The sequence below is a fragment of the Nocardioides sp. YJ-D4 genome (assembly GCF_054031495.1).
Genome location: NZ_CM132932.1, coordinates 2,031,590 through 2,262,275, shown reverse-complemented (window position 1 = coordinate 2,262,275; position 230,686 = coordinate 2,031,590). Strand labels below are relative to the sequence as shown.

Here is a 230,686-nt window from a genome sequence, read left to right as displayed (position 1 = left end):
GCCGCGGGCTCGCTCGGGTGTGTAGATCTGAACCTGGACGCCGTCGCGTGTAAACGTTCGCCTGATCTTCGGATCGGGTCGACGCCAGCCTTCGGTCACCATGAACTCCGCTAGTTCCTCAGGACCTCGGGGAACGATGATGGCGGTCGTTCCTGTGGCGTACCTTCGGGCCAGATCGGAGGCGACATCGAGAGCGCGGCTAGCCACGCGCTTGGTGTTTGCGGCGCGCACGGCCACTACTTCGGGGCCGTCCACCTGAATCGAACTCGCCTGGCGCATGCCGTCGGGAAGAACGGCGTCCGCGAAGCGAAGGATCTGGTTCGTGGATCGATAGCCGCGCTCCATGACCGCAGGCCGGCGCTCTCGGACGCCGAGGCCGAGGGCAGCGCCGATCGACTCCCATGCGGTGTAGCTGGTGGCAGACCGACGTTGGTTCTGGTCGCCGATCAAGGTCCAGCGGCCGGATTCGGCAAGGTGCATTTGGAGCAGTTCCCAGTCCGGCGGGAAGAGGTCCTGAGCCTCGTCGACGATGATGTGGTCGTAGCGTTTGGTAGGCGCGGAGATGTTGACATGGAGGAGGGCGAGCAGCGGAAGAAGCGCTCGCTGCGTCACTGCCTTTTCGAGTGTGGGAAGCGTGCGAAGCCGACCTGCAAGATCGGCCTCGTCGGTGAGCGGGACATCGCGTGTCCCGTTCCTGCGCAGCAGTTCGTATGCGGCCCGGACGTGCTCGACCAACGAGGGGCGAATCGGGCGGGCGGCGGAGTGGAGTACGTCGGTGGCGGCCACGTCGACGGCCACAGCGGCCAGTGCCATCACGCGGATGCCGTGATCGTCGTAGGCCGCCTTCATCTCACCCTCGCGAGTGCCGTTCCGTTCGCCGTCGACGATTCGCCTCATCAGCCCTGCCAGATCGAGGACCTCGATCGTGGCACCGGAATGTCGGAAAGGGCCGAGAACGTCCTGGACGTGTTGGACGTAGCCGGCTGTAGGCCCCAGCAGCAGGACGTTCTTCAGGCCACCGCCGTGTTCGCCGCGTTCGGGTGCGTCAGGTGTCGTCAGGAAGCCGGCCCGGTAGGCCGCGACGACTGTCTTGCCGGTGCCTGGATGACCTTGCACGATCAGGCCGCCATCGGCGGGACGCGTGACCAGGTCATGTTGATCTGGCTGGAGGGTGGCCAGGACCGAGACCATCTTCTTCGAACGCGGGGCCGCAAGCTGTGCCTTGACGAGGTCGGGGGCTCGCATGGTGGCAACCTGCACGGCCGGGTCACCGGTGCCCGCGCCCTTCTGTAGGGGCGACCTCGGTGCCGCAGTCCGCGGTGGGGCCGGTGGGATGGTCGACTGCGGGGCAGTGACAGCACGACGCCGGGAACGCCGTGTCGGGGGAGCCTGGACCTTCAGCGTCGCCTCTATAAACGGCGACGACGAGGTGGGACGGCGCTGTTCCTCCTCCACGGCGGATATTTCGAGTTGTGCGTCATGGGCGAAGGTGCGGATCACGGCGATCCTTGAGCTGATCTCGTGGCTGGTGTCGTCGGGCTGGAAGAACGCGCGCGCCACGGGCGCGTTCCAGCTGTACGTCGGGACGTCGCCGCGGATGTAGCGGGGTCCAATGTAGAAGTTGGTGCCGATGTCCTCGTCAGGTTCGGTGAGCCCGACGCGCCCGATCAGCGGTGCGATGTGTCCGTAACTCTTGCCGTGGCCGTTGTTTGCGGGGTTGACAAACTGCTCGTTGCGAGTGGTTCCCCAGTTGATCGGCTTCTCCAGCCACTTGCGAAATCTGTCGAGATATTCCCGATTGCGCGCCTGCTCGAGCGGAAGTTGGGGATGCTGGCCCGAAGCGGTCATGCGATCACCTCCACGACACACACGGCCAGGTCCTCGGTCGTCAGGGTGGCTGAACGGGTCTTGTCGAGCTCGGCGGTCTGGGCAGCGAGGCGCTCCTCGGCCTTGCGAGCCTTGGCCTGGTTGAGGCGGATGCCGCGTTGGTTCCCGCGCTCGATGTTGGTCTCAAGGGTGCGAGTGATGTGCTTCATTCGACGGTGATGGACGTCCTGGATCGACGCTCTGCGGGTCTGGATGAAGGCGTCGTTCTCGGCGACGAGAGCAGTCTCACGGTCCTGGCTGCGGAGCTGAAGGACCACTTGGGCCTCATCGGCCGCATCGGGCAGGTCGTCGTAGTCCCGATAGGGACCGGCTCGGAGCGTTCCCTCGGCGAGCGAGCGCATCACGGCCGCACCGATCGTCTCGCCCACGTCGATGAGCAGGTCCACATCGACGCTGGCGGTCCAGATTTCGTTGAAGGGACGCAGCCCGTTCCACCTCGCGACACTGAGCAGAGTCAGATACGTGCCCGGTCCCGTCCCGGCCTGCTCCGGACTCATCCGCAGGGTCGTGAACCGGGCCTGGCGGTAGCCGGGCGTACGGACCGCCGCGCGGGTCAACACATGGGTCGCGGTGAGCAGATTCAGACCGCTGGTGCGGGAGGCTTCCTGGTCGAGGGACACGATGATCGGCTGCTCGCCACGCATCATCGAGGCGAGCTCGCTGACTTCCGTGGCGAGCCGTTCCTTGGTGCGCGCCAGCGCCTGGAGATGATCGGCCATCTCCGGATTGCCACGCACCGTGAGAACGGTGTCCTCCTGCTTGATCTCACCGCCGAATGTCTCGGCCCAATCGCTCATCAGGTGCGCCAGCTCTGGCTGACCGACGTAGCGTCCGTTGGCCAGGAGATCCCGTTCCAGGCCGTCGATCTCCGCGCCGTCGGTGCTGATCAGTCCGGGAGCAGCCGCCTCGACCTCCTGCAGCGAGCGGGCCTGTTCCTCGATGGCGATGAGAGCCTCGCGGACTCGCTGGTCACGTTGTTCGGGCCTCAGGTTGAAGTCGAAGATAAGTCTCTCCGTCTCCCGCCAGTGCGACTCCAGGATCGGCTCCAGTTCGCCGATCGAGTGCTCGAAGACGCCGATGCGGTCATGGACCCGTTCACGGATGGCCTCCTCGATCGTGCCGGGAGTGGCGAAATTCCAGACGGCGATCTTCGCCTCGTCCTGACCGATGCGGTCGATCCGACCGATGCGCTGCTCGATCTCCATCGGGTTCCACGGCAGGTCGTAGTTGACCACCGCCGAGCAGAACTCGAAGTCGAGTCCCTCGCTTGCCACCTTCGTGGCCAGCACGAAGTCGTACTCGCCAGCGCGGAAGCCGGCCATGATCCGGTCGCGGTCGCGGCGGTGCACTCCACCATGCAGCGCTGCGATCCGATGACGCCCGCTGAGGTGCTTGACCAGGTAGGCGAGCGTCCTGCGCGAGAACGTGAACACCAATGCCTGCCTGCCCTGGCCCGCCAGATCGTCCAGCGCGGTGTTCAGTTGGCGCAGCTTGGTATCCGTGTGCAGCCTCTTCGCGAGCTGGACAAGGGTCGCAGACGGAGGTACGTCCGGGGCGGATCGAGCGGGTACGTCGGACTCCTCGGCCCCCACGTCGGATCTACCGTCGATGACCGACCGGGCGGCCTCTGGCAGGCATGATCCGGCCAGACGCAGCGGCATCTGCATCGAGAAGTTGAGCGGGGTGCCCGACAGAGCTGCACGCTCCTCGCACCACTCCAGATACGCGGCGTAGAAGGCCGCTTCGTCATCGTCGAAGTGCACCTCGACGACCTGCGGAACCCGCAGCGGCTTGGTCTCCTGGATCTCGACCTTCCGTGTGCGGCTGATCTGGGCCGAGAGGGCGTTGAGCTCAGTGCAGAGGCGGCGTACCTGGGCTCGGTCCGCGGCGGAGAGATCAGGCTGGGACAGTAGTCCGGAGAGAATCTTGAAGTCCGGCCTGTACTGCAGGATGCGGCCGAAGAGGTGCTGCTCGAGTTCGTTCAGCCAGCCCCGTCGATCACGGTTCACGACGGTCGGATCAGTCAACGAGCGGCTCACCCGGTTCAGGACAGCATTGGGCTGAAGACGCACCTCCAGCGACTCTTGGTCCTCGAACTCGCCGGGAACCAGGATCGAGAGCAGGTTGTACAGGTCCCGCGTGCGCAGGTTGATCGGCGTTGCCGACAGCATCACCAGTGCCTCGGCCCAACCCTGCAACTCCTCGCCAAGCGCGAAGCTCTTGGTGTCGCTGTTACGGAACGTGTGAGCTTCATCGACGATGACCAGGTCGAACTCAAGGCCAAGCTCACCGGCCCGCTCCAGTGCATCCCAGGACCGCAGCCGGTTGATCGAGCAGACGTACGCCGCCCGCTTCTTGACTCGCTGCGTCTCCAACGAGGTGACGATGTTGTCGAGACCGGCGCTGTCAAGTTCGACTAGGTCGAAGCCGAACCGCTCCTCCATCTCCCGCTGCCACTTGGTCACCAGCGGCGGCGGGCACACCACCAGAACCCGATCGGCCTGGCGACGGGCCTCGAGCTCCGTCCAGACCAGTCCGGCCTCGATCGTCTTGCCCAGGCCGACCTCGTCGGCGATCAACAGCCGCAAGGCCCCCGTGGCCAGCAGCTTGAGGACCGGCTTGAACTGATACGGCCGGAAGATCGTCCGAGTCGCCCGGAAGGAGTAGACCGTGTCCGTGAAATGGTCGGAGAGCTTGGCCCTCGTCAGCGTCGCCGCGAAGCGGCTGGGCGAAGCCGGGGGCTCCGAAACCCAGGCCGCTGCGTCGTCGGCCGTTGGACGAGCCTGGAGGGAGGACTCGGGCATCCGTGGTGAGCCGTCGGAGGTGAAGACGGCATAGCTCCAGGTGCTGCCGACGTACTGGCGGCTCTTGATGATCCCGTCGATGCCGCCGCTGGTGATCACTTGCTCGTTGAGTGCGTACTTCGGCGGTGCGACGACGGTCGCCAATTCCCAGGACTCCTCGAGCCATGCGAGTGCATTGTCCAGGGCGCTGTCCTCGGGAATCTGGTCATAGGGCGCTGTGAGTCCTGGTGCCGCATCCGCTCCGTCATAGACAGCTAGAACGGCCGGCTCTTCAATGCCGGAGAACCAATAGATCCCGGCGGGCAGACGGGTGGGAGGGGCAGCCACGATTCGAGTCCACGCGAATCGGTGCACGATGTCGGGAACTCGCCGTCCCCAGACGAGTAACTCGGAGAAACGACTGGTCTCTGTGAGTGCCGCCAGATCGCGCACGCTTGGGTGATAGCCCCAGGTGGAAGCGATGGTTTGTGGGTCCGGTGCTGCCACAGGGGGTTGCCTCTTGTTCTCGGCGGTCGTGTCTCGGCAACGGTCCGTCAGAACGCAGACACGGCACTCAGCGATGGGACCGGAATTACCCCAGATTGAGTACGACCCGAGTCGCGGTTCAAGCGCCGACGAACAGCGTCCAGCGGACCGACGAGGCGATGTAGCCATCCCAGGGCCAGGCCATGGGTGCGGTCGAACATGGACAGGATCCCGGCCGCTGGGCGAAGGGGACGATGAGACGGATGAGCACGAACGCGAGCAGGATCGCCAACCCAGCGATCTGCAGGTATCCGCAGGTCACGATCACCGCGACCAGGTTGACCAGACCTGCGGTGGCGCGCTGACCCCAGTGCTCGCCCTTGAAGTATTCGTACGCGACCGAGTCTTCCCGGTCGACCTGCTCGGCGATCGTCTTGAACGCGTCCTGCTTCTCCTCGACGATCGCCTTGCCCTCGCCATCGGGGTCGGACCGATAGGTCTCGTATTCGTCGAAGGTGAAGTGGGTCGCCCGGAACAGGTCTGGTCCGTGTTCACGGGCAGTGGCGGAGTCGGCATCGCCCAGCGCGCCGGTGAGCCAGGTGCGGTATTGGGTTGAGCGTACGACCTCGTCCATCTGGCCGTTGATCGCAGCCACGGCTGGATCCTCGCCGGGCGCCGGGTGGTCCTCGAGCCCGGTCGCTATCAGCGTGACCGTGTTGCGTACGCCGTCATCGACGAGGCGGACCGACTCGGCGGGGTAGGAGATCAGCAGGGTGCTCCCGAGCAGTCCGCCTCGTCGAAGTAATCATCAGCATCCGCCGCGCCGGCGACACGCTCACCGACACCAAACGCCACGCCATCGCAGCCTCCGCGCTGCGCATCTGCGACGTCCCCGAAGAACAGATCTGGACCGCCGCCGTCGCCGCGGAGCGTTTCGTCGGCCAGTTCACCTAGTCTCCCGGCCTGGCCGCTCCGATGGTGGCGGTCAAGCCGGGCCAACCGCTTCTTCCGGAACGGGACCGGCCGCGCGCACGTGTATGTCGGGCGGCTCTCTCCTGTTTGCGAAGAGTTGAGGACACGAGAGTGGGCGGAGGTTCGTAGCGGACCACTTCATCGAGCGACTGATGTCCAAAACCTCGTGATCCATGAAGCCTTGATGGCCACCGCAGTCCAGCAACCCAGGCCGACGCATGTGTAGGCAGGTTCGTCCGCGTCGTTCGATCGGTGCAAGATGTTTGATTCGGCCGAATGTGCCGGACGTAAGCATTAACCTCGGTTAGGCAAGAGAGGACTGCCGTTGACGGAGGGAAGGTTTGTCCGACTGGGACATCGCGGAACCGCGAGCCGACGCGCTGATCGAGTCGTTGCGCGCGTTCGGATACACGCCTGAAGCGGCGATTGCTGATCTCGTAGACAACAGCATTTCTGCTGGTGCCAAGACAATCAGGGTCGACCTCCAATGGAATGGCCGTGACTCGGTCGTCACGGTTGCAGACGACGGAAGCGGGATGTCGGAGGCAGCGCTTTACAGCGCGATGCGCCCAGGTAGCAGGAGCCCGCTTGAGGACCGTTCGAGGCATGATCTTGGTCGGTTTGGTCTTGGCCTGAAGACCGCCTCCTTCTCACAAGCTCGTGAGCTAACGGTTCTCACGCGCACGGTAGGGTTCGGTGACGCGATCCGGCGTTGGGACCTAGACACTGTCGCGGCGAGCGGCGAGTGGCGCCTCCTGCGTTCCGGTCCTCCAGCGATTGATCTGAATTTCGACGGCGCCGCCGGTACTGTCGTCGCATGGTCGAAGTGTGACCGCCTTGTCGGCGATGTGGACTCGTCTGACACCAAGGCGCATGAGCGATTCCTTCAGTTGACCGCCAGGATTCGGCATCACTTGGAGGCGACGTTCCACCGCTTCCTCGGCGGACGTGGCCGAGTCTTGATGCTTGTGAACGGCCAAGCGCTGCGTCCGTGGGACCCGTTCATGACGTCGCATGGTGCAACACAGCATCTCTTCACCGAAGACCTGCCGTTCCAAGGTGAGATCGTCAGGGTTAAGGCGTATGTCTTACCCCACCGGAGCAAGCTCACGCCGGAGCAGGCCGACGAGGGCCACGGCGCGTCGGGTTGGAACCAGCAACAGGGATTTTACCTTTATCGATCGAACCGCCTGCTGGTGCAGGGGGACTGGCTCAACCTCGGGTTCACCAAAGACGAGCACACCAAGCTGGCGCGAGTCTCAGTCGACTTTCCTGCGACTCTCGACCATGCCTGGCAGGTCGACGTGAAGAAGTCGTCCGCGCGGACCCCCGGTGCTCTCGTGCCAGAGTTGAAGCGGATCGCGAAAGTTGCCCGATCCCGAGCCGAAGAGGTGTACCGCTTCCGGGGAAAGATCACAGCATCCAAGACGAGCCAACCGTTTGTTGTGGCATGGCTGCAGTACATCGATCGTGCGGGCGATATCAGGTACAAGGTCAACCGTTCCCACCCCGTGATCGTGGCCTTGTTGGACGCCGCAGCACATCGGAAAGGCGAGGTCGAGAAGGCGCTTCGGTTCATCGAAGAGACAGTGCCGACCACGCTTATCGGTGTCAGTATCGCGGACTCGCTCGATAAACAGCCGACGCCGTTCGGAGACGCGACCAGAGACCTCAAGCCGCTAATCGACTTCGTCTTCACCGATCTCGTGGTTGACGGCTACACCCCGGACGAGGCTTTGGACCGCATCGCGGTCATTGAGCCCTTCTCGCAGTTTCCGCAAGTTGTCCAAGCCTTCCGAGAGAGTATGCAATGAGCAACGCCACGTCGGTCCGCGGATTCGTCATCACCAAGATCGACCAGTTCGCGAGCCAAGGCAAGCCGGTCACCCCTGAACAGCTCCGCGCGTGGGTCGATGCGATGGCGGACATGGTCGAGGGATTGGATCCAGCCGACTCGGTCGACCGGCAGCAGCTCGCCAAGGAGATCGAGGCGGATGTCAATGTACATGTCGGCAGTTGGAACTCGATGTCCGATGACTCGGATCACATCCCGTGGCTGCATGACAGACCTGAGCAGAAGGACGAATGGAAGTTCTGGAGCCGGTACGAACGGCTGATGAGGAACGAGCTCAAACTCCCGCCCTCCTCGGTCGATCGGTTGGACGAGGTTACCGACGACATCCTTGGGCGCTTGGAGGATCCGAAGCGGGATGGGACCTGGGACCGCCGTGGGCTGGTGGCAGGACAAGTGCAGTCCGGCAAGACCGGCAACTACACCGGCTTGATCGCGAAGGCCATCGACAACGGGTACAAGCTCGTCGTCGTGCTGGCTGGGGTGCACAACAGCTTGCGCAGCCAGACACAGGCACGTATCGATGAGGGCATCTTGGGCTTCGACACGCGTGCCATCCGCAAGGCACAGCAGGCAGAGGGATCCAACAGGATCGGGGTCGGAAAGCTCGCCGGCGAGTGGTTGCACGTCAGCTCATTCACGTCATCGTCCGAGTCCGGCGACTTCAAGCTGTCGGTTGCGCAGGGCATGGGAATCGTCCCAGGCGGCTCTGACCCAATCATCCTGGTTGTCAAGAAGAACAAGTCGATCCTCGAGAACCTGTACAAGTGGTCTACCCACCTCAAGGGTGCGACAGATCCCGACACGGGCAAATTCCGGGTGCGCGACGTGCCGGTTCTCGTGATTGATGACGAGGCGGACCACGCGTCCGTGAACACGAAGTTCGCCAAAGACCATTCCGAGGTCGACCCATCCGCGATCAACGGCCTGATCCGACAGTTCCTCGATACGTTCGAGCAATCGGCGTACGTCGCCTACACCGCAACTCCATTCGCCAACATCTTCATCGATCCAGAGGCCGATCATTCCGCCGTCGGTGAGGACTTGTTCCCGCGCAGCTTCATCGTGAACCTTCCTGCTCCCAGCACGTACATCGGCCCGGAGCGCGTGTTCGGCCTCGAAGCAGACTCTACGAATGCGATCGATGAGGTCGAGTCGCTCGACATCGTGCGTAGGACTTCTGACTACGGTGATTGGCTGCCTGACAAGCACAAGGCTGTTGACCCATTGGGTGACGAGCTACCGGAAAGTCTCGAGGACGCGATCGTTTTCTTCTTGATGGCAGGAGCCGTCCGTCGCCTACGCGGCCAAGGAGGAAAGCACCATTCGATGCTGGTACACGTGACCCGGCTCACTGACATGCAGAGGAGGGTCGCCGATCAGGTCGAGGACTTCTTGGCTAACGTCACGGCCCGTCTTGAGTTCGGGGAGGGATCGGAGCCGATCCTGGAAGAGCGGATCGAGCGGCTCTGGGCAAAGGACCTGCTTCCCACATGCAGTGACATTGCGCGACGTCACGACCTTGCCTCCCAAGTTGGGCCAGTCCCAACGCTCGCAGAGGTAAAGGTTGAGCTGGTCGAAACTGCGAGGCGCACGAGACTTCACGTGATTAATGGCACGTCCGCAGATGCATTGGAGTATATCGACCATCCAGAGGGAATCAGCGTGATTGCAATCGGTGGCGACAAGCTCTCCAGGGGCCTGACCTTGGAAGGGCTTTGCGTTTCCTACTACCTTCGGGCGAGCCGGATGTACGACACTCTCATGCAGATGGGACGTTGGTTCGGTTACCGGCCCGGGTACCTCGACCTCTGCCGCCTATACACGACCGGTCCGCTCGTCGACTGGTACGAGAAGATCACCGCAGCGAGCGCCGAACTACAAGCAGAGTTTGAGGCGATGGCAGCAGTGGGATCGACCCCTGAAGAGTTCGGCCTGCGTGTTCGCCAATTGCCGGACGGCTTGTTGGTTACGTCGCCGCAGAAGTTGAAGCACGCCGCCCGGTACTCGATCTCATTCAGTGGTGGGATCTCAGAGACGGTCACATTCCTTCCTGACTATCGCCACGCCAATTTCGCGGCCTTGGAGTCTTTCATCGAGTCGTTGGGTGAGCCGGTGGCGAACGTGGGTGATGGTCGGGTTTGGCGAGGTGTAGATCCTGAGTCCGTCATCCGGTTCTTGTCTGGTTATCGGGCGGACAAGGCGGCTCTGAAGAGCCTTCCAGAGCCGCTGATCAAATACATCCAAGCCAGACGAGCCGACGGCGAGCTCGGCTCCTGGACCGTTGTCTTGGGTGGGGGACAGAAGGACGCTCCCCCGCGCACCATCGGTGGCGTCAAGACGAGCCTCGTGAAGCGGGCGAATCAGGCTGCCATGGATTCGGGCCGGTACACGATCCGACGCGTGGTGAGTCCATCTCACGAGCTGGTTGACTTCAATGAAGAGACTCCTGGGTGGAAGCAAGCCTTGGAAGAGACAGTCAGGGCTTGGAAACAACGGCCCAACAAGAAGCCGACTGCGAAGGCGCCTACCCAACCGAGCGGCCGGGTCGAGCGTCAACGTAGATCCGTCGATCGTGGGTTGCTTCTCCTCTATCCCCTGAACGCTGCAGAGTGGCGTAAGGAGGCGGAGGAGGGCGACCCGTTCGTCGGGTTCGCGGTTTCGTTCCCTCACTCGGATAGCGCGGAGCCTCTCGAGTACCAAGTCAACCCGGTCTTCCTGAAGAACGTCTTCGGATGGGACGGCGACGATGACGAGTGACGTGCTCGACCCGTCACTGTGGGCACAGCTCCGAGAGGATCCCCTTGCTAAAGGCGTCGTCATGCGTCGGGTGCTGCCGAACCTGACGCACGACGTCTTCATTGGGGAGATTAGACCCAGCCGACACAGGGTCCTCGAGCTCTCCGTCATCGGTGTCGCTGCCAACATGCCGAAGAAGTGGCGACAGTCGAAGGGGCTCGAGATCGGGGTAGATACCTCTGACCCAACACGAACCAAGGTCCGACTGCGCTCGCTAACCAACTTGGGAGACCCCCTCTTCGTCGAACTCGCTGCAGAGGTTGTCGGCACGTTGGCCGCATTCCCGGGCTCCGATGCCGCCACCCGGGTCGTGGAACGCGTCATCGCTTGGCAGGAGTTCTTCGCCCGCCGCGGCGAACCATTCTCGGAGGAACAGGCGGCAGGATTGTTCGGAGAACTTACGGTGCTCGGGGACTACCTGCTCCCTGAACTGGGCTCCTCGACGGCTGTCTATGGCTGGACGGGCCCAGATCCTTCGCTTCAGGACTACCAGTTCAGCGATGTCGCCCTCGAGATCAAGACCTACCGGGGATCTGGTGCCGGGCAGATGAAAATCAGCTCGGAACGGCAGCTCGAGCACATCGGCGTCACCGATCTCTACCTCGGCTATGTGTCTCTTGACGAGCGGCAGGACGGCACCGGTCAGTCGCTGATTGAGCTGATCGATCAGCTAAGGAGCCTCCTTAGTGACTCGCCCGCCGCCGCGCATCTCTTCGAGGGAAAGCTTCTGAGCTGCGGCTGGCAGGACTCTCACTCGGAGTTTAGAACCGAACGCTATGTTCCCCGCGCCGTTGAGTTCTTCCTGGTTACTGGCGGTTTCCCACGATTAGTTGCTAGCGAGCTACCGACTGGGTTGAGCTATGTGACCTACGTGATCGAGCGCAGCGCCCTTGACCCGCACCTGACCGCCAGTGATGCGGTGATTGACCACCTGAGGACCAAGACATGCACGCCGAAGATCTTTCCGCATTCGTAGCTGACCTCCACCAGGAGCTGGTGCTCTCGGCGTCCGAAGAAGGAGCGGAGCGCAGCGTTCCTGAGGCCTTCACTGAGTACATGTTCGGCGTCTTGACCGAGGCGGGTGAGATCGATGGCGCCGACCTGGCAATGTATGAGGCGCGAGCAGCACGGGCGTCAGGCTTCACGGTGAGCGAGGATCAGTCGACGCTGTGGCTATTCCTGACTGACTATCGCGGTGGCTTGGCGCTGGAGTCGTACACCAAGGCGAGTCTCGATACTGCGGTCCGGCGGATGACGGGCTTCCTCGAGCAGGCGGTAGATGGTCTCTGGCGGCAGTTGGAGGAGACTTCACCGGCTTGGGATATGGCCCAACGAATCGCTGAGATCTGGACGAAGGTCGGCGAGGTGCGTTTGGTCGTACTTACCAATGGAGACCTTCGTACGAACGTGGTCCGACCTGAGGCGATCGAATCGAGGCCGGTGCACCTTTCCGTCTGGGATGCGACGCGCCTGCATCAACTTGTGACCAGCGGGCGTACACAGGAGCCGATCCGCATCGACGTGGTGGCGATGTGGGGCGCCCCCATCGCCTGTCTCGGTCCTCAAGGCGACCCCGGTCGATACGAGGCCTATCTCACGATGCTTCCCGGCGATTTCATCGCCAAGCTCTACGAAGAGCACGGCCCGCGCCTCCTCGAACTGAATGTACGGTCCTTCCTTCAATCGCGCGGCAAGGTCAATCGCGGAATTCAGGAGACGATCAAGGATGAGCCGCGGAGCTTCCTCGCGTACAACAACGGTGTGTCTATGACCGCTGCCGAGGTCAAGGTTGTCCCCATCGCCTCAGGCGGAGTCGGGATCTCCGAAATCCACGATCTCCAGATTGTCAACGGCGGTCAGACCAGCGCCTCGCTCCACTATGCGAAGGTGAAAGCGAAACAAGACCTGTCGGACATCTTCGTCCAAGCGAAGCTCTCGGTCGTCGAGCCAGCCAACCTGATGGACCTCGTTCCGAGGATCAGCCAGTTTGCCAACAGTCAGAACAAGGTCAACATGGCCGACTTCAGCGCGAACGATCCCTTCCACGTCGAGGTCGAGAAGCTGTCGCGCGCGATCTGGGCGCCGGGGAAGGACGGCACGGCGCGTATGACTCGATGGTTCTACGAGCGGGCACGCGGACAATATGCAGACGCTCACGCAAGGCAGAGGACACCTGCCAAACAGCGTGAGTTTAAGGCCGTCCAGCCGCTGAGCCAGAAGTTCACGAAGACCGATCTCGCGAAGTTTGAGAACACGTGGGACCAACTGCCTTGGATCGTCTCCTACGGCGCGGAGAAGAATTTCCGTGAGTTCATGCTCCGAATCGAACGCCGAGGTGCGGGTTTCAAGCCGGACCAAGACTACTTCGAACTGCTCATCGCGAAGGCGCTGCTCTTCCGCGCTGCCGAGAAGCTCGTCGGCAGTCTGAAGCTTGGTGGATACCGTGCCCAGACGGTGACCTACACACTTGCGAAACTGTCACATGCGACCGAGCAGCGCTTGGACCTGCGCGCGATCTGGAGGTCCCAAGAGCTGCCGCCCGCGGTCGGCGACGCGATCCTCGACCTAGCTCCCCGAGTTCATCAGAAGGTCTTTGCGACGGCTGGCACTAGAAACATCAGCGAGTGGGCCAAGAAGGATGATTGTTGGAAGGCTATCCTCGAATTGGCATGGGACGTGCCCGGACCACTTTCCAAACTGCTCACGAGTGGAGGTCGCAGGGCCAAGACCATTTCGGATATGAGTGTCGCGGAGATGCTGAATGACGAGGAGCGAGCCGCGCTCGCAGCGGTAACTTCGATCAGTGGCGACGATTGGTTTGCGTTGAGCCAGTGGGCGAAGCAGACGTCGAATCTGCAGTCCTGGCAGAGAAGTCTGGCATTTACTTTGGGACGTCTCTTGAAGGCTGGTTCGACGCCGTCTCGTAAACAAGCCAACCAGGGTGCACTGATCCTTGCGGAGGCGCGTCGTTTGGGTTTCGCTGGTGCGCGTTGAGGGCGAATCAAGTCGTCCTATGTATTACATCGTGCCGGCCACGCGGGCGCCGTGGCTCGGTCAATCGCTTGCGCCTAAAGAAACCGGTCAGAGCATGTCACTCAACGCCCGGTACGTGCGCGTCACGCGCGCCGCGGCCTCGACGGCGTTCTCATGTTCCCAGATTCGCACTACCGCAGATCCGAGAGCTTGGAGGCGCAGCGTGGTGTCCTTGTCGCGCTCTCGGTTGCCGGCGATTTTTGCCGTCCAGAAGTCGCGACGGGTCTTCGGAACCACGAAATGCATTGGGCAGCCGTGCCAGAAGCAACCGTCGACGAAGACGTATAGGCCTACCCTCGTAAATGCGATGTCCGCGCGTCGCCGGCGGTCGAAGGGGAGAGGCATGTCGACGCGGAACCGTAGCCCCGCGGCATGCAGGAGTCGCCTCACCTCGAGCTCCGGATTCGTGTCGCGAGACCTGTTCGCCCGCATCGTTGCGGCGGCGGCGAACGATACGGGCGGATCGCTCTGAGAGGATGCCGCAGATGTCGGCGCAGCCCGGTAACGTTCTTCAGACACGTGTTCGGGTGACCGGGTTTCAGGTCTTGCGCGTGCCATCATGACAGTGTAGGAGGAGATGCCCGGTGGGAATGAGTCGATCGTACGATGTGGCACCTTCGGCGGCGCGGCTGACTCAGTCGTTGCGGGACATCGGCTACAACTTCCACACTGCGATCGCGGACATCGTTGACAACTCTGTCGCCGCCGGTGCTACCCACATCAACGTGGAGACTGTCTTCGAACCGAATGGGTCGTATGTGCTCATCTCGGACGATGGCTCTGGGATGGACCAAGCCGAGGCGGTCGAGTCCTTGCGTTTCGGGACTAGGCGAGGTTACGAGCTCAACGAGTTGGGCCGATTCGGGCTCGGTCTCAAGACCGGATCCTTCTCCCAGTGCCGACGGTTGACGGTCGTCTCCCGCAGTCACGGGGCTAATCGCGACGTTCACATCGTCACTCTCGACCTCAATCGTGTCACGCGTGACGACTCGTGGGCGGTTCTGGCGGATGAGAGGTCTCCGGCGATCGATCGCGCAGTCGACAAACTTCAAGAGGCACCTGGAACTGTCGTCGTATGGGAAGACCTCGACCGAGTGCTTCCGGATCGCTACGCAGAGAACGGTTGGGGGCGCCGCAGGCTCACCAGCCTTGCATCAAAGACCAGTGAGCATCTGGCTATGGTGTTCCACCGCTTCATCGAGGGATCTGTCGCGCACCGCAGCGAAGTTGTGATGGCGGTCAATGGTGAGAAGCTCAAGCCGTGGAACCCCTTCGCGCCGGCAGAGCCCGACACGAAAGCACTGCCGCAGCAGCGTTTCGAGATCGAGGCTGATGGTGGATCTTCATCCGTGAAGTTCCGGGGCTACATCTTGCCCGCCCGGGACCGGTTCTCCTCTTCCGACGAGTTCGATCGTATGTCGGGACCGTTGAAGTGGAACCGGCAACAGGGCCTCTATATCTATCGGGCAGACCGTTTGGTGCAGCACGGCGGCTGGTCGGGGATTCGCGGAATCGACGAGCACACGAAGCTCGCTCGCGCGTCTATTGACTTCGACACGAATCTCGATGAGGTCTTCCAGATCAACGTCGCGAAGATGAAGGTCGAACTTCCGCCCTCGCTAAAGCAGATGCTCGAGCGACCTGTGCATGAGCTCTCAGTCCTTGCCAATGACGCCTACCGACGCTCGGCGAATGCCGGCGACCGTAAGGAAGCCTCTAAGTCCGCCGCTTCCCAGGTTGCGTTGCACGAGGTCGGTGTTGCGCTCAAGGCGGCGCTGCTTGAAGAGAACGACTTGCCCTCCTTCAAGACCGCCGTTGGCACGCTACGGCGACGAAACCCCGACTTGGCGGATGCGCTGGGTCTCTAGCCGGCTTCGGGCGGAGTCGTCGAAGTTGCGGCGACAGGACATCGCGAGCGGACACCCGGCACAGTCGGGCGCCTTCGGCGTGCAAACCCGCTGACCGAGCTCGATCAGAGCGAGTTGGGCAGCCCGGCTGGCTTCGGAGTTACCGATCAGACGTGCGATCGCGATACGTCCATCGCTGTTGCGGTTGCGCAGCCATCCCTCGTTGCCTTGGAAGAAGCGCCCAGCAACCCTCAGTGCGCCGGCCGTGGCGATGACAGGTTCTTCCTCGTCGGACTGCACCACCATCGACAGCTCTGCTGTCCCGTTGGAGACGAGTTTGTCCGCGACGAGGACCTGGAGCTCGGCATCAGGAATTGTCGAGTCGACGTCATGCTCCACCAATGTGTTAGCCATAGCCAGAAGGGCGTCAGCGGCATCGGCGCGATTGATCCACTCGCAGATCTCACGGATCGTCTCGTTGGCATCCAAGACCTGTTGGGGCCGGTCCAGGTCAGCGACAATCGGCCAGAGGGCCCGCTTCACTACATCACTCTCGCCGCCGAACAGGGTTTCCCCTACCAGGACCTTCCACCGCGATCCTGAAGTGATCCAGGGGTCGAACTCATCGAGATTGGATTCGATCCAAGCGGAGAGAGCGGAACGTGTCCAGGCACTTGGGACGGCCTTCGCTCCTGAATCATCGTTCAATGCCTGAATGACGGTCCGGCCGACTGCACGTCCGAGGAATGGCGGGACGGCGTTGCCGATCTGTCGGAACGCTGACGTCGGTGATCCCGCGAACCTGAAGTCGTCTGGAAATGTCTGAATCCTCGCGGCCTCTCGGATGGTGAGTGTCCGATTCTCCCTTGGGTGGATGTACCAGTAGCCATCCTTCGCGATATGCGCGGTGATGGTCCTAGACAGGTCGTCGCCATCCAAGCGCTTGTACTTGTCGTCGAAGATGTCGTCGCGGTAGCGCTTGAGGTTCTCAGGAAGCTCGGAGTACTTGGTCTTCGTGTCCAGATGCTCGAAGGCTTCGAGATCGTCGTCACGAACTTTGCGGGTGACGTGGTCGTACACGCGGAAGCGGTGGAGGTTGGAGACCCCGCTTCGCATCTCACGCTGGAAGCTCGTGGTCGGACCGCTGTACGGCTTGTATTCGGTTCTGGTCGTCTCAACCTGCCAGCCAGCTTTGGGATCAACGCTCGGCAAGTCGGAGATGGCGTTGCTCAGCGTCACGCGTTCCTCAGTGGGTTCGGGCCACGTGAAGTCGGAGCCGTTCTTCAGAGCGATGAGGATCAGCCGCTGCCGAAACTGGGGTACGCCATATGAGGATGTCTCGACCACGCGTTCCTGCACGGCGTACCCGGAGTCCTCCAGCTCCTGCACGATGCTTCGGAGGATGAACATCTCGCGGTCGAGCGCCATGTCAGGCACGTTCTCCATGATCACCGCACGCGGCTGCGCCGTGTGGATGATCTCCAAGTAGGAACGCCACAGGTCGCGTCGCTGGTCGTGCGGTTCTCGCATACCTTCGCGGACCAAGTGGCGCATCTTGGAGCGACCGGCCTTGGAGAAGGGCTGGCACGGCGGGCCACCGGCAATAACGTCGATCTCGACAGACCGGAGGATCTCCCCGACGCGGTCGACGTTGGTCGGGTCGCCGAGATCCCAGTCGACTGCCATGCCGCCGAAGTGATGGGCGTGGGTCTCTAACGCGTCTGCGTCGAAGTCAGCGCCAAAAACGACACGCATGCCAGCGTCCTCGAGCCCCAAACTCATTCCGCCAGCCCCTGAGAACAGATCTGCTGCGAGCAGTGTCCCGGGGTGTTCTGAGCGAAGCGCTCGACAGTGGTCGACAAGTCGGTCGGCGTCGTCGACGTGGTGCTCGTGGGGCGCGAGTCGAAGGGGCATGCCCCGGTCGAAGACTGCGGGCTGGCTGGGAGTCGCTTCGTTCATATGTTCACCTCAGGGGCAGTCTACGGAGACGTGGCTCAGACGACAGGAACCGGCGTCGCCGTAGCCGAGCGTGTTGCGCCACTCGGGCGCACCGCACGGGCTCTCAACTGGCCCGATGCTCAGCCCAATGCCGTGCGAGCCACTCGACCTGCTGGTCGTGGGGCTGGACGCGCAGCTGCTGGTCGTGGAGGGCGGCGTACTGGGGATATGCCTCCAACTGGTCCGAGACGTCGATATTGAGACTGCTCGGGTTGACCGCGAGTGAGCCGTCATCGAAGAGGCGATGGACGTCTCGCCGGAGCATGAGGCCGCCGTGTTCGTGGTGAACGCCAAGTTTGGCGTAGCTGTACAGGTGTCCCGCCTCAAGCACCTTGGCTGGTGCGTCCCCGGTGAAGGCGCAGACTTCGCCCATCGAGTCGAGGAGATGCTCGCGAAACTTCCGTTGCCCCCTACGAACCCGGACGATTTCCAACAGATGACCCTGTGGGAAGAACAGGTCAGGGGTCCGATGCGCGACTCGGTCGACGGCGCGCTCGGCCCCGCGGGCACTGAGCGCGTCCTGAAATGCATCCCAGCGAAGCTCTCGCATGCTGAGCTGACTATCGGGGGATGCGCAGAGTTTCCGGAGTTGATCGCGCGGTAAGAGGTTATCGAGCGAGGTCCACGCTGCGTCGTGGCGGGATCGATACTCCGTGACCGTGATCGTTTCCGACGTGGGAAGGTCGAACTCGTGACGGCACTGGGAACACTTGTACCGTGGGCTCTTCGTCTTTCGTGCCTTGATACCGGACTTTCCACAGCTCGGGCACTTGTAACGCAACTTCTCCTTGACCTCGGTATCGATGGCTTCAATCACCGATAGGCCGAGCAGGCGATGCTTGTCCCAGAGTGCGACCGGGTCGCCGACCTTGATTCTGGCGTGGTTCGGAACGGTGCTGTCCCACGTGTAATAGACGTCTGCTTGGTCGTCGTAACCCGAGTTGCCGCCGTGCTGTCGGTCGTCGCCCACTGCCATGAGGAGCCACGCCGAGGCATTCGGCACGTCGACCATGTTCTCCGTCCATCGATGCAAGCTAGAGGTGGGGAGTCAAGCTTGGCACGAGACGCCGTTTGGCGCCGGGAGACCGATCAATCCGTCAGGTTCGGGATAGTCACGACTTGGCGTGGAGGCGCCGACATCAGGTAGGCGCCGCCTTCTGGGGGCCAACGCATCGGCACACCGTTGAACTACGCTGCCCCCATGAGCAGGGGGCCGCGGCGGGCAACGGTGAAGGATGTCGCGGCGCTGGCGGGGGTGTCGCCGAAGACGGTCTCGAACGTGATGAACGGGACGGTGTTCGTACGTCCAAACACCCAGGAGAAGGTGCGGGCGGCGGTCGAGGAGCTGGGGTTCGTACCGAACCTGAGTGCCCGGAGCCTGCGCAACGGCCGGACAGGGGTGATCGCGCTCGCGCTGCCGGATCTGGCGACGGCGTTCTCGGCGGACTTGGTGCACCGGGTGGTGCAGGTGGCGCACGAGCGTGGGATGGCGGTCCAGATCGAGGAGACCGGGGCCGAGCCGAAGCGGGAGTACGACCTGGTCTCGCGGGCCCGTGAGCACCAGATCGACGGGCTGATCCTCAATCCGATCCGGCTCCAGGACAGCATCGTCGTCCACGACGATCAGCTGCCGCCGGTGGTACTGATCGGTGAAGTCGAGCAGCACAAGGTCGATCGGGTGCTGATCGACAGCCGGCAGGCCGGGTATGAGGTGACGAAGCACCTGCTCGAGCGCGGAGCGCGGCGGGTGGCGGCGCTGGGCGGGAAGACGGGCGCGACCGGTGCGTCGGCGACCAGCATCCAGCGGCTGGAGGGCTATCACCGGGCGCTGCGGGAGCACGGGATCGAGGCTGACCCGCAGCTGGAGGTGTACGTCGAGGAGTGGTCGATGGCGGGTGGCGCCGAGGCGGCCGCCGAGCTGCTGGCCCGCGACGCCGGCTTCGACGCGATCGTCGCGTTCACCGACTCGATCGCGCTCGGCGCGATGCACGTGCTCCAGGAGCACGGGATCTCGGTGCCCGGCGACGTACTGATGACCGGGTTCGACGACGTCGAGCACGCCCGCTTCATGAATCCGTCGCTGACCACCATCGCCCTGGACCGGCACGCCTTCGCCGAGGCGGCTGTCGACCTGCTGCTGACCCGGATCGGGGACCGGACGAGCCCTCCTCGCGCCGTTGCGATCCCGCACGAGCTGGTCGTCCGTGCGAGCACGACGCGGTAGCTCGGCCGAGGCGGTCTAGTGCACGGTCCAGCGGCCGTGCGCGATCCAGACGCCGACCAGGATGCCCAGCAGGTAGCCGATACCTGCGGCGATGAGCATCGTCGTACTCATCGGGAGCGTGGCCTTCGGGACTTCATGCTTCCCATTGGCCCTCGCGATCTGGGCGTGGTCGGTCGGGGTCGGAGGGGATCCCCCGAATAGGGGAGGCGGAGTCTCTTGCCTGTGTCATTACAACGATGTAATAGATTCGTGCCATGACCCGTGCACGCATCACCATCGACCGTGACTTCACGATCGCCGACGTACCCCGACGTCTCTTCGGGTCGTTCGTCGAGCACATGGGGAGGTGCGTCTACACCGGCATCTACGAACCCGGCCATCCGACCGCCGACGACCGTGGCTATCGCAAGGACGTGCTCGAGCTCGTCCGGGAGCTGGGTCCGACGGTGGTGCGCTACCCCGGGGGCAACTTCGTCTCCGGCTATCGCTGGGAGGACGGCATCGGACCGGTCGCGGACCGGCCTCGCCGCCTCGACGGCGCCTGGCACACGATCGAGACCAACGAGTTCGGGCTGCACGAGTTCATGGGCTGGGCCCGCGAGGCCGGCGTCGAGGTGATGGAGGCGATCAACCTTGGTACGCGTGGGGTCGAGGAGGCGCGGGCGCTGGTCGAGTACGCGAACCATCCCGGTGGGACGTACTGGTCCGATCTTCGCCGGAAGAACGGCGCCGAGGATCCCTTCGACATCAAGCTGTGGTGTCTCGGCAACGAGCTCGACGGGCCGTGGCAGATCGGCCACAAGACGGCGCACGAGTACGGCCGGTTGGCGCAGGAGACGGCCAAGGCGATGAAGCTCGTCGACGACTCGATCGAGCTCGTCGCGGTGGGTTCGTCCAACCGCTACATGGAGACGTTCGGCTCGTGGGAGCACACCGTGCTGACCCACGCCTATGACGAGATCGACTACATCTCGATGCACGAGTACTACCAGGAGCGCTCCGGAGACGCCGCCTCGTTCTTGGCCGAGGCGGTCGGGATGGACGCGTTCATCGACGGCGTCGTCGCCACGATCGACGCCGTCAAGGCGGCCGGCAAGCACACCAAGCAGGTCGACATCTCCTTCGACGAGTGGAACGTCTGGTACATGGAGGGTCTCGACTCCGAGGACCAGCCCGACCAGGTGAAGAAGGAGTGGCGCGAGCACCCGCGGCTGATCGAGGACACCTACTCCGTCACCGATGCCGTCGTCGTCGGCACCCTGCTCAACAGCCTGCTGCGCCACGGTGACCGCGTACGCATCGCCAACCAGGCGCAGCTGGTCAACGTGATCGCACCGATCCGCTCGGAGGAGGGCGGTCCAGCCTGGCGGCAGACGATCTTCTGGCCGTTCGCCCGGATGGCTTCCCTCGCCCGCGGCCAGATCCTGCGGCTGGCGGTCTCGGCCGACCAGATCCCGACCGAGAAGTTCGGCGACGTCGACGTCATCGACGCTGCCGCGACCTGGTCGGAGCCGGACGGTCGAGTCGCGCTCTTCGTCGCCAACCGTGGGCTCGAGGAGGCTTCCGAGGTGACCGTCGATCTGCGCGGCCTCGGGGTCTCGCGGGTGGCGAGTGCCGAGGTCCTCACCATTCCCGAGGGCGGCGACCGGCACACGTCCAACGTGGAGGCCGCGCCCGATCGGGTGGGGCTCGTGCCGCTTCGCGACGTCGGCGTCCAGGACGGGAGCGTGCGACTGAACCTTCCGCCGTTGTCGTGGGCGGTCGTCGAGCTCGAGGTGTCGGTGTCGTGAGCCCGAGGTTGACCTTGACCGTCAGTGAGAGCGAGCTCCTCCGGCTGGCGGAGAAGATCAGGGAGAAGGCAGGCGCCAGGTTCGTGCTCGGCATCGTCGGTCCGCCGGGGGCGGGGAAGTCGACGCTGGCGGAGCGGCTGCGGGACGTGCTCAACGAGGACGGGCGGGTTGCGGTGGTCGCGCCGATGGACGGGTTCCACCGGAGCAACGCCGAGCTCGACGCGATGGGGGCGCGGGCGCGGAAGGGCGAGCCGGACACCTTCGATGCCGAGGCATATGTGGCGGCGTTGCGACAGCTGCGGGGTCGCGGACGAGTCGAGTGGCCGACGTTCAGCCGTGTCACGGACGAGCCGGTGCCCGGCGGGGTGGTGATCGACGGCGAGCCGATCGTGATCACCGAGGGCAACTACCTGTTGCTGGAGGATGGGCCGTGGAAGGACGTACGCGGGCTCCTGGACGAGGCATGGTTCGTCGACGTCCCGGACGAGGTCCTCGTGCCCCGGTTGCTCGAGCGGTTCCTCGCCGGCGGGAGGTCGCGGGCGGAGGCCGAGGCCAAGATCGCCGAGAGCGATCTGCGCAACGCCGCGCTGGTGCGGGCGACGCGGGATCGAGCAGTTCGGGTGCTCTGATCCTCAGTCCGCCGACGCGGCGCAGTCGATCAGGAACGACATCAGCTCGGTGGCGTCGTCGGTGGTGACGACGGTGTCGAGGGCGTGGTCGAGCTCGAGGCGTCGGGCGCCGGGGATGCTGATGGCGTCGAAGCCGTTCGAGATCAGGATGCCGGTCATCATCAGCAGGGCGGTGCGTTCGTTGCCGCCGGCGTAGAACCGGGTCCGTGCGGCGGAGCAGAAGTAGATCAGTGCCCGGAGCCGGGGGTCGTCGGTCTCGGCGAGGCGCTCCCGCAGGGTGGCGAAGCGGGCTCGAAGCAGCTCGCTGCCGTTTCGGCGCAGCGTGCCCTCGCCGCGGAACCTTCCGGCGTCAGGCGTCTCGTGGAGGGCGACGATGCGGTTGAGGCGGTCGGACGTCGATTTGTCGATATGGAACCTGCCGTAGCCGATCAGGTCGCGGAGCGCGCCGTACGCCTCGTTCAGCGCCAGCACCTGCAGCTCGTCCGCGGCCCGGTGGCCACCGACGGTGATGCCGTCGAGGAGGGAGCGGACCTCGGGAAGGGTGAAGCTGTTGCCCTCGAGCGTCGCGGCGTTCCAGACCAGCTCGGGCAGGCTCGCGCGGAACCGGCGCCAGGCGCGGTCGGTGTCGCTCGGGAGGATGCGGGCGGTGTCGACCTCGGTCCACCAGATGCCGGTGTCGCGCAGTTGGGCGTCACGGTCCGCGACCTCCCGGTAGGTGTCGTCCGTGGTCGCCTTGCGGGCGGCGTACGTCTCGGGGTCTGGTGCCCAGCGGGGCTGCTTGGTCACCATGTCCGGATCTCCTCGCGGGCGCGGTCCGCGGCATCGCCGCCGACCGAGATGGCGTCGATCGCGATCTGGATCGGGGCCGCGTAGACGACCCGATCGCGCTCGAATGTGCCGAGGAACAGCTCGGGTTCGGCGGCGGCGATGACCACGGTGGAACGGTGCGGGGCGGATGCCGGCCGGAGGGTTCCGCCGGTGAGAAGAGTCCGGATCGCGCTCGGGTCCTCGCACCACAGGACCGAGATCCGGGGGACGGCCCCATCGAAGGACGGGAGGTCCAGGCCGGCCGCGCCGGAGAGCGCCCAGCGCTGGCCGGAGGCCTCGCCGGCGGAGGCGAGCCGGCCGATGGTGGCCTCCCCGCCCAGCCGGACGGCGTCCGGTCGGTGGAGAACACCCGAGGCGCGTGCCGCCTCCTCGATGATCTGAATCGGGTCGCCGTCGGCCCAGGTGTCGAGCCGGGTAGCCCAATGTTCGACGTCGGCGTCCACGTCCGCCGGGTAGTTCTCGTCGAGGATGGCTCGCGCCGCCGCGGCGGCTGCTGCGGATGCCAGCGGTGTGGTGCTCATCGTCAGGTCGAGCCCGCAGGCAGCGGTGATGTTGTGGAGCGTCGCGACCGACGGACTGACCTGGTCGTTGAGGATCCGATGGACCGTCGACGCGGCCACGCCCGCGCGCGCCGCCACCTGGCGGGCGTTGAGGCCCGAGTGCTCGATGCACTCGGCGACCAGGCGGCCGACGTCCGATTCCATATATGCAACTCTAGGTCGAGGTGTTGCATATATGGAACAGGCGCGGCGACGTACCTTCTTCTAATGTGTGCGCCATGACGCGACCGATCACGCTGCTCGTCGAAGGAGAGTCGGACAAGGCTCTGGTGGAGGCGCTGGCTCCGCGCTACGGAGTGGACCTGACCGAGCTCGGGATCGAGGTCGTCTCGATGAACGGCGCCGGGAACGCGGGCCGCTACATCCGGGAGACGACGGCGGCGGGACATCGGGTCGGCGGACTCTACGACGAGGCCGAGGAGCACTTCGTCACCAACGCGCTCGGCCGGCAGGTCGGCGAGGACCTCTCCGGCCAGGGGTTCTTCGCGTGCCGGCGCGACCTCGAGGACGAGATGATCCGGGCGATCGGCGCCGCGCGGATCGTCGAGATCCTCGAGGCCAACGGCGAGGGCGGCAAGTTCCGTACGCTGCAGAATCAGCCCGAGCACCGCGGCGAGGAGGTCGCCGACCAGCTGCACCGCTTCTTCGGCACCGCGTCGGGACGCAAGATCCGCTACGGCACGATCCTCGGCGAGGCCGTCGAGCTCGAGTCGATCCCGGACCCGCTCATCGGTCTGCTGACCTGGTGCTGGGGCTGACGCTAGGCGTCGCCGAGTCGGCGCGTTAGAACGAGCCGACTCGGCATTCTCCTAGGGCTCCATGTCGTCGTGGACGACGACGCGGGAGAGCTCGATGGTGCCGTCGGGGCACTTCCAGAAGTGCAGCCGGCGGGCGCTGGGCGTGTGGATCTGCATCGAGACGCGGTAGCAGACCGCGCCGTCGGGGCGGGACTGTGGCGCGGCGTTGCCCCCGGCAGAGGTACGCAGCTGGTGCAGCTCGCGGCCGGTCGACTGCTCCGCGAGGCCGGTGAGCACCTCCATGACCACGTCGGCGATCTTGTCGACGGCGATGCCCTCGAGCGCGTCGACGCTGTCGAGGAACCGCTCGCCGATCGCGTAGTCCGGCAGTGGCCGGGTCGGCTGTTCGCCGACGGGGATCCGGCGGGCCCAGGCGGCCTCGACCAGGTGACGGAAGCCGCGCTCGCGGTCGGCGAAGACGGGCAGGGCTACGTCGGGCGGGGCGGTGCGCTGCTTGGCGCGGCGCAGCTGGGAGCGCATCCGGGCCAGCTCGGCGTCGCGGGTCTCGACCTGGCGGGCCGCACGGGCGAGGTCCTTGGCGAACTGCACGCGCTCGTTGCGTAGCCCGGAGACCTGGTCGCGGAGCTCGGCCAGCTCCGCCTCGAGGTGTGCCTTTTCGGCCTTGATCGCGGTGACCTGCAGCGACATCGACTGCACGGCCGCCTTCTTCGCCGGCGCGGGCTCCTTCTCGGGCATGGGCGAGGGTTCGGGCGACGGCGCGGGCGCAGGCCGGACCGCGCGGACCGGCTCGCCCTTGCGCCGCGGCATCATCGCGGGACTGGGGATCGCCGGTTTGGCCGGAGCCGCGGGAACGGGCTCAGCAGCCGGCTCGACCACCGGAGCGGCCGCGGCAGGCGCGGTCTCGGCAGGCGCGGGCACCGCACGTGCAGGCTCGGGATCGACATGCTCGACGGGAGCAGGCGGCGGAGCATCCGGGTCGAGCCAGGGTGGGCCACCGGCGTACAGGGCCAGGGCTTCGCGGGCGGTGTCGTGCTCGCGGACCTCGCGCAGCGACAGCCGCCACTTGGGTCCGGTCGCGACGACCCGCGCGAGCACGACCTCACCGGGGGTGAGGAGCGCCGAGAGGTCGTCGTCGGGGTCGCCGGTCACATCCGAGCGGAAGAGCTCGACGGTGACGTCGGGATGCAGGCGCAGGTCGGCCGAGCCGGCCAGCACGGAGCGGACCTCGGCGGGGACGACGTCCCCGGCGGAGTACGTCTTCAAGGCCTCTTCGGCGGTGGGGCGGCTCTCCCGGATGTCGAGCCAGCGTGACTTCTTCTCCAGGACGCCGTCGACGTGCATCCCCGGGGCGAGTACGCGCTCGATCGGCACCCCGGCCTGGGCGAGCTGGGGCGGGACCGAGGCCATGTCGCCCCCATCGAGGGCGACCAGAGCGCGCTCGCTCATGATCGAGCGCACCGTGCCGGCGCGGCGCTCGCGGGTGGAGGCGGTGCGGGCGCTGTCGAACAGTCCGGCCGCCGCGGCCATGTCGAGGGCGTCGTCGATGAGCTGCCCGGTGAGCTTGGGGCCCTCGGACTTGCTCCACGCGAACCGCAGCGGGGCCTGCTTCAGATCGATGTTCCACGCCAGGCCGACCGGGTAGACCCGTCCGGCGCCGCCGTAGACCTGCGTGCCCGGCGTCATCTTGTTGGAGAAGGCCCAGGTGTGTCCGCCGGTCGTGACCAGGAAGAGGTCGGCGAGGTCGCCGATCTCGGCCGCGATCCGCTCCACGTCGGCGTAGGGCTCGGTGTGTCCTGACGCGACCGTCACCACCACGGTCGGCTTCGTGCGGGAGTCGCCGTTGAGCAGCGCCGCCAGCGCCTCGGCCTCGGACGTGTTCGTCACGCGTTTGATCGCAGACATGCCCCTCCTTTTACAAAAACGTACAGCGAACGGAAAGCGGACCGACGTCAACGACCCGGCCTTGAGGGAGCATTCGTCGGAGCCGATACCGGGGGTGGGTGTCAATGACGCGCCCGTGTCATATTTGCCTCGCCAACTTGTCTAGAGCTGTGACGCTTTTACGACATTGTCAGGTATCTGCCGCGCTCCAGCGCTCCGAATGACTGCGCCTGTAACAAATCAGGAGAACGGTTTCCCGTGGCAATAATCGATCCGTCCGCATTACCCGGGAAAACGCGCACGATCTGTCACGGGCTTTGCCGACGGTTTCCGCAAGGAGACCCACCTTGAGATATTCACGCCTCGGCCGATCGGCCGTAGCAGCCACAGGCATACTCGCCGCCACGGCCGCGATGCTTGCCGCCACCCCCGCATTCGCCGGCACCCCTACAGCCGACGACAAGGCCCCCGCGGCCAAGCTCACGTCCACCCTCGAGTCGAAGTTCGAGAAGTCGGAATCGACCGACTTCTGGCTCCGGTTCTCCGACAAGGCCAACCTCGGGCCCGCCACGTCCATCAAGGACTGGACCGAGCGTGGTCAGTACGTCGTCGACGCGCTGGAGAAGACGGCGAAGGCCTCCCAGGCCGGCGCCGTCGCCCAGCTCGACGCCGCCAAGGCCAGCTACAAGACGTACGCGATCTCGAACGCGATCCTGGTCAAGGACGGCTCCGAGGACCTGGCGCTGAAGCTGGCCGCCGATCCCGAGATCAAGACCGTCCACGAGCGGGCCAAGCTCTCGCTCGTGGAGCCGGTCAAGGAGGAGTCCGCCACCAAGGCGCCGCAGGGCATCGAGTGGGGCATCGACTTCATCAACGCTCCCGAGGCCTGGGAGCAGGGTGCCACCGGCGCCGGCATCGTCGTCTCCAGCGTCGACTCCGGCACCGACTACACCCACCCGGCCCTGGTGAACCACTACCGCGGCAACAACGGCGACGGCACCTTCACCCACGACTACAACTGGTACGACGCCTACGGCGACTGCTCCAGCGGACCCTGCGACCTCGACGGCCACGGCACCCACACCATGGGCACCATGGTCGGTGACGACGGCGCCGGCAACCAGATCGGTGTCGCGCCCGACGCTGAGTGGATCGAGACCAACGGCTGCTGCGGCACCGACGCCGGACTCCTCGAGTCGGGCTGGTGGCTGCTGGAGCCGACCGACTCCGAGGGCGAGAACCCGGACGTCTCCAAGCGTCCGCACGTCATCAACAACTCCTGGGGCTGGAACGGCGTCGGCTACATCGACTCCTTCTTCGACGACGTGAACGCCGCCTGGAACGCAGCCGGCCAGTTCTCCTCGTGGGCCTCCGGCAACCCGGGCTCGATGTGCCAGGGGACCTCCTCGCCGGGCGCGAACACGCTCACCTACTCGGTGGGCGCGGTCGACTCCTCCGGCACGGTCGCCTCGTTCTCGGGCCGCGGCCCGGGTCAGGACGGTCTGACCAAGCCCAACATCGCGGCGCCGGGTGTGAACGTACGCTCGTCCGTTCCTGGTGGTGGGTACGCCAGCTACAACGGCACCTCGATGGCCGCCCCGCACCTCGCGGGCGCCGTCGCGGCGCTGTGGAGCTACAACCCGACCCTGATCGGCAACGTCGAGGAGACCCGCCGCCTGCTCAACGAGGCGGCGACCGACGTCGACGACACCACCTGCGGTGGCACCGCCGAGAACAACAACGTGTACGGCGAGGGGTACCTCGACCTGGCGCGCCTGATCGCCCTGGCTCCGGCCGAGGGCGGCACGGTCGCCGGCACCGTCACCAGCGGCGGTGAGCCGATCGAGGGCGCGACCGTCGAGCTCGACGGCGAGGCTCTCGACCGCACCCTCACCACCGACGCCGAGGGCCACTTCTCGGCCGGCGTCTTCGTCGGTGACTACGACCTGACCACCTCCGCCTTCGGGTTCGTCACCGAGACGGGATCCGCGACGGTCACCCAGGACGCCACCACGACCGTCGACTTCGATCTCGCCGAGGCTCCGAAGCACACGGTCAGCGGCACGGTCACCAACGCCAGCACCAACGCCCCGATCGCCGGGGCCGAGATCCAGCTCTCGCCGGGCAACCTGTCCGCGACCTCGGGTGCCGACGGGACCTACTCGATCGCGGGCGTCCCGGAGGGGACGTACACGATCTTCACCGAGGGGTCCGGCTGTGCCGAGGCCACGAGCTCCGAGATCGAGGTCACGGGCGCCAAGACCCACAACGTCAAGGTGGTCTTCTCCTACGACGCCTACGGCTACTTCTGCTCGGAGGGCTCGAGCGGCGTACGCACCGGCACCACCGCGCTCGGGCTCGAGGGTGACGACGCGGCCGCCTCGGTGGACCTGCCGTTCAGCTTCCCGCTCTACGGCGGCAGCTACGCCAAGGCGTACGTGGCCTCGAACGGTCACGTGAACTTCCTCGCCTCCAGCACGGCGTTCAGCAACGGTGCGATCCCGTCCACGGGCGTGCCGAACGCGGCGATCTACCCGTTCTGGGACGACCTCGACGCCCGAGGTGCGGCCGACGTGTTCACCGGCGCGACGACGGTCGGCGGCGAGGACGCGTTCGTCATCGAGTGGCGCGACCTCTACCCGCTGAACGGCTCGGACCAGCTGCTCGACTTCTCGGTCACCCTCTTCGAGGACGGCCGGGTCGAGCTCGGGTACGGGGACCTGCCCAGCACCGATCGCGGTCGGGGCAGCTCGGCCACCGTCGGTATCGAGAACGCCGCCGGCACGATCGCCACGCAGTTCTCCCTCAACACCGCATCGCTGAGCGACGACAAGTCGATCACCTTCGACCTGGCCCCGATGGGCACGGTCTCCGGTGTCGTCAAGGACTACAACACCAAGGAGGGCATCGAAGGCGCCGAGGTCACCCTGACCCCGACCGCCGGCGGGTCCGTCAAGACGGTCGAGACCGGCGCCGACGGCTCCTACAGCGTCGACCTGGTGACCGGTGCGTACGGCGTGAGCTTCACCGCGCCCGACTACGACCCGATCAGCCGCAACGTCACCGTCGCCGAGGACGCCACGCTCACCTCCAACGCCCAGCTCAAGGCCGGCCGGCTCGCCGTCACCCAGACGGCGCTGAACGCCAGCCTCGCGATGGGTGGCTCGGTCTCCCGCAACCTGAAGATCGCCAACACCGGGTCCGCGCCCGTCGAGGTCGATCTGGGTGCCAGCGGCGAGGAGATCGTCATCCAGGGCGACAAGACCGCCTCGGCCGGCGTCACCAAGAGCGTCACCACGAAGGCCACGACGGTCGAGACCAAGCCGGGTGCCGGCTCGAAGGCGTCGGGCCTGACCTCGTCGAAGTCGGGGAGCAAGCTGGGTTCGTCGGGCCAGCCGTCGGTGACCGCTCTGGCGCCGACCCCCGCGGGTGAGACGACCCTGTCCCACTCGAGCTCGCACGAGGTCGTGATGTCCAGCTCGGTCGCGTGTCCCTCGGGGACCACGACCATCCTGCGCACCTACTCTCCGGGTGACTTCGGGGTCTCCGGCGGCTTCACGCCCACCAGCGTGAGCTTCGCGGTCCAGGAGTCGGCGAACGGGAGCACGCCGGTGACAGCGACGCTCTACACGCTGCCGGAGGGCGCGGCGTTCACCTTCGCCAACCTGACCCCCATCGGGTCGGGTACGACGACGGTGACCGGTGACTTCGGGGCGACCTACACGGTGCCGATCGCGGCGTCGGCGGAGATCGCGCCGGACGACATCCTGGTCGTCTCCGTCGCCGGTGGTGCGGTCTACTTCGGTGGCAACGCCGCCGCCGAGACCTCGCCGACCTACCTGGCCTCCGATGCCTGCGGTACGCCGGAGCCGACCGACGCCGCGGAGCTCGGGTTCCCCGACTCCAACATCATCCTCGATGTGACCGGTGAGACCGGTGGCGGTGGTGGCGTCGCGTGGCTGGACGTCCAGCCGCCGTCGTTCACCCTGGCACCCGGCAAGTCGGTCACCGCGATCGCCACGTTCGCGGCCACGGTCGACCAGCCGGGCACATACACGGCCGACGTGGTCATCGGGAACAACACGCCCTACACCGTGGCGCCGGTCCCGGCGACCATGATCGTGAAGGCGCCCTCGGGCTGGGGCAAGATCACGGGCACGGTGACGGGCTCGGGTGAGGCGCTCGAGGGTGCGGTGGTGGCCCTCGACGGCGTGTCGTACGACGTGACGCTTCGGACTGATGCGGACGGCACCTACGGGTACTGGATGCAGAAGTCCAACGCGCCGCTCCAGGTGGTCGTCGCGGCCGACGGGTTCGTCCCGGCGACCAAGAAGGCGCAGATCGTGGCTGGTCAGACGACTGTCTACGACTTCGACCTGAAGCCGCTCGACTAGCACTCGACCGGCTCGACAGCGAGGCCCCGGGCACCATCTGGTGTCCGGGGCCTTCGCGTGTTTGTTCGGAACGGCTCTGGCGCGACTCGAATGTCGGTGCTGCGGTGTACGATCGCGGCGCCTGCGAGAACAACCCCCTAACCAGCCCCTATGCCTCATTCCTCCATGCCGGCCGTCGCCGAGATCCTGCGCCTGCGGGCTCCGTTGAGCCTGCAGGTCCTGCGCGCCGCTTTGAAGGGCAAGCGAGTGCTGCTGACCGAGGAGGAGCTGCTCGCCGTGCTGAGCTCGGGCGGCTTCGTCGAGGGGCCGCCGGGGCAGTGGAGCCTGGCTCCGGCCTCGACCGCGGCGCCCGCGCCGGCTCGGTTCAACCAGGCCTCGCTGGCTTCGCGTGCGGGGGTCGAGGGTGACGTACTCCTGAAGGTGCTGGACGCGCTGGTGACCGACCACCCCGAGGTCAACTGGGGTGCGCTGCGGGACCGGCTCGAGTCGGGCGCCGATGTGGCGGTCTCCGACCGCACGCTCGGGCTGCTCGAGGAGGGCGTACGCCGCTTCGAGGTCGCCCGGCTGAAGGCCGAGAAGCAGCAGGCCGAGGAGCGTGCCCGGGAGGCGGAGCGGCGCCGCGAGCTTCAGCAGCTGGCCGAGAGCGAGGTCGCGATGCTGCGCGCCGAGCTCGACGACGAGCGCCGGCGCGCCCACGACGCGGCCCTCGAGCGGGACCGGCTGCGCCAGGAGGCCGAGAAGCTGGTGGCGCTGAAGGAGCAGGAGACCGCCTCGTGGGTCGCCACCGCCGCGGGCGGGTGGATGCTCGACCTCGGCGCGCCGGAGACCTTCGGCGAGGAGAAGCTCCGTCAGGCGCTCGGCCAGCTCGAGTCGGCCCTGGTCGTGCTCAACGTGAGCATCGGGTCGCGCGAGCTCGAGGCGGTCGTGGTGCATCCAGGTGGGGTCGCGGTCGTCGAGCAGCACGACATCCCCTCGACCGCCGGCATGGTCGAGGTGCCGGCCGCGGGTGCGGCGTCCGTCGACGGCCGCCCGCTGGAGGTCGCCGATCCGCGGGCCGATGTGCTCGCCGCCGTACGTCTTCTACAGAAGACCGCTTCCCTCGACCTCGCCTACCTGCCCGTGCTCGCCTTCCAAGGGCCTGCCGAGGCCGAGGGTGAGGACGTGCTCGTGTGTCTCACCGCCGAGGTCGACCTCGCCGTCGACGACATGCTCCACTCCCAGTCGTCGCGGGTCTCGGCCGACGACGCGGTGGCGCTGCTGGCGAAACTCGGGGTCCCTGACCTGCCGGAAGCCCCGTCGGGGTTCTGATGGCTTAGATCAGGCCGGCGGCGCGGGCTGCTTCGGCGTAGGCCGCGGCGAGGGTGGGGACGGTTTCGTGGGCGTTGAGGCCTGACGGGTTCGGTACGACCCAGAGCTCGGCTCCGGCCAGCGGCTCCGGCTGGAGGCCCTGCTTGGCCTTGGGGCGGTTGAACGCGGTCCGGTAGGCGGTGATCCCGGCGATCGCGACGACAGCAGGTTTCCTCCGTGCGACCAGGGAGAACAGCTCGGCGCCGCCCTCCTTGAGCTCGGCGTTGCTGAGCTCGGACGCCTTCGCCGTGGCGCGACGGACGATGTTGGTGAAGCCGATGCCCCGGGCTCGGAAGTAGTCGCGGTCCTCCGGCGTCATCCCGGCCGAGGCGTCGATCGGACGGGTGGTGATCCCGGCCCGGAAGATCGCGGGATAGAACCGGTTGAGCGGGTGCGCGAAGTGGGTCTGGGTCGCTGCCGTCCACAGGCCGGGGTTGATGCCGACGAAGAGGAGGCGCAGCGGCTGGTCGTCTGCCGGAAGGAGGTCGGGTACCGAGGCGCCGTAGTAGGTCTGGAGCTCGGCCTGGGTGAAGCGGGCCACGGCGTGATCCTTCCATCTCCGTAACGACGTGCCGGTCGGGGGTGCAACAGCCGGGTGCCGTGGGGAGTATGTGAAATATGCACCCCACGCGTCTTCTCCCACTCGCACTCGCTGCGACGGCGCTCCTGGTCTCCGCCTGCGGCACCGCCGAGGAAGCGACCGACCCGGGCTCGAGCCCGTCGGCCTCGCCTTCCGGAACCCCGAAGCCGAAGCCGCAGCCCGAGCCGTCCCGCCCGCCGAGCTCGGAGAAGCCCGTACGCGGTCTGGTCTCCGCCGGCGGCGCGGCCGAGGGCGACCTGGAGAAGACCGCGACGGCCCTCCCGGACGAGGCTGCGATCAAGGCGTACGCAGCCACGCTGGGCACCTCGCTGCAGGCGTCCTTCACCACCGAGGCGACCAGGCTGCTCGCGCACGTCCCGTCGGGCCAGCGGCTCTATGCCCAGACGGTCTACGACGGCTGCGAGGCCCCGGACCCGGCGACGATCACGGCCGGGACGACCGGTGATGACGTGGTCCTGAGCGTCACCCCGCCGAAGAGCACCAAGATCCAGTGCCTGGTGGCCGAGCGATCGGTCGCGTTGCTCTCGACCGATCTCCCGGTCGGCTAACGTTCCCCGCGTGGGGGAGCCGTGGAACACCTTCGTCGAGGGCGACAACCTCGATGTTCTTCGGGCGCTCTCGGTCGCGGGGGAGAAGTTCGACCTGATCTACATCGACCCGCCCTACAACACCGGCAGCCTCTTCGCCTACCACGACGACCGGCGCGGTGAGGACGGCCGTCGGGCCGGTCGCCACGAGGCCTGGGTCGCGATGATGAGGCCGCGGCTGCAGGCGGCGCGCACCGTCATGTCGGAGCGCGCGGCGATCTACGTCTCCATCGACGACAACGAGGCCGCCCACCTCAAGGTGCTGATGGACGAGGTCTTCGAGGAGCGCAACCAGCTCGCGCAGATCGTGGTCAACCTCAACCCCAAGGGCCGCCAGCTCGGCAACGGGTTCGCGACGTCCCACGAGTATCTGCTGGTCTACGCCAAGGACGCCCGGACCTGTGCGCTGGAGTCGAGCATCCCCGAGGCCGTCAACGAGCAGGACTTCCCGCTCGTCACCGACGACGGGCGCCATTACCGGCGGCTGCCGCTGCGCAACACCAACAAGAAGTTCAACCCGGCGACCGCCAGGACCCTCCACTTCCCGGTGTGGGGCGACCCGGAGACCGGTCGGGTCGGGATCGAGCCGTTCGAGGGCGGGCAGGAGATCTGGCCGGTCTTCGGTGACGGCCGTCCGGCGGTCTGGCGGTGGAGCGCCCCGCTGATCGCGGCCCGCCCCGACGACCTGATGTGCCGTCGCGTACGCGGGAAGCTGGGGGAGCGGGTCGACGTCTACCAGCGCGACTGGCTCTCCCGCGATGCCTCCGGCGAGGCGAGGCGGAAGAAGCTCACCACGATCTGGATGGCCGAAGAGATCGGCTCGACCGACACCGCCGTCGCGGAGCTGAAGTCGCTGGTGGGGCCGCTGTTCGAGTCGCCGAAGCCGACCGGCCTGATCCGGCGGATCCTGGCCACGATGCCGGCCGACGCCCGGGTCCTCGACTTCTTCGCCGGCTCTGGCACCACCGGCCACGCGGTCGCGCTGGCCAACGTGGAGGACGGGGCGCGGCGTACGTGCTGGTCCGTCCAGATCGCCGAGACCACCCGGCCCGGCTCGAACGCGGCCAAGGCCGAGATGGCGTACGTCTCCGACATCACCCGCGCGCGCCTGCGGGCTGTGGTCGCGGCCCACGGGAACGGCGGCGCGAAGGGGTTGGTCGAACGCGACATGGGTGAGCTTCTCGAAACATCTGGCGTGACGCGGGGCGCGTAGGAGGGCAGGATCGCGGCCATGGCTCTCAGCGTCCCCCGCCTCCGGATCGGCTCCACCGAGATCATCGCCCTCGCCGACGGCGAGGGCGCGTTCTTCTCCCCGCGCGCCGATGCCTTCCCTGAGGCCACGGCCGATCAATGGGCCGAGGTCGACCGCTACGATCCGCGCGCGGTCGACGCCGAGGGCCGCTGGTGGCTCCAGTTCCGTGCCTATGCGATCCGCAGCGACAAGGGCCTCACCGTCGTGGACGCCGGGATCGGTCCGGCGGACAGCCCGGCTGCCTCGTGGGCGCCCGTGCCCGGTGTGCTTCCTCGGTCGCTCGACGCCGCGGGCATCGACCCGGCCGAGGTCGACACGGTCGTGCTCACCCATCTGCACACCGACCACGTCGGCTGGGCGGTCGTGACCGAGGCCGGCGGCCGCCGCCCCTATTTCCCGAACGCTGAATACCTGCTCCAGCGGGCCGAGTACGACGCCCTCGACGCGCTCAACCCCGGGCTTCGGGAGACTCTCACCGACCCGCTCGCGGCGGCCGGCCGGCTCCGGCTCCTCGACGGCGACACGCCCCTGCGCGCCGGGCGTACGGTCGCCACGCCCGGTCATACGCCCGGGCATCAGAGCGTGCTGGTTGCCGAGGGGCGCGAGCTGGTGCTCGTCACCGGAGACCTCCTGGTGCACGCGCTGCAGCTGCTCCACCCCGAGCTCGCCTACTCGAACGAGGTCGACCCTGAGGCGGCCAGGCACTCGAGGGAGCGCATGCTCAACCGCGAAACCGCCGGCACGCTTCACCTGGCGACGCTTCACCTGGCGACGCCGCATCTGACGGAGCCGTTCATCTCCGCGTGATCGCGCCACTGGGTGAACTTCTCGAAACATCTGGTAACCGAGTTACACGGGGCGCGTAAAACGCGGCATCGTCTGGGGGCGACCGAACACCTCACCTCGGGAGACCCCCATGAAACTCCGTGGCCTGTTCATCCTCGCCTGCGGCGCCCTCGTGCCGCTCACCATTCCGGCGGCAGCACACGCCGAGACCTACTCCCAGCCGCTCTCGACCGCCATCGGCGACCTCCCGGTCGCGGCCGAGAACCGCACCGGCTACAGCCGTGACCTCTTCCAGCACTGGATCGACGCCGACGGCGACGGCTGCAACACCCGCAACGAGGTGCTGATCGCGGAGGCCGAGGAGGCCCCCACGGTCGGCTCCAGCTGCTCGCTGTCGGGCGGCCGCTGGTACTCCTACTACGACGGACTGTCCTGGACCCTCACCAGCGACATCGACATCGACCACATGGTCCCGCTCGCCGAGGCCTGGGACTCCGGCGCCCGCACCTGGACCTCGACCGAGCGCAAGAACTACGCCAACGACCTCGGCTACTACGGCTCCCTCGTCGGCGTCACCGACAACGAGAACCAGGAGAAGTCCGACGCCGACCCGGCCGAGTGGATGCCCGACCTGCAGAAGTGCCGCTACCTGAAGGAGTACGTCTCGGTGAAGATCCGCTGGCGCCTCGCCGTCGACAGCACCGAGAAGTCCGCCCTCACCAACCTCACCTCCGCCAACGGCTGCGGCAGCCAGAGTGTCTCGGTGACCCTCGCCCGCTGACCCCGCGCCGAGTCCGCAGAAGTGGCGGCCGAATCCGTAGAAATGGCAGCCGAGATCCCGATCTCATTCGCCAGTACGACCGATTCGGCCGCCACAACTGAGGACTCGGCTGCCTTAGGATCTGCGGCATGGCGTTCTCTGCTCCGCGAGTCACCCGTGAGCAGGTGAATTCCGACGTACGCCGCCGGCTGGCACGGCTGAAGTCGAAGCGGTGGCACGTGCTGCAGGCCGCCGCGGCAGCCGGGGTGGCCTGGTTCATCGCCGCCACGCTGCTCGGCCACGCCCAACCCGTCTTCGCGCCGATCGCGGCGGTGGTCAGCCTCGGCACCTCCTACGGCCAGCGGCTGAGGCGGGTGACCGAGGTGACCATCGGGGTCGCGCTCGGGGTGTTCCTGGGTGACGTCGTGGTGCAGGTCATCGGCGAGGGTGCCTGGCAGATGACCCTGGTGGTCGGGATGGCCATGGCGGTGGGGATCTTCATCTCCTCGGGTCAGGTCTTCCGCAACCAGGCCGCGGTGCAGTCCATCTTCGTGATGGGGCTGCTGCCGACGCCCGGCGCGGCGTTCACGCGCTGGACCGACGCGCTCATCGGCGGTGCGGTCGCGCTGGTGGCCGCCTCGATCGTGCCCGCCGCGCCGCTGCGGCGGCCCGGCGAGCAGGCGGCCGTGGTCGCCAAGAAGATCGCCTCGCTGCTGCGCGCCGCCGGCCAGGTGATGCTCGACGCGGACGCGGTCCACGGGCTCAAGGTCCTCGCCGACGCGCGCGCCACCGACCCGCTGATCCGCGAGCTGCAGGACGCCTCCGACGAGGGCATGTCGGTGCTGGCCGTCTCGCCCTTCCGGTTCCGACATCGCAGCCACGTACATCGCATGGCCGAGCTCGTCGAGCCGCTCGACCGCGCGCTGCGCAGCACCCGGGTGCTGGTGCGGAGGGCGGCGGTGTCGGCCTACCGCGGGGACGTGGTGCCGGAGAGCTACTACCAGCTGGCCTTCGGGCTCGCCGACGCCGTCGACGTCGTCGAGGCCGAGCTCGCCGCGGGCCTCGGCCCGGACGGACTGAGCGGGGAGGCCAGGTCGGTGCTGCTCGCCGTCGGCGAGCATTCGGCCGAGGTGGAGCGTACTGAATCGCTCAACGCCGAGGTCATCCTCGTCCAGATCAGGTCGATCATCGTCGACCTGCTCGGGGTCACCGGGATGGGGCAGTTCGAGGCGACCGACGCGCTGCCGCCGTTACCGCCTCGCTGAATGCTCACCGAGGTAACTCGGCGAACGCGTACTGACTTCGGGGAACTCCACGAGGGAAGTGACGGCTGACCGAGGTACCTCGGTCAGCATCCCGCTAGAGCGACCCGCGCAGGTCGCGTACGACCGAGTCGACGACCGCGACCAGGTCGCCCTCGGTGGAGGCCGCGATGGCTCGTTGTCGCTGGTAGGAAGCACCCTTGTGGATGATGTCGTGCACCCCGGCCAGCTCCTTCTCGCAACCCAGGCGCGCGGCCACCGGCTCCAGGCGCACCAGCAGGTCCGCGAGGTCGTCGGTGACCAGCCGCTCCTCGGAGGCGTCGTTGAGGATCACGATCGCGTCCAGGCCGTAGCGGGCGGCGCGCCACTTGTTCTCCTGGACGTGCCACGGCGGCATCGTGGCCACCGGCTCCCCGGCCGCCACCCGGGCGTCCAGGTCGACACAGAGACAGTGCGCCAGCGCGGCGATCGCGGCCAGCTCCTGGATCGTGGAGACCCCGTCGCAGATCCGGTTCTCGATGGTGCCGATCCGGGGCGAGGGCCGGATGTCCCAGCGGATCTCGCTGATGTCCTCGATCACGCCGGTGACCGTCTGGTCCGAGACGTACGCCTCGAACTCCTGCCACGTCGAGAACTGGAACGGCAGCCCGGCGGTCGGCAGCTGCTGGAACATCAGCGCCCGGTTGGAGGCGTAGCCGGTGTCCATGCCCGCCCAGATCGGGGACGAGGCCGACAGCGCCTGGAAGTGCGGGTAGTAGGTCAGCAGCCCGTTGAGAACCGGGAGCAGCCGGTCCCGCTCCGGCATCCCGACGTGCACGTGGACGCCCCAGATCAGCATCTGCCGGCCCCACCACTGGGTGCGGTTGATGAGCTCCTGGTAGCGATGCCCCGCGGACAGCTCCTGCCTGGTCCAGGACGCGAACGGGTGGGTGCCGGCGCCGAAGAGATCCACGCCGAGATCGTCACCGGCACGGACCACACCGGTGGTCGTCTCGCGGATCTGGTCCATGGCCTCCTCGACCGTTTCGCAGACCCCGGTGACGACCTCGACGGTGTTGCGCAGCAGCTCCTTGTGGATCCGCCCGGGGTAGGGAACCCGTGCCTTGGCGCGGGCGAAGATGTGGTCGGCGACGTTGACCAGATCCCGGGTCTCGCGGTCGACGAGCGCGAGCTCCCACTCGACGCCGAGCGTCGGCCGGGGGGAGGGATGGAAGTCGATCCGCATGTAACGAGCGTTCCTTGCACGGGCCCGTTTGTCGAGCATCGTGAATGCCTGTCGTTCACCGGGCCGGTGGCACCCTGTGACGGTGGACGCGCGTGAGGTGAACCTGACTCTGGACTTCTGCCTCCGCGTCGGTGAGCTGCTGATCTCGACCGGCGCCGGGGCCGCTGACGTGACCGCGACGATGAGGTCGCTCGCCCAACATCTGGGGCTTCGCGAGGCCGAGGTCGACGTCACCTACACCAGTCTCTCGATGAGCTATCAGGCCGATCCCGAGGCGATCCCGATCCACACCACCCGCCAGGTCAAGAACCGCACCATCGACTACGACCACCTGACCGCCGTCGACCACCTGGTCCGTCAGGTCGTACGCGACGAGGTCGACCTCCAGGGCGCCCGGATCGCGCTCGGCCGGATCATCTCCGGCGGCCACCGCCGGCCACGCTGGGCGGTGACGCTCGGCATGGCGATCATGGCGGCCGCGTTCACCGTCTACGTCGGCGGTGAGCTCCGCGTCGTCATCCTCGCCTTCATCTCCGGTGCCGCGATCGACCAGCTGCAGCACTTCCTCCACCGCCGCTGGCGGCTGCCGCTCTTCTACCTGCAGGTCGCCGGCGCGGGCCTGGCCACGCTGCTCGCGGTCATCGCCGCGGCGCTGCCGCTGGATCTCGACGTCTCGACCTCGATCGCCGCCAACATCACCGTGATGCTGGCCGGGATCAGCTTCATGGGCGCCCTCCAGGACGCCCTGACCGGATTCCACGTCACCGCCAGCGCCCGGATCATGGAGGCCCTTGTCTCCACGGCCGGCATCATCGCCGGGGTCACCGGCGGTCTGGTCTTCGCGGGCGCGGTCGGAGTGCCGATCGACGGCGCGGTCTCGGGCGGCACCACGTCGCTGCAGTCGATCACGCTCGCCACCGCGGGTGGTGCTGTCGGCGCAGCGGCCTTCGCCTACGCGGCGTACGCGCCCAAGCGGACGCTGCTCCCGATCGCTGTCATCGCCGGCGTCGCCGTGATCCTGTCGATCGTCGTACCCGGCGACGTCGGGCGTACCTGGCGGGTGGCGGTGGCGGCCCTCTTCATCGGTCTGGTCGCCTACTCGGTCGCCACCCGGCTGAAGGTGCCGCCGCTGGTCGTCGTGGTCTCGTCGGTGGTGCCGTTCCTGCCCGGCTACTCGATCTACCGCGGTCTCACGATGCTCGCCCAGGAGACGCCAGCGACCACCTCGGTCGGCCTGGTCGCCCTCTTCACCGCAGCCTCGGTCGCGCTCGCGCTCGCCTCCGGCGTCTACCTGGGCGAATACATCGCCCAGCCGCTCAGCCGCCGGTCGTGGCGGATCGAGACGCGCCTGTCCGGGCCGCGCCTGGTCGGTCCGCTGCGGAAGGACCGGGCCCCGGTGCCTGTCGCGGACATCGACTCATAGGCCGCTCAGCACCTCGAACCAGCGCTCGGGCGTCGTGTCGTACGGCGCCTGGCTCTCCTTGACGGCGAGGAAGACGCGCTCGGCGGAGTCCTCGGTCATCGAGATGATCTCGGGCGGATAGCCGTACTCGAGCTGGTGGTGCTCGAACTCGTCCTCGTCGTCGATGTAGACCGAGCCGTCGAACTTCTTGACCACGTCGAGGTCCAGGTCGATGCAGGTGACCGTCGAGTCCTGCCACACCGGCGGGGTGCACATGTCGACATATATCTGCGAGCTCACCCGGTTGTTGGGCCGGTTGAAGGCGGGGAAGTGGGCCGCGTCGTGGTGGGGGACCAGGCTGACCGACTCCCAGTCGGCGACCCAGCCATGGCCGGGGCGGGCGAACTCGGTGCCGACCGGGTGGCCGATCCACTCGCCGTGCTCGTCCTCGCCGAGGTAGAGGCCCGTGAAGGACCAATGAGGCCGGCCACCCCACTTCGTGAACTCGACACGAACAGGGTGACCGGCCTCGAAGCGCATGGCGCTCAGTCTAGGGATCAGCCGTTCTTCTTCGGCATCACATACTTGGCACCCATCGCGATGAGGTCCTGGTAGCGCGAGCCGGTGAACTTGCCGAAGTTGTGGATCACGTGGGCGTCGAGGCCGACCAGCACGCGGGCCTGCTTCTTCTCGATGCCCTTGACGATGATCTCCGCGGCGCGCGACGGCTCCATCTTGGCGAGCTTCTCGTCGAAGAACTTCGCGGTCGCGGCCTGGTCGTCCTTGGCCGAGACGCGGGCGCTGCGGGCGACCGCGGTCTTGATGCCACCGGGGTGGACCGAGGTGACGCCGACGTTGTGCCCGTCGATCAGCATCTCCTCGCGCAGCGCCTCGGTGAAGCCGCGCACGGCGTACTTCGCCGCGTTGTAGAAGGCCTGGTCGGGCATCGAGACTAGCCCGAACAGCGAGGAGATGTTCACGATGTGCGCGTCGCCGGACTCGATCAGGGCCGGCAGGAAGAACTTCGTGCCGTGCACGACGCCCCACCAGTCGATGCCCATGATCCAGTCGATGTCCTCCCAGTCGAGGTCGTTGACCCGACCCGACAGCGCGACGCCGGCGTTGTTGATCACCACGTTGACCTGGCCGAAGTGGGCGATGACGCCCTCGGCGTACGTCTTGAAGGCCTCGCGGTCGGCGACGTCGAGCCTGTCCTCCTTGATCTCGCGGGCCCCGGCCTGCTTGGCGAGCTCGACGGTCTCGGCCAGACCGGCCTCGTTGACGTCGGAGAGCGCCAGCCGGGCGCCGCGGCCGGCGAGGTTGACCGCGAGGGCGCGGCCGATCCCGGAGCCGGCTCCGGTGAGTACGACTACCTTGTCGTCGAAGGACTTCATGCGGGGACACTCTCCTTGGTCGTGGTGGCGGCGGTGACGGCGTACTTGTCGACGTCGAACTTGCTGGTCAGGTGGCGGAACAGGAAGGTGAAGCTCGGCCACAGGGTGGTGTTGCGGCCGTGCTCGTCGAGATACCACGACGCGCATCCGCCCTCGGACCAGACGGTGTTGTCCATCTTGCGCTGTAGGTCGTCGTTCCAGGCGGAGGTGGCGTCCTCGGTGGGTTCGACGGTCGCGTAGGAGTTGGTGCGCATGGTGCGGATCGCGTCGCGGATGTACGCCACCTGCGACTCGATCATGTAGACCATCGAGGAGTGGCCCAGGCCGGTGTTGGGGCCGACCACGAAGAAGAGGTTGGGGAACTCCGGAACCGTGGTGCCCTTGTAGGCGCTCATCCCGGTCTCCACGAACCGCTCGGCCATGGTGCGGCCCTTGTTGCCGGTGATCGCGTGGGCGATCGGGAGGTCGGTGGTGTAGAAGCCGGTGGCCACGACGAGGACGTCGATCTCGCGGCTGGTGCCGTCCTGGGCGACGATCGCGTTCTCGCTCACCCGGGCGATGCCGTCGGTGATCAGGTCGACGTTGTCGGCGGCCAGCGCCGGGTAGTAGGCGTTGGAGATCAGCGTGCGCTTGCAGCCGAGCGTGTAGTCGGGAGTGACCTTGCGGCGCAGCTCGGGGTCCTTGATGCCGCGGCGGATGTTGTTCTTCGCCATCAGCTCGTGGGCCAGGGTCAGCTTGGGCTGCACGGCGAGGCCGAGGACACGGACCTCGAGGCCCCAGTAGACCGCCGCTCGGGCGAGCCGCTGGACGCCCGGGACGTGGCGGAAGGCGGCCTTCTCGAGCTTGGAGTAGCGGTGCTCGTTGCGGGGGAGGACCCACGGCGCCGTGCGCTGGTAGACGTCGAGGCGAGCGGCCTTCTTCTGGATCTCCGGGACGATCTGGATCGCGCTGGCGCCGGTGCCGATCACCGCGACACGCTTGCCGGTGAGGTCGACGTCGTGGTTCCACTGGGCGGAGTGGAAGATCTCGCCCTGGAAGCCTTCGATGCCCGCGATGTCCGGGAGCTTGGGCTCGGAGAGCGCGCCGGGGCCGGCGATGACGGTGGTCGCTGCGTACGTCTTCTTCCCGGCCTTGCCCTCGGTCTCGACGAGCCAGCGCTGCCGGGTCTCGTCCCAGGTCGCGGTGGTCATCGTGGTGTCGAAGACGAAGCGGTCCAGCGTGCCGGACTGCTCGGCGACCTTCTTGATGTACGCCTCGATCTCCGGCTGGGGCGAGAAGCTCATCGACCAGTCGGGGTTGAGCGCGAAGGAGTAGCTGTAGAGCTGGCTGGGGACGTCGCAGGCGGCGCCGGGATAGGTGTTGTCGCGCCAGGTGCCGCCGACGCCGGAGCCCTTCTCGATGACGACGAAGTCGCGCTCGCCGTCCTCTTCGAGCTTGATCGCCGCGCACAGGCCTCCGAAGCCGGCACCGACGATCAGGTGGTCGACATGGGTGAGGTCAGCAGTGGTCATACTTCGAGTATGGCTTGCCTATTGAACAGATGTCAATAGAATGGTGAGCATGAGCCAACGGACGAGACTGACGCCCGAGCAACGCCGCGAGCAGCTGCTCGATCTGGGCATTCGCCTCTTCGCGAACCACTCCCTCGACGAGATCTCCATCGACGTGGTCGCGCGTGAGGCAGGCATCTCGCGCGGGCTGCTCTACCACTACTTCGGCGACAAGATGGCCTTCCGTGAGGCGGTCGTGCGCCGCGCCGCCGACGCGCTCGTCGCCCAGACCGCCCCGCCCGAGACGGGGGAGCCGGTCGAGCGCCTGCTCGCGTCGATGACGGCCTATGTGGACTTCGTCGACGCCAACTACGAGGGGTACGTCTCGATGGTCCGCGGCGCCGCCAGCGACCCCGTCCTGCGCCAGATCTACGACGACGCCTTCGGCGCCCTCGGGGCGCGGATCTTCAAGGCTGACGTCGACTTCGTCGTCGACACCCCCGCCGCCCGCTTGGTCGTCAGGGGCTGGCAGGCGATGTCGGAGGAGCTGGTGCTCTCCTGGAAGGCCGATCCTGCCGGGCTGTCGCGCGAGGATCTGCTGGGGATGCTGGCGGGGTCGTTGCCGGTGCTGCTGGAGATGCTGCCCGGGGCGGGTCCGGGCGAGCTGTAACACGTCGTTCGTAGCACTATCCGGTCGTTCAGAACGACCGGATAGTGCGTGTAACAGCGTGTTACACCCCCCGCTGCCCTCGCCGACCATCGCCAGGAGCGGTCACCCCGGGACCGGCACGTAGATGACGGGCCTGACAATGGGAGGCCCGGAGTTGGAACCACTCCGGGCCTACCGGACATAGAGGGTGCGTGAGAGGTAGTGAGTCGCAGAGCTTCGGGCTCGTGGTGACGGAGAACGACAGCGGTCTGGCGGAGCGTCTGCGCCGGGGCGACCACGAGGCGATGGCGGAGCTGTTCGGGCGCTATGCGGATCCGGTCTACAACTTCTGCTTCCGCCGCGTGGCTTCCTGGAACCTCGCCGAGGACGTGATGTCCCAGGCGTTCCTGGAGGTCTGGCGGGTGCGGGAACGAGCGGTGGCCTACGACGGCTCGCTGATGCCGTGGCTCTTCACCGTCGCCGAGAACGTCTGCCGCAACGCCACCCGTGGTGCCCGCCGGCAGAACGCGCTGGCGGGCAGGCTGCAGCTGGTGCGGGTCGACGACACCGAGGACCACGCGGACGGAGTCGTACGCCGCCTCGACGAGGAGCGCCGGATGTCCGAGCTCCTCGCGGCTGTCGACAGGCTCAGCCGCAAGGACCGTCAGATCCTGATGCTCATCGCCTGGGACGGCCTCTCGTATCTGCAAGTTGCCCAGGCTCTCGACATCCCTGTCGGGACCGTACGCAGCCGGCTCTCCCGCGCACGCACGCGGGTCGCCGCGCTGATGGGTGAGGGGGAGAAGTGATGACTGGAATTCCTGAGCGCAGCCTGCGCCCTCATGTGAAGGCGCGGCGAGAGGCGGAGCTGATGCAGGCGATCTCCCAGGAGAGTCGTACGAAGAGGTGGGCGGTGCCTGTCGCGGCTGCCGCCGCGGTGGCGATCACGGCGGCCGGTGGTGTCGTGGTCACCCAGAGGACGTCGTTGCTGAAGGGCGACGAGCAGATCGCAGGTCCACTGAAGACGTCTGCGAAACCGTCGCCGGTGCCCGACCAGGTGGTAGCGCCGGTGAAGGTCCCCGGGGACGACGTCACGGGGCTGTGGCCCGCGGCATTCAACGGCCACGGAGTCTCGTGGTCTCGCGACATCCCGGTGCTTCAGAAGTACCGAGACGTCCTCGCCGAGCATCTGGATCCCGCCGGGGAGCACCTCGAGAAGACCGTCTCGAACATGCAGGCCGGTGAGGCGGGCAGTGGGCGCCGCATCGGTACGAAGCTGGGGTGGACCGTCGAAGGCGAGGACGGTCTCGGGATGATTCAGCTTGCCGTCGGGTCCGGTTGGGATGGAGTCGGCTTCCTGTGCGATGACCCCGGGTGGACCTGTGAGGACGTCGACCACCCGGGAGCGAAGGAGGCGAGAGTCGCGACGAATGGCGGCGCACGGACCTATGCCGTCGAGCGCTCCGACGGGACGGTCGTCGCGATCACCCTCGACTCGCTGTTCGGTAACAACTCGACGATCCCCGTCTCCGGTGTCGACCTCGGGGAGAAGGAGGTCATGGCGGCTGCTGCCGACCCCCGGCTGGTCGTCCCGGAACTCGATCTGCCGCCTCAGGTCGATGCCAAGGAGCTGGGCAGGACCGCGCTGAAGACGCTGGTCCCGCCCGGAACCCCGGCAACGTGGCGCGACGGCATGCCCATGCGCTTCGACCACGAGGCGTACGTCGTTCTGACCGACGTCAAGCAGGACATGGCGGACAGCTTCTCCAGTGGCGAGCCGGGCTTTGTCGAGGTGCGGCTGGAGGAGACGCTCAACCCGATCCAGATGGACAAGGCGTGCCACCGCGCCGTCTACAAGCGCTGCATCATTCGCACCGTCGATGGCAACGAGGTCTTCATCGGTCTCGGCAAGAACCGCCGCTGGATGGGCAAGCCCGCTGATCCGGTGAACCTCGTCGTCTTCCAAGGCCCCGTCTACACCGTCAGCGTGTACGGCGACAGCGCGATCCCGGTGGACCGCGCCGTCGACTTCGTACTCGATCGGAGGTGGCAGCCGCAGAGCTGAGGGGCCGGCTCCGCGGCTTTGGGGCCGGGGAAGCGGTAGAGAGCTCCTCGACGCTCTTCCCTGATTCGCTCAGGCTGTGAAGCCCGCGGTGGCCTTCGCGGCGGCGCGGAGAAGTCGGTCGGCCGTAGGTCGGCCGGCGGCCGACGTCGCCATCCCGACGGCGAGCGCGGCGCCGAAGGCCGCGCCGACCATCGCGTGCGCCGTCTCCTCATCCAGGCTGTCGGCGTACGCGGTCGAGAGGGCGTCGGCCAGAGCATGCTGGGTGGTGAGCGCCCTCCCGACGAAGGTCGCCCGTAGGGAAGGAACTGCCGTCACCAGTGCGAGACGGGTCGCCTCCAGGGAGGTGCCCGGCTCGCGGGTCGTGCCCGCGGCTGCGTCGATCATCGCTCGCAGTGCCCGGGAGAGGCATTCCGTGGGCGGCTCGCCCGGTGACCGATCGCGTACGGCCCGCACGCCGACCTCGGCGATCGCCGGCCCGTCGGTGAAGACGAGCGAGTCCTTCGTCGGGAAGTAGTTGAAGAAGGTGGCCGGGGAGACTTCGGCCGCCGCCGCGATCTGGCTGGTGGTGGTCTCGTCGTAGCCCTGTTCGGTGAAGAGCTCGTAGGCGATCTCGACGAGTCGGCGTCGAGTCCGTTCCTTCTTGGTGTCGCGGAGTCCCATGGCGGCTCATTCTAGACTGACAATAATTTTAGAGTTACTCTAAAAATATGATCGACGCCTTCCTCGACCGACTCGGAGAAACGCGGCCCGTCCGGCCGGACTTGGCCTGTCTGCGGAACTTGCATCGTGCGTGGCGCGAGCGCGTGCCGTACGAGAACCTCGACGTCCAGCTCGGCCGGCCGGTCCGTCTCGATCCGGAGGCGCTTGTCGACAAGATCGTCGTGCGTGGCCGGGGTGGCTACTGCTTCGAGCAGAATGGCGCCCTCGCCCTGTTGCTCGAAGCAGTCGGGTTCGAGGTGACGATGGTCGAGGCCGGTGTCATGCGTGAACAGCGCGGCGACGGGCAGTGGGGCAATCACAACGCGCTGTTGGTGACGATCGGTGGTGAGACGTGGCTGGCCGACGCGGGGATCGGGGATGGGTTCCTCGAGCCGTTGCCGCTGCGCGAGCTGGCCTGCGACCAGGACGGTCTCGTCTACAGCATCGAGCGACTGGACCGTACGACCTGGCGAGTTCATCACCATCCAGGCGGCACCATCAGCAGCTACGACCTGCGAACCGAGGCGCGTGAGCTGAGCGACTTCGCCGCGCGGTCCCGGGAGCTCACGACCTCTCCGTCCTCGCCGTACGTGACCACGCTGATGGCCGCACGGCCCGCCGGTGGCGCGACCGCGCTGCTGCTGTCACGGACCGTACGCCACCTCGGGGTCACCCGCGGCGAGCCGCGAACCCTGGCTGCTCGCGATGAGTTCGCGGACGTCCTGGCGCGAGACTTCCTCGTACCTCTCGACGATCTCGGCGTGAGCGGGGTGGACGAGTTGTGGGAGGCAGCCGGTCGCCAAGACGATCTGTGGCGCACGAGAATCCGGGGCTGACGGGCCCGGTGCTGCTGTTCGCGCTCGAGGCCATCACGTCGTCCAGGCCCCAACCGATCCAGCGCCGGCTACGTCAATAGGGCGTCGGGGGTTGGAACCGGAGGAGGAGAGACGTTGAGCAGGGACGAGGAGTTCACCGCCTACGTCAGGGACAGACGCGCGCATCTCTACCGCGCGGCGTACCTGTTGTGCGGTGACGAGCATCGCGCCGAGGACATCGTGCAGCTGACGCTGTCGAAGGTGTACGCGGCGTGGCGAAAGGTGCGGAAGGCCGACAGTGTCGATGCCTACGTACGCAGGGTGCTGGTCAACAGCCACCTGGACGAGGGCCGTCGTCCGTGGCGGCGTGAGCGGGCCGGCGAGATCGTCGACCGGCCGGCGCCGAGCGGCCCGGACACCGAGGACCTCGATGAGCTCTGGACCGCACTGCGTGCGCTTCCCGCAGGTCAGCGGCGAGTCGTCGTGCTCCGTCACTACTGGGGTCTGTCGGTCGAGGAGACCGCTGCGGACCTCGGCATCAGCACCGGGACGGTCAAGAGCCAGACCTCGGCTGCCCTGGCCAGCCTGCGCCGCGCCCTCGGTCCCGACCATGCTGCCCCTGATGCTGCCCCCGATGCTGCCCGAGGAGGCCGGCGATGAACATCTTCGACGACGACACCCTGCTGCGCGAGCGCCTCTACCGCATCGGCGCCACCGCTCCGGTCCCGCTCGTGGACCCCTCCGAGGACGTACGCCGCGGCCGCCGCCGCGTGCGCTCGGCGCGACTGTTCATGGCCGCCGGGACCATCATGGCGGCCGGGATCATCGCCATCGCCGGGGTCGCGCTGCGGCCTCTCGTTGCGGATCGGGCCACCGACCCGGCCGTTTCCCCCACGTCGACATCTTCCTCGTCGGTGCGCCACGCCGAGTCGGTCGCGCAGGCCCTGCCCAGCACGTTCGGCCTGGCGATCAACCTGATCTTCGAGCGCGACGCTGCCCTCGCGGACGTCCCAAACGTGGTGATGAAGCCGATCCAGGAGCAGACCGACGAGGCCGTCGTGACCTGGACCGCGAAGGCGGAGAAGATCGACGGCAGGGACCAGGAGCTCGCTGACCTCGTCTCCGAGATCCAGCAGTCGTTGGCCGCCCTGCCGGAGACGCGATCCATGATGCGTACGGAGGAGACTCGGCTGCAGGGGGCGCTGGCCTTGTCGACGCTCTCCAACGGCCTCCTCGCGATCTCGACGCTCGTGCCGTATGTCGGTGACGCCGAGATCGACGACGAGATCGAGGCGCTCGGCCACCTGGGCCCGGCCTTCCAGTCCTTCGGTACGCAGAAGAGCCTCATGGCGAAGGCACTCGCCAAGCGCGAGGTCATGCGGGGTACGGGCGCTGCGGGCGCGGATGTTCTCAGCAAGCAGGAGTTCGCCGAGCTTGCTCGGGCCGAGGCTGAGTGGCGCCTGTCGCTCTCGGCGCTCTACACGTCGAGCTCGGAACCTCAGCGCGACTTCCTCGACGAGATCACCAAGAACACTGCCACCAACGGGGCCGTCGGGGTTCCCGCGCAACGGGCGGTCAACCAGGTCCTGACCACCGGCAACCTGGACCGGGTCACGATGACGCCGGACCAGCATGTGGCGTCCTGCACCGAGCTGTTCCGCGGGCTGCAGAACCTGGCCGTCGCGGCGGCGAACGAGCTCATCGACGACCTCGCCGAGGTCGACTGAGCCCGGCACGGCGAAACGGCCGAGATGGTAGTTGTGGGCGACGAAAGTAGAGTTTCGTCGCCCACAACTACAGATTCGGCCTGCCAGAACTGCAGGCTCGCTGGGGTCAGGCCGAGACTGCCGCCTCGAGCTGGTCGAGGGCCCAGTGGAGGTCCTCCTCGGCGATCACCAGAGGCGGCGCGAGTCGGATGGTGGAGCCGTGGGTGTCCTTGGCGAGTACGCCGCGGGCGAGCAGGCGCTCGCAGATCTCGCGACCGCTGGCGATCGCCGGGTCGATGTCGACCCCGGCCCACAGGCCGCGGGAGCGGAAGCCGACGATGCCCTTGCCGACCATCGCCAGGAGGCGGTCGCGCAGGACCTGGCCGAGCGCCTCGGCGCGCGCCTGGAACTCGCCGGTCTCCAGCAGGTCGATGACGGCGGTGCCGACCGCGCAGGCGAGCGGGTTGCCACCGAAAGTGGAGCCGTGCTGGCCGGGGCCGATGACGCCGAGCACGTCGCGGTCGGCGACGACGGCCGAGACGGGGACGATGCCGCCGCCGAGGGCCTTGCCGAGGATGTACATGTCCGGCTTCACGCCGGCGTGGTCGCAGGCGAAGGTGTAGCCGGTCCGGCCGAGGCCGGCCTGGATCTCGTCGGCGGCGAAGAGCACGTTCTCGCGGGTGCAGACCTCGCGCAGCCCGATCAGGAAGTCGTCGCCGGGGATGACGACGCCGGACTCACCCTGGATCGGCTCGACCAGAACGGCCACCGTGTTGGGGGTGATGGCGGCCTCGATCGCGGCGAGGTCGGCGTAGGGGACCATCACGAAGCCGGGGGCGAACGGGCCGAAGCCGTCGCGCGCGTCGGCGTCGTCGGAGAAGCCGACGATCGTGGTGGTGCGGCCGTGGAAGTTGCCGGCCATCACGATGATCTCGGCCTGGTCGGCCGGGACGCCCTTGACGTCGTAGCCCCACTTGCGGGCGACCTTGATCGCGGTCTCGACGGCCTCGGCGCCGGTGTTCATCGGCAGCACCATGTCCTTGCCGCACATCGCGGCCAGGCGGGCGGTGAACTCGGCGAACTGGTCGTGCACGAACGCACGGGAGGTCAGCGTGACCTTGTCGAGCTGCTCGCGGGCCGCGGACAGCAGAGCGGGGTGGCCGTGACCGAAGTTCAGCGCGCTGTAGCCGGCCAGCATGTCGAAGCAGCGGCGGCCGTCGACGTCGGTCACCCAGGCGCCCTCGGCGTGGCTGATCACGACCTCGAGGGGGTGGTAGTTGTGCGCGGAGTGCGCCTCGGCGGCCGCGAAAGCGGCGGGGGTCAAGCTGGTCGCAGCGGTGGCCTGAGCCTCGTTGAGCAGGGTCATCGCACTCCTCCATCTGTGGGGCGTTCTCGGTGATCTGAGACAGGATCATCTGATTGTCAGACAATCCTACGATCAGGCTACGCCAGATGCCTCATCGCTGTCGCCCGGTCTTCTGCTGCGGCCGGAAATACGGATGCCGGCGTTGCGTCCGGGGGTATAAGTTCCGTCAGCCATCTCGGCCCGCCTCGCGTTCTCTGGCAGCGAAGCGACCCAAGACACCATCTCGGGCAAGAGACTCGGAGGAACCACAGATGCGCATCCGCGCCCTGGTGGCGGCTGCTGCCGCCGCCCTGATCGTGCCGGCGGTGCCGGCCTTCGCGACGGAGACCCCGTCGCCCACGACGGACCCGTCGGAGACGGCCACCGCCGAGCCGACGCCGGCCCCGGTCGGGACCGAGGAGACGGACGAGCAGCCGCCCGCCGAGACCCAGCCCGAGGCTCAGTCCGAGACCCAGCCGGACACCGAGCAGCAGCTCGAGCCTCGCGCGGAGACCCTGGTCGAGGAGCCGACCGAGCCCGTACGGACCGGTCTGGTCATCACCGTCCCGACCCCGACCCCGGCCCCCGGCGCGACGTTCACGGTGACGTACGACGTCGAGGACCCGAGCGTCCTCGGGAGCACCATCAACGCCACCTGGTGGATCCTCGCCTCGGACGGCACCGCGCCGGACGGCCCGCAGACCACGCCGATCACCCTCGACGCCGACGGCGTCGGGACGATCCAGGCCACGATGCCGGCCAAGATCGGGGCGTACCGCTTCTGGGGCTACGTCGAGGGCGACGCCGGGGCGACCGAGTCCTACTCGGCCGACCTGGGCTCCAACGACGTCACCAAGCCGGGTGTCACCCTGAGCCGCAGCCTCTCGACGTTCTACCCCTACCCCGACGGCTACCGCGACACGATGTCGGTGAAGATGACGTTCAACGAGGTCGTCAGCTACACCGCCAAGGTGGTCACCGAGGGCGGCACGCTGGTGCGCACCCTCGGTTCCTCCTCGAGCTTCCAGGGCGCCAAGTCCTACACCTGGAACGGCTACAACAACGCCGGCACCCGGGTCTCCGGCATCTACTACGTCCGCGTCGACGCCAAGGACCCCGCCGGCAACGCCACGACCGCCCGGATCTCCGTCGCCGCGTCGGCCAAGAAGCTGACCTGGAAGACCTACACCAAGACCGTCACCGCCAGGGACGCCCTCAACTACAAGTACGTCGGCTCCTGCTCCACCCTCAAGGCCCCCGCCCGCAGCGACTGGGCCGGCTCGCGCGGCCTGCGCTCGAACGTACGCTGCAAGGCAGCCGCCACCAGCGCCAGAGCGACCGTCCACACCGAGAACGTCAAGTGCCTGCCGAAGTCGGTCGACGGCAACTACCGCAACCTGTCCCTCAAGCACTACGGCGGCCGTCCGAAGGGCTACACGAAGGACGTCTACATGGTCTCCTACGTCCTGCGTCCGTCCGACTGGACGTCGCGCCAGCGTCACCAGTTCGGCAACTCGATCAAGTGGAAGACGATGGCATCGGTCGCCTCGCCCAACAGCCTGATCCAGAGCCGTCTCTCGACGCAGTACTGCCCCGCCGTGTGGTGGACCGCCGGGCTCAACTCGAGCTCGCGCTACGACGTCTGGAAGTACTCCGTCGGCATCCAGTACCGCGTGCTGGCATGACCGTGTCGAGCAAGCTGATCCTGGCCGCCGCGGCGGTCCTGGTGGCCGGCGGCGCTGTCGGCGGCGCCGTCGCGCTCACCGGGGACGACGAGCCGAAGCGACCGGTGGTCGAGAAGAAGCAGTCCACCCCGCCCGGGCCCGAGAAGCACCCGGACCCGGAGGAGGTCACCGACCTGTACGCCCCCGAGGGTGAGGTCGGCGTCGACCACTAGCCGACAAGAAGAAGACGTACGCCGCCGGGCACGGTCCCGGCGGCGTACGTCTGTGTTTTCAGGAGAGCAGAAGGCCTGTCACAGCCTGGTCACAGGAACCCGACGGACACTGGAGCCAGGGTCGGCCGAGCCGACCCGCCCCAAGATCGCGTACGCCGCCCGGCTCCCCGACCGGCGGCGTACGTCTTGATTTGGCTCCGCCGTGCGGGGGCTCGTAACCTTGTGAGTCGTGACTCCTGCCGCGTCCTGATCCCTGGTTCGATAAGAACTGCGCACGGTCAGGGACGCAGATCCGGATGACTGCCGCTGGGACACCCAGAGGACAGGGCAAGCCGGGCCGTGTTCGTCAGAAGCCACGCAGCACCATCCCGGTGCGCATCCGTGCGCCGGGTCCAACGAACTAAGAAGGCACACGTGCGTACTTACGCTCCCAAGCCGGGCGACATCGAGCGCGCCTGGCTCGTGATCGACGCGACCGACGTCCGTCTCGGCCGCCTCGCGGTCCAGGCCGCTGAGCTCCTCCGCGGCAAGCACAAGGCGATCTTCGCGCCCAACGCGGACACCGGCGACTTCGTCATCGTCATCAACGCCGAGAAGGTCTCCCTCTCCGGCAACAAGGCCAAGACCAAGCTGGCTTACCGCCACTCCGGCTACCCGGGTGGTCTGACCGCGACCCCGATCGGCGAGATCCTCGAGAAGGACGCTCGCAAGGCGATCGAGACCGCTGTGTGGGGCATGCTGCCGAAGAACAAGCTCGGCCGCCAGATGCTCAAGAAGCTCAAGGTCTACTCCGGTCCGACGCACCCGCACGCCGCGCAGCAGGCCGTTCCGTTCGAGATCAAGCAGATCGCCCAGTGAGCCAGGACCAGGACATGACTGAGAACACCGTAGAGGTCGAGGAGACCTTCGAGACCGACGAGCAGGGCCTCGCGTACACCTCCGAGAGCGCCCCGTCCGCCGACACCCCCGAGCGCCCGGCGACCATCGCCCCGGCTGCCGCCACCGGCCGCCGCAAGGAGTCCGTCGCCCGCGTCCGGATCGTCCCGGGCACCGGCGAGTGGACCATCAACGGTCGCACCATCGAGGACTACTTCCCCAACAAGCTGCACCAGCAGATCGCGAACGAGCCGTTCGCCGCGCTGCAGCTCGAGGGTCGCTTCGACGTGATCGCCCGTATCGACGGCGGCGGCATCGCCGGTCAGGCCGGCGCGCTGCGTCTCGGCGTGGCCCGTGCGCTGAACGACGTCGACGTCGAGGCCAACCGCCCGACCCTGAAGAAGGCCGGTCTGCTGACCCGCGACGCCCGCGTCGTGGAGCGGAAGAAGGCCGGTCTCAAGAAGGCCCGCAAGGCCTCGCAGTTCAGCAAGCGCTGATCGCCCTCGCGATCGCCTAGCATTGTTGGGGTGCCTCGGCTCGCCGAGGCACCCCAACTCATTTTTCGGGCGGGGGCCGACGTACGAAAGAAGGTCACACGGACGTGGCACGCCTTTTCGGCACTGACGGAGTTCGCGGTCTCGCGAACGGCGAGATCCTCACCGCCTCGCTCGCCCAGAACCTGGCGACCTCGGCGGCACTGGTTCTGACCGAGGAGCTGCGCAGCTCCGGCAGCGGACGCAAGCCGCTGGCGGTGGTCGGCAACGACTCGCGCGTCTCCGGACAGTTCCTGCAGGCCACGGTGGCCGGCGGTCTGGCCTCAGCCGGCTGTGACGTGATCGACGTCGGCGTGCTGCCGACGCCCGGGGTCGCCTATCTCACCGCGGCCCTCCAGGCCGACCTCGGTGTGGTCATCTCGGCCTCGCACAACCCGATGCCCGACAACGGCATCAAGTTCCTCCAGCGCGGCGGGCACAAGCTCGACGACGTGCTCGAGGACCGGATCGAGGCACACCTCGACGAGCCCTGGGACCGCCCCACCGGCGCGTCGGTGGGCCGGATCTCCACCCACGAGAACCCCGTGGAGACGTACGCAGCCCACCTGATCTCCACGCTCGAGCGCCGACTCGACGGGCTGACCGTCGTGGTCGACTGCGCCAACGGAGCGGCCGCGGCCGCGGGTCCGCTTGCTTTGGACCAGGCCGGGGCGAAGGTGATCGCGATCAACGACGTCAACGACGGCCTCTCGATCAACGACGGCGTCGGTTCGACCCACCCGGAGATGCTCCAGAAGGCGGTCGTCGAGCACGGCGCCGACGTCGGGTTCGCCTGGGACGGCGACGCCGACCGCTGCCTGGCCGTCGACGGTGAGGGCAACCTCGTCGACGGCGACCAGCTCATCGCGATCCTCGCCCTCGGGCTCCACGACGCCGGTCGGCTCCCGGACGACACCGTGGTCGTCACCGTGATGAGCAACCTCGGGTTCGTCAAGGCGATGGACGCCGCGGGCGTCCACGTGAAGCAGACCGCCGTGGGCGACCGCTACGTGCTCGAGGAGATGCGCCGGGGCGGCTACGCCATCGGTGGCGAGCAGTCCGGCCACATCATCATGAGCGAGCACGCCACCACCGGCGACGGCATCCTCACCGCGCTGCACGTCCTGCAGCGGATGACCCTCACCGGGCGCACCCTCGCCGACCTCGCCTCCGTCGTCACCCGACTCCCGCAGGTCCTGCTCAACGTCAAGGGCGTCGACAAGGCCCGCTGCAAGACCGACGACGGCCTTCTCGACGCCGTCGCCGCCGAGGAGAAGGCCCTCGCCGGCTCCGGGCGGATCCTGCTGCGCCCGTCGGGCACCGAGAACCTCGTACGCGTCATGGTCGAGGCCCCCACCCATCACGAGGCCGAGGCCTGTGCCGAGCGCCTCGCGGACGTGGTCCGGTCCCGCCTGGCCCTCTGACCCCTCCTGTCACACCCGTCGCCGAGTCGGCTCGTTCTAACGAGCCGACTCGGCGTCAGATCTTTCGGAGGCGTACGTAGCGCACCGAGTGGTCGCGGTCCTTGCGGAGGACGAGCGTGGCGCGGGAGCGGGTGGGGAGGACGTTCTCGCGGAGGTTGGGGCCGTTGATCTCGTTCCAGATCTCGGTGGCGCGGGTGATGGCCTCGTCGTGGCTCAGGGCCGCATATTTCGTGAAGTAGGACGACGGGTCGCGGAAGGCGGTCTCACGCAGCCGGAGGAACCGCTCGACGTACCACTGCTTGATGTCGCGGGAGTCGGCGTCGACGAAGACGGAGAAGTCGAAGAAATCCGAGAGGGCGAGGGAGATGGTGCCGTCCGCGCGGACCCGGGAGGGCTGCAGGACGTTGAGGCCCTCGAGGATGACGATGTCGGGCTTCTTGACCAGCACGGTCTGGTCGGTGACGTCGTAGGTCAGGTGCGAGTAGATCGGCGCACGCACCTCGTCCTCGCCCGACTTGAGGTCGACGAGGAAGCGGAGCAGGGCCTTGCGGTCGTACGACTCCGGGAAGCCCTTGCGCTCCATCAGGCCGCGACGCTCCAGCTCGGCGTTGGGGTAGAGGAATCCGTCGGTGGTGACCAGAGCGACGTTGGGGTGCTCGGGCCAGTGGGCGAGCATCTGCTGGAGGACACGAGCCGTCGTCGACTTGCCGACGGCGACGGACCCGGCGACGCCGATGACGAACGGCGTACGCTCCGGCATCGTCTTGCCGAGGAACAGCTCCTGCTGGTCATGGAGCTTGTCCGAGGCGCTCACGTAGAGGCTCAGCAGGCGGCTCAGCGGTAGGAAGACCTCCTCGACCTCGTTGAGGTCGATCTGGTCGCCCAGGCCCCGCAGCGACTCGATCTCGGCCTCGGTCAGCGGACTCTCGGTCTCGGTCGCGAGCTCGGCCCACGCGCTACGGTCGAGCTCGACGTAGGGCGAGGAGCCGCGGTCATCGCCGTGTGGCCCGGGGTGTGACATGGCAACGATTGTTACGCACATGCGCCGCCGCTTCCTGCTGGGGTCCACGAGAGCCGTAGGATCATCGGCCATGTGCGGCATCGTTGGGTACGTCGGAGACCGGTCGGCGCAGGACGTCGTGATCGATGGGCTGCGGCGGTTGGAGTACCGCGGCTATGACTCGGCGGGGATCGCTCTGATCACCGCCGACGGGCTGGCGGTGGACAAGAGGGCCGGCAAGCTCGCCAACCTGGAGAAGGCGATCGCGGACACGCCGCTGCCGGCGTCGACGACCGGGATCGGCCACACCCGCTGGGCGACCCACGGTGGCCCGACCGACGGCAACGCCCACCCGCACGTAGGCCGCACCGGCCGCGTCGCGGTCGTGCACAACGGCATCATCGAGAACTTCGCCGAGCTGCGGGCCTCGCTGGAGACCGACGGGCACGAGTTCACCTCGCAGACCGACACCGAGGTCGCCGCCCACCTGCTCGAGCGCGAGGTCGTCGGCGGAGCCGACCTGACCATCGCGATGCAGAAGGTCTGCTCGATCCTCGAAGGTGCGTTCACCTTCGTCGCGATCGACGCCCAGGACCCGTCCCGGGTCGTCGCCGCCCGGCGCAACAGCCCGCTCGTGGTCGGTCTCGGCGAGGGCGAGTCGTTCCTCGGCTCCGACGTCGCCGCCTTCATCGAGCACACCCGCGAGGCGATGGAGCTCGACCAGGACCAGGTCGTCACCATCACCCGCGAGGGCGCGACCGTCACCAACTTCGACGGCACCCCCGCCGAGGGCCGCCGCTTCCACGTCGACTGGGACCTCGCCGCCGCCGAGAAGGACGGCCACGACTGGTTCATGCGCAAGGAGATCCTCGAGCAGCCTCGTGCCGTCGCAGACTCGCTGCTGGGGCGGCGTACGCCTTCGGGGTCTCTGCACCTCGACGAGATGCGACTCGACGACGACGAGCTGCGCGAGGTCACCAAGATCATCATCATCGCCGCGGGGACCTCGTTCTATGCCGGGATGGTCGCGAAGTACGCGATCGAGCACTGGTGCCGGATCTCGGTCGAGGTCGAGCTCGCCTCCGAGTTCCGCTACCGCGACCCGATCCTCGACAACTCCACCCTGGTCGTGGCGATCTCCCAGTCCGGCGAGACCGCCGACACGCTGCAGGCGATCCGGCACGCGCGCTCGCAGCGCTCCAAGGTGCTGGCGATCTGCAACACCAACGGCTCCACGATCCCGCGCGAGTCCGACGCGGTCATCTACACCCACGCCGGCCCGGAGATCGGCGTCGCCTCGACCAAGGGGTACGTCACCCAGCTGGTCGCCTGCTACCTGCTCGCGCTCTACCTGGCCCAGGTCAAGGGCACCATGTACGGCGACGAGATCGACGGCGTGATGACCCAGCTCGAGGCGATGCCCGCGGCGGTCGAGAAGGTGCTGGAGACGGCGCCGCAGGTCTACGACCTCGCGCGTGAGTACGCGGACCGCCGGGCCTTCCTGTTCCTGGGGCGCCACGCCGGCTACCCGGTGGCGCTGGAGGGCGCGCTCAAGCTCAAGGAGCTCGCCTACCTGCACGCCGAGGGGTTCGCCGCCGGAGAGCTCAAGCACGGTCCGATCGCACTGGTCGAGGAGGGCCTGCCGATCTGGTGCATCGTGCCCCCGCGCGGCCGCGACTTCCTGCACGACAAGATGCGCTCCGGGATCATGGAGGTGCGCGCCCGCGGCGCCCGCACCATCGCCCTGGTCGAGGAGGGCGACGACTCGGTGGACTCGGTCTCCGACACGATCATCCGGCTGCCCAAGGTGCCGGTGCTCCTGCAGCCGCTCGTCGCGGTCGTACCGCTGCAGCTCTTCGCCTGCCAGCTCGCCACCGAGCTCGGCTACGACGTCGACCAGCCGCGCAACCTCGCCAAGTCCGTCACGGTCGAGTGATGGCGGTCCTCTGATGGCAGTCCTCGGAGTCGGGATCGACGTCTGCGACCTGGAGCGCTTCGAGGAGTCGCTGGAGCGTACGCCGCGGCTGCGCGAGCGCCTGTTCACGCCCGCCGAGGCGGCGAAGCCGATGGCCTCGCTGGCCGCCCGGTTCGCCGCCAAGGAGGCGCTCGCCAAGGCGCTCGGTGCGCCGCAGGGGATGGAGTGGCACGACGCCGAGGTGATCTCGGAGTCCTCCGGCCAGCCCCGGTTCGAGCTCCGCGGCACCGTGCTGGCGCAGGCCACCAAGCTCGGTGTCGCCACCGTCCACCTCTCGCTCTCCCACGACGCCGGCATCGCCTCGGCGATGGTCGTCCTGGAGGACTGACGGGGCTTGTTCGAGCCCTTCGGCCCAGGCCCGCCAGGGCATGGGCGCGTAGGCTGGGGCCATGCGGCGTGCGCACTCGGTTGAGCAGGTCAGAGCGGCAGAGAGAGCCCTGATGGCGGTCCTGCCAGAAGGTGCCCTGATGCAGCGCGCGGCGGCCGGGCTGGCCTACGCGGTCATCGGTCACCTTCGCGGGCGGGGTCTCGGCGGTGCCTACGGGAAACGCATCGTCCTGCTCGTCGGGAGCGGGGACAACGGCGGAGACGCGTTGTACGCCGGGGCGATGCTCGCGCGTCGAGGGGCGCGGGTCGAAGCGTGGCTGCTGTCGGACCGGGCGCACGCGGGTGGGGTGGCGGCTGTGAAGGCGGCCGGGGGGACGGTGTCCTCGGACGTCTTCTCGACGAGCTCGACCACCTTCGATGTCGTCGTCGACGGGATCGTCGGGATCGGGGGAAAGCCCGGCCTGAGGCCGGACGCGGAGGCGGCACTGGCCCTGCTCCCCGGGATCCCGGTCGTCTCGGTCGACACGCCGAGCGGGGTCTGCGTCGACACCGGTGAGGTCGACGGCGCCCATGTGACCGCTGACCTGACGGTCACCTTCGGAACCCACAAGCCGTGTCACCTGCTCGACCCGGCCGCTTCGGCGTGCGGGACGGTGCAGCTGGTGGACATCGGCCTCCGGCTTCCGAGGCCGGCCATCGAGAGCCTCGAGGCCGCCGACGTGGCGGACCTGGTGCCGCGTCCCGCGCCGGACGGGCACAAGTACTCCCGCGGCGTGGTGGGGCTGAGGGTCGGCAGCGCCACCTACCCCGGGGCCGCGCTCCTGGCCGTCTCCGGCGCCAACACCGGACTGGCCGGAATGGTCCGCTACGTCGGCACCGCCTCGGAGTGGGTCAAGCGACACAACCCGGAGGTCGTCGGCGACGGCCAGGCACAGGCCTGGGTGGTCGGCTCCGGCAGCGCCGACGGCGCCAACAGCGCGCTCGCGTTCGCCCGGGCGAGCGGCGTACCTCTGGTCATCGACGCCGACAGCCTGCGCGCCCTGAACGGGCCGCTCGGGGTGCCCGCGATCCTGACTCCGCACGCCGGCGAGCTCGCGGCGTTGATCCGGGAGGACCGCGGCGAGATCGAGGCTCGTCCGCTGCACTACGCACGGCTCGCGGCCAAGCGGTTCGATGCGGTGGTGCTGCTCAAGGGGCGGCGTACCACGATCGCCTCACCGGACCCCGGCACACCGGTACGCGTCAACACCACTGGCACCTCCTGGCTGGCCACCGCCGGTTCGGGGGACGTGCTCGGCGGACTGATCGGCTCGCTGCTGGCCGCCGGTCTCGCCCCCATCGACGCCGCCTCGGCGGGCGCCTGGCTGCACGGCGCGGCGGCGAGCCTCGCGAGCGCGGGTGGGCCGGTCACCGCGAGCGGGGTGGCTGCGGCGATACCCGCCGTTATCCGGTCCCTTCCTGCTGTCTCCCCCCTACGCAATTGAGCACTGCGCAGGAACTATCCTTGACACCATGTCACCGAGCCCAGCGCCTCGGGCTCCGCTTCGGCGAGCCGAGATCGTCATCGACCTCGCCGCGATCCGACACAACGTCTCGCGGCTGCGGGAGCACCTGCGTACGCCGATCATGACGGTGGTCAAGGCCGACGGCTACGGGCACGGCCTGGTCGAGGCCGGGCGGGCCGCTCGGGAGGGCGGCGCGGACTGGCTCGGCGTGGCCTCGGCCGACGAGGCGCTCGCGCTGCGCGCGGCGGGCGACGAGGGCCGGCTGCTGGCCTGGCTGATCATGCCCAGCGAGCCCGCCGAGGAGCTCGTGGCGGCGGACATCGACGTCACCGCCTACACGATCGCCGACCTGGAGAAGTTCGCCGCGGCCGGCGACAGCCTGGGCATGACGCCGCGGGTGCAGCTCAAGGTCGACACCGGACTCAGCCGGGGCGGCGCGCCCTTCGGCGACTGGCCGAAGCTGGTCGGGCTGGCGCGCATCCTGGAGGCCGAGGGCGCGATCCGGGTCACCGGGATCTGGTCGCACTTCAGCGCCAGCGAGAACACCGCCGACCCGGCCAGCGCCCTCCAGGAGAAGGTCTTCGCCGAGGCGCTCGCGGTCGCCGAGGAGGCCGGCCTCCGGCCCGAGGTACGTCACCTGGCCAACTCCGCGGGGGCGCTGCTGCGCCCCAGCGCGCGGCTCGACCTGGTGCGGGTCGGGATCGCGACGTACGGCATCGACCCGGCGCCCGGCGTCGAGGGATCGCCGTGGGCCGAGCTCGGGCTCGTCCCGGCGATGACCGTGCGGGCCGAGCTGGCGCTGGTGAAGCCGATCGAAGCCGGTGCGGGCGTCTCCTACAACCACACCTGGGTGGCAGAGGAGCCGACGACGGTGGGGCTGATCCCGGTCGGCTACGCCGAGGGCATCCAGCGTCGTGCCGGGAATCGCGCCGAGGTGTGGATCGACGGAGCTCGATACCCCGTGCGTGGCACCATCTGCATGGACCAGATCGTCGTCGATCTCGGGGACGCTTCGGTCGAACGCGGTGCCGAGGTGCTCCTGTGGGGCACCGGTGCCGATGGCGAGCCGACCGCCCAGGACTGGGCCGAGGCGAGCGAGACCATCGCCTACGAGGTCGTCACCAGGATCGGAGGACGGATGAAGCGCCGTTACGTTGACACGGACGTCGACACCGAGCAGGGAGACGACACATGAGCAGCATCGCAGCACGGATCGGCCAGATCGCGGCGGGCACTCTGGGAGCGGCGGCGGTCGCTGCCGCGGCCCGCGGCGCAGTGGTGGTCAGGAAGCACCGCCGTGCGATCGAGGAACGCCCCGAGGACCGGACCCCGCTCGGTACGCTGCGGTCCTGCCCGGTCACGGTGGTGACCTCCGACGGCGTACCTCTTCATGTCGAGGTCGATGAGGTCGACCCGGCTCACTCGCACCCCGGCGGGGCCAGCGGGGTGACGCTCGTCTTCGTGCACGGCTACTGCCTCAACCTCGACTGCTGGCACTTCCAGCGCGCCGCCTACCGCGGCCTGGTTCGGTCGGTCTTCTACGACCAGCGCAGCCACGGCCGCAGCGGCCGCTCCTCGCTCGGCAACGCCACCATCGACCAGCTCGGCGACGACCTGCTCCGGGTGCTGGACGCGGTCGTGCCGGAGGGGCCGGTGATCCTGGTCGGCCACTCGATGGGCGGGATGACGATCGCCGCGCTCGCCGAGGATCACCCCGAGCTGTTCGCGCCGTACGCCGAGGGTGGCCGCATCATCGGTGCTGCCTTGATCTCGACGACCGCCGGTGGTCTCGACCCGAGCCGGCTGCTGATCCCGGTGCTCCCGGCCAAGCTGTCCGGCGGGATCGCCAACAGCACCATGCGCACGCTGGCCCGAGGGCACGGCATCGTCGACCGGTTCCGTGCCATGGGGTCCTCGGTGGCGACCGTCTTCACCGACGTGTTCGCCTTCGGGGACGAGGTGCCGGAGGCGTACGTCGACTTCGTCGACGGACTGCTCTCGCAGACGCCGTTCGAGGTGGTCGCGGAGTTCTTCCCGAGCTTCCGCGCGCTGGACAAGTTCTCGTCGATCACCATGCTCGGCCGGGTGCCGACCACGATCATCTGCGGCACCGCCGACCGGCTCACCTCGATCGGCCACAGCCGCAAGCTGCACTCCTACATCCCGGGCTCCCGGCTGGTCGAGTGCGAGAAGGCCGGTCACATGGTCATCCTCGAGCGGCACGGTCAGGTCAACGCCGAGCTCGACCAGCTGCTTGCCTCGGCCACCCGGGATGCGGCCTCGGCATGACGCTCGTCTTCGAGCGGGTCGGGCCGGAGGCCGCGACCGAGGTGCTCGGTATCGTCCGGGCGGCATTCTCCGCCCGCCCGCCGCTGGACCCGCCCGCGGATGCGCTCGGCGAGACCGAGGGGTCGATGAAGGAGCGCTTGGCTGGCTTCGGCGGGGTGGTGGCTCGGTTGGACGGAGTCGGTGTCGGGGCCGTCGTCATGGATCCCGCGGACTCGACCCTGTGGCTGCGTCGTTTCGCTGTTCTGCCTGATCAGCAGGGTCATGGGGTGGCGCACAAGATGGTGACGTACGCCGCCGGGGTCGCGGTCTCGGAGGGGTTCGAGGATCTCGCGGTGATCGCGCGCGAGGAGCTTCCGGAGACGTTGCGGTTCTGGGTGCGGCAAGGCTTTCGTGAGGTTTCCCGTGAGGCGCCCGCGGTACGGCTCCATCGTCCGTTGAACGAGTATGTCGTCGAGGCGCTCGATCCCGACGCCATGTTCGAGCTCGGTCGACGGGTGGCCGGCCTGGTCGCCGCCGGTGACGTACTCGTCCTCTCCGGCGGCCTCGGCGCCGGCAAGACCACCTTCACCAAGGGTCTGGGGGCCGGGCTCGAGGTCCGCGGCGAGATCACCTCGCCGACCTTCGTCATCGCCCGGGTGCATCCTTCGACCGTCGGCGGCCCGGAGCTCGTCCACGTCGACGCGTATCGGCTCGGCGGTATCGAGGAGCTCGACGACCTAGACCTGGACACGGATCTCGACGACGCGGTGACGGTCGTGGAGTGGGGCGAGGGCCTGGCCGAGGGGCTCTCCGAGTCGCGGCTGGAGATCCGGATCGTACGTGCCGAGGCCGACGAGGCTCCGTTGGATCTGGTCGAGGCGCCCGACGGTGCGGATCCTCGGCGCGTGGAGATCCTCCCGGTCGGGGCCCGCTGGCGCGGCGTGGACCTCAGTGCGCTCTAGGGTGTGAGTTGTGCTTCTCGCCTTTGACACCGCCACGCCCCAGGTGACTGTGGCGCTCCACGATGGCGACGACGTCGTCGCTGAGGTCGCCTCTGACCGCACCATGAAGCATGGTGAGCAGCTCGCGCCGCTCATCTCCGACATCCTCGCGGCGTCCGGGATCGTACGCCAGGATCTGACCGCCATCGCGGTCGGCGCGGGCCCCGGGCCGTTCACCGGCCTGCGAGTCGGGCTGGTCACCGCCCGGACGCTCGGGTTCGCGCTGGAGATCCCGGTCTATGCGGCCTGCACGCTGGACGTGCTGGCGGTGGAGGCCGTTGCCTCCGGCATCGGCGGCTCGTTCTTCGTCGCCACGGACGCGCGGCGCAAGGAGGTCTACCTGGCCTCCTACGACCCCGACGGCGTACGTCTCGAGGGCCCTGTCGTCGCCCGCCCCGCCGAGGTCGCCACGTCGGCGCCGGTCGTCGGCGAGGGGGCGTTGCTCTATCCCGAGGCGTTCCCGACACCGCTCGGCCCCGTGCGGCCCTCCGCCGGCTGGTTGGCCCGGGCGGTGGCCGAGGAGCAGGTCGAGCTGATGGATCCTGAGCCGCTCTACCTGCGTCGGCCGGATGCGGTGGAGCAGGCTGCCCAGAAGAAGGTCCAGAAGAAGGTTTCCCAGTGACTGTGCGTCCGGCCGGCCCGGACGACGTCGACGCGATCGCCGCCCTCGAGCTCGAGGCGTTCCCGGACGATGCCTGGACACCTGAGTACCTGCAGGTGGCGATCGACGGAAAGATGCCCACGGTCCGGATCCTCGTCGCCGCCGATGATGCGGGAACGGTCATCGGCCATGCGCTGGTGAGCGTCGTCTACGAGATCGCCGAGCTCCAGCGGATCGCGACCGCCGAGGAGCAGCGCCGTCGCGGGATCGGTGGCTCGCTCCTCGCCGCGTCGATCGACCTCGCACGGAGCGAGGGAGCCGAGCGACTTCTCCTCGAGGTACGCGAGGGCAACGTAGGGGCCATCGAGTTCTACCACCAAGCCGGATTCGTCGAGATCGACCGCCGGGAGCGCTACTACCGCGATGGGGCGACGGGGATCGTGCTGGCCTTCGATCTTGTTGCTCCGTCGTGAGCGGCCGAGGCTGACGAGCCCGTACCTGAGGGCGCCCGAACCTGATTGGGCCCGAAAATTGTCGGTGCTCTGTGCTGCGATGGGTGTCATGCACCTCAGACGCAACGCCTTCGATTCGCAGACCGCGGGCCTCGCTCTGGCCCGGACGATCGGGCGCAGCGGGCTCCGTCCGCCCACGCTTCAGACGATCGCCGAGGAGGCGAAGACGGGTGTGTCGACGCTGCACCGGTGGTTCGGCGGGACGCAGGGGATGCTGCCGCACGCAACCGCTGCGTTCGCGGACATGTTTTGGACTCGGATCGCGGATCGGGTGAATGGGACCGGCTGGGCCGGCTTTCTGCCCGCGAGCGAGGACGACCTGTTCTTCCTGAGAGCGTGGCTCGGCTTCGAGGAGCTCGCCCGTTCCGACGACGGCGTCGGACAAGCAGTGGGCGAGCTGTGGCACGACGCGAGGTTCTGGTTCCGATCAGTACTCGGCCGCGAGCTCACCGACTTCGAGGCGGCAGGAGTGGAGGTGATCCTTCGGGGACTCTGGGACGGTCTCTGCGCAGCGGATCCGATCGATTCAGATCTCGCGCATCGCCTGTGGGAAGCGGTCTATGCGTCTCTGGCGGAGTTCCCGAGCAACGCTGCGGCGGCCTGATCGGCTGTCGCCGGAAGGAAAATTCCTTCCGGCGGATCACCTGGGGTGGGGCCTAGCGGTGCCAGCGGAAGGAAAATTCCTTCCGCGGAGAGAAGGTGAGTCCGGCGTGGCCCGGGATCACGCCGCAACCTGACGGCCGCCGAGCGCAAGGAAAATTCCTTCCGCTGCCGGAGGACCCTCTCGCTGGCCGCGTCGGTCATAAGGCACGCGGGCCGCTTCCGGTTGCTCAGCGCTCACAAGGCAGAATGCCCCTATGACTGCTGGTCCTCTCGCCGACGAGCCCTTGGTCCTTGGCATCGAGACGTCGTGCGACGAGACGGGGATCGGGGTGGTGCGCGGGCACACGCTGCTGGCCGACGCGGTGGCGAGCAGCGTCGAGGAGCATGCCCGGTTCGGCGGCGTCGTGCCAGAGGTTGCCAGCCGGGCGCATCTGGAGGCGATGGTGCCGACGATCGAGCGTGCCTGCGAGGAGTCGGGCATCAAGCTCCACGACGTAGACGCGATCGCCGTCACCTCGGGCCCGGGCCTCGCGGGTGCCCTGCTGGTCGGGGTGGCGGCGGCCAAGGCGCTCGCCCTCGGGCTCGACAAGCCGATCTACGGGGTCAACCACCTCGCCTCGCACGTCGCGGTCGACCAGCTGCAGCACGGACCGCTTCCCGAGCCGTGCGTTGCCATGCTCGTCTCCGGCGGCCACTCCAGCCTGCTCAAGGTCACCGACATCACCGAGGGTGTCGACCCGATGGGCGCGACCATCGACGACGCCGCGGGCGAGGCCTTCGACAAGGTCGCCCGCCTGCTCGGCCTCGGCTTCCCCGGCGGCCCGGTGATCGACCGGACAGCCACGTCGGGCAGCTCGATCGCGATCGACTTCCCCCGCGGGCTCACCGGCCGCCGCGACCTGGAGCGTCACCGCTTCGACTTCTCCTTCTCGGGCCTCAAGACCGCGGTCGCCCGTTGGATCGAGGCCAAGGAGCGCAGCGGCGAACCCGTCCCGGTTGCCGATGTGGCCGCCAGCTTCCAGGAGGCCGTGGTCGACGTCCTGGTCCGAAAGGCCCTCGACGCAGCCTCCTCCGAAGGCATCGAGGACATCATCATCGGCGGCGGGGTCGCGGCCAACAGCCGGCTCCGGGTGCTCGCCGAGGAGCGCGCCACTAAGCTCGGCATCCGCGTCCGAGTTCCACGCCCGGGCCTGTGCACCGACAACGGGGCGATGGTGGCGGCTCTGGGGGCGGAGATGGTGGCCAGGGGACGTACGCCTTCGGCGCTTGACCTCCCGGCGGACTCCTCCCAGCCGATCACGACCGTCCTGGCGTAACGGTGGTCGAGCTTGTCGAGACCACCTCAGAACGGGCGCACCAACAGGCACGTTCCCTCGCCGGCGACCCGGGTGAGCACGATCGTGGCCTCCTCGGAGCCGGACAGTGCGAGCCGCTTCCGGAGCTGCTCGGGGACGACCTGTACGCCACGCTTCTTGATGGTCAGCTTCCCGATCCCGCGCTCGCGAAGCGCCGCCTTGAGCTGCTTGTCCCGGTAGGGGAGCTCCTCGAGCACCTGATACCCGCGGGCGAACGGTGTCTCGAAGGAGGCGGACGAGGCGACGTATGCGATGTGCTCGTCGATCAGGTGGCCCTGCACCCCGGCGGCGACGGCGGTGACCAGCCCTGCGCGGATCACGGCCCCGTCGGGCTCGTAGAGGAACTCGGCGACCGCGCCGACCTCGGCACCGGGGTCGTCCTCGGAGGTGAGCGTCGCCAGGCCGCGCTCGCCGATCACGGTGGCCCGGCGGTGGGTGCTGGCCAGCGAGCCTGACCACAGCGCGGCTTCCTTGACCTCGCCGCGGTCGCTGACCCATTCGGCCTCCACCTTGTCGGGTACGAGGTCGTGCGGGATGCCGGGGGCGACCTTCACGCACGCGTCGCGCGCGAAGAGCGTCTCGACCCACGACCACGGCGGCGTCCACCCCTCCGCGGAGAAGACCCGGCCCTTGGCGCCGCGGCGCGCCGGATCGGCGTACGCGACGTCAAAGGGGGAGTGGTCGACACCTGTCGCGTCGGCGACGGTGACAGCACCTGGCAGTCCGAGGGCGTCGAGGTTCGCCTGAGCGACGGCGACCCGCTCCGGATCGTTGTCGACCCCGGCGGCGGTGAGCCCAGCGCGGGAGGACGCGATCAGGTCACCGCCGATCCCGCAACCCAGGTCGATGACGCTCGTCGCATCGAAGGCACGCAGCCGCGCCGCCCGGTGGTGGGCCACGGCGAGGCGGGTGGCCTGCTCGAGGCCGTCCGGGGTGAAGTACATCCGCGGTGCCAGGTCGCCGAACTTGGCGGCCGCCTTCCGGCGCAGGTCGACCTGGGTCATCGCCACGGCCACGCGCTCGGCCGCCTCGTCCTTGCGCAGAGCGGTCTGCACCGCCAGCGCCGAGTCCTTGCCGTCTCTCTTGCCGTCGGTCGGCGCCGACGCCGTCATCTCGGTGGCCCGCGCCAGCAGCCGCTGCCCGTCATCGGTCAGCAACCAGGAGAAGGCGTCGAGGTCCATGCAGCGATCCTCTCAGGCCGGTTTCCGGTCCGGGCAAACTCCATTACCCCACTGGGTGTTTGTGATCTAGGATCCGCCGAGTGCGTAGATCCCCCCGCATGACCTCTCTGACCTCTCTGACCTCCTCGGTGGCCGCGGCCGTCATCACGCTGCTGTCACTGTTGCTCGCCGCGCCGGCTTCGGCAGACACCGCGACTCCGGTGGGCCAGTGCTCATCCGGGGACCGCACCTACTCCTCGGTCGGCACCGCCTCGGTCACCGCGACGGCGCCCGAGGGCTACCGGATCGCGTCCTTCTGCGTGGTCGGCCGCGGCAACGCGGGCGCGGAGACGCACACCCTGTCCACGCCGCAGAGGAGCACGGTCGTCGCGCACAGCTCCGGCAAGCAGCTGGAGAGCTACTCGGTGACGTACGTGCAGATTCCGGCCGCGAGCTCGCCCGAAGCGGACGAGGAGACGACGGCGGAGAAGGACGAGGCGAAGGCCGAACGTACGCCGACGGCGGAGGAGTCGGAGCCGGAACCGCGCCGCTCGGCCCCCGCCGAGAAGTCGGCCGCCCCAGGGGAGTCCACGCTGCTGCCGTCCCAGCTGAGCGACGGGGAGGAGCTCCAGATCACCACTTTCGAGGAAAAGGACGACAGCGAGGATCGCTGGTCGTTCCTGGTGGTCGGCGGGATCATCGTCGTCGGGCTTCTCGCCGGTGCGATCGCGCTGATGGTGCGGATCCCCGGGCAGCGATAGACCGGCCTTGCTGGCACTCATTGCAGCCGAGTGCTAACGTCTGCACTGGCACTCTCCCCCTGAGTGTGCCAGCGCTTGCGAGCCGGGTGCGACCCCCGCGACGGCGTACGTGGCAGATCGCAAGCACAGACGTAGCAACACCCACCGAAGTCTGACTCCGTAGAAAAGAAATGGGGAGGTCGACACAGTGTCGGTCAACATCAAGCCTCTTGAGGACCGGATCGTCGTGAAGGCCGTCGAGGCCGAGCAGACCACCGCCTCCGGTCTGGTCATCCCGGACACCGCCAAGGAGAAGCCCCAGGAGGGCGAGGTCCTGGCGCTCGGCCCGGGTCGCATCGACGACAAGGGCAACCGCGTCCCGCTCGACGTCGCCGTCGGCGACAAGGTCATCTACAGCAAGTACGGCGGCACCGAGGTGAAGTACGCCGGCGAGGAGTACCTCATCCTTTCGGCCCGCGACATCCTCGCAGTCATCGCCTGACGATCATCCGTCTCGCACATCTGACGCGGCCGGGCCAGCCGGCCCGGCCGCGTCCGTGCGTACAAGGGAGTATGTGAAATGCCGAAGATCCTGGAGTTCGACGAGAACGCCCGCCGCGCCCTCGAGCGTGGCGTCGACGCCCTCGCCAACGCCGTCAAGGTGACGCTGGGCCCCAAGGGCCGCTACGTCGTCCTCGACAAGAAGTGGGGCGCTCCGACCATCACCAACGACGGTGTCACCGTCGCGCGTGAGATCGAGCTGGACGACCCGTTCGAGAACCTTGGTGCTCAGCTCACCAAGGAGGTTGCGACCAAGACCAACGACATCGCTGGTGACGGTACGACCACCGCGACCGTCCTCGCCCAGGCGATGGTCCACGAGGGTCTGCGCGCGGTCGCCGCCGGTGCGAACCCGATGAGCCTCAAGCGCGGTATGGACGCCGCCGCGGCCGCCGTCGGCGACGCCCTGCGTGCCGCTGCCCGTGAGGTCGTCGACGAGTCCGACATGGCCTCCGTCGCCACCATCTCCTCCCGCGACGCGAAGATCGGCGAGATCCTCGCCGAGGCCTTCGCGAAGGTGGGCAAGGACGGTGTCATCACCGTCGAGGAGTCCAACACCACGGGCACCGAGCTCGAGTTCACCGAGGGTATGCAGTTCGACAAGGGCTACATCTCTCAGTACTTCGTGACCGACCAGGAGCGGATGGAGGCCGTCATCGACGACCCGCTGATCCTGCTCGTCCAGGGCAAGATCAGCTCCATCCAGGAGCTCCTGCCGCTGCTGGAGAAGGTCATCGCCGCCGGCAAGCCGCTGTTCATCATCGCCGAGGACGTCGAGGGCGAAGCCCTCTCGACCCTGGTCGTGAACAAGATCAAGGGCACCTTCAATGCGACCGCCGTCAAGGCGCCCGCGTTCGGTGACCGCCGCAAGGCCATGCTGCAGGACATCGCGATCCTCACCGGCGCGCAGGTCGTCGCCGAGGAGGTCGGCCTCAAGCTCGACCAGGTCGGCCTCGAGGTGCTCGGCACCGCTCGCCGGATCACGGTCACGAAGGACAACACCACGATCGTCGAAGGCGGCGGCGACGCTGCCGCGGTCGAGGGTCGCGTCAACGAGATCAAGTCCGAGATCGAGCGCACCGACTCCGACTGGGACCGCGAGAAGCTCCAGGAGCGCCTCGCGAAGCTCGCCGGTGGCGTCTGCGTGATCAAGGTCGGCGCTCACACCGAGGTGGAGCTCAAGGAGAAGAAGCACCGCATCGAGGACGCTGTCTCCGCGACCCGCGCCGCCATCGAGGAAGGCATCGTCGCCGGCGGTGGCTCCGCGCTGATCCACGCCGTCTCCGTCCTGGAGAAGGACCTCGGCCTCGAGGGCGACGAGGCGGTCGGCGTACGCGTCGTCCGCAAGGCCGCCGACGAGCCGCTGCGCTGGATCGCCGAGAACGGTGGCGACAACGGCTACGTCATCACCACCAAGGTCCGCGACCTCGGTGTCGGGCAGGGCTTCAACGCCGCCACGGGTGAGTACGGCGACCTGGTCGCCCAGGGCGTCATCGACCCCGTCAAGGTCACCCGCTCCGCGCTGATCAACGCCACCTCGATCGCGGGCATGCTGCTCACGACCGAGACCCTGGTCGTCGACAAGCCGGAAGAGGAAGAGGCCCCCGCAGCCGGTCACGGCCACGGTCACGGCCACTGAGGCATAGCCGAGTCGGCGCATCTTGCCCCGTGCTTCGCGAAGCGAAGCGAACGAAAGGGGCGGGATGCGCCGACTCGGCGATTTCAGCGAAGGGTGAGCTCGTCGAGGTCCACGTCGTCGGAGAGCACGTTCATATCCACGTACGCCTCGGCCTCGCTGCCCACGCCGTCGAGCCGGTCCCGGTTGGAGTACTGCCAGACGGTCCAGTCACGTCCGTCGGGGACCCGGGGCGGCCAGGCGACGGAGCGGAACCAGATGGGGTTGTCGGGGTAGAGGTCGACCAGGTAGGCGCGGTAGGCCGACGGGGTGGTGTAGATGACCGGCGCGATGCCGTAGTGAGCCTCGAGCTTGGCGAGCAGCGGGTCCAGGATGGCGCGGACCTCGGTGGCGGGCGGCAGGTTTCCCTTGAAGGAGCCATAGGGCTCCAGGTCGACGACCGGGGCGAGAGTGCCGGGCACGCGGGGCACGGTGCCGATCATGTTGTGCGCCTGGTCGGCGCCCGGGCTCTCGAAGCTCATGAAGTGGTACGCGCCGGTCGCGATCCCGGCTCGCTGGGCCTCGGCCCAGTTGGCGGCGAAGCGCGTGTCCACGTGCGCTGAGCCCTCGGTCGCCTTGATCCAGGCGAAGTCGATGTCCTGCTCGGCGACCCGTGGCCAGTCGACGGTGCCGTTGTGGTGGGAGACGTCGATGCCACGTACGTCGTACTTGGCCGCGAACAGACGGGTCGGCATCACGACGCCGGTGTAGACCAGCGCGGTCGTGATCAGGGCGAGGCAGACGACGACGGCGGAGCCGATCAGCACACGTCGACGGCGGGCGGGGGTGAGGGGCACCGCGGAACCGTACCGGTTCTCACAGCTCTTCGAGCAGCTTCTCCATGATGTCGATCTCGACCGACTGGGTGGCCTCGATGTCCGTCGCCATCTCGATCGCCAGCGCGTCGCTGCCTCGGGAGGCCATCGGCTTCGCCATCTCCAGGGCGCCCTGGTGGTGCTGGATCATCCCGGTCAGGAAGAGCCGGTCGAACGCCTCGCCACGGGCCTTGCCGAGCTCGCTCATCTGGTCCGGCGTGAGCATGCCGGCCATGGTGTGCGCCGGGTCCGAGGCACGCGGCACCCGCAGCCCGCGGGTGTTGAGCCATCCGCTCATCGCCACGATCTCGGGGCCCTGGGCCGACTCGATGCGCTTGGCCAGGGAGACGACCTCGGGGTGGACGCCGTGCTCGCGCGCCAGCCGGGTCATCTCCAGCGCCTGGGCGTGGTGCGGGATCATCATCGTCACGAAGTCGGCATCGGTCTGGCTCCACGGGTCCGTGGCAGCGGCCGAGGGCGAGATCGTCGCCGCGGCCTCGCCCGGCGCTCCGCCCTGAACCACGGGAGCCGACTGGGCGGCCGCCTCCGGGCTGGGCGAGTGCCCCGCGTGCTCGCCGTGCGCGTCGTCCGAGGAACCTCCGCACCCGCCGAGCGAGATCGCCGCGAAGACGACCCCCGATGTGATGACACCCAACCGCCTCGCGCGCACGTGTCTCCTTCCGAGATCCCGCAGAGGTGAACAATTTATTCATATTCCATGCCTGCTGTGTACGACTTTTACTAAAGTTGAGAGGTCCTGCCCGTGCCACCCCACGGCGGCCGACTCGGAAGGCTTGCGAACATGAGGCTTAGACGACCCACCCAATACCTGGCCCCCATCGCGGTGGTCATGGTTGTCGCAGGAGGGCTGGCCGTCGCCGCCCCGTCCTCCGCAGACGAGTCCCACACCCACGGCAACGAGGCCACCGAGGCTCCTGAGGCCCAGACGAGCTGCACGGCCGAAGAGAAGCAGGCGATCACCAAGCTCGGTGACAACTTCGCCTCCGCCTGCGTCGCCGGCAACGACCTCGCCCAGCTGGGCGCCAACAATCCGGTCGTGCCCGCCGGCGAGTCCGACGGCACACCCAACATGCACCTGATCGCCAACATCCCCAAGTCGGGTGCCTTCACACCCACCAACGCGCTCAACAGCGACCTCGCCTTCCAGGGCAACTACGCCTTCGCGGGCAACTACAACGGGTTCAACGTCATCGACATCAGGAACCCGGCCAGCCCACGACTCGTGAAGCAGTACGTCTGCCCCGGATCCCAGAACGACATCTCCGTCTACGGCGACCTGCTGGTCCTCTCCGTCGACTCCAGCCGCAGCAACAACACCTGCGACAACGTGGCGCAGTCGGCCGCGATCAAGGAGTCGTGGGAAGGCATCCGCGTCTTCGACATCAGCAACCCGAGAGACCCGGAGTACGTCGCGGCGGTCGAGACCAAGTGCGGCTCGCACACCCACTCGCTGGCACCGAGCAAGGACGGGCGGTCGGTCTATGCGTACGTCTCCTCCTACGGTCCCCGCGCGGAGTACCCCGACTGCCAGCCCCCGCACGACAAGATCAGCATCGTGAAGATCCCGAAGCGGGCTCCCGAGCGCGCAGCGGTGGTCAACGAGCCGGTGCTGTTCCCCGACGGCGGCTACACCAACACCGCCGGCTGCCACGACATCACCACCTACCCGTCCAAGGACATCGCCGCCGGCGCCTGCATGGGTGACGGCATCCTGATGGACATCTCCGACCGCGAGAATCCGGTGGTGACCGAGCAGGTCACCGACACCGCAAACTTCGCGTTCTGGCACTCGGCCACCTTCAACAACACCGGCACCAAGGTCGTCTTCACCGACGAGCTCGGCGGTGGCGGTGCGCCGACCTGCAACCCGGAGACCGGGATGGAGAAGGGCGCCAACGGGATCTACGACATCGAGGGCGGCCAGCTCGTCTTCAAGTCCTACTACAAGATCCCGCGCACCCAGTCCAACACCGAGAACTGCGTCGCCCACAACGGCTCGCTGATCCCGGTCAAGGGCAAGGACATCATGGTGCAGGCCTGGTACCAGGGCGGTGTGTCGGTCTACGACTTCACCGACTCGGCCAACCCGAAGGAGATCGCCTGGTTCGACCGCGGTCCGTTCGAGGACACCACGACCATCGCCGGACCCTGGTCGACCTACTACTACAACGGCTACATCTACTCCAACGAGATCCAGCGCGGCTTCGACGTCTTCGACCTGCGCGACCCCCGCGTCGCCTCGGCGAAGCGGGTCAGGTTCGATGAGCTGAACGTCCAGGCTCAGCCGTCTTACTGAGGCAGAGCCGAGCCGGGACGGAGCCGAGTCGGCGCATCTTGCCCCGTATCTTGCGAAGCGAAGCGAGCAAGAGGGGCACGATGCGCCGACTCGGCGATTTCAGTGAATGACCAGCTGTCCGCAACCCGCTGGTCATCGTGGGACGAGATGGTTCTCCGTCGTGACCGAAACGGCTGCCAACGACGAAGTCGAGACCAACCCAGTCAATTGGGTGTTCGCAGCCCTCCTGGCCGTCGTTCTCGCAAGACTCAGCTGGAGCCTGATGAGGAACGAGAACCTCCTCCCGGGTGCAGTGGTCGGCTACCTGCTCCACCCGGACGTCCTCGCCGGAGTCTGGCTAACGATCCGGCTGACCGTGCTGGTCTTCGCGGCGGCCTGGGCGATCGGACTCGTCGCTGTCTGGATGCAGAGGTCGGGCAACCCGATGCTGGGCGGGATCGCGGCGGCGTACGTCTGGGTCTTCGGCAGCATCCCGGTGCTCGTCCAGCTGCTGCTGTGGAGCAACGTCGCGCTGATCTTTCCCGACATCACCTTCGGGATCCCGGGGGTGCACATCGACGCGGTCCGGCTGGTCACGCCGGTCTACGCGGCGATCGCGGGGCTGGCGCTGGCGATGGGAGCGTACGCGGCGAAGGCTCACCCGGGCGGCGACCGGCTGACCGCGCTGGGCGATCTCCTGGTGACGACGCTCCAGATGACGAGCCTGGTCTCGGTGCTCTCGATCACCGACCTGCTCGGGGTCGTCCAGGCGCTCGAGGAGCGCAACCACCTGATCATCCCGCTGCTGGTCGTGGCCGCGATCTGGTACCTCGTCCTGGTCACCGCGGCCCGCGGTGCGATCCGTCTGGCCCGGCTCGCTCGCATGAAGGGTTAGACGCCCCGACGGTGAACCCGAGGGTAAAAGTCAGCGACCATTGCAAGACCTGGCAACGCAAGTCTTTGTAGAGTGCAGCGCGTGACTTTCGAGCGGGCTTGGCAACGGTGGCGCGATGAGCGGGAAGCCGAGCTGAGAAGCCCCGAAGGTTTCCTGGCGATCACCGGCCTGCACTGGCTGGGCCGCAGGCCCGTGCGGTTCCCCGGAGTCCCGGGTGTCTGGTCGACCGGTCCGGAGGGCGCCGTCGTCGAGCTCGGTGAGGACGAGTGGCTCGAGCTCGGCGGCACCAAGCTCGCCGGCCGGCACGTCTTCGGTCACGTGGATCCGGTCGGCGTGATCGCGACCTTCGACGGCGGCACGGTCGAGGTGGCCGACCGCTTCGGCACCCCGGTCCTGCGGCCGCGGCAGCCCGACGGACCGTTCCTGCGCGACTACACCGGCACGCCGACGTACGCTCCGGACCCGGCGTGGCGGGTCAACGCCGCCTTCACGGCCTACGAGACGAACCGCCCGATCTCGGTCGGCTCCGTGGTCGAGGGCCGTTCGAGCGTCATCGACGCCGTGGGGGAGGTCGCGTTCGAGGTGGGCGGCCGCCCGCAGCGGCTGATCGCGTTCGACGGTGGCGACGGCGAGCTGTGGCTGCTCTTCACCGACGAGACCAGCGGCGTGACGACGTACGCCGCCTGCCGCCAGCTCGCCGTCGATCCGCCCGTCGACGGCACCGTCGTCCTCGACTTCAACCGCGCCGCCAACATGCCCTGCGCCTACACGATCCACGCCACCTGCCCGCTCCCGCCCGCGACCAACCACATCGACGTGCTCGTCGAAGCAGGCGAACAGACCCCGCCGCGACCACCCGCGGACTGACCGGGTCGAAGGTTTAACCGTGAGTAACGGACCAGAAACAGCGAAACAGGCAGACTAGGGCTCATGGCGGGGACGATGTTGTGGAGAGTACGTACGACGCTGCCGGACCGACCCGGCACGCTGGCGGCGCTGGCGCAGCGCTGTGGTGAGGCCGGGGTCAACATCCTCGGGATGCAGATCTTCCCAGGGCTGGAAGAGGTGACCGACGAGTTCGTGCTGCGCACGCCACCGGGCTGGGACGACCTGCGCGTGGCTGAGCTGCTGGCCTCAGCCGGCGGTTGCGACATGGTGATCCAGACCGCCAACGAGGCTGCGCTCGCCGACCAGCCGACGCGCTACGTGCAGGCGGCTCGACACGTCCTGGAGCGGCCGATGGCGTTCCCGGAGGTGGTCGCCCAGCTCTTCGACGCCGAGGCCGAGGCCCCGCCCGGCGTCGTCCACGACACCATGGAGCTGCGGGTCGCCGACGTCGACGTCCAGCTGCACCGCACCGCTCCTTTCACCGCGACCGAGCACGCCCGCGGGTCCGCGATGGCCGATCTGGTCAACGACGTCCTCGACCGCAGCCGCGAGTCGGCGGCCATCGGCACCACCCCGCCCGTACGCCGCCTGGGCACCGGAAGCACCCCCGACCTCGTCGTCACCGGGGAGACCGTCACCGCCCTGATCGACGGTGTCGCCGTCGGCATCGGCGAGGTCCTGGCCCCGACCGAGGACGACGAGAACGTACGCATCGTCAACCTGCGCGTCGACCCGGCCTGGCAGCGCCGCGGCATCGGCACCCGGCTGCTGGTCGACACCGCCAGGCTCGCGCACATGCTCGGTGCCGACGAGATCCTGCTCACCACCCAGTCCGACAACCAGGCTGTGCTGCCCATGGTTCTCGCGGCCGGGATGCGTGGACGGATCCGGATGGCCGGCGACCTGCTGACCGTCAAGGTGCCGGTGCGGGACCTCAAGCCGTTGGACAGATGACGGGATACCCGGTTAACCGGGTATCCCTGCACTTCTCAGGCGTTGCAACACCCGAGAAGTGCAGGAAAAGCCAGAGAAGTATCGCCGTTTCGGCGATCCCTGGGGCTCGGCCGTAACATTTCTTTATGGAGATCCCGGAGAAGTTCGCGACGCTCGGCCTCACCTACGACGACGTACTCCTGATGCCTGGATACTCGGATCTGGCGCCGTCTGACATCGATACGACCTCCCGGCTGACCCGCGAGATCAACCTGCGGGTCCCGCTGATCTCCGCGGCGATGGACACCGTGACCGAGTCCCGGATGGCGATCGCGATGGCGCGCCAGGGCGGCATCGGCGTGCTCCACCGCAACCTGAGCATCGAGGATCAGGCCTACCAGGTCGACCTGGTCAAGCGCACCCAGACCGGGATCATCTCCAACCCGGTCACCATCGGCCCCGACGCGACCCTGGAGCAGCTCGACAAGCTCGCCGGTGAATACCGGATCTCCGGCTTCCCTGTGGTCGACGTCGACCAGAAGCTGATCGGCATCATCACCAACCGCGACCTGCGGTTCACCCCGGTCGCGGAGTGGGCGACCACGAAGGTCAACGAGGTGATGACCTCCAAGGACCTGATCACCGGCCCCGCCGAGATCTCGCGCGAAGAGGCCACCAAGCTGCTGCGTCAGCACAAGCTCGAGCGGCTGCCGCTGGTCGACACCGACGGCCGCATCACCGGCCTGATCACCGTCAAGGACTTCGTGAAGTCCGAGCAGTTCCCCGACGCCTCCAAGGACGCCCAGGGCCGGCTGCTCGTCGGTGCGGCGATCGGCTACTTCGGTGACGCCTGGGAGCGTGCCACCACGCTCATCGAGGCCGGTGTCGACGTGCTCGTCGCGGACACGGCCCACGGCAACGTACGCATGCTGATCGACATGGTCCGCCGCCTCAAGACCGACCCGGCCACCAAGCACGTCCAGGTCATCGGCGGCAACGTCGCCACCAAGGAGGGCGCGCAGAGCTTCGTCGACGCGGGCGCCGACGCGGTCAAGGTCGGCGTCGGCCCGGGCTCGATCTGCACCACCCGCGTCGTCACCGGTGTCGGCGTGCCGCAGATCTCCGCGGTCTACGAGGCCTCCCTGGCCTGCAAGCCCGCAGGCGTCCCGGTGATCGCCGACGGCGGTCTGCGCTACTCCGGTGAGATCGGCAAGGCCATCGTCGCCGGCGCCGACACGGTGATGCTCGGCTCGATGCTCGCCGGCACCGAGGAGACCCCCGGTGACACGGTCCTGATCAACGGCAAGCAGTTCAAGGCCTACCGCGGCATGGGCTCCATGGGCGCGATGTCGAGCCGCGGCAAGAAGTCCTTCTCCAAGGATCGCTACTTCCAGGCCGAGGTCACCGACGACGACATGATCGTCCCCGAGGGTGTCGAGGGCCAGGTCGCCTACAAGGGCTCGCTGGCCACCGTCGCCCACCAGCTCACCGGCGGCCTGCACCAGACCATGTTCTACGTCGGCGCGCGCACCATCCCCGAGCTCCAGACGCAGGGCCGCTTCATGCGGATCACCTCCGCCTCGCTCAAGGAGTCGCACCCCCACGACGTCCAGGTCACCGCCGAGGCGCCGAACTACCACGTCTGACCGGCTGACCCGCTCGCGTCGAGCCCCGAACCCCCTGGGTTCGGGGCTCGTCCCAATTCTCGGATGCCTCACCCGGGAACACCCGCTACAGATAGAATGTTGAGCAAGTTACTCGACATATGGGGGTGGTCGCGCGTGAACGAGCGTCAGCGAGTGAACCAACGGCTCCACACGCCGCCGCCTCCGTACGATTGCGCTTGCGCTACGGAGGCGGCGGCGTGAGTGTTGATGAGGCCGTACGTCGCCACCCCCTGCTCGCTCGCGACGGAGACGACGAGCTCCTCAGCGCGAGGCTCGTCGGGCGCCGCAAACCGGGACAGTGGATCTCGGCCGTGCTCGCGCTGCTGTTCGTCGCCGGGATCGCGAAGAGCCTGGTGACGAACCCGCGCTACCACTGGGACGTGGTCGGCGCGTTCTTCCTGCGCCCCTCGATCCTCGACGGTCTGGTGCTGACCCTGTGGCTGACCGCCGCGGTGCTGGTGAGCTCCTACCTGCTCGGCATCGTGCTCGCGGTCATGCGGCTCTCCTCGAACCCGGTGCTGAGCTCGGTCAGCGCTGTCTACATCTGGTTCTTCCGGAGCGTGCCACCGCTGCTGCAGCTGCTCTTCTGGTTCCAGATGGCATCGCTGTATCCGCAGATCAGCCTGGGTATCCCGTTCCTGAAACCGTTCGTCACGATCGAGACGGCTCACCTGTTCAGCGGCCTGCTCGCCGCCTTCGTCGGGCTCACCTTCGACATCGCCGCGTTCGCCGCCGAGATCATCCGGGGCGGGCTGGTCTCGGTCGAGGCGGGCCAGACCGAGGCGGCCAAGGCGCTCGGCCTGTCCAGGGCGCGGATCTTCTGGCGGATCGTGCTGCCGCAGGCGATGCCCGCGATCATCCCCGCCTCCGGCAACCTGCTGATCGGGTTGCTCAAGGGCACCTCGATCGTCTCGGTGATCGCAGTGCAGGACCTGCTCTACTCGGTCCAGCTGATCTACGCCCAGAACTACCTGGTCATCCCGCTGCTGCTGGTCGCCACCATCTGGTATCTGATCCTGGTCACGATCCTGTCGACGATCCAGTTCTTCGTCGAGCGCTACTACGCCCGCGGCAAGGGTGCGCGCACCGGCTTCTGGCGGCTGTGGCGCGGTCAGCTCCCGCTGGTGCCGCGCTCGCCCCGGCGACGTGAGCTGGAGGTGCTCCGATGAGCGAGCCCCTCGTGCGAGTCCGCGGCCTGACCAAGCGGTTCGGCCCCACCACGGTCCTCGACGGCATCGACCTCGACGTCGCCCGGGGCTCGGTGGCGGTGGTCCTGGGGCCGTCGGGCTCGGGCAAGTCCACGCTGCTGCGTACGGTCAACCACCTGGAGAAGCCCGATGCCGGCTTCGTCGAGGTCGACGGCGAGATCATCGGCTACCGGCGTGACGGTCACCAGCTGCGGGAGCTCTCCGGCCGGGCGGTCACCCGGCAGCGCAGCCGGATCGGGATGGTCTTCCAGCAGTTCAACCTGTTCCCCCACAAGACCGCGCTGGAGAACATCCTGGAAGGGCAGCTGGCCGCAGGCGTACGCCGCCGGGCGGCCGAGACGCGCGGGCGCGAGCTCCTCGACCGGGTCGGCCTCGCCGACCGGGAGCGCTCCTACCCGCGGCAGATGTCGGGTGGCCAGCAGCAGCGCGTGGCGATCGCCCGCGCGCTCGCGGTCGAACCCGACCTGATGCTCTTCGACGAGCCGACCTCCGCGCTCGACCCCGAGATGGTCGGCGAGGTGCTCGGCGTGATGAAGGACCTCGCCCAGACCGGGATGACCATGATCGTGGTCACCCACGAGATCGGCTTCGCGCGCGAGGTCGCCGACCAGGTCGTCTTCCTCGACGAAGGTCGGCTGGTCGAGGCCGGGGCACCCGGCGACGTACTCGTCTCTCCCACCCATGAGCGCGCTCGGGCGTTCCTCTCCGCTGTGTTGTGACCCTCTCGAAAGGACCCCGTTCCGTGAAGCTCAAGCTCGCCCTGGTCGCCATCGCGGCCCTCGCCCTCGCAGGATGCGGCAACGCCTCCGACACGCTCAGCGACGCCGAGCGCGGGATCGGGTCGGACGGCTCGGCGTCCGCCACCCCGGCCGCGATCCCGACCCAGGATGTCGTCTCCGACGTCCAGGCGGACCCCGCGCTGACCGAGCGGTTGCCCGCCGACGTACGGAAGTCCAAGACGCTCGTCCTCGGCACGACCGAGGCGACCGGCGAGCAGGGGCTCCCGCACGGCGGCTCGGACCAGTCCGGCGAGCAGATCGGCCTCGACGTCGACCTGCGCAACGCCCTCGCGGCCAAGCTCGGGGTGACCTGGAAGACGGAGTTCGGCAGCTTCGAGACGATCGTCCCGGGCACCCAGAGCGGCAAGTACGACGTCGGCCAGGCCAACTTCGCGGTCACCTCGGAGCGGATCAAGGTGGTCGACTACGCGACCTACCTGCTCGACGGGCAGTCGTTCGTCACCCGCGAGGACGGCGACCTCGACCAGGTCGAGGCCTTGACCGACATCTGCGGCCACACGGTCGCGACCACGCCCGGCTCCAGCTTCCAGCAGATCCTCGAGGACGGCGCCGCGGAGTGCGAGAAGGCGGGCAAGAAGGCCTATGAGGTCGAGTACTTCAAGGACAACGCCGCGATCCTGCTCGGTCTGCAGAACGGCAAGACCGACCTCTACTTCGGGCCGACCCTGTCGCTGAAGTACCTGGTCTCCCACCAGCCCGGTCTGAAGTACCTCGGCGAGCTCAGCCTCACCGACGTCGGCTTCGTCGTCGCCAAGAAGTCACCGCTGGCGCCGGTGCTGGTCGACGCCATCAATGCGCTCATCGCCGACGGGACCTATAACAAGATCTTCACGAAGTGGGACGTTTCGGACATAAAGCTCGACAAGTCGGAGTTCAATCCGAAGCCGGCATTCTGAACCTTCCGGGAGGACCAATGACCGTCACCGACGCCGATACCTTCGTCCAGGACTGGACCGCCTGGCACGAGGAGCACGAGAAGAAGCGCGCCTCGGCCCACGGGTTTCTCGCGATCACCTCGATCCGCTGGCTCGGCGAGGAGCCGGAGACGTACGACGACGTGCCGGGCGCCTGGTCGAGCGGCCCCGAGGGCATCGTGGTCTCGCTGGCCCCGGGCGAGTCGCTGGTCGTCGACGGCGTCGAGATCACCGGCCGGCACTCGTTCGGCGTCATCGACGAGCGCGGCGGGATCACCGCCGAGTTCGGCGACGCGGCCGTCGAGATCGCCAAGCGCGGCGGCAACGACATCATCCGCCCCCGCCACCCCGACAATCCGGTCCTGACCGGCTATCAGGGGACCGAGGCGTACGCGCCGGACCCGCGCTGGGCCGTGCCCGGGCGCTTCGTCGCGTACGAGACTCCGGTGCCGACCACCGTCGGCTCGGTCGTCGACGGCCTCGAGCACGTCTACGAGGCCGTCGGCGAGATCGAGTTCGAGGTGGGCGGTGCGGTGCACAGCCTCATCGCCTTCCCCGGCTTCGCCCCCGGCTCTCTGCACGTGCTGTTCGTGGACGAGACCTCGGGGAGGACGACGTACGCCGCCAACCGCTCGCTCTCCGTCGGCGCGCCTGACGCGGACGGCAACGTGGTGATCGACTTCAACCGCGCGACCAACCTGCCGTGCGCCTACACCGACCACGCCACCTGCCCGCTCCCGCCGGCCGGCAACCGGCTCCCGGTCGCGGTCGAGGCGGGGGAGAAGAAGCCCTGACGCCTGCGGCCCGCCGCGGTCTCAGTGGCCGCGGCGGGCCCACTCCTCGGCGATGAGCTCATAGGAGCGGACGCGGTCGGCGTGATCGTGGGTGATGGTCGTGATGACCAGCTCGTCCGCCTCGACGGCACGCTGGAGGATCTCCAGCTGATCGGCGACCTGGGCAGCGGTGCCGACGAACTGGGTGTCGAGGCGGTCCTGGACCAGGGCCCGGTCCTCCTCGGTCCACTCCCAGGCGCGGGCCTCGTCGGGGGTCGGGAACGGGATGGCTCCCTCGCCGGTGCGGATGGAGCGGACCCAGAGGCCGTAGCCGGCGGCGAGCTCGCGTGCCTCCTGCTCGGTCTCGGCGACCACCACGTCGGCGGAGACCGCGACGTGGGGCGCGGTCAGGGTGTCGGAGGGTGCGAAGGCGGTGCGGTAGGAGTGCGCCGCCTCGAGGACCCCGGAGGGGTTGACGTGGTAGTTCGTCGCGAACCGGAGGCCCCGTTTGCCGGCCACCTCGGCGCTCTCGCCGCCGCTGCTTCCCAGCACCCACAGCTCGAGCTCGGCGCCCTCGCCGGGGACGACCCTCGCCGGGGTGCCGGCGGCATCCCGGTAGGTGCCGTCGATGAAGGCGAGGATCGTGACGATCTGCTCGCCGTAGTCGGCGGAGGTCGCCCCGGGCAGCTGCAGGAGCTCCTTCTGGAGCTGGAACCGCGGCGATCCGAGCAGCCCGCTCGGATCGAATTTCGGCGGGACGATCAGTCCCTCCGGGGTACGTCCGTCGACCAGCTCCACCGGGATGACCGCCGGGCCGGAGGCCCCGGGCCTGCCGCCGGAGCGACCCAGGCCGAGGTCGATCCGGCCGGGGAAGGCGGCGTCGAGCAGCCCGAACTCCTCGATCGTCGACAGCGCCGTCCGGTGCCCCATCAGCACCGCGCCGGAGCCCAGCCGGATGCGCGAGGTCGCCGCGCCCAGCAGGGCCAGAACCACGGCCGGTGAGGTGCCGGCGACGCCGGGGTTGAGGTGGTGCTCGGCGACCCAGTAGCGGTGGTAGCCGAAGGACTCGGCCGCCCGCGCGAGCGCGATGGCGTTGCGTACGGCGTCAGGGCCGGAGGCTCCGGAGGACACCGGCACGAGATCGAGGACTGACAGGGGGATGCGGCTCATCGGTGTGCTCCGATCGTGGGGGTGTCCTCGGCCGGGGAGCCCCAGCCCCAGGGCGGGTCGGGGAGGGCGGTCCGCAGCGGGGCGGCGACCTCGGTGGCGAAGAGCTCCAGGCTGTCGCGGTGCTGCTGCTCGGTCAGGCCGCTGGCGTCCGCCTGGACGTGGACGACCTGGTGCCCGAAGCGCTCGTGGTAGCGGTGGATCTTCTCGATCACCTGCTGCGGCGACCCGATCAGCGCCGAGGACCGCTCGACGAAGTCCTCCAGCGTCGGGAAGACCGGCTCCAGCCCGAGACTCGCCTGGAAGTCGAGCTGGCCCTCGAAGACGGGCCGATAGGCGGCGTACGCCTCCTGGCTGGTCGGGGCCACGAACAGCCCTGCCGTCCCGGCGCCGACCGCGATGCCGGCGGGGTCGTGTCCATAGGCGAGCCAGCGCTCGCGGTAGTGGTCGACCAGCTCGCCGTAGGGCTCGATCGGGTGGGTGACGTTGGCCGAGAACAGCGGGTCGCCGTAGCGCGCAGCGAGGTCGACGGACTCCTTCGAGGTGGCGCTCCCGTGCCAGACGCGTACCGGCTGCTGCAGCGGCCGCGGCCAGACCTCCGCGTCGACCAGCGCGGGGCGGAAGCGAGGCGAGGCGGTCACCCGGTCCTGACGCCACAGCTTGCGGAAGATCTCGTACGACTCCGCGTTCCGGTCCCACTGGTCCTCCGGCGTCACCCGGAACAGGTCGCGCTGGGCAGAGCCGTTGCCCTTGCCGATGATCAGCTCGAGCCGACCGCCGGAGAGGTGGTCGAGGGTGGCGTAGTCCTCATAGGCGCGCACCGGGTCGAGCAGGGCCAGCGTCGTCACCGCGGTGAAGAGCCGGATCCGCTCGGTGCGTGCGGCGAGGTGGGACAGCACGACGGTGGGGGAGGAGGAGATGAACGGCCGCTCGTGACGCTCACCGACCCCGAACCCGTCGAAGCCCAGCTCCTCGGCGAGGACGGCGTTGGTGACGACCTCCTGGAACCGGTCGTACGTCGCCTTCTGCTGCCCCGTCACCGGATCGGGCCGGTGGACGATGAGCGTGATCGCCAGGAACCTCATCTGGTCGGCTCCCGCAGGCCGAGGTTCTCGCGGAGCGTGGTCCCTTCGTAGGCGGTGCGGAAGACGCCGCGCTCCTGGAGCAGCGGCACGACGTGGTCGACGAAGGGCGCCAGGCCGCCGGGGGTGATGTGGGGGACCAGGATGTAGCCGTCGGCGGCATCCGCCTGCACGTAGTCGTCGATGGTGGACGCGATGGTCTCCGCCGAGCCGATGAAGCTCTGCCGGCCGGTGACCTCGACGATCGTCTCGCGGGTGCTCAGTCCCTTCGCCTTCGAGATCGTCCGCCAGCGCTCGGCCTGCTCGAGCCGGTCGCCGTGGCTGCGGGCGCTGGCACGCCCCTGCGCGATCAGCTCGTCGGACTCGAGCGGGTCGACGGTGGGCAGCGGGCCGTCGGGGTCGTGGTCGGAGAGGTCGCGGTTCCACAGCTGCTCGAGCAGCTTGATCGCGGTCGCGGGGGAGACCTGCTGCAGCCTGATCTCCCGGGCCAGCTCGACGGCCTCGGCGTCGGTGTCGGCGAGCACGAAGGTGGCGGCGGGCAGGATCAGCAGGTCCTCGTGACGGCGCCCGTGCTTCTCCAGGCGTCCCTTCACATCGACGTAGAACCGCTGACCGTCCTCCAGATGGCTGTGCCGCGAGAAGATCGCGTCGGCCTTCTGGGCGGCGAACTCGCGGCCCTCCTCGGAGTCGCCGGCCTGGAAGATCACCGGGCGGCCCTGCGGGCTGCGCGGGACGTTGAACCGGCCGCTGATGTCGAACTGCGAGTCGTGGTGCTCGAACGCGCCCGGCGCCGGTGTCGACAGGAACGCTCCGGAGGTCTTGTCGGCGAGGATCTCGTCGCCGGTCCAGGTGTCCCACAGGCGGGTCGCGGCGTCGAGGAACGTCTTGGCCCGCTCGTAGCGCTCGCTCTGCGGCAGGTAGCCGCCGCGCCGGAAGTTCTCGCCGGTGAACGCATCCCAGGAGGTGACCACGTTCCAGGCAGCGCGTCCGTCGGAGAGGTGGTCCAGGGAGGCGAACTGGCGGGCCACCTCGTAGGGCTCGTTGAAGGTCGAGTTGATCGTGCCGGTCAGTCCGAGATGGTCGGTGACCGCCGCGAGCGCGGCCAGGATCGTGAACGTGTCCGGTCGACCGACCACGTCGAGGTCGTAGATCTTCCCGGCCTGCTCGCGCAGCCGCAGCCCCTCGGCGAGGAACATGAAGTCGAACAGCCCGCGCTCGGCGATCTGTGCGAACTCCACGAACGAGTCGAACTCGATGTGGCTGCCCGACGCCGGGTCGCTCCACACGGTCGTGTTGTTGACGCCGGGGAAGTGGGCGGCGAGGTGGATCTGCTTCTTCGGCCTGTCGGTCCGGTGCGGCGTGCTCATGCGGGCGTCCCCTCGGTGGTGGCGTAGCGGCTGATGGGACGCGGCAGGCCGAGCGCGCCGCGCAGGGTGGCTCCGTCGTACGCATCGTGGAAGCGCCCGCGCCTCTGCAGCTCGGGCACGAGCCGGCGGGTGATCTGCTCCAGGTCGTCGGGGAGCACCGCCGGCCGCAGCCGGAACCCGGAGAGCCCAGAGGCGTGCCAGGTCGCGAGCAGGTCGGCGAGGCTCTCGGCGGTGCCGGCGAAGACCAGCGCATCCGAGGAGTAGGTCACCCCGGCGGCTTGGTCGAGGCGAGCCAGCCGCTCGCGGGCAGCCTGCTCGGTCTCGTCGAGGAGGACGACGACGTCGCCGAGGACGTGGACCGTGTCGCCACCGCGCCCGGCGGCGTCCTGCGCGGCCCGGATCTCGGCGGTGATCGAGGCGATGTCGGCCGCCGTCCGAGGCGTCACGAACCCCAAGTCGGCCGAGGTGCCGACCAGCTCGAACGGCCGGTCGCGGTGGGCGAGGGCGGCCACGACCGGCTGACCCTGCGGCGGCCGCGGGGTGATCGAAGGCCCCTTCACGTCGAAGTGGCGGCCCTCGAAGTCGATGTAGTGGATCTTGTCCCGGTCGATGAACCGCCCGGTCGCGACGTCGCGGATCTCCGCATCGTCCTCCCAGGAGTCCCACAGACGCCGCAGCACCTCGACATAGTCGGCCGCCTCGGCGAACGCGTCCCGGATCAGCTCCTGCCCTTCGGGGGAGCCGAGGGCGGCGTAGGAGACCTCCGGGAACTCGCGCCGGCCGAACAGCGCCGCGTCCCGTGGTCGCGGCGCCACCTGCACACGTACGCCGGCCCGGCCGCGGCTGACGTAGTCCAGCGTCGCGATCGCCTTGCTGAGATGGAACGGCTCGGTGTGGGTGACGACGGCGGTCGGCACGATGCCGATGTGGCTGGTCAGCGGGGCTATCCGGGAGGCGATCAGCACTGCGTCGAGCCGTCCGCGCACCCGATCGGTGCGGTCGTCGTCCTCGGTGCCGAACGGTGAGTCGGTCTGGATCGAGAGCGAGTCCTCGATCGTGACGAAGTCCAGCAGGCCGGCCTCGGCCTCCTGGACGAGACCGGCCCAGTAGCCGGACTTCAGCAGATCACCGGGCCGGGCGTTCGGCTCCCGCCAGGCGGCCGGGTGCCACCCGGCGCCGTCGAGAGCCACGGCGAGTCGAAGACGAGATGGGGGCGCACTCATGAGTAAAAGTCTACTGACTTCATCAACTTAGTGTGGAGAGTTTCGGAGGATGGACCGCGCCCGGGGCAGTCCGACGGCCACGAGCAGTGCCGCGGCCAGGACCAGGACCGCGTTGACCGCGATCGCCACCTGGAGGGCTCCGAGCGAGGCGACTCCGCCGGCGGCGGTGGCGATGGTGGACATGATCGGGATGCCGAGCGCGATCGCGACCTGCTGGGTCATCATCGCCAGCCCGGTGGCCAGGCCCTGCTCGTGGTCGGGAAGTCCGGAGGTCGCCGCGACCATGAACCCGACGATCGCGGCGACGTGCCCGATGGCGCCGATGAAGTTCATCAGACCGATGAACCACAGCCAGCCGGCCGAGGGCCCGATCAGGACGAGCGCGCCGGTGGTGACCGCCTGGATCGCGAGCCCGCCGGCCACGGTGTTGCGTACGCCGAAGGCCTCGATGACCCGCGAGCCGACGGAGCCGCCGATGATCGCCCCTGCCCCCATCGCGACGAGCATCAGCCCGGTCTGCAGAGCGTTCAGGCCGAGGACGTGCTGCAGGTACATCGTCAGCACGAAGACCAGCGACGACTCGAAGGCGAAGGTCGCGAAGCCGGCGATGTTGCCGAAGCCGATGGTGCGGCGGGTGAGGATGTGCAGCGGCACCAGCGGGTGCGGGTGCGTGGACTCGGCCCGCCAGAACGCGACCAGCAGCACCACCGCGGCGCCGATCGCCGCCAGCCCCCACATGTCGGCGATGCCCGCCTCTCCCAGCCGGGTCGCGCCGTAGACCAGCGCGAGCAGCCCTGACGTCACCAGCACGGCGCCCGGGAGGTCGAGCCGCGACCGCTCCCGGTCGGCGGAGTCACGCAGCACGAACGGCGCGACGGCGACCACCAGCAGCGCGATCGGCACGTTGACCAGGAACGCCCAGCGCCACGACAGCAGATCGGTGAGTACGCCGCCCAGCACCGCCCCGGCGGTGAACCCGGTCGACATCACCACGCTGTTCAGCCCCAGAGCACGCTGGCGCAGCGGTCCCTCCGGGAAGGAGACGGTGAGCAGGGAGAGCGCCGCGGGGGTGACCGCGGCGGTCGCGAGACCCTGGGCGACCCGGGCCGTGAGGAGCAGCTCGGGCGAGGTGGCGACCCCGCCGAGCAGGGAGGCCGCGCCCAGCGCGACCATGCCGACCAGGAAGACCCGCCGCCGGCCGACGTAGTCGCCGATCCGGCCGAAGAGCAGCGTGAACCCGGCCGCGCACAGCGCGAACGCGGTCGCGATCCACTGCACGTCTGCCTCGGCGAAGCCGAGGCTGGCGCCGACGGTCGGCAGCGCCACGTTGAGGATCGAGAAGTCGACGGTGAGGGTGAACTGGGACGCGAGCAGCAACAGGAGCACCAGCAGCTGTCCGCGGGTCATGGTGGCCGGGCGTACGGGCTCGGCCTGGGTGGTGAGGGTCATGACATCAACGCTCTGGCAGATGACGTACGCCAGCCAGACACCTGTTCTGCCACCCACCCGCCTGCCTGGCACTGACAGGGTCAGGAAGAAAACTCCGCGCGGCCGCACTATAGGAACCATGACGACCGAGCTCGGAGAGTTCCTGCGCAGCCGCCGGGCGGCGATCAGTCCCCAGGACGCCGGGCTGGTGTCCTACGGCGCTCGTCGCGTACCCGGGCTCCGGCGTGAGGAGCTGGCGATGCTGGCCGGCGTCTCGCCGACCTACTACACCCGGCTCGAGCAGGCAGCCCACCACAACGCCTCCGACGCAGTGATCGGCTCGCTCGCCCGGGCGCTGCGGCTGAGCGCCGAGGAGCACGACCACCTGCGTCGGCTGGCGCGTCCCGTCGAGACGGTCTCGGGCGGCCGCGACGTGGAGCCGCGCCCTTCCGCGGTGGCGATGGTGATGGACTACCCCGGTCCGGCGCTCATCGTCGACCACGCCAACTACGTGCTCGCCTGGAACGATCTCGGTCACCGCCTCTACGGCCACGGCCTGGACTTCGACGCGCCTTACGCCGGCCGTCCCCACCGCCCGAACCTCATTCGCCGGTTCTTCCTCGAGCCGGACGGGCCGGAGCTGTTCGTCGACCCCGAGGGCACCGGGCTGCAGATGGTCGGCTTCCTGCGCTACTCATCGGGCCTGCACCCCGACGACCACATCCTCAGCTGCCTGGTCGGCGAGCTCGTCCAGCGCAGCGACCTGTTCGCCGAGCTGTGGGCCGAGCATCCGGTGATGGACTGCGGCTACGGGATCAAGCGGCTGCGGCATCCGGTGGCGGGGCGGATGGACCTGGCGTACGAGGCGATGGTGCTGCCCGAGACCAGCCAGCGCATCGTGCTCTACCGAGCCGAGCCCGGCTCGCCGTCGGCGGACGCGCTGGCCACGCTGGCTGCGACGTCTTCGGCCGATCAGCTCGGCGGCAGCAGCGGCCGCGGCGGCAACGGGGACGAGTAGACGACGCTGGTGGTGACGCTGCCCAGGGTGCCGATCCTGCCGCTGACCTGCTCCAGGTGCTTCATGCTGGTGGCCACGACCTTCATGATGAAGCAGTCGTCGCCGGTGACGTGATGGGCCTCGATGACCTCGGGCTGGCCGGCGAGCAGCTTGTGGAGCGGGTCGTAGTTGCTGCTGGGGTAGCGCAGGCGCAGATAGGCCAGGATCGTGAAACCGAGTCGCTCCGGGTCGACCTGTGCCCCGTAGCCGGCGATCACACCGGACTCCTCGAGCCGGCGCACCCGCTCGGCGGCGGCGCTGTGGCTCATGTTGATGTGTCGGGCCAGGTCGGCGATGCTCTGCCGGCCGTTGGTCTGCAGCGACTTCAGGATGGCGGTGTCGACCTTGTCGGGCTCGAACGGGATATTCACGGGCACCGCGCAAGAATGCCATGAAATCGAAGGCCATCGGCTCTGGATGCCGGGGAACGAGCCTTCAGATCGCGTTCTGGCGTCAGTACGGTTCAGGCATGAAATTCCCCGCCGCACCCGCCGATGCCGTCGCCCACTTCGCGAGCAAGCTCGCCTTCGAGACCGACGCCTCCGACGTGTACGCCGACCAGTCAGCGAGCATCCGGTTCGTGCTGGTCGACTCCCGTGGTGAGGCAGCCTGGACCCAGGGCCGCGTCGTCGGCGCCGTCCACATGCCGACCGCCGAGATCGCCACCCGGGCTCCCGCGGAGATCCCCGTGGACCTGCCGGTCGTGACGTACTGCTGGGGGCCGGGCTGCAACGGCGCGACTCGGGCCGCGCTCGAGTTCGCGAAGCTCGGCTACCAGGTCAAGGAGATGATCGGCGGCTTCGAGTACTGGGCCCGCGAGGGCTATCCGGTCGAGGACGAGCATGGCCCCGTCCTCCGCGCGAAGGACCCGTTGACCGCGCCGCTGGACGCGATCTCCTGTGCTTGCTGACCCCAGGATCCGCCTGACCCGCAGCGTCTCGATCCGTCCCGCCGGGGTCGACGACCTGCCCGAGCTGGTCGAGCTGATCCGGGAGCACGCCCGCTACGAGCGAGCCGGTGAGCCGCGGCCGGACCTCGAGACCGCGTTGGCGGCGTGGTTGTTCGTCCCTCGGCCGCGGGTGCGTGTGCTCGTTGCCGTCCAGAACGACGTGCTGGTCGGCTATGCGAGCTGGAGCCTGGAGGCCTCGACCTGGCAGGCGGCCGAGTACGCCCATCTCGACTGCCTCTACCTGCGGGAGGCCACTCGGGGTCGCGGGGCCGGCCGCCTCCTGATGGGGGCGGTGGAGGCCGAGGCGCGATCGGCCGGCGCCGGCGAGCTGCAGTGGCAGACGCCGGCGTGGAACGAGGGCGCGATCCGCTTCTACCGACGCACCGGCGCGCGCGACGACGCCAAGGCGCGGTTCACGTTGCCGCTCACAGATCCTTCGCGTACGTAGCCGGAGGAGCGCCGACGACGTCGCGGAACGTACGCACCAGGTGGGCCTGGTCGCTGAAGTCCAGCTCGGCGGCGACCGCGGCCCAGTCGACCTCACCGGAGTGGGCGCGGGCGGCGACCTCCAGCACGCGGAACCGCTGCACGACCCACTTCGGGCCGATCCCGACGTACTCGCTGAACAGGCGCTGCAGCGACCGCAGGCTCACGCCGGCACGGTCGGCGAGCTGCTCGGCCCGGGTGATCGAGCGGTCCTCCTCGGCCAGGACCGCCCAGCGGCGTACGTCCTCGGCGACCGTGTCCGTGGGCAGGCCGACCTCCAGGAGGTAGGACTCCATCGCGGCGGCCATCTCCGCGGGATCGGCGACGGAGAGGATGCGCTCCGCGGCCGGCCGGTCGTCGACGCCGAGGAGGTCCTGGGCCGGGACGACCTGGTCGGCGATCGCGCTGACCCGGCTGCCGAGCACCGGGCGGAAGAGGCCGGGCAGGAACGAGACACCGAGCGTGTGGCCGCGGCCGGTGAGATGCCGGACGAACGGGCGCCGGCCGATGCCGTGCACCAGCAGCCGGCCGTCCTCGGCGGCGACGTGGATCCGCGGCTGCGGGATGACCTGCTGGTCGTGCGGGTGCTCGAGCTCCCAGCCGACGTACCAGTGGTAGTCCACGTGTCCCGCCAGCGCCGGTGAGACCGCGAACCGCTCGGTGGTGATCGTCCGGGCCGCCGTCACCGGGCGCACGATCGCGTCGGGATAGCCCTTGCCCTCGGTGTCGTCGGCCATGCCGCCAACGATATGGCGCGTTCCTTCAATCCTCGGCCCTGGTGTCCGCAGCAGGCTGGACCCATGACCGAGAAGAGCTACAGCAACAAGGCGAGCACCACCATGACCGTCGCGCGCTGGCACGAGGCGGCCTACGTCGACATCGACGGCGAGGGCACCACGATGGGCGACGACGTCTACATCCCCCACCGCGGCCTGACCACCGCCGAGACCGACTACACCTACGCGGGCGAGATCCAGGGCACGGGTGTCGCGCGGATGATCGGCGCCTACGGCAACCCTGCCGGCGGCGCGGTCTTCGAGGCGTACGAGCAGTTCACCGGCTCCATCGCCGGCCAGGAGGGCTCGTGCGTGTGGCGGATCAGCGGTGCGTACGCCGACAAGACCGTGCGCTCCCACCTCACGATCATCCCCGGGCTCGGCACCGGCGGCCTCGAGGGTCTCGTCGGGGAGGCCGACCTGGTCCTCTCCGAGGAGGGCGGCGGCGAGGCGTACGGCTTCGTTCTGTCCTACGACTGGAGCTGAGGGCGCGGGACGTGGGCCGCGGAGGACTGGCCGAGCCAGGCCGGGACGGCGCGGCGTACGTCCTCGGCGGCACTGATGGCGACCATCTCGGCGCGCAGCGCCATCGGCCAGGCGAGGTCGCCGCGCCAGATCTCGGTGAGCGTACGCAGACTGCCGGTCAGCCGCGCGTCGACCTCGAACCCGGGGTCGAAGTCGCAGACCTCGGCCTGGTCGGCCGAGACCACGAGCCACCAGCGCGCGACCTTCGGCTCGACGTCGGTGAGCCGGAACTCGACCACGGTGCGCCGTCGCGGCCACACGTCGATCGGGATGGTGCGGCGCATGTCCCAGAAGAGCAGGTGCGGGTCGAGGTCGGCCTGGCCGAGCTCGCCGACCCAGCGGGTGCCCCACTGGTGGAGCGCGGTGACGACCGTGGCGAGCTCCTGGCCACTGGCGGTGAGGTGGTAGGACGTGCGCTGCTTCTCGCCGCGGCGCTGGATGATGCCGGCGCGCTCCAGCGTCCGCAGACGCTTGGAGAGCAGGGCCGGCGACATCTTGGGCACACCCCGGCGCAGCTCGTTGAAGTGGGTGCTGCCGAGCAGCAGCTCGCGTACGACGAGCAGCGTCCACCGCTCGTCGAGCACCTCCATGGCCTTAGCCACCGGACAGAACTGGCCGTATCCCGCCACCGGACCGCCTCCTTTGCAGCCCGAGATCCTGTCATCAGTAGACCGCTGACGAGGGCGGACAGCAAGTACAGATCCTGAACTTCGATGAGTTCAGATCCGGCACTATCCGCCGGCGACGGCACCGGGTGAGGCTGGAACCTCCAGATCAAGTCTCGGGTCAACGTCTTGGAGGAAGACATGACCGCAACACCAGCTTCACCCGACCTGAAGGCCAAGCACCGCACGATGTGGGGGCTGGGAAACTACGCCCGGGTCGCCGACGAGCTCATCCCCGAGCTCGGCCAGGTGATCGTCGAGGCTTGCGAGATCGGGCCGGGCGACCGCGTACTCGACATCGCCGCCGGCACCGGGAACGCCGCCGTCCCCGCTGCCCTCGCGGGGGCGGACGTGACCGCGAGCGACCTGACGCCGGAGCTGCTCGAGATCGGGCAGGCTCATGCAGAAGAGGCAGGAGCCGACTCCGTCACCTGGCGCGTCGCCGACGCCGAGGCGCTGCCGTTCGACGACGCCGCGTTCGACGTGGTCATGTCCACGGTCGGCATCATGTTCGCGCCGTTCCACGAGAAGGCCGCGTCCGAGCTGCTCCGGGTCGTCCGGCCGGGCGGCCGGATCGGCCTGGTCAGCTGGACGCCGGAGGGCTTCATCGGCCAGATGTTCGCCACGATGAAGCCGTTCATGGCACCGCCGCCCCAGGGGGCGCAGCCGCCGCCGCGATGGGGCGACGAGACCCATGTACGCGGCCTGCTGGGCGACCAGGTGACCTCCGTCCAGGCCGAGAAGCGGATGGTCGCCATCGACTCGTTCGAGACCGGCGCGGAGTTCCGTGACTTCTTCAAGGCCTGCTACGGGCCGACGATCGTCGCCTATCGCGGGATCGCCGAGGACGCCGAGCGGACGGCGGAGCTCGACGCCGCGCTCGCCGAGCTGGGGGACCGCTACATCACGGCCGGGGTGATGAACTGGGAGTACCTGCTGCTGACCGCGGTGCGTAGCTAGCCGGTCGTGCTCGCTCGGTGCGTGTGGCCTTTCCGATCTCGATCCGGTCCCGTGGAACAATCCGTCGTGTGACTGAGATCGAGATCGGCCGGGCCAAGCGAGCACGACGGGCGTACGCCTTCGACGACGTGGCGATCGTGCCGTCCCGGCGCACCCGTGACACCACCGAGGTGAGCACCGACTGGCAGATCGACGCCTACCGCTTCGACATCCCGCTCATCGCGGCGCCGATGGACTCGGTGATGTCGCCGTCGACCGCGATCGCGATGGGCAAGCTCGGCGGCCTCGGGGTGCTCAACCTCGAGGGCGTGTGGACCCGTTACGACGACCCGCAGCCGCTGCTCGACGAGCTGGCCGAGCTGAGCGGCGTCGACGCGACCCGGCGTCTGCAGGAGATCTACGAGGCCCCGATCCGGGCCGAGCTGATCACCGAGCGGCTGCGCGAGGTGCGCGCCTCGGGCGTCACCGTGGCCGGGGCGCTGTCCCCGCAGCGTACGAAAGAGTTCGCCAAGGCCGTCGTCGACGCCGGCGTCGACCTCTTCGTCATCCGCGGCACCACGGTCTCGGCCGAGCACGTCTCCTCGCAGGCCGAGCCGCTCAACCTCAAGGAGTTCATCTACGAGCTCGACGTGCCGGTGATCGTGGGCGGCTGCGCGACCTACCAGGCTGCGCTCCACCTGATGCGCACCGGTGCGGCCGGCGTCCTGGTCGGCTTCGGCGGCGGTGCGGCGCACACGACCCGCACCGTGCTCGGCGTGGCCGTGCCGATGGCCTCCGCGGTGGCCGACGTCGCCGCCGCGCGCCGCGACTACCTGGACGAGTCCGGCGGCCGCTACGTCCACGTCATCGCCGACGGCGCCGTCGGCCGCTCCGGCGACATCGCCAAGGCGATCGCCTGCGGCGCCGACGCGGTCATGGTCGGGAGCCCGTTCGCGCGGGCGACGGATGCCCCCGGCAAGGGATTCCACTGGGGCAACGAGGCCCACCACGCCGACCTGCCCCGCGGCGAGCGCGTCGCCTTCGAGCCCGTCGGCACCTTCGAGGAGGTCCTCTTCGGGCCTTCGCACGTCGCCAACGGCACCATGAACCTCGTCGGTGCCCTCAAGCGCGCCATGGCCACCACCGGCTACACCGACCTCAAGGAGTTCCAGCGGATCGAGGTCGTCGTCGGCTGACGACCCTCCGCCGAGTCCGCACTTCTGGCGGGCCGAATCTGTAGTTGTGGGCGACGAAACTCTCGTTTCGTCGCCCACAACTGCGTTCTCGACGACTGACCTCGGCTGGTCCGGCCCCGTGTCGAGGCGTCACTCCCGCAGATCGAGGCGTCGCGTACGTCGGCCGAGACGTCCGCAGGTGACGCTTCGGCCGACCGGAGCGACCTTTCGGCCGGCGCGGCCGACTTCTCGGCATTGGTTGGACGCCGACCTTCCATGTTCTTGGGCTACCCCGTAGAGTGACCGCTGTCACCACCTAAGCAAGCGCTTAGATTAGCCGAGCACACGAGGGAATGAGCATGTCGAGGTTCGAGGGACGTACGGCGATCATCACCGGGGCCAGCCGGGGCATCGGTCTGGGCATCGCCCAGCGGCTGGTGGACGAGGGGGCGAAGGTCGTCATCACGGCGCGCAAGCCCGAGGCGCTCGCGGAAGCGGTCGAGGGACTCGGAGGCAAAGAGGTCGCCCTCGGCATCGCCGGAAAGGCCGACGACCCCGAGCACCAGGAGGAGGTCGTCAAGGCTGCGATCGACACCTTCGGCAGCGCCGACCTGCTGGTCAACAACGCCGGCATCAACCCGAAGGCCGGCGGCCTGATCGACATGGACCGCGAGTCGGCCCGCAAGACCGTCGAGGTCAACTGCCTCTCGCCGATCGGCTGGACCCAGCAGGTCTGGCGGGCGTGGATGTCCGAGCACGGCGGCGCGATCGTCAACATCTCCTCCGTGGCCGGCCTGGCTCCGACCCCGCTGATCGCGACGTACGGCGCGAGCAAGGCGATGCTCAGCTACATCACCCAGGAGCTCTCGGTCGAGCTCGGCCCGAAGGTGCGGGTCAACGCGATCCTCCCGGCCGTGGTGAAGACCAAGTTCGCCGAGCTCCTCTACGAGGGCCGCGAGCAGGAGGTCTCGGCGGCATACCCGCTCAAGCGCCTCGGCACCCCCGAGGACATCGCCGGTGTCGCGTCGTTCCTCCTCTCCGAGGACGCCGGCTGGATGACCGGCCAGCTCGTCACTGTCGACGGCGGCCTCACCCTCGCCGGCGGACGCGTCTGATGGCGCCGGCCCCAGGCAGCACCGCCGTCGTCACCGGCGCCGCGGGCGGGATCGGCCGTGCCCTCGCCGCCCGCCTCGTCGCCGAGGGCGTCCGCGTCGTGGTCAACGACATCGACGACGTACGCCTGACCGAGACGGCCAAGGAGATCGGCGCCCATCCGGTGGCCGGTGACGCGGCCTCGGTCGAGGGCGTGGCCCGCCTCGTCGAGGCGGCGAAGGACCACCTCGGCCAGATCGACGCGTGGTACGGAAACGCCGGCATCGACCGCGGCATCGGCCTGGACTGTCCCGAGGAGGACTGGCAGGCCTCGCACGAGGTCAACGTGATGGCCCACGTCCGGGCGGCGCGTCTCCTCGTCCCCGACTGGGTCGAGCGGAGGAGCGGTCGCTACGTGGTGACGGCGAGTGCGGCGGGGCTGCTGATGATGGTCGGTACGCCGACCTACTCGGTCACCAAGCACGCCGCGGTCGCCTTCGCGGAGTGGCTCTCGGCGACCTACCGCCACCACGGGATCGTCGTGCAGGCGATCTGCCCGCAGGGTGTGCAGACCGGGATGCTCGAGCGATCGGGACCGATGGCGGGCCTGCTCAGCCGTGACGGAGCGCTGACGCCCGAGCAGGTCGCCGATGCGGCCTGGGAAGCGACGACCGATGACCGCTTCCTGGTGCTGCCGCACCCGGAGGTGGGCGACTACTACGCCGCGCGGGCGACGCAGACCGACAAGTGGCTCGGCGGGATGAATCGACTCTGGCAGCACGTGGAAGGACAGGTATGAAGGCGTGGCGGATCGGCTCGCTCGGCGAGCCCCAGGACGTGATGCGGCTCGAGGAGGTGCCCGACCCGACCCCCGGAGCCGGACAGCTCGTCGTGAAGGTGCTGGCCAGCCCGGCCAACTTCCCCGACGTACTCATGTGCCGTGGCCTCTACCAGGTCAAGCCCGAGCTGCCGTTCACTGCCGGCGTCGAGCTGTGCGGTGAGGTCGTCGCGCTCGGCGACGGCGTCGAGGGGTTCCAGGTCGGAGATCGCGTCATCGGCGGCGGGTCGCTGCCGTACGGCGGCTTCGGCGAGCTCGCGCTGATGGACGCCGCGACCACGTTCCCGGCTCCGGAGGCACTCACCGACGCCGAGGCGTCGAGCCTCTACATCGGCTACCAGACCGGCTGGTTCGCGCTCCACCGCCGCGCCCACATCCAGCCTGGCGAGACGCTGCTCGTGCACGCCGCCGCGGGCGGGGTCGGCAGCGCCGCGATCCAGCTCGGCAAGGCCGCCGGAGCGACAGTGATCGGTGTCGTCGGCGGGCCGGAGAAGGCCGCGGTCGCCAAGCAGCTCGGCGCGGATGTCGTGATCGACCGCCACACCGAGGACTTCGTGAAGGTGGTCAAGGAGGTCACCGGCGGCAAGGGCGCCGACGTGATCTACGACCCGGTCGGCGGCGACACCTACGACCGCTCCACCAAGTGCATCGCCTTCGAGGGCCGGATCCTGATCATCGGCTTCGCCGGCGGCCGCATCCAGGAAGCCGCGCTCAACCACTCGCTGATCAAGAACTACTCGATCGTCGGACTCCACTGGGGCCTCTACAACGCGCTCGCGCCCGACCTGGTCGCCGAGTGCCACCGCGAGCTCACCCGGATGGCGGCCGAGGGCTCGATCAAGCCGCTGGTCAGCGAGGAGCTGTCCCTGGACGAGGTGGCCGACGGCGTACAGCGCCTTGCCGACGGCACCACCGTCGGACGGGTCGTGTACGTCGCATGAAGGCGGTCATCTTCGACTACGGCGGGGTGCTGACCACGCCCATCGGCGACTCGATCCGGGCCTGGCTGGAGGCTGACGGCATCAAGCCGGAGAGCTTCACGAAGGTGCTCAAGGAGTGGCTGGGCCGCTACGCCGACGCCGGCACCCCGATCCACCGCCTCGAGCTCGGCGAGCTCTCGGTCAAGGAGTTCGACCAGCTCCTGGCCGCTCGCCTCGAGACGTACGACGGCAACCCGGTCGATCCCGACGGCGTCCTGTCCCGGCTCTTCGCCGGGATGCGCCCCAACCCGGAGATGTTCGCGCTGGCCGAGGAGCTCCGCGACGCCGGCATCCGGCTGGCCCTGCTCTCCAACAGCTGGGGCAACTTCTACCCGCGCAAGCAGGTCGACGCGCTGTTCGAGGTGGTGGTGATCTCCGAGGAGGTCGCCATGCGGAAGCCGGAGGCGCCGATCTTCGACCGCACCCTGAGCAGGCTCGGTCTCCCGGCCGAGGAGTGCCTCTTCATCGACGACGCAGAGCCCAACGTCCTCGGCGCCCGGGCGGTCGGCCTCGACGCCCTGCTGCACACAGACTCGGCGAGCACCCGCGCGGCGCTCGCCCGCATGATTCCCACCCTCGGAGGTGCCGTGTGACGACCGAATCGCTGCCCGGACTCGATCTGGACCGGCTCGGCCCCTGGCTGGCCAAAAACGTGACAGGCGCCGGCCACGAGCTGAGCGCCACCCACATCTCCGGAGGCAAGTCCAACCTGACGTACGCCGTCTCCGACGGCACCCACGAGTGGATCGTCCGCCGTCCGCCGCTGGGGCACGTGCTCGCCACCGCGCACGACATGAAGCGTGAGTTCACCGTGATCACCGCGCTGCGCGACACCGACGTACCGGTGCCGCACACGTTCGCGTTCTGCGACGACGAGGAGGTGCTCGGGGCGCCGTTCTACGTGATGGAGAAGGTCGACGGCCGGCCTTACCGCTACGCCCGCGAGCTCGAGCCGCTCGGTGCGGACCGCACGAAGGCGATCTCGGAGCAGCTCATCGACGTGATGGCCGCGCTGCACGCGGTCGACCCGGCCGAGGTCGGACTGAGCGAGTTCGGCCGCCCCGAGGGCTTCCTGAGCAGGCAGGTCCGGCGCTGGAAGAAGCAGCTCGAGGCGTCGTACTCCCGCGATCTCCCCGCAGCCGACGAGCTCCACGCGCTGCTGGAGGCGCGGGTCGGTGCCGCCGAGGCCGCCTCGACCGGGCCGGGGATCGTGCACGGTGACTACCGCCTCGACAACGTGCTCACCGACGAGGCCGACCAGATCAAGGCCGTCGTCGACTGGGAGATGGCCACGCTCGGCGACCCGGTCACCGACCTGGCGATCCTGCTCACCTACCAGCGGATGGCCTCGGTCTCCGGCGACGGCACCGTGACCGACGTCAGCAACGCCCCCGGCTGGCTCTCCGAGGACGAGATCATCGCCCGCTACGACGCGGCCAGCCCGCGTGACCTGAGCGAGTTCGGCTTCTACCGCGGGCTCGCCGCCTACAAGCTCGCCGCGATCCTCGAGGGGATCCACTACCGCTACCTCAAGGGCCAGACCGTGGGGCCCGGCTTCGACAAGATCGGGGACGGGATCCACCCGCTCCTGGACATGGGACTGTCTGCAATGAAGGAGAAGTGACGCATGGATTTCGCACCCGACGCCAGGACCGAGGAGCTCGTCGCCTCGGTATGGGACTTCCAGAAGACGTACGTCGAGCCGAACGAGGCCGTCTTCGAGGAGCAGCTCGCGGCCCAGGACGACAAGTGGGCCTGGGACAGCGTGCCGATCCTCGGCGAGATCCGCGCCGAGGCCCGCAAGCGCGGCCTGTGGAACCTCTTCCTGCCCGGTGAGGGCGGGGCGGGCCTGACCAACCTGCAGTACGCCCCGCTGGCCGAGATCACCGGCCGCAGCCACCTCGCGCCGGCCGCGTTCAACTGCGCCGCGCCCGACACCGGCAACATGGAGGTGCTGCACGACTTCGGCAACGAGGCCCAGCAGAAGGAGTGGCTGGAGCCGCTCCTGGACGGGCAGATCCGCAGCGCCTTCGCGATGACCGAGCCGGGCGTCGCCTCCTCCGACGCGACCAACATCGAGACCTCGATCGTGCCCGACGGCGACGAGTATGTCATCAACGGCCGCAAGTGGTGGATCACCGGCGCGATGAACCCGAACGCCAAGATCTTCATCGTGATGGGCAAGACCGACCCGTCCGCCGAGCGTCACAAGCAGCAGTCGATGATCCTGGTGCCCCGCGACACCCCGGGCCTCACGATCAAGCGCGGCATGGAGGTCTTCGGCTACGACGACCACGACCACGGCGGCCACGCGGAGCTGATCTTCTCCGACGTACGTGTCCCGGCGGGCAATCTCATCGGCACCGAGGGCATGGGGTTCGCGATCGCGCAGGCGCGCCTGGGCCCCGGCCGCATCCACCACTGCATGCGCTCCATCGGTCTGGCCGAGCGGGCGATCGAGCTGATGTGTGCCCGGGTCGAGGAGCGGGTCGCCTTCGGCAAGCCGCTCTCCGAGCAAGGCGTGATCCGCGACTGGATCGCCGAGTCGCGGGTGCGGATCGAGCAGCTGCGACTCCTGGTCCTCAAGACCGCCTGGCTGATGGACACGGTCGGCAACAAGGGCGCCCACACCGAGATCCAGGCGATCAAGATCGCCACTCCGGCGACCGTCCAGTGGATCCTCGACAAGGCGATCCAAGCCCACGGTGCCGGTGGTCTCTCGCAGGACTTCCCGCTGGCCAAGTCCTACGCCGGCATCCGTACGCTGCGGTTCGCCGACGGCCCCGACGAGGTGCACAAGAACGCCCTGGCCAAGGCCGAGCTGCGCAAGCAGGCCGCGCGGCGGGAGGGACGGCAGTGACTCCCGAGGAGCTGCGCGGCCGCGTCGAGGAGTTTCTCGCCGAGCACCCGGTCGCGACGACCGAGCCGAGTGCCTTCCTGCACGCCCGCTACCAGGCGGGGCTGGCGTGGGTCGCGTTCCCCGAGGGCCACGGTGGTCTCGGCGCCTCGCGCGCCCTGCAGCCGCTGGTCTCCGACCTCTTCGAGGCGGCCGGCGCCCCCGACAACAACCCGCGACGCAACGGGATCGGGCTCGGCATGGCCGCGCCGACGATCCTGGCCTACGGCACCCCGGAGCAGAAGTCTCGCTTCCTGGAGCCGCTGTGGTGCGGCGAGGAGATCTGGTGCCAGCTCTTCTCCGAGCCCGGCGCAGGCTCCGACCTCGCCGGCCTGGCGACCCGAGCCGTCCTCGACGGTGACGAATGGGTCGTCAACGGGCAGAAGGTGTGGACCTCGGGCGCCCACAACGCAGACTTCGCGATCCTCGTAGCCCGCACCGATCCGGATGTCCCGAAGCATCGCGGTCTGACCTACTTCTTGTGCGATATGCACGATCCGGGCGTCGAGGTGCGGCCGCTGCGCCAGATCACCGGCGAGGCGGAGTTCAACGAGGTCTTCCTGACCGATGTGCGGATCCCCGACGCCCACCGCCTCGGCGCGGTCGGGCAGGGATGGGAGGTCGCCAACGCCACGCTCAACAACGAGCGGGTCGCCATCGGCGGCGCCGCGATGCCCCGCGAGGGCGGGATGCTCGGCGTGGTCGCCGAGTCGTGGCGTACGCATCCGGAGAACCACACCCCGGAGCTGCGCGACCGGCTCTTGAAGCTGTGGGTCGAGTCGGAGGTGGCTCGGCTGACGGGAGCACGGCTGCGGCAGAAGCTGGCCGTCGGCCAGCCCGGCCCGGAGGGGTCGGCGATGAAGCTGACCTTCGCCAAGATCAACCAGCAGCTCACCGGGCTCGATCTGGAGCTGCGCGGCGAGGAAGGGCTCCGCTACGAGGACGGCGAAGGCTGGGCGATGGTCCGGCCCGAGCACGTCGACTTCGGCGGCCGCGACGCGGTCTATCGCTACCTGCGCGCCAAGGGCAACTCCATCGAGGGCGGCACCTCGGAGATCCTGCGCAACATCGTGGCCGAGCGAGTCCTCGGTCTCCCCGGGGAGCACCGGGTCGACAAGGACGTTTCCTGGAAGGCCATTCCCCGATGAAGGAGCCCGCGATGAGCGATGTCGAACTGCTCGACAACGAGCTCGATGCCGACCTGCGGTCCACGGTCAGGTCGTTCCTGGCCGAGCACTGCTCGCCGGGCGACGTGGTCAAGGCGTACGACGGGGACAGCTCGCTCACCCCGGTCCTGTGGAAGGGGCTCGCCAGCGAGCTCGGGCTCGCGGGGCTGCTGATCCCGGAGTCCTACGGTGGTGCCGGGGCATCCGCCCGTGAGGCCGCCGTGGTCCTGGAGGAGCTGGGCCGGGCGGTTGCCCCGGTGCCGTTCCTGACCAGCTCCGTCGTCGCCACCTCGGTCCTGCTGGCCGGGCCCACCGAGGCCGGTGCGGAGCTGCTGGCCGGACTGGCTTCGGGGGACCGCACCGCAGCCCTGGCCGTGTCGCTCGCGACCACGACGGTCCAGCCGTTGGAGCCGGTCGAGACCGAGATCCGGTCGGTCGCCGGCGCTCTGGAGGCGGACACGCTCCTGGTGCCGGTGGCGACGCCCGACGGTATCGAGATCCGAGCCCTTCCCGCGGACCGGGCGACGATCACCCCGGTGAGCTCGCTCGACATGACCCGCCAGCTCGCCGATGTCACCCTCGATCCGGCGGCCGGCGAGGTGGTCGTGGCCGCTGAGCGCGGTGCCGAGGGCGTACGCTCCGGGCTGCTGGCCGGGGCCGCGCTGATGGCCTCCGAGCAGGTCGGCGTGGCGCAGTGGTGCCTGACCACGACGGTGGAGTACCTCAAGGTCCGGCGGCAGTTCGGCCGGATCGTCGGCGGCTACCAGGCGCTCAAGCACCGGCTCGCCGACCTCTACACCAACGTCGAGGGTGCCGGCGCGACTGCCCGCTACGCCGCCGGGGCGCTGGCTCTCGGAGATGCGAGGGAGACCGAGATCGCGACCCACGTCGCCGCCGCGTACTGCGGTGACCTGGCCGTCACCGCGGCCGAGGAGGCGGTGCAGCTGCACGGCGGCATCGGCATGACGTGGGAGCACCCCGCCCACCTCTACCTCAAGCGGGCCAAGGCCGACCAGATCGCGTACGGCCTCCCCGGCCTCCATCGCGACCGTCTGGGGGCCCTCGTCGACATCTGATGCCGAGGCGTCACGCCGGTCGGCCGAGGTGGCACCACGGTGCCATCTCGGCCGGCGCGAGTGACGTCTCGGCTACTTCTCCAGCGCCATCAGGGCGAGAGCGAACAGGAGTCGGTCGCGCGGGTCGGAGATGCTCTTCGCGGTCAGGTCCTGGATCTGCTTGATGCGGTAGATGACCGTGTTGCGGTGACAGATCAGGTCTTCGGCGGCGTGGGTGGGGGAGCCGCCGTGCGCGATGAGGGCGCGGAGCGTCGCCAGCAGTACGTCGGACTGGTGGGTCGGCTGCGCCAGGATCGGGCCGAGGGTGCGGCGTACGAGCAGGTGGGAGACGGCGGGTGAGGCGGTCAGCAGCACCTGCGGCAGGCGGTCGTCGACGACCGCGATGTCCGTACGTCCTCGGGGCACCGTCTCCACCGTGTGGGTGGCGAGCTGGAAGGCGGTGCCGAAGCCGCTGAGGTCGTCGGCGGTGGCGATCCCGACCCGGCCCGAGTTGCAGCAGGCGAGCTGGTCGACCAGATCGGCGACGGCCTCCGCGACCGGGCGCGACCCCAGCGGGACCAGCCCGAAGTGGTGGTCGCCGCGTACGTGCCAGAACGACACCAGCCCGGCCTTCTCCAGGCGGTCGTCGGGGTTGCGCAGCGGTGAGTCGCGGTTGCCGTCGAAGGCCGCGACCACGCAGGCCATCCGCGCGTCGGCGGCGACCCCGAGGATGTCCTGCACCTCGGCGGCGAACGCGGGGTCGCCGCCGCGACCCTCGGCGAGCCCGTCGAGGAGCCGGCCCTGGAGCTGCAGGTCGCGACGCTGCAGCAGCGCCGCCTCCTTCCGGTAGGCCCCCGACATGACCGAGTTCTGCACGTCCAGGTCGGTCCACACCTGGCGCCCGGCGAGCACCATCACCCGGTCGTCGATCCCGAGCTCCTCCTGCTGGTGGACCATCGCCTCCCACAGCATCCGGGTGCCGACGGTGTAGGCGTTGAGGCAGTACTCCAGAGGTACGCCCTGCCGCGCCCGCCGCCGGCCGGTCTCGCGCCACAGGTCGACCGGATTGGCTCCCGGGGTCATTCCGGCCATGGCCCGGATGCCGCGGCGTACGTGCTCCCGCGTGCTCGAGCGCAGGTCGGCCCGCACCGACGGCTCGGCGTTCTGGTGCCACTCCGGCTGGATCGCGATCAGGGTCAGCGTGATGTCGTCGGCGATCGCGTCCGCCTGGCTCACCAGCGAGGCCCAGGCACGCTCGACCAGCGGGCGGAGTTCCGCGTCGGGAGCTGTGTCACTCGTCACACCCATGTGCGGAGCGTCCCATGCCCACTGCCGCATCCGCCAGTAAACCAGGGAATCTCGGTCGGAGCGCCCGAAAGATTTTGTGCTCACTGCCCATATCCCCAGTTGTGCGGAGAGTCCAAAGTGATAGCCGTCACAACGGGTGAAGGGAGCATGATGCAGATGCCTGGCGAAGACCCACCGCTGTTCGCGGTCGAGGGAGTCTCGGTCCGGTTCGGGGGCGTGCGCGCACTCGAGGACGTCTCCTTGGAGGTCGCGCCCCATGAGGTGCTCGGCGTCATCGGCCCCAACGGTGCCGGCAAGACCACACTGTTCAACGTCGTGTGCGGCTTCGTCAGCCCCGCCGAGGGCGAGCTCCGGCTGCGCGGCGAGACGATCCACGACCTCCGCCCGCACCAGCTCGCCGGCCACGGCATCGCCCGGACCCTGCAGGGGCTCGGGCTCTTCGAGCGGATGACTGTGCTCGACAACGTGATGGTCGGCGCGGACCGACTCGCCCGCGCCGGCTTCGTGCGCGGGCTGCTCGGGCTCGGCCACCGCGACGACGCCCGGCTGGCCGCCAAGGCGCGCGAGGTCCTCGGCGAGCTCGGGATCGAGTCGTACGCCTCCCGCTACCCGGGCAGCCTGCCGTACCCGATCCGGAAGAAGGTCGCGCTCGCGCGGGCCCTGGTGGCCGAGCCGGAGCTGCTGCTCCTCGACGAGCCCGCCAGCGGGCTGAGCGCCGAGGAGATGACCGAGCTCGGCGAGATCATCACCGGCCTGACCGAACGCACCGCCGTGATGCTCGTCGAGCACCACATGGACCTGGTGATGTCCGTCTGCCACCGGATCACGGTGCTCGACTTCGGTCGGGTCATCGCCGCCGGCTCGCCGGACGAGATCCGCAACGACCCGGCCGTCCTCGCCGCCTACCTGGGTGACCAGGTCGATCATGACGACGCCGCCGAGGTCCACGCACTGACCGTCGCCGAGGAGGCCTGATGTTCGCCGTCGAGGACCTGAGCGCTGCGTATGGACCCGTCAAGGCGCTCAACGGCGTCACCTTCACCGCCTCGAGAGGCCAGGTCACCGCTGTCCTGGGCGCCAACGGCGCCGGCAAGACCACGCTGCTGCGCACCGTGTCCGGCCTGGTGAAGTCCAGCAAGGGCACCGTGACGCTGAACGGCAAGGACATCACGCGCACCGCGACCGAGAAGCTGACCTCGTACGGCCTCTCCCACGTCCCGGAGGGGCGCGGCGTGATCGCCGAGCTGACCGTCACCGAGAACCTCCGGCTCGGCGGCCTGCACCGCGCGACCGGCTCCGAGCCGATGCCGGTCGAGCGGGTCTTCGAGCTCTTCCCGCGCCTGGGCGAGCGCCGCGAGGCCACCGCTCACATGCTCTCGGGCGGTGAGCGGCAGATGCTCGTCATCGGGCGCGCGCTGATGGCGCGACCGACCGTGCTCCTGCTCGACGAGCCGTCCCTGGGGCTCGCGCCCCGGGTGGTGGCCCAGATCTTCGACCTGCTCCGCGGACTGGTGCAGACCGAGGAGCTCACCGTCGTCCTGGTCGAGCAGAACGCCCGCAGTGCCCTGTCCATCGCTGACCACGGAGTCGTGCTCAACCTCGGCAAGGTCGTCGCCTCGGCGCCCGCTGCCGAGCTGGCCGCCGACGAGCAGCTCCGCCACGCCTATCTCGGGTTCTGAGGAGCAGACATGCAGCAGTTTCTCGACACCACCCTCGGCGGGCTGGTCCTGGGCGCGGTCTACGCCGCGTTCGCGCTGGCCCTGTGCCTGATCTGGCGCTCCACCCGGATCGTCAACTTCGCCCAGGCGGCGATGGCCATGGTGACCACCTACATCGCGCTCTCGCTGATCAACGCCGACGTGCCCTACTGGGTCGCCTTCCTGGCCGCGATCGCCGCCGGGTTCGGGCTCGGCGCCGTGATCGAGCGGGTGATCATCCGCCCGGTCGAGGGCAAGGCCGAGCTCAACGCGGTGATCCTCACCCTCGGGCTGTTCATGGTGCTCCACGGCCTGACCGCGATCACCTTCGGCGTACAGCACCGCGGCTTCCCGGCCCCGGTCAGCACCAACGCGATCAACGTCGGGGACACCTCGATCGGGATCACCCCGTTCGGCATCCTCACGATCGTCGTGGTCGCCGTCGTGATGGCCGGACTCGTGGTCCTCTTCCGCTTCACCGACCTGGGGCTGCGGATGCGGGCGTCCGCGTTCAACGGCGAGGTGTCCCGGCTCCTGGGCGTCCGCGTCGGCCGCATGCTCACCCTCGGCTGGGCGCTCGCCGCGGCCGTGGGCGCGGTGGCCGGGATGCTCATCGCCGGCGGCGACCTGGTGAACCCGGCCTTCATGGACCCGTTCGTGATCTACGGCTTCATCGCCGCCGTGCTGGGCGGCCTCGACTCGCCGCTCGGGTCGGTGATCGGCGGCCTGATCCTCGGCCTCTCGCTCTCCTACGTCACCGGCTACGTCGGTGAGCACCTGGCGCCGCTGGTCGCGCTCGGGATCTTGATGGTGGTGCTGCTGGTACGTCCCAGCGGCCTCTTCGCGGCGGCTGCGGCCAGGAGGGTCTGACCCATGGAACGTCTGCGCTCACTCGTCCGTCCGGTGACCTCGGTGCCGCTGGCACGTCACCTCGTCGTGGCCCTGGTCGCCTTCGTGGTGGCGATGGCGGTCATCGGTAGCTCCAGCCAGTACCTGCAGACCCGCTACGCCGAGATGGCCTACTTCGCCATCGCCGCCGGCGGGCTCACGCTCCTGACCGGTCTCTCCGGACAGCTTTCGCTGGGCCACGGCGCGCTCATGGCCGTCGGGGCGTACGCCGCCACCCTGGTGCTCGAGCGCACCGGCGGCGAGACCCTGGCCGACGTCTTCGTCGCCCTGCTCGTCGCGATCGCGGTCTGTGCCGTGGTCGGGGTGGTGGTCGGGGTCCCGGCGGCGCGGCTGCACGGGCCGTACATCGCCGGCGCGACCCTGACGCTGGCCGTGGCGGTGCCCCGGCTGGCCAACCAGTGGGAGGTCCTCGGCGGCGAGCAGGGGCTCCAGGTGCCCGTTCCCCGCGCGACCGACCTCCCGGCGTGGATCCAGGACCTGGTCTGGTTCTTCACCGCGGTGGAGATCGACCAGTACTCCTTCCTCGCCTACCTCGGCTGGCTGCTCCTCGCGATCACCTTCGTGGCGCTCGCCAACCTGAGTCGCTCGCGGGTCGGTCGCCGCTGGCGGGCGGTGCGGGACGACGACGTCTCCGCCGAGCTGGCCGGCATCCACCTGGGCCGTGCCCGCGTGGTCGCCTTCACGGTCAGCGCCATGGCTGCCGGGCTGGCCGGCGGCCTGATGGCCATGAACGTACGTCTCACGGCGCCGGGCGCGTTCACGATCACGCTCTCCCTGACGCTCCTGGCCGCCGTCGTCCTGGGCGGGCTCGGCAGCCTGACCGGAGCGCTCATCGGGGCCGGCGTACTCGCCTTTCTTCCTCACTTCGCCACCGATCTCGGGGAGTCGGTCGGGCTCAGCGCAACCCAGGCCGCGGAGGTCACCCCGGTGGTCTACGGACTGGTGCTGATGCTCGTCATCCTCCTCGCTCCGGCAGGGATCGTCGGCAGCCTGCGCACCTTCCTAGCGCGCTCAACTCTCGGGTCAACCAAGGAGAAGACAACATGAGAACCACTGCACGCAGAGCCGTACAGGTCGTCTGTGTCCTCACCACTGCCTCCCTCCTCGCGGCCTGTGGCGCGGGGAAGGAGAGGCCGTCCGAGGACGGGTCGGCGGTCGGTGTCACCGACGCCTCGATCAAGGTCGGTGCGCACTTCCCGCTGACCGGTCCGGCCGCGCCCGGCTACTCGGAGATCCCGTCGGGCCACCAGGCGTTCTATGAGTACGTCAACGACAACGGTGGCGTCCACGGCCGGGACATCGAGATGGTCGTCAAGGACGACGCGTACAACCCGACCAACACCAGCGCCGTCACCAACGACATGATCCTGCAGGACGAGATCTTCGCGATGGTCGGTGGCCTCGGCACCCCCACGCACCGCGCGGTCGTCCAGCGCCTCAACGACGACGGCATCCCCGACCTGTTCGTCTCCAGCGGCTCGCTGCAGTGGGGCGACAACCCGTCCGGCTCGCCGATGACGTTCGGCTGGCAGCCGGACTACGAGATCGAGGGCAAGGTCATCGGTCAGTACATCAAGGAGAACATGCCCGACGCCAAGGTCGGTCTCTTCCTGCAGGACGACGACTTCGGCGAGGACGGCGAGAAGGGCGCACGGCAGTTCCTCGACGCCCAGATCGTCGACGTACAGAAGTACACGCCGGGTGGGTCGACCGACTTCTCCCCGCAGATGTCCTCGTTCAAGTCCAAGGGCGTCGACCTGGTGATCGGCTTCAACACGCCGTCCTACACCGCGCTGAGCCAGATCGCCGCGCAGGGCGTCGGCTTCAAGTCGAAGTGGTTCTACTCGAACGTCGGCTCCGACCCGGCGCTCGTCGGCGGGCTGCTGGCCTCGATGACCAAGGGCAAGATCCCGGCCGAGCAGGGCGTGAAGCTGATGGACGGGATGATGACGACCGAGTACATCCCCGGCGTCGACGCTCCTGACGACGAGTGGGTCAAGCTGTGGCAGAAGGTCTGGGACGAGTACTCCAAGAAGGGCTCGGAGAAGCTGACCAACTACCGGATCTACGGCATGTCGCAGGCCTACACCTTCGTCCAGGCGCTGCAGGCCAATGGCAAGGACCTGACCCGCGAGTCGATCGTGGAGACCATCGAGAAGGAGGGTTCCTCCTTCGAAGGACCCGGGATGGCGCCCTTCCGGTTCTCCGAGGACTCCCACATGGGCATCTCCGGGATGAGTGTGGTCGAGATCAAGAACGGTGCCTCCGAGCCGCTCACGCCGGTCCTCGTCACCGACATCGGCGACGCCCCCATCGAGGAGGACGACAGCGCCGCCTCGGACGCCCCGCCCTCGTCGGGTCTGCCCGAGTGAGATGGGCGGAGTGATCGGTACTGATCAGTAGGTTGCTGCACGTTCACGGACCGGCCTCGGTTACAGTGATTAACCCTCACTAACGCCACTGGAGGTGGTCGGTCCGTGAACGTACTCGCACCCGGGAGCGGGGTGGTTGTGACCGGAGCAGCCCGAGGGATCGGGAGAGCCCTGGCCATGCGGTTCGCAGCGGAGGGGTGTCGCGTCGTCGTGGCGGACATCGAGACCGCCGAGCTCAACTCCGTGGCGGACTCGATCGGCGCCTTAGCGGTCCCCGGGGACGCCGCCTCGGCCGCCGGAACCGCGGCGTTGGTGGACGCTGCCCGGGAGGAGCTCGGCAAGATCGACGCCTGGTACGGCAACGCGGGAGTCGAGCGCGGCCGCGGCCTCGAGGCCTCAGATCACGCCTGGATGACCTCGTACGAGGTCAACGTCCTCGCCCACGTGCGCGCCGCGCGGCTGCTGCTGCCGGAGTGGGTCGCGCGCGGTGCCGGCCGGTTCGTGGTCACCTCATCCTCAGCGGGTCTCCTCACACTGCTCGGCTCCCCGTCGTACGCGGCCACCGAGCACGCCGAGATCGCCTTCGCCGAGTGGCTCGCCGCCACCTACCGGCACCAGGGCGTCGTCGCTCAGGCGATCGTCGCGCGCAGCGTGAAGACGGCGATGCTCGAGCGCTCCTCCGGACTCCCGGGTTTCCGGTCGGCCGAGGGCGCGCTCACCGCCGAGGAGGTCGCCGACGCCGTCTGGGAAGCCGGGCAGAGCTCGCGGTTCTGGATCTCGCTCGAGCCCGACGTGGCCGAGGAGTACGCCACGCGTGCCTCGGACGTCGACGCCTGGATCGATGACGTGAACCGTGTCCGGCAGGAGCTCGACCGAACCGACTAGTCTCGAGCCGTGGAACCTTTGGTCTCGACCTGGCTCAGCGGCCTCGACGGCGTCCCGACGCAGGCGCAGAACGTCAACCAGCAGCACTATGCGGCGAGCCTGATGAAGGTGCCCGTCGCGATCGCGGCCTATCGGCTGCGCGATCGCGGGCTGCTGTCGCTCGACGAGCCGATCACGGTGCATCCCGACTTCGACTCCGCCGTGGTCGGGGCGCGGTTCGAGATGTCGCAGGAGGAGGATCAGGATCCTGAGACCTGGGCGGCGGTCGGCTCGCCGCTGCCGCTGGGTGATCTCGTACGCCGTTCCCTGACCGTCTCCGGCAACCTGGCCGTCAACCTCGTGCTGGAGCGGGTCGGACTCGAGGAGGTCGCCGCGGTGCTCGCCGACGCCGGCGTGACGCTGATGACGACGGTCTCGCGGGGGATCGAGGACGCGCCCGCGCGCGAGGCCGGGCTGCAGAACCTGGTGACCGCCAACGACATGGGCAAGCTGCTCACCAAGCTCGCCTCCGGTCGGCTGCTCTCGCCCGAGTCGACCGCCGAGCTCGAGGGGATCCTGGTGGCCCAGGAGTATCGCGACGCGATCCCGCTCGGCGTCCCCGAGGACGCGGTCGTCGGCAACAAGACCGGCTGGATCGACGGCGTACGCCACGACATGGCGATCATCCGGCCGGCTCAGGGTGAACCGCAGGTGATGGTCGTGCTCACGACCGGCCTGGACGACGACGAGTCGGAGTTCCGGATCAGCGAGGTCGCTCGCTATCTGTGGTCGACCCTGTGACGGTGCCTCGGGTCGCCGCGGTGCGCACCCAGCGGGTCCGGGTGCCGCTGCACACCCCGTTCGTGACCGCGCTGCGGCGCACCGACTTCGCCGAGACCGTCGTCGTGACCATCGAGGACTCCGACGGGTGCGTCGGCTGGGGTGAGGCTCCGCAGGTCTGGAAGGTCACCGGCGACTCGCTCGCGGGGTCCGCCGCGGCGCTGGAGGGGCCCATCTCGGATGTCCTGGTCGGTGCCGCCGCCGAGCTGTCGTCGGCCGGCCTGATCCAGGGCGCGGTCGTCGGCAACCGCTCGGCCAAGATGGCTGCCGACATCGCGCTGCACGACCTAGTCGCCCGGCGGGCAGGTGTGTCCATGATCGAGCATCTGCAGTCTCATGCGTCACAGCGCTCAGGCACTTCCTGCACTTCTCGGGCAATGCAACACCGGAGAAGTGCAGGAATACCCGGTGAACCGGGTATTCCAACGCAGCTCACCACCGACATGACCCTCTCCGTAGGCACCCCCGACGAGCTGGCGGAGGTAGCGGACGCGCGAGCGCGAGACGGGTTCACGACGCTCAAGATCAAGGTCGGGACCGACGCCGCGGGCGATGCCGAGCGGGTGCTCGCGGTCCGCGAGGCCGCCCCGGGATGCGTACTCCGGCTCGACGCCAACACCGGCTGGCGGGCGGACGAGGCGGTGGCGGTGCTGACGGACTTGGCCGACCAGGGTGTCGAGCTGGAGTTCGTCGAGCAGCCGGTCGCCCGGCGAGACCTGGAGGCGATGGCGTACGTCCGTCGTCACCAGCCCTACAAGATCCTGGCCGACGAGTCGGTCTTCGACCTCGAGGACCTCGTCGACGTCATCCGGGCCGGCGCGGCCGATGCGGTCAATGTCAAGCTCGCCAAGTGCGGTGGGATCACGCCCGCGATCGAGCTGCTGGAGGTTGCGAAGCTGCACGGCTTCGGTCGTCTCGTCGGCTGCATGATGGAGTCGCACCTCGGCATCGGCGCGGCCGCGGCACTGGTCGCGGCGTCCGGCATCCCCGGCGAGCAGGACCTCGACGCGGGCTGGTGGGCGAGGACCAGTCCGTATAGCGGTGGCATCGGCTACGACGGCCCCCGCATGCTGTTCCCCGACGCCCCCGGCCTCGGCATCGAAGGAGTCCTCTCGTGACCACCGTCAACCAGCCCACCTTCGTCGTGTCCGAACCCGCCGACGACGCCGAGCACGAGACCGAGGTCGTCCCCGGCGAGGAGATCGTCGTCCTGAAGACGCAGGGGGAGTGGGCGTACGTCGTGGTCCCCTCCCACGCCTCCACGAAGGACGAGCGGGGCTATCCCGGCTGGTTGCCGACAGCAGCCATCGCCGAGCCCGTGGCCACCCTGCTGGGCAAGGCTCGCAGCTACCTCGGCGTCCCCTACGTCTGGGGCGGCACCACCGACGCGGGCATCGACTGCTCCGGCCTGGTCTTCCGAGCCGCGGAGGCCATCGGCGTACGTGTCCCGCGAGACGCCCGCGACCAGGCCACCGCGCTCGCGGCGATCGAACTCGACGAGGTCCGTCCGGGCGACCTCTACTTCTTCGCCCAGGATCCCGGCGACCGCATCACCCACGTGGCGATCGCCACCGCGCCCCCGGAGCCCGACGGCGTACGTCCGATGATCCACGCCGACGGCGACAAGATGGTCGTCGTCGAGGAGCCGATGCCTCCCGACCGGCTCGCCACCCTCGTCGGCGCCGCGCGTCTGTGACCGCCTGTCTGTGACGGCTGCGTGACGTATCGAGCGGCGCCGGTGAATTTCTCGCGCGCCAGAAGTGACAATTCGACGTGGTGAGTTAACTTCGAACGTATGACTCGTACAGGGGCACTGAGTCCACACAGCCGCGACCTCGCGATCGGCACGATGGTCGGTGCGGCGGGGGAGACCGAGCTCGACGTACTCGTCGTCGGTGGGGGTGTGACCGGCGCCGGGGTGGCGCTGGACGCCGTCACCAGAGGCCTGAGCACGGGGCTGGTGGAGCAGCGCGACCTGGCCTCGGGAACGAGCTCGCGGAGCTCGAAGCTCGTCCACGGCGGACTTCGCTACCTCGAGATGCTCGACTTCGAGCTGGTCCGCGAGGCGCTCCAGGAGCGTGGGCTGCTGCTCAACACCCTGGCCCCGCACCTGGTCCGTCCGGTCCCGTTCCTCTACCCGCTGACCAACCCGGTGTGGGAGCGCGCCTACATCGGCGCCGGCCTCGCGCTCTACGACGGGATGGCCAGCTTCGGGCCGCTCTCCGGGATGGGCAACTCCGGCCTCCCGCGCCACCGCCACCTCACCCGCCGGGGCGTCGCCCGGATCGCCCCCGACTTCCGCACCGACGCGATCACCGGCGCGATCCAGTACTACGACGCCCAGGTCGACGACGCCCGCCTGGTCATGACGATCGCCCGCACCGCGGCCTCCCACGGCGCCCACATCGCGACCCGCGTCCAGGTGACCGGATTCCTGCGCGAGGGCGAGCGGGTCGTCGGCGTCCGAGCCCGCGACCTCGAGCACGACCAGGACCTGGTCATCCGGGCCAAGACGGTCGTCAACGCCGCCGGGGTGTGGACCGACGAGATCCAGGACATGGTCGGCGGCCGCGGCGCGCTGCACGTCAAGGCGTCCAAGGGCATCCACCTCGTCGTCCCGCGCGATCGGATCCGCTCGGAGTCGGGCTTCATCGTCCGCACCGAGAAGTCGGTCCTCTTCGTGATCCCGTGGGGCCGCCACTGGATCATCGGCACCACCGACACCCCGTGGACCTACGACCTCGCCCACCCGGCGGCCTCCAAGACCGACATCGAGTACGTCCTGGAGCACGTCAACGCGATCCTGCGCGTGCCGCTCGACCTCGAGGACGTTGAGGGCGTGTACGCCGGGCTCCGCCCGCTTCTGACCGGCGAGTCCGAGCAGACCGCCGCTCTCAGCCGCGAGCACACCGTGGTCACGCCGCTGCCGGGCCTCGTGCTGATCGCCGGCGGCAAGCTGACGACCTACCGGGTGATGGCCAAGGACGCCGTCGACGCCGCGGCCCACTCGCTCGGCACGACCACCAACATGACACTGCGCGACTCGATCACCGACAAGGTCCGGCTCGTCGGCGCAGAGGGCTTCGAGACCCGCTCGAACCAGCGCGTCCTGCTCGCCCGCCGCTCCGGCCTCCACGTCGCCCGGATCGACCACCTCCTGGGCCGCCACGGCGGCCTGATCGACGACGTGCTCGACCTCATCCAAGAGCGCCGCCCGCTCGCGCTGCCCCTGGAGGGCGCCGAGGACTACCTGGCCGCCGAGGTCGTCTACGCCGTCAACAACGAGGGCGCCCGCCACCTCGACGACGTGCTCGAGCGCCGCACCCGGATCTCGATGGAGACCTTCGACCGCGGCGTCAGTGCTGCCCCGGGGGTCGCCAAGATCATGGCCGACGAGCTCGGCTGGGACGAGACGCGCACCAAGGAGGAGGTCGACCACTACCTGCGCCGCATCGAGGCCGAGCGTCGCTCCCAGCTCCAGGTCACCGACGAGGAGGCCGACCGCGCTCGTCTCGAGGTCGAAGACCTCGTCTGACCTGTCTGCGGTGAAGGTAAATTCAGGGCGAGGAAGTTGGGTTTGAACCGCCGTCGACGTCATCGAATCGGGGTGGGGGTTCTCCTGGTGGCGGGTGTCATCGCGTGTGCCTTCCTGGTTGCACTGTCGGACTCGACGTGGCTCCAGGTTGCCGGGGGATGCGGGGTGATCGCATGCGGCGTATCAGCCCGTGTTGTGTACGCGCCACGGGGACGACTGGAACCGGAGGCGTTCGGCGGAGGCGTACTGCTGCCGCGACGCCCGGGTTATGCCGCCGAATTGTTCGCCATCTGCCTGTTCGGGGCTGTCGGAAGCGGCATCGTCGGGGTCGTCTCGCTCCTTGCCGATGCAGGGGATCGTCGCGCGGGAGCGCTCGTCATCTGCGCGCCGGGGTTACTCGCACTGGCCGGCTTCATGGCCGTCGCCATTGTCCGTCGTCGGGGCGGCTTGCTCTTGACCCCGGATGGTTTGACCTCGTACCCGATGCTGAGCCGATCGCGCACCGTGTTGTGGCGCGACATCTTCGAGGTGGAGAGCGATCCGCTCTGGGACGGGTGGATCGGGCTGCACCTACGTGGTGACGAGGAGATCAAGGTTGGTATCACGGCTGTTGCTCTCCCCGCCAAAGAGGTCATCGGTCTTGTGTCCCGGTACGCCAAGACCCCTGCCGACCGCGCAGAGCTGGCGTCCTTGGAGCGGTTCACCTCAAGTTGATGGTGTTCGCGGGTCGCGACCGAGCCCGGCATGGCTGCGTCCCACGAATTGCCGTGGCGGAGCAAGCGGTTGACGTAGCAATCTGACTCCATGTTCTTGGTCGCTGATCCCCCCGAGCCGCTGGCCACCGACGATTTCGTGCTTGCCCCGCTCCGCCCCGAGCTGCTCGACCTGGACACCGAGGCCTACCTGGCCAGCCCGGACGTGATCCGCGACCACAGCTGCGGCAGGTGGCCACGGGAGGGCTTCGGCAGCGACGACAACCTGCCGCTGGTGATCCGGCACTGGTCCGACCACCAGGCGAAACGAGCGTTCACCTACCTCTTCCTCGACCCCGAGGGCACGTCGTCCCTCGGCTGTCTCTACGTGCAGCCCCTGTTTCCCTACCTGGAGGCGATGGGCGCCGACGCCCAGACCCTGCTCAGGTACGCAGGTGGGTCCACTGCACGGGTCAGCTACTGGCTTCGCCAGGACCGAAAGCCCGAGCTCACCGCCTCGGTCGCCGAGAGGCTGGACGAGTGGCTGCGTACGAAATGGCCGTTGGACGCCTATCTCTACCGGGCCACGCCCGCGGAGGAGTGCACCGTGCACGCCCTCGACCGGCTGCCGCTGGACCGCGTCGTGATCGACCTTCCCGCGGAGCGCTACGACTACCTGTGGTGGGCCGCCGAGATTCGCCAAGTTCTGAGGGGTGGCGCATCGGGTGTTTAGACCTCTGAGATGTTGCTCACGGAGATGTAGGGGTCCGCTCGTTGTCGCCGAGGCGGCGGCTTCTGTTGGTCGCTTCGGGTGTTTGGGCGTACGAACAAACTTTTCCGCAGACTCGCGCAAACTCACGGTTAGCTCCGCTAATCAAGGCATGCCGGAGCCCGTGACGGCGTAGCGTGACGCCGCTGTCGCCGCATCCCGGACTGCTAGATCTCAGGCTGTTTTCTCTACCAGGGAAGGCAACCGGAGGGCAATGGTCCGCGGTGACTATTGCCGAATACCCTCAGGGGTCTTTAGGTTCTCTTTGCTCAAGCCGTGGGGGCGGCTCCGTTCTGCTCTTTTGGGAGTCGTCTCCATGTTGTCGCTTTCGCGCGTCCGCGCGCGCCTTGTTCCAGTGCGCCTTCGTGAGTTGGTTGCCGGTCGTACACGGCCGCAAAGCGCCGTTCTGGGTTTGATCATCCTTGCGCTGCTGGCCGGCGTGGCCTCGGCCGCAGTTCTCGTCTCGGAAGTTCTCGACACGCCCGAGGCCGAGGCGGTCGAGTGCGTCTCGGAGAAGACGGCGTCGACACCTGAGGTAGCGCATGCGTTGGCCGTCCAGACGGGGTGCGACGTAGAAATCCTAGATCGCCGTACGTCTTGGGACACCTACTTCGCCACGCCTGCCTCGACCACAAGGCACGTGCGCACCGCGTCCGCGCAACAGGTGGTAGATCAAGCATCGGGTGAGTGGGTCCCCGTGTCGGCCGAGATCGTGGAGTCCGATAAGCCCGGGGTACTAGGTGTGCGTGCGGGAGCGTTCGACTTCGAGTTCATGTCGGGACGCGTGGCTGCCCATGTTCCGTTCGCGACGATGACTGACGACGACGGAGCGGCTGTATCGGTCGCGCTCCCGGCGGCGCTCGGACCTGCAAAGGTCGAAGGTCAGAGCGTGTCGTGGCCCGTGTTGGACGCCGATGGCGGCCAAATTGTGGGCGCGACGGTGGCGACGTCGATGTATATGGACACCTCGGGGATGGTGCCGGTGCTGAAGTTGGACTCACCGGAGGCCGCCGAACAGGTGAAGTTGGCCGCCGGCGACGCGGGAATCTCGTTCGAGATGTCGACCTCTGCCGGAGTCGAGTGGAGGCCAAGAGAAGCGGGCGGATTTGAGGCTCTCGAGGTCGCGTCGGGCGAGGTCACGTTGGTGTCGCCTGCCCCGAGGCACTGGGACTCCAGCGGGTCCGTTCCGTCTGGAGGATCGTCATCGCGCGACTCGCTCGCGGACGAACGAAGTGCCGACCAGACCGCGTCGATGGGTTCACGGTCCGAGGCGGACTCCGGTGGAGGAGTGCAGGAGATCCCCGCTGCTGAGGAAGTGCAGCGTTTGACTGAACCTCTGACTGCCGACCTGGTTGAGCCGATGGGGACTCGGTTGGTCGCACCGAACAAGTTCACGGCGACGGCGAACTTGGAGCTGTTGCGGTCGGCCGAGGCATCTTGGCCCCAGTTCATCGATCCTCCGGTGTCCAACGACCTGGTTCATTGGACGATGATCCAGAACGGCTGGCCGGACGCTACGGACTGGGACTTCGGCAAGGGGGCAAGCACTCCGCTGGGGCGTTCGGAAGGCCTCGGACTGTGCGACGTGGACAACCAGTACGGCGGCGAATGCAATCGGGACAACGTCAAGCGTCTGATCTGGCAATTCAACTGGCTCGGGGAGTTCGACGGCGCCAGCGAAGCCACCGATCTCGATTCCGAAGAGATCATCAGCGCGACCTTCCAAGCAACAGGAACCTGGTCGTACGACTGCAGCGATCGCGATGTTCAAGCATTCAGGCTTCCGGATATTAGTTCCGCGACGACGTGGCGCAACTACAGCTTCCGTTTCACCGAGGACGAGACGCGCAAACAGCAGCTTCGGCGGGTGCACCACAAGTCGGGATGCCCGGAAGGGCCGCAGCCGATCGACTTCTCGGTCACCGACGCCGCGCGGATCAAGGCCGACGGGGACCAGACGACGATGGCAATCGGGTTGATGGCTCTTAACGAGGACTCGATGGTTGCATGGAAGAAGTATGCGGGGGAGACGGCCAAGCTGGAGATCGAGGCCTCATACGCCCCGACGATCAGCGGTGCGAAGACGGGCAACGCCGAGAGGTGCACCACCGACCCTGACAACAAGCAGTGGATCGGCAAGGCGGAGGAATCCTCCGGAGTGCTGCTCAAGGCGGTGCCAGCCGACCATGACACAGGCAGCGTCAAGGTTCGCTTCTCGTGGCGAAAGGCTGGCTCGACGGGTGAGTTCGATTCGAGGGATGTCACAGGAACTGCCGGCCAGGAAGCTTCAACTCGCCTGCCGACGGACCTGGGCGAGGGCTACAACTCCTGGTATGCGACGGCAGTCGACACATCGAAACCTGCTCTGACATCCAACTCGCTGAACTGCCACTTCTACGTCGACACGATCGCGCCGAACGCTCCGACGATCACTTCCGAGCCACCGCCTTCTATCGAAGGGGCTGTGACGGAGTATGAAGAGGATCTTGAGCGTGGTGGCAAGAACCAGAAGGGCTGCTTCAAGTTCGACAGGAACGGTTCGACCGATGTCGGCCTCATCGAGGTGCACTTCAACAACGTCCAGGTCGCCAAATTGACCATGACGGGCGACGCAGCGGTCAAGTGCCTCACGCCGACAATTGTGGGACCACAGACGGTGAAGGCGGTCTCGATTGACCGCGCTGGCAATGAAACGTCCAACACCTACTCCTTCTACGTGGCGCAGGCACGTGAGGACGGCATCTGGAGCTTCGACGAGGCGTCGACATCTGAGGCAGCGGATAAGACGCGCTATGACGCCTCGGCCGCGGAAGCACTGCCTGCAGGCAAGCTCTTGTTCAACGGTCCGACCAAGATCGCCGGGCCCCATGCGGAGTGGGGGTCCCGGAGCAACGACAAGGCTTTGCGCTTCGACGGCATCAATGACTACGCCTATAGCGAGGCATGGCGGCCGGTGTTCGATACAACGAACTCATTCGTCGTCTCGGCCCACGTCAGATTGGGCTCCTCCGCGTCAGCCACCGGGTGGTATACGGCAGTATCTCAGTTGGGCTACACGGCAACGGGTGCTGGCTTCGAGGCCTTCCGAATTGGATATCGCCCGGCCGGGAGTGGCACGACAGCGTGCCCAACCGCGTCGGCGGCGCCTGGGGCTCTCGGTGGGTGTTGGACCTTCGTCCTGGGCGAAAACCATCAGATGGCGGTGCGCTCGCCGGTTCCTGTGAAGGCGGGCGAGTGGGTCCATCTGGTCGGTGAGTACGACAAGGGTTCGACCGCAACCGGCGATGAGATGGCCCGGATATGGGCCTGTCAGGTGGGAACGGCCGCGAGTCCGTCTGCTGGCAAGCCGGTGCGTTCGGAGGTCGAGACGGCCCCGAGCGTGAAGTCGGGCGGCTCCTTTGTGGTCGGCCGCGGATACCCCGGCGGCAACGGCAGCAACTGGTTCAACGGTGACATCGACAACGTGCGGATCTTCCGCGGGGATGTGCTGGCTGAATCGAAGGTACGCCGGATGTGCCAAGGCGCTGAGGCATGGCAGACGGCCGGGCTCGAAGAGGACAAGTTCCTCAACCCCACGATCAACGAGTGACGGGCAGGCCAACCGATGGCAGATCAGCAGGCGTCCCAGCAAGACACTCCGGAGACTGGCACGCGGAGCACGGCCAAGTGCGACGCGTCCCGATGGACGAGGCCAAGAATGAACCCACGCTTTGCGGCGAGCATCGCCGGGCAGACCGCGGTTATGGTGAGCGCGATCTGTGCTATCCGCCTCACCGGCAGGAAGGTCGCGCGGATCGTTGCATGTGCTGTAGCTGGCCTTCTGATGTCGCTGGTGATGGTTGACCCAGCCCCCGCAGCACCGGCGATGGCAGGCGCGGTCATCGTTGAGGACGAAGTGGTCGACCCCGTGGTAGCCGACGATGACGAGTCGGTGGTCAGTGATCAGCGGGCCGAGGAGTTCCTGAAAGAGGCACCGGCTACGCCTGAACCCGTGCCCGCCGGCAACGTCACCGACGAGGCACGCGAACCCTTCTCACCCGACGCATGTCTGCTTCCGCCGGCAGCGGCTGAACCGGAAGACCCAGAGTTGGTCCCTCCGACCGACGACACGCCGGTCGTTCCGAGTCCAGATGTCGACCCTGCCTGCGAGATTGGTGCTGAGCCGACTCCGACGCCCGAACCAACGCCGACCACCGAGCCAACAACCGCCTCGACCTCGAGTGTCGACCCGAGTTCCAGCCCCGCGCCGTCAACGGAGCTGTCCGCGACGGCAACGGAGTCCGTCGAAGCCCCCGCCGCGCCGTCTGCAAGTCAGAGCGAAGCGACAGCAGATTCGTCGGTCTCCAGTGAGAAGAGCACTGAGCCGACGCCGTCACAGAAGCTCGGGATCGCTCCCCTGAGTGGAATGGGGACGCTGTCGCTGGGCGATGGCCCCGCAGCTGCTCCCGGAGGCAACTGGGGCGCGACATCGTTGGCGCCATCCGCATCGTGGTCGACAGCGGGCAACACCGGCGGGTTCAGCTGGTCCTACCCCCTGGATCTGACATCGGCTGCTGCCGGCCCGAAGCCCAGCTTGAGCCTGTCGTACTCGTCCGCATCATCGGACGGTCGCACCGACGCGACCAACAATCAGACGTCGTGGGTCGGTGAAGGTTTCGACCTGACCAGTGACTTCATCGAGCGCACCTATGTGCCCTGTGCCTCAGACATGGAGGGGCAGGCAAACAACCCCACGGACCACGCTGTCGGCGACCTGTGCTGGGGCCCGATGAACGCGACGATGATGCTCGGCGGTGGCGGCGGGGAGATGGTTCGCACCTCTTCGCGGACCGAGGACGGCACCGAGTTCGTGACCTGGAAGCCGGAGAGATTCGACGGAACCGTCGTGGAGGAGGTCATTCCTGACGGGCGCCAGCGCTACTGGCAGGTTCGCACCCCTGACGGGACGTTGTACGTCTTCGGGAAGGGATCGTCCACGTCCTCGTCGGCGTCCACGAGATCCGCCTGGACGGTCCCGGTCTACGGAAACCATCCTGGAGAGCCTGGTCACGCCGAGAGCTACGGCGGGTCGCGTGAACGGCAGGTGTGGCGGTGGAACCTCGACTATGTCGAGGACCGCTTCGGCAACACCATGAGCTACTTCTACGACCCGGACCAGGCGTGGTACGGGGCGAACAACGACGCGTCCACCGTGTGGTACCACCCCGGCGGCTACCTGGCGCGCATCGAGTACGGCACTCGCAAGAGCGTTTCGACGTCCTCGAGTGACGCCCCGGGCAAGGTTGTCTTCGGCGTCGAGGAGGACCGCAGCGATGTGCCCGAGTCCTTGGTGTGCCGCTTCGGCGCCGGTGAAGAGGTCGAAACGATCGCGGACCGATGCGACAAGACCACCCCGGTGTTCTTCACGACGGCCCGGCTGAGCAGCATCGAGTCCTTCACCCAGGACTCGACGGGCTCGCATCCTGTGGACCGTTGGGAACTGTCGCAGTCCTGGATGGACCCCAAGGACTCCTCGCTGGGCAAGCGTGGCCGGATCATGCGCCTCGATCGCATCCGGCACATCGGCAAGGGTGGAACCTCAACTACGACGGACGACATCGTGGTCCCGGACGTCGTGTTCGGCTGGTCGTTGTTCAAGAACCGTGTCCGTTCTATCCCCGGCATGTGGCGACCGCGCCTGAGCAGCGTCTTGACCGACACCGGCGCGACGATCGGCATTGCCTACACCGCCGCGTGTGACCCGGATCGACTTCCGGACCAGCCGGTTGCACATCCTTCACCGGCGGTTGCGCTCTGCATGCCTGCGGGTTGGCACAAAGACATCGCTCCTGACGCCATCGACTGGTTCCAGAAGTACAAGGTCTCCACCGTTACGACCATTCCATCGTCGCGAGTCAACGGAAGCGGAGCTCCCGCGACAGGTTCGGAGATGATGACCACCAGCTTCGAGTACGGCGGCGGAACCTACTGGGCGAAGCCGACCGGCGCGGTGATGAAGCCCGATGAGGTGACGTTCCAGGAGTTCCGCGGCTACCGATGGGTGAAGACCACCACGGGACGCGACGGGGATCACCGTCAGATCTCCAAGACCACCTACTACCGAGGTGACGGCCAGAAGATCAGTGCAGGCCCAGTCGCGGCAGCCAACCGGACGAGTGTCGTCGACGATGTGCAAGCGCGTGTCGGAGAGACCTTCGCCCAGGCGTCCTTCTCCGGTGGCCACAAGGTGACCGAGTCGATCAATGAGTCGGCCCACACCGAGGTGGCGCGTTATCCAGTCGATGATTCCAAGCCGCTCAGAGTTGCGTCGAACAGGTTGACCACATCGACCGGTCACGGATTCTCGTATCGAGCTGACGGATACCTCGACACACGCACTCAGACGATCACGCGGTATACGAGCGATGGTCAGGTGCGTCAGGTCAACAACCTCGGGAAAGTGGCCGCCGACGGCGAGTGGACCGCCGGAGATGCAACTGCCGACGACAACATGTGCACCCGGTATCAGTACGGAACCGAGGTGTCCTCTGCGCTGGCATCGATGCCGGCACTGGTCTGGCGCACCCAGACGAGGGCGACCGCGTGTCCCGAGCCGACCGACGGGTTTGACGGTGTCGCGCCGAAGGATCTGGTCTCCGACCAGCTCGACATTCTCAACGGTGACGGTGTCTCTACCCAGTCCTGGTCACTGAATCCGGACTCCGTGGATGTGGGCAGCACCGACACGGGCGATGTTGTCGCCGGCACCATGAGCGGCGAGGGCCGTCGCGGCTTTGTCCAGGTGTCGGCGACGATGTACGACGCACTGGGGCGCCCGACGCGGGTTACATCCCACCCCGGCTCGTTGAACCGCTCGACCGAGACGCACTACAGCCCAGAAGGTGCAGGCCTCCTGGCGGCAACGACCGTCACAACTGATGATCTGGATGGCAGCGGGTGGCGCACGCCGTTCGAGACCACGACGATCTACAACGCGCGGACCGGTGTAGTCACCGACACCTATGACATCAACAACCTCCACACCTCTGGGAGATACGACGCGCTGGGTCGGCTTATCTCAGTCACGTATCCTCAGCACCGAGAGGGCGGTTCGGCAGGGATCGACAAGGAATCGATCAAGTATCAGTACGTCCTCGGTGTCGGCGCGCCTCGCAACGAAGACGGCTCCCTGCGGAACAACCTCAACAACGGCATCAACGCCGTCACGACGCGGACCCTCGGTGCTGATGGTTCGACCTACCATGTCGATGTCACGCTTTCGGATGGGTTGAACCGAGTCGTCCAGACTCAGACTGAGTCTGCCCACTCCGGTGACGACTATCAGAACCTCACCAAGCTTCCAGACGTCCGTGTGGTATCGCACTCGATCTACGACACGGCCGGCCGGCTGATCGAACAACAAGGTCCTTGGACGACCGTAGATGGCGGTCCGAAGGCCGAACTCCTCAAGCTAGGCCCCAGCGTTGCCGATGGCGGCAGCGGCATGGGCGATCCGGGGAGGTCAACCACCTACACCTACGACGGCTTGGGTCGCCGGACTGCGGAGATCGCTCGCGGGGCGAACGCGACAGAGCGATCGACAACGAAAACGGTGTATGACGGCTCATACACAACCGTGCTTGCACCAGGCGACGTCAAACCGCTGACGGACAGCGGCGGCACCTCCACGACATCACAAACCGACTCACGTGGTCGTGTCGTCGCTCAATGGCAGCACACCAAGGCGGCGCCTGCGACGACGGACCAGGCGGGCCGCGTTCTGATCGGCGGGAAGAGCCCGACGGAGTCCACCGCGCCGAAGACGGTCTACGACTACGACCGCGCCGGACACCTGATGTCGATGACGGACCCGGCGAATGACGTGTGGAGCTACGAGTACGACATCCTCGGCAGGCAGACGCGCGTGGATGATCCGGACGCGGGCGTCACCGAGACCTCCTATTACGCCGACGGTCAGACGAAGACGGTGACCAGCAGTCCGGGGACGTCTTCGGAAGAAACGATCGGATACACGTACGACAAGCTCGGTCGTCTCGAGCGCGTTATTGACGGCGGCACGGAGTTGACGCCAAACAACACCCGGGTTCTTTACCAATATGACGGCGCCCCCGATGACACGAGTCTGTCGGGCCCCATGCTCGGCGTGCAGTATCGGACAGTCCGATTCCAGGGCGGCGACGAGTACGTCACTAAGGTGCCCAAGGTCGACGATGCCTATCGGACGTTGTCTACGTCGACGTTCGTGTACCCCCGCTCGGGGGATGTGACGACACCGGCCGGGATCTGGCATGCGCGGGTCAATCCCGGCGGTACGACGGCGGCGGCAACCAATGACTACACCTACACCGCTGATGGCCAGGTCGCGTCGGAGAAGTTCGCTCAACTGAAAGCGAACGGGACCGAGATTCTCTCGTCTGAGACGGTCACGACCCACTACGACAAGGCCTCGATGGCTCGTTGGATGGGCGGCGGGTTTTCGTGGGGCACCTATGTGGCGGAGTCCCGCTACACCCCGTTGGGCAAGGTCGAGACGCTCGACTTGGGCAATACGTATGGCACTTATGTGACTCGGAAGTACGACCACGTCACGGGTTTGGTGACCGGGCTAGAGGTGAAGCGTGAGGGCCTCCCCGTCGATGTCTCGCTGACGTACTCCTATAACGACGCGGGTGACATCACTTCGATCGCCGATAGGCCGGCGGCAGATGCCGCGACCAAGGGCGAGACGCAGTGCTTCACCTATGACTCGTTGAGGCGGCTCACGCAGGCATGGACGCCTGCGAGCAACGCTTGCTCGACTGCTGCCGACGCTGCTGCGACCGAGGCGCTGGGTGGACCTGCCGGTTACGGCGTCTCTTACACCTATGACGGCCAGACGAAGGTTGACGCGACGCTTCCGGGTGCGGGTAACCGCACCAAAGAAGTGTTCAGGGACGCCACGAAGTCCACCTCGACGACGAATGACTACTTCTACGAGGAATCCGGGAACGCAGGCCCGCATGCGTTGACGAGGATGGTTCAGACCATCACTGTGGGGCAGACCACTGGTGCGCCGATGACCCGCGAGTACGAGTACTCGAAGGCGGGTCAGCAGGTGAAGCGTGCTGAGCGCCTCGACACCGCGCAGTCGGTCAACCAGCTGAATTGCTGGGACCCCGAGGGCAATCTGTCCAAGGTGTTGAACCGGGCGTTGAAGTCCGGTGAGACGGCTGAAGAGACGTGCGCCAACGGCGTCGTGGACGAGGCGGGTGAAGCTGGCTTCGTCTATGACGGTGACGGCAACCGGATGTTCCGCACCGATGCTTCGGGGACCACTGTCTACCTCCCCGGCGGGCAGGAGATGTTCTTCCCTGTGAAGGCTGCTGACCCTGCGGCTGCGACGCGCTACTACAGCTTTGCCGGTGAGACCGTCGCGGTCCGCACGGGTCGCGGGTTCGAGGGTGTCGAGTCGCTGGTGAACGATCACCATGGGACTCCGATTGCGTCGGTTCCCAACGTGCCGAACCTGAACTCGCGCAAGGCTGCTTTCAAGCGGGTCTACTCGACGCCGTTCGGGGACGAGCGCGGCGCGCAGAACATCACCGCCGCGGACCGGGATGGAAACGGCACGCCAGGAGACCACGGGTTCCTAGGGGCGCCGACGGACGTCTCGACCGGCCTGACACAGATGGGCGCCCGGTACTACGACACCGAGACCGGGATGTTCATCTCTGCAGACCCGATCTTGAAGCCGGGGGATGCGGACCATTTCAACGCCTACGCTTACTCGTTCCAGAATCCGCTGACCTATTCGGATCCGACTGGTTTGGCAGGGTCTATGCCTGACGGCGAGGACTGCGGCGGACGTTGCGATGGGGACGATGTCAGGGAGTACCGCGAACGAAATGAGTCCCAGCAGCAGGTGGAGAATGAGCCTGCGAGCGTGGAGGAACCGGTCAGCACCGACACGACTCCCGCGGGCCCCTCACAGGAAGAGGTCGAAGAGGCCGAGCAGACTTTGGCCAAGACAGTTACCGATGTCGCGCTCGAGGTCGGTTGGGACCTGCTGAAGGACTTCGTCGGCTGGAACGACCTGATGGGCTGTATGGATGCGGACATCGCCTCCTGCGCGATGCTCGCGATCGGGATCACTCCGTGGGGCAAGGGTCTGAAGGCGATCAAGGCGCTCGGCAAGGTCGTTGATGCCGGGGTGGCGCTGTTCAAACGCCAAAAGGCTGCCCGAAAAACGATCGCCGATGCGAAGGCTGCCGAAGCTGCCGCGGCGACGGTGTGTCCGATCGGAGGCGGTCGGAAGTCCTTCTCGGGTGACACGCCGGTGTTAATGGCCGACGGGACTCATAAGCCCATTGAAGATGTTCGCGTCGGCGATCTGATATGGGCCACAGATCCAGTTACCGAGGTTGCTGGGCCGCGGAAGGTGACGCATACATGGGTCCACTTGGACGACTTGTATCCAGTCGAGATCGATGGCGTGCGGTTGGTTACGACGGAGGACCACCCGTTCTGGTCGGTCACTGATCGGCGATGGGAGGACGCACAGGACCTGGCGTCGGGCGAACTTGTGCTCAATGCGACTGGTAACACGGCTACCGTTACCGAGTCGGTTGAGACTGGTCGATTCGAAGTAGGGTTGGCATACAACCTCACGGTAGCGGGGATTCACACCTACCACGTTGCCAATGCTGGCGTACTCGTACACAACACGAACTGTGGAACCTTCGGTCACCTGTCGCCGAGTGGAAGGCTGACCATCCCTAACGTGAAAGGCGTGTACCGTATCGTTACGAACAGTGGCAGGAAGTACATCGGAAAGGCGACGGACATCCATAATCGGGTTCACGCATCTTTCCGCAAGAAGGGCGCCTTGTACGAAGAGGGCGAGCGTGCAGGGGATGTTCGCGAGCTTGATTGGATCGAGATGGAGGGCGCCACAGATGACGAACTCTTCGAAGCAGAGGCTGACTGGATCGATCGCGAAGGTGGCATCGAGGCCCTTGCTAATAGAGTGAACTCTCCTGGAAATCGGTAGGAATTGGTTGCGATTGCATGTCCAACAACCGCGATGGAATCATGGATTGGCGAACCAGGTCAGACGGACCATGGAATGAGGATGCGCGAAGGAAGTACCTAGACGGCGGATTCCATGGACTCAGGTTCCGGAGTTCTGCGAAGATGAGGGACCTCAGCTTCCTTGAGAGTCTTCCCGGCCTTCGATATCTGAGCATTGATGCGAAAGTTCTGGATGATAGGCAAGCGTTCCGACTGGAGACGCTAGAGGAGTTGGTGCTTATAACTGGAAGCCGCCGCGCAGTTCCAGAGTCTTTGCAACCCAATCTCAAGTCTCTGTTGGTCATGGATCGTCCGGGGTTGTCGGTCTCGACTAATTGGCCCCAATTGGAACGAATCCGAATTGGATCGTGGAAGGGTCGTGACCTCCGCATCTTCGAAGGAGCGGACTCGTTGAAGCATGTTCGGCTCGAAGGGTCCCGCCAGCAAGGGAGTCTGATTGGAATTGACTCGTGCCGAAACTTGATTGAGTTTGAGAGCGTAAATTATTCGGTAGTTGACACTACTCCGTTCGTCAACTCGAATTCGCTTGCATCGGTTAGTCTAATGGCGGCATCGCCGACGCCACCCCATGAAGAGGTGGACTTCGAGGACTTTGCCTCGGCGCCTGTCGAAAGAATCTGGATTTCGAATGCAATGCGCCTCAATGGAGTACGCTCTCTCGGTTCATCCGTGCGCTTGCGCAACCTAAGATTGGTCGAATGCAACGTGGACGCTTCCATGCTTCAGATTTTGCAGTCCTTGCCGACGGCCATTAACGTAGAAGTGTTGGATTGATCTAGTGACCAAGGTCAACCGACCTGGGTCGGCACTGAGGCGGTGGAAGGTTGCTGGCAACCAGAAAGTCGGCGGGAGCGACATCGACCACACGATCGACCTTCAGTTCGGAGGAGCCGACGACGTGGCGAACATGAGTCCGCTCGATCTCTCCGCGAACCGAAGCCTTGGAGCGCAGATTTCTAACCAGCTAAAGCAACAAGGCTTGGCGCCGGGTGATGTTGTATGTTCCATCAGCATTACCGTGAGACGCTGCTAGGGAGAGCATATGGCTGAGGTTGACGCGTCATTCGCAGCACGATCCGACGCCGGGATGTTTGGCCTCTGGCGGTCGCATGCGTTCGATCAAGTAGTTGATCAGGAGGCGTGGGAAGCACAGTTCGGCACCGACCGAGCAATCCAGAGGCGAATCGTCGTCGGTGACTTCGTGCCGCTCAACATTCAGAGCGACGGCTCGTTTCAATTCGTGCTCCGTGGCGGAGTCGACCATGAGGGGCTTACCGAGCGGGAGTTGCGTTATGTCGCTGTGAGTTCGGATCCGTACTTGCTGGTCTCGGACGGTGCGGTGGAACTAGGCGGTATTGAGGCCGCAGGTGGAGGCTCAATTGACGAGCGAAACGTCTTCAAGTTGGCGGCAGGTCGTTATCGCGTCGTCGCGCATCTCGTTGACTGGGAAGCCGAGCCAGGCAGCCAGTTGGCGGACGGTTCTCCGGCGGGCTCCGCATTGCCTGACTTCATCGTCGAGATCCTTCCGGTCGGAAGCGGGGAGGACTTTCGTACCAGCGTGGCGACCTTCGACCCGCCGGACTGAACCTCAATCCTTCAAGCCGGTGATCGGCCACGATCGGTGGTGTGCCGAGACGGTAGTAGGCCGCGGACGTTCGAATCGTGAGTTAGTGGGACGCATGTCTGGCTTCCGAGACGCCCGTCACATACTCTCGGTACATGAGCGCATCGAACCCGACTTCTTCCGGCGGCCCGATCGTCGAGGGCCCGCTCGATCCCGAGCACGACGCCACGGCGTCCCTGGCCCTCGAGCCTGACTATGTTGCCCGCCTGACCGGCCGCGTCGTGGCGACCACGGGGGAGAGCCGAGAGGTCATCAGCCCGCTCAACGGGGCGCCGCTGGCGCACATCCCGCAGTCGAGCGACGACGATGTGGCAGGGGCCTTCGCCAAGGCCCGGGTGGCGCAGGAGAAGTGGGCCGCGACCCCGGTCGCCGAGCGCGAGCGCATCCTGATCAAGCTACACGACCTCGTCCTCGACCGGCAGGACGAGATCCTCGACCTGATCGTGCTGGAGTCGGGCAAGGCCCGTAAGCACGCCTTCGACGAGCCGCTGCACATCGCGCTGACCGCCCGCTACTACGGCCGCCGGAGCAGCAAGATCCTCGACACCGAGCGCAAGCTCGGCGTCATCCCCGTGCTCACCCGGGTCGAGCTCAACCACGTCCCCAAGGGCGTCGTCGGCATCATCAGCCCGTGGAACTACCCGTTCACCATGGCGCTGTGCGACGGCCTGGCCGCGATCGCAGCCGGCAACGCGGTGGTCATCAAGCCCGACTCGCAGACCATGCTCAGCGCGCTCCTCGGCGCCGAGCTGCTCGCGGAGGCGGGGCTTCCGGAGAACCTGTGGACCGTCGTCGCCGGCCCGGGCTCGAAGATCGGCACCAGCATCATCCAGCGCGCCGACTACGTCTGCTTCACCGGCTCGACCAACACCGGCAAGATCGTCGCCAAGCAGGCGGCCGAGCGGCTGATCGGTGCCAGCCTGGAGCTCGGGGGCAAGAACCCCATGCTCGTCCTCAAGGACGCCGACATCGAGAAGGCGGCCGAGGGCGCTACCCGCGCGGTCTTCTCCAACTCCGGCCAGCTCTGCGTGAGCGTCGAGCGGCTCTTCGTCGACGACAAGGTCTACGACCGGTTCGTGGAGCGCTTCGTCGCCCGCACCCAGGCGATGACCCTCGGCGCCACCCTGGGCTGGGAGAACGACATGGGCACCCTGATCTCGCAGGCCCAGGTCGACACCGCCACCGCCCACGTCGAGGACGCCGTCTCGAAGGGGGCCCGCGTGCTCACCGGCGGCAAGGCCCGCCCCGACCTCGCGCCGTTCTTCTTCGAGCCGACCATCCTCGAGGGCGTCACCCCGGAGATGACCTGCTTCGGCAACGAGACCTTCGGCCCGGTCGTCTCGATCTACCGCTTCCACAGCGAGGAGGAGGCGATCGAGCGCGCCAACGACGGTGAGTACGGCCTCAACGGCTCGATCTACAGCCGCGACACATCCCGCGCCCGCCGCATCGCCCGGCAGATCAAGTGCGGCACGATCAACATCAACGAGGCCTTCGGCGCCACCTTCGCGAGCATCGACGCCCCGATGGGCGGCATGCGCGAGTCCGGCCAGGGCCGCCGCCAGGGTGTCGAGGGCATCCTGCGCTACACCGAGACCCAGTCGGTCGCCTCCCAGGCCATCCTGCGCTTCGCCCCTCAGTTCGGGATGAGCGACCAGGCGTACGCCAAGTTCATGACCGCCTCGCTGCGGGTGCTGAAGTCGCTGGGCCGCGCATGAGCGGGAACCACTACGACGTACTCGTCATCGGGTCGGGTTTCGGCGGCTCGGTCAGCGCACTGCGGCTGACCGAGAAGGGCTACAAGGTCGGGGTGGTCGAGGCGGGTCGCCGGTTCGCCGACGACGAGCTGCCCAACACCTCCTTCGACCTGCGCAAATACCTCTGGGCGCCGGCGATCGGCTGCTACGGGATCCAGCGCATCGACATGGTCAAGGACGCCGTGATCATGGCCGGCGCCGGGGTCGGCGGCGGCTCGCTGGTCTACGCCAACACCCTCTACGAGCCGCTCGACCCGTTCTACGAGGACCCTTCCTGGAGCCACATCACCGACTGGAAGGACGAGCTCGCTCCCTACTACGAGCAGGCTAAGCGGATGCTCGGCGTCACCCTCTACCCCCATCTGACCCCTGCTGACGAGGTCATGCAGAAGGTCGCGGCGGAGGCAGGACGCGGGGACACCTTTCACAAGGCGCCGGTCGGCGTCTTCTTCGGCGGCCCGGGCCACGTGGCCGGGCAGGAGGTGGCCGACCCCTACTTCGGCGGGGAGGGCCCCGACCGGCGTACGTGCACCAACTGCGGCGAGTGCATGACCGGCTGCCGTCACAACGCGAAGAACACCCTGGTCAAGAACTACCTCTACCTGGCCGAGAAGAACGGCGCCGAGGTGCACCCGCTGACCACGGTGACGCGCGTCTATCCGGCCAAGACCGGAAGCGGGTACGTCATCGAGACCCGCTCCACGAAGGCCAAGTTGGGCATCGGCCGCACGAAGCGGTTCACCGCCGACCAGGTGATCTTCTCGGCGGCCTCGCTCGGCACCCAGAAGCTGCTCCACAAGCTCAAGCGCACCGGCGACCTCCCCGAGATCTCCCCGCGCCTGGGTGAGCTGACCCGCACCAACTCCGAGTCGATCCTGGGCGCGATCGCCCCGGACACCGCCATCGACTACACCGAGGGCGTGGCGATCACCTCCTCGTGGCACCCCGACGAGCACACCCACATCGAGCCGGTCCGCTACGGGCACGGCAGCAACGCGATCGCTGCGATGCAGACGGTGCTCACCGAGGGTGGTCCCCATCGCCTCCGCCGGTGGCTCAAGGAGATGTGGCTGCAGCGGCGGTCGCTGCGTACGTTCTACGACTTCAAGCACTGGTCCGAGCGCACCGTCATCGCGCTGGTCATGCAGGCGCTGGACAACTCGATCACGACCTTCCCGAAGCGCACCATCTTCGGGTGGCGGATGTCGTCCAAGCAGGGCCACGGCAAGCCCAACCCGACCTGGATCCCCGCCGGTCTCGACGCCGTGCGGAAGATGGCCGGGGTGATGAGCTCGGGCGAGAAGCCGGGTTATGCCGGTGGCACGATCGGAGAGCCGTTCAACAAGCCGATGACAGCCCACTTCATCGGCGGCTGCACCATCGGCGACTCGGTGGAGACCGGCGTGATCGACCCCTACCAGCGGCTCTACGGCTACGACGGCCTGCACGTCGTCGACGGCTCCGCGATCTCGGCCAACCTGGGCGTGAACCCGTCGCTGACGATCACCGCTCAGGCCGAGCGGGCGATGGCGTTCTGGCCCAACAAGGACCAGGCCGACCCGCGGCCGGAGCTCGGTGCCGGCTATGCGCGGATCCAGCCCGTCCGGCCGGCCTCGCCTGCCGTGCCCGCGAGTGCGCCGGCTGCCCTGCAGCTGCCCATTGTTGACGTACGGTGACCAGGCTGTTGTGGTGGTGACACGGGCTGCGCAGGAATTTTCTGGCAGGAAGTTTTTAGTTGACCCGTAACCGTGGTTAAGAGGGTTCGTTGGAGTGATCAGACCCGGGATTGCTCCCTCCCTAATACATGCCGGGTCTTTCGTCCGGGACAGTTTTGCTCGGGCAATCAGGGCCCGGCCACCTCCCTCCCCGGCCGGGCCCTGGTGCATTTCAAGCGACCGGCGCCTCGAGGCGGGGCGCTGAGTGGCTCATCGGCCGGGCGTCCTCACTCCTGAGATCTCAGGACGGCGATCTCCGGTGCCGGGTCGAAGCCGTGACCGACCAGCCACCTGATCGCCCGCAGGCTCCGCAACGACCACCACGCGCGGATCACCGCGATGTCGACGTCGGCACCGTAGCCGGCGATGACGTCATCGAGGTGGTCCTCGTGTCCGAGCGTCAAGGTCGCGATGTCGAACATCGGGTCTCCTTGGCCAGCCTCGGACCAGTCGATCACGCCCGTCACCTCGTCACCATCGACGAAGACGTGGGTGATCTGCAGGTCGCCGTGGATGAACGCAGGCGTCAGCGGCCGGAGTGCCGTCTCGGCGATCCGGCGGTTTCGGCGGACCACGTCGGAAGAGAGGACATCGTTCTCGACAAGCCACCGGCACTCGTGATCGAGGTGTGACGCGATGTCGTCCAGGTGGGTGGTACGCCGTGAGGGCAGCGGTGCCTCATGCAGCATCCGTGCGGTGGCACCGGCCGCAGCCCATGCCGCGGACGAGGCGGGCGACGGCTCGTAGAGAGTGCCGAGCGCGCAACCCGGTAGGGCGGCCAGAGCCAGCACCGGCGGTTTCCGCCAGAGGATCTCCGGGGTCGGGATCGGCGCGGCCGTCATCGCCGCCACCTCCGCGTCGATGCGCGTCTGATCGAGGTCGACCTTCAAGAAGGTGTCGCCGACACGGATGGTCGCTCGCTCGTTGTGGGCGACGACGACCTCGACTTCGTCCATATCAGCCAAGATTCCCAGGTTGCCGCCGTGGGGCGCGACGGATTTTGGCGCCCGGTCCGGTGAGATTGGGCCGTGGAGTACGGCGTCGTTAGGATTCGTGCATGACGCAGGCTCCTGGGGCGGAAGAGCACGATCTGGTTCTCGTGGTGGACTTCGGCGCGCAGTATGCGCAGCTGATCGCCCGCCGCGTACGTGAGGCGAAGGTCTACTCCGAGATCGTGCCGCACTCGATGCCGGTCGAGGAGATGCTCGCCAAGAACCCGAAGGCGATCATCCTCTCCGGCGGCCCCTCGAGCGTGTACGCCGAGGGCGCCCCCGCCATCGACAACAGCCTGTTCACCGCGGGCACCCCGGTGTTCGGGATGTGCTACGGGTTCCAGCTGATGGCCCAGGGCCTGGGCGGGACCGTCGACGACAACGGAGCCCGGGAGTACGGCCGCACGCCGGTCACCGTCGGTGTCTCCGGCACGCTGCTCAAGGACATCCCGCCGGCCCACAACGTGTGGATGTCGCACGGCGACTCGGTCTCCGAGGCGCCCGAGGGCTTCACCGTGCTCGCGAGCACCGCGGACACCCCGGTGGCGGCCTTCGAGAACGTCGAGAAGCAGCTCGCGGGCGTGCAGTGGCACCCCGAGGTGCTCCACTCCGAGCACGGGCAGAAGGTGCTCGAGCACTTCCTGTGGGACATCGCCGGCGCGCGCCAGACCTGGACCATCGGCAACATCGCCGAGGACCAGATCGAGCGGGTACGCGAGCAGATCGGCGACCACCGCGCGATCTGCGCGCTCTCGGGCGGCGTCGACTCCGCGGTCGCGGCGGCCATCGTCGCCAAGGCCATCGGTGACCGGCTGACCTGCGTCTACGTCGACCACGGCCTGATGCGGAAGAACGAGTCGGTCGCGATCGAGAAGGCGTTCCGGGAGTCGACCGGTGCCGAGCTGAAGATCGTCGACGCCGAGAAGGAGTTCCTCGACGCGCTCGCCGGGGTCACCGACCCGGAGGAGAAGCGCAAGATCATCGGCCGCGAGTTCATCCGCTGCTTCGAGCGTGCCGAGGTCGAGATCCTGGGCGACAGCGACGAGAAGGTCGCCTTCCTCGTCCAGGGCACCCTCTACCCCGACGTCGTCGAGTCCGGCGGCGGTGCCGGCACCTCCAACATCAAGTCCCACCACAACGTCGGCGGCCTCCCCGAGGACCTCGAGTTCGAGCTGGTCGAGCCGCTGCGTGAGCTCTTCAAGGACGAGGTGCGCGCCGTCGGCTCCCAGCTCGGTCTGCCCGACGAGATCGTCCAGCGTCAGCCGTTCCCCGGCCCCGGCCTCGGGATCCGCATCATCGGTGAGGTCACCAAGGAGCGGCTCGATATCCTTCGCGAGGCCGACGCGATCGCCCGCGAGGAGATGACCCTCGCCGGTCTCGACCGCGACATCTGGCAGATGCCGGTCGTGCTGCTCGCCGACGTCCGCTCGGTCGGCGTTCAGGGCGACGGCCGCACCTACGGCCACCCCGTCGTGCTCCGCCCGGTCACCTCCGAGGACGCGATGACCGCCGACTGGGCCCGACTTCCTTACGAGGTCATGGAGCGCATCTCCACCCGGATCACCAACGAGGTGAGCGAGATCAACCGGGTCACCGTCGACATCACCTCGAAGCCCCCGGGCACCATCGAGTGGGAATGATTCGTTGACAGGTCTCGGCCGTGGACAATGTCGTCCATGACTGAGCCGGACCTCGCTCGACGACTCCTCGACGCACACGTCGCCCATGAGATGGCGGCGCTGCGCGGCGTACGTTTCCTCGATCTCGTCACCGGCGAGATCGACTTCGCGCTGCGCTCCGCCAGCGAGCTGACCCTCGACCAGGTGATGCCCCGCGACCTGATCAAGGAGGTCGCGCTGAAGTACGTCAGCACCTTCCGGCTCCCGGGCGCGATCCCGGAGGTCGCCGGTGCGCTCGCGACGAGGCTCAAGGCGCATCCCGCCAACGAGACACCGCTGGGCAAGGTGGTCAGCCGGCCGCGGATCGCCGAGCTCGTCGAGGCCCTCGTCGAGATGCGTACGCTGCGCCAGCAGGTTCTGCGCAGCCTGGCGGACAACTCCGGGATCCAGGCGGGCGTCGGCACCTTGATGCGCGGTACGGCCCGGGGTGCGGTCGACACCGGCCGCAGGCTCGCCGACAACCTGCCGGGTGGCTCCCTCGGCTTCTCGATCGCCGAACGTGTCGCCGGCCGGATGGCGGACACGATGAAGGGCACCCCGGTCGGCGCGGCCGTGGACCAGAGCGCACGCGAGCTCGCGGAGCGGGGTGCCGGAGCGCTGCTCGGCTACCTCACCGACACTGCCGCGAGCTCGGTCACCGACGAGGAGGTGCACGACGCGCTGCTGGAGGTCTGGGACGCGCTCGCGACCCGTCCTGTGCGTGAGATCGCCGACCTGGTCGACGACGAGCAGCTGGTCGCGCTCTTCGTCGGGCTCTACCAGGTCTGGCTCGACGTCCGCGACTCCGACTACCTGCAGGCCCTGATCGACACGGGCGTCGACTTCTTCTTCGACACCTATGGGAGCTTCACCCTCGACCGGCTCCTGGAGGAGTGGGGTCTGGGCCGCGACGACCTGGTCGAGGAGGCGCTCCGCTTCGGCCCGCCGGTGATCGAGGCGCTCGCCGAGGCCGGCGTCCTCGAGCAGCTGATCCGCCGCCGGCTCTCGAGCTTCTACGACTCGCCGGAGGCTCGGACCCTCCTGGGTTGAGGCCGTGTGCCCGGCCGTCGGGATGGGTACCGGAACCGGTGCACTCGATCAGGCAGGAGGCACGAGATGGCCGAGACGATCGTCGATGACAGGCTCTGGGAGAACTTCCACCGCGCGGTGAACATGAGCTCGCGAGACCTACGGAAGTGGCTCGCCGTGCAGGGTGCGGGGGAGATCGCCGAGACGGAGCCGGACCAGGCCGGCAGCGAGCTCGGCCACCGGGTGGCCGACATCCTCGGCAAGCGCCGAGCCGACGTGACTCCCGACGACGTCGAGGTGATGCGACGCGTCGTCGACAAGGTGACCGACCTTCGCGGCGGTGACACCGGCCAGTGGGAGCCGACCGCGGGCGAGGACCACTGGCGGCACCGGCTGATGAACGTCGGACACGACCCGCTGGCGCCGTGAGCGAGCGTCAGCGAGTGAGCCGTCCGGACAACACGCGACCGCGTCCGTATTCTGGCGCTTGCGCTACGGACGTGGTCGCGTGAGTGCTGCGGAGTGGGTGCCGGAGTCGCCGACGTTGTCCGACCTGCGCAGCGCCGTCCAGGACTGCCGTGGCTGCGAGCTCTACCGCGACGCGACCCAGGGTGTGATGGGCGAGGGGCGTACGCCGGCCCCGCTGATGCTGCTCGGCGAGCAGCCCGGTGACCGCGAGGACCGTGAGGGCGAGCCGTTCGTCGGTCCGGCGGGCGGCATCCTCCACGAGGCGCTCGCCGATGCCGGGATCGAGCCGGAGGAGACGTACACGACGAACGTCGTCAAGCACTTCCGCCACCGCCTCTCGGGCAAGCGCCGGATCCACCAGTCGCCCACGAGCAAGCACGTCGGCGCCTGCGCTCCGTGGCTGGCGGCGGAGCTGGATCTGGTACGTCCCAGCGGTGTCGTCCTGCTCGGCGGCACCGCCGGCAAGGCGCTGTACGGCTCGTCCTTCCGTGTCGGTGAGGCCCGCGGCCACCTCCTCGAATGGCCCGACGCCATCGCCACGGAGACCCTCGACCCCTGGGTCCTCGCGACGACCCACCCCTCCGCCGTCCTCAGGGCGGAGGACGAGCGGCAGGCGACGTACGACGGTCTGGTCGCCGATCTGCGGGTCGCCGCCGCTGCTCTGAAGAAATAGTGAAAGGCGATGTCGAGATCGCCGGTGCAGGCTCGACGCGTGGGTAAGAGCATCACCACCCACCCCTGAGGAGATCGAGATGAGCACCAACGCACAACGAGCCGGCTGGGTCATCACCGTCCTGGTCACCCTGTTCCTCGGCTTCGACATCGTCACGCACCTGCTGCAGGTCGAGCCCGTCATGGACTTCAACGACGAGATCGGCGCACCGGGCTGGTTCCCGGTCGTCTGCGGCGTCGTCCTCGGCCTGTCGCTGGTCGCCTACCACGTCCCGGCAACCCGGGCGATGGGCACGATCTTGATCACCGCCTACCTGGGCGGCGCGGTCACGGTGAACCTGGTGTTCGGGCAGCCGGCCTTCAACACCGTCTTCGCCATCGCCACCGCGGTCCTCGTCTGGGCTGGCGCCTGGCCGCGCGACGAGCGGCTGCGCGGTCTGGTCGCCGTCTGACGTAGGCGACATCGTCGGGGTAGTCCGGGAGCGAACTGCCCATTACTCGCCAGTAAATGGGCAGTTCGCTCCCGGACTACCCCCTCAACGACGAGCTCGCCTAGCCGCGGCGCAGTCGCGTGAACGCTCCGAGCACGGTCTGCTCGGAGAGGATGAGGTAGTCGCGCAACTCCTCAGCGGCCGCAGGTCCTCCCTGCTCGAGGAAGGTCTCGAGCAGGGAGCGGTTGCGTGTCACGAACGGAGCGTGCAGCGCCTCGGGGTTGTCGATCTCGAGGAACGCGAGCCGCAGCTCGGCGGCGATGTCGCGGAACAGACGTTCCAGGCGTGGGCTGTCGGCGAGGGCGACGATGGCGTCGTGGAACGCCATGTTGGCGGTGCCCACCGTGCGCCAGTCGCGTGCCTCGAGGCTGGTCTCGCTCTGTTCTACGGCCTCGCGCATCGCCATGACCGCGGGATGCAGCGGGGAGCCGGCGGCCAGCGCGGCCGGCTCGACGTAGCGCCGCGCCCGATAGATGTCGACGACGTCCGCCACGGTGGGGGAGGCGACCGAGACCCCGCGATGAGGTACGTGCTCGATGAGGCCCTGCTCGGCCAGCACGCGGAACGCCTCTCGAAGCGTGTTGCGGGAGACCCCGAGCTTCTCGGCGAGGGAGATCTCCGACAGCCGGGTGCCGGGCGCGAACTCGCCGTCGATGATCCGCCGGCGCAGGGCGTTCGTCAGGGTGTCCTCGACATCGGGCATGACCGCATCCTAGGGGAATCGCATCCGCGGACAATCGAAACGTCATTTTAACAGTCGGGACTATTATTGTTGAACAATTACTGCCATCCTGTACTACACCAAAGAGAGTGTGGCGGGAGCCACACAGCCCGTTGATGGCAGGAGTCCCCCATGACCGAGACGACCAGCGCCGAGCGCGCGAAGAGCTTCGCCCGTTCCCGCCGAGGACCCATCCTCGGCGCCATCTTCCTGATGGCCACCTCGGCCATCGGCCCCGGCTTCATCACCCAGACCGCGACCTTCACCGCACAGCTCGGCGCGGCGTTCGCCTTCGCGATCCTGGCCTCGATCCTGATCGACTTCGCGCTGCAGATGAACGTGTGGCGCATGATCACCGTCGCCGGCAAACGCGCCGGCGATCTGGCGAACGAGGCGGTGCCGTACTCCGGTCACCTGCTGGCGACGCTCATCGTGATCGGCGGTCTGGCGTTCAACATCGGCAACATCGCGGGTGCCGGGCTCGGCCTGAACGCCCTGCTGGGACTCGACCCGAAGGTCGGCGGCCTGCTCTCGGCGCTGCTCGCCATCGGCATCTTCATGTACAAGCGGGCCGGCCGCGTCGTCGACATGGTCGTGCTCGTGCTCGGTCTGCTGATGATCGGGCTGACGCTCTTCGTCGCGATCGCCTCGCAGCCCCCGGTCGGTGACGCGCTGCGCCAGACCTTCGCGCCCGACACGCTCAACTTCGCGACCATCACCACGATCGTGGGCGGCACCGTCGGCGGCTACATCACCTACGCCGGCGCCCACCGCTACCTCGACTCCGGCCTGACCGGCCCCGAGCACGTCCCGGCCGTGCACCGTGCCTCGATGAGCGGCATCCTCGTCACCGGGATCATGCGCTACGTACTCTTCCTCGCGATCCTCGGCGTCGTGGCCTCGGGCGTCACCCTCGACTTCTCGAGCCAGGCGGCCAACCCGGCCGGCCAGGCCTTCGGCGCCGTGCTCGGTGACGCGGGCATCCGCATCTTCGGCGCGATCTTCTGGGCCGCGGCGATCACCTCGGTCATCGGCGCCGCGTACACCTCGGCCACCTTCATCTCGACCTTCTCGAAGAAGCTCGGAGCGGGGTGGCGGCTGCAGGTCGCGACGGTCGCCTTCATCGTGGTCTCCCTCGTCCTCTACCTGCTGATCGGCGCCGCACCCGCGGCTATCCTGGTCTTCGTCGGCGGTTTCAACGGTCTGATCCTCCCGATCGGCATGACGATCTTCATGTACATCGGCTGGTTCCGTCAGCGCGACGTCCTGCACGGCTACCGCTACCCGGTGTGGCTGCTGACCGTGGGCACACTCGCGACCCTGCTCAGCTGGTACATGGGCATCGTCTCGATCCGCCCGATCTTCGCCTTCATCGGCATTGGAGCGTGAGCACCATGAACGACATGGCAGCAACCATCGACCTGAACTCCGACCTCGGCGAGAACACGCCCGACAGGGTGGTCGCCGACGACGCGGCCATGCTCGCGATCGTCTCGAGCGCCAACGTCGCCTGCGGGTTCCACGCCGGCAGCCCCGAGGGGATCCGTACGACGCTCGCCGACGCCGTGGCCAACGGCGTCACGATCGGCGCGCATCCCGGCTACCGCGACTACGAAGGTTTCGGACGCCGCGCCATGGACATCGACTCCGCGACGCTGCAGGCGCACGTCGAGTACCAGCTCGGCGCGCTGATCGGCCTGACCTCGTCGGTCGGCGGCGCGGTCCGCTACGTGAAGCCGCACGGTGCGCTCTACAACACGATCGCCCGCGACGAGCGACAGGCCCGTGACGTGGTCGCCGCGGTCAAGGCGGTCGACCCGTCCCTCGTGCTGCTCGGGCTCGCGGGCGGCGTCGTGCTCGACGTGGCCGACGCCGCCGGGCTGGCCACGGCCGCGGAGGCCTTCGCGGACCGCGCCTACACGCCCGGCGGCGAGCTGGTCTCGCGCGCCGAGCCGGGTGCCGTGCTGCACGACGCCGACGCGGTCGCAGCCCGCATGCTGCGGCTCGCGCGTGAGGGTGTGGTCGAGGCGATCGACGGCACCGACGTCGCCATCCGCGCCGACTCGATCTGTGTGCACGGCGACAGCGACGGGGCGATCCGGATGGCTGCCGCGACCCGGGCCCTGTTCGAGGCCGAGGGCATCGTGATCGCTCCGTTCGCCGGAGCCGCCGCATGACCGCGAGCATCACCCAGCTCGCCGCGGCTCGCGCCGCGCGTACCTCCTACCGGGCGGGCGAGGTCGCGCCGACGAGCGGCGTCGCCCACGGCCTGGTGCAGGCGAACCTGATCTCCGTGCCGGCCGACTGGGCCTTCGAGGTGCTGCTCTTCGCGCAGCGCAACCCGAAGCCGTGCCCGGTGCTCGAGGTGCTCGACCCGGGCGCCTACGAGTCGACCCTGGCGCCCGGATCCGACCTGCGCACCGACATCCCGGCGTACCGGATCTGGCGTGATGGCGTGCTGGCCGAGGAGGTCACGGACGCGAGCGCGGCGTGGGAGGAGCACCCCGATCTGGTCTCGTTCCTGATCGGCTGCAGCTTCACCTTCGAGGCCGGCCTGGCCGACGCCGAGATCCCGATCCGCCACCAGGAGCTCGGCCGCAACGTGCCGATGTACCGGACATCCCGCCCGTGCGCTCCCGCCGGGCGCCTGCGCGGCGACATGGTGGTCTCGATGCGCCCGATCCCCGCTGACCGCGTCGCCGATGCCGTACGCATCTCCGGTCGGTATCCGGCGGTGCACGGTGCGCCGGTGCATGTCGGTGATCCGGCGTCGCTCGGGATCGCCGACCTGGCCGCTCCCGAGTTCGGGGACCCGCCGGAGGTGCGCGACGGTGAGGTACCGGTGTTCTGGGCCTGCGGGGTCACGCCGCAGGCCGCGATCATGGACTCGCGCCCGCCGTTCGCGCTCACCCACGCGCCCGGTCACATGTTCATCACCGACGTACGGGATGCGGAGTATCTGGCGTGAGGCGCGTTCTCATCGCATCGGACCAGGCGCTGCTGGTCGAGGAGGAGGACCTCGAGGGCGCGATGCGGCTGCACGCGGCACTCGTGGCCGCGCCGCCGACCGGCGTCGTCGAGCTGGTGCCTGCCGCCCGGACGGTGCTCGTGCGGTTCGATCCGACGCTGGTCGACGAGGTCAGCCTCGCGAAGGAGCTGGGTGGGGTCGAAGCCGTGCACGGTGGTCTCCCGACCGCTGGTTCGGTGACGATCGGCGTGCGCTACGACGGGCAGGACCTCGACGAGGTCGCCGACCTGCTCGGGGTCAGCGCAGAGCAGGTTGTTGCGCGCCACGCGGCCGCGACCTGGCGGGTGGCCTTCACCGGCTACGCTCCCGGCTTCGGCTACCTCGTCGGTGATGACCCGCTCTTCGACGTACCGCGGCGCTCCTCGCCACGCACCCGGATCCCGGCCGGGTCGGTCGGGCTGGCCGGGACGTTCTCGGGCGTCTACCCCCGGGAGAGCCCCGGTGGCTGGCAGCTGATCGGGCGTACGGACGCGCCGATGTGGGACCTGCACCGGGATCCGCCCGCCCTGCTCGCGCCCGGGATGACCGTGCGGTTCGAGCGGCTCGAGCGGGAGCTGGTCTCGGTGGCTGCGCCCGCTTCGCCGGCCGAGGCCGCGGAGCACCCGTTCGCCGTCGAGGTCGTACGCCCCGGCCTGCAGCTGGTGCTCGAGGACCTCGGCCGCCCTGGCCATGCCGCGCTCGGTGTCTCCGCGTCGGGAACGGCCGACCGCCGCGCGCTGCGGGCCGCGAACCGTGCCGTCGGGAACGCTCCCGGAGCCGCCGCGTTCGAGCTCGCCGGTGGCGGCGCCGTTCTGCGTTTCAGCGGCCCCGCGGTCGTGGCGGTCGCCGGCGCCCCTGCCGAGACGAAGATCGTACGCAGTGACGGCGCGCCGCTCCCGGTCGAGCACGGCGCCGCAACCGCGCTCGAAGACGGGGAGGAGCTGCGTCTCGGCGCGGTGAGCGCCGGCCTGCGCGCCGTGATCGCGGTACGTGGCGGACTGGATCTTCCGCCGGCGCTCGGCAGCCACTCGAGCGACACGCTCGCGGGCCTCGGCCCCGGCGACCTCGGCGGACGGCCCTTGCGCACGGGCGACGTGGTCCCGCTGTTGGGGCCCGCGGCCGCGCCGTACGCTGTCGACCCCTGCCCGGCTCCCGCCGTCCCACTGCCCGCACCCGGTGACACGGTCGAGCTGCGCGTCGTGCTCGGCCCGCGCGAGGACTGGTTCACCGAGGCCGGCCTGCGCACGCTGGTCGAGCAGGAGTGGACCGTCACGCCCCGCTCCGACCGCGTCGGCGTACGTCTCGAGGGCGCTGTCCCGCTCGAGCGAGACGTCGCCGGCGAGCTGCCGAGCGAGGGGGCGGTGACCGGCGCGATCCAGGTGCCGCCCGACGGCCAGCCCGTGCTGTTCCTTCCGGACCACCCGCTCACCGGCGGCTATCCGATCATCGGCGCGGTCATCGACCGCGACCTGGACCTGGCCGGTCAGCTGCCGCCCGGCGTCCGCATCCGCTTCCGACCCGTCGCGCCCACTGTGCCCGTCGGGTCGACCACCAAGACCTGAGGAGACTGACATGCGCAGGGTGCTCATCGCCAACAGGGGAGAGATCGCCGTCCGCGTCGTGCGGGCGGTTGCCGAGGCCGGCCTCGTGTCGGTCGCCGTCTACGCCGACCAGGACGCCGACGCGCTGCACGTGCGTCTTGCCGACGAGGCGTACGTGCTCGGCGGCGCCACCGCCGCCGAGTCCTACCTCAGCATCGAGTGGCTGATGGCCGCGGCACAGGCCTCCGGTGCCGACGCGGTGCATCCGGGCTACGGGTTCCTGTCGGAGAGCGCCGAGTTCGCGCGCGCCGTCGAGGCCGCCGGCCTGATCTGGATCGGACCCAGCCCCGAGAGCATCGACAGCCTCGGCGACAAGATCACCGCCCGCCGGATCGCGCAGAGCGTCGGCGCCCCGCTGGTCGCGGGCACCGACCGGCCGCTGGAGTCGGCCGACGAGGCGGTCGCGTTCGCCCGTGAGCACGGGCTCCCGATCGCGATCAAGGCCGCCTTCGGTGGTGGCGGCCGCGGTCTGAAGGTGGCCCGCGAGCTCGACGACGTCGCCGACGCCTTCGACTCCGCCTCGCGCGAGGCGCTGGCCGCCTTCGGTCGCGGTGAGTGCTTCGTCGAGCGGTTCCTGGAGCGTCCGCGGCACATCGAGGCGCAGGTGCTCGGCGACGGCACCGGGCACGTCGTGGTCGTCGGCGACCGGGACTGCTCGCTGCAGCGACGCAACCAGAAGCTCGTCGAGGAAGCACCCGCGCCGGGGCTCACGGACGAGCAGCGCCGTCGCATCCACGACGCCGCCCGCGACATCTGCGCGGCGGTCTCCTACCGCGGGGCCGGGACCGTCGAGTTCCTGATGGGCGAGGACGGAGTGATCTCGTTCCTCGAGGTGAACACCCGACTCCAGGTCGAGCACCCGATCACCGAGGCCGTCACCGGCGTCGACCTCGTCGCCGAGCAGCTGCGGATCGCCGCGGGTGAGGGCATCTCCTTCGCGGAGACCCCGGCGCCCTCGGGCCACGCGATCGAGCTGCGGATCAACGCCGAGGACCCGGGCCGCGGCTTCCTGCCGAGCCCCGGCGTCGTGACCGGCCTGCGGGCTCCCTCCGGTCCCGGCGTGCGCTGGGACGCCGGGATCGAGGCGGGGGATACGGTGCAGAGCGCCTTCGACTCGCTGATCGCCAAGCTGATCGTGCATGCGCCGAACCGGGACACCGCCGTCGTACGTGCTCGCCGCGCGCTCCGCGAGCTCGAGGTCGAGGGGGTCGCGACCGTCGTACCCTTCGCCCGCGTCCTGCTCGACGACCCGGCGTTCTCGACCGCCGGGTTCGCTGTGCACACGCAGTGGATCGAGACCACGCTGATGCCGCGCTTGGAGGCGCAGCGGCGACCCGAGCCGGCGCTCGCGCAGCCGCTGCGGCGGGTGCCGATCGAGATCGACGGACGCCGGGTGATGCTCGGTCTCCCCGACGATCTGCTCCGAGGGATCGCGGCCGGCGGGTCGGCGACGGCCGAGGCCGGACCGGCAGCGGCCGTCGCCGACCCGGCCGTGCTCGAGGCCACCGTCCCCGGCGTACTCGTCGACTGGCTCGTTCCCGACGGCGAGCAGGTCACCGAGGGCCAGGACGTCGCGGTCATCGACGCCATGAAGATGGAGACCCGGGTCGCCGCACATCGTGCGGGCGTGCTCTCCCGCGGCACCGACGTGGGTGGCACGGTCGCGATCGGGGACGTGCTGGGGAAGATCGAGCAGGCCTAGATCGAGCAGGCCTAGCCTGTGTGAGCGAGGATCGCGGGGACGACCCGGTCCCAGGTCGAGGGCGGGGGCGGCTCGTGACCGACGCCGTCGAGGACGAGGAGCGTCGCGTCGGGGATGTCGCGGGCCAGGATCTCGGCATGCCCGATCGGGAAGAGCGGGTCGCGGGTGCCGTGGATGACCAGCGTCGGGGCGGCGATCTCGGCCAGCGTCGCCTCGATCGGCTCGCCGTCGCTCATCGCCTGGTGGTTGGCGAAGCTCGGCCGCATGTCCGGCGTGCGGCGTACGACCCGCTCGATCACCGCCCGCATCCTGGCCTCGTCGAAGCCCTCCGGCACGAACGCGCGCTGGTCCTCGACGAGCATCGACACCAGAGCCTCGTGGTCATCGGGATCCGGGACGGTGGTGGTGGCTGCCTTCGCGAAGAAGTCGGCCAGCTCCTCGCCGATGGGCGGCAGGTCGGGTACGCCGTCGAAGGCCGGCGAGGTCTCGTCGAGGATCAGCGTCTCGACCCGCTCCGGATAGAGCACCGCCGCACACTGGGCCATCGCCCCGCCCATCGAGATGCCGAAGATGTGGGCCTTGTCGAGGCCGAAGGCGTCGAGGAGCGCCGGGATGTCCGCGATCATGTCGCGCCCGGTGTAGCCCGGCTCTCCCGGCGGCCAGGTCGTCGAGCGGCCGGTGTCGCGGTGGTCGTAGCGGATCACGAACCTCCGGCCCGCGGCCAGCGCCCGGCAGAAGTCGTCCTCCCAGTAGTCCATCGAGGCGCTCATCCCACCGACGAGCAGGATCGGCGGGTCCGCAGGACTCCCGAACGTCTCGACGCACAGCTCGATCCCGTTGACCGCCAGTGTCAGTTCGCCCATGGCGACCAGCAAACGGGCGGGTCCGAGCCGCGTCAAGCGCTTAAGGCGTGGCGTACGTGTCGATCTCGGCGCGCAGCCGGGCCTTGAGGTCGTCGGGTGCGTAGGAGACGTCGACGGCGGCGCGGGCGAGGTCGGCGATGCCCGCGGGGTCGAGGCCGAGGAGGTCGGTCGCGATCTCGTACTCCTGGTTGAGCGTGGTCGCGAACATCGGCGGGTCGTCCGAGTTGATCGTGACCGGCACACCGGCATCGACGAACGTCTTGAGCGGGTGCTCCTCGAGCGTCGCGACGGCGCCGGTGGCGACGTTCGACGAGGGGCAGACCTCGAGCGGGATCCGGTGCTCGGCGAGGTGCGCGAGCAGGGCGGGATCCTGGGCCGCCGAGGTGCCGTGGCCGATCCGCTCGGCCTTCAGCACGGTCAGGGCGTCCCAGATCGTCTGCGGTCCGGTGGTCTCGCCGGCGTGCGGCAGCGAGCGGAGCCCCGCGGCGCGGGCCGCGTCGAAGTGCCTCTCGAACTGCGGCCGGGGAACCCCCACCTCGGGCCCACCGAGGCCGAACCCGACGAGAGCCGCCGGGCCATGGTCGACGGCGTACGCCAGGGTGGCATCGGCCGCCGGGATCCCCGACTCACCCGGGATGTCGTAGATCCAGCGCAGCGTGATCCCGAAGTCGCGCTCGGCGCCCACCCGGGCGTCCTCGAGCGCCTCGGTGTAGGCCTCGATCGCCATCCCGGTGTGCCCGGTCCCGGCGGGACGCTCGGCCAGATCCGGGCGTACGGAGGTGTAGGGCGTGCAGGTCAGCTCGGCGTAGCGCACCTGCTGGGTCTGCGCGAGGTCGCGCGCGATCTCGTAGGTCAGATAGCGGATGTCCTCGGGGGTCCTGACCAGGTCCACGACCGAGAGGTAGACCTCGATGAAGTGCGCGAAGTCGCTGAACGTGAAGTACTCCCGCAGCAGCTCGATGTCCGCCGGCACCGTCCCGGGATGCCGTGCCGCCAGCTCCGCGACGATCCGCGGCGAGGCCGACCCGACGTGGTGGACATGCAGCTCAGCCTTGGGCAGCCCGGCGATGAAGGTCTTCAGGTCACTCACGCCCTCGATCCTCACACGCAGGTTCGCCCTACCGCGACTCCCTTTCCGCTCGCATGGCCCGAACTCAGAGTGCATCGGAGGGACGTTGCCTGGGCGAACGAAAATTCGTTCGTCCGGTGGATCGAAGTCGGCTACGCGCCGCACCCCTTGAGCGGCGCGGTCAACGAGTGCGGTTCATGCCACAGCCGATGTAGGTCGGTGCACCTAGACAGCGTAGATGACCTTGTCTGGCCATACCCCTGTGGCTCTGGCCTCCTTGTACGCCTTCATCAGGATCTTCGCTGCAGCTGAGTCGAGGTCGGAGTCAGCAGCAGAAAGGCGCGCCTGTACCTCTGACTTGGCGATTTCCACCTCGCCCGAACGTTCGGCTCCGGGCCACTCGAACGCGTACTTGATGGACTGATCGTCCTCGAAGACCTTTTGCCCCTCAACGAGCATGCCCATATTTTCAGCCCTACCTCTCGCTCCCGGTTAGATCGGACCAGATCGAGGCTAGGGTGATGGCATGCGGGCGATCCACCACTGGGACCTCTGGGTCGACGACTTCGAGACCGCTTCGGGGGAGTGGGGCTGGCTCTTCGGCGAGCTCGGCTGGGAGGCCGGCGAGAAGGGCCACTTCTGGGAGGCGCCGGACGGGACGTACGTCTTCATGGAGCACTCCAAGGACCAGCACGGCACTCAGGACCGGCTGCGGCCCGGCGTCAACCACATCGCGTTCATGATCGACGACCGAGACCAGCTCGACAGGATCCGGGCAGCGTCGACCGAGCACGGCTGGCACGAGATGTACGCCGACCGCTACCCGCACGCAGGCGGCGACGAGCACACGGCGCTCTACCTGGAGAGCTCTGAGGGGTTCGAGGTCGAGATCGTGCTGGAGATCGAGGACCTCACCGCCTAGCTGTAGTCGTCCCCGTCGTCGCTGTCGGCATCGCTGTCGTCGATGATGTGGATGGCCGCCTCCTCCGCGGAGGCGCCTGCGCCGTCGATGCCGGCATCGATCCCGTAGAGCTCCGACTCCGCGTCCTCGCCCTCGCCACGGTCGGGGTCGACCAGTCGGCCCGCTCGCTGGTTGCCGACCTCGCGGCCGTCGGGGTCGTCGCTCTCCTCGGCGTCGTCGTACTCGACCGCGTACGGATCCGGCTCCGGCACCTCCTGGTGGACCCGCTGGTCGATGCACTCCCGGTGCTCCTCCTCCCAGGGCGTGTTGCCGTAGTCGGTGGAGTAGTGGTCGGCGGTGACGATGCCGTGGTCGAGCTCGTCGCGCACCTCACCTTCGAGAACCTCCCCGGAGAGCGCGTCCTCCCCGGTGATCTGGTCCTCGTCGTCGACACTGTAGTCGCCGTAGTTCTCGCGCGATTCGCTCACTTGAGTCTCCTGATCGGCCGGGCATTGGGGTCATGACGGCCCCCTTCGGTAACGTTAACCCGGTCCGGTATGGAGTGGAACCGGACGGAAATATACGACGCGGGGATCGACCAAGGGAGCAGACCAGATGGCGCCTCGCGCCCGATTGGCGGTGGCGGCCGTTGCCGTGCTCGCCGGCGCCTCGATCGCACTCGGCGCGATGCCTGAGTCGGCCGGTCCGCTGGGGTCGCTGGGGTCTCTGGCGGGGAACGCCTTCGCGCGCGACAACGAGGGCGTGGTGCCCTCGACGCCGACATCGACGCCCGACTGGGCGCCCTACTCGACCCCACCCAACATCCTCATGATCACGGCGGACGACCTCGCCTACGAGGATCTCGAGTTCATGCCCCACACCCGCAGCCTCCTGGCCGCGCAGGGCACCTCGCTGACCGAGGCGATCGCTCCGACGCCGATCTGCGTGCCGGCCCGTGCGTCCCTGCTGACCGGGCAGTACAGCCAGAACCACCACACCGTCACGATCAACGGCGAACGCGGTGGCTACGAGTCGATGGACCACACCGGCACGCTGCCCGAGGCGCTACAGGACGCCGGCTACGACACCCTCTTCGCCGGCAAGTACCTCAACGGCTACGGCCTCAACGGAACGGCGAAGGACGTGCCGCCCGGGTGGACCGACTGGCGGGCGACGACCGACATGTCGACCTACAACTTCATCCGGCCGCGGATCAACCACAACGGCAAGCTCACGACCTACAACCGCTACACGACGTACGTCATGCGGGACCAGGCCAACGAGATGATCTCGGCGCCGGAGCGCGCCGACAAGCCGTGGTACATGTGGCTCAACTACGTGGCACCGCACCACGGCGGGCCCGACGAACCGGAGGACCCGGAGGGCACCAGCACGACCAGGCCGGCGGAGGAGGACAAGCACTCCTTCGACGGGCTCGAGCTGCCGGACACTCCCTACATGTTCCGCACCCCGACCGATGCGCCGCGGATCTCGGCCTCCCGCAAGTACTTCGACGCGCAGGGCCGCGCCGAGCTGCGGATCGCGCACGAGCAGCGGGTGGAGGCCGTCCAGTCGCTCGACCGCGCGGTCGCCAGCCACGTACTCCGTCTGCAGGAGACCGGCCAGCTCGACAACACGATCATCATCTTCTCCTCGGACAACGGCTACACCACCGGCGGCCACAACATCAACGGCAAGCTGATGCACTACCGCGAGACGCAGCGGATCCCGGTGATCCTGCGCGGCCCGGGCATCCCCGCCGGCCGGACCCTGGCCACCGGCGTCGGCAACCCCGACATCGCCACCACGATCATGGCGGTCGCCGGCGCCGAGCCGGGGCGGACCCAGGACGGCGTCAACATCATGCCGTGGCTCGAGGCCCCCGCGCAGAACCGGGTGATCCCGCTCTCCGCCTGGCGGGTCAACGACGGCTACAAGCAGATCTACTCGGGGATCCGCTTCGGCGACTGGACCTACGCCCGCTTCTCCGACGGCAGCGAAGAGCTCTACAACCTGGCCGATGACCCCTACCAGATCCGCTCGCTCGCGCTGCTCACCGAGTACGCCGACGAGCTGGCCGAGCTGCGCGGGCTGAGCGAGAAGTACGCCGACTGTGCAGGTGCCACCTGCCCGAAGGAGTTCTACCCCGCCGACTGATCGTCCAGGTCGGCCGCGCAGCGGAACCCCAGGTTGCCCGCGGTCGAGTCGGGCGGGCTGCTGGAGCGCGCCGAGAGCCGGTAGCGGTGGCAGTAGGAGTCGTGGCAGAGGTAGGAGCCGCCGCGCATGACCCGGGTCAGGCCCTCGGCCGGGCCCCGCGGGTCGGATGAGGAGCCCCCGGAATCGGGAGAGCCGACGAGGTCGGCGTAGTAGGTCGGCGAAAACCAGTCCGCGCACCACTCCCAGACGTTGCCGATCATCTGAAACAGCCCGAAGCCGTTGGGTTCGTACGTCCGCACCGGCGCTGTCGTGACGAACCCGTCGTCGGCGGTGTTGGTGTCCGGGAAGACACCCTGCCAGACGTTGGCGTGGTGGGCGCCGTCCTGCTCCAGTTCGTCGCCCCACGGGAACCGGGAGCCGGCGAGACCGCCGCGAGCGGCGTACTCCCACTCGGCCTCGGTCGGCAGCCTGGTCCCGGCCCAGTCGCAGTAGGCCAGCGCGTCGTCGTGGGAGACGTGCACGACCGGGTGGTTGCCGCGGCGGCCGACGTTCGAGCCTGGGCCCTCCGGGGCCCGCCAGGACGCGGCGCGAACGCCGAGCCACCAGGGTGCCTCGGGCGAGCGGCCCAGGATGTCGCGGGGCGAGCCCTCGAAGGCCAGGTGGAAGACGGCAGAGAAGCCCTCTCGCTCGGCCGTGGTGACGTGGCCCGTCGCCTTCACGAACCGGGCGAACTCCTCGTTGGTGACCGCGGTCGCGTCCAGCCGGAAGCCGGGCAGGTCGACCGGGTGCACCGGACCTTCGCCGTCGGCCTGGTAGCCCTCGCCGAACGAGTCGCCGGCTGCGTACGTCCCACCGGGGAGGTCGACAAGGGTCCGGCGGCGCTTGCGGGGCAGCGCCGGCGGGCGCTGGGCCGGGTCGGGGCTGGGTCCACGGGTCGCGCCGAAGGTGAGGTCGGAAGGCACGCCCACCAGCCTACGAGCCGGCGTACGTCGCCTTCAGACTGCCTGCGCTCGCCACGACCTTCCCCTTCTTGCCGGTGACCATGAGGCCGGGCGTACGGGCCTTTCCGTTGGCGTCCGCCTTGATCTTGACCGTGCAGGTCGGCTTCTTGCCGGCACACTTGAAGTCACCCGTCGGCCGGTAGGTGACCGTCATCGTCTGGTTGTCCGCCAGCCCCTCGACGTAGGCCGCCATGTAGGTGCACTTCGGCTTTCCCTTGGGGCAGGAACGCTCGACCGTGTGCCACTCCATCCGGGCCGCGGCCGCCTTGCCGCAGAGCTTGGCCGGCTCGCCGGCGCGGACCGTGCCCCAGGCGTACGTCACCTTGGTGGTCGCCTGCACGCACGCCTCGGTGCCACCCTTGGCGACGGGCAGCGTGTAGGTGAGCTCCGGGTCCTCCCCGGCGGTCGGCTGCGTGGCGCCGTCGTCGATGGAGGCGATGCCGGAGGTGACCGCCGGGGCGGTGACCTTCAGCGTGACCTCGCGGTAACCCGCGGCGGCAGCACCGACGGGCGCCTCGGGTGTGCGGGCGTAGCAGCTGTCGAGGTGGGTGATCGCGTCGACGTTCTTGGCGGCGAGGTCCTCGTCGGTGAGCCGCAGGTTGGTGACGGCCAGGACCCCGGCGATCGTCGGTCGCCCGACCTCCCGCAGGCACCGGGGGTCATCGAGGGTCCAGGCCTCCGCGACCTGCCTGCTCCAGCTGTTGGCGCCACCGTCGGCGCAGTCGAGCAGCTCCGCGTACCACTGCGAGCCCAGCGCCGAGGGCCACTCGCCGGCATAGCTGAACCCGCTGCCGGCCTTGGCCACGACTCCGGCACGGGTGAGCCCCGCGCTGCCCTTGTCCTTGACCACCGCCTCCGCTGCGCAGCGGATCTGCTCCGGGTCGGCCCAGGCCGGGGTGTCGCCGGCCAGGGCGAGCGTGCGAGCGACGTCCTTCTCGTCACCGTGCAGCGGACCGATCTCACCGGTGAAGTAGGCCCACGCCGAGGTGCCGAGGAAGGCCACCGCGACGAGTACGCCGACGCTCACGAGCCAGCGCAGCGCCAGGCGCACGGGGCGGCTCCGGTCACGCCGCCGCCGTGGCAGCGGCGGCAGCCCGAGCCGACGCCGACGGGCCTCCTCAGCCGCCGCGTTGGCGAGCTCGGTGGGTTTCGGTTGTTGTTGAGCGGTGCTGCCGGTGGGGTCGGACATCTCACTCCCTCGAGAACAGTTCAGCGAGGATCGTAGAGGGTAGTCCCTTCAGATACCCCCTGCCACTCCCGATCGAGACCTGAGGGGCGAGCAGTGACTGGAAATATGTTCATGTGACCGATATTTTGATCATATGAACCTCAGTGACCCCTTTGGGGGTGTCATCCCCGGTGCCAGGGGTGCAGTGCTGGCCGCCCTCCTTCGCACAGGGCAAGAGCTGACAGGCCGGCAGGTGCACGGCCTGGTCGGCCGCTACAGCCTCGGGTCGGTTCAGGATGCCCTCAAGGCTTGGGAACGGCTTGGAGTCATCGAGTCGCGCCCCGTTGGCCGAGCGTACGTCTATCGGGTCGAGGAGGCCCACGTCGCGGTCGGCCCGCTTCGTGCGCTGCTCGACCCGCTCTCGGCATTGACGGTGATCGTCAGCCAGATCGTCGGCGACAGCGTCGAGTCTGTGATCCTCTTCGGATCAGTCGCTCGAGGCGAGGCGAACGATGACAGTGACATCGACCTCGCGGTGATCGCGACCGAGCCCTGGGACCGGCGCGCAGACCTGCGCGAGGCGATCCGAGCCGGAACAGGCAACGAAAGCGACATCCTGCTGTTTACACCCGCCTCGTTCTCGGAGGCTGTCGACAGAGGCGAACCGGTCGTCTCCGACATCGTCAGGGACGGGGTCGCTCTCATTGGTCGCAAGCCCCGCCGTCGCAAGAGGTCTGCCTGATGGTCACCGCCGAGCAGAGGAACTACGCCAAGGCGTTCCTGCAGAAGGCAGAGGAGTACGTCGAGTCGGCCGAGGACAACCTTGACCTGGAGCGCTACACGCCCGCCGCCGGTGACGCCATCCACGCCGGCATCAGTGCCAAGGATGCGATTGTCACGTCGCTGACCGGCGCGACCGGCAAAGCCAAGGATCACGCGCGAGCGGCCAAAGAGCTCTCCGAGGCGCTCGGAACCCGCGCCGAAGGAAAGCCTGCCGAGCGAGCGCTGCGCGAGCTCATATCCACGAAAGGTGACGTCGAGTACGGAGTCGAGCTCGTCACCGCGGCAAAAGCTGAGACTCTGGTGCGTCGAGCGCGCATGCTCGTCGACCTCGCCACCTCGATCGTTCGCCTCGGTCGCTGACCGCGTCTATCGCACGAGGTCGTGTCGTAGGCGTACGCCGAACTCGACGAGCTGTTGGAAGTGCTCCCTCATCCCCTCGACGGGCGGGTTCACCGGAACCTCTCCGAGGTGTTCCAGCGCAGCGTCGAGGAACATCGTCGCGTCTTCCTCGTACTCGTCCGCTCGAAGGCGGTTCGATCTGAGAGTCTCGACTGCCGCGTCGCCTGCGATCAGGACAGCTGCCGTGCACAGGGGAGCGGCTGTCAGGTCACCGTCGCAACGAGCAAGCGAGAAGAGGACGTCGTCGGTGATCTCGTCGGGGTCGCATGCGAGGCTGAGCCAGGCGCCCATCACGACTGGCCGCCAGGGGAGATGACCTGGAGCAACGCCGGTGACATGGGTCAGCAGGGCGGCGCGATCTGGCGACTCAGCTGCAGCCTCGTACCACGCATCGACCGTCAGCGAGCCGCCCCGCAGAAGCGCCCTCACTTGCGTGGGCGTCGCCTTCCGTCCGGCGCGGACCAGCTTTCGGAACGTCCTCTTGTCCAGCCAGGTCGCATTCGAACCCATCATCTTCAGGTAGAACGGCGCGACGAGTCGTCGCTCCACTCGCCGTAGGTTCATCGCGTCCCGTACAGCGTCGTCCGTTCGCGTACGTCCCGGCCGATACCGTGGCCGATCTCTTGGAGCTCGGCCACGGTCTTGGCCGAGCCGTGCTCGGAGCCGGCCATCCGGGAGATGGTCTCCTCCATCAGGGTGCCGCCGAGGTCGTTGGCGCCGGCCTGGAGCATCGCCCTGGTGCCGTCGATGCCGAGCTTGACCCAGCTCGTCTGGATGTTGTCGATGCGGCCGTGGAGCATGATCCGCGCGAGCGCGTGGACGGCGAGGTTGTCGCGCATGGTCGGGCCCGGGCGGGCTGCGCCGGCGAGGTAGATCGGTGCGCTGGTGTGCACGAACGGGAGCGGCACGAACTCGGTGAATCCGGCGTTTCCGTGCTCGCGGGCCTGGTCCTGGATGCCGGCCAGGACGCGGAGGTGGCCGACCCAGTGGCGCGGGTTGTCGACGTGGCCGTACATCATCGTCGAGGTCGTCGGGATGCCGACGCGGTGAGCGGTGGAGACGATCTCGATCCAGGTCTTCGCGGGCAGCTTGCCCTTGGTCAGCACCCAGCGGACCTCGTCGTCGAGGATCTCCGCGGCGGTGCCGGGGAGCGAGCCCAGCCCGGCCTCGCGGACCTTGATCAGGAAGTCCTCGATGGAGAGGCCGGTGCGGGAGGTGCCGTTGACGATCTCCATCGGGGAGAAGGCGTGCACGTGCATCTCGGGCACCCGCTGCTTGACGGCCTGGACGAGGTCGAAGTACGCAGTCGAGGGGAGCTCGGGGTCGATCCCGCCCTGCATGCACACCTCGGTGGCGCCGAGGTTCCAGGCCTCCTCGGCGCGGTCGGCGACCTGGTCCAGATCCAGGGAGTACGCATCCGCGTCGGTCTTGCGCTGGGCGAAGGCGCAGAACCGGCAGCCGACGTAGCAGACGTTGGTGAAGTTGATGTTGCGGTTGACGACGTACGTCACGGTGTCGCCGTTGACCTGCTGGCGCAGGTCGTCGGCGAGCTTGGTGACCTGGCGCAGCAGGTCACCCTCGGCGGTCATCAGGGTCAGTGCGTGCTCGTCGGAGAGGTTGCCGGGGTCCTTCTCGGCGGCGGCGAGAGCCTCGTGTCCCTCGGCGTGGAGGACGGCCGGAGCCCCGGTCGCGGTGGCTGCCTCTCGGACGGCGTCCCAGTCGCCGTAGACCGTCTCGAAGTCGTCCCTGCGGTCGTTGGTGCGGCCGGTGGTGTCGACCGAGGCGTGCAGGTCGACCCGGCCGGCCGCGGTGAAGCCACCGTCGGGCTCCTGCCAGGGACGACCCTCGGGCCGGATGCCGTCGCGGGCCAGCCCGTCCTCGTCGGCGAGGGCCTCGACGTGGGAGAGGACGCGCGGGTCGATCCAGGCCTGGCCGTCGCGCAGGGTGCCGTTGACGTACTCCGGGTGGACGGTCAGCCGCGGCCGCAGCGTGAAGCCGGCCTCGGCGCTGACCTGGCGCAGCGCGTCCAGCGAGGGCCAGGGGCGCTCGGGGTTGACGTGGTCGGGCGTCAGCGGCGAGACGCCGCCCCAGTCGTCGATCCCGGCGCCGAGGAGCGCCCGGCACTCGTCGAGGTCGACCAGGTTGGGTGGCGCCTGGACCCGGGCCTTCGGGCCGAGGACGATCCGGGTGACCGCGATCGCGGCCAGATACTCGTCCAGTCCCAGGTCGTCGACGTGGCGCATCGCGGTCGACGGCTTGGCCCGGAAGTTCTGCACGATGATCTCCTGCAGCCCGGCGTACGCCTTGTGCACCTTCCGCAGCGCGAAGATCGTCTCCGCGCGCTCGGTGAGGTTCTCGCCGATGCCGACCAGCAGCCCCGAGGTGAACGGGATCGAGAGGCGACCCGCGTCCTCGAGCACCCGCAGGCGCACTGCGGGGTCCTTGTCGGGCGAGCCGTAGTGGGCCTCGCCCTTGGTCTCGAAAAGCCGTCGGCTCGTCGTCTCGAGCATCATCCCCATCGAGGGGGAGACGGGCTTGAGCCGGTTCATCTCCTCCCACGACATCACCCCGGGGTTGAGGTGGGGGAGCAGCCCGGTCTCCTCGAGCACCCGGATCGCCATCGCGCGCACGTAGTCGAGGGTCGACTCGTAGCCGCGGGACTCGAGCCACTCGCGGGCCTCGGGCCACCGGTCCTCGGGCCGGTCCCCGAGGGTGAACAGCGCCTCCAGGCAACCGAGCTTCGCTCCCTCGGCGGCGATCTCCAGGATCTCGTCAGGGCTCAGATAGGGCTCGCGGCCCTCACGCTCGGCCTGCCCCGGCGTCTCCACGAACGTGCAGTAGTGACATCGGTCCCGGCACAGCTTGGTGACCGGGATGAAGACCTTGGGGGAGTACGTCACCGTCTCGGGTCGCCCGGCCGCGACCAGCCCGGCGTCGCGTACCTTCGCCGCGGCGGCGGTCAGCCGTTCGAGGTCATCGCCCCGGGCCGCGAGGAGTGCCGAAGCCTCCGCCACGTCCAGGGCTGCGCCGCGTTCGGCCCGGGCCAGCGCCCGGCGGATCTGCTGAGGTGTCGGCTGCTCGCTCATCATCAAGCAGCCTAGTAGGCGTCGCCCAGTTGTCGAACTAGTTGTCGATCTGGGCGCTCGCTCCGGGGGCCGTGGCGACGAACTTGGCGTTCCAGTCCTGGGGGCCCGACCAGTCGACGATGACACCCTTGCCGTCACCGCCGGGGGTGCCCGGCCAGTCACACTTCTTGGCGCCGCACTTGCCCCCGTTGAGGGTGAGCTTCACGTTGAACTTCTTGCCCGGCTGGAAGCCTTCGAAGCTGAGCCGCCAGGTGTTGCAGGCGATCTTCTGCTTCGTGTAGACGGGGTCGGTGCACTTGTCCTGCTTGGTCCACTCGAGCTTCTTCGCCGCAGCCCGGCCGCAGGACTCGGCGTCGGTCGCCTTCTCGGTGCCCCAAGCGAAGGTGACGGTGGTCTTGACCGCGATGCAGCCCTCGACGCCACCCTCGGTGACGGGCAGCTCGTAGGTGGAGCCCTTGAGCTCCTCGTAGCTGCTGCTGCCCTTCTTGGCGATCCCGATCACCGACTGCCCGCCGGGAGCGGTGGGCTCCTGGACGTCGAAGTCGACCTGCATGTAGGCGGCCTTGGGAGTCACCTTGGCGCCGAGCGCGTCGGCCTTGACGTAGCACGCGTCGAGGGCCTCGACGGCCTTCTCCTTGGCCGGGCCGGCAGCGCCGGGGTCGCCGTCCTTGAGGAGGTCGCCGACCGCGAGGAGGCCCGCCATGGAGGTCTTGTCGACCTCCTTCTCCATGCAGCGGGTGTCGCCGACCTTCCAGTTGTCGCCGATCTCGGTCGCCCAGGACTCGGTGCAGTCGAGCAGGCCCCGGCTGAAGTTCATCGCGTCGTCCGCGGGCCACTCGCCGGTGTAGGTCCAGTCGTCGCCTGCGTCCACGACGCCGTGGGAGCGCAGCTCCGCCGCGGGAACCTTCCCGACCAAGGTCTCGGCCGCGCAGGTCATCTGGTCCTCGGTGGCCCAGCCCGGCTTCGGTACGCCACTGGCGATCGCCTCGGCCGCCTTGGCGTCGTCGCCGTGGAGACCGAAGATGCCGAAGCCCTGGGTGAAGATGCCGACGCCGAGCAGCAGAACCGCGGCGACCCCGCCACCGACGATGGTGTAGAGCTTCTTCTTGTCGCCGGAGTTGCCCTGGCCGGCGTTGGAGTGGTGCGAGGGCAGCCACTCGGGCTGGCCGCCGCCGGCGCCGGTGTTTCCGGTCGAGGACGCGGCCGCCGCGGCGGCAGCGGCCTGGGGCAGGCCCTTGCCGCTGTGCACGACCGTGGAGTCGGTCTCGTTGGCGAGCGGGGCGGGAATCGGGGTGCCTTCGCCCGGGCGCTTGACGATCGTCGGCTGGGCCTCGGCCTCGGGGGCGTCGGTGCCGGCCCCGGAGGTGCCGTCCGCGGTGGTGTCCCAGGTGACCCCGGGACGGGAGCCGAGATCGGCGGCGGCCGCTCCGGCGACACCGCCGATGACACCGCCACCGAGACCGGACTCCTCGAGCCGGTCGGCGGCCTTGTCGAGCGCCTTGGAGAGCTCGGCCGCGGTCCGGAAGCGGTTCTCCGGCTTCTTCGCCAGCGCCCGCTGGATGATCGGGTTGATCAGGTCGGCGCCGGGCGTCGAGGCGGGCAGCCGCGGCACCGGGCTGTTGATGTGGGCGCTCATCAGCTCGAAGTCGGTGCCGGTGTAGGGCGCCTTGCCGGTCAGGCAGGCCCACAGCAGACAGCCGGCGGCGTAGATGTCGCCCGCCGCGGTCGCCTGCTCACCCATGTGACGCTCGGGCGACATGTAGGGCAGCGAGCCCACCACCGAGCCGGCCCGGGTCACGTTGGAGTCGCCCTCGGTCGCGATGCCGAAGTCGGTGAGGTAGGGGACGAGCTCGCCTTCCTGGCGCTCCCACAGGAGCACGTTGGACGGCTTCACGTCGCGGTGGACCACACCGGCGCGGTGCGCGTCGAAGAGGGCGTCGCTGACGTCACCGACCAGGCGCAGCGCCTGGACGGTCTCCAGCGCCCCCTTGGTCTTCAGCCAGCCGTGCAGGTCGCCATCGGGGACGTACTCGGTGACGAGGTAGACGGTGCCCTCGACCTCGCCGTATTCGATGATCTGAACGATGTTGCGCGAGCGCAGCTTGGCCAGGATGTTGGCTTCCCGCTCGAAGCGGGTGATGAAGTCCTTGTCGACCGTGAGCGAGGGCAGCACCAGCTTCAGCGCCACCTTGCGTCGCAGTGCCGGGTCCTTCGCCTGGTAGACGACACCCATGCCACCTTGACCCAGGACCCGCTCGATCACGTAGCGACCGAACTGCTCGCCTTCCTGGGGGAACGCAACCATCTTTAGAACCTCGCCCTGATTTTTTTACCCGATTCCAGACCTCTGCCGAAACCCTAGCGTCCCCTTAACGATCGTCGTGCGGCAACGCCACGGGCGAGACCAATTGTTAAGACGCTCGTTCGGTTGGACTAGTTCGGGAGGACGGCCTTGAGCCCGTCGACCTCGGCCGTGAACCGGTCCTTCCAGCCCTTCGGAGCGGTCCAGTTGGTCCAGGTGCCGCTCGGCTTGGTGACGAAGGCCGTGTCCGAGCACGACCCGGAGGCCGACCGGCAGTCCCCGCCGTTGAGCTTCAGCTTGATGGTGACGCTGGAGAGGAGCTCGTAGCCCTCATAGTGGAGGGTCCAGGAGCTGCACGGGGCGTACTTCGGCTGGGCGCACGACTTGTCCTTCGTCCACCACAGCCTGCGGTCCTTCGCCTTCCCGCAGGCCTCGCTCTCGCTGGTCTTGGTGGTGCCCCAGGGGTAGTTGATCGAGGCCTGGAAGGTCGCGCAGCCCTCCTGGCCGCCTTCGCGTACGGGGATGTTGATCTTCCCGTCGGTCACCGGGGCCCACTCCGAGGAATCGGCGGCCTTCGCCTGCACGACCACCTCGCTGCCCTCGACGGTCGGCGAGGTGACCGCGAAGTCGACGCCGAGCACGGCCGGGGTGGCCGTCGCGGCCGGTGCGGTGAGCTCGTCGCTGACGTAGCACTCGTCGAGCGCGGCGACCGCCTTGTCGGCCTGCTTCGTGACGCCGGCGTCCTCGACCTCCATGACCTGGGTGGTGATCAGGCCGGCCATCGCAGTCTCGTCGACGTCGCCGAGGCAGTCGGTGTCGGTCAGTGCCCACTCCTTGCCGATCGCCTTGCTCCAGTCACCCGAGCAGGAGAGCAGACCCTCGGCGTACGTCGTCGCCTGCTGTCCCCGCCACGCGCCGGTGTAGCTCACCGACTCGCCAGAGATCTGGATCAGCCCGGCCTTGCGCAGGGCGTCGCTGCGCTCGTCCTTGACCAGCTGCTCGGCGGCACACGTGGCGTCCCCGGCCGAGGCCCAGGCCGGCTTCGGCGCGTCCGCGGCGATCGCCGCCACCGCCTTCTTGTCCTCCGCGCTCAGCGGGCCGAACCCGAGACGCCCGGTGAAGAACGCCCAAGCCCCGGTGCCGAGCAGCGCGACGAGCACCACCGCGCCCGCGGCACCGAGCCCGATCAACAGTCCCTTGTTGCTCTTCTTCTGCTGTTGGTGGTGCGGCGGCAGCCCGTAGGCCGAGGCGTACGCAACCGGCGGCTGCCCCGGAGGCGGCCCGTAGCCGCTGGGCGGTGCCGCCGGCATCGCCGTCGTGGGTGGCGGCGGGGGCGGTGCCGTCGGCGGCTGAGCAGGCGGGGGCGAGGAGGGAGGGGGCGACGACGGGGGAGGCGACGACGGGGGAGGCGACGACGGGGGAGGCGGAGGAGGCGGCGGGGTGGGGCGCGCGCTGGGGATCCGGGTCGCGTCCGGGTCGATGGGGTTCGCCGGCTCAGGCGCCGGAGGCGGCGTGGGCCGCGGCGTACCCGGTCTCGTCTTGTCCTGGTCGTCTGGCCCCATGTCGCACGCCCCGCATGTCAGTGAAGTGGAGCGACTGGGCCGAGCGACCCGAGTCGTAGGGCACATCGTAAAGACACTTCGCCGAATTCGCAGCCGGGGCCTCAGTACTGGCCTGGATACCGGCCGGGGTCGCGCGGCCGGCGCTGCTGCGGTGGCTGGCCCCGGAGGTCCCGAGGGGGCCGCGGGCCGCGCATGGGCGGGGGTTGGCGGAGCTGGTGATCGATCTGCTGGCGGGGGTGGTGATAGGCAGGGGCCATCGGCCGCCCGACGGCCGCCGGATGCGGCGAACGAATTTTCGTTCGCCCGCGCGCGAGTCGGCTCGGCCACCAGATGATGTCGCCCAGATCGAGGTTGATGGCGGTCACCAGGATGGAGCGGACCACGAGGGTGTCGAGGAGTACGCCGAGGGCGATCGCCAGGCCGATCTCGATGAAGCTCACGTGCGGCAGCGTGGTGAGCACGGCGAAGGTGGCGGCCAGGACGACGCCGGCGCTGGTGATGACGCCGCCGGTGGCCGAGAGCGCGACGAGCGAGGCGCGCCGGGTGTCGCCGTGCTCGACGGCCTCCTCGCGGACCCGGTGCATCAGGAAGATGTTGTAGTCGATGCCCAGCGCGACCAGGAACACGAAGACGAACAGCGGGAACTCGCGGCCCTGTCCGGCGAATCCCATCGCGTCGAAGATGATCGCCGAGAGGCCGAGCGCGGCGCCGAAGCTGAGCACGACCGTGGCCATCAGCAGCAGCGGGGAGAGGACCGAGCGGAGCAGGATCATCAAGATGATCAGCACCAGCCCGAGCACCAGCGGCATCACGACCTTGGTGTCCCGGTCGGTCGCCGAGGCCATGTCGAGCTGGATCGCGGCGGTGCCCGTGGCGAGCGCGCCGGCGCCGTCGACGGCGTGGACGACGCCGCGTACGTCCTCGACGGTGTCGAACGACGCCTTCGACATCGGGTCGGTGGCCAGCGGGACCGCGGTCAGCGCGACCTCGTGGGTGCCGTCGGTGACCGGGGTGACGCCCTCGTAGCCGGCCTTCGTGAGCGCCTCGACGACGTCCTTCTCCGTGCCATGGGCCGAGACGACCTGGATCGGGTTGGAGGGGTCGCCGAGGTCGTGCTCCTCGAGTACCCGGTCACCGATCAGCGACGGGAAGTCCTTGGTGTAGGTCTCCGAGCTGTCCAGCGTGGTGATGTTGAGCATCGAGAGCCCGCCACAGCAGGCCAGCAGCACCGCGGCGGTGCCGATCCAGACCGCTCGAGGCCGCTTCCGGATCCAGTCGCCGAGCCGCGCCCAGATGCCGCCGGACTTCTCGCCGGAGGTGCCGTACGCCGGCTTGACCGGCCAGAACACCCAGCGACCTGTGATCACCAGCAGGGCCGGGAGCAGGGTCAGCATCACGACCAGACCGGCGACGATGCCGATCGCGCAGACCGGGCCGAGGCTGGCCGTCGACCCCATGGTGGCGACCATCAGGCCGAGCATGCCGACGGTGACCGTGCCGGCCGAGGCGATGATCGCGGGGGCCGACCCGCGCAGCGCAGCCGCCATCGCCTTGTGCCGGTCCTCGTGGCGGCCCAGCTCCTCGCGATAGCGGGCGATGAGCAGCAGCGCATAGTCGGTGCCCGCGCCGAAGACGAGCACGTCGAGGATCGCCCGGTTCATCTGGTTGAGGGTCAGCCCGGCGTACATCGCACAGAGATAGACGACCCCCATCGACACGACCAGCGCGACCAGCACCGAGACGAGCGGGAGGAACCACAGCACCGGGCTGCGGTAGGTGATCAGCAGGATCACGATGACCACGCCCGCGGCGGCGTAGAGCAGCGCGCCGCCGATGCCGGCGCCGGCCTCCATCTGGTCGGCCGTGGAACCACCCGCGCCGCCGATGTAGACGTCGACGCCGTCGATCTTCGTCATCTCGACCAGGTCGTCGCGTAGCTCGAGCAGCGCGGTCGGGTCCTCGTCGGCGTAGTTGACCACGAGCGAGACCGTGGCGACCTCGCCGTCGGCCGAGACCAGTCCGTGCTTCTGGCCCTTCTTCTCCCCGGTCGGATAGGCGATCGCCGGCATGACCGGCTGATCCGGCTTGCTCTCCTGGGTCACCACGCCGTCGAGCGACGCGATCTCCGGGATCTGCAGCACGATCGCGGTGTAGTCGGACTTCGTCAGACCGCCCTCGCGGTGGTAGACGATCGTGGTGGTCAGGTCGTCGGGGTCCTGCACCTTGGCGAGCTCGTCGATCGCCTGGGTCGACTCCGCGTTGGCCGGGAGCCAGTCGGAGTTGTCGTGGGACTCGACATCGCCGAGCTTGCCCGTCAGCGGACCCATCAGGACCAGCATCACCAGCCAGAAGCCGAGCACGACCCACTTGGTGACGGGCCCGGTGATGGCGCTGACGATCCGCTCAGACATACGTCCATGCAACCAATGCCCGTGGGGGCAGCGTCACAGCGGGACGTCCGGGCCGGCCGTGGGTGTAAGCGAGTTCACAGCCGGCCGAGCCGACTAGGCCAGCCACTCCTTGACCTGGGCGATGGACGCGAGACCGTCGGTGCCGAAGGCGGGAGTCACCTGGAGGCTGGTCACGCCGGCCTCCTGGAACGCCGCGATCCGCTCCTTCACGAACGACTCCGGTCCGACCAGGTTGCCGGCCTCGAGCCAGGCGTCGGGGACCTCGGCCTCGGCGTCGCGCTTGTGGCCGTCGAGGTAGAGGTCCTGGATCTTCTTGGCCGCGTCCCCGAAGCCGTACTTCACGGCCATGTCGTTGTAGAAGTTCTTGCCGCGGGCGCCCATGCCGCCGACGTACAGGGCCAGGAGCCCGCGCATCGTGTCGCGGTGGCGCTTGGCCTCGTCGGGGTCGTCCGTGATCGCGAGCAGACCGCCGGCGGAGATCTCCAGCGGCTTCAGGTCGGGCGAGCGCTTGGCCAGGCCCTTGTCGATGGCGTCGCCCCAGACGTCGCGGGCCTTGTCGGGCAGGAACTGGAACGGCAGCCAGCCGTCGGCGATCTCGGCGGTCATGGCGACGTTGTTGTCACCGAGCGCGGCCACCCAGATCGGGGTGTCGGCACGCTCGGGCCTGTTGAGCAGCTTGAGCGGCTTGCCGAGGCCGGTGCCCTGGTCGGCCGGCAGCGGGATCTTGTAGAGCCCGTCGCTCTTCAGCCGCTCGCCCCGCAGGCCGGCGCGCAGCAGCCCGATGATCTCGCGGGTGCGGGCCAACGGCTTGTCGTACGCCACCCCGTGGAAGCCCTCGATGACCTGGGGCCCGCTCGCGCCGAGGCCCAGGATCGCGCGGCCGCCGGAGACGTTGTCGAGACCGGCCGCGGTCTGGAGCAGCGCTCCCGGCGTACGGCTGTAGATGTTGAGGATGCCCGAGCCGAGCTCGACGGTCTCGGTCTTCGCGGCCAGGTAGCCGAGCAGCGAGACCGCGTCGAAGCCGTACGGCTCGGCGACCCAGAGCTGGTCGAGCCCCGCCTTCTCCAGGCCGACGACCTGGTCCGCGGTCTCGCGCGGGTTGCCGAAGTAGGTCAAGGGCATCGCAAGCTTCATACTGGGCTGCTTCATGTTGGGGAGGCTACCGTGACCGTGTGACGGAGATCAGGTTCGGATACAAGGCGTCCAACGAGCAGTTCGCACCCACGGAGCTGCTGAACTACGGCGTGATGGCGGAGGAGCAGGGTTTCGACTCGGTCTTCATCTCCGACCATCTCCAGCCCTGGAGACACGACGGCGGTCACGCGCCGTTCGCGATGACCTGGCTGGGCGCGCTCGGTGCGCGCACGGAGCGGATCGTGATGGGCACGTCGGTGCTCACCCCGACGTTCCGCTACCACCCGGCGATCGTGGCGCAGTCCTTCGCGACCCTCGGCTCGCTCTTCCCCGACCGCGTCGTGCTCGGGATGGGCACCGGTGAGGCGATGAACGAGGCCCCGCTGGGCATCGAGTGGCCCGAGGGCAAGGTGCGGTTCGCGCGGTTCCGCGAGGCCGTGCGCGTGATCAAGAAGCTCTGGTCCGAGGACCGGGTCACCTTCGAGGGCGACTACTACCAGCTCGACCGGGCGACCATCTACGACAAGCCGTCGACGCCGGTCCCGATCTACCTGGCCGGCAGCGGTCCGGCCGCGACCAAGTACGCGGGCCGAGCCGGTGACGGCTACATCACCACGTCGGGCAAGGGCGCCGAGCTCTACACCGACACGCTGCTCCCGGCCGTACGGACCGGTATCGAGCTCTCCGAGCGCAAGCCGGAGGACGTGGACATGATGATCGAGGTCAAGGTCTCCTTCGACCACGACCTGGAGCAGGCGATGGAGGCGACCCGCTTCTGGGGCGCTCTGGGTCTCAGCGCCGAGCAGAAGCACTCCGTCGAGGACCCGGTCGAGATGCAGCGTCTCGCCGACGCGCTCCCGACCGAGGCGACCGCCAAGCGGTTCATCGTGTCGACGGACCCCGACGAGCACGTCGCGCGGATCAAGGAATACCTCGACATGGGCTTCACCCACCTGGTCTTCCACGCCCCGGGTCCGGACCAGGCGAAGTTCCTCAAGCTCTACGGTGAGGAGATCCTCCCCAAGCTCCGCGCTCTCGCCTGAGCTGGGCCGGAGCATGGCCAGGGCCCCGGCCGGGAATCAGAACCGGGGCCCTGGGAGGACCGCCCCACATACGTGGTACGCCGTCCGGATGTGTTGTGTTGCACTCGTTTGGGATCGGTTGCGAATTCCATTTCCGGTGTGGTCGGCAGGCACCTACGCTCACCAGGCATGAGCCTGATGGTCGACCCGTTCGTGGACGCCGCCGAGAAGCACCGGCGCGAGCTGCGTGTGCACTGCTACCGGATGGTGGCGAGCTTCGACGAGGCCGAGGACCTGGTGCAGGAGACCCTGGTCAAGGCCTGGGAGCGGCGCGACCAGCTGACCGACCCCGAGGCGATGCGGGCGTGGCTCTATCGGATCGCCACCAACACCTGCCTCGACTTCCTGCGCCGCAACGAACGGCGGCCGAGGACGTACGCCCCGCTGCCGGGGTTCGACCACGGCACCGGTGAGCCCCCGGAGCTGCTGGAGTGGCTCCAGCCGTTCCCGGACTCCCTGCTCGAGCCGGAGCGCCCGGAGGACGAGGCGGTCGCGCGGGAGACGATCGAGCTGGTCTTCCTGACCGCGATCCAGCACCTGACCCCGCAGCAGCGGGCCGTCTTCGTCTTCCGTGAGGTGCTCGGCTGGTCGGCCGCCGACACCGCGGCCGCGCTCGACGTCACCGTCGCCACCGTGAACTCGCTGCTGCAGCGGGCCAAGCCGGCGCTGCGCCGTCATCTGCCCGAGGACCGGTCGACGTGGCGTACCGAGGGGCCGACCGAGGAGGAGCGGAAGGTCATCGACGCCTACATCGCGGCCGGGGCGAGCAACTGGCGCGAGGGCATCGCCGACCTGCTGACCAGCGACGCCGTCCTCACCATGCCGCCCAACCCGTTCTGGTTCACCACCCGCGACGCGCTGCTGTCGTTCGTGCTGCCCAACCTCGACCCGGCCTCGCCGACCTACCTGGGCGAATGGAAGTTCATCCCGGCGCAGGCCAACCGGATGCCAGCGGTCGCGGGCTACGTACGCCGCCCCGGCACCACGATCTACCGCCCGCAGACGCTCGACGTGCTCCGCATCGTCGACGGGAAGCTCGCCCAGATCACCACCTTCGAGCCGCATCTCTTCCCCGCCTTCGGGCTCCCGCAGGCACTCACCTGAGAAAGTTTGCGCCCACCCGATGAGTTGCTGGCCCGGCGTACGTCCTAACGGGCAGATCACGCACACCAGGTGTGTGAGGACAGCTCAGGAGACATCATGAACGCACGGCTTCAGGACCGCACCGCCATCGTCTGGGGCGGCGCGGGCGACATCGGCTCGGCGACCGCGAAGGCCTTCGCCGAGGCGGGTGCCACGGTCTACCTCGCCGGCCGCACCGAGGCCAGCCTGGCGGCCAGAGCCGAGGAGGTCGGCGCGGCCGGCTACGGGGTGGTCGACATCCTCGACGAGGACGCCGTGATCGCCTTCGTGGAGCGGGTCGTCGCCGAGACCGGCTCGCTCGACATCTCGTTCAACGTCGCCGACCGCGGCGACATCCAGGGGCAGACGCTGCTGGAGATCTCCGCCGCCGACTTCACCCAGCCGGTCGTACGCGGCATCGCCGGCTCCTTCCACACCGCCCGCGCGGCCGCGCGGCAGATGGTTGCGCAGGGCCGCGGGGTCGTGCTCGCGCTCGACTCCGGCTCCGCACGTGGCTCGGCGCCCGGCATGGGCGGGACCAGCGCGGCCGACGGTGCCCTCGACGCGCTCGTCCGTGATCTCGCCGCGGAGGTCGGACCCTCCGGCGTACGCGTCGTGGGGATCTGGACCGCCGGGATCACCGAGACGTTCACCGCGGAGAAGTTCGAGCGGGTCCTCGGGACGCGGCTGCCGGATGAGGCCCTCGACGGGATCCGGGCGAACCTCGACGGCATGCGGATGACCAAGCGGTCGCCGCGGCTGAAGGAGGTCGCCGACACCGCGACCTTCCTCGCCTCCGACGGCGCCGGCGCGATCACCGGCACCTGGCTCAACGTGACCAGTGGGATGTACCCGAGCTGACCGGGTTATGGTTCCCGGCATGTCCTGGACCAGGGGTGAGCCGCTCACCGACGTACATCGGGAGCGGCTCATCGCCGCGGGGCTCGAGCCGGAGGTGCTCGCCGGGCTCCAGCTCAGCGAGATCACCGGGCCGTTGCCGGAGTGGTGGCACGAGGGCGGCAACGCGCTCTACCTGCGCGACGGGTTCCCCCTCGACAAGCGGCTGATCGAGCTGCTCGGGTTCTACCCGTTCTCCGACGCGCTGATCGTGATCGCGACCGACATCACCTCGATGCAGGCGCTGCTGGTCGGCGGCGACTCGCCGACCATCTTCATCGGCCCGGACACGAGCATGGTCTGGGGCGAGATCTACTGCGGCGGCGGCTCTGCGGTGATCCTCTCCGGTGGTTTCGTCGCGACCTCGCGCGCGCAGATCGACGCCCGCAACGGCGGCTCGATCGTGGCTGCCCGCGACCAGCTCTGGGCAGCCAACGTCTACGTCGCCACCGACGACATGCACCGGCTCGAGGACGGCGAGACGGGGCAGCGGATCAATCCGTACGGCGCCAACATCCGCTTCGGCGAGCACGTCTGGCTCGGCCGTGACGTGATCGTCACCGGCCACGCCGAGATCGGTGACGGTGCCGTCGTGGGCATGCGCGCCATGGTCCGCAACCAGAAGGTCGAACCGCGTACGGCGGTGGCCGGCGTCCCCGCCCGACTGATCCGCGAGAACGTGGTCTGGTCCGGCGAGGACACCCCCTGATCCCTGCCCCGACTGTTCAGAGCCCGCTTAGAGCTCGAGCAGCGGCACGAGAGCGCGAGCGAACTCGGCGGGAACCGCACTGGCGCCCACGTGGTTTCCGGGCATGTCGACCAACGGTTGACGCAGCAGATCGGCCAGGGCCTGGGCCGCCCGACGCGCCAGCTGGTGATGGCTCAGCGCACCGGCGCACACGGTCAGCCGGACTCGACGGCTGACCTCGATATCGGGCTCGTAGAAAACGCTGGGGCCGGCCATCTGGCCAAGGAAGTAGCGGTTCTTGTCGAGCTCCTCGGCCGGTAGCTCCGGCAGCGCGATGTGCGCGGGAGGCACCTGATCCTGCGCCGTGTGGTGGGCGGCGCCGCTGAGGTCGAAGAACTCCTGCACGGCTTGCTGAGGATCGGTCGTCGCGACGGCGAAGGCCGATGCCGCGCGGTCGGCGAGGGTGGAATCGTCTAGGAGAGTGATCAGGGGCGGCTCGTGCAGCACGGCCGATCCCATGATCTCGGGATGCTGCTTGGCCAGCTCGAGAAGGGTCACGGCTCCGCCGCTCGTACCGACGAAGAACGCCGGTGCGCCGGTGAATGCGTCGACCAGCGCAGCGAGGTCTCCAGCGAGGATCTCGGGCGTCGGCGCAGCCATTCCAGGTCTCACGCGACTGGCCCCGATGCCGCGAGGATCATGGGTGACGACGGTGAACTGCCCTGCCAGCTCCTCCGCGAGAGCTGCAAACCCGGCTCGCCCTGCCGGCGCTCCGACGAGGAAGAGCAGCGGCCCGTTTCCCTGGACGCTGTACGTGATCTCCGTGTCAGGCCGCTCGAGGACGTTCAACGAGCCGGTTGCTTGATCGGTGTAGTCCGCGATCTTGCGGCTGATCACCTCGAGGGCCCGGTCCAACGCCTCCCGGCGTTCTTCGACACGACGGCGATGCGCGGTGAGCAGCTCCAGCCGCAACCGCGACGGGTCGGTGACCTCGGTGTCGGCTCCGGTGAACTGCGCGATGTCGGCCAGGGGCATCCCGGTTTCGCGTAGGTGGACCAGCATGCGGATCACATCGACATCGGCCGCAACGTACTGACGGCGCCCAGCAGCGTCACGCCGAGGGGCAGGCACGATCCCCTCCCTCTCGAAGTACCGCAGTGTGTCGGGTTCGAGGCCGGTACGCGCGGCGACCTCTCCGATGCCGAACCGCACTTCTTGCTCGCTCATGGGGTAAGCCTCCGACCTGGACCTCGGTTCAGGTCAAATGGATCACCGACCCCCGACCCGCGCTCGCGCTCCACCGAACCTCCGAACGGCCCGCCGCTCGTAACGTCCCATTCACATTGCGCCCGCCGCAGCGTCGCTGCCGGCACGCACGCTTGACGCCATGGCATCGGCCCACCGCCCCCTTGTGATCGGCCATCGCGGAGCGCCCGGCTATCTGCCGGAGCACTCCTTGGAGTCCTACCGTCTGGCGCTTCGCCAAGGCGTGGACGCGCTCGAGACGGACGTGGTGATGACGAGCGACGGGGTGATGGTGCTCCGCCACGAGAACGAGCTCTCCCGCACCACGGACGTGGCCTCGCGCCTGGAGTTCGCGGAGCGGTGTACGACCAAGGTCATCAGCGGCAAGAAGTGGACCGGCTGGTTCACCGAGGACTTCACCTTCTCCGAGCTGCTCAGCCTCGGGGCGCCGACGACGAGCCAGCCGATCATCACCCTCGACACGCTCCTGCTGCTCGTCGCCGACGAGTCGCAGCGCCGCGGACGGCGGGTCGGGCTGCACGTGGAGGTCAAGCACCCGACGTACTTCGCCTCCATCGGCCTGCCCGTCACCGAGACCCTGCTGCAGACCCTCGCCGACCACGGTGTCGACGCCTGGAACAGTCTACCGGGCCTGCCCACCCAGCGGCTGTGGCTGCAGAGCTTCGACGAGGCGTGGGTGCGGGAGATGAGCACCCGCACCGACCTTCCGCTGGTGCAGCTGGTCGACAAGAAGTGGGGTGCGGTCGACTGCGCGGAGATCGCGACGTACGCCCAGGCCATCGGCCCCAAGAAGTCGATGGTGCGCAAGAAGGGGCAGCCACCCACCGGTTTGGCCGACGAGGCCCACGAGCACGGTTTGCTGGTCTTCGTCTGGACCCTGAAAGCAGGCCGCGACCAGGCGAATCGCCTCTTCGAGGCCGGTGTGGACGGCGTGTTCGCCGACTACCCGAACCGTCCGATCGCGGCCTTGGCCGACATCACACAGGTTCAGACCGCCTGAGGCTGGCGCCCGCACGTAGGGTGTGGGGCATGCCGCCCCTCAACGCGGACCGCGCCGTCCTGATCGCCGCTCGGGAGGTCCTGCTCAGGGACCCCCGCGCGACCATGGCCGCGGTCGCAGAGGAAGCCGGGATGGGAGTGGCCGGGCTCTATCGGCGCTACGCCAACAAGCAGGCACTGCTGCGGGCCGTCGCCGCCGACAGCTATCGTCGCTACATCGCCTTCGCCGAGGCGGCGCTGAGCGACACCGACGACCCGTGGCACGCGTTCACGGGTTTCCTGCGCCAGGTGCTCGACGACGGACTCCCGCGGCTCACCCTCGCCCTGCGCGACGAGGTCAGCTTCGACGAGGTCCTGCGTGACCTGGACAAACTCGCCGTACACACCACCAACCGCCTCCTGCGCGGCGCCCGTGGCAGCGGCATCCTCCGCCCCGACGTCACCCGCGCCGACATCACCGTGCTCCTCGAACAGATCAGCCGCATCGACGTAGGAGACGACGTACGCAGCACCGCCCTGCGTCGCCGCTACCTCGCCCTCGTCTGCGACGGCCTGCGCGCCGAGGCAGCCAGCCGCCGCCTCCCGGGGCCGCCTCCGCATGAAGCTGAGCTGATCGGGCGGTGGGCGGGGGAGATCTCGAGCGTCTCCTAGGCTGGCCGGTCGGTTGGTCGCATCCTGGGTTGGTCTGCGTTCGTTTCTGGGGTTCGCCGCCGACCCTTGGTTCGATTGTTTCTCGATCGCACACCGCGTCAAGGACGGGCTTCGCCCGCCGGCTTCGCCGGTCGCCTGCGGCGATCCTTGACCCGGTGCGCGATCGAGAAAGATTTGGCCTGTATCGGGTCGGCGGCGAGGGTGTGGCGCAGCGGATTCAGTTGGGTGCGGGCTTGGGGTCGTGGGCTGGTCGGGCGGGGGAGTCCCGGTGCCTCGGGGTGCCTACGGCAGTGGGTGCGAACTTGTGAATGGTTCACAAGCGGGCCGTTGTTCTTGACCGGGGTGGGTTCGGTGCCGGTCGGGTCGCGAGTTCCCACCGATCGGGAGAGTTCCCCACGGGCGTGGAGGTTCCCCATGCTCCGGAGCGTGGGGAACCTCCACTGGAGTGGGGAAGTGTCCTCGCCGGTGGGGAGCGGCGGGCGTGGAGTCGAGAAGGGTGGCTGGAACGCTCATTTGGGCACCGGGAGGGCGGCTTCAGCGAGAGCTGAGACCGGTCGTCGGTTGGAGTCGTGGGGCCCGACGGGCCGGCCCGTTGGTGTGGTTCCTCGCCCAGTCGTTTAGGGGCGGCGGGTGAACCTGATGGTGCCGTCGGGTAGTCGCTCGTGGGTATAGCCGGGTGCGTGGGCCAGGCGGTGATGGTGGGGACAGAGCAGCGCCCCGTCTTTGAGGTCGGTCTTGCCGCCGGCGGCCCAGGGTTCGAGATGGTGGGCGTCGCACCACTCCGGTGGCATGTCGCAGCCCTCGGCTTGGCAGCACTTGTGCTGCAACCGCATCGCCTTGCGTTGGATCGGCTGGAAGAACCTGCTGCCACGACCGGCATCGAGGACCTCACTGTCACCGCCCAACACCCAGGGGATGATGGTCGCGTTGCACGCCATCCGACGGGCCTCCGCTGCGGAGATGGTGGCCCCGTTGGTCTCGTCATAGCCCAAGGTGGCGATGCCGAGGTCTTTGCGGAGCTCCTCAAGGCTGATGACCACGTTGACCACGGTGGCGTCGCCACCGTGGCGGGGCAGCCCGGCGGGGTCGATGGTCTCGAGGAGCCGGCCGAAGCCCTGGCCCATCAACCGCTCCCACGGCGGCAACGACGCACCCTTGGCGACCAACTGCTGCTTACGTGGCTGGGCCCAGGCCTCCACCAGCCGCTTGAACCGCATCCCCACCGAAGTCGGCAACACGCCGTCGAACCCGATGGTGCCGTCGTGGTTGTCCCAGACCCGTAGCGCGGTCTTCTGCTGAGCCCGCTCCTCTTCGGCGAGAAGTGCTTGGGCTTCGGCGTCTTCGAACCGGGCCGGGTCGATCTCGGCCAGGATCCGTCGTCCGACGATGCGGAGTTCGTTGGCGGTCAGGCGACCGGCGTAGTCCACGAGGAGCTTCTCGGCGAGGACCAGGTCCTCGGCGCTGGCGACGGGGTCGGTCTCGATCTTGTCGAGGGCCTGGGTGATCACCCGGGCCTTGTCCTGGGACACCACACCCTCGGCAAGACCATCAGCCACGAGGTCGTACTTGGTCACCGCCGCCGCGAGTTTGATCTGGGAGCGTGCCACGGCTTTGTCGACGAGGAGTTCGGTCCGCATCCACCCGGAGGCGTCTTTGGCGCCGGTCTCCTCGGCGATATCGCCGGCCGTCGCGAGCACCCTCAGCTTCAGGGCAGCTTGTTGTGCTTGGAGCTTCTCCAGCCGTTCGAGCAGGTCCTTCTTCTGGCTCGTGCGCCAGTAGGCGGGGTCGGTGGCCAGCAACTCTTGGAGGGCGGTCTCGATGGCGGCGAGGGCAGCGTCGATCGCGTCGCCGGGGTTGGTGCCCCAGTGGTCGATCGAGCGGCCGAGACTCATCGCTGTCCTCTCCTCGGAGGTGTGCTGTGATGGGTCTGATTCTACGCTCACCGCCTCTGTCTGGCCACCTATTTGACCAGGTCAGACACTGTTTTCGCGGTGAGTGAACGGCCTCGTTTCTGTGGATGGTAAGTGGTCCCTAGGGCCACCCTTGCGCCCCATCAACCTCACCTGTCTCAAGCAAGATTCCGCTGCGCCACACCCGGGCCGCCGCCCCGATAGCCAGCCAAGTTTTTTCTCGATCTGGTCCGGAGTCCAGGACCGCCGAAGGCGGCCGGCGAAGCCGGCGCCCGAAGGGCGTCCTTGACGCCGGTCCAGATCGAGAAGACCCTCCAAGAACGGGTCGGCGGCCCACCCCAACCCGAAGAAGCGATCCCGCCGAGAAGACAAACGCCCCCGCGAAAAAACTCAGTTCTTCCGAAGAAGCGCAGCAAGAAGCCCGATAGAGCCGCCGACGATCCAGGGAAGCGGAAGAAGCCAGCGAAGGTCCTCGACGCTGTGGATGACGACGGTCCCGCTGACGATCAGAGCCCAGACGACGACGAAGACCAGAAAAGCGAGACCCATGACCAGATGGCCGATGTTGACCGGGTGCCGACCGGTGGGCTTCGGCGGTTGCGCCTGGTCCTCGAAACGCGGCGGCGGGGCGTAGTCGTAGCTCACGGGTTGCTCCTCTCGGCCGTTCCGACGAAGGCGGCGGCTCGGGGGTCGCTCTCCTCGAAGACCTTGATCTCGCCGACGTCAGCTGTGGTGGTCAGATGGAGGTCGGCGTCGTCGGCGAGACCGGGTTCGCTGCCTTCCTTCCCGGCGACATGGGTGCGGGCCAGGTTGAACCCGCCGACGTCGCTGCGGGTCTCGTCGAAGATCTGCGCCTCGCCGACGGCGCCGACGGAGGCGTCGACGGCGACGGTGGCGTCGTCGGGGACGATCACGGTGATCTCACCGAAAGAGCTGTTGATGTCGAGCTCTCGGCCGTCGAGCGCCTTCGCATCGATGGCGCTCAGGTCCAGCGTGATCTCGCCGGCGTCGACCTGGTACGACGACTCCAGCATCGCGACGCTCCGCGGATGGGACTCGATGCTGCTGCCGGTGTCGATGTTCGAGGGGTCGATCATGGTGAGCGGCAGTGCGGCGAGCGCCAGCAGCCCGAGGAAGATCAGCCCACCGGCCCGGCCCCAGAAGGCGCCGAGCACGAGGAAGCCACCGAAGACGGCCAGGAGTGCGGCCGGGTAGGCGCTGGTCGGGACCGGCGCCCAGTCGGCGACGTCGACGAGCCCGAGGACACCGACCACCAGTGCGGCGACCGCGATGGCGCGGCCGAACAGCAACGGCGGGCGCCGCCTACCGGCCACGGTGACAGGCGCGCTGGGATCGTACGATCCGGGCGGCCACGGCGCCGGAAGAGTACGCGTCGGGGCCGCGGGAACGTGCATGCTCGTGGTGGCAGGGGACGAGGCAGGGGACGGAGGAGGTCCGCTGCGCTTGCGGCCCCACTTGCCGCGGTTGGCGTACCAGAGCGCGACCACCCCGAGCACCGCGAGCCAGAACCACGGGACGCTGGTGTCGCCGAACGCGTCGCCGAGCAGCGAGATCGCCGCGATCCCGCCGGCGATCCAGAGCAGGAGGTTGCGGGCAGGTGGTCCGACGGGGATCATCCCGTCCTCGGCACCCTCCTCGGGCACCAGCACCCAGGCCGCGACGTACACGATCCCGCCGGCGCCCCCGAAGAACACCGCCACGACCAGCAGCACCCGCACCAGCAGCGGGTCGACGTCGAAGTGGCGTGCGATCCCACCCGCGACGCCGGCGATGTGCCGTCCCTCCGGGGAGGCATGGGTCGTACGCCGCAGGCCGCTGAGGTTGCGCAGCTGCTCGACACTGGGCCGGGCGCGCGCCTCGGAGACAGGCGGTGGCGGCTCCGGGTTGGGAGGCGGCGGCGCCTCGGGCGGGATCGTCACACCCCTACTCTGACTCCTCCGCACCCCGCAGACCATCAGGGACGGCCCTGAGTTCTCGACGAGCAAGGATCAGGGTGAATCCTCATGGCACACACCCGTGGTTGGTGTGACGATGGATGTCATCATGACGACAACCCACGCCACCGCGGAGCTACCGGAACCGCCCCCGGAGCGCACAGGCCCCACGGCTTCGGGCTCCGCTCCAGCGGTACGCCGCGCCTACCGCGACACCGACGCGTCGGTGATCGGTGGCGTGGCCGCGGGCCTGGCCGAACACCTCGGCCTCCCGGTGCTCGCAGTGCGCGCGTTCTTCGTGGTGACCGCCGTGTTCAGCGGCTTCGGCGTGCTGCTCTACGCCGCCCTGTGGATCTTCATCCCCGCCGCGCCTCTCCTGGAGCAGTCCACACCAGGCGGTGAGAGCGCGACCCGCGGTGGCCGCCGCCCGGCCGCGCGTTCGGGCGGCGTCGACAAGGGCCCGGCGATCGCGCTGCTCGCCCTCGGGTTCGGTGCCGTGGTGCTCTTCGACACCGTGCTCGGTGCCGGTGCGCTGATCTGGCCGGCGATGCTCGGTGTCGCCGGTGTCGCGCTGCTGTGGCGCCAGGCCGACGCCGCCCAGCGAGAGCGCTGGATCGACGGCACCGGACGCCTCGACCTGGTGCGGATGGTGTTCGGCAAGGGCGGCTGGCGGGCGTACGTCCGGGTCGGCGTCGGCGTCGGCCTGATGCTCTTCGCGGTGATCCTCGCCGGCGGCCAGCTCGACTTCGGCAACGCCACCGCGCTGATCATCGCCGGGCTGATCGTGCTCGGCGCGGGCTTCCTCGTCGTCGGGCCGTGGATGCACCAGCTCGCCAGCGACCTGGGCAGCGAGCGCGAGGAGCGGATCCGGAGCCAGGAACGTGCCGACATGGCTGCTCACCTGCACGACTCGGTCCTTCAGACCCTCGCCCTGATCCAGCGCAACTCCGGCGATCCCGCGATGGTGCAGAAGCTGGCCCGCGCCCAGGAGCGCGATCTGCGGGAGTGGCTCTTCTCGACCCCGGCCGAGGCCGACGAGACGTTCGCGGCCGCGCTGAAGGCGGCCGCAGCAGAGGTCGAGGACGCCCACGGCGTGACCGTCGACGTGGTGGTCGTCGGCGACGGCCCCTTCGACGAGACGGTGCGCCCGATCGTCGCCGCCACCCGCGAGGCGGTCACCAACGCCGCCAAGCACGCCGGCACCGGCCGGGTCGACGTCTACGCCGAGGCGACCGAGGAGGCCTTCGAGGTCTTTGTCCGCGACCGGGGAGCGGGCTTCGTCGTCGACGAGGTCTCCGCCGACCGGCACGGCGTACGCGACAGCATCATCGACCGGATGTCGCGCCACGGCGGCAGCGCTGTGGTGAGATCGTCTCCGGGAGAGGGCACCGAGGTGCGGCTGAAGCAGCCGCGGATGGAGAGCAACCATGAGTGAGGTCAAGGTCGTCATCGTCGACGACCATGCGATGTTCCGCACCGGCGTACGCGCCGAGCTGAGCCGTTCGCCGGTGATCCGGATCGTCGGGGAGGCCGAGGATGTCGACTCCGCGGTCAAGGCGATCGCCGAGGGCAAGCCCGACGTGGTGCTGCTCGACGTACATCTTCCCGGCGGTGGCGGTGTCGAGGTGATGCGCAAGGCGCCCGCCGTCGACGGCTCGCCGCGCTACCTCGCGCTGTCCGTCTCCGACGCGGCCGAGGACGTCATCGGCACCATCCGCGGCGGCGCCAGGGGCTACGTCACCAAGACCATCACCGGTGCCGAGCTGGTCGCCGCGATCCAGCGGGTCTCCGGCGGAGACGCGGTCTTCTCACCGCGTCTGGCCGGCTTCGTGCTCGACGCCTTCGCCGGCACCATCGCCATCGCCGACATCGACGAGGACCTCGACCGTCTGACCGAACGAGAGCGCGAGGTGATGCGCCTCATCGCCCGTGGCTACTCCTACAAGGAGGTCGCCGGCGAGCTGTTCATCTCGATCAAGACGGTCGAGACCCACATGTCCAACGTGCTGCGCAAGCTACAGCTGTCGAGCCGTCACGAGCTCACTCGCTGGGCCAACGACCGCCGCCTGCTCTAGTTCTAGGCCGGCTCCGGTGGGCGAGCCTCCATCAGGTGGGCGAGCTCATCGGTCTCCGCGTCGGTGAGCGTCGTGAACCCGTCGCCGCGCAGGATCTGCAGCGTCCCGTCGGAGATGTCCAGGAACAGCCCCACGAGACGTACGTCCCGGCCTGCCAGGAGCTCCCCGAGGCGGTCGATCATCACCGCGACGTTGACCTGGGAGACCTGGTCGACCTCGCTCCGGCCGGCCGCGGCGGCTGCGGCGCCGACCGGATGCCCGGCCTGCCACTCGTGGATGGCCGGAGCGGCATGGCGCAGCCAGTCGCCGACCGGCCCGGCGGGCACGTCCCCGGCACGGGTGCTCTCCATCGCGGAGGTGATCGCCCCGCAGCGGGAGTGGCCGCAGACGACGACGGTGTTGATGCCGAGGTCGTCCACGCCGAAGAGCATCGGCGCCGCGACCGAGCTGTCCGGGCTACCGGGCTCGGGCACCAGGTTGCCCATGGTGCGCACGGTCAGCAGGTCGCCCGGGCCGCTCGACGTGATCAGGTTCGGCACCACCCGGGAGTCGACGCAGGTCAGGAAGACCGCGTGCGGCTCCTGGCCGTCGGCGAGCCCCTCGTAGACCGGGCGCAGCGGTGCCGCGTGGCGGCGGTGGTACTCCCGCACGCCGAGGGCGAGCGGGTGGTGACGATCGGTGCGGTCGGCACGTACGTCCTGCCAGGCGCTCCACGGCAGCAGGCCGCGGGGGCTGATCGGCGGCGCCTTCAGCGCGCGCTCCTGGCGGGGCGCCTCGTCGCCGTGCGGTCCGGAGTGCTCCACGAGCACGGTGCCACCGGCTTCCTCGTAGCGGGCGCGCCAGTGGTCGAGCTGGTCACGTCCTGCCGGGTCGAGGTAGTCGACCAAGAGGTCGAGCTCGACGACCTGGCCCTCCGGGATCTCGTCTAGCCTGCTCACCAGTGTCGGCGTCGCCAGGAACGAGAGGCTGCCGTGCACCTCGACCAGCCACTTCTCGCGGCCGTCGGCGGCCTGGCCGGCCATCCGTACGTCGATCCGCACATGGACCAGGCGCCACAGCACCAGGACCAGCGCGGCCACGAGGCCGATCATCACACCTTCGATGAGGTTGAGCGCGAGCACTCCCGCGATGGTGAGGCCGTAGATCCACAGCTCGCCACGGGCGTGCGCCTGGGAGATGTCGGCAGGCCGGACCAGGCCGGTGCCCATCATGATCAGCAGCCCGGCCAGAGCGGCGAGCGGGATCTGCTCCACGAGTCCGACCAGGACGAGGGCGAAGAGGAGCACCCAGACGCCGTGCAGGATCGCGGACACACGGGTGCGGGCTCCGGCGGCGACGTTGGTCGAGCTGCGCACGATGACGCCGGTGACCGGGAGGCCGCCCAGTGCGCCGGATGCGGAGTTGGCCAGACCCTGACCGACGAGCTCGCGGTTGAGGTTGCTGCGCGGGCCGCCGTGCAGCTTGTCGACGGCGACCGCCGAGAGCAGGCTCTCGACGCTCGCGACCAGCGCGACGGTGAGCACCGCGCCGGCCACGGCGAGCGGGGTGCCCTCCGGCAGCGCGACCGAGCCGATCTCGTCGAGCAGGTCACCGCCGAGCTCGACCCGCTCGGCGCCCGGCAGCCACGCAGCCGCGAGGAGGGTGAGCGCGACGACGGCCACCAGCTGGCCGGGCACCGCGCGGATCCGCTGCGGGAGCCGTGGCCAGGCGAGCAGGATGGCGATCACCCCGAGCCCGGCCAGGACGGCGTGGATGTTGGGTTCCTGAGCGTTGCCGATGATGTGCTGGACGTTCTCGAACGCGCTGGACTGCGACCGGCCGCCGAGGGCGACGTTGAGCTGGCCGAGGACGATCGAGATCCCGATCGCGGCCAGCATCGCGCTGACCACGGTCGGAGAGATGGCCAACGCGTAGCGCCCGAGCCGGGTGGCACCGAGCAGGACCTGGAGCACGCCGGCCATCACGGTGATGGCGCAGGTCGCCTCCCATCCGAACTCGGCGACCGTCTCGGCCACGACGACGGTCATGCCGGCAGCAGGGCCGCTGACCTGCAGCGGGGAGCCGCCGAAGAGGCCGGCGACGATGCCGCCCGCCGCGGCGGCGATCAGGCCCGCGGCGACAGGAGCACCGGAGGCGACGGCGATGCCGAGCGAGAGCGGCACGGCGACGAGGAAGACGACCAGCGAGGCCGGTACGTCGAAGCGGATGGACTGGCGGAGCTGGTCGAGCGGTCTGGACCCGCCGGTGGGCAGGGTCGGGCGAGGTGATGACACGTCAGAATCCTCCTTGCGGAGCCGAGAGCGATGGTGGCGGTCACGGTGAGAGTAGGCAGACACCGCCGAATTCCCCAAGGCGAATGTGACCAAAATCGTGTGATCGTTCGAAAACGTGCCGAAGCGGTACCGCGTGGTGGGCTCCGAAGCGCTGGCTCTAGTCTTTGCCCATGGAGATCGTGCGGCACATTCTGCTCGTCATTCACCTGCTCGGCTTCGCGGCCCTCTTCGGCGGCCTGCTGGTGCAGATCAAGGCCCCTGACAAGGTCGCCAACGGCCTCATGCGCGACGGCTCCGGCACCGCGTTCCTCGCCGGGCTGCTGCTCGTCGGCGTCCTCGAGATGGGCGACGGTCCGGTCGACCACGCCAAGGTCGGCGTGAAGCTCGTGATCGGCCTGGTCATCCTCGGCCTGGTGATGTCGCAGCTGCGCAAGCCCAAGATCTCCGACGGGCTCTACTGGACGATCTTCGGGCTGACGATCATCAACGTCTGCGTCGCGGTCTTCTGGTCCTCCGCGCACGTCGCTGCCTGACGATCCCCCAGGGCCCGCCGACCCGCGACTTGTCGGTGCCAGCCCCTAGGCTGGAGTCAGCATGAGTACGCCTGATCAGACCCCTGTTGCCACCATTCCGGGCCTCGAGGCCTTCGCCTCGGCGCAGCCGGCCGACGAGCCGCGTACGAAACGGCGTGGCCCGAGCACGGAAGAGCTCCTCGACGGGCTCAACGAGCCCCAGAAGGCCGCCGTGCAGCACGAGGGGGCGCCGCTCCTGGTCGTGGCGGGAGCGGGGTCGGGCAAGACCCGGGTGCTGACCCGGCGGATCGCGTGGCTGATCTCGCAGCGCGGCGCCCACCCCGGCAGCATTCTGGCGATCACCTTCACCAACAAGGCCGCGGCCGAGATGAAGGAGCGCGTCGAGGCCCTGGTCGGCAAGCGCGCCCGGATCATGTGGGTCTCCACGTTCCACAGCGCTTGCGTGCGGATCCTGCGCAAGGAGATCGACAAGGTCGGGCTGAAGTCCAACTTCTCCATCTACGACGCCCAGGACCAGAAGCGGCTGATGCAGCTGGTGCTCAGCGACCTCGACCTCGACCCGCGTCACTACCAGCCCGGCCAGGTGCTCAACTGGGTCAGCGACCAGAAGAACGAGCTGCGCGACGTCGAGGCGGCCGAGAAGGACGCGCGCAACCACCTCGAGCAGACCTATGTGGCGGCCTACAAGGAGTATCAGAAGCGTCTGCGGCAGGCCAACGCCCTCGACTTCGACGACCTGATCATGTCGACGGTCGAGCTCTTCCGGACCTACCCGGAGGTGCGCGAGGTCTACCGGCGCCGCTTCCGGCATGTGCTGGTCGACGAATACCAGGACACCAACCACGCTCAGTACGCCCTGGTCCACGAGCTCTGCGCCGACCGGATGGACGACACCGCGCTGACCGACACCTACGCCGAGGAGACTCCGCGTGCCGAGCCGGCCGAGCTGATGGTGGTCGGCGACGCCGACCAGTCGATCTACGCCTTCCGCGGCGCCAACATCCGCAACATCCTCGACTTCGAGCAGGACTTCCCCAACGCGACCACCATCCTGCTGGAGCAGAACTACCGCTCCACGCAGACGATCCTCACCGCAGCCAACGCGGTCATCAAGCACAACAAGGGTCGCAAGGAGAAGGCGCTGTGGAGCGACGCCGGCAACGGTGATCGCATCGTCGGCTACGTCGCCGACGACGAGCGCGACGAGGCCCGGTTCGTCTCCGACGAGATCGACAAGCTGGTCGACGGTGGGCTCAAGGCCGCCGACGTCGCCGTCTTCTACCGCACCAACGCCCAGTCGCGTGTCTTCGAGGAGGTGTTCATCCGCACCGGCCAGCCCTACAAGGTCGTCGGCGGTGTGCGCTTCTACGAGCGCAAGGAAGTACGCGACGCCCTGGCCTACCTGCGCACCCTGGCCAACCCCGACGACCAGGTCTCGCTCCGAAGGATCCTCAACACCCCCAAGCGGGGCATCGGCGACCGCGCCGTGGCCTGCGTCAACGCGCTCGCCGAGCGCGACGGCCTGACCTTCTGGGACGCGCTGCAGAAGGCCGAGGACGCCCCCGGTCTGGCCACCCGCAGCCTGACCAACATCAAGGCCTTCGTCGCGATGGTCGAAGAGCTGCTGCAGATGGTCGCCGCCGGCGAGCGGGCCGACGTCATCCTGGAGGCGGTGCTCGACCGATCGGGCTACCTCGCATCGCTCGAGGAGTCCGACGACCCGCAGGACGAGACCCGCGTGGAGAACCTCGCCGAGCTCGTCGCCGTGGCCCGTGAGTTCTCCGACGACCCGGTCGCGGCCCCGAGCGCCGACCCGGCCGACGTCGACGCCGGAACCGTCGAGCCTGGGCTTCGCGACTTCCTGGAGCGGGTCGCCCTGGTCGCCGACACCGACCAGATCCCCGACGACGAGGACGGCGTGGTCACCCTGATGACGCTCCACACCGCCAAGGGCCTGGAGTTCCCCGCCGTCTTCCTCACCGGCATGGAGGACGGCGTCTTCCCGCACTCCCGGGCCCTCGGTGACGGCACCGAGCTCGAGGAGGAGCGCCGCCTGGCCTACGTCGGCATCACCCGCGCCGAGAAGCGGCTCTTCATCTCACGTGCCGTCGTCCGGTCCGCCTGGGGCGCTCCCTCGCACAACCCCGGCAGCCGCTTCCTCGACGAGCTCCCGGTCGACCTGGTCGACTGGCGGCGTACGGAGAAGGAGATGTCCTCGTGGGGCCGGCCGAACTTCGCCAACGACAGCTGGGGCGGGGGCCAGCGCCTCGGCCAGCCCACCGCCGCCGGCCGCCGCAACTTCTCCTCGGCCGCGCTGCGTGCCGATGTCGCGGCCAAGTCCAAGCCGGCCCGTGAGGTTCCCTCGCTCGACCCGGGCGACCGGGTCACCCACGACTCCTTCGGTCTCGGCACCGTCGTCACCATCGAGGGCTCGGGCGACAAGCAGGTCGCGAGCATCGACTTCGGCGAGACCGGGGTCAAGCGGCTGCTGCTGCGCTACGCGCCGGTCGAGAAGCTCTAGTCACGCCGAGTCGGCTCGTTAGAACGGGCCGGCTCGGGGCTGACTGTAGATGACTACGCGCCGAGTCGGCGCAACCGCACGCCTCGCTCGCTTCGCTTCGCTCCAAGGCGTGCAGTTGCGCCGACTCGGCTACACCAGGACGCGCTGCGCGCGTCAGCTCGGGTCTACGCCGTGCTCGTTGAGGGCGGCGTCGGGGTCGACGGCGTCACCACCACCGGGGCGGACCTCCACGTGGAGGTGGTTGCCGGTGGAGTTACCGGTCGAGCCGACGTAGCCGATGACCTCGCCGGGGGAGACCGTCTGGCCGACGGAGACGCCGTAGTCGCTCTGGTGGCAGTACCAGATCTCGGTGCCGTCCTCGAGGGTGATGATCGTCCGGTTTCCGTACGCCCCGCCCCAGGCGGTCTCGGTGACCGTGCCGCGGGCGATCGCGTGGATCGGCGTGCCGTAGGGGGCAGCGAAGTCGAGACCCGTGTGGGTGCTGGACCAGTTGGAGCCCGAGGAACCGAAGGTGCCGGTGATGCGGTAGACGCCCGCCGGGATCGGCAGCTCCCACATGTTGGACTTGAGGAACTTGTCCTGCTTGTCGGCCTGGACGTCGACGCCCTGGAGCGCCTTCTCGCGGTCGCTCGCCGCGGTGTCGGCCTCGGAACGCTCGTCGTTACGGGTGACGGTCGCGGAGCGGTCACCGACGACGACCATGTCGCTGTCGCCACCGAGCGCGGTGGCGCCGACGAGGCGTACGTCATCGGCGGCGACCATCGTCGGACCACCGGTCAGCGCGATGCCGCCGATGGCGGCGGCGAGAGCCGCGGCGCCGGCGGTCAGCGGGACCGTCGGACGGCCACCGGCCGCAGCAGCGGCGGCGCGCCGGGTGCGGGGACGGGTGGGGCCGCCGATGCCGACCATCGTGCCGGTGGTCTCGACCGCCGGGAGGTCGTGCAGCTCGGGCCGGTAGGTCGCGATCTCGCTGATGCTCGGCAGGTCGATGCTGCCCGTGTCGGCGCGGAAGTAGGTCTCGGCCTGCTGCGGGTCGCTGTGGTAGCCGTCGGCGTAGTCGTCCTGGTAGTACGCCTCGTGCGGCTGCGGCGCCTCGTAGTAGGGCGCGTCGACGGTGTAGGTCTCGGCCGGCAGGTCGATCGCCATCGAATCGAAGTCGATCTGCTGCGGCAGCGACACCGGCGGGGCCGGGAACGAGGTCGTGTCGATCTTGAACGACGTCGGCGGCGCGTCGAAAGCCTCCTGGAACCCGCGGGGCTCCTGGATCTCCGGCTCGTAGGCCGGAACAGCCGGGGCCACCGGCGGAGCCGGGATCTGGCGGGCCTCGCGCACGGCGCGGATCTTGCCGGTCAGCGGCGCGAACGTGTTGGCCATCCGCAGCGGCTTCGGGGTGTGCGTCGGCTCGGGCGCCTGGAAGGTCGGCTCAGGAGCGACGGGAGCGACCGGGGCGACGGGCGCCACCGGCTCGGGAAGCACCGGCGCGGGAACAACCGGAGCTGCGGGAACCGCCGGAACGCCGCGCGGCGGCGTCTTGGTCGAGACCGACCTGCTCGACGTCGCCTTGGCCGGCGCGGGTTTGGTCGGCTGGGTCAGGAACATGGTGAGCTCGGAGGTCGTCATGCCTCCGACGCCGAGGTCTTCGAGCACCTCGGGGGTCACCTTGTCCGGGTCGATGCCCATCGAGGAGAGCAGGTCGGCCAGGACCGGGTCGATCTGGGCCGCCCGGCGCTGCACGGGCACGATCGGGGTCGCCGCAGGAGGCGGCGGCGTCGGGAACGAGGCCGGGAAGGAAGGGCCGTCGCCCTCGACGAGAGCACGCAGCTCACCCGTCGAGATGCGGCCGTCGCGGGTCTCGTCAGCGCGCGGGGACCCGACGACCGGCAGCTTGCCGGTCTGGTCGAGGACCACGCGGTTGGGCCGGGCCTTGGCTACCGGCTCTTCAGGAATCTCAGGGGCGGGGGATGGCTTCGCGGTCCCAACGGCGGGGGACGGCGCGGCGCGCCGCTTCCCGACGTAGGAGGTCGATCCGGTCGCTCGCGGGGCAGGCCTGGAGGCAGGGCTGTCGGTCGCCGGCGCTGCGCGCCGCTTCCCGACGTAGCTGCTGCTGCTCGTGGTTGCTCCGGGGGAAGGGGTGACCGAACGCGGACTGTCACTTGTGACGTCGGCTCGGTGGTTGCCCATCAGTTCATATCTCCGCTGTTCGGGGTCAGACGGCGAGCCATGACTGTAACGGACCGGAGGGCGCGGTCAAGAAATGTGGCACGCCCGTTTCGCTGATTTCACCAACGGCTGTGGCCGAATCAGTCGCTGATCTGCGTATTTCCGCCAGATTCGGAACTCGATTGCGGCATATTCATGTCACCCGAAACGCGTGTCTTCGGTCCATTTGAGCCTCGATACGGTGTCAAAACCGTCCGGCCCCCGGACCTCGAGCCGCGTCGTACGGGGTCAAACGGGGGTCGCTACGTGCGGCTACGGTCTGTTACCCAAGGTTGCCGATTTGTTGGTATATGTCCGGTGTGTCCGGTCCCACGCCCCGCTAGTGGCATACGTCACGTCGTGTGCCCTGGGCTCGTAAGACCGGCTCGGCGGGGTCTATGGTGCTGGACGGACACATCTGAAGACGAGGGCGTCGACCGCTGATCCATGCGGTACGCCGCCCCGTACCGCAACACACAGACCAGGTGGATCAGTGGATCTCATGGAGTACCAGGCGAAGAAGCTCTTCGCCAAGCACGGCGTCGCCGTGACCGAAGGTGTCGTCGTCGAGACGGCTGAGGAAGCCAGGAAGGCCGCCGAGGAGATCGGCTTCTGCGTCGTCAAGGCGCAGGTCAAGGCCGGTGGCCGAGGCAAGGCCGGCGGCGTGAAGCTGGCCAAGACCGCGGACGAGGCGTTCGAGCACGCCTCGAACATCCTCGGTATGGAGATCAAGGGCCTGAGGGTCAACCGGGTGCTGATCACGCCGGCGACCCCGCCGGTGGAGGAGTACTACTTCTCCTTCCTGCTGGACCGGTCGAACCGGCAGTACCTCTGCATCGCGTCCGTCGAGGGTGGTGTGGAGATCGAGGAGGTCGCCAAGACCAACCCCGACGCCGTGAAGCAGATCGGCATCGACCCCGGCAAGGGTGTCGACGAGACCAAGGCGCGCGAGATCGCGACCGAGTGCGGCTTCCCGGAGCCCGTCTTCGAGCAGGCCGTCGCGATGATCCAGAGCCTCTACACGGTGTTCACCGAGGAGGACGCGACGCTCGTCGAGGTCAACCCGCTGGCTCGCCTGGAGGGCGACAAGCTGGAGGCTCTCGACGGCAAGGTGTCGCTGGACGACAACGCCTCCGAGATCCGCCACGAGGACCACGAGCAGTTCGTCATCCGTGACGAGGAGGACCCGCTCGAGGCCAAGGCCAAGGACAAGGGCCTCAACTACGTCAAGCTCGATGGCCAGGTCGGCATCATCGGCAACGGCGCGGGTCTGGTCATGTCGACCCTCGACGTCGTCGCGTACGCCGGTGAGGCGCACGGTGGCGTCAAGCCCGCCAACTTCCTCGACATCGGTGGCGGCGCCAACGCGCAGGTCATGGCCGACGGTCTCGACGTCATCCTGAACGACGAGCAGGTCAAGTCCGTGTTCGTGAACGTCTTCGGTGGCATCACCGCGTGTGACGAGGTCGCCAAGGGCATCGTCGGCGCGCTGGACATCCTCGGCAACGAGGCCACCAAGCCGCTCGTCGTGCGTCTGGACGGCAACAACGTGGACCTGGGTCGCCAGATCCTCAGTGAGGCCAACCACCCGCTGGTCACCATCGTCGACACCATGGACGGCGGCGCCGACAAGGCCGCCGAGCTGGCCAACGCCTGAGGTCAGGAGAGAGAAACATGAGCATCTACCTCAACAAGGACAGCAAGGTCATCGTCCAGGGCATCACCGGCGGCATGGGTGCGAAGCACACCGCCCTGATGCTCGACTCGGGCGCCCAGATCGTCGGTGGCGTCAACGCCCGCAAGGCCGGCACCACGGTCACCCACAAGGACGCCCAGGGCGCCGACGTGGAGCTCCCGGTGTTCGGCACGGTCGCGGAGGCGATGAAGGAGACCGGCGCCAACGTGTCGGTGCTCTTCGTCCCGCCGGCGTTCACCAAGGACGCCGCGATCGAGGCCATCGACGCCGAGATGCCGCTGATCGTGGTCATCACCGAGGGCGTCCCGGTCCAGGACACCGCCGAGGTGTGGTCCTACCTGCAGGGCAAGGCCACCCGGATGATCGGCCCGAACTGCCCCGGCATCATCACGCCGGGCGAGTCGCTGGCCGGCATCACCCCGCACACCATCACCGGCAAGGGCCCGGTCGGTCTCGTCTCCAAGTCGGGCACGCTGACCTACCAGATGATGTACGAGCTGAAGGACTTCGGCTTCTCCACCGCCATCGGCATCGGCGGTGACCCGATCATCGGCACCACCCACATCGACGCCCTCGAGGCGTTCGAGAAGGACGACGAGACCAAGCTCATCGTCATGATCGGTGAGATCGGTGGCGACGCCGAGGAGCGGGCCGCGGCCTACATCAAGGAGAACATCTCCAAGCCTGTCGTCGGCTACGTCGCCGGCTTCACCGCGCCGGAGGGTAAGACCATGGGTCACGCCGGTGCGATCGTGTCCGGCTCCGCCGGCACCGCGCAGGCGAAGAAGGAGGCCCTCGAGGCCGCCGGCGTCAAGGTCGGCAAGACCCCGTCGGAGACCGCTGCTCTCGCTCGCGAGATCCTGCAGTCCCTCTGACGTACGTCAGTTCGTGACCGCCCCGCGACCGTCAAGGTCGGGGGGCGGTCGTGTTTTCGGGGATTGGTTCGAATGGGCGCTGTTGAGCGTCCGAACGGATTACTGTGACGGCTATGGCCAAGAGAATGAGGCGTTTGATCTCAGGTGCGGTTGTCATGGCTGTTTCGGCCTCGTTCGGGTCGTCGATCGCCGGGTTGGCCCCGGCCGTGGCGGTATCGGCCCGGAGCGCGCACCAGAGCGTGGATCAGGCAAAGACGGAGCGGAAGACCCACACCGTCCAGCCGGGGGAGACCCTCTCCGGCATCGCCGGGAAGTACGGCGTCAAGGTCAGCGACCTCGTGACCTGGAACAAGGTCGCCGACCCCGCCAAGATCCGAGCGGGGGCCAAGCTCGTGGTGAGCCCGCCCGCGAAGCCGGCCGGGAAGACGTACACCGTGGCGCCAGGTGACACCTTCTCCGGCATCGCCGCGAAGTTCGGCGTCGAGGTCGGCGAGCTGATGGCCTACAACGGCTACGAAGATCCCACCAAGCTGCTGGCAGGGAGCGAGATCAAGATCCCGAAGGCAAAGCCGAAGCCGAAGAAGTACAAGGTCGCCGCCGGCGACACGTTCTTCAGCATCGGCAAGAAGTTCGGCGTCACCGCGGACGAGCTGATGGCGCACAACGGTTACCAGGACGCCACCAAGCTGCTCGCCGGCACGACGATCGAGATCCCGGTCAAGGCCGACAAGCCCAAACCCGAGCCGAAACCCCAGCCCGGCACCGGGGAGACGGTCTACACGACCGTTGCCGGCGACACCTACGCGAGCGTCGCCAAGAAGTTCAGCGTCACCGAGGAGGAGCTGCGGATCTACAACGGCTCCAGGGCGCCCGACAAGCTGCCTCCTGGGTACAAGCTGTACATCCCGACGAGCTGACCACCGGCTCTCGATTCACGCGGGTTCGCCGCCGCGACCGACACGACGCCGGAGGCGTAGTGCCCCTTGCTCGGGGAAGCGCCATTCGAAGCGCACGGCGACCAGCCGGACGGTCGCCGTCACGATGACGCAGACCGGGCCCGCCACCGCTACCGGGGTGCCGAGGCCGATGAGCAGGATGAGGACGCCGGCGCCGGTTCCTGCGGCGACGGCGTACAGGGTCCCTACCTGGAGGAACGAGAGGGGCAGGCTCAGGATGACGTCGCGCAGCATCCCGCCGCCGATGGCGCCCACGACCCCGACGACCAGTGCACCGGCTTCACCCGCCCCGAGCGCGAGCGCCTTGGAGGCGCCGATCGCGCCGAACAGGCCCATCACGACCGCGTCCAGGGCGGTGAGCGTCCAGTCGGCGCGCGCCAGCAGAGGCTGAATCAGCATTCCGAGGACCGCGGAGACGCCGGCCACGAGCAGGTACCCGTTGCTCCAGATCACCACGGGCGGCTGATTGAGCAAGATGTCGCGCAGCAGGCTGCCGCCGAGCGAGACAGCGAGGCCGATGACGACGACTCCCAGGACGTCGATGCGGCGGTGGCGCTCGTTGGCGGCGAAGAGAGCGCCCTGTAGCCCGCCGAGGCCGGCTGCAAGCAACTCGATCCACAAGGGCGCCTGGAGCGTGGTGATCATGATGGTCTGTCTCCTTCGAGGATTGAGGCCCGGGCTGCGGTAGGCCGGGCCGCTTTCCCCGCTTCAGCAGTCGGTTGAACTCAGCGGCCCGCGTGACTCAGCCGATCGCGATCAGCGCGTGTTCGGCGGCGTCGACGATCGCGTCGGCGACGACGCCCGACTGGGTGATGTACAACGCGTGGCTCGCAGACACGTTCGTGATCTTGGCGCCCGCGCGGCTGGCCATGTGCTGGAGCATCGCCTGGTCGAACGACTTGTCCTCGGTGGCGATGACCGCCCAGCTGGGCTTGTCGGCCCACGCGGCGCGGGTCACGGCCTCGTCGAACACCGACATGTTGATCGGCACCTGCGAGTCGCGGAGGAACGCGGCGTCCTCATCGCTCGCGTCCGCTGCGAAGCCGACCTTGAACTTCTCGGAGTTGAGGAACCCGTAGCCGTCCTCGCCGACCTCGATGACGAAATCGGGGGTGGGGCCGAAGCCCTCGTACTGCTGCGCGGTCGTTTCGCCCGAAGCCGGCGCGAGCGCCGAGACGTAGACGAGGCCGGCGACGTTCGGGTGGTTGCCCGCCTCCGTGATGACGGTGCCGCCCCACGAGTGACCGACCAGGACGGTCGGACCGTCCTGACGATCAAGGACCCGCGTAGTTGCCGCGACGTCGTCGGCGAGCGACGTCAGGGGGTTCTGCACGATGCTGACGCGGTATCCGCGGGCGGTGAGGTCGTCGTAGACGCGGCGCCATCCCGCGCCGTCGGCGAAGGCCCCGTGCACCAGGACGATGTTCTTGATCTGCTGACCGGTGGTGCTCATGCTGCAGTTCCTTTCGTGTGCCGCGAGGCGGTCCCGCGGGAGTTTGAGCGGCGTGTTCTCGCCATCCAATGTGCAATATATTGCATGCGGTGATCGAGAACAAGCCCGTCCCGGGTTTGCGTCGGCCCCGGGAAGCGTGTGCAATATGTTGTATGCCGATCCCCTCGGGTACCCCCGCAGTCGACCGCACACTCCTCCGGGATGACGTCTACCGACGGCTCAGAGATGCGATCGTCGATGGCACCTTCGGTCCTGGCGAGCAGTTGAAGGACGTCGAGCTGGCGGAGTGGCTCGGTGTCAGCCGCACCCCCGTCCGCGAGGCGCTACTGCGCCTCGGGGGAAGCGGGCTCGTTGTGGCGCTCCCCGGACGGTCGACGACCGTGAGCAAGATCGAGTCGCAAGCAGTGCGGGACGCGCGCGACGTGGTGGCCGCGATGCACCAGCTGGCCGCACGCGAGGTCGCCGGCAAGCTGACGGAGCGGGACCTCGATCGCATGCGCGAGGCCAACCGTCGGTTCGCGGAGGCGGTGCGTGCAGGCGACGTCGACGCTGCTCTCGACGCCGACGAGGAGCTTCACCGAATCCCCGTGACAGCTCTCGGCAACCGCGCCATCGAGACGGTCCTCGATCAGTTCGACCCGCTGGTGCGCCGTGCCGAGCGACTCCGCTTCGACGCCGACGGCCAGGCCTCCGTCGAGCGTCACGACACCCTGATCGATCTGCTCGCTTCCGGCGACGCAGAGGGTGCAGCATCGGTCGCCTATGAGGTCTGGCACAGCCTGTCGGCCGACGACGACGCTGACAAGGGCGGCCGAGGCTGACCTACGTCAGACCGCGCGCAACGCTCCCGAGCGGCGGCGCCGCATCGCGTCGAGGGCCTCGGCGGTGGCGTCGTCGGCCGGCATCAGCACCTGGATCTGCTGGTTGTCGGCGGCCGGGAGCTCGAGCTCCTCGACGTCGAACCGCAGCTCGCCGGCGTCGGGATGCAGCCAGCGCCAGACGCCGCCGTGGGGCGGGTCGTGGCGGGTCAGCCGGTCGGTGAACTCCGGCCCCGCCTGCTCCGACATCGCCTCGATCATCATCCGCGCGGCGACCGGATTGGGGCCGCGGTAGAGGTTGGCGACCAGGTCGTCGGCCACCCGCGCCCAGTCGGGGAAGGCCTCGCGGGCGCGCGGGTGGAGGAAGGCGTACGCCGTCAGGTTGGGCTCCGCGTGGTCGAGCATCCCGAGGGGGCGGGCCAGCAGGTCGAACGTGGACGTGTGGGCGAGCAGGTCGCCGAGCCGGTTGGTGAGCACGGCGACGCCCGGCTCGAACTGCTCGACCAGGGCGCGTGCGCCGGGGCGTACGTCACGACCCGAGGAGAACGGTCCGAGGCACTGACCGCTGGAGGCCATCGCGAGAGTGCGCAGGTGCTCGTGGGCGGCAGCGTCGAAGCGGAGCGCGTCACCGATCGCCCGCAGGACCTGCGGTGAGGGGTGACGGTCGCGGCCCTGCTCGATCCGGACCAGGTACTCGACGCTGATCCCGGCCAGCGTGGCCAGCTCGGAGCGCCGCAGGCCGGGGGCCCGGCGACGTACGCCTTCCGGGAGGCCGACGCTCTCTGGGGTGGTCTGGTCGCGGCGGTCCCGGATGAACGAGCCGAGGGCTCCCGCGTTGGCTGGCATGTGGTCAAGCCTACGGGCCGGACGGGCGGTCAGGGTGGCCCTGCTGGGGCCAGCCTCGGCTCGGTCTCCCGCCGCTCGCCGATCGGCGTGAACCTGGACGGCATGACCCAACCACTACGTATCGCAGTCATCACCGCCAGCGTCCGGGAAGGCCGCGGCGGCCCGATCTTCGGCTCCTGGATGGCCGAGCAGGCCGAGGCGTACGGCGGTCTCGACGTCGAGCTGATTGACCTGGCCGACCATGAGATCCCGTTGTCCCTACCCGCCGAGTCACCGAAGGCGGCCGGCGACGACTACCCGCGACCGGAGGGCCAGGCGGACCTGACCGACGCCCTCGCCGCGGCCGAGGGCTTCGTCATCGTCACTCCGGAGTACAACCACAGCTATCCGGCCTCGCTGAAGTCGGCCCTGGACTGGCACTTCACCCAGTGGCAGGCCAAGCCGGTCGCGCTGGTCTCCTACGGTGGCGACAGCGGCGGTCGCCACGCCGCCCTCCACCTGGAGAACGTGCTCACCGAGCTGCACGCCCACCCGCTCCAGGCGCGCCTCGCGTTCCCGCGCTACTGGGAGCGCCTCGACGAGAACGGTCGCCCCAACGACCCGGACTCGGCCGTCTACGCCAAGGGCATGCTCGCCCAGCTCACCTGGTGGGCCGAGGCCCTGCGGACCGCGCGTGGCGACGCGCCCTATCCCGGGTGAGACAGAGGCGCCCCGGCAGCCAGCCGGCTGCCGGGGCGCTCGATCGCGTACGTCCGGGAGACGTCAGGCGGCGACGGTCTCCTTGACGGGCTCGTCGTCGGCCAGGAGCCCGGCCGCGGAGGCGGAGCGGTAGCGATCGACGTCGAGGATGCCCTCGCGCTTGGCCACGATGGTCGGCACGAGCGCCTGCCCGGCGACGTTGACCGCGGTACGTCCCATGTCGAGGATCGGGTCGATCGCGAGCAGCAGGCCGACGCCGGCCAGCGGCAGGCCCAGGGTCGAGAGCGTGAGCGTCAGCATCACGACGGCGCCGGTGAGGCCCGCGGTGGCGGCCGAGCCGACGACCGAGACGAAGGCGATCAGCAGGTAGTCGGTGATGCCCAGGTCGATCCCGAAGATCTGGGCGACGAAGATCGCCGAGATGGCCGGGTAGATCGACGCGCAGCCGTCCATCTTGGTGGTCGAGCCCAGCGGGACGGCGAACGAGGCGTACTCCTGGGGGACGCCGAGGTTCTTGACCGTCACCTGCTCGGTCACCGGCATGGTGCCCACCGAGGAGCGCGAGACGAAGGCGAGCTGGATCGCCGGCCAGGCACCGCGGAAGTACGCCAGCGGGTTGAGGCCGTTGACCCGCAGCAGCACCGGGTAGACGACGAACAGGACCAGTGCCAGGCCGACGTAGACGGCCACCGCGAACCAGGCCAGGGAACTCAGCGAGTCCCAGCCGTAGGACGCGACCGCGTTGCCGATCAGGCCGAGGGTGCCGATCGGCGCCAGCCGGATGATCCACCACAACACCTTCTGCACGATGGCGAGGAAGGAGCGGTTGAGGGCGAGGAACGGCTCGGCCTTCTCGCCGGTCTTGAGTGCCGCGATGCCGATCGCGAGGGCGACCACCAGGACCTGGAGGACGTTGAAGCTCAGCACGGTCTCCGCGAGCGGGCTCCCGCCGACCTGCTCGACGCTGGTCGATGCCTGGAGGCCGAGGAAGTTGCCGGGAATCAGGCCCTGGAGGAAGTCGAGCCACGAGGCGGATGCGCCGGCCTCGGCCGCGTCGGAGGTGCTGACCGCGGTGTTGCTGCCGGGCCGGAAGAGGAGCCCCAGGCCGATGCCGATGGCGACCGAGATCGCCGCGGTGATGGCGAACCACAGCAGCGTCTGGCCTGCGAGCCGAGCCGCGTTGCTGACCGTACGCAGGTTGGCGATCGAGGCGATGATGGCGGTGAAGATCAGCGGTACGACGACGGCCTTGAGCAGTGAGACGAACGAGTCGCCGATCGTGGCCAGCGTCGTCGTCAGCCAGTTGGCCTCGTCGCCTGCCCCGGGACCGATCGCTCGCGCGACCGCGCCGAGGGCGACGCCGAGGACGAGGCCGAGAATGATCTGGACCGAGAAGGACGGAAGCGGCAGCCGTCGCTTCGCGGGTGCCGTTGGGGCGGTGGACACGAGAAAGTTCTCCAAGGTCGAATGTGGTTCGGGGCTCTGAACGACCCGAACGTTTCGACCAGGACGTGTCTTCCCAGTCCAGGGACATTGTGACGGGAGTCTCCACCCGCCCAGGTGAGACAACTCTATCCCGGCCAGTTACGTAGCTGTCCGGGATAGAGTTGCCGTCTTACGTATAGAAGTACTTGGGACTTGATCGAATCGTTTGATTATTGCTCAGGCTGAATTTGTATTGGACGTCTTCTGGGATTGATAGGTTCCCGGAGCACCATTGACTGTTTCGCGACCCAGGAATGGTCCAGATGAATTCAGGATCACCGGAGCGCGTCGACCACAGGTGCACGTATACCGTCCACGTGACTCTTTCTGTCACGCAGAGTGTGTCCGTGCTGTCTGTCCACGACGCCGTGCCGATCAAGGTGCCATTAGTTGCGTAGATGTTGGTTGGGCCCCAGGAAGCCGCCCGGGCGGGGGTAGGGGCGCTGATCGCGATCACCATCGACACGGTGACAACGGCGACAATCCTTAAGAGCGAACGAGAAACGCTCATCCGATATCTCCATTGGGGTTGGGAAAACAAGGTGGAGTGACGGCCAACTAGCAAGACCAACGCTATACCTGGCGCAGCCCTCCTGTTACGGTTTTAGGCAAATTGCCACTGATTAAGACGTTTGCTGGGCCGGTGTCAACGGTTTATCCCGTGGATATCTGAGGTTGACAACGACCTTGGAACGGGTGTCGAAAGGGTCACTGGAGGTCGGCGATCCCGGTGATGACCGCGGCCTTCTCGATGGCGAGGATCCGGTCAGGCCAGGAATCTGGCTGGTCGGCCTGATAGCAGGGGTTGTCCTCATCGCCGGTGCTCGGAGGGCAGAGGCTCGCGAGTTCGCCGTAACCGACCAGGACCAGCCGGGTCTGGTACTCCGCGACCAGCTCGGTCTCGAACCACGTGCTGTCGGTGTCGCCGGCCCCGGGGTCGGGGTAGGTCGCCTGCGACCGCGCCGCGCGCTTCGGACCGGCATCGAGGTCGGTGCTGACGTCCCTCGGCAGCGACGTGACGGTCGGGTCGACCCCGAGCTTGTTGGCCGGGCAGACCTCCATCCACTCCATGACCTCGTTGTACGCAGCGCCGGCGGCGTTCGCGTCGGCGAACTCCAGCACCGCGACGTGGACCTGCCCGACCATGGCGCTGTCGGTGTCCCAGCGGTAGTCGGAGGCGACCTTCGCCGAGGCGCCGAGCGAGGAGAGCCACTCCTTCTGGCAGGCGAGGGTCGGTACGTCGGGGGTGGGCGTGTACTGGTTCCAGCCGAGCGGGCTCTCGAAGCGGTCGAGAGCGGGGAGGGTGCTGCCGTCGACCAGGTTGGCGGCGCTGAGACCGTCCGCAGCTGGCGATTCGGTCTCCGTCGGATCCTCGGACGGGCCGCTCGGGGGCGTGGCGCCGACCATCCGGTAGGCGGCGTTGACGGCGGAGGTCTGCAGGGTGGTCGGTGAGACGTAGCTCTGCACGCCCCGCTTCCGGGTCATCACCAGCACCCGGTCCTCGGCGGAGACGACGGCCGTCGCGGTCTCCCAGACCGCGTTCATCTCGGGATCCTCGGGCTGGTACGTCACCACGTCGATGCTGCCGCTCGAGACGACGCCGCCCTCGACCGGCAGCGTGCCGGCCAGTTCCGCCCCGTCCACACCGGAGCAGGAGATCGCGGCGTCGGAGAGGTCGACGCTCACCTTGTCGGCCTCGGCGGCCGAGTCGAACTCGGCGACGACGGCCTTCAGCGTGCCGGCGGCGTCAGCCATCTCCTCCCCGGGCTTCGCGACGAAGTCGCGGCGGAACGTCGCCTGGGCACCCGCGTCGCCCAGCGACTCGGTCAGGCAGTCGTTGTAGGCGTCGGTGCCCTCGCCGTCGTAGGTCTGCTCCTGGACCCATGCCGGATAGGGGTCGTCGGCGACGAGGTCGTCCGCGATCGGCAGGTTGGCTCGGCTGAGATCGGACGCCGACGCCGAGGCGGACGCGCTGGGTGCGGCTGCGCTGTCGCTCGGCGCCGGTGCGGGGTCGAAGCCTTTGTCGCCGAGTCCGGTGGAGAGGAAGATGATCGGCCCGGCGACGACGGCGGCCACGGCTGCCGCGCTCGCGGTCACGACGGCACGACGGCGGCGCCGGATCTGGTCGCCTCGCCTCCGTGCCTCGGCTGCGGAGCTCATCGGCGCTCCGGGGGCATCGGCGCGGAACTGGTCCAGACGCGAGATCGGGTCACTCATCTCAGGCCTCCTTCCAGACGGCGCCGGGATTGTCCTCGGCGAGCAGCTCCGCGAGCGCGGCTCGTCCTCGAGCCAGGCGGGCTTTGATGGTCCCGGTGGGCGCACCGACCTCGGCGGCCACCTGATGGACCGGCAGATCGGCGATGTGGTGCAGGACGATGGCTTGGCGCTGCGCCTCGGGGAGCTTCTTGAGGGCCGCGACGAGAGCCACGTGGGACTCGTCGACCGCCGGCATCTCCGTGCGGGCTCCGACGGCTCTGTCGGCGGCCCTTCCGGCGTACTTCTTCCGGCGCCAGCGGCCGACCGCGAGGCGGTAGGCGGTGGTGCGGACCCAGGCTTCGGGGTAGTCGACCGAGGGCATCTTCCGACGATGCGCCCAGGCGCGGGCGAACGCCTCCTGGACGCACTCCGCGGCCTCGTCGAAGTCGCCGATCATGGCATACAGCTGAGCACACAAGCGGCGGTACGACGCGTTGTAGAGCGCGTCGAACTCGTCCTCGTCCATCGTCTTGCCTCCCCGGCTGGCTTTCCCCGACCCTTGCAGGAGCGTCAGTGTCGCGGATTGATACGTGCGAGCGTCCACATGGGTTGCATATCCGGTCATCTGGACGAGAGCCGATCTGCCGCCGCGGGGAGCATCTGCTGCACCGGCGTACCGCCATCCTCCGCGGGCCAGTTGTAGTCCTGCCCGCTGACCAGGTGGCTGAGGACGGCGATCCGGTCGCCGCTGAGGACGATGCCCATCTCCAGGAACCACCCGTCCTCCTCACGGCCCGCGGGGTCGTACTGGGTTCCCGGGGCGGCCGTGATCGGGCCGTAGATGGCGAGCCCGGTCACGCCCTCGGCCTGCGCTGACAGCGGCACGTCGCCGAACGTGTTGGGCTTGAAGCTGTCCGACCCTTCAGGGCGACAGCCGTCGAACCAGGTGAGCACGTCCTCGTACGCCGCCTGGGCCTCCTCGGCCGACGGGAACTCGGCGATCGTCTCGTTGAGGTACGCGTCGGCGTCGGAGTCGCCGCCTTCGGAGGTCACCAGGAGGAAGTTCCGCTGCATGGTGGCGATCGCTCCGCGAGCCTTCATGGAGCCCTGCCAGCAGGCGTTGGCCGCGGGCGCGGTCTCGCCAGTGGTCGTCGACTCGGAGCTCTCCACCCAGTCCAGCGCTCCGCCGTTGGGGTAGATCGCGTCCTCCCCGGTGAGCAGGTTGCGTGCCGACAGGCTCGGCTCCGGAGGCGTGCTGCTCGCCGGTGCCGAGGCCGGCGGCTCCGAAGACGCCTCGACCGGCCTCTTCGCGCCGACCATCCGGTGGGCGGCGTTGACGGCCGAGGTCTGCAGGTCGGTGGGCGAGACGTAGCTCTGCACGCCGCGCTTCCGCGTCATCACCAGGACCCGGTCGTCGGCGGACACGACGGCGGTCGCGACCTCCCAGACGGCGTTCATGTCCGGGTCGTCAGGCTGGTACGTCACCACGTCGATGTCCCCTGCGGAGACGACGCCGCCTTCGACGGGGAGCGAGCCGGCGGTCTCCGCGTCGGCCACGCCGGGACACGCGGCTGCTGCCTCCGAAAGGTCGCCGCGCGCCTTCTCGGCCTCGTCGGGAGACTCGAACTCGGCGACGACGGCCTTCAGCGTCCCGGCCGAGGCCGAAAGCTCGTCCCCGCGCTGGGGGACGAAGTCACGGCGCACGGTGGCCAGCGCACCTGCGTCGGCCAGCGACTCGGTCAGGCAGTCGTTGTGGTCACTCCTGCCCTCGCCGTCGTAGGTCTGCTCCTCGACCCAGGCCGGGAACGGGTCGTCCGCGACCAGGTCGTCCGCGGTCGGGAGGGCGGCGCGGGTGAGGTCCGACGCCGGCGGTGAGGCCGAGGCCGACGGGCTGGGGGTGACCGTGCTCGGCGTCTCGCTGGGCGCGGGGGCCGGGTCGATGCCCTTATCGCCGAATCCGGCGGAGAGGAAGATGATCGGTCCGGCGACGACCGCGGCCAGGGCCACGGCTCCGGCGGTCACGAGGGTGCGCTGGCGGCGGCGGATCTGGTCACCCCGTCGGCGTACCTCGGCTGCGGACTTCATCGGTGCTCCAGGAGTTTCGGCGCGGAACTGGTCCATGCGGGAGATGGGGTCGCTCATCGCACGCCTCCTTCCAGCGCAGTGCCGGGCGTTTCGTCGGCCAGCAGAGCTGCCAGCGCAGTACGCCCGCGGGAGAGACGGGCCTTGATGGTCCCGGTCGGTACGCCGACCTCGGCGGCCACCTGGTGGACGGGCAGGTCGGCGATGTGGTGCAGGACGATGGCTTGGCGCTGGGCCTCGGGGAGCTTCTTCAGCGCCGCCACGAGGGCGACGTGGGTCTCGTCGACGGCGGGCATCTCCGTGCGGACGCCGACGGCTCTGTCGGTCACGCGGCCGGCGTACTTCTTCCGGCGCCAGCGGCCCACCGCGAGGCGGTAGGCGGTCGTGCGGACCCAGGCTTCGGGGTAGTCGACCGAGGACAGCTTGCGCCGGTGCGCCCAGGCGCGGGCGAAGGCCTCCTGCACGCATTCGGCGGCCTCGTCGGAGTCGCCGATCATGGCGTACACCTGAGCGCACACGCGACGAAAGGACGCGTTGTAGAACGCGTCGAACTCGTCCTCGTCCATCGCTTGCCTCCCCAGACTGGCCGGACCCTGATCTGGCGCTGCGCCAGCCTCAGAGGGTCAGATGCCTGGGAGGCAGGTCCGGTTGCATCCGGGAGGAAACCGGGCTCAGATTTCTGGGCTCGGAGACTCTGGGCTCAGAGATAGTCGAGCCGGTAGGCGGCGCGCTTGGCGAGGGTGACGAAGTCGGAGTTGCTGATGTCGGCCTCGCCGTCAGGGTTGAAGCTCATCTGGGCGACGTTGGCGCCGCGTCGGATCGCAGCCATCCGGTAGTAGATCGAGGTGTTCTCGAGCTCAACCCGGATGTACCACACCGTGATCGCGCCGTCCTTGATGGACTCGGTCGCGACCTGGGTGACGTGGCTGCCGAGCTGCTTGTCGCTGCACTTGTCCAGTCGGCCCTTGATCGCGACGTTGAAGGCCTGCGCCTCCTTGGCGGAGCCGAACTTGCCGACCGTCTCGGTGAGCCCGAAGGTATCGGCGAGCTTCTTCTTCGTCTCGGGGATCACGAAGGAGCGCGTCTGGGCGCCGGTCATGCCCTTGGCGTTGAACTGCGTCTCGTCGCAACGGGTCTGGGCGGGGTTGGACTTGGCCGGCTTCGCCTCGGTGCCCTCCCACGGGTCACCGATCGTGCTGACCGGGGGCAGATCGGTCTCGTTGATCAGCCCGGGCGCCTTGCCGGTGGCGATCGGGACCACGGTCGTCCGCGGTCGCTTGGTCTCGACGCACGCGCCCGCACCGGGCATGGAGCAGAGGTTGTGGACGGCGGTGCCGAGCATGGTCGAGGTCTTGGCCGCGGTCGTGCTCGACTTGCCCTCGGTCTTCACGGTGACCGCGGCGGTGTGCCTGCCGGTCCGAGCGACGCCGTAGGTGACCGCGCGGTTGTTCTCCCAGTCGCGGTAGGTGAAGAGCGTCGCCTGGTCGCCGATGCCATCGACCGACTCGGTGAAGATCAGCTGGTAGCGGGGCTCGGCGCACGCTGCGTACCACCCCTGCATCTTCTTGTACGCCCCAGCTGCCGCCTTCGCGTCGACCGAGGACTCGATCGTGGTGCCGGCGGTGGTCGCCTTCGCCTTCGCGACGAAGGTGCGCGCCAGGCTCGCCACCGGCCGCTTGTCGGCCGAGGTGTCGGCCTGGCAGGGGATGGTGAGGCCGGTGCCCTCGAGGTTGTCGGAGGAGATGTCGACGGCCCAGGAGCCGCCGTAGATCTTCGCGACCTCCTCCTCGGTCATCAGGTCCTTGGCGGTCAGCTTCTTGCCGGGGATCTGGCTCGGCTCGACCTCGAACTCCTCGGCCGCCGACTGCATCGAGAGGGTGTTGAGCCGCGGCTCGCTCTCGGCGTCCTGGGTGACGAAGAAGCCGGTGCCGACCAGGGCGGCGATGGCCGCGGCCGCGCCGATGGCGGTGTGCACCCGGCGGCGCACGGCGCCGGCGGTGGTGATCGTCGAGGTCTTCGGCCAGGGCTGCTCGGTGAGCACGTCGACGAGCGGGTCGAAGATGGACTGCAGCTGCTCCGGGGCGATCCCGAGCTCGGCGCAGATGGCGGCGTTGGCGCCCTGCAGATCGGTCTCGGTTCGGCTGATCGGGGTGCCGACCTCGCGGGCCAGCTGGGCCAGGTCGACGCTGGTGAGGTGGCCGAGCAGGAAGACCTTGCGGTCGTGGAGCGGCAGGCCCCGCAGCGCGGAGAGCGTGTGGCGGGCCTCCGGTGCGATCGTCTGGTCGCGGTGGAGCAGCGGCACCGAGTGGTTGCGGATCGCCTTGGACCAGGCGATCGGGCGGACCCAGTCCTCGCGCTCGAAGTCGTCCATCGGCTTCACCTTGCGCCAGTGGTGCCAGGTGATGACCAGCGCACCGCGCACGGCGGCCTTGGCGGCCTCCAGATCCCCGGTCAGCGACCAGGTTTGGAGAAGGAGGCGTCCACGGACGTCCTGATAGAACGCCTCGAAGGTCTCGTGGTCTGCCGTGGTCATGCCCATGTCAGCGGTCAACTGTAGGTGATTCGGTCGAATGAACGGCAATAGCCGCAGATGCACAGGCGGGTATCAACCGCTGTGACCAACCCGGTGAACGCCTGAGGCGGCGCGTCGCCGAGATCGAGGCGACGCGGGTTGCGAGGATGAGACGCGATGTCCTCGCTGCTGCCTCCACGTACCCCTGACCGCGGGCGAGTCGCGGATGATCTCCACGATCTCCGCCACCGCCGCCCGCTGGTCGCGGTCGCCCTGCTGGGCGGTATCGGCACGGCCGCCGCAACGCTGGTCGTGTGCCTGGCGATCGGCATCCTCGGCTGGTTCCTCAGCGACATGGGAGCTCACGGCGAGCCCTCGGACGCCCTGCGCGTCGCTGCGCTGGGGTGGCTGCTCGGCCACGGATCGGGTGTCCTCGTCTCCGGCGTCGCGATCACCGTCGTCCCGCTCGGGCTGACGCTGGTCCTCGCCGGAGCGATGTGGCAGGTCGCCGTCCGGGTCGGTGATTCGGTCTCGCTGCACGGCCCGGACGTCAACGCCCTCGCCGACGGCGAGCGTGACCTGACCGTCCCGGTCGTCGCCGGCCTCTTCACGCTCGGCTACACCGGCACCGCGCTGACCACCGCGATCATCGCCGGCACTCCGGCCACCGCGCCGAGCATCGTCGGCGTCTTCGCCTGGTCGGTCGGGCTCTGCGTGGTCGTCGCCCTGCCCGCGATCGCGGTTGGCTCCGGCCGTGCGGCGCTGTGGATCACCCTGCTGCCACGCGCTGCCGTGGACGTACTGGTGATGGTCAGGTCGATCCTGCTCTGGTGGATCGCGGTCAGCACGCTGGTGTTCTTCGCGGCCCTGTTCGCCGACTTCACCACCTCGATCAACGTCGTCTCCCAGCTCCACCTCGACCTCGGCGGGATCATCCTCTACTCCCTGCTCGCCGTCCTGGTGCTGCCCAACGCCGTGCTGTTCTCCAGTGCGTACGCCCTCGGGCCGGGATTCTCCGTCGGCGTCGGCACCACGGTGACCCCGACCGCTGTCACCCTCGGGCCGCTGCCGATGTTCCCGATGCTCGCCGCGCTGCCCGACAACGGCGCCCCGCCCGCCTGGGTCGCCGCGGTGATGGCGCTCGGCCCGCTCACCGCCTTCTGGGCCGTCTGCCGGGTCAGCCGGGTCCGGCCGACCCTGCGCTGGTCGGAGGGCGCCCTCCGTGGCGTCAGCGCCGGAGTCGTCGCCGGCCTCCTCGTCGCGATTCTGTCCGGCGTCGCGGGCGGCGCGGTCGGTCCCGGCCGGATGCTCGACGTCGGGCCGTACGCCGGGCAGGTGCTCGTCAACGCCATCGCGTTCTTCGGTCTTGCCGGTCTGCTCGCCGGGCTCACCATGACCTGGTGGCACCGGCGTTCCCTCCCGACCGAGCCGGCCGCCTAGAGTTCGCAGCATGTCGCTCAACCGATCGTCTCGAGCTCCGCTTCGACTGCGGATCGTCGTCCTCGTGTCCGGCTCGGGCACCAACCTCCAGGCCCTGCTGGACGCCTGTGCCTCCCCGGAGTTCGGGGCAGAGGTCGTCGCGGTCGGGGCCGACCGCGACGGGATCCAGGGGCTGACCCGGGCGACCGACGCCGGGATCCCGACCTTCGTGCACCGGGTCAAGGACTTCGGCTCGCGTGAGGAGTGGGATGCGGCCCTGGCCGAGTCGGTGGCTGCGTACGAGCCCGACCTCGTGGTCTCGGCGGGCTTCATGAAGCTGGTGGGGGAGGCGTTCCTCGACCGGTTCGGAGGCAAGACGCTCAACACGCACCCGGCACTGCTGCCGTCGTTCCCGGGGATGCACGGGGCGCGGGACGCGCTGGAGTACGGCGTGAAGGTCACCGGGGCGACGCTGTTCATCGTCGACGCCGGGGTCGACACCGGGATGATCATGGCGCAGGTGACGGTGCCGGTGGAGGACCACGACACCGAGGAGACGCTCCACGAGCGGATCAAGGTCGTCGAGCGGTCGATGCTCGTCGAGAGCGTTGGGCGGATCGCCCGTGAGGGCTACACGGTGGACGGTCGGCGGGTTCGGTTCGGGCGCGCCTGAACGGTTAGAGTGACGAGCACACGACTGGCGCAGGTGGGGGACCACCGGGGAGTGTAAAGAGACGGCATCGACCGCCTGGGTGCCCCTCATCGAATTCATCGACCGATGAGGAGTTTGACTGTGCAGGACCAGATCGCCATCAAGAGGGCCCTGGTGTCCGTCTACGACAAGACCGGTCTCGAGGACCTGGTCCGCGGGCTCCATGACGCCGGTGTCGAGCTCGTCTCGACCGGCGGCTCGGCGGCGCTGATCGAGAAGCTGGGCCTGCCGGTGACCAAGGTCGAGGACCTGACCGGCTTCCCCGAGTGCCTCGACGGCCGCGTGAAGACGCTGCACCCGCGCGTGCACGCCGGCATCCTCGCCGACCGCCGCCTCGAGTCCCACGTCGAGCAGCTCAAGGAGCTCGAGGTCGAGCCCTTCGACCTGGTCGTCTCCAACCTCTACCCGTTCGTGCAGACCGTCGCCTCCGGCGCCGGGCCGGACGAGGTCGTTGAGCAGATCGACATCGGCGGCCCCTCGATGGTCCGCGCCGCCGCCAAGAACCACCCCTCCGTCGCGATCGTGACCTCCCCGGAGCAGTACGCCGACACTCTCGCCGCGCTGCAGGCCGGAGGGTTCACCTACGACCAGCGCAAGGCCCTCGCCGCGGCCGCGTTCGTCCACACCGCGACGTACGACGTGGCCGTCGCCTCCTGGATGGGCTCCGTGCTCACCGACACCTCCGAGGGCACCGGTTTCCCGGCGTGGGTCGGCGGGACGTACGAGAAGGCCAACGTCCTGCGCTACGGCGAGAACCCGCACCAGAAGGCGGCGCTCTACCTCAACGGGTTCGGACCCGCCGGGCTCGCCCGTGCCGAGCAGCTGCACGGCAAGGAGATGTCCTACAACAACTACGTCGACACCGACGCCGCGCGTCGGGCCGCCAACGGCTTCGCCGAGCCGGCGGTGGCGATCATCAAGCACGCCAACCCGTGCGGCCTGGCCGTCGGCGCGGACATCGCCGAGGCGCACCGCCGGGCGCACGCCTGCGACCCGGTCTCCGCCTTCGGTGGCGTGATCGCCTCGAACCGGCCGGTCTCGGTCGAGATGGCCGAGCAGGTCGCCGAGGTGTTCACCGAGGTCATCGTGGCTCCGGGCTACGAGGACGGTGCCGTCGAGATCCTGCAGGGCAAGAAGAACATCCGGATCCTGGTCGCCGCCGCCGACGAGCGCTCCGCGGTCGAGACCCGCCCGATCTCCGGTGGCCTGCTGATGCAGCAGGTCGACCACGTCGACGCCGAGGGTGACGACCCGGCTGCGTGGACGTTGGCGACGGGCGAGGCCGCCGACGAGGCCACCCTCGCCGACCTGGCCTTCGCCTGGAAGGCGTGCCGCTCGGCCAAGTCCAACGCGATCCTGCTGGCCTCCGACGGCGCCTCGGTCGGCATCGGCATGGGCCAGGTCAACCGCGTCGACTCCTGCCGACTCGCGGTCGAGCGCGCCAACACCCTCGCCGAGGGCTCCGAGCGGGCCCGGGGCGCCGTCGCCGCCTCCGACGCCTTCTTCCCCTTCGAGGACGGCCCGCAGATCCTGATCGACGCCGGCGTCAAGGCCATCGTCCAGCCCGGCGGTTCCATCCGCGACGAGCTCACCATCAAGGCGTGCGAGGCGGCCGGGGTGACGATGTACTTCACCGGCACCAGGCACTTCGCACACTGATCTCCAACCCCGCCGAGTCGGCTCGTTGTGACGAGCCGACTCGGCGGGAAATCGTGTCAGAACGAGCCGACTCGGCCTGGGATTTGGTCAAGATGAGCCGGCTCGGCGTCGCGTACAAGAAATACACAGACTCGAGTGACAGGATTGACATCGTGACCGCACAGAAGCTGGACGGCACCGCGACGCTGAAGGCGATCAAGGCCGAGCTCGCAGAGCGGGTCGAGAAGTTGAAGGCCCAGGGGATCACCCCGGGCATCGGGACCGTGCTGGTCGGTGACGACCCGGGCTCGCACTGGTACGTCAACGCCAAGCACAAGGACGCCGCCGAGATCGGTGTCGCCTCGACCCGTGTCGACCTGCCCGCCACCGCGACCCAGGCGGAGGTCGAGAAGGTCATCGACGAGCTCAACGCGGATCCTGCCGTCACCGGATACCTCATCCAGCAGCCGACCGGTCTGGACGAGTTCGCGCTGCTCTCCCGGGTCGCTCCGGAGAAGGACGTCGACGGGCTGCACCCCTACAACCTCGGCAAGTTGGTCCTCGGTGAGGACGGGCCGCTGCCGTGCACCCCGGTGGGCTGCATCGAGCTGCTGCGTCGTCACGGGGTCGAGATCAACGGCGCCGAGGTGGTCGTGGTCGGCCGTGGGCTGACCGTCGGGCGCCCGCTGGGCCTGCTGCTCACCCGCCGTAGCGAGAACGCGACGGTCACCCTGTGCCACACCGGCACCCGCGATCTGGCCGCCCACACCCGCAACGCCGACATCGTGGTGGCTGCCGCGGGCGTGCCCGGGATCATCACCAAGGACATGGTCAAGCCCGGCGCGGCCCTGCTCGACGTCGGTGTCTCCCGGGTCGACGGTAAGATCGCAGGAGACTTGGCCGAGGACGTATGGGACGTGGCTGGCTGGGTGTCGCCGAACCCGGGTGGGGTGGGTCCGATGACACGCGCGATGCTGCTCTCCAATATCGTCCTCAGCGCCGAGAAGGCTCTCGAAAGGCTCTGAAAATCGTGTCCGTTCACCCGCCGCTCACCCCCACACCGGAGGCTCCCGCACCGGTGGTGGTGGCGCCTGAGCACGAGAAGACGGACCTCCAGGACGTACGCGGCTTCCCCTCGACCATCGGTGGGTTCGTCTACCTCGGGGTGCTGACCGCGGCGATCGTCGGTCTCGGGCTGGTCGGCTTCGGCCACTGGCGGGTGGGGATCATCGTCCTCGCCGCCGGGGTGGGGGCCGCGTCGTTGGGGCGTGCGGTGCTGCGTACGAAGGACGCCGGGATGCTCGCGGTGCGCAACCGCTGGTTCGACGTGGCCCTGCTGGCGCTGACCGCGGGCGCGCTGTGGATCCTCGCGGTGACCGTTCCAGGCGAATAGAAGACGTACAGACAGAACGAAGGCCGCCCCGAGGGGCGGCCTTCGTGCTTCTCGAGACTACTGCTCGATCGGGACCCATTCCTGCTTGGCGTAGTCCCAGCGCCAGCCGTCCTGCTCGTAGACCGGGAGGTCGCCCTCGGCGGCCGGGGTCGGCTGCTGCCAGGCCGGCTGGCCGCCACCGGAGACGACCGTGCGGTCGCCGGTGTCCGGAGCCGGAGGTGTCGGTTCGGCGGCGGGCGCGGCGGGTGCTGCCGGAGACGCAGCCGCGGGTGCCGCCGGAGCGGCGGGTGCCGCCGGGGCGACAGCCTGGGAGTCCCAGGCCGGGACGCTCTGAGCCGGCTTCAGGTTGTCGCCGCCGAAGGCGAGGCCGGCACCGACGATCTCGGAGCCGTCCTTGCCGAGGAGCAGAGGGTAGACGAAACCGGCGACGGCGCCGCCGAGAGCCGGGACGATCAGGAAGACGGGGAGGTTGGCCAGTGCGTCGGTGCCCGAGAAGAGAGCGGGGCCGAACGAACGGGCGGGGTTGACCGAGGTGCCGGTCAGGGGGATGCCGACGAAGTGGATCGCGGCCAGCGCCAGGCCGATGGCGAGCGGCGCAGCGGTGGCGTTGGTCCCGGCCCGAACGTCGGTGACACCGAGGATGATGAAGACGAAGATGAAGGTGAGGACCAGCTCGACCAGGATCGCGCCGATGAGGCCGGTGCCGGCTCCGTCGCCGAAGCGGTTGGCGCCGAGGCCGCCGTCGTTCCACGAGTTGTAGTCCGAGGAGAGCGCGATGAGGAACAGCACGATCGCGCCGAGGGTGGCGCCGACGAACTGTGCGCCGATGTAGGCACCGGCGTCCTTCCAGCTGATCCGGCCGGCAGTGGCCACGCCGAGCGTCACCGCCGGGTTAAAGTGGCCGCCGGAGATGCGGCCGAAGGTGTAGGCGCCGATCACGACGGCGATACCGAACGCCAGGCCGACGGCCGCGACCTCGAGCCCCCAGGTCGCCTGACCGGCGTGGGTGGCGCCGGCGACGACGGCTACGACCGAGCCGCACCCGATGAACACGAGGACGAATGTCCCGATGACCTCGGCTACGAGTTTCTGGATGAAGGTCGGCTCAGCCGCCGACAGTGATTCCTCAGTCATGTCCCCTTAACCCTTCAATGTCTGTTGACGTCGGTCAGACCCATCGACACCCGAGAAGCACTCAGGTATCAGCAGTCACCTGAACAACATGAGGTGTTGACACACAGTAACTCTTTTGCGACGGCACATCGTGGTGCTTAGGTGGGGCGGGGCGGTGTCTCATCACCCTTTCTGTTATCTTGATGTCAAGACACTTTCTATCGTCCCGGGTCCGGATCTACGCAGATCGCAACTTGTCAGGAGTAGCCACAGCAATGGCCGCACGAATCATCTACACCCACACCGACGAGGCGCCGCTGCTGGCGACGTACTCCTTCCTTCCGATCGTCTCGGCCTACGCGGCCAAGGCGGGGGTCGAGGTCGAGACGCGTGACATCTCCGTGGCCTCGCGCATCCTGGCCCAGTTCGGCCTGGCCGACGACGCGCTCGGCGAGCTCGGTGACCTGGCGAAGACGCCGGAAGCCAACATCGTCAAGCTGCCCAACATCTCCGCCTCCATCCCGCAGCTGAAGGCCGCCATCAAGGAGCTGCAGACTCAGGGCTACCAGATCCCCGACTACCCCGAGGCGCCCAGCACGCCCGAGGAGGAGGAGATCCGGGCCAAGTACGACAAGGTCAAGGGCTCCGCGGTGAACCCGGTCCTGCGTGAGGGCAACTCGGACCGCCGCGCGCCGGGCTCGGTCAAGGCGTACGCCAAGGCTCACCCGCACACCAACAAGCCGTTCTCCGACGACTCCAAGACGACCGTCGCCACGATGGGTTCGCACGACTTCAAGTCCAACGAGAAGTCGGTGACGCTCCCGGCCGACGACACGCTGTCCATCGTGCTCGAGAAGGCCGACGGCGAGACGGTGACGCTGCTCGCCGAGCTGCCGGTGCTCGAGGGCGAGATCGTCGACGCGACGTACATGTCCGTGGCCAACCTGCACGCCTTCCTCGAGAACGCGCTCGCCAAGGCCAAGGCCGACGACGTGCTCTTCTCGCTGCACCTGAAGGCCACGATGATGAAGGTCTCCGACCCGATCATCTTCGGCCACGTCGTGAAGGCCTACTTCACCGACGTCTTCGAGAAGTACGGCGCGGACCTCGAGGCCGCCGGCCTGTCCGCCAACGACGGCCTCGGCGCGATCCTGTCCGGTCTCTCCGGCCTGGAGAAGGGCGCCGAGATCGAGGCCGCCTTCAAGGCCGCCATCGAGGCCGGCCCGCGCCTGTCCTACGTCAACTCCGACAAGGGCATCACCAACCTGCACGTACCCTCCGACGTCATCATCGACGCCTCGATCCCGGCCCTGGTCCGCAACGGCGGCAAGCTCTGGGGTGCCGACGGCGGCGAGGACGACACCCTCGCGGTGATCCCGGACTCCTCCTACGCCGGCGTCTACCAGACCGTCATCGACGACGTGAAGAAGAACGGCCCGCTCGACCCGGCCACGATCGGCACCGTCCCCAACGTGGGTCTGATGGCGCAGAAGGCCGAGGAGTACGGCTCCCACGACAAGACCTTCCAGATCGAGGCCGCCGGCACCGTGCGGATCCTCAACAAGGCCGGCGACGTGCTCATCGAGCACGACGTCGAGGCCGGCGACATCTGGCGCGCCTGCCAGACCAAGGACATCCCGGTACGCGACTGGGTCAAGCTCGCCGTCTCGCGTGCCCGTGACTCGAAGACCCCGGCCATCTTCTGGCTCGACGAGTCGCGCGCCCACGACGCCGAGCTGATCAAGAAGGTCACGACCTACCTGACGGAGCACGACACGGAGGGTCTCGAGATCAAGATCCTCTCGCCCGAGCTCGCCACGGCGTACTCCCTCGAGCGCCTGCGTAACGGTGAGGACACCATCTCGGTCACCGGCAACGTGCTGCGTGACTACAACACCGACCTGTTCCCGATCCTCGAGGTCGGTACGTCGGCGAAGATGCTCTCCATCGTCCCGCTGATCGCCGGTGGCGGTCTGTTCGAGACCGGTGCGGGCGGCTCGGCGCCGAAGCACGTGCAGCAGCTGGTCGAGCAGGACTACCTCCGCTGGGACTCGCTGGGTGAGTTCTTCGCGCTGGTGCCCGCGTTCGAGAAGTACGCCGAGCAGGCGTCCGCCCCGGCCGCGAAGGTGCTCGCCGGTGCGCTCGACCGCGCGACCGCGACCTTCCTCGAGAACGACCGCTCCCCGGGTCGCAAGCTCGGCACCACCGACAACCGCGGCTCGCACTTCTACCTGGGTCTCTACTGGGCCCAGGAGCTCGCCGCGCAGACCGAGGACACCGAGCTCGCCGCCGCATTCAAGGGTCTCGCCGAGACCCTCGCCGCCAACGAGGCCAAGATCGTCGAGGAGCTCCTCGCGGTTCAGGGCAAGCCCGCCGACATCGGCGGCTACTACCTGCCCGACCCCGAGAAGGTCACCGCCGTGATGCGACCTTCCGCGACGCTCAACGAGGCGATCGACTCTCTCTAGTTCACTTCACGACGGCCCGGCACGGACTCCCGTGCCGGGCCGTCGTGCCGTTTCGGGACACCTTCCCGGCGTACGTGACCTTGCTCTCCAGATCTTTCTTCTGATTCCTATAGATGCAGGTCAGCGTGGTGTTTGTCGCCGGTTGAGGGCGGAAAACCTTTAGGCGGGTGTCGGTGGTCGCGCATACCGTGATCTTCTGATGACTGCGACGCTCTCGACTCCGCCCGTGCCCACCTCAGGCAAGGCTCTCGGAGTCCCCGCCGACCCTGCCGACCCGAGCCGGCAGGTCGACTGGCGACGCCTGAAGGGGCCGGTGACGCTCGCCGCGCTGATCGCGCTGGCGGTGGCCATGGTGGCCCAGTCGATCGGCACCGTCGTGGCCGGACGGCTGGCGGAGAACCCGACCGCGAGCCTGGTCGGCTGGCTGGCGCTCTGCGTGATCGGCGCCTCGCTGATCGACTCGACGGCGAAGATCGCCTGGGTCGGGGTCTCGGACCGGGTCGAGGGCAAGCTGCGCGAGGACGTGCTCCAGGCTGCCATGCGGCAGCCGCTCTCCGAGCTGAGCGAGCAGGCCGTCGGCGAGATCCTCGACCGGGTCGACGACGACTCCCACGAGGTCGGCAACCTGCTGCGCTGGCAGCTGTGGATGCTCTTCCGCTCCGTCTTCGCGGCGCTGCCGATGTGGATCGTGGCCAGCTTCACCTGGTGGCCGGCGGCGATCCTGTTCCCGCTGCTCGCCGCGGTGACCTGGTTCGTCATCCGCCGGCTGCTGGGCAAGATCTCCGAGCTCAAGGTCATCGAGGAGGCCTCCTGGACCGACCACGCCGCTGTGCTCGAGGAGGGCATCGCGGGGCGTGACGACCTGCGTACGAGCCTCGGCCAGGACCACGTGGTCGCCCGGGTGGCCAGGCTGTCGGCGATCGTCCACGAGAAGTTCCGTGCGGTCGTCACGGTCGAGGCGAAGGTCGGCCGCCGGGCCGGCGTGCTCCTGCACTCCCTGCTGGCCGGCATCGGGTTGGCCGGAGTGGCGCTCGCCGCGAACGACCGCCTCGGGATCAGCGCGCTGGTGACGCTGTTCCTGGTCACGAGCACGTTCGTCGGCCAGATCGCGATGCTCGCCAACCACCTGCCCGACATCCAGGCGGGCCTGGGCGCGGTCATCCGGCTGCGCCAGATGATGGGCTCCGAGCCGGAGCCCGAAGGCGGCGAGCCCGTCCCCGGCGGGGGTGCCCTCGAGGTCGACCTGCGCGACCTGACCTTCTCCTACGCCGAGGGCACCTTCGCCCTCCAGGGCATCTCGCTCACGGTGCCGGCCGGTGACACCATCGCCCTGGTCGGCCGCACCGGCTCCGGCAAGTCGACGCTCGCCTCGCTGCTCTCCCGGGCCGTCGAGCCGCCGCGCGGCTCGGTGTTCCTGGGTGGCGTGGACGTACGCGACCTCGACCTGCAGCAGCTGCGTGCCTCGGTGGGTGTGGTGACACAGCGCACCGAGATCCTGGCCGGCACGCTCGCTGAGAACATCTCGCTCTTCGACGACGCGCGCCCCCGCGAGGACATCGAGCGGGCGGTGGCCCGGCTCGGCCTCTCGGAGTGGGTCGCCGGTCTGCCCGACGGGCTCGACACCCTGCTCGGCCCTGGCGGCACCTCGCTGTCGGCGGGGGAGGAGCAGCTGGTCGCTTTCGCCCGGCTGCTGGTGCGTGACGTACGGGTGGTCGTCCTCGACGAGGCGACGGCGCGGATGGACCCGCTCACCGAGCGCCGGGTGGTCGCTGCTGCCGACCGGCTGCTGACCGGGCGGACCGGCATCCTGATCGCCCACCGGCTCTCCACCATCGAGCGGGCGCCGCACGTGGCCGTGCTCGACCACGGCCGGGTGATCCAGCACGGCCTGCGGGCCTCGCTGGCGACCACGCCGGGGCCGTTCCATGACCTGCTCGAGGCCAGCCGCACCGATCACCACGACTCGCCCTCGCCCGCGGCGAAGCCTGTCGACCACTCCACCCTCGACCACGTCGCGGAGGGCAACGTGGGCGGCAAGCGTCGCTCGGGCGCTCCGCCGGACGTCCCCGAGGTCGGCACCGGGCCGTCGCTCGCCCGGGGGATGCTGCACGTCCTGTTCCTGCGCCCCGAGTGGGGCGTCGCGGGTGCGCTGCTCTTCCTGTTCGCCTCGATGACCGGTGCGCAGGGTGCCTTCACCGGGCTCCTGTGGGGCCGGATCGTCGAGTCGCTGCAGGACGGTGGCAGGCCGACGGTGATGTCGGTGCTGCTCGTGGTCAGCCTGCTGGCCGCGCCGCTGATGCTCGCCGATGCCTTCTACCGCTACCCACGCTGGTGGATCGAGGTCATGCTGCGTGCCCGGATGGCCGTGCTCTACGGCCAGACCCGCCAGCATCGCCTGACGCGTACGCCGCCGGGCGAGGTCGTCGCCCGCTCGATGGACGCGGACCGGTACGCCCGCTACGCCGACCGCTGGGTCGACTTCGTCAACGGTCTCGTGATCGCGACGATCACCGCTCTGCTCGCCGGCACCGCGCTCGCGGGCGCCGTGCTCCTGGTCGTCATGATCGCCTCGGCGCTGGCCTCCGCGGTCGGCCGGCCGATCGCCGGCCGCTCGGCAGCGGCCTCCTCCGCCGCTCGCGCGCGGTTCGGCCGTGCGGTGGTCTCCGCGCTCGAGTCCGTACGCACCGTGAAGCTGGCCGCGGCCACCCCGCAGGTCCACGCCCACCTGCAGCACGTCGACGCAGGGAGGGTCGAGGCAGCGGTGAAGGAGCACCGGGTGCAGGCGTTCCTCGACGGGGTTCCCGCGCTCATGGTGCAGTGCGGCGTCGTGGCTGCCTGGGGGATCTACTTCGGCGGCGGCTGGGGTCTGGCGACCGCGCTGCTGGTCGCCAACGCGGTCTCGGGCTTCGACTGGTTCGGCCGGGTGGCCGGCATGGTCGTCACCGAGGCTCCCGGCACCCGCGCGTGGCAGAAGGAGACCAGCCGGTTCGCCGGCGGTCGCGACCTGATGGATCTGCCGCCGGGCGTCGACCTGGTCACCGGTGACGCGCCGGATCCGGGCCCGGTCGAGCAGGTGCCGCTCGAGTCCCTCGAGCTCTCGGCCCTGTCGGCGGTCCACGACGACGGCACGATCGGCGTCTCCGACGTCTCACTCACCATCGAGCGCGGCGAGCTGGTCCTGCTCGTGGGGCAGGTCGGCTCCGGCAAGTCATCCCTGCTGGCGTCGCTCGCCGGCCTGATCGAGCACACCGGCACGATCCGGTGGAACGACGAGCTGGTCCAGGACCCGCAGTCCTTCCTGAGGCCGGGGCAGGTGGCGTACGTCGCCCAGGTGCCGCGGGTGCTCTCCGGCACCTTCGCCGACAACATCCGCCTGGGACACGACCGGCCGTTCGACAGTCCGGTCGCCGACGCGCGCCTCGAGCTCGATGTCAAGGAGGCGGGCGGCGCGGACGCGATCGTCGGTCACCGTGGCGTACGCCTCTCCGGGGGACAGGTCCAGCGTCTCGCCCTGGCGCGAGCGCTGGCTGCCGACACCGAGCTGCTCCTGGCCGACGACGTCTCCAGCGCGCTCGACGCGGCCACCGAGATCGAGCTCTGGCGGGCGCTGCGTGAACGGCACACGACGGTCATCGGCGCCACCTCGAAGCGAGCCGCTCTCGCTCAGGCCGACCGGGTCGTCGTCATGGTCGACGGTGAGATCGCCGCGGTAGGTCCCTGGACCGAGCTGGCACCGTCCTGGTCCCACCTGGCCGGCTGACTCCCCCCGCCGAATCGGCAGGTGTGGCGAGCCGAATCGGCAGTTGTGGAAGCCGAGTGGTGAGTTGGGGGCGACGAAACGACAGTTTCGTCGCCCCCAACTGCATTCTCAGCCGCCACAACTGCGGTTTCGGCGTCAGGCGGCCTCGCCGTGCTCGAGCGTCTGGCGCAGCGAAGCAGCATCCACGCCGAGGGCCTGTAGGGCAGCATGTCCTTCCCCTTCCGCGCGCAGGATGGCGAGCAGGATGTGCTCGGTGCCGATCGAGCGGTCCTTGAGCCGGATCGCCTCGCGCAGCGAGAGCTCGAGGACCTTCTTCGCGTCCCTGGTGAAGGGGATGTGCCCGCCGAGGCGGCGGCGTGGCTTCCCGCTGTCCAGGGCGCCGGCACCGAACACCTCCTCCACCGTGGAGCGCACCGCGTCCAGATCGATCCCGAGCGCGGACAGCGCGTCGGCGTCGTCGTCGCCGAGGCGCCCGTGGGCCCGCTCGACCTCCGCCCGCAGTGCAGCGGCATCGACACCGGCCTCGGCGAGCGCCCGGGCGGCGGACGAGCCGGCGCTGGAGCCGATCGCCAGCAGCAGGTGGTCGTCGCCGATGCGCTCGTGACCGAGCTCGGTGGCGTACGTCTGGGCAGCGGTCACCGCATCGCGGGCCGGCTTGGTGAACCTCTCGAACATCACATCTCCTTCGCGTACTTCTTGTGGACCGCCTGTCGGCTGACCTCCAGCGCGTCGGCGATCTCCTGCCAGGCCCATCCCTGTCGGCGGGCGTTCGCCACCTGCAGCCGCTCCAGCGAGTCGGCGAGGCGGCGCAGTGCGAGCGCGGCTCGCAACCCGGTGCTCGGGTCGGCGCTCGCGGCCGACTCGGCAAGGTCCTTCGCATCCGTCATGCTGTCAATATAGGTTGACATCAGCATCGTGTCAACCTGGGTTGACGAAGCCGGCCCGCCGCCGGGACACGCGTCACACCGATTCACGGAATAGCCCGCAAATCGCCGAAGGTTAGGCAGTAGTGACTGACATCGCCAGCCCCGAGACCGCCGCGAGGCCGGTCACCACCGTCCGGTTCGTGATCGCCATGCTCGCCCTCGCGACGGGTGGGTTCGCGATCGGTACGACCGAGTTCGTCACCATGGGCGTGCTGCCCGAGATCGCCGAGGGCGTCGGCGTCCGAACCTCCACGGCCGGCCACCTGATCAGCGCCTATGCGGTCGGAGTGGTGGTCGGCGTACCGATCCTCTCGTTCTTCGTCGCCCATCTTCCGCGCAAGGGGCTGCTGCTGTCGCTGATGGCGGCGTACGCACTGTTCAACCTGCTCAGCGCCGTCGCCGTGGACTACAAGATGCTGCTGGTCGCGAGGTTCCTCGACGGGCTCCCGCACGGCGCCTACTTCGGCGTCGCGAGCATCGTCGCGACGTCGATGGCCGCGCCCAAGCACCGCGGACGAGCGGTCGCCCTGGTGATGCTCGGGCTCTCGGTCGCCAACGTGATCGGCGTCCCGTTCGCGACCTGGCTCGGTCAGACCGCCGGCTGGCGGGCACCGTACGCAGCCGCAGCCGGCCTCGCGCTGCTGACCGTGGTCCTGGTGCAGCTCTCGGTGCCCCACTTCCCGGGTGACCCGAACGCGACCGGCCGCAGCGAGGCCGGCCGGTTCTTCACCAACAAGCAGGTCTGGCTGACGATGCTCGCGGGTGCGATCGGATTCGGCGGCATGTTCGCGGCGTACTCCTACATCTCCCCGATCGTCACCGACACCGCCGGCCTGGCCGAGGGGGCGGTGCCGTGGTTCGTCTTCGCGTTCGGCACCGGGATGGTCGTCGGCACCTGGGTCGCGGGAGAGCTGGCCCGGTGGTCGGTGATGGGCTCACTGCTCGCGAGCAGCCTGGGCATGGTGGCGGTGCTGACGCTCTTCTGGCTGGTCGCCCCGGCCGGGTGGTGGCTCGCTCCGGTCGCCTTCCTGACCACCGCGATCGCCTCGGTGCTGGTGATCAACCTGCAGGTACGCCTGATGGACGTCGCCGATGACGCGGTGACCCTCGGCGCCGCGATGAACCACGCGAGCCTCAACATCGCCAACGCCCTCGGCGCCTTCGCGGGCGGCCTGGCTCTCGACGTCTGGAGCGTGCGCGAGGCGCCGTTGGTCGGCGCCGGCCTGGCTGCCGCCGGGATGCTGGTGCTGTTGTGGAGCACCAGCATCCACCGGCGTAAGGCCTAGAAGGCCTCTTCGTTGCCGTCCGTGGCGGTGGCCGCCTCGACCGCCGCCAGGAACCCGTCGGCCCAGGCCTTGGAGTCGTGGTGGCGGATGGTGTCCCAGAGTCCGCGCATCCGGTCCTTGGCCTCGGCCTCGTCCATGTCGACGGCCTGCAGGAAGACCCGGACCATGTCGGAGACGTCGTGGGGGTTGGTCAGCACCGCGCCGCGAAGCTCGGCGGCTGCCCCGGCGAACTCGGAGAGCACCAGCGTGCCGCTCGTGCCAAGCAGACCGTGGACCGCGGCGTACTCCTTCGCGACCAGGTTGAGCCCGTCGCGCAGCGGGGTGATCCACATGACGTCGGCGTTGGCGTAGTAGGCCAGCAGCTCCTCGAACGGGATCGGCCGGAAGTAGAAGTGGACCGGCATCCAGCCCATCCGCGAGAACCGGCCGTTGATCCGCCCGACGGCCTGCTCGATCTGGTTCTGCAGCGTCTTGTAGACGGTCATCTCGCCGGCCGCGGGCACGCAGACCAGCACCAGCGACAGCTCGCCCATCAACGACGGGTCCTCCAGCAGCGCCCGCTCGAAGGCCTCGAGCTGCTGCAGCACGCCCTTGGTGTAGTCGAGGCGGGAGACGGCCAGCGCGATCCGCTGACCCTCGAACTCCTCCTTCACCCGGGCGATCGAGCTCTGCACCGCCGGGGTGGCCAGGGTCTGCTCGATCCGCTTCGTGTCGACGCTGACCGGGTTGGCGCCCAGGTGCACGCGACGTCCACCGACGTCGATCACCGAGGGCATGGTGTCCAGACCGAGTGCGAAGCCGTACGTCCGGAACCGAGGCGCCGAGTCCTCGGTCTCGATCACCTCGACGGGCGCGACGCCGCGGGCGACGTCGACGAAGTTCTCGACCTGGCGGGGGATGTGGAACGAGATGTAGTCGCACTGCAGCAGCGAGCCGATGATCTCGCGGCGCCACGGCACCACGTTGAAGACGTCAGCGCCGGGGAAGTGGGTGTGGTGCAGGAACGCGATCTTCACGTCCGGCCGCATCTCCCGCAGGTAGGCCGGCACCATCCACAGGTTGTAGTCGTGGATCCAGACGATGCCGCCGTACGCCGCCTCGGCCGCCGCCTGCTCGGCGAAGGCCCGGTTGACCCGGCAATAGACCTTCCAATCGTCCTCCTTGAACTTCGCGCGTTCCCAGAAGGTGTGCAGCAGCGGCCAGAACGCTTCCTTGGAGAAGCGTTTGTAGAAGACGTCGACGTCCTTCTTCGACAGCGGCAGCCGGGAGGCCACCAGGCCCGGGTAGAGCTTGGGGTCGACGACCGTGTGGGTGGCGAACTTGCCGCGCTTGGGGTCGTCGATGGACCAGGCGACCCAGGATCCGGTGCGCTCGGTGAAGAAGGAGAGCAGCGTCGGGATGATGCCGTTGGGCGACTTCGGCCGCCGGCGCTTGACCTCGCCGTCCTCGATCACCTCGTCGTAGGGGAGCCGGTGGTAGACCATGACGAGGTCGGACTTCCCGGGGTCGTCGGCGTCGTTCTCCGGGTCGTAGATGTGCTCGTCGTCGAGCAGGTTGAAGTGCCTGATCGCCTGCAGGATCCCGCCGGTGCCGGGGGAGGTGGCGTGGAACGTACGCTCCTTGTCGCGGGTCGCGTCCAGCAGCAGGTCCTCGGCCTCGCCGACGCAGACGCCCGGGAACCCGATGTCGTACATCGACAGGTCGTTGAGGGTGTCACCGGCGACCAGCACGCGGTCCTTGGGGATGCCGAGGTGCTCGACGAGCTTCGTCACCGTGTGGCCCTTGTTGATCCCGGCGGGCAGCACGTCGAGATAGTGGCTGGCGGAGTAGAGCAGGTCGCAGCCGATCTGCGCGACCAGCGGGGCGAGGTCGTCGGTGACGGCCTCGGGGTCGCAGAAGTAGGAGACCCGGCGGTCCTGGGGCACGTTCTGCCGGACCAGTCCGGGGCGGTCGCCGATCTTCTCGAGCACGGTGAGCTCGCCCGGCCACTTGGCGGCGATCTCCTGCTGGATGGGCTCGACGGCGAGCAGGTCGTGTCCGGTCACGATGGTGGCGCCGACGTCGCAGATGATGAAGTCGGGCGTCGGGATGGTCGGGTCGGCGAGCAGCGGCAGCACCGACTCCAGCCCACGACCGGTGACGAAGGACAGAAGTACGTCCTCGCGGCGGCTCAGCGTCTGGTACAGCTTGACCTTCGCCTCGGGGTCGCCGGCTAGGAAGGTTCCGTCCAGATCGGTCGCAAGCAGCATGCGTGCGTTGGCAGCGGACGTGTCGTTCACAAGTCTCCTCGAGGGTCGCCTGGCCTCGAGGCCGATTCGGCAGCTGGCCCGAGGCTGCGGACCCCTTGGAGGATCCGCGGGTCGACCAAACAGGTTAACAGGGGCATGTGTCGGGCCGGAAACGGGCATTTGACGGGCTATCGAATCTGCGCTGAGTAGAGCCTCTCAGGAGGTCCACAAACTCGTAAGAAATTGGATGCACCTGTTCGATAACTCAGTCGGGAATCGGTCGTTGAGGGGTCATGCGGATCCTGCCCGCGGCCTTCAAGAAAGACCGCGGGCGACCACGGTCCTCGACGTTGATCACGGGGGGCGCCGAGGCCCATGGCCGGCACGCAGGTCGGTGCCGCGGGCAGGGTCCACAGCTCGTACGGATCGGTGATCGATCCTCTTCCTCCCACCATTTCGAGCCTTTCGGCGGGTGGCTGACAGAATGCGCACATGACCGGCAGCACTGCTCCTACGACTAGGCCCAGGGTCCTTTCCGGCATCCAGCCGACGGCGGACTCCTACCACCTCGGCAACTATCTCGGCGCGGTCCGGCAGTGGGTGAACCTGCAGGAGGAGCACGAGCCGTTCTTCTTCATCGCCGACCTGCACGCGATCACGGTCGAGCAGGACCCGAAGGTGCTCCGCGAGCGTACGCGGCGGGCCGCCGCCCAGCTGCTGGCCGCCGGAGTCGACCCGGAGCGGTCCGCGATCTTCGTCCAGTCCCACCTGCCCGAGCACGCTCAGCTCGGCTGGGTGATGCAGTGCATCACCTCGTTCGGTGAGGCCCGGCGGATGACCCAGTTCAAGGACAAGTCCGCCAAGGGCGGTGAGGGCGCGGCCTCGGTCGGCCTCTTCTCCTACCCGATGCTGATGGCCGCCGACATCCTGCTCTACCGCCCGGCGTACGTCCCGGTCGGCGAGGACCAGCGGCAGCACCTCGAGCTGACCCGCGACCTCGCGCAGCGGTTCAACAGCCGCTACAAGAAGACGTTCCGGCTGCCCGAGCCCTACATCCTCAAGGAGGTCGCGAAGATCTACGACCTCCAGGACCCGACGATCAAGATGTCCAAGTCGGCCTCGTCGCCGACCGGGTTGATCGACATGCTCGACGACCCGAAGGTCTCGGCGAAGAAGATCCGCTCCGCGGTCACCGACTCGGAGATGGAGATCCGCTTCGACGAGGAGGCCAAGCCGGGAGTCTCCAACCTGCTCCGGATCTACTCCGCGCTGACCGGCTCCGAGATCGACACCCTGGTCGGCAAGTACGCCGGCAAGGGCTACGGCGATCTGAAGAAGGATCTCGCCGAGGTCGTCGTCGATTACGTCACCCCGTTCCGGGAGAAGACCTTCGAGGTTCTCGAGGACCGGGCGTACCTCGACGGCATCTTGCAGCAGGGTGCGGAGAAGGCAGGCGTGGTCGCCCGCAAGACTCTGGCCGACGTCTACGAGCGGGTCGGCTTTGTGCCCCCCGCGTCGCCGCTCGGCTAGTAAGGTCGGCGCATGCGCACCATCGGTGTTGCCATCGCGATCCCGGAGCCATGGGCAAGTCAGCTCCAGGACTACCGGACGTCTCTCGGGGACGCGACGGCGACCATGATCCCGACGCACATCACTCTTGTGCCCCCGACGGAGATCCACGACGACCTGCTGCCCGACGTCGAGAGCCATCTCGAGTCGGCGGCTTCGCGGGTCGCCCCCTTCAGCGTGCACCTGCGCGGCACCGGCACCTTCCGGCCGGTCTCGCCTGTGGTGTTCGTGGCAGTGGTACAGGGCATCTCGGGCTGTGAGCAGCTGGCCAACGCGGTCCGGCAGGGGCCGCTCGACCAGAAGCTCACGTTTCCCTATCACCCGCATGTCACGATCGCTCACGACCTTCCCGACGCTAGCCTCGACAAGGCTTTCGGCGAGCTGGCCGACTTCGAGTGCGAGTGGTCGGTCGAGGAGTTCCACCTCTATGTCCACGACGACACGGACGGCTGGCGCCCGACGCGGGAGTTCGCGCTGAGAGCAGCACTGACCGGTTGAGGCGGGCTCGGGTCCGCCCATGAACGACGGATGGGGACCTCGGGATGAAGGAAAAGGTCAAGGCAAAGATCGCCGAGCTGCGTGCGCGCTTCCCGGCGCTGGACCGGGTGATTCGCACGCAGGAGCACTACGGCGACGTCGGGGCCGCCCAGCAGGCCGGTGCGATCACCTACTTCGGCTTCCTGTCGACGTTCCCGATCCTCGCGCTGGCGTTCTTCGCCGTCGGCCAGATCGCCAAGGTCTACTCCGGAGCCGAGAGCGACCTCGTCGAGGCGATCGACCAGGTCCTGCCCGGGTTGGTCGGCGACGGTGCCGGGCAGCTGAAGATCTCCGACATCGAGAGTGCGGCCGGCGCGGTCGGGATCATCGGTCTCATCGGTCTGCTCTATGCCGGCCTCGGCTTCATCGACGGACTTCGCAAGGCCCTCGAGGCGGTCTTCCTGGTGCCCGACGAGGAGCAGCCGGGCTTCCTGGCGGCCAAGGCCCGCGACTTGGTTGCACTCATCGGGCTCGGTCTCATCCTGCTGGTCGCGGTGGCCTTCACCGGCCTCGTACGCACCTTCTCGGTCAACGTCTTGGACTGGATCGGCCTCGACGAAGGCTTCGGCTGGCTGATCGTCCTTCTCACCCTGGTGCTGGGCCTGGCGGCCAACACGGTGCTCTTCTTCGCGATGTTCCACCTGGCTCCCCAGAGCGACACCCCCAAGCGTCCCCTGTGGGCGGGCGCCGTGCTCGGCGCCATCGGCTTCGAGATCCTCAAGCAGGCCTCGACCCTGCTGCTCAAGGCCACCCAGGGGCAGCCGGCCTTCCAGGCCTTCGGCATCGCCCTCATCCTGGTCGTCTGGATCCACTACACCTCGATGGTGATCCTGTACGCCGCCTCCTACGCCCACGTCGGCGCGACTCCTGCCGAGCCGGACGCTGATGGTCCGGGGAGTTCCGGTCGGTCTACCGGCGAGTAATGGACGGAAACTCCCCGGACTATCCGGGAGCGGCCCGAACGCCAGCGCGGGTGCGGCGGATGAGAGAGTCGTACCCATGAAGCTCGAGAAGACTGACGGCGCGCTCCTCCTGGTCATCGGGGTCTGGACGATCGCGATCTGGACCAACTTCGGCCGCAACCTCGTCAAGACCGCCAAGGACCCGGAGCAGACCCGTCCGAAGCCCTACTACATCGCCCACGCGGTGCTCGTGGTCGTCGACGTGCTCCTCGGCGGCCTGCTGATCAAGCTCGGTGTACAGCGGCTGCTGACCAGGGGATAGCCCTCAGGAGGACTCCGCCGTGTCGAGGTGGTCGACCAGCTCGGTGAGCTGGTCGCGCAGCGCGAGCGCCTCGTCACGGGTGATCCCCATCGATGCGCCGAGCTCCTGCGGCACGCCGGAGACCTGCTCCTCCAGGGCCTGGCCGGCCTCGGTCAGGCTGACCAGCACCCGGCGCTCGTCGCCGGGGTCGCGGTCGCGCCGCACCAGCCCAGCGGTCTCGAGCCGCTTGAGCAGCGGCGTCAGGGTGCCCGAGTCGAGCCGCAGGCGCTGGCCGAGGGAGGTCACCGAGAGCGGCTCCTCGCTCTCCCAGAGCACCAGCATCACCAGATACTGCGGATAGGTCAGCCCGGTCCCCTTGAGCAGCGTCACATAGCGCTTCGTCACGGCTCTGGTCGCTGCGTACAGCGGGAAGCAGAGCTGAAGGTCGAGCGAGAGCTGAGGGTAGGTACGGCCGGACACATCCATCAGTCTACCCCCTTGCGCTATTAAGTTGTGCGCAATATAGTTGTGCACATGACACCGATCTACACAGCCACCGCAGTCAGCACCGGCGACGCCCGCAACGGCCACGTCCAGTCCTCCGACGGTCTCATCGACGCCGACGTTCGCGTTCCCAAGGAGATGGGTGGCGCCGGTGGTGCCACCAACCCCGAGCAGCTCTTCGCCGCCGGCTACGCGGCCTGCTTCCACTCGGCGCTCAAGCTGGTGGCCGGCAAGGCCAAGGTCGACATGACCGACTCCGAGGTCGTCGCCGACGTGAGCATCGGTGAGAACGGCCAGGGCGGCTTCGGCCTCGCCGTGCAGCTCGAGGTGACCATCCCCGGCGCCGACGCCACGACCGCCCAGCAGCTCGCCGAGCAGGCCCACCAGGTCTGCCCGTACTCCAACGCCACCCGCGGCAACGTCGAGGTCAAGCTCACCGTCGCCTGACCACCGGCCGAGGCGTCACCTACGTCGGCCGAGTAGGCACGACGGTGACGTCTCGGCCGACGTACCTGACGTCTCGGCATAGAAGAAGGGCCGCTCTCCGAGGAGAGCGGCCCTTCTGTCACGTGGTGACCGGATGGTCAGCCGAGGATCAGCGACTTGCGCAGGTCCTTGTTGAGCTGGGAGATCACGTCGAGCGGGATCTCCTTGGGGCAGGCGGAGGCGCACTCACCGATGTTGGTGCAGCCACCGAAGCCCTCGGCGTCGTGCTGGCCGACCATGGACTGCACGCGGGAGTAGCGCTCCGGCTGGCCCTGCGGCAGCTCACCGAGGTGGGTGATCTTCGCGCCGAGGAACAGCGAGGCGGAGCCGTTGGGGCATGCGGCGACGCAGGCGCCGCAGCCGATGCAGGTGGCCGTGTTGAACGCCCGCATGGCCTTGTCGCGCGGGGCCGGCACCGAGTTGGCCTCGGGGGCCGAGCCGGTGTTGGCCGAGATGTAGCCGCCGTTCTGGATGATCCGGTCGAACGCGGAGCGGTCGACGATCAGGTCCTTGACGATCGGGAACGACGCGGCACGCCACGGCTCGATGGTGATGGTGTCACCGTCGTTGAAGGAGCGCATGTGCAGCTGGCAGGTCGTGGTGACCTCCGGGCCGTGCGCCTCGCCGTTGATCATCAGCGAACACATGCCGCAGATGCCCTCGCGACAGTCGGAGTCGAACGCGATCGGCTCCTCGTCGTTGTGCAGGAGCTGCTCGTTGAGCAGGTCGAGCATCTCGAGGAACGACATGTCCGAGGACACCCCGTCCAGCTCGTACGTCTTGAGCGCACCCTTCTCGGACGCGTTGGCCTGCCGCCAGATCTTGAGGGTGAGCTTCACTTGTACGACCTCTGCTTCATCTCGATGGCGGTGTAGATCAGGTCCTCCTTGTGGAGGATCGGGGCGCCGTCCTCGCCACCGAACTCCCAGGCCGCGACGTAGGCGAACTCGTCGTCGTGACGCAGCGCCTCGCCGTCCTCGGTCTGCGACTCGGCGCGGAAGTGGCCGCCGCAGGACTCGCGCCGGTTGAGCGCGTCGATGCACATGAGCTCACCGAGCTCGATGAAGTCGGCGACACGGCCGGCCTTCTCGAGGTCCTGGTTGAGGGAGTCGGCCGAGCCGAGGACCTTGACGTTGGTCCAGAACTCCTTCTTGAGCTCGCGGATCAGCCCGATGGCCTTCTTGAGGCCCTCCTCGGTCCGCTCCATGCCGCAGTACTCCCACATGATCAGGCCGAGCTCCTTGTGGATCGACTCGACCGAGCGGGTGCCGTTGATCGACATGAACTTGTCGATCCGCTCCTGGACCGACTGCTTCGCCTCGACGACCGCCGGGTGGTCCTCGGAGATCGGGTCGAACGGGCCGTCGGCGAGGTACTCGCGGATGGTGTTCGGGAGCACGAAGTAGCCGTCGGCCAGACCCTGCATCAGCGCCGAGGCACCGAGGCGGTTCGCGCCGTGGTCGGAGAAGTTGGCCTCACCGGTGCAGTAAAGACCCTCGATGTTGGTCGAGAGCTCGTAGTCCACCCAGAGGCCGCCCATGACGTAGTGGACGGCGGGGTAGATGCGCATCGGCAGCTCGTAGGGGTTCTCACCCGTGATCCGCTCGTACATGTCGAGGAGGTTGTCGTACTTCTCCTCGATCGCGGCCTTGCCGAGGCGCTCGATCGCGGCACCCAGGTCGAGGTAGACACCGCGGCGGAACTTCTTCACCGTGCCGTCGGGCTGGGTCTCGTCGACCTCCGGACCGACGCCGCGGCCCTCGTCGCACATGTACTTCGCGGCGCGCGAGGCGATGTCGCGGGGGACCAGGTTTCCGAAGGCGGGGTAGATCCGCTCCAGGAAGTAGTCGCGGTCCTCCTCGGGGATCTCGCGCGGGTCCTTGGCGCAGTCCTCGGCGTTCTTGGGCACCCAGATACGACCGTCGTTACGCAGCGACTCCGACATCAGGGTCAGCTTCGACTGGTGGGCGCCGGTCACCGGGATGCAGGTCGGGTGGATCTGCGTGTAGCAGGGGTTGGCCATGTAGGCGCCCTTGCGGTGCGCACGCCACGTGGCGGTGACGTTGGACCCCATCGCGTTGGTCGAGAGGTAGAAGACGTTGCCGTAGCCGCCGGTCGCGAGCACGACCACGTCGGCCAGGTGGGTCTCGATCTCGCCGGTGACCATGTCGCGGGCGATGATGCCGCGGGCCTTGCCGTCAGCGACGATCAGCTCGAGCATCTCGTGACGCGTGAACTGCTCCACGGTGCCAGCGGCGACCTGGCGCTCCATGGCCTGGTAGGCGCCGATGAGGAGCTGCTGCCCCGTCTGGCCGCGGGCGTAGAACGTACGCGACACCTGCACGCCACCGAAGGAGCGGTTGTCGAGCAGACCGCCGTACTCGCGGGCGAAGGGCACGCCCTGAGCCACGCACTGGTCGATGATGTTCACCGACTCCTCGGCGAGGCGGTAGACGTTGGACTCGCGGGCGCGGTAGTCGCCGCCCTTGACCGTGTCGTAGAAGAGCCGGTAGGCCGAGTCGCCGTCGCCCTTGTAGTTCTTGGCGGCGTTGATGCCGCCCTGGGCGGCGATCGAGTGGGCGCGACGCGGGGAGTCCTGGTAGCAGAACGACTTCACGTTGTAGCCGGCCTCGCCGAGCGTGGCGGCAGCGGCGCCGCCGGCCAGGCCGGTGCCGACGATGATGACCGACAGCTTGCGGCGGTTGGCCGGGTTGACCAGGCGGTTCTCGAACTTGCGGGTCGTCCAGCGCTCCGCGATCGGGCCGGTCGGAGCCTTCGGGTCGACCAGCTTGTCGCCGAGCACGTAGTAGCCCGCGGCGTCGTCGGATTTCTGGACCGGTGCCTCGTTGGTCGGGGTGAGGCCGGACAGGTAGTGGGTTCCAGCAGCCATGTGTCAGATGTCCTTACGAGATGACGCCGAAGACGGTGAACAGGGGGACCAGCGAGAAGCCGCCGGCGACCACGATCGCGACGACCCAGCCGGCGACGCGGGCCCTGGCACGCGACTCAGCGGTGTTGGTGAACCCGAGCGTCTGGATGGCGCTGAAGGTGCCGTGGTGCAGGTGGAACGCGAGCGCGAGCATCGCGAGCAGGTAGATGATGACCATCCACCACTGCTCCGGCTGGAACGCGGCGATCAGCAGCCGGTAGGGGTTCTCGGTGACCTCAGGGGCCTGCCCGCCAGTGCCCACGTTGATCTTCACGATGGTGAACTGGAGCAGGTGCCAGACGACGAAGAGGAGCAGGGCCACGCCGCCCCAGCGCATGGTGCGCGAGGAGAGCGACGAAGCCTTGTTCTTCTTCACCGCGTACTTCACCGGGCGCTGCGCGTGGGCACGGATGGAGAGCGCCACCGCCGAGGCGACGTGCGCGATCAGTGAGCCCAGGAGCACTACCCGCAGGATCCAGAGGAGCCCGCCGTACGGCAGCATCGGCTCCCCGAACGTACGCAGGTGCTCGGCGTACTCGTTGTAGGCCATCTCGCCGCTGAAGGCTTTGAGGTTGCCGTACATGTGCGCCAGCACAAAGAGGATGAAGACGATGCCGCTGGCCGCCATAAGGAGCTTCAGGGCGATCGTCGAGCGCGTCGACCGCGCGCCTTTGATCAGAGTCGTGGTTGCCACGGCACGCACGCTACTACCCCTCATACCCGAACTTGTACGCAGGGAGTATGTGACATTTTCGTCGCTGCGTGGGCGGGTGGGGTTACTGACGAGTATCTTGGGAATGGGTTAGGCAAGCCTAACAGCAGGGTGTGCATTCTCCGTGGCGATGGCGTGAGATTGTGAGGACCGGACCTCGCTCAGTGCCACCAGGCGGGCCAGCAGCTCGTCGACGGCATCGGTCCACGGACGCGTCGCGACCAGCTCCCGGCCGCGGTCGCCGAGCAGGCGCCGCCGGGGGTCGGAGACCACCGAGGCGACCGCGTCGGCGAGCTCGCGGGCGCGGGCCGGGTTGTAGAGCAATCCGGTCTCCATGTGCTGGACGATCTCCGCCGCCGCGCCGGCGCGCGGGGCGACCACCGGGAGGGCGCTGGCCGCGGCCTCACGCAGGATGTGGCCGCATCCCTCCTCCTCGCCGGGGTGGACGAGAACGTCGAGCGACGCCAGTGCGATGGCCAGGTCGCCGGTGCCCAGCGGACCGGTCAGCTTCGCCTGCGGGACCCGCTGCTTGAGCCATCCGCGCTGGGGTCCGTCGCCGATGATGATGAGGCGGATCCCCGGCACCACGGTGAGCTCGGCGAGGCGGCGTACGCCGTGGCTCTTGGCGAGGTTGCCCGCGTATCCGACCACGACCAGCGGTGTGGGTCGGGACTTCGCCTTGGACCACCGGCGGTGGAGCCAGTCGTCGCGCAGACTGGGCGAGAAGGCAGCCGTGTCGACCCCCGGCTCCCACACCTCGGCGGCGACGTCGATCGCCGCGAGCGTGCGGCGCAGGTACTCGCTTGTGACAAAGATCTCATCGGCGTACGCGGCGATCGAGGTGCTCCAGGTGAGCGCCGCCTTGGGGGAGAGCGGGGACTGCTGGACGACCAGCGTGGTCGCGGCGGCCGCCGTCGGCGACGACAGAGCCTTGCGGCCCAGGCGGCCCGGGTCGAAGGTGACCACGACGTCCGGCTCGAAGGACTCCAGGGCGTTGCGTACCTGACGGCCGGTCTTGGCGATCGGCGAGACGCGGACGACCCGGCTGTTGCGGTAGACCGAGAGTCCGGGGCCGGGCGCGATGAACCGCACCTCGTGGCCCGACTCGATCATGCGGTCGGCGATGGCCTTCACCGTGGTTGTGACACCATCGATGGTAGGAAAGAAGCTCTCGGTGACCAGCGCCATCTTCATGGGACCAGCGTCCTGCCTGGGGATGGCGAGAGCGCGACGTGTGCGTTGACCTGGGATGAACCATCGGCACGACCAGTAGACGACCAGCGTGATGAGGACGATCAGTGGCGGTATCCAGACGGGTCTGGACGCTTTCGGCAGCAGCACTAGCGGTTGCTGGGTTGGTAGGGATGTCGGGCTGTGGTCAGGCGCCGACCCAGCAGCCGTCGGGCGAGCGCGTCTCCGAGCAGCCCTCGACCTCGACGCCGGCCTTCGAGATGCCGGTCGAGAAGCCCAACCTGCTGATGATCACGGTCGATGACCTCTCCGCCCTCGACATGGACTACCTGCCGAGCGTGAATAAGCTCGTGGGGGACAGCGGCGTCACCTTCACCGACGCGGTCGCGCCGACGCCGATCTGCGTGCCGGCCCGCGCCTCGCTGCTGTCGGGGCAGTACGCCCACAACCATGGGGCCCACACCATCCACGGTCCCGAGGGTGGCTATCCCTCCTTCGACGACTCCGCGACCCTGGCCACCTCGTTGCAGGAGGCGGGCTACTCGACGGTGTTCACCGGGAAGTACCTCAACGAGTACGGCGACGCGGGGACCGAGCGCGACCTGCCTCCGGGCTGGGACGAGTGGCGCGCGACCGTCGACCCCTCGACGTACAACTACCTGGGCGCGAAGTTCAACGTCAACGGGCGTCTGGTGAAGCCCAAGGGCTACTCGACCACCGTCATCACCCAGCAGGCGAGAGCAGCGCTGACGGCTGTGCAGAAGGATGGCAAGAAGAAGGCCGGGGCAGCGGAGAAGCCGTGGTTCCAGTGGGTCAACTACGTGGCCCCGCACATCGGCGGGCCGACGGAGAAGGGTGACCCCAAGCAGCGTTTCCCGGGCACCAAGGGCGCGATCGGCGTACCGGTGCCGGACAAGCAGGATCGGGACAAGTACGCCGACGAGCCGATCCCGCAGCAGCCGAACCTGTTCCCGGAGGCGCGCAAGAAGTTCCCGAAGGGGTCGCCGTCGCGGAAGAACCCCTCGCAGATCGAGAAGGACGCCTACCGGCTCTCCTATCAGCGGCGGATCGAGTCGGCGCGCAGCCTGGACCGCAACATCGCCTCCCTGCTCGGTGGGCTGAGGAAGAGCGGCGACCTGGCGCGCACCCTGGTCGTCTTCACCTCCGACAACGGCTTCTCGAGCGGCTACCACAACTTCAACGGCAAGCTCTGGTACTACGAGGAGTCGCTGCGGATCCCTGTGCTGATGAGCGGTCCCGGCGTACCGAAGGGGCGCGAGGTCGGGACCACGCTGACCAACCCGGACATCGCCACGACGCTGCTCGCGGCGGCCGGGGCCGGCGATCCGCACGAGCCCGACGGCATCGACATCCTGCCGTGGCTGCGTGCGCCCGAGCAGACTCGTGTCGTACCGATCGAGGCGTGGCCGACCTCCGACGGCACCTCGCGGCTGTGGTCCGGGGTGCGCGTGGGGCGGTGGACCTACGTCGAGCTGACGACCGGTGAGGTCGAGCTCTACGACCGCACCAACGATCCGTACGAGATGACGAACCTCGCCGACGACCCGGCTCACGCCACGACGGTCTCGCAGCTGGCCGACCTGACCGACAAGTACCGCGACTGCGCCGGCGACAGTTGTCCCAAGAAGATGTACGCCGCCGACCGCCCGCTCGACCTCGACGGTCTCTGAGGGCTGCCGGATCGGGGTAGTCCGGTAGCGAACTGCCCATTTACCGGCCAGTAATAGGCAGTTCGCTACCGGACTACCACGCCGCCGTGCTTAAACTAGAGTAAGTAACTCTTATTACTCTAGGAGTGTTTGGTCATGCCGGTCGTCAACCTGTTCACGCGTCGCAAGCGCGCTGCTGTGGCGACGGCTGCGATGAGCGCCCTCGCGGTGACCGGCCTGGTGCACGAGCCGGCCGCCGTGGCGGCCGGCCCGACGCGTACGCCTGCTCTGGAGCGGCCCGCGGAGAGGCCGAACCTGCTGATGGTCACCGTCGACGACCTCTCCGCCCTGGACATGGACTACCTGCCGCGAGTGCGGAAGCTGGTCGAGCGGACCGGCGTCTCCTTCTCCGACGGGATCGCGCCGACGCCGATCTGCGTGCCGGCGCGGGCCTCGCTGCTGACCGGGCAGTATGCCCACAACCACGGCGCTCGCACGATCGAGGGGCCGTACGGCGGGTATCAGGCCTTCGACGACTCCTCGACGGTCGCGACGTCGCTGCAGGACGCGGGCTACTCGACGGTCCTGGCGGGGAAGTACCTCAACGGCTACGGGGAGGGCGCGACCCGCGGCGACGTGCCGCCCGGCTGGGACCAGTGGCGCGCGACCGTCGACCCGTCGACCTACAACTTCCGCTCGCCGAAGTTCAACGTCAACGGCGAGATCATCAAGTCCAAGGGCTACTCCTCGACCGTCATCACCGAGCATGCGAAGGCCGGGATCGCGGCCGAGCGCGCGAGCGGGAAGCCCTGGTTCACCTGGGTCAACTACGTGGCGCCGCACCACGGCGGGCCCTCGGGGCCCGACGATCCGAAGAAGATCTACCCGGGCACCGACGCCGCTCTGTCCGTGACCGTGCCCGACACCCAGGACCGCGGGTTCTACGACAACGTCCGGATCCCGGCGCGGCCGAACCTCTTTCCCGAGGACACCTCCGGCTACGCGAAGGGCTCGCCCGGGCGCGGGAAGTTCAACCCGCGGAAGAAGGACGCCCTCCGGATCGCCTACCAGCGCCGCCTCGAGGCGATCCGCAGCCTGGATCGCAACATCGCCTCGCTTCTGGGCGGGCTGAAGAAGAGCGGTGAGCTGAAGCGGACGCTGGTCGTGTTCACCTCCGACAACGGCTTCTCGAACGGCTACCACAACCTCAACGGCAAGTTGTGGCACTACGACGAGTCGCTGCGTATCCCGGTGCTGATGAGTGGCCCGGGGGTGCCGCGTGGCCGGACGGTACGAACCCCGGTCACCAACCCCGATCTCGCCGCGACCCTGCTGGCGGCGGCCGGGGCGCAGCCACCTCGGGCCCCGGACGGGATCGACATCATGCCGTGGCTGAGCGCGCCCGAGCAGGTCCGCGCGATCCCGATCAGCGGCTGGCGGGTCACCGACGGGAGCAGGCAGCTGTGGTCCGGCGTCCGGGTCGGCTCCTGGACCTACGCCCGCCTGCACACCGGCCAGGTCGAGGTCTACGACCGCTCCTCGGACCCCTATGAGCAGCACAATCTCGCCGCGGCCCCGGCCCTCGCGGAGACCGTGAAGGCGCTCGCCAGGCTGGCATCTCGCTACGACGCGTGCGCCGCCTCGACCTGCCCGAAGGACCTGTACGCAGCCGGCCGGGCGCTCGATCTGGGGGCGCTGTGACGAGGGTCGGTGACCTGGAACGCGAGGCCGCGCGGGCGCGGCTCGTCGAGGCGTACGCCGCGGGGAGGATCGACGCGCGTGAACTGGAGTCGCGTGCCGAGGCGGTGTGGGGTGCCGTCCGGTCCGCCGAGCTCGCCGCGGTCGTCGACGACCTGGGCGAGGAGCCCGCTCCGCCTGGTGGGGCGGGCCCTCGTCTCGTACGCGATCTGCTGGACTTCCTGATCTGCGGCGCGATCGCCGTCCTGGTCTGGCACCTCGTCGGCAGGGGGTTCTTCTGGCCGGTGTGGGTGCTCGTCTACACCGGCCTACCGCTGCTGCGCCTGTGGCGCGACTAGGACTGCTTGGCCGACTGCTTGGCCAGGGTGTCCGCGGGGACGCGGCCCGACTCGATCTCCCGCGCCAGCTCGGTGATGCGTACGCCGCTGGCGGTCCAGCTGCCGGCGCGCTCCTCGTGGATGGGGGTGAAGGCGCGGCGCACCTCGACGGTCCAGTGGCGGCCGAAGACGACCCGGGCGCCGACGGCGAAGGGGAGGATCGCGAGCAGGAGGAGGAGCTCGATGCCGGTCAGCAGCATGACCGCGACGACCACGACGAGGATCGGCAGCGCGATGACGAGCCAGAGCACCATGAGGATCGCGCTGATCGGGTCGTCGCCGGAAGGGGCACCGAGAGGGATCTCCAATGCGTCGAGACTCAGGCGGCGCGACTTCCGCTGCCAGGGGACCCAACGGCGGGTGACTCGGTAGACCTGTCCGCCAGGAGTGCGTACCTTCACGGCGGTCAACCTAACGGCGCGTCTCAGTTAGCGGTTGTAAACCTCACACTTTGTGGTCACCGCCACTTCATCGGCCTAAGGTTCGATCCATGAACGACGCCGCTCGCGACGACTCGTTGCGCCTTGCCCAGCCGGCGGATGCCCATTCCCAGGCAGAGTGGGAGGCGGCGACTGCTGCCGTCCTCCGTAAGAGCGGTCGGCTGACCGCCGACGACGCCGACTCGCTCGTCTGGGACAAGCTGACCCGCACCTCCCTCGACGGACTCCGGATCGCCCCGCTCGGCCTGCCGGGAGGGACCCTCGCCGACGCGGCCCGTCCTTCGCGCGCCGGCGCCTGGGACATCCGCTCGCTCGTCTCCGGTCTCTCCGGCCTGGACGCCAAGGCGGCCAACGAGGCCGCGCTGGTCGACCTGGACGGCGGGGTCTCCTCGCTGTGGGTGGCCGCCGACGAGACCACCGACCTCGCCGTGCTCCTCGACAAGGTGCTCCTCGACCTGGCGCCGATCGTGCTCGACGCGCCGATCGGTGCGGTCAAGGTCGCCCAGAACCTGCTCGCGCTGATCGCCGAGCGCGGCACCGGCCTGCACGCCGCGACCAACCTGGGTGCCGACCCGATGGGCGCGCTGCTGCGCGACCTGCCGCTGGCGCCCGACGAGGCGTTCGCCGAGCTGGTCGACCTCGCCCGTCTCGCGCAGGGGATCGGGGTGCGCGCGATCGTCGTCGACGCCACGGCTGCGCACGATCTCGGCGCGTCCGACGTGCAGGAGCTCGGCTGGTCGATCGCGGTCGGCGTCGCCTACCTGCGTGCGCTGACCGAGGCCGGGTTCTCGCCCGCAGTGGCGGCGAGCCTCATCGAGTTCCGGTTCGCGGCCACCGACGAGCAGTTCCCGACGATCGCCAAGCTGCGGGCCGCCCGTCAGCTGTGGGCACGCGTCCTCGAGCTCTCCGGGGCCGAGGGCGTGGAGATGCGCATCCACGCGGTGAGCTCGCGGCCGATGCTGTCGAAGTACGACCCCTACGTGAACATGCTGCGCGGCACCGTCGCGGCCTTCGCCGCCGGCGTCGGCGGCGCGGACGCGGTGACCGTGCTGCCCTTCGACTCCGCCAACGGCGTGCCGGACGGGTTCGGGCGACGGATCGCCCGCAACGTGTCCCACCTGCTGATCGACGAGTCCCACGTCGCGGCCGTCGCCGACCCCGCCGGTGGCTCCTTCGCCGTCGAGCAGCTGACCGCCGACATGGCCGCGGCCGGCTGGGAGGCGTTCATCCAGATCGAGGAGGAATGGGAGCAGGGACGCGACTTCTCGCCCTTCCGCGACCGGATCGCCGCGGTCTCCGCCGAGCGGGAGAAGGCGATCGCTCGGCGCAGGCGCCCGATCACCGGGCTCACCGAGTTCCCCAACCTCGCCGAGACGCTCCCGGAGCGGCCGGTCGACCCGCTCAACGAGCGCGTCGTGCGCTACGGCGCCTCCTTCGAGGCCCTGCGCGACACTCCCGCCACCACCAAGGTCTTCCTCGCCACCCTGGGCACCGTCGCCCAGCACACCGCCCGGGCGACGTTCGCCACCAATCTCCTCGCCGCCGGTGGCATCGGCGTCGAGGTCGCGGGCGCGACCAGCGACGCCGAGGACCTCGCCGGGAAGTACCGCGCTGCCGGCGCGCCGCCCGTCGTCTGCCTGGCCGGTTCGGACAAGACGTACGCCGAGTGGGGTGCGGCCGCGATCGCAGCCCTCCGCGAGGCCGGTGCCACACACGTGATCATCGCCGGGAAGCCCGACGCCGTCGACGCCGAGGTGGACGACGCCGCCTCGATGGGCGTCGACGCGCTCGCCTTCCTGACCGCTACGAGGGAGAAGCTCGCATGACCATCCCCAGCTCCTTCAAGGGCCTCCCGCTGAAGGGCGAGACCCCGCCGTACCCCGCCGACGCTCCCTCGGGTGAGGGCTGGCTGAGCCCTGAGGGCATCGAGATCCAGCCGGCGTACGGGCCTGCGGATCTCGAGGGTCTCGACGCGCTCGACACCTTCCCGGGGCTGAGCCCGTTCCTGCGCGGGCCCTACCCGACGATGTACACGACCCAGCCGTGGACGATCCGGCAGTACGCCGGGTTCTCGACCGCGGAGGAGTCCAACGCGTTCTACCGCCGCAACCTCGCCGCCGGCCAGAAGGGTCTGA

At 68.5% G+C, this 230,686-nt stretch carries 196 protein-coding genes and 1 riboswitch (2 of these 197 cut by a window edge); of the genes, 128 read left to right on the top strand and 68 right to left on the bottom strand.

From position 1 onward, the window contains the following. The 3 genes from ACW14X_RS10715 to ACW14X_RS10705 form a co-directional block, all read right to left on the bottom strand. Positions 1-1,848, bottom strand: partial view of an ATP-binding domain-containing protein gene (locus ACW14X_RS10715; RefSeq protein WP_457165585.1) — the 5' portion only. The gene continues 174 nt to the left of window position 1, outside the view; only the first 1,848 of its 2,022 coding nucleotides appear in the window; it begins with the start codon at positions 1,846-1,848; the stop codon falls past the left edge of the window. Further along, positions 1,845-5,177, bottom strand: a complete 3,333-nt coding sequence (locus ACW14X_RS10710) for a DEAD/DEAH box helicase (protein WP_457165584.1) — start codon at positions 5,175-5,177, stop codon at positions 1,845-1,847. The genes ACW14X_RS10715 and ACW14X_RS10710 overlap by 4 nt, the downstream gene beginning before the upstream one ends. Before the next feature lie 118 nt (positions 5,178-5,295). Continuing rightward, positions 5,296-5,811: a hypothetical protein gene (locus ACW14X_RS10705; RefSeq protein WP_457165583.1), complete on the bottom strand. Its 516-nt coding sequence runs from the start codon at positions 5,809-5,811 to the stop codon at positions 5,296-5,298. Between the two features lie 658 nt (positions 5,812-6,469). Here ACW14X_RS10705 and ACW14X_RS10700 point away from each other — a divergent pair. From ACW14X_RS10700 to ACW14X_RS10685, 4 genes are read left to right on the top strand one after another with little or no spacing between them, the layout of a single operon-like run. Then, entirely contained in the window at positions 6,470-7,942 is a 1,473-nt protein-coding gene (locus tag ACW14X_RS10700; RefSeq protein WP_457165582.1) for an ATP-binding protein, read from the top strand. Continuing rightward, entirely contained in the window at positions 7,939-10,740 is a 2,802-nt protein-coding gene (locus tag ACW14X_RS10695) for a Z1 domain-containing protein (protein WP_457165581.1), read from the top strand. Before ACW14X_RS10700 ends, ACW14X_RS10695 begins: the two co-directional genes overlap by 4 nt. Continuing rightward, positions 10,730-11,755 (top strand): PD-(D/E)XK motif protein, encoded by a 1,026-nt coding sequence (locus tag ACW14X_RS10690; protein WP_457165580.1) that lies wholly within the window; start codon positions 10,730-10,732, stop codon positions 11,753-11,755. The genes ACW14X_RS10695 and ACW14X_RS10690 overlap by 11 nt, the downstream gene beginning before the upstream one ends. Continuing rightward, complete coding sequence (locus tag ACW14X_RS10685) at positions 11,725-13,773, top strand: AIPR family protein (protein WP_457165579.1); 2,049 nt, start codon at positions 11,725-11,727, stop codon at positions 13,771-13,773. Before ACW14X_RS10690 ends, ACW14X_RS10685 begins: the two co-directional genes overlap by 31 nt. Positions 13,774-13,860: 87 nt before the next feature. Here ACW14X_RS10685 and ACW14X_RS10680 read toward each other — a convergent pair whose 3' ends face one another. Continuing rightward, positions 13,861-14,244 (bottom strand): very short patch repair endonuclease, encoded by a 384-nt coding sequence (locus ACW14X_RS10680; RefSeq protein ID WP_457166061.1) that lies wholly within the window; start codon positions 14,242-14,244, stop codon positions 13,861-13,863. 158 nt (positions 14,245-14,402) lie between these two features. Between ACW14X_RS10680 and ACW14X_RS10675 the strand changes: the two genes are divergently transcribed. Then, the gene (locus ACW14X_RS10675) at positions 14,403-15,680 is read left to right on the top strand and encodes an ATP-binding protein (RefSeq protein WP_457165578.1); all 1,278 of its coding nucleotides are present in this window, start codon (positions 14,403-14,405) and stop codon (positions 15,678-15,680) included. Here ACW14X_RS10675 and dcm read toward each other — a convergent pair. Then, positions 15,636-17,618: a DNA (cytosine-5-)-methyltransferase gene (gene dcm, locus ACW14X_RS10670; RefSeq protein ID WP_457165577.1), complete on the bottom strand. Its 1,983-nt coding sequence runs from the start codon at positions 17,616-17,618 to the stop codon at positions 15,636-15,638. The genes ACW14X_RS10675 and dcm overlap by 45 nt on opposite strands. Positions 17,619-17,721: 103 nt before the next feature. Next, positions 17,722-18,669, bottom strand: coding sequence for an HNH endonuclease (locus ACW14X_RS10665; RefSeq protein ID WP_457165576.1), 948 nt, complete (start codon positions 18,667-18,669; stop codon positions 17,722-17,724). 189 nt (positions 18,670-18,858) lie between these two features. On the opposite strand from ACW14X_RS10665, the gene ACW14X_RS10660 reads away from it, so the two are divergent. From ACW14X_RS10660 to ACW14X_RS10650, 3 genes are all read left to right on the top strand, one after another. Continuing rightward, positions 18,859-19,881 carry a LacI family DNA-binding transcriptional regulator gene (locus ACW14X_RS10660; protein ID WP_457165575.1) on the top strand — a complete coding sequence of 341 codons (1,023 nt, stop codon included), beginning with the start codon at positions 18,859-18,861 and terminating at the stop codon, positions 19,879-19,881. A gap of 254 nt (positions 19,882-20,135) precedes the next feature. Further along, positions 20,136-21,671 carry an arabinosylfuranosidase ArfA gene (gene arfA / locus ACW14X_RS10655; protein WP_457165574.1) on the top strand — a complete coding sequence of 512 codons (1,536 nt, stop codon included), beginning with the start codon at positions 20,136-20,138 and terminating at the stop codon, positions 21,669-21,671. Positions 21,672-21,685: 14 nt separating this feature from the next. After that, entirely contained in the window at positions 21,686-22,300 is a 615-nt protein-coding gene (locus ACW14X_RS10650) for a nucleoside/nucleotide kinase family protein (protein WP_160025382.1), read from the top strand. A gap of 3 nt (positions 22,301-22,303) precedes the next feature. Here the strand turns inward: ACW14X_RS10650 and ACW14X_RS10645 are convergent, their stop codons facing one another. After that, positions 22,304-23,086, bottom strand: coding sequence for a hypothetical protein (locus ACW14X_RS10645; protein WP_457165573.1), 783 nt, complete (start codon positions 23,084-23,086; stop codon positions 22,304-22,306). After that, positions 23,083-23,832, bottom strand: coding sequence for a helix-turn-helix domain-containing protein (locus ACW14X_RS10640; protein ID WP_160025381.1), 750 nt, complete (start codon positions 23,830-23,832; stop codon positions 23,083-23,085). The genes ACW14X_RS10645 and ACW14X_RS10640 overlap by 4 nt, the downstream gene beginning before the upstream one ends. A gap of 74 nt (positions 23,833-23,906) precedes the next feature. Here ACW14X_RS10640 and ACW14X_RS10635 point away from each other — a divergent pair, with 74 nt between their 5' ends. Beyond that, positions 23,907-24,446 (top strand): TOPRIM nucleotidyl transferase/hydrolase domain-containing protein, encoded by a 540-nt coding sequence (locus tag ACW14X_RS10635; RefSeq protein WP_457165572.1) that lies wholly within the window; start codon positions 23,907-23,909, stop codon positions 24,444-24,446. A 51-nt stretch (positions 24,447-24,497) separates the two neighbouring features. Here the strand turns inward: ACW14X_RS10635 and ACW14X_RS10630 are convergent, their stop codons facing one another. Then, positions 24,498-26,348 carry a hypothetical protein gene (locus ACW14X_RS10630; RefSeq protein WP_457165571.1) on the bottom strand — a complete coding sequence of 617 codons (1,851 nt, stop codon included), beginning with the start codon at positions 26,346-26,348 and terminating at the stop codon, positions 24,498-24,500. A 326-nt stretch (positions 26,349-26,674) separates the two neighbouring features. On the opposite strand from ACW14X_RS10630, the gene ACW14X_RS10625 reads away from it, so the two are divergent. Together ACW14X_RS10625 and ACW14X_RS10620 are read left to right on the top strand one after the other, a co-directional pair. Beyond that, entirely contained in the window at positions 26,675-30,721 is a 4,047-nt protein-coding gene (locus ACW14X_RS10625; protein ID WP_457165570.1) for a carboxypeptidase regulatory-like domain-containing protein, read from the top strand. Between the two features lie 150 nt (positions 30,722-30,871). After that, positions 30,872-32,029, top strand: a complete 1,158-nt coding sequence (locus ACW14X_RS10620) for a hypothetical protein (RefSeq protein ID WP_457165569.1) — start codon at positions 30,872-30,874, stop codon at positions 32,027-32,029. Positions 32,030-32,033: 4 nt separating this feature from the next. Here the strand turns inward: ACW14X_RS10620 and ACW14X_RS10615 are convergent, their stop codons facing one another. After that, positions 32,034-32,609 carry a mismatch-specific DNA-glycosylase gene (locus ACW14X_RS10615; protein ID WP_160025377.1) on the bottom strand — a complete coding sequence of 192 codons (576 nt, stop codon included), beginning with the start codon at positions 32,607-32,609 and terminating at the stop codon, positions 32,034-32,036. Between the two features lie 77 nt (positions 32,610-32,686). Here ACW14X_RS10615 and ACW14X_RS10610 point away from each other — a divergent pair, with 77 nt between their 5' ends. The 5 genes from ACW14X_RS10610 (at position 32,687) to ACW14X_RS10590 (ending at position 37,319) form a co-directional block, all read left to right on the top strand. Further along, positions 32,687-33,217 (top strand): hypothetical protein, encoded by a 531-nt coding sequence (locus tag ACW14X_RS10610; RefSeq protein WP_457165568.1) that lies wholly within the window; start codon positions 32,687-32,689, stop codon positions 33,215-33,217. Between the two features lie 10 nt (positions 33,218-33,227). Then, complete coding sequence (locus tag ACW14X_RS10605) at positions 33,228-34,469, top strand: site-specific DNA-methyltransferase (protein WP_457165567.1); 1,242 nt, start codon at positions 33,228-33,230, stop codon at positions 34,467-34,469. An 18-nt stretch (positions 34,470-34,487) separates the two neighbouring features. Next, positions 34,488-35,315, top strand: coding sequence for an MBL fold metallo-hydrolase (locus ACW14X_RS10600; protein WP_457165566.1), 828 nt, complete (start codon positions 34,488-34,490; stop codon positions 35,313-35,315). 109 nt (positions 35,316-35,424) lie between these two features. Then, the gene (locus ACW14X_RS10595) at positions 35,425-36,075 is read left to right on the top strand and encodes an HNH endonuclease family protein (RefSeq protein ID WP_457165565.1); all 651 of its coding nucleotides are present in this window, start codon (positions 35,425-35,427) and stop codon (positions 36,073-36,075) included. Between the two features lie 128 nt (positions 36,076-36,203). Continuing rightward, positions 36,204-37,319, top strand: coding sequence for an FUSC family protein (locus tag ACW14X_RS10590; RefSeq protein ID WP_160025372.1), 1,116 nt, complete (start codon positions 36,204-36,206; stop codon positions 37,317-37,319). A gap of 94 nt (positions 37,320-37,413) precedes the next feature. On the opposite strand, the gene ACW14X_RS10585 is transcribed toward ACW14X_RS10590, so the two are convergent. Then, positions 37,414-38,541 carry a glutamate--cysteine ligase gene (locus tag ACW14X_RS10585; RefSeq protein WP_160025371.1) on the bottom strand — a complete coding sequence of 376 codons (1,128 nt, stop codon included), beginning with the start codon at positions 38,539-38,541 and terminating at the stop codon, positions 37,414-37,416. Positions 38,542-38,623: 82 nt separating this feature from the next. Here ACW14X_RS10585 and ACW14X_RS10580 point away from each other — a divergent pair, with 82 nt between their 5' ends. Beyond that, on the top strand, positions 38,624-39,964 hold the full coding sequence (locus ACW14X_RS10580; protein WP_350838461.1) for a threonine/serine exporter family protein: 1,341 nt from the start codon (positions 38,624-38,626) through the stop codon (positions 39,962-39,964). Here ACW14X_RS10580 and ACW14X_RS10575 read toward each other — a convergent pair. Genes ACW14X_RS10575 through ACW14X_RS10565 form a run of 3 tightly spaced genes read right to left on the bottom strand, consistent with a single transcriptional unit; the run spans position 39,959 to position 42,848 of the window. Then, entirely contained in the window at positions 39,959-40,483 is a 525-nt protein-coding gene (locus ACW14X_RS10575; RefSeq protein WP_160025370.1) for a DUF402 domain-containing protein, read from the bottom strand. The two genes, ACW14X_RS10580 and ACW14X_RS10575, sit on opposite strands and share 6 nt — an antisense overlap. A 17-nt stretch (positions 40,484-40,500) precedes the next feature. Next, a complete protein-coding gene (locus ACW14X_RS10570; protein ID WP_457165564.1) occupies positions 40,501-41,337 on the bottom strand; it encodes an SDR family NAD(P)-dependent oxidoreductase in 837 nt (278 codons plus the stop codon). Continuing rightward, a complete protein-coding gene (locus ACW14X_RS10565; protein WP_457165563.1) occupies positions 41,334-42,848 on the bottom strand; it encodes a flavin-containing monooxygenase in 1,515 nt (504 codons plus the stop codon). The genes ACW14X_RS10570 and ACW14X_RS10565 overlap by 4 nt, the downstream gene beginning before the upstream one ends. Positions 42,849-42,897: 49 nt before the next feature. Here ACW14X_RS10565 and ACW14X_RS10560 point away from each other — a divergent pair, with 49 nt between their 5' ends. The 3 genes from ACW14X_RS10560 to ACW14X_RS10550 all read left to right on the top strand — a co-directional run bounded on the left by ACW14X_RS10560 (position 42,898) and on the right by ACW14X_RS10550 (position 45,541). Next, entirely contained in the window at positions 42,898-43,497 is a 600-nt protein-coding gene (locus ACW14X_RS10560) for a TetR/AcrR family transcriptional regulator (protein ID WP_350716619.1), read from the top strand. 191 nt (positions 43,498-43,688) lie between these two features. After that, positions 43,689-44,285 carry an RNA polymerase sigma factor gene (locus ACW14X_RS10555; protein WP_457165562.1) on the top strand — a complete coding sequence of 199 codons (597 nt, stop codon included), beginning with the start codon at positions 43,689-43,691 and terminating at the stop codon, positions 44,283-44,285. Beyond that, positions 44,285-45,541: a hypothetical protein gene (locus ACW14X_RS10550; protein WP_457165561.1), complete on the top strand. Its 1,257-nt coding sequence runs from the start codon at positions 44,285-44,287 to the stop codon at positions 45,539-45,541. The genes ACW14X_RS10555 and ACW14X_RS10550 overlap by 1 nt, the downstream gene beginning before the upstream one ends. Positions 45,542-45,610: 69 nt before the next feature. Here ACW14X_RS10550 and ACW14X_RS10545 read toward each other — a convergent pair whose 3' ends face one another. Continuing rightward, complete coding sequence (locus ACW14X_RS10545; protein WP_457165560.1) at positions 45,611-46,201, bottom strand: TetR/AcrR family transcriptional regulator; 591 nt, start codon at positions 46,199-46,201, stop codon at positions 45,611-45,613. Between the two features lie 47 nt (positions 46,202-46,248). On the opposite strand from ACW14X_RS10545, the gene ACW14X_RS10540 reads away from it, so the two are divergent. From ACW14X_RS10540 to ACW14X_RS10530, 3 genes are all read left to right on the top strand, one after another. Beyond that, positions 46,249-47,076 (top strand): arylamine N-acetyltransferase family protein, encoded by an 828-nt coding sequence (locus ACW14X_RS10540; RefSeq protein ID WP_457165559.1) that lies wholly within the window; start codon positions 46,249-46,251, stop codon positions 47,074-47,076. A gap of 114 nt (positions 47,077-47,190) precedes the next feature. Beyond that, positions 47,191-47,715, top strand: coding sequence for a SigE family RNA polymerase sigma factor (locus ACW14X_RS10535; protein ID WP_457165558.1), 525 nt, complete (start codon positions 47,191-47,193; stop codon positions 47,713-47,715). Next, positions 47,712-48,782, top strand: coding sequence for a nitrate- and nitrite sensing domain-containing protein (locus ACW14X_RS10530; protein ID WP_457165557.1), 1,071 nt, complete (start codon positions 47,712-47,714; stop codon positions 48,780-48,782). Before ACW14X_RS10535 ends, ACW14X_RS10530 begins: the two co-directional genes overlap by 4 nt. 106 nt (positions 48,783-48,888) lie before the next feature. Here the strand turns inward: ACW14X_RS10530 and rocD are convergent, their stop codons facing one another. After that, positions 48,889-50,127, bottom strand: a complete 1,239-nt coding sequence (gene rocD / locus ACW14X_RS10525) for an ornithine--oxo-acid transaminase (RefSeq protein WP_457165556.1) — start codon at positions 50,125-50,127, stop codon at positions 48,889-48,891. A gap of 251 nt (positions 50,128-50,378) precedes the next feature. Here rocD and ACW14X_RS10520 point away from each other — a divergent pair, with 251 nt between their 5' ends. The 5 genes from ACW14X_RS10520 to glmM all read left to right on the top strand — a co-directional run bounded on the left by ACW14X_RS10520 (position 50,379) and on the right by glmM (position 54,836). Beyond that, positions 50,379-51,791: a FlgD immunoglobulin-like domain containing protein gene (locus tag ACW14X_RS10520; protein ID WP_457165555.1), complete on the top strand. Its 1,413-nt coding sequence runs from the start codon at positions 50,379-50,381 to the stop codon at positions 51,789-51,791. Then, entirely contained in the window at positions 51,788-52,003 is a 216-nt protein-coding gene (locus ACW14X_RS10515) for a hypothetical protein (RefSeq protein WP_350716633.1), read from the top strand. The genes ACW14X_RS10520 and ACW14X_RS10515 overlap by 4 nt, the downstream gene beginning before the upstream one ends. A 414-nt stretch (positions 52,004-52,417) precedes the next feature. Next, positions 52,418-52,861 (top strand): 50S ribosomal protein L13, encoded by a 444-nt coding sequence (gene rplM / locus ACW14X_RS10510; protein ID WP_141791781.1) that lies wholly within the window; start codon positions 52,418-52,420, stop codon positions 52,859-52,861. A 14-nt stretch (positions 52,862-52,875) separates the two neighbouring features. Beyond that, positions 52,876-53,376 (top strand): 30S ribosomal protein S9, encoded by a 501-nt coding sequence (gene rpsI, locus ACW14X_RS10505; RefSeq protein ID WP_160025356.1) that lies wholly within the window; start codon positions 52,876-52,878, stop codon positions 53,374-53,376. Positions 53,377-53,480: 104 nt separating this feature from the next. Next, the gene (glmM, locus tag ACW14X_RS10500; protein WP_457165554.1) at positions 53,481-54,836 is read left to right on the top strand and encodes a phosphoglucosamine mutase; all 1,356 of its coding nucleotides are present in this window, start codon (positions 53,481-53,483) and stop codon (positions 54,834-54,836) included. A 55-nt stretch (positions 54,837-54,891) separates the two neighbouring features. Here the strand turns inward: glmM and coaA are convergent, their stop codons facing one another. Next, on the bottom strand, positions 54,892-55,857 hold the full coding sequence (gene coaA, locus ACW14X_RS10495) for a type I pantothenate kinase (RefSeq protein WP_160025354.1): 966 nt from the start codon (positions 55,855-55,857) through the stop codon (positions 54,892-54,894). 70 nt (positions 55,858-55,927) lie between these two features. Here coaA and glmS point away from each other — a divergent pair, with 70 nt between their 5' ends. From glmS to tsaD, 10 genes are all read left to right on the top strand, one after another. Further along, a complete protein-coding gene (gene glmS / locus ACW14X_RS10490; protein ID WP_160025353.1) occupies positions 55,928-57,772 on the top strand; it encodes a glutamine--fructose-6-phosphate transaminase (isomerizing) in 1,845 nt (614 codons plus the stop codon). Between the two features lie 13 nt (positions 57,773-57,785). Then, the gene (locus tag ACW14X_RS10485; RefSeq protein ID WP_160025352.1) at positions 57,786-58,139 is read left to right on the top strand and encodes a holo-ACP synthase; all 354 of its coding nucleotides are present in this window, start codon (positions 57,786-57,788) and stop codon (positions 58,137-58,139) included. Between the two features lie 112 nt (positions 58,140-58,251). Beyond that, a complete protein-coding gene (locus tag ACW14X_RS10480; protein ID WP_457165553.1) occupies positions 58,252-59,622 on the top strand; it encodes a bifunctional ADP-dependent NAD(P)H-hydrate dehydratase/NAD(P)H-hydrate epimerase in 1,371 nt (456 codons plus the stop codon). A 28-nt stretch (positions 59,623-59,650) separates the two neighbouring features. Next, on the top strand, positions 59,651-60,838 hold the full coding sequence (gene alr, locus ACW14X_RS10475) for an alanine racemase (RefSeq protein WP_457165552.1): 1,188 nt from the start codon (positions 59,651-59,653) through the stop codon (positions 60,836-60,838). Next, positions 60,835-61,932: an alpha/beta fold hydrolase gene (locus ACW14X_RS10470; RefSeq protein ID WP_457165551.1), complete on the top strand. Its 1,098-nt coding sequence runs from the start codon at positions 60,835-60,837 to the stop codon at positions 61,930-61,932. The genes alr and ACW14X_RS10470 overlap by 4 nt, the downstream gene beginning before the upstream one ends. Then, a complete protein-coding gene (gene tsaE, locus ACW14X_RS10465) occupies positions 61,929-62,873 on the top strand; it encodes a tRNA (adenosine(37)-N6)-threonylcarbamoyltransferase complex ATPase subunit type 1 TsaE (protein WP_457165550.1) in 945 nt (314 codons plus the stop codon). Before ACW14X_RS10470 ends, tsaE begins: the two co-directional genes overlap by 4 nt. A 10-nt stretch (positions 62,874-62,883) precedes the next feature. Continuing rightward, the gene (gene tsaB / locus ACW14X_RS10460) at positions 62,884-63,534 is read left to right on the top strand and encodes a tRNA (adenosine(37)-N6)-threonylcarbamoyltransferase complex dimerization subunit type 1 TsaB (RefSeq protein WP_457165549.1); all 651 of its coding nucleotides are present in this window, start codon (positions 62,884-62,886) and stop codon (positions 63,532-63,534) included. Next, on the top strand, positions 63,531-63,986 hold the full coding sequence (rimI, locus tag ACW14X_RS10455) for a ribosomal protein S18-alanine N-acetyltransferase (RefSeq protein ID WP_160025346.1): 456 nt from the start codon (positions 63,531-63,533) through the stop codon (positions 63,984-63,986). The genes tsaB and rimI overlap by 4 nt, the downstream gene beginning before the upstream one ends. Positions 63,987-64,197: 211 nt before the next feature. Beyond that, positions 64,198-64,629, top strand: coding sequence for a hypothetical protein (locus ACW14X_RS10450; protein ID WP_160025345.1), 432 nt, complete (start codon positions 64,198-64,200; stop codon positions 64,627-64,629). Positions 64,630-64,882: 253 nt separating this feature from the next. Continuing rightward, the gene (tsaD, locus tag ACW14X_RS10445) at positions 64,883-65,944 is read left to right on the top strand and encodes a tRNA (adenosine(37)-N6)-threonylcarbamoyltransferase complex transferase subunit TsaD (protein WP_160025344.1); all 1,062 of its coding nucleotides are present in this window, start codon (positions 64,883-64,885) and stop codon (positions 65,942-65,944) included. Positions 65,945-65,970: 26 nt separating this feature from the next. Here tsaD and ACW14X_RS10440 read toward each other — a convergent pair whose 3' ends face one another. Beyond that, the gene (locus ACW14X_RS10440; protein WP_160025343.1) at positions 65,971-67,164 is read right to left on the bottom strand and encodes a THUMP-like domain-containing protein; all 1,194 of its coding nucleotides are present in this window, start codon (positions 67,162-67,164) and stop codon (positions 65,971-65,973) included. Positions 67,165-67,262: 98 nt separating this feature from the next. Between ACW14X_RS10440 and ACW14X_RS10435 the strand changes: the two genes are divergently transcribed. From ACW14X_RS10435 to groL, 3 genes are all read left to right on the top strand, one after another. Beyond that, a complete protein-coding gene (locus ACW14X_RS10435; RefSeq protein ID WP_457165548.1) occupies positions 67,263-67,904 on the top strand; it encodes a hypothetical protein in 642 nt (213 codons plus the stop codon). Between the two features lie 187 nt (positions 67,905-68,091). Further along, the gene (groES, locus tag ACW14X_RS10430; protein WP_008362423.1) at positions 68,092-68,385 is read left to right on the top strand and encodes a co-chaperone GroES; all 294 of its coding nucleotides are present in this window, start codon (positions 68,092-68,094) and stop codon (positions 68,383-68,385) included. 78 nt (positions 68,386-68,463) lie between these two features. Next, positions 68,464-70,083, top strand: coding sequence for a chaperonin GroEL (groL, locus tag ACW14X_RS10425; RefSeq protein ID WP_091051800.1), 1,620 nt, complete (start codon positions 68,464-68,466; stop codon positions 70,081-70,083). Positions 70,084-70,166: 83 nt separating this feature from the next. Here groL and ACW14X_RS10420 read toward each other — a convergent pair whose 3' ends face one another. Continuing rightward, on the bottom strand, positions 70,167-70,916 hold the full coding sequence (locus tag ACW14X_RS10420) for a glycoside hydrolase family 25 protein (protein ID WP_350838425.1): 750 nt from the start codon (positions 70,914-70,916) through the stop codon (positions 70,167-70,169). A gap of 19 nt (positions 70,917-70,935) precedes the next feature. Further along, complete coding sequence (locus ACW14X_RS10415; RefSeq protein ID WP_457165547.1) at positions 70,936-71,604, bottom strand: DUF305 domain-containing protein; 669 nt, start codon at positions 71,602-71,604, stop codon at positions 70,936-70,938. A 180-nt stretch (positions 71,605-71,784) separates the two neighbouring features. On the opposite strand from ACW14X_RS10415, the gene ACW14X_RS10410 reads away from it, so the two are divergent. The 9 genes from ACW14X_RS10410 to ACW14X_RS10370 all read left to right on the top strand — a co-directional run bounded on the left by ACW14X_RS10410 (position 71,785) and on the right by ACW14X_RS10370 (position 81,329). Next, positions 71,785-73,251, top strand: a complete 1,467-nt coding sequence (locus tag ACW14X_RS10410) for an LVIVD repeat-containing protein (RefSeq protein ID WP_457165546.1) — start codon at positions 71,785-71,787, stop codon at positions 73,249-73,251. Between the two features lie 262 nt (positions 73,252-73,513). Further along, on the top strand, positions 73,514-74,125 hold the full coding sequence (locus ACW14X_RS10405) for a hypothetical protein (protein WP_457165545.1): 612 nt from the start codon (positions 73,514-73,516) through the stop codon (positions 74,123-74,125). Between the two features lie 81 nt (positions 74,126-74,206). Then, positions 74,207-74,992: a DUF1684 domain-containing protein gene (locus tag ACW14X_RS10400; protein ID WP_457165544.1), complete on the top strand. Its 786-nt coding sequence runs from the start codon at positions 74,207-74,209 to the stop codon at positions 74,990-74,992. A 63-nt stretch (positions 74,993-75,055) separates the two neighbouring features. Then, a complete protein-coding gene (locus ACW14X_RS10395; RefSeq protein ID WP_160025336.1) occupies positions 75,056-75,967 on the top strand; it encodes a GNAT family N-acetyltransferase in 912 nt (303 codons plus the stop codon). A gap of 125 nt (positions 75,968-76,092) precedes the next feature. Then, complete coding sequence (gene guaB / locus ACW14X_RS10390) at positions 76,093-77,592, top strand: IMP dehydrogenase (protein ID WP_091051815.1); 1,500 nt, start codon at positions 76,093-76,095, stop codon at positions 77,590-77,592. 218 nt (positions 77,593-77,810) lie between these two features. Next, positions 77,811-78,782 carry an amino acid ABC transporter permease gene (locus ACW14X_RS10385; protein ID WP_457165543.1) on the top strand — a complete coding sequence of 324 codons (972 nt, stop codon included), beginning with the start codon at positions 77,811-77,813 and terminating at the stop codon, positions 78,780-78,782. Then, positions 78,779-79,540 (top strand): amino acid ABC transporter ATP-binding protein, encoded by a 762-nt coding sequence (locus ACW14X_RS10380; protein WP_350838414.1) that lies wholly within the window; start codon positions 78,779-78,781, stop codon positions 79,538-79,540. Before ACW14X_RS10385 ends, ACW14X_RS10380 begins: the two co-directional genes overlap by 4 nt. 23 nt (positions 79,541-79,563) lie before the next feature. Then, a complete protein-coding gene (locus ACW14X_RS10375) occupies positions 79,564-80,517 on the top strand; it encodes a transporter substrate-binding domain-containing protein (protein WP_457165542.1) in 954 nt (317 codons plus the stop codon). Between the two features lie 17 nt (positions 80,518-80,534). Next, positions 80,535-81,329, top strand: a complete 795-nt coding sequence (locus ACW14X_RS10370) for a DUF1684 domain-containing protein (RefSeq protein WP_457165541.1) — start codon at positions 80,535-80,537, stop codon at positions 81,327-81,329. A 21-nt stretch (positions 81,330-81,350) separates the two neighbouring features. Here ACW14X_RS10370 and ACW14X_RS10365 read toward each other — a convergent pair whose 3' ends face one another. The 5 genes from ACW14X_RS10365 to ACW14X_RS10345 are packed head-to-tail and all read right to left on the bottom strand — an operon-like array spanning position 81,351 to position 87,596. After that, complete coding sequence (locus tag ACW14X_RS10365; RefSeq protein ID WP_457165540.1) at positions 81,351-82,478, bottom strand: LLM class flavin-dependent oxidoreductase; 1,128 nt, start codon at positions 82,476-82,478, stop codon at positions 81,351-81,353. Beyond that, positions 82,475-83,560, bottom strand: a complete 1,086-nt coding sequence (locus tag ACW14X_RS10360) for an LLM class flavin-dependent oxidoreductase (RefSeq protein WP_457165539.1) — start codon at positions 83,558-83,560, stop codon at positions 82,475-82,477. The genes ACW14X_RS10365 and ACW14X_RS10360 overlap by 4 nt, the downstream gene beginning before the upstream one ends. Beyond that, positions 83,557-84,924 carry an NtaA/DmoA family FMN-dependent monooxygenase gene (locus ACW14X_RS10355; protein ID WP_457165538.1) on the bottom strand — a complete coding sequence of 456 codons (1,368 nt, stop codon included), beginning with the start codon at positions 84,922-84,924 and terminating at the stop codon, positions 83,557-83,559. The genes ACW14X_RS10360 and ACW14X_RS10355 overlap by 4 nt, the downstream gene beginning before the upstream one ends. Continuing rightward, on the bottom strand, positions 84,921-86,147 hold the full coding sequence (locus ACW14X_RS10350; RefSeq protein WP_457165537.1) for an LLM class flavin-dependent oxidoreductase: 1,227 nt from the start codon (positions 86,145-86,147) through the stop codon (positions 84,921-84,923). Before ACW14X_RS10350 ends, ACW14X_RS10355 begins: the two co-directional genes overlap by 4 nt. Before the next feature lie 27 nt (positions 86,148-86,174). Then, positions 86,175-87,596 carry an MFS transporter gene (locus ACW14X_RS10345; RefSeq protein WP_457165536.1) on the bottom strand — a complete coding sequence of 474 codons (1,422 nt, stop codon included), beginning with the start codon at positions 87,594-87,596 and terminating at the stop codon, positions 86,175-86,177. Positions 87,597-87,714: 118 nt separating this feature from the next. Here ACW14X_RS10345 and ACW14X_RS10340 point away from each other — a divergent pair, with 118 nt between their 5' ends. After that, the gene (locus tag ACW14X_RS10340) at positions 87,715-88,593 is read left to right on the top strand and encodes a helix-turn-helix transcriptional regulator (RefSeq protein WP_457165535.1); all 879 of its coding nucleotides are present in this window, start codon (positions 87,715-87,717) and stop codon (positions 88,591-88,593) included. On the opposite strand, the gene ACW14X_RS10335 is transcribed toward ACW14X_RS10340, so the two are convergent. Continuing rightward, positions 88,548-89,009, bottom strand: coding sequence for an Lrp/AsnC family transcriptional regulator (locus ACW14X_RS10335; RefSeq protein ID WP_350838403.1), 462 nt, complete (start codon positions 89,007-89,009; stop codon positions 88,548-88,550). The genes ACW14X_RS10340 and ACW14X_RS10335 overlap by 46 nt on opposite strands. A gap of 92 nt (positions 89,010-89,101) precedes the next feature. Between ACW14X_RS10335 and ACW14X_RS10330 the strand changes: the two genes are divergently transcribed. Both ACW14X_RS10330 and ACW14X_RS10325 read left to right on the top strand, forming a co-directional pair. Then, a complete protein-coding gene (locus tag ACW14X_RS10330) occupies positions 89,102-89,542 on the top strand; it encodes a rhodanese-like domain-containing protein (RefSeq protein ID WP_457165534.1) in 441 nt (146 codons plus the stop codon). Then, positions 89,532-90,029 (top strand): N-acetyltransferase family protein, encoded by a 498-nt coding sequence (locus tag ACW14X_RS10325; protein WP_457165533.1) that lies wholly within the window; start codon positions 89,532-89,534, stop codon positions 90,027-90,029. Before ACW14X_RS10330 ends, ACW14X_RS10325 begins: the two co-directional genes overlap by 11 nt. Here ACW14X_RS10325 and ACW14X_RS10320 read toward each other — a convergent pair. Next, positions 90,007-90,804 carry an AraC family transcriptional regulator gene (locus ACW14X_RS10320; RefSeq protein WP_457165532.1) on the bottom strand — a complete coding sequence of 266 codons (798 nt, stop codon included), beginning with the start codon at positions 90,802-90,804 and terminating at the stop codon, positions 90,007-90,009. The genes ACW14X_RS10325 and ACW14X_RS10320 overlap by 23 nt on opposite strands. Positions 90,805-90,867: 63 nt before the next feature. Here ACW14X_RS10320 and ACW14X_RS10315 point away from each other — a divergent pair, with 63 nt between their 5' ends. Beyond that, positions 90,868-91,329, top strand: a complete 462-nt coding sequence (locus ACW14X_RS10315) for a DUF3224 domain-containing protein (protein ID WP_160025322.1) — start codon at positions 90,868-90,870, stop codon at positions 91,327-91,329. On the opposite strand, the gene ACW14X_RS10310 is transcribed toward ACW14X_RS10315, so the two are convergent. After that, positions 91,314-91,997 (bottom strand): winged helix-turn-helix transcriptional regulator, encoded by a 684-nt coding sequence (locus ACW14X_RS10310; protein ID WP_457165531.1) that lies wholly within the window; start codon positions 91,995-91,997, stop codon positions 91,314-91,316. The two genes, ACW14X_RS10315 and ACW14X_RS10310, sit on opposite strands and share 16 nt — an antisense overlap. A 177-nt stretch (positions 91,998-92,174) precedes the next feature. Between ACW14X_RS10310 and ACW14X_RS10305 the strand changes: the two genes are divergently transcribed. From ACW14X_RS10305 to ACW14X_RS10260, 10 genes are all read left to right on the top strand, one after another. Then, positions 92,175-92,993 carry a methyltransferase domain-containing protein gene (locus ACW14X_RS10305; protein ID WP_160025320.1) on the top strand — a complete coding sequence of 273 codons (819 nt, stop codon included), beginning with the start codon at positions 92,175-92,177 and terminating at the stop codon, positions 92,991-92,993. A 68-nt stretch (positions 92,994-93,061) separates the two neighbouring features. Then, positions 93,062-94,168 (top strand): GuaB3 family IMP dehydrogenase-related protein, encoded by a 1,107-nt coding sequence (locus tag ACW14X_RS10300; protein ID WP_091051839.1) that lies wholly within the window; start codon positions 93,062-93,064, stop codon positions 94,166-94,168. A gap of 338 nt (positions 94,169-94,506) precedes the next feature. Continuing rightward, entirely contained in the window at positions 94,507-95,262 is a 756-nt protein-coding gene (locus ACW14X_RS10295) for an SDR family oxidoreductase (RefSeq protein ID WP_160029184.1), read from the top strand. After that, positions 95,262-96,038, top strand: coding sequence for an SDR family oxidoreductase (locus tag ACW14X_RS10290; protein WP_457165530.1), 777 nt, complete (start codon positions 95,262-95,264; stop codon positions 96,036-96,038). Before ACW14X_RS10295 ends, ACW14X_RS10290 begins: the two co-directional genes overlap by 1 nt. After that, positions 96,035-97,018: an NADPH:quinone oxidoreductase family protein gene (locus ACW14X_RS10285; protein ID WP_457165529.1), complete on the top strand. Its 984-nt coding sequence runs from the start codon at positions 96,035-96,037 to the stop codon at positions 97,016-97,018. The genes ACW14X_RS10290 and ACW14X_RS10285 overlap by 4 nt, the downstream gene beginning before the upstream one ends. Further along, complete coding sequence (locus ACW14X_RS10280; RefSeq protein ID WP_457165528.1) at positions 97,015-97,650, top strand: HAD family hydrolase; 636 nt, start codon at positions 97,015-97,017, stop codon at positions 97,648-97,650. Before ACW14X_RS10285 ends, ACW14X_RS10280 begins: the two co-directional genes overlap by 4 nt. After that, positions 97,647-98,681 (top strand): phosphotransferase family protein, encoded by a 1,035-nt coding sequence (locus ACW14X_RS10275; RefSeq protein WP_457165527.1) that lies wholly within the window; start codon positions 97,647-97,649, stop codon positions 98,679-98,681. Before ACW14X_RS10280 ends, ACW14X_RS10275 begins: the two co-directional genes overlap by 4 nt. Positions 98,682-98,684: 3 nt before the next feature. Further along, on the top strand, positions 98,685-99,917 hold the full coding sequence (locus tag ACW14X_RS10270; RefSeq protein WP_160025315.1) for an acyl-CoA dehydrogenase family protein: 1,233 nt from the start codon (positions 98,685-98,687) through the stop codon (positions 99,915-99,917). Beyond that, entirely contained in the window at positions 99,914-101,101 is a 1,188-nt protein-coding gene (locus ACW14X_RS10265) for an acyl-CoA dehydrogenase family protein (RefSeq protein ID WP_457165526.1), read from the top strand. The genes ACW14X_RS10270 and ACW14X_RS10265 overlap by 4 nt, the downstream gene beginning before the upstream one ends. Positions 101,102-101,112: 11 nt before the next feature. Beyond that, positions 101,113-102,195, top strand: a complete 1,083-nt coding sequence (locus ACW14X_RS10260) for an acyl-CoA dehydrogenase family protein (RefSeq protein ID WP_457165525.1) — start codon at positions 101,113-101,115, stop codon at positions 102,193-102,195. Between the two features lie 72 nt (positions 102,196-102,267). Here ACW14X_RS10260 and ACW14X_RS10255 read toward each other — a convergent pair whose 3' ends face one another. Further along, complete coding sequence (locus ACW14X_RS10255; protein WP_350716706.1) at positions 102,268-103,482, bottom strand: PucR family transcriptional regulator; 1,215 nt, start codon at positions 103,480-103,482, stop codon at positions 102,268-102,270. A gap of 156 nt (positions 103,483-103,638) precedes the next feature. Here ACW14X_RS10255 and ACW14X_RS10250 point away from each other — a divergent pair, with 156 nt between their 5' ends. From ACW14X_RS10250 to ACW14X_RS10170, 17 genes are all read left to right on the top strand, one after another. Beyond that, positions 103,639-104,457 (top strand): ABC transporter ATP-binding protein, encoded by an 819-nt coding sequence (locus ACW14X_RS10250; protein ID WP_350716708.1) that lies wholly within the window; start codon positions 103,639-103,641, stop codon positions 104,455-104,457. Next, positions 104,457-105,161 (top strand): ABC transporter ATP-binding protein, encoded by a 705-nt coding sequence (locus ACW14X_RS10245; RefSeq protein ID WP_160025311.1) that lies wholly within the window; start codon positions 104,457-104,459, stop codon positions 105,159-105,161. The genes ACW14X_RS10250 and ACW14X_RS10245 overlap by 1 nt, the downstream gene beginning before the upstream one ends. A gap of 9 nt (positions 105,162-105,170) precedes the next feature. After that, on the top strand, positions 105,171-106,049 hold the full coding sequence (locus ACW14X_RS10240) for a branched-chain amino acid ABC transporter permease (protein ID WP_160025310.1): 879 nt from the start codon (positions 105,171-105,173) through the stop codon (positions 106,047-106,049). A gap of 3 nt (positions 106,050-106,052) precedes the next feature. After that, positions 106,053-107,135: a branched-chain amino acid ABC transporter permease gene (locus ACW14X_RS10235; protein WP_160025309.1), complete on the top strand. Its 1,083-nt coding sequence runs from the start codon at positions 106,053-106,055 to the stop codon at positions 107,133-107,135. Further along, the gene (locus ACW14X_RS10230; protein WP_457165524.1) at positions 107,132-108,460 is read left to right on the top strand and encodes an ABC transporter substrate-binding protein; all 1,329 of its coding nucleotides are present in this window, start codon (positions 107,132-107,134) and stop codon (positions 108,458-108,460) included. The genes ACW14X_RS10235 and ACW14X_RS10230 overlap by 4 nt, the downstream gene beginning before the upstream one ends. 105 nt (positions 108,461-108,565) lie before the next feature. Continuing rightward, on the top strand, positions 108,566-109,345 hold the full coding sequence (locus ACW14X_RS10225) for an SDR family NAD(P)-dependent oxidoreductase (protein WP_160025307.1): 780 nt from the start codon (positions 108,566-108,568) through the stop codon (positions 109,343-109,345). A 9-nt stretch (positions 109,346-109,354) separates the two neighbouring features. After that, positions 109,355-110,125: a serine hydrolase gene (locus ACW14X_RS10220; RefSeq protein WP_457165523.1), complete on the top strand. Its 771-nt coding sequence runs from the start codon at positions 109,355-109,357 to the stop codon at positions 110,123-110,125. 2 nt (positions 110,126-110,127) lie between these two features. Beyond that, entirely contained in the window at positions 110,128-111,282 is a 1,155-nt protein-coding gene (locus ACW14X_RS10215; protein ID WP_457165522.1) for a dipeptide epimerase, read from the top strand. Then, the gene (locus tag ACW14X_RS10210) at positions 111,279-111,860 is read left to right on the top strand and encodes a C40 family peptidase (protein ID WP_160025304.1); all 582 of its coding nucleotides are present in this window, start codon (positions 111,279-111,281) and stop codon (positions 111,858-111,860) included. Before ACW14X_RS10215 ends, ACW14X_RS10210 begins: the two co-directional genes overlap by 4 nt. Positions 111,861-111,959: 99 nt before the next feature. Further along, the gene (locus ACW14X_RS10205) at positions 111,960-113,699 is read left to right on the top strand and encodes a glycerol-3-phosphate dehydrogenase/oxidase (protein ID WP_160025303.1); all 1,740 of its coding nucleotides are present in this window, start codon (positions 111,960-111,962) and stop codon (positions 113,697-113,699) included. 87 nt (positions 113,700-113,786) lie between these two features. Beyond that, the gene (locus tag ACW14X_RS10200; RefSeq protein WP_457165521.1) at positions 113,787-114,413 is read left to right on the top strand and encodes a hypothetical protein; all 627 of its coding nucleotides are present in this window, start codon (positions 113,787-113,789) and stop codon (positions 114,411-114,413) included. 90 nt (positions 114,414-114,503) lie between these two features. Continuing rightward, on the top strand, positions 114,504-115,124 hold the full coding sequence (locus ACW14X_RS10195) for a hypothetical protein (protein ID WP_160025302.1): 621 nt from the start codon (positions 114,504-114,506) through the stop codon (positions 115,122-115,124). A gap of 352 nt (positions 115,125-115,476) precedes the next feature. After that, positions 115,477-118,749, top strand: a complete 3,273-nt coding sequence (locus ACW14X_RS10190) for a hypothetical protein (RefSeq protein ID WP_457165520.1) — start codon at positions 115,477-115,479, stop codon at positions 118,747-118,749. 108 nt (positions 118,750-118,857) lie between these two features. Next, positions 118,858-126,189, top strand: coding sequence for an RHS repeat-associated core domain-containing protein (locus ACW14X_RS10185; RefSeq protein ID WP_457165519.1), 7,332 nt, complete (start codon positions 118,858-118,860; stop codon positions 126,187-126,189). 1,083 nt (positions 126,190-127,272) lie between these two features. Further along, positions 127,273-127,815 carry a hypothetical protein gene (locus ACW14X_RS10180; RefSeq protein ID WP_457165518.1) on the top strand — a complete coding sequence of 181 codons (543 nt, stop codon included), beginning with the start codon at positions 127,273-127,275 and terminating at the stop codon, positions 127,813-127,815. Positions 127,816-127,949: 134 nt separating this feature from the next. Beyond that, positions 127,950-129,572, top strand: a complete 1,623-nt coding sequence (locus tag ACW14X_RS10175; protein WP_457165517.1) for a succinic semialdehyde dehydrogenase — start codon at positions 127,950-127,952, stop codon at positions 129,570-129,572. Beyond that, positions 129,569-131,287 carry a GMC family oxidoreductase N-terminal domain-containing protein gene (locus ACW14X_RS10170; protein WP_457165516.1) on the top strand — a complete coding sequence of 573 codons (1,719 nt, stop codon included), beginning with the start codon at positions 129,569-129,571 and terminating at the stop codon, positions 131,285-131,287. The genes ACW14X_RS10175 and ACW14X_RS10170 overlap by 4 nt, the downstream gene beginning before the upstream one ends. Positions 131,288-131,553: 266 nt before the next feature. On the opposite strand, the gene ACW14X_RS10165 is transcribed toward ACW14X_RS10170, so the two are convergent. Continuing rightward, entirely contained in the window at positions 131,554-132,282 is a 729-nt protein-coding gene (locus ACW14X_RS10165; RefSeq protein WP_457165515.1) for a phosphotransferase family protein, read from the bottom strand. Positions 132,283-132,383: 101 nt separating this feature from the next. Between ACW14X_RS10165 and guaA the strand changes: the two genes are divergently transcribed. The 5 genes from guaA (at position 132,384) to ACW14X_RS10140 (ending at position 136,597) form a co-directional block, all read left to right on the top strand. Next, a complete protein-coding gene (guaA, locus tag ACW14X_RS10160) occupies positions 132,384-133,958 on the top strand; it encodes a glutamine-hydrolyzing GMP synthase (protein ID WP_160025297.1) in 1,575 nt (524 codons plus the stop codon). A 36-nt stretch (positions 133,959-133,994) separates the two neighbouring features. Beyond that, the gene (locus tag ACW14X_RS10155; RefSeq protein WP_160025296.1) at positions 133,995-135,026 is read left to right on the top strand and encodes a hypothetical protein; all 1,032 of its coding nucleotides are present in this window, start codon (positions 133,995-133,997) and stop codon (positions 135,024-135,026) included. A 66-nt stretch (positions 135,027-135,092) separates the two neighbouring features. Beyond that, entirely contained in the window at positions 135,093-135,434 is a 342-nt protein-coding gene (locus ACW14X_RS10150) for a DUF3140 domain-containing protein (RefSeq protein WP_350844638.1), read from the top strand. Between the two features lie 79 nt (positions 135,435-135,513). After that, complete coding sequence (locus ACW14X_RS10145) at positions 135,514-136,146, top strand: UdgX family uracil-DNA binding protein (RefSeq protein ID WP_350844640.1); 633 nt, start codon at positions 135,514-135,516, stop codon at positions 136,144-136,146. Between the two features lie 79 nt (positions 136,147-136,225). After that, positions 136,226-136,597 carry a DoxX family protein gene (locus tag ACW14X_RS10140; protein ID WP_457165514.1) on the top strand — a complete coding sequence of 124 codons (372 nt, stop codon included), beginning with the start codon at positions 136,226-136,228 and terminating at the stop codon, positions 136,595-136,597. A 100-nt stretch (positions 136,598-136,697) separates the two neighbouring features. Here ACW14X_RS10140 and ACW14X_RS10135 read toward each other — a convergent pair whose 3' ends face one another. Then, positions 136,698-137,339: a GntR family transcriptional regulator gene (locus tag ACW14X_RS10135; protein ID WP_160025291.1), complete on the bottom strand. Its 642-nt coding sequence runs from the start codon at positions 137,337-137,339 to the stop codon at positions 136,698-136,700. Positions 137,340-137,489: 150 nt separating this feature from the next. Here ACW14X_RS10135 and ACW14X_RS10130 point away from each other — a divergent pair, with 150 nt between their 5' ends. The 5 genes from ACW14X_RS10130 to ACW14X_RS10110 are packed head-to-tail and all read left to right on the top strand — an operon-like array spanning position 137,490 to position 143,667. After that, positions 137,490-138,746, top strand: coding sequence for an NRAMP family divalent metal transporter (locus ACW14X_RS10130; protein WP_160025290.1), 1,257 nt, complete (start codon positions 137,490-137,492; stop codon positions 138,744-138,746). A 14-nt stretch (positions 138,747-138,760) separates the two neighbouring features. Continuing rightward, on the top strand, positions 138,761-139,534 hold the full coding sequence (locus ACW14X_RS10125) for a LamB/YcsF family protein (protein ID WP_350841077.1): 774 nt from the start codon (positions 138,761-138,763) through the stop codon (positions 139,532-139,534). Further along, a complete protein-coding gene (locus ACW14X_RS10120; protein WP_160025288.1) occupies positions 139,531-140,325 on the top strand; it encodes a putative hydro-lyase in 795 nt (264 codons plus the stop codon). The genes ACW14X_RS10125 and ACW14X_RS10120 overlap by 4 nt, the downstream gene beginning before the upstream one ends. Next, positions 140,322-141,926, top strand: coding sequence for a 5-oxoprolinase subunit B/C family protein (locus ACW14X_RS10115; protein WP_457165513.1), 1,605 nt, complete (start codon positions 140,322-140,324; stop codon positions 141,924-141,926). The genes ACW14X_RS10120 and ACW14X_RS10115 overlap by 4 nt, the downstream gene beginning before the upstream one ends. A gap of 10 nt (positions 141,927-141,936) precedes the next feature. Next, entirely contained in the window at positions 141,937-143,667 is a 1,731-nt protein-coding gene (locus ACW14X_RS10110; protein WP_457165512.1) for an acetyl/propionyl/methylcrotonyl-CoA carboxylase subunit alpha, read from the top strand. 11 nt (positions 143,668-143,678) lie between these two features. On the opposite strand, the gene ACW14X_RS10105 is transcribed toward ACW14X_RS10110, so the two are convergent. From ACW14X_RS10105 to ACW14X_RS10095, 3 genes are all read right to left on the bottom strand, one after another. Beyond that, entirely contained in the window at positions 143,679-144,530 is an 852-nt protein-coding gene (locus ACW14X_RS10105; RefSeq protein ID WP_457165511.1) for an alpha/beta fold hydrolase, read from the bottom strand. A 40-nt stretch (positions 144,531-144,570) separates the two neighbouring features. Further along, positions 144,571-145,620 carry an adenosine deaminase gene (locus ACW14X_RS10100; protein WP_457165510.1) on the bottom strand — a complete coding sequence of 350 codons (1,050 nt, stop codon included), beginning with the start codon at positions 145,618-145,620 and terminating at the stop codon, positions 144,571-144,573. A gap of 204 nt (positions 145,621-145,824) precedes the next feature. After that, entirely contained in the window at positions 145,825-146,058 is a 234-nt protein-coding gene (locus ACW14X_RS10095) for a hypothetical protein (RefSeq protein ID WP_160025284.1), read from the bottom strand. Between the two features lie 67 nt (positions 146,059-146,125). Between ACW14X_RS10095 and ACW14X_RS10090 the strand changes: the two genes are divergently transcribed. Next, positions 146,126-146,521, top strand: coding sequence for a VOC family protein (locus ACW14X_RS10090; protein WP_350841089.1), 396 nt, complete (start codon positions 146,126-146,128; stop codon positions 146,519-146,521). On the opposite strand, the gene ACW14X_RS10085 is transcribed toward ACW14X_RS10090, so the two are convergent. Continuing rightward, complete coding sequence (locus tag ACW14X_RS10085) at positions 146,518-146,988, bottom strand: DUF5709 domain-containing protein (RefSeq protein ID WP_457165509.1); 471 nt, start codon at positions 146,986-146,988, stop codon at positions 146,518-146,520. The genes ACW14X_RS10090 and ACW14X_RS10085 overlap by 4 nt on opposite strands. A 127-nt stretch (positions 146,989-147,115) precedes the next feature. On the opposite strand from ACW14X_RS10085, the gene ACW14X_RS10080 reads away from it, so the two are divergent. Further along, entirely contained in the window at positions 147,116-148,657 is a 1,542-nt protein-coding gene (locus ACW14X_RS10080) for a sulfatase-like hydrolase/transferase (protein WP_457165508.1), read from the top strand. Here the strand turns inward: ACW14X_RS10080 and ACW14X_RS10075 are convergent. Further along, the gene (locus tag ACW14X_RS10075) at positions 148,642-149,619 is read right to left on the bottom strand and encodes a formylglycine-generating enzyme family protein (RefSeq protein WP_457165507.1); all 978 of its coding nucleotides are present in this window, start codon (positions 149,617-149,619) and stop codon (positions 148,642-148,644) included. The genes ACW14X_RS10080 and ACW14X_RS10075 overlap by 16 nt on opposite strands. Before the next feature lie 10 nt (positions 149,620-149,629). Then, complete coding sequence (locus ACW14X_RS10070; RefSeq protein WP_457165506.1) at positions 149,630-150,847, bottom strand: hypothetical protein; 1,218 nt, start codon at positions 150,845-150,847, stop codon at positions 149,630-149,632. A 133-nt stretch (positions 150,848-150,980) separates the two neighbouring features. Here ACW14X_RS10070 and ACW14X_RS10065 point away from each other — a divergent pair, with 133 nt between their 5' ends. After that, the gene (locus ACW14X_RS10065) at positions 150,981-151,568 is read left to right on the top strand and encodes a nucleotidyltransferase family protein (protein WP_457165505.1); all 588 of its coding nucleotides are present in this window, start codon (positions 150,981-150,983) and stop codon (positions 151,566-151,568) included. Next, positions 151,568-151,969 (top strand): hypothetical protein, encoded by a 402-nt coding sequence (locus ACW14X_RS10060; protein ID WP_350716776.1) that lies wholly within the window; start codon positions 151,568-151,570, stop codon positions 151,967-151,969. Before ACW14X_RS10065 ends, ACW14X_RS10060 begins: the two co-directional genes overlap by 1 nt. Positions 151,970-151,975: 6 nt before the next feature. On the opposite strand, the gene ACW14X_RS10055 is transcribed toward ACW14X_RS10060, so the two are convergent. The 6 genes from ACW14X_RS10055 to ACW14X_RS10030 form a co-directional block, all read right to left on the bottom strand. After that, positions 151,976-152,557, bottom strand: coding sequence for a hypothetical protein (locus ACW14X_RS10055; RefSeq protein ID WP_457165504.1), 582 nt, complete (start codon positions 152,555-152,557; stop codon positions 151,976-151,978). Between the two features lie 11 nt (positions 152,558-152,568). Next, on the bottom strand, positions 152,569-155,094 hold the full coding sequence (locus ACW14X_RS10050) for a bifunctional FO biosynthesis protein CofGH (protein ID WP_457165503.1): 2,526 nt from the start codon (positions 155,092-155,094) through the stop codon (positions 152,569-152,571). 37 nt (positions 155,095-155,131) lie between these two features. Further along, complete coding sequence (locus tag ACW14X_RS10045) at positions 155,132-157,399, bottom strand: serine/threonine-protein kinase (protein WP_160025277.1); 2,268 nt, start codon at positions 157,397-157,399, stop codon at positions 155,132-155,134. A 128-nt stretch (positions 157,400-157,527) separates the two neighbouring features. Beyond that, positions 157,528-158,706 carry a hypothetical protein gene (locus ACW14X_RS10040; RefSeq protein WP_457165502.1) on the bottom strand — a complete coding sequence of 393 codons (1,179 nt, stop codon included), beginning with the start codon at positions 158,704-158,706 and terminating at the stop codon, positions 157,528-157,530. A 353-nt stretch (positions 158,707-159,059) separates the two neighbouring features. Further along, positions 159,060-161,369: an MMPL family transporter gene (locus ACW14X_RS10035; protein WP_457165501.1), complete on the bottom strand. Its 2,310-nt coding sequence runs from the start codon at positions 161,367-161,369 to the stop codon at positions 159,060-159,062. A 93-nt stretch (positions 161,370-161,462) separates the two neighbouring features. Beyond that, positions 161,463-162,518, bottom strand: a complete 1,056-nt coding sequence (locus ACW14X_RS10030; protein WP_457165500.1) for an LLM class F420-dependent oxidoreductase — start codon at positions 162,516-162,518, stop codon at positions 161,463-161,465. A 23-nt stretch (positions 162,519-162,541) separates the two neighbouring features. Here ACW14X_RS10030 and fgd point away from each other — a divergent pair, with 23 nt between their 5' ends. The 4 genes from fgd to ACW14X_RS10010 all read left to right on the top strand — a co-directional run bounded on the left by fgd (position 162,542) and on the right by ACW14X_RS10010 (position 166,313). Continuing rightward, on the top strand, positions 162,542-163,546 hold the full coding sequence (gene fgd / locus ACW14X_RS10025; protein WP_160025275.1) for a glucose-6-phosphate dehydrogenase (coenzyme-F420): 1,005 nt from the start codon (positions 162,542-162,544) through the stop codon (positions 163,544-163,546). Between the two features lie 168 nt (positions 163,547-163,714). Next, entirely contained in the window at positions 163,715-164,689 is a 975-nt protein-coding gene (locus ACW14X_RS10020) for an RNA polymerase subunit sigma-70 (RefSeq protein ID WP_457165499.1), read from the top strand. Positions 164,690-164,785: 96 nt separating this feature from the next. Further along, complete coding sequence (locus ACW14X_RS10015; RefSeq protein ID WP_457165498.1) at positions 164,786-165,568, top strand: SDR family NAD(P)-dependent oxidoreductase; 783 nt, start codon at positions 164,786-164,788, stop codon at positions 165,566-165,568. Positions 165,569-165,587: 19 nt separating this feature from the next. Next, on the top strand, positions 165,588-166,313 hold the full coding sequence (locus ACW14X_RS10010) for an acyltransferase (protein WP_457165497.1): 726 nt from the start codon (positions 165,588-165,590) through the stop codon (positions 166,311-166,313). Positions 166,314-166,340: 27 nt separating this feature from the next. Here ACW14X_RS10010 and ACW14X_RS10005 read toward each other — a convergent pair whose 3' ends face one another. Beyond that, complete coding sequence (locus ACW14X_RS10005; RefSeq protein ID WP_457165496.1) at positions 166,341-167,519, bottom strand: alpha/beta fold hydrolase; 1,179 nt, start codon at positions 167,517-167,519, stop codon at positions 166,341-166,343. Positions 167,520-167,679: 160 nt separating this feature from the next. On the opposite strand from ACW14X_RS10005, the gene ACW14X_RS10000 reads away from it, so the two are divergent. After that, positions 167,680-168,558, top strand: a complete 879-nt coding sequence (locus tag ACW14X_RS10000; RefSeq protein WP_457165495.1) for a glycerophosphodiester phosphodiesterase family protein — start codon at positions 167,680-167,682, stop codon at positions 168,556-168,558. Between the two features lie 29 nt (positions 168,559-168,587). Continuing rightward, a complete protein-coding gene (locus ACW14X_RS09995; RefSeq protein ID WP_457165494.1) occupies positions 168,588-169,208 on the top strand; it encodes a TetR/AcrR family transcriptional regulator in 621 nt (206 codons plus the stop codon). Between the two features lie 617 nt (positions 169,209-169,825). On the opposite strand, the gene ACW14X_RS09990 is transcribed toward ACW14X_RS09995, so the two are convergent. From ACW14X_RS09990 to ACW14X_RS09980, 3 genes are all read right to left on the bottom strand, one after another. Next, positions 169,826-171,100: an HNH endonuclease signature motif containing protein gene (locus ACW14X_RS09990; protein ID WP_457165493.1), complete on the bottom strand. Its 1,275-nt coding sequence runs from the start codon at positions 171,098-171,100 to the stop codon at positions 169,826-169,828. A 408-nt stretch (positions 171,101-171,508) separates the two neighbouring features. Continuing rightward, on the bottom strand, positions 171,509-171,763 hold the full coding sequence (locus ACW14X_RS09985) for a hypothetical protein (RefSeq protein WP_160025267.1): 255 nt from the start codon (positions 171,761-171,763) through the stop codon (positions 171,509-171,511). After that, the gene (locus tag ACW14X_RS09980) at positions 171,760-173,058 is read right to left on the bottom strand and encodes a PspC domain-containing protein (RefSeq protein ID WP_457165492.1); all 1,299 of its coding nucleotides are present in this window, start codon (positions 173,056-173,058) and stop codon (positions 171,760-171,762) included. Before ACW14X_RS09980 ends, ACW14X_RS09985 begins: the two co-directional genes overlap by 4 nt. Positions 173,059-173,182: 124 nt before the next feature. On the opposite strand from ACW14X_RS09980, the gene ACW14X_RS09975 reads away from it, so the two are divergent. Next, positions 173,183-174,508 (top strand): PspC domain-containing protein, encoded by a 1,326-nt coding sequence (locus ACW14X_RS09975; protein ID WP_350719665.1) that lies wholly within the window; start codon positions 173,183-173,185, stop codon positions 174,506-174,508. Continuing rightward, the gene (locus ACW14X_RS09970; protein ID WP_350719667.1) at positions 174,501-175,148 is read left to right on the top strand and encodes a response regulator transcription factor; all 648 of its coding nucleotides are present in this window, start codon (positions 174,501-174,503) and stop codon (positions 175,146-175,148) included. The genes ACW14X_RS09975 and ACW14X_RS09970 overlap by 8 nt, the downstream gene beginning before the upstream one ends. Positions 175,149-175,150: 2 nt before the next feature. Here ACW14X_RS09970 and ACW14X_RS09965 read toward each other — a convergent pair whose 3' ends face one another. Then, entirely contained in the window at positions 175,151-177,421 is a 2,271-nt protein-coding gene (locus ACW14X_RS09965; protein WP_457165491.1) for a SulP family inorganic anion transporter, read from the bottom strand. Positions 177,422-177,591: 170 nt separating this feature from the next. On the opposite strand from ACW14X_RS09965, the gene ACW14X_RS09960 reads away from it, so the two are divergent. After that, positions 177,592-177,954, top strand: coding sequence for a hypothetical protein (locus ACW14X_RS09960; RefSeq protein WP_160025265.1), 363 nt, complete (start codon positions 177,592-177,594; stop codon positions 177,952-177,954). A gap of 61 nt (positions 177,955-178,015) precedes the next feature. Further along, positions 178,016-180,475, top strand: a complete 2,460-nt coding sequence (pcrA, locus tag ACW14X_RS09955; RefSeq protein ID WP_457165490.1) for a DNA helicase PcrA — start codon at positions 178,016-178,018, stop codon at positions 180,473-180,475. Between the two features lie 153 nt (positions 180,476-180,628). Here the strand turns inward: pcrA and ACW14X_RS09950 are convergent, their stop codons facing one another. Then, entirely contained in the window at positions 180,629-182,383 is a 1,755-nt protein-coding gene (locus tag ACW14X_RS09950; RefSeq protein ID WP_457165489.1) for a M23 family metallopeptidase, read from the bottom strand. A gap of 784 nt (positions 182,384-183,167) precedes the next feature. Between ACW14X_RS09950 and sucC the strand changes: the two genes are divergently transcribed. From sucC to ACW14X_RS09935, 3 genes are all read left to right on the top strand, one after another. Further along, on the top strand, positions 183,168-184,331 hold the full coding sequence (gene sucC / locus ACW14X_RS09945; RefSeq protein WP_457165488.1) for an ADP-forming succinate--CoA ligase subunit beta: 1,164 nt from the start codon (positions 183,168-183,170) through the stop codon (positions 184,329-184,331). Between the two features lie 17 nt (positions 184,332-184,348). After that, positions 184,349-185,245 carry a succinate--CoA ligase subunit alpha gene (sucD, locus tag ACW14X_RS09940; protein ID WP_008364062.1) on the top strand — a complete coding sequence of 299 codons (897 nt, stop codon included), beginning with the start codon at positions 184,349-184,351 and terminating at the stop codon, positions 185,243-185,245. Between the two features lie 155 nt (positions 185,246-185,400). Beyond that, positions 185,401-186,162, top strand: coding sequence for a LysM peptidoglycan-binding domain-containing protein (locus ACW14X_RS09935; protein ID WP_457165487.1), 762 nt, complete (start codon positions 185,401-185,403; stop codon positions 186,160-186,162). Between the two features lie 15 nt (positions 186,163-186,177). Here ACW14X_RS09935 and ACW14X_RS09930 read toward each other — a convergent pair whose 3' ends face one another. Both ACW14X_RS09930 and ACW14X_RS09925 read right to left on the bottom strand, forming a co-directional pair. Beyond that, complete coding sequence (locus tag ACW14X_RS09930) at positions 186,178-186,846, bottom strand: TRIC cation channel family protein (protein WP_160025262.1); 669 nt, start codon at positions 186,844-186,846, stop codon at positions 186,178-186,180. 97 nt (positions 186,847-186,943) lie between these two features. Further along, positions 186,944-187,654, bottom strand: a complete 711-nt coding sequence (locus ACW14X_RS09925; protein ID WP_457165486.1) for an alpha/beta hydrolase — start codon at positions 187,652-187,654, stop codon at positions 186,944-186,946. 89 nt (positions 187,655-187,743) lie between these two features. Between ACW14X_RS09925 and ACW14X_RS09920 the strand changes: the two genes are divergently transcribed. Further along, positions 187,744-188,475, top strand: a complete 732-nt coding sequence (locus tag ACW14X_RS09920) for a GntR family transcriptional regulator (RefSeq protein WP_457165485.1) — start codon at positions 187,744-187,746, stop codon at positions 188,473-188,475. Positions 188,476-188,481: 6 nt separating this feature from the next. Here ACW14X_RS09920 and ACW14X_RS09915 read toward each other — a convergent pair whose 3' ends face one another. Next, positions 188,482-189,318 (bottom strand): helix-turn-helix domain-containing protein, encoded by an 837-nt coding sequence (locus ACW14X_RS09915; RefSeq protein WP_350841138.1) that lies wholly within the window; start codon positions 189,316-189,318, stop codon positions 188,482-188,484. 102 nt (positions 189,319-189,420) lie between these two features. Here ACW14X_RS09915 and ACW14X_RS09910 point away from each other — a divergent pair, with 102 nt between their 5' ends. After that, on the top strand, positions 189,421-190,017 hold the full coding sequence (locus tag ACW14X_RS09910) for an NAD(P)H-dependent oxidoreductase (protein WP_160025258.1): 597 nt from the start codon (positions 189,421-189,423) through the stop codon (positions 190,015-190,017). Between the two features lie 63 nt (positions 190,018-190,080). On the opposite strand, the gene ACW14X_RS09905 is transcribed toward ACW14X_RS09910, so the two are convergent. From ACW14X_RS09905 to ACW14X_RS09880, 6 genes are all read right to left on the bottom strand, one after another. Next, a complete protein-coding gene (locus tag ACW14X_RS09905) occupies positions 190,081-191,463 on the bottom strand; it encodes a dicarboxylate/amino acid:cation symporter (RefSeq protein ID WP_457165484.1) in 1,383 nt (460 codons plus the stop codon). Between the two features lie 747 nt (positions 191,464-192,210). Continuing rightward, positions 192,211-193,719, bottom strand: a complete 1,509-nt coding sequence (locus tag ACW14X_RS09900; RefSeq protein ID WP_457165483.1) for a hypothetical protein — start codon at positions 193,717-193,719, stop codon at positions 192,211-192,213. Position 193,720: 1 nt separating this feature from the next. After that, positions 193,721-194,224, bottom strand: a complete 504-nt coding sequence (locus ACW14X_RS09895; protein WP_457165482.1) for a SigE family RNA polymerase sigma factor — start codon at positions 194,222-194,224, stop codon at positions 193,721-193,723. Positions 194,225-194,319: 95 nt separating this feature from the next. Further along, positions 194,320-195,840 carry a hypothetical protein gene (locus ACW14X_RS09890; protein ID WP_457165481.1) on the bottom strand — a complete coding sequence of 507 codons (1,521 nt, stop codon included), beginning with the start codon at positions 195,838-195,840 and terminating at the stop codon, positions 194,320-194,322. Beyond that, positions 195,837-196,346, bottom strand: coding sequence for an RNA polymerase sigma factor (locus ACW14X_RS09885; protein ID WP_457165480.1), 510 nt, complete (start codon positions 196,344-196,346; stop codon positions 195,837-195,839). The genes ACW14X_RS09890 and ACW14X_RS09885 overlap by 4 nt, the downstream gene beginning before the upstream one ends. Positions 196,347-196,480: 134 nt before the next feature. After that, positions 196,481-198,313: a hypothetical protein gene (locus ACW14X_RS09880; protein WP_457165479.1), complete on the bottom strand. Its 1,833-nt coding sequence runs from the start codon at positions 198,311-198,313 to the stop codon at positions 196,481-196,483. Between the two features lie 156 nt (positions 198,314-198,469). Here ACW14X_RS09880 and ACW14X_RS09875 point away from each other — a divergent pair, with 156 nt between their 5' ends. The 5 genes from ACW14X_RS09875 to ACW14X_RS09855 all read left to right on the top strand — a co-directional run bounded on the left by ACW14X_RS09875 (position 198,470) and on the right by ACW14X_RS09855 (position 203,454). Further along, the gene (locus ACW14X_RS09875; protein ID WP_457165478.1) at positions 198,470-199,732 is read left to right on the top strand and encodes a cell division protein PerM; all 1,263 of its coding nucleotides are present in this window, start codon (positions 198,470-198,472) and stop codon (positions 199,730-199,732) included. A gap of 10 nt (positions 199,733-199,742) precedes the next feature. Next, the gene (purN, locus tag ACW14X_RS09870) at positions 199,743-200,384 is read left to right on the top strand and encodes a phosphoribosylglycinamide formyltransferase (RefSeq protein ID WP_457165477.1); all 642 of its coding nucleotides are present in this window, start codon (positions 199,743-199,745) and stop codon (positions 200,382-200,384) included. A gap of 10 nt (positions 200,385-200,394) precedes the next feature. Next, positions 200,395-200,472, top strand: a riboswitch (ZMP/ZTP riboswitch). Positions 200,473-200,504: 32 nt separating this feature from the next. Beyond that, positions 200,505-202,082, top strand: coding sequence for a bifunctional phosphoribosylaminoimidazolecarboxamide formyltransferase/IMP cyclohydrolase (gene purH, locus ACW14X_RS09865; protein ID WP_457165476.1), 1,578 nt, complete (start codon positions 200,505-200,507; stop codon positions 202,080-202,082). A gap of 152 nt (positions 202,083-202,234) precedes the next feature. After that, the gene (locus tag ACW14X_RS09860) at positions 202,235-203,086 is read left to right on the top strand and encodes a bifunctional methylenetetrahydrofolate dehydrogenase/methenyltetrahydrofolate cyclohydrolase (protein ID WP_160025248.1); all 852 of its coding nucleotides are present in this window, start codon (positions 202,235-202,237) and stop codon (positions 203,084-203,086) included. A gap of 5 nt (positions 203,087-203,091) precedes the next feature. Then, positions 203,092-203,454 (top strand): DUF3017 domain-containing protein, encoded by a 363-nt coding sequence (locus ACW14X_RS09855; RefSeq protein ID WP_350719702.1) that lies wholly within the window; start codon positions 203,092-203,094, stop codon positions 203,452-203,454. A 57-nt stretch (positions 203,455-203,511) separates the two neighbouring features. Here the strand turns inward: ACW14X_RS09855 and ACW14X_RS09850 are convergent, their stop codons facing one another. Continuing rightward, entirely contained in the window at positions 203,512-204,588 is a 1,077-nt protein-coding gene (locus ACW14X_RS09850) for an MIP/aquaporin family protein (protein ID WP_350841158.1), read from the bottom strand. Positions 204,589-204,842: 254 nt separating this feature from the next. Here ACW14X_RS09850 and ACW14X_RS09845 point away from each other — a divergent pair, with 254 nt between their 5' ends. Both ACW14X_RS09845 and ACW14X_RS09840 read left to right on the top strand, forming a co-directional pair. Next, entirely contained in the window at positions 204,843-207,035 is a 2,193-nt protein-coding gene (locus tag ACW14X_RS09845; RefSeq protein ID WP_350841160.1) for an NADP-dependent isocitrate dehydrogenase, read from the top strand. A 199-nt stretch (positions 207,036-207,234) separates the two neighbouring features. After that, complete coding sequence (locus tag ACW14X_RS09840) at positions 207,235-210,795, top strand: ATP-binding cassette domain-containing protein (RefSeq protein ID WP_457165475.1); 3,561 nt, start codon at positions 207,235-207,237, stop codon at positions 210,793-210,795. A gap of 135 nt (positions 210,796-210,930) precedes the next feature. On the opposite strand, the gene ACW14X_RS09835 is transcribed toward ACW14X_RS09840, so the two are convergent. Both ACW14X_RS09835 and ACW14X_RS09830 read right to left on the bottom strand, forming a co-directional pair. Beyond that, entirely contained in the window at positions 210,931-211,470 is a 540-nt protein-coding gene (locus tag ACW14X_RS09835; RefSeq protein WP_457165474.1) for a Clp protease N-terminal domain-containing protein, read from the bottom strand. After that, positions 211,470-211,682 carry a helix-turn-helix domain-containing protein gene (locus tag ACW14X_RS09830; RefSeq protein ID WP_141802873.1) on the bottom strand — a complete coding sequence of 71 codons (213 nt, stop codon included), beginning with the start codon at positions 211,680-211,682 and terminating at the stop codon, positions 211,470-211,472. Before ACW14X_RS09830 ends, ACW14X_RS09835 begins: the two co-directional genes overlap by 1 nt. A 122-nt stretch (positions 211,683-211,804) precedes the next feature. On the opposite strand from ACW14X_RS09830, the gene ACW14X_RS09825 reads away from it, so the two are divergent. After that, entirely contained in the window at positions 211,805-213,007 is a 1,203-nt protein-coding gene (locus ACW14X_RS09825) for an MFS transporter (RefSeq protein ID WP_457165473.1), read from the top strand. On the opposite strand, the gene ggpS is transcribed toward ACW14X_RS09825, so the two are convergent. After that, positions 213,004-215,286, bottom strand: coding sequence for a glucosylglycerol-phosphate synthase (ggpS, locus tag ACW14X_RS09820; protein ID WP_350841166.1), 2,283 nt, complete (start codon positions 215,284-215,286; stop codon positions 213,004-213,006). The two genes, ACW14X_RS09825 and ggpS, sit on opposite strands and share 4 nt — an antisense overlap. Positions 215,287-215,727: 441 nt before the next feature. On the opposite strand from ggpS, the gene trpS reads away from it, so the two are divergent. From trpS to ACW14X_RS09800, 4 genes are all read left to right on the top strand, one after another. Continuing rightward, a complete protein-coding gene (gene trpS / locus ACW14X_RS09815; RefSeq protein ID WP_350719713.1) occupies positions 215,728-216,765 on the top strand; it encodes a tryptophan--tRNA ligase in 1,038 nt (345 codons plus the stop codon). A gap of 12 nt (positions 216,766-216,777) precedes the next feature. Continuing rightward, a complete protein-coding gene (locus tag ACW14X_RS09810; protein ID WP_350665729.1) occupies positions 216,778-217,302 on the top strand; it encodes a 2'-5' RNA ligase family protein in 525 nt (174 codons plus the stop codon). 44 nt (positions 217,303-217,346) lie between these two features. Then, a complete protein-coding gene (locus ACW14X_RS09805; RefSeq protein ID WP_457165472.1) occupies positions 217,347-218,264 on the top strand; it encodes a YihY/virulence factor BrkB family protein in 918 nt (305 codons plus the stop codon). Between the two features lie 76 nt (positions 218,265-218,340). Further along, a complete protein-coding gene (locus ACW14X_RS09800) occupies positions 218,341-218,565 on the top strand; it encodes an SCO4848 family membrane protein (RefSeq protein WP_091052819.1) in 225 nt (74 codons plus the stop codon). Between the two features lie 3 nt (positions 218,566-218,568). Here ACW14X_RS09800 and ACW14X_RS09795 read toward each other — a convergent pair whose 3' ends face one another. Beyond that, complete coding sequence (locus tag ACW14X_RS09795) at positions 218,569-219,030, bottom strand: MarR family winged helix-turn-helix transcriptional regulator (RefSeq protein WP_160025239.1); 462 nt, start codon at positions 219,028-219,030, stop codon at positions 218,569-218,571. A 48-nt stretch (positions 219,031-219,078) separates the two neighbouring features. Between ACW14X_RS09795 and ACW14X_RS09790 the strand changes: the two genes are divergently transcribed. Continuing rightward, positions 219,079-219,495, top strand: a complete 417-nt coding sequence (locus ACW14X_RS09790) for an organic hydroperoxide resistance protein (protein ID WP_160025238.1) — start codon at positions 219,079-219,081, stop codon at positions 219,493-219,495. 137 nt (positions 219,496-219,632) lie between these two features. Here the strand turns inward: ACW14X_RS09790 and ACW14X_RS09785 are convergent, their stop codons facing one another. The 4 genes from ACW14X_RS09785 to ACW14X_RS09770 form a co-directional block, all read right to left on the bottom strand. Continuing rightward, complete coding sequence (locus ACW14X_RS09785; RefSeq protein WP_160025237.1) at positions 219,633-220,373, bottom strand: succinate dehydrogenase/fumarate reductase iron-sulfur subunit; 741 nt, start codon at positions 220,371-220,373, stop codon at positions 219,633-219,635. Next, entirely contained in the window at positions 220,370-222,424 is a 2,055-nt protein-coding gene (locus tag ACW14X_RS09780) for a fumarate reductase/succinate dehydrogenase flavoprotein subunit (protein WP_160025236.1), read from the bottom strand. The genes ACW14X_RS09785 and ACW14X_RS09780 overlap by 4 nt, the downstream gene beginning before the upstream one ends. Positions 222,425-222,437: 13 nt before the next feature. Beyond that, a complete protein-coding gene (locus ACW14X_RS09775) occupies positions 222,438-223,157 on the bottom strand; it encodes a succinate dehydrogenase cytochrome b subunit (RefSeq protein WP_350841174.1) in 720 nt (239 codons plus the stop codon). A 108-nt stretch (positions 223,158-223,265) separates the two neighbouring features. Then, the gene (locus ACW14X_RS09770; protein WP_457165471.1) at positions 223,266-224,369 is read right to left on the bottom strand and encodes a glycosyltransferase; all 1,104 of its coding nucleotides are present in this window, start codon (positions 224,367-224,369) and stop codon (positions 223,266-223,268) included. A gap of 170 nt (positions 224,370-224,539) precedes the next feature. Here ACW14X_RS09770 and ACW14X_RS09765 point away from each other — a divergent pair, with 170 nt between their 5' ends. From ACW14X_RS09765 to ACW14X_RS09755, 3 genes are all read left to right on the top strand, one after another. Beyond that, positions 224,540-226,057: a sulfatase-like hydrolase/transferase gene (locus tag ACW14X_RS09765; RefSeq protein ID WP_457165470.1), complete on the top strand. Its 1,518-nt coding sequence runs from the start codon at positions 224,540-224,542 to the stop codon at positions 226,055-226,057. 135 nt (positions 226,058-226,192) lie between these two features. After that, positions 226,193-227,737 carry a sulfatase-like hydrolase/transferase gene (locus ACW14X_RS09760; RefSeq protein ID WP_457165469.1) on the top strand — a complete coding sequence of 515 codons (1,545 nt, stop codon included), beginning with the start codon at positions 226,193-226,195 and terminating at the stop codon, positions 227,735-227,737. Further along, on the top strand, positions 227,734-228,072 hold the full coding sequence (locus ACW14X_RS09755; RefSeq protein WP_457165468.1) for a DUF1707 SHOCT-like domain-containing protein: 339 nt from the start codon (positions 227,734-227,736) through the stop codon (positions 228,070-228,072). Before ACW14X_RS09760 ends, ACW14X_RS09755 begins: the two co-directional genes overlap by 4 nt. Here the strand turns inward: ACW14X_RS09755 and ACW14X_RS09750 are convergent. Further along, positions 228,069-228,512, bottom strand: coding sequence for a hypothetical protein (locus tag ACW14X_RS09750; RefSeq protein WP_457165467.1), 444 nt, complete (start codon positions 228,510-228,512; stop codon positions 228,069-228,071). The genes ACW14X_RS09755 and ACW14X_RS09750 overlap by 4 nt on opposite strands. An 89-nt stretch (positions 228,513-228,601) precedes the next feature. Between ACW14X_RS09750 and ACW14X_RS09745 the strand changes: the two genes are divergently transcribed. Together ACW14X_RS09745 and scpA are read left to right on the top strand one after the other, a co-directional pair. Further along, complete coding sequence (locus ACW14X_RS09745; protein WP_457165466.1) at positions 228,602-230,377, top strand: methylmalonyl-CoA mutase family protein; 1,776 nt, start codon at positions 228,602-228,604, stop codon at positions 230,375-230,377. Beyond that, positions 230,374-230,686: the 5' portion of a methylmalonyl-CoA mutase gene (scpA, locus tag ACW14X_RS09740; protein WP_350841187.1), read on the top strand. 1,865 nt of this gene lie beyond the right edge of the window; the window shows 313 of its 2,178 coding nt (coding positions 1-313); its start codon is at positions 230,374-230,376; its stop codon lies off the right edge, out of view. The genes ACW14X_RS09745 and scpA overlap by 4 nt, the downstream gene beginning before the upstream one ends.

What these genes read in the sequence shown, in the direction of transcription:
- ACW14X_RS10305 (WP_160025320.1), top strand. Translation starts at nt 92,175, where the DNA reads ATGACCGCAACACCAGCTTCACCCGACCTGAAGGCCAAGCACCGCACG.
- ACW14X_RS10245 (WP_160025311.1), top strand. Translation starts at nt 104,457, where the DNA reads ATGTTCGCCGTCGAGGACCTGAGCGCTGCGTATGGACCCGTCAAGGCG.
- ACW14X_RS10005 (WP_457165496.1), bottom strand. Translation starts at nt 167,519, where the DNA reads ATGAGCGAGCAAGAAGTGCGGTTCGGCATCGGAGAGGTCGCCGCGCGT.
- ACW14X_RS09850 (WP_350841158.1), bottom strand. Translation starts at nt 204,588, where the DNA reads ATGACTGAGGAATCACTGTCGGCGGCTGAGCCGACCTTCATCCAGAAA.
- ACW14X_RS10030 (WP_457165500.1), bottom strand. Translation starts at nt 162,518, where the DNA reads ATGAAGCAGCCCAGTATGAAGCTTGCGATGCCCTTGACCTACTTCGGC.
- ACW14X_RS10640 (WP_160025381.1), bottom strand. Translation starts at nt 23,832, where the DNA reads ATGGAATCGGACGTCGGCCGCCTGGTCGCCGAGTGCATCGAGCACTCG.
- ACW14X_RS10530 (WP_457165557.1), top strand. Translation starts at nt 47,712, where the DNA reads ATGAACATCTTCGACGACGACACCCTGCTGCGCGAGCGCCTCTACCGC.
- ACW14X_RS10675 (WP_457165578.1), top strand. Translation starts at nt 14,403, where the DNA reads ATGAGTCGATCGTACGATGTGGCACCTTCGGCGGCGCGGCTGACTCAG.
- ACW14X_RS09910 (WP_160025258.1), top strand. Translation starts at nt 189,421, where the DNA reads ATGACCCAACCACTACGTATCGCAGTCATCACCGCCAGCGTCCGGGAA.
- ACW14X_RS09885 (WP_457165480.1), bottom strand. Translation starts at nt 196,346, where the DNA reads ATGGACGAGGACGAGTTCGACGCGTTCTACAACGCGTCCTTTCGTCGC.
- ACW14X_RS10015 (WP_457165498.1), top strand. Translation starts at nt 164,786, where the DNA reads ATGAACGCACGGCTTCAGGACCGCACCGCCATCGTCTGGGGCGGCGCG.
- tsaD (WP_160025344.1), top strand. Translation starts at nt 64,883, where the DNA reads ATGACTGCTGGTCCTCTCGCCGACGAGCCCTTGGTCCTTGGCATCGAG.
- ACW14X_RS10130 (WP_160025290.1), top strand. Translation starts at nt 137,490, where the DNA reads ATGACCGAGACGACCAGCGCCGAGCGCGCGAAGAGCTTCGCCCGTTCC.
- ACW14X_RS10190 (WP_457165520.1), top strand. Translation starts at nt 115,477, where the DNA reads ATGTTGTCGCTTTCGCGCGTCCGCGCGCGCCTTGTTCCAGTGCGCCTT.
- ACW14X_RS10545 (WP_457165560.1), bottom strand. Translation starts at nt 46,201, where the DNA reads ATGGGACTCCGCGACACCAAGAAGGAACGGACTCGACGCCGACTCGTC.
- purN (WP_457165477.1), top strand. Translation starts at nt 199,743, where the DNA reads ATGTCGCTCAACCGATCGTCTCGAGCTCCGCTTCGACTGCGGATCGTC.
- ACW14X_RS10355 (WP_457165538.1), bottom strand. Translation starts at nt 84,924, where the DNA reads ATGAGCACGCCGCACCGGACCGACAGGCCGAAGAAGCAGATCCACCTC.
- ACW14X_RS10660 (WP_457165575.1), top strand. Translation starts at nt 18,859, where the DNA reads ATGAGCAGGGGGCCGCGGCGGGCAACGGTGAAGGATGTCGCGGCGCTG.
- ACW14X_RS10485 (WP_160025352.1), top strand. Translation starts at nt 57,786, where the DNA reads ATGGCAGTCCTCGGAGTCGGGATCGACGTCTGCGACCTGGAGCGCTTC.
- ACW14X_RS10110 (WP_457165512.1), top strand. Translation starts at nt 141,937, where the DNA reads ATGCGCAGGGTGCTCATCGCCAACAGGGGAGAGATCGCCGTCCGCGTC.
- ACW14X_RS10165 (WP_457165515.1), bottom strand. Translation starts at nt 132,282, where the DNA reads ATGGACGAAGTCGAGGTCGTCGTCGCCCACAACGAGCGAGCGACCATC.
- ACW14X_RS10380 (WP_350838414.1), top strand. Translation starts at nt 78,779, where the DNA reads ATGAGCGAGCCCCTCGTGCGAGTCCGCGGCCTGACCAAGCGGTTCGGC.
- ACW14X_RS10270 (WP_160025315.1), top strand. Translation starts at nt 98,685, where the DNA reads ATGGATTTCGCACCCGACGCCAGGACCGAGGAGCTCGTCGCCTCGGTA.
- ACW14X_RS10410 (WP_457165546.1), top strand. Translation starts at nt 71,785, where the DNA reads ATGGTTGTCGCAGGAGGGCTGGCCGTCGCCGCCCCGTCCTCCGCAGAC.
- ACW14X_RS10370 (WP_457165541.1), top strand. Translation starts at nt 80,535, where the DNA reads ATGACCGTCACCGACGCCGATACCTTCGTCCAGGACTGGACCGCCTGG.
- ACW14X_RS10140 (WP_457165514.1), top strand. Translation starts at nt 136,226, where the DNA reads ATGAGCACCAACGCACAACGAGCCGGCTGGGTCATCACCGTCCTGGTC.
- ACW14X_RS09770 (WP_457165471.1), bottom strand. Translation starts at nt 224,369, where the DNA reads ATGAAGATGGCGCTGGTCACCGAGAGCTTCTTTCCTACCATCGATGGT.
- ACW14X_RS10360 (WP_457165539.1), bottom strand. Translation starts at nt 83,560, where the DNA reads ATGAGGTTCCTGGCGATCACGCTCATCGTCCACCGGCCCGATCCGGTG.
- ACW14X_RS10290 (WP_457165530.1), top strand. Translation starts at nt 95,262, where the DNA reads ATGGCGCCGGCCCCAGGCAGCACCGCCGTCGTCACCGGCGCCGCGGGC.
- rpsI (WP_160025356.1), top strand. Translation starts at nt 52,876, where the DNA reads ATGACTGAGAACACCGTAGAGGTCGAGGAGACCTTCGAGACCGACGAG.
- ACW14X_RS09915 (WP_350841138.1), bottom strand. Translation starts at nt 189,318, where the DNA reads ATGCCAGCCAACGCGGGAGCCCTCGGCTCGTTCATCCGGGACCGCCGC.
- ACW14X_RS10565 (WP_457165563.1), bottom strand. Translation starts at nt 42,848, where the DNA reads ATGACCACTGCTGACCTCACCCATGTCGACCACCTGATCGTCGGTGCC.
- ACW14X_RS10405 (WP_457165545.1), top strand. Translation starts at nt 73,514, where the DNA reads ATGAGGAACGAGAACCTCCTCCCGGGTGCAGTGGTCGGCTACCTGCTC.
- ACW14X_RS10035 (WP_457165501.1), bottom strand. Translation starts at nt 161,369, where the DNA reads ATGTCTGAGCGGATCGTCAGCGCCATCACCGGGCCCGTCACCAAGTGG.
- ACW14X_RS09875 (WP_457165478.1), top strand. Translation starts at nt 198,470, where the DNA reads ATGTCCTCGCTGCTGCCTCCACGTACCCCTGACCGCGGGCGAGTCGCG.
- ACW14X_RS10330 (WP_457165534.1), top strand. Translation starts at nt 89,102, where the DNA reads ATGAAATTCCCCGCCGCACCCGCCGATGCCGTCGCCCACTTCGCGAGC.
- ACW14X_RS10320 (WP_457165532.1), bottom strand. Translation starts at nt 90,804, where the DNA reads ATGGCCGACGACACCGAGGGCAAGGGCTATCCCGACGCGATCGTGCGC.
- ACW14X_RS09790 (WP_160025238.1), top strand. Translation starts at nt 219,079, where the DNA reads ATGACACCGATCTACACAGCCACCGCAGTCAGCACCGGCGACGCCCGC.
- ACW14X_RS09835 (WP_457165474.1), bottom strand. Translation starts at nt 211,470, where the DNA reads ATGTTCGAGAGGTTCACCAAGCCGGCCCGCGATGCGGTGACCGCTGCC.
- ACW14X_RS10665 (WP_457165576.1), bottom strand. Translation starts at nt 18,669, where the DNA reads ATGGTCGACGTGCCGAATGCCTCGGCGTGGCTCCTCATGGCAGTGGGC.
- groL (WP_091051800.1), top strand. Translation starts at nt 68,464, where the DNA reads ATGCCGAAGATCCTGGAGTTCGACGAGAACGCCCGCCGCGCCCTCGAG.
- ACW14X_RS10195 (WP_160025302.1), top strand. Translation starts at nt 114,504, where the DNA reads ATGTTCTTGGTCGCTGATCCCCCCGAGCCGCTGGCCACCGACGATTTC.
- tsaE (WP_457165550.1), top strand. Translation starts at nt 61,929, where the DNA reads ATGACGCTCGTCTTCGAGCGGGTCGGGCCGGAGGCCGCGACCGAGGTG.
- ACW14X_RS10600 (WP_457165566.1), top strand. Translation starts at nt 34,488, where the DNA reads ATGGCTCTCAGCGTCCCCCGCCTCCGGATCGGCTCCACCGAGATCATC.
- ACW14X_RS10050 (WP_457165503.1), bottom strand. Translation starts at nt 155,094, where the DNA reads ATGAGCGAGCAGCCGACACCTCAGCAGATCCGCCGGGCGCTGGCCCGG.
- ACW14X_RS10365 (WP_457165540.1), bottom strand. Translation starts at nt 82,478, where the DNA reads ATGAGCCGCATCCCCCTGTCAGTCCTCGATCTCGTGCCGGTGTCCTCC.
- glmS (WP_160025353.1), top strand. Translation starts at nt 55,928, where the DNA reads ATGTGCGGCATCGTTGGGTACGTCGGAGACCGGTCGGCGCAGGACGTC.
- ACW14X_RS09840 (WP_457165475.1), top strand. Translation starts at nt 207,235, where the DNA reads ATGACTGCGACGCTCTCGACTCCGCCCGTGCCCACCTCAGGCAAGGCT.
- ACW14X_RS10280 (WP_457165528.1), top strand. Translation starts at nt 97,015, where the DNA reads ATGAAGGCGGTCATCTTCGACTACGGCGGGGTGCTGACCACGCCCATC.
- ACW14X_RS09760 (WP_457165469.1), top strand. Translation starts at nt 226,193, where the DNA reads ATGCCGGTCGTCAACCTGTTCACGCGTCGCAAGCGCGCTGCTGTGGCG.
- ACW14X_RS09780 (WP_160025236.1), bottom strand. Translation starts at nt 222,424, where the DNA reads ATGGCTGCTGGAACCCACTACCTGTCCGGCCTCACCCCGACCAACGAG.
- alr (WP_457165552.1), top strand. Translation starts at nt 59,651, where the DNA reads ATGTCACCGAGCCCAGCGCCTCGGGCTCCGCTTCGGCGAGCCGAGATC.
- ACW14X_RS10065 (WP_457165505.1), top strand. Translation starts at nt 150,981, where the DNA reads ATGAACCTCAGTGACCCCTTTGGGGGTGTCATCCCCGGTGCCAGGGGT.
- ACW14X_RS10060 (WP_350716776.1), top strand. Translation starts at nt 151,568, where the DNA reads ATGGTCACCGCCGAGCAGAGGAACTACGCCAAGGCGTTCCTGCAGAAG.
- guaB (WP_091051815.1), top strand. Translation starts at nt 76,093, where the DNA reads ATGGAGATCCCGGAGAAGTTCGCGACGCTCGGCCTCACCTACGACGAC.
- ACW14X_RS10395 (WP_160025336.1), top strand. Translation starts at nt 75,056, where the DNA reads ATGGCGGGGACGATGTTGTGGAGAGTACGTACGACGCTGCCGGACCGA.
- ACW14X_RS09925 (WP_457165486.1), bottom strand. Translation starts at nt 187,654, where the DNA reads ATGAGCACCACCGGTCAGCAGATCAAGAACATCGTCCTGGTGCACGGG.
- ACW14X_RS10635 (WP_457165572.1), top strand. Translation starts at nt 23,907, where the DNA reads ATGACGCGACCGATCACGCTGCTCGTCGAAGGAGAGTCGGACAAGGCT.
- ACW14X_RS10125 (WP_350841077.1), top strand. Translation starts at nt 138,761, where the DNA reads ATGGCAGCAACCATCGACCTGAACTCCGACCTCGGCGAGAACACGCCC.
- arfA (WP_457165574.1), top strand. Translation starts at nt 20,136, where the DNA reads ATGACCCGTGCACGCATCACCATCGACCGTGACTTCACGATCGCCGAC.
- ACW14X_RS10255 (WP_350716706.1), bottom strand. Translation starts at nt 103,482, where the DNA reads ATGGGTGTGACGAGTGACACAGCTCCCGACGCGGAACTCCGCCCGCTG.
- ACW14X_RS10630 (WP_457165571.1), bottom strand. Translation starts at nt 26,348, where the DNA reads ATGTCTGCGATCAAACGCGTGACGAACACGTCCGAGGCCGAGGCGCTG.
- ACW14X_RS09895 (WP_457165482.1), bottom strand. Translation starts at nt 194,224, where the DNA reads ATGGACGAGGACGAGTTCGACGCGCTCTACAACGCGTCGTACCGCCGC.
- ACW14X_RS10135 (WP_160025291.1), bottom strand. Translation starts at nt 137,339, where the DNA reads ATGCCCGATGTCGAGGACACCCTGACGAACGCCCTGCGCCGGCGGATC.
- coaA (WP_160025354.1), bottom strand. Translation starts at nt 55,857, where the DNA reads ATGTCACACCCCGGGCCACACGGCGATGACCGCGGCTCCTCGCCCTAC.
- ACW14X_RS10095 (WP_160025284.1), bottom strand. Translation starts at nt 146,058, where the DNA reads ATGCTCGTTGAGGGGCAAAAGGTCTTCGAGGACGATCAGTCCATCAAG.
- ACW14X_RS10295 (WP_160029184.1), top strand. Translation starts at nt 94,507, where the DNA reads ATGTCGAGGTTCGAGGGACGTACGGCGATCATCACCGGGGCCAGCCGG.
- ACW14X_RS10685 (WP_457165579.1), top strand. Translation starts at nt 11,725, where the DNA reads ATGCACGCCGAAGATCTTTCCGCATTCGTAGCTGACCTCCACCAGGAG.
- ACW14X_RS10340 (WP_457165535.1), top strand. Translation starts at nt 87,715, where the DNA reads ATGACGACCGAGCTCGGAGAGTTCCTGCGCAGCCGCCGGGCGGCGATC.
- ACW14X_RS10250 (WP_350716708.1), top strand. Translation starts at nt 103,639, where the DNA reads ATGCCTGGCGAAGACCCACCGCTGTTCGCGGTCGAGGGAGTCTCGGTC.
- ACW14X_RS10540 (WP_457165559.1), top strand. Translation starts at nt 46,249, where the DNA reads ATGATCGACGCCTTCCTCGACCGACTCGGAGAAACGCGGCCCGTCCGG.
- ACW14X_RS10680 (WP_457166061.1), bottom strand. Translation starts at nt 14,244, where the DNA reads ATGCGGGCGAACAGGTCTCGCGACACGAATCCGGAGCTCGAGGTGAGG.
- ACW14X_RS10585 (WP_160025371.1), bottom strand. Translation starts at nt 38,541, where the DNA reads ATGCGGATCGACTTCCATCCCTCCCCCCGGCCGACGCTCGGCGTCGAG.
- ACW14X_RS10690 (WP_457165580.1), top strand. Translation starts at nt 10,730, where the DNA reads ATGACGAGTGACGTGCTCGACCCGTCACTGTGGGCACAGCTCCGAGAG.
- ACW14X_RS10480 (WP_457165553.1), top strand. Translation starts at nt 58,252, where the DNA reads ATGGCGGTCCTGCCAGAAGGTGCCCTGATGCAGCGCGCGGCGGCCGGG.
- ACW14X_RS10520 (WP_457165555.1), top strand. Translation starts at nt 50,379, where the DNA reads ATGCGCATCCGCGCCCTGGTGGCGGCTGCTGCCGCCGCCCTGATCGTG.
- ACW14X_RS09805 (WP_457165472.1), top strand. Translation starts at nt 217,347, where the DNA reads ATGAAGGAAAAGGTCAAGGCAAAGATCGCCGAGCTGCGTGCGCGCTTC.
- ACW14X_RS09975 (WP_350719665.1), top strand. Translation starts at nt 173,183, where the DNA reads ATGACGACAACCCACGCCACCGCGGAGCTACCGGAACCGCCCCCGGAG.
- ACW14X_RS10695 (WP_457165581.1), top strand. Translation starts at nt 7,939, where the DNA reads ATGAGCAACGCCACGTCGGTCCGCGGATTCGTCATCACCAAGATCGAC.
- ACW14X_RS10345 (WP_457165536.1), bottom strand. Translation starts at nt 87,596, where the DNA reads ATGACCCTCACCACCCAGGCCGAGCCCGTACGCCCGGCCACCATGACC.
- ACW14X_RS10205 (WP_160025303.1), top strand. Translation starts at nt 111,960, where the DNA reads ATGACTCGTACAGGGGCACTGAGTCCACACAGCCGCGACCTCGCGATC.
- ACW14X_RS10090 (WP_350841089.1), top strand. Translation starts at nt 146,126, where the DNA reads ATGCGGGCGATCCACCACTGGGACCTCTGGGTCGACGACTTCGAGACC.
- ACW14X_RS09995 (WP_457165494.1), top strand. Translation starts at nt 168,588, where the DNA reads ATGCCGCCCCTCAACGCGGACCGCGCCGTCCTGATCGCCGCTCGGGAG.
- ACW14X_RS10240 (WP_160025310.1), top strand. Translation starts at nt 105,171, where the DNA reads ATGCAGCAGTTTCTCGACACCACCCTCGGCGGGCTGGTCCTGGGCGCG.
- ACW14X_RS10285 (WP_457165529.1), top strand. Translation starts at nt 96,035, where the DNA reads ATGAAGGCGTGGCGGATCGGCTCGCTCGGCGAGCCCCAGGACGTGATG.
- ACW14X_RS09970 (WP_350719667.1), top strand. Translation starts at nt 174,501, where the DNA reads ATGAGTGAGGTCAAGGTCGTCATCGTCGACGACCATGCGATGTTCCGC.
- ACW14X_RS10175 (WP_457165517.1), top strand. Translation starts at nt 127,950, where the DNA reads ATGAGCGCATCGAACCCGACTTCTTCCGGCGGCCCGATCGTCGAGGGC.
- ACW14X_RS10260 (WP_457165525.1), top strand. Translation starts at nt 101,113, where the DNA reads ATGAGCGATGTCGAACTGCTCGACAACGAGCTCGATGCCGACCTGCGG.
- guaA (WP_160025297.1), top strand. Translation starts at nt 132,384, where the DNA reads ATGACGCAGGCTCCTGGGGCGGAAGAGCACGATCTGGTTCTCGTGGTG.
- ACW14X_RS10170 (WP_457165516.1), top strand. Translation starts at nt 129,569, where the DNA reads ATGAGCGGGAACCACTACGACGTACTCGTCATCGGGTCGGGTTTCGGC.
- ACW14X_RS10560 (WP_350716619.1), top strand. Translation starts at nt 42,898, where the DNA reads ATGAGCCAACGGACGAGACTGACGCCCGAGCAACGCCGCGAGCAGCTG.
- ACW14X_RS09830 (WP_141802873.1), bottom strand. Translation starts at nt 211,682, where the DNA reads ATGACGGATGCGAAGGACCTTGCCGAGTCGGCCGCGAGCGCCGACCCG.
- ACW14X_RS10550 (WP_457165561.1), top strand. Translation starts at nt 44,285, where the DNA reads ATGACTGGAATTCCTGAGCGCAGCCTGCGCCCTCATGTGAAGGCGCGG.
- ACW14X_RS09930 (WP_160025262.1), bottom strand. Translation starts at nt 186,846, where the DNA reads ATGATCACCACGCTCCAGGCGCCCTTGTGGATCGAGTTGCTTGCAGCC.
- ACW14X_RS10105 (WP_457165511.1), bottom strand. Translation starts at nt 144,530, where the DNA reads ATGGGCGAACTGACACTGGCGGTCAACGGGATCGAGCTGTGCGTCGAG.
- ACW14X_RS09960 (WP_160025265.1), top strand. Translation starts at nt 177,592, where the DNA reads ATGGAGATCGTGCGGCACATTCTGCTCGTCATTCACCTGCTCGGCTTC.
- ACW14X_RS09880 (WP_457165479.1), bottom strand. Translation starts at nt 198,313, where the DNA reads ATGACCACGGCAGACCACGAGACCTTCGAGGCGTTCTATCAGGACGTC.
- pcrA (WP_457165490.1), top strand. Translation starts at nt 178,016, where the DNA reads ATGAGTACGCCTGATCAGACCCCTGTTGCCACCATTCCGGGCCTCGAG.
- ACW14X_RS10570 (WP_457165564.1), bottom strand. Translation starts at nt 41,337, where the DNA reads ATGAAGTCCTTCGACGACAAGGTAGTCGTACTCACCGGAGCCGGCTCC.
- ACW14X_RS10000 (WP_457165495.1), top strand. Translation starts at nt 167,680, where the DNA reads ATGGCATCGGCCCACCGCCCCCTTGTGATCGGCCATCGCGGAGCGCCC.
- ACW14X_RS10575 (WP_160025370.1), bottom strand. Translation starts at nt 40,483, where the DNA reads ATGCGCTTCGAGGCCGGTCACCCTGTTCGTGTCGAGTTCACGAAGTGG.
- ACW14X_RS10070 (WP_457165506.1), bottom strand. Translation starts at nt 150,847, where the DNA reads ATGTCCGACCCCACCGGCAGCACCGCTCAACAACAACCGAAACCCACC.
- ACW14X_RS09765 (WP_457165470.1), top strand. Translation starts at nt 224,540, where the DNA reads ATGTCGGGCTGTGGTCAGGCGCCGACCCAGCAGCCGTCGGGCGAGCGC.
- ACW14X_RS10230 (WP_457165524.1), top strand. Translation starts at nt 107,132, where the DNA reads ATGAGAACCACTGCACGCAGAGCCGTACAGGTCGTCTGTGTCCTCACC.
- ACW14X_RS10315 (WP_160025322.1), top strand. Translation starts at nt 90,868, where the DNA reads ATGACCGAGAAGAGCTACAGCAACAAGGCGAGCACCACCATGACCGTC.
- ACW14X_RS10180 (WP_457165518.1), top strand. Translation starts at nt 127,273, where the DNA reads ATGGCTGAGGTTGACGCGTCATTCGCAGCACGATCCGACGCCGGGATG.
- ACW14X_RS10515 (WP_350716633.1), top strand. Translation starts at nt 51,788, where the DNA reads ATGACCGTGTCGAGCAAGCTGATCCTGGCCGCCGCGGCGGTCCTGGTG.
- ACW14X_RS09935 (WP_457165487.1), top strand. Translation starts at nt 185,401, where the DNA reads ATGGCTGTTTCGGCCTCGTTCGGGTCGTCGATCGCCGGGTTGGCCCCG.
- ACW14X_RS09845 (WP_350841160.1), top strand. Translation starts at nt 204,843, where the DNA reads ATGGCCGCACGAATCATCTACACCCACACCGACGAGGCGCCGCTGCTG.
- ACW14X_RS10350 (WP_457165537.1), bottom strand. Translation starts at nt 86,147, where the DNA reads ATGAGTGCGCCCCCATCTCGTCTTCGACTCGCCGTGGCTCTCGACGGC.
- sucD (WP_008364062.1), top strand. Translation starts at nt 184,349, where the DNA reads ATGAGCATCTACCTCAACAAGGACAGCAAGGTCATCGTCCAGGGCATC.
- trpS (WP_350719713.1), top strand. Translation starts at nt 215,728, where the DNA reads ATGACCGGCAGCACTGCTCCTACGACTAGGCCCAGGGTCCTTTCCGGC.
- ACW14X_RS10150 (WP_350844638.1), top strand. Translation starts at nt 135,093, where the DNA reads ATGGCCGAGACGATCGTCGATGACAGGCTCTGGGAGAACTTCCACCGC.
- ACW14X_RS10155 (WP_160025296.1), top strand. Translation starts at nt 133,995, where the DNA reads ATGACTGAGCCGGACCTCGCTCGACGACTCCTCGACGCACACGTCGCC.
- ACW14X_RS10610 (WP_457165568.1), top strand. Translation starts at nt 32,687, where the DNA reads ATGCACCCCACGCGTCTTCTCCCACTCGCACTCGCTGCGACGGCGCTC.
- ACW14X_RS10590 (WP_160025372.1), top strand. Translation starts at nt 36,204, where the DNA reads ATGGCGTTCTCTGCTCCGCGAGTCACCCGTGAGCAGGTGAATTCCGAC.
- ACW14X_RS10435 (WP_457165548.1), top strand. Translation starts at nt 67,263, where the DNA reads ATGACCTCTCTGACCTCTCTGACCTCCTCGGTGGCCGCGGCCGTCATC.
- ACW14X_RS10185 (WP_457165519.1), top strand. Translation starts at nt 118,858, where the DNA reads ATGAACCCACGCTTTGCGGCGAGCATCGCCGGGCAGACCGCGGTTATG.
- ACW14X_RS09800 (WP_091052819.1), top strand. Translation starts at nt 218,341, where the DNA reads ATGAAGCTCGAGAAGACTGACGGCGCGCTCCTCCTGGTCATCGGGGTC.
- ACW14X_RS10045 (WP_160025277.1), bottom strand. Translation starts at nt 157,399, where the DNA reads ATGGTTGCGTTCCCCCAGGAAGGCGAGCAGTTCGGTCGCTACGTGATC.
- ACW14X_RS10470 (WP_457165551.1), top strand. Translation starts at nt 60,835, where the DNA reads ATGAGCAGCATCGCAGCACGGATCGGCCAGATCGCGGCGGGCACTCTG.
- dcm (WP_457165577.1), bottom strand. Translation starts at nt 17,618, where the DNA reads ATGAACGAAGCGACTCCCAGCCAGCCCGCAGTCTTCGACCGGGGCATG.
- ACW14X_RS09810 (WP_350665729.1), top strand. Translation starts at nt 216,778, where the DNA reads ATGCGCACCATCGGTGTTGCCATCGCGATCCCGGAGCCATGGGCAAGT.
- ACW14X_RS10235 (WP_160025309.1), top strand. Translation starts at nt 106,053, where the DNA reads ATGGAACGTCTGCGCTCACTCGTCCGTCCGGTGACCTCGGTGCCGCTG.
- ACW14X_RS10440 (WP_160025343.1), bottom strand. Translation starts at nt 67,164, where the DNA reads ATGGACCTCGACGCCTTCTCCTGGTTGCTGACCGATGACGGGCAGCGG.
- ACW14X_RS10020 (WP_457165499.1), top strand. Translation starts at nt 163,715, where the DNA reads ATGAGCCTGATGGTCGACCCGTTCGTGGACGCCGCCGAGAAGCACCGG.
- ACW14X_RS10620 (WP_457165569.1), top strand. Translation starts at nt 30,872, where the DNA reads ATGCCTCATTCCTCCATGCCGGCCGTCGCCGAGATCCTGCGCCTGCGG.
- rocD (WP_457165556.1), bottom strand. Translation starts at nt 50,127, where the DNA reads ATGACCCTGCTCAACGAGGCTCAGGCCACCGCTGCGACCAGCTTGACC.
- ACW14X_RS09890 (WP_457165481.1), bottom strand. Translation starts at nt 195,840, where the DNA reads ATGAGCGACCCCATCTCCCGCATGGACCAGTTCCGCGCCGAAACTCCT.
- ACW14X_RS10120 (WP_160025288.1), top strand. Translation starts at nt 139,531, where the DNA reads ATGACCGCGAGCATCACCCAGCTCGCCGCGGCTCGCGCCGCGCGTACC.
- ACW14X_RS09990 (WP_457165493.1), bottom strand. Translation starts at nt 171,100, where the DNA reads ATGAGTCTCGGCCGCTCGATCGACCACTGGGGCACCAACCCCGGCGAC.
- ACW14X_RS09745 (WP_457165466.1), top strand. Translation starts at nt 228,602, where the DNA reads ATGAACGACGCCGCTCGCGACGACTCGTTGCGCCTTGCCCAGCCGGCG.
- ACW14X_RS09900 (WP_457165483.1), bottom strand. Translation starts at nt 193,719, where the DNA reads ATGAGTGACCCGATCTCGCGTCTGGACCAGTTCCGCGCCGATGCCCCC.
- ACW14X_RS10040 (WP_457165502.1), bottom strand. Translation starts at nt 158,706, where the DNA reads ATGCCGGCGGCACCGCCCAGCGGCTACGGGCCGCCTCCGGGGCAGCCG.
- ACW14X_RS10010 (WP_457165497.1), top strand. Translation starts at nt 165,588, where the DNA reads ATGTCCTGGACCAGGGGTGAGCCGCTCACCGACGTACATCGGGAGCGG.
- ACW14X_RS10080 (WP_457165508.1), top strand. Translation starts at nt 147,116, where the DNA reads ATGGCGCCTCGCGCCCGATTGGCGGTGGCGGCCGTTGCCGTGCTCGCC.
- ACW14X_RS10595 (WP_457165565.1), top strand. Translation starts at nt 35,425, where the DNA reads ATGAAACTCCGTGGCCTGTTCATCCTCGCCTGCGGCGCCCTCGTGCCG.
- ACW14X_RS09795 (WP_160025239.1), bottom strand. Translation starts at nt 219,030, where the DNA reads ATGGATGTGTCCGGCCGTACCTACCCTCAGCTCTCGCTCGACCTTCAG.